Here is a 227,176-nt window from a genome sequence, read left to right as displayed (position 1 = left end):
CGTGGAGAAGCAGAGCAGGGAGCGCGGGGCCTCGTACCAGAAGGCGAAGCTCCCGTTCGCGCCCTTCACCGTCGCGGACGGGACGCTGATCACCGGCCAGAACCCTGCGTCCGCGAAGGAAACGGCGGAGCGGGTGGCGGAACTGCTGGCCACCCTCGAACCCGGGCGCTGACACCGAGCCAGCATGCATCTGAGCGGGTCTGAGCTACGAGTCGGAGACGGTGAAGCGGGTGTTGTGGTGTGCCGGGCGCTGCAGTTCATCAAGAACGGCGACAGCCATCGTGCCTGCAGTGGTGTGAGACTTTCCGTCCGCCGCAGTGAGCAGAGAATCGGTGCCGAGCTGCGGGGTGGTGGCGGGGCCCTGCGCCGGGAAGTCGGCCTGCGGGGAGATACCTACCCAGTTGACGTTGTCCACGGTGCGCAGGTACTCGAGCTGCTTGAACTGCTGCTCGGGGATGTTGATGAAGGCCTCCGCCTCCGGGATCTTACGGAGGTCCTCCACGAAGGGCCTCCCGGTCGCCGGGTTGGTCAGTGAACCGGCGCCCAGGATGAAGAGGAGCCGCGGGGAGTCCTCGTTGGCGGCCTCCACAAGCTGGCGCGTCAGATCGATGTGCCGGTGAGCCTGGTCAGGGGCCGTGGCGAAGGCGTTGACGATGACGTCGAAGCCTGCAATGTCCTCAGCGCTCAGGTCGAAGGCGTCCTTTTCCACCACTTCGACATCAGCGCCGAGAATTTCCCTTGCTTTCGCAGCGCTGCGCACGAGCGCGACTGCGTCCTCGCCGCGGCGAACTGCTTCGAGGTAGATTTCCCGGCCGGCCTTGCCGGTTGCTCCGATGATTCCGATTTTCATGTAGAACTCCCAAAATGTTGAAGTATCAGCAAAAAATACAACCGGGTGGGTCGCCGGGTTATTCCCCTACCCTGCCGTGCCGTGCCGGAGCCGGAGATCGGCCGGGCGGGCGGGGAATCGCGGGTCAGGGCTCGATGACCTCCGGGGGCACCCCGGCGGGCCACTCGCCGTGCCTGGCTCGGTAGCGCTTCGCGTACGCCCGCACGGCTGTCGGGAGGGTGGCGAAGAAGTACTCAGCGCCGACGTGCTCGGTGAAGCCGGTGGGTTCGAGTCGCCGGTACAGGTCCTGTTTGACGCGCGCCAGGGCGAAGCGGATGCCGCGCTGCTCCAGGCGGGTGCGCAGCTCATCCAGCGCGTCGACCGCCGTCAGGTCGATCTCCGTGTTCGCCTCGGCGTTGAGGAGGAACCACCGCACCGGCTGCTCGGCGTTGTCGACCGCCTCCATCGCCTGTTCCAGGAAGTTGTCCGCGTTGGCGAAGAAGAGGGGCGAGTCGTAGCGGAAGACGACGAGCCCGCGGACCGAGGCCGCCTCCGGGTAGTCGTCCAGGCTGTGCATGCCCGGCACGCCTGGCGCGTAGCCCAGGACGTCCGCCTGGGGCCTCGTAATGCGCCGGAGCAGGTCCAGGATCGACAGCGCTATGGCGAAGCCGATGCCCGCCAGAACACCGGAGAAGACGACGGCGGCGGCGGTGGCGGCCGTGATCACGAGCTCGCTGCGCCGGAATCGGCCGATGCGGCGGATCTCCCCGACGTCGATCAGCCGGGTCGCGGCGTAGATGACCAGCGCGCCCAGGGCGGCGTCCGGGAAGGACTCCAGCACGGGTCCGGCGAAGACGAGCACCATCACCACCGCGATGAGCGCCACCAGGGAGTGCACCTGCGTCCTGGCCCCTGCGGCGTCCCCGAGCACGGTCCGGGATCCGCTGGATGAGACGGGGAAACCCTGGAGGAAGCCGTTGGCCAGGTTGGCCGTGCCCAATGCGAGCAGCTCCTGGTTGGAGTCGATGACCTCGTCCCGCCCCGACGCGAACGCCCGGCCGGTGAGGATGTTGTCCGAGAAACCCACCACAGCGATGCCCACGGCATAAGGGAGCAGTGACCAGACCTCAAGATCCCCCAGTTCAGGGGCCCGGGGCTCGGGCAGCCCCCGTGGCACTTCCCCGATGACCTCCAGACCTTGACGCTCCAGCCCGAAGACGGCAACGACCGCGGCCCCGAGCAGCAGCACCAGCAACGGACCCGGCAGAGTGGGTGCCAGCCAGTTCGCCAGGTAGAGCAGCACCAGAACCGTCAACCCGAGTGCCACCGTCGGCAGGTGCGCCTGGGCCAGCTGGCCGAGAAACGAGGCCACCTCCTCTCCGGTGTTCTCCCCGTCGACTTCGAGCTTGGTGATCTTTCCCAGCTGGCTGACGATCATGAGCAGCGCAATACCGATGAGATAGCCGATCAGGACGGGGCGGGACAGGAGCGATGTGAGGAAGCCCAGCCGCGCAACGAATCCGACCACGCAGACGAGTCCCACCGCGATCGCCATGACGGCGGCAACCTCTGCGTATCGTTCGGGTCCACCCGCGGCCCCCACCAGTGCCCCGACGCCGGCCGCCGTCATCAGCGCCGTCGTCGACTCCGGGCCGATCGACAGCTTGCGCGAGGTGCCCAGGATGAAATAGATGAGCATCGGCGCGAGGATCGCCCAGAGCCCGACCACGGCGGGCAGGCCGGCGATCACCGCGTAGGCCATCACCTGGGGAACCAGGTAGGCGGCGACAGTCACACCCGCGACGACGTCACCGCGCAGCCAGGAGCGCTCATATCGCCGTAGCACGCCAATTCCGGGGAGATAGCGCTCCCACAGCGGGCTGTCGCTGGTCATAACCATCACGGTACTCGGGCATCACCCGCGCCGGAACTGATTGAGTGGGTGGCCGTGATCTGCCGGTACAGAAGAGCGGTTCTCCTGCATGTTGGCAACCGTTCGGGAGACCAGCGCGGTGGTTTCGGTTCCGGTGCGTTCATCGGCTCAACCTCGCTAGAACGCCGCCGACGCGATCGCTTATCGACGCTCCACAGACGCCGGTCGTGTCCGTGCCAGGAACCGCCCCAACTAAGCTTCCCTCCATGGACACTCCGCCGAACAGCCCTGTGGATGCCCGGCTTATCGCTTCCCACGAGACCTTCTTGTCCGAGCGGCCGCCCGGCGCGGAGGAGGACGTCCACATGATCCCCGCGATCGTGGACCACGTCATCGAGCGCTGGACCAACCCCGGTGACCTGGTGTTGGATCCTTTCGCGGGTTTCGGCACCACCCTTGACCGCGCGGTGCGTCTGGGGAGACGGGGTGTCGGTGTGGAACTGCTCCCCGAACGTGTCGAGCACATCCGCCGACACACGCCCGGCGCCGTGGTCATCGAAGGGGACGCCCGTGACCTGCTGCCACGGCTGACCGACCTCGGCGGCGGTGTCGACCTGGTGCTCAGTTCGCCGCCCTACATGACGGTCACGCACCACGACGCCGATCCCCTCGCCGCCTACGAGGAGGACGGCGGCAACTACCCCCGTTACCTGCGGGAACTCGGCGCAGTGGCGGAGCAGTGCGCGCGACTTCTCGACCTGAGCGGGTACCTGGTGTGGAACGTGGCGGACATCTTCCACGAGGGCGACCATACGCATCTCATCGACGACTGTGCCAGGGTTCTCGATGCACATCTCCACCGCGCGGCCCTCGTGGAGATCGAATGGGACAGACTGCCACAGGACCTGACCCGGGACGCGCTGCTCGTGTTCCGGCGGTCCCCGTAGAGGGCAAGTGCTACGGGATCATGCGTCCCGTTACTTTGATGGAGTCCCCATCACGGGGATGGTCGCTGGGCCGGGTATGGCTTATTTCCCCTGTAGGTCCAATGATCCAGGGGTCGGGCCCAAACTCCAGGTGCGGATCAACACCCGTCATGTGGCGGATATGCCGCATCTCATCACCCGGTGTCGTTGTGGATACCCTGCCCACGAACGACAATGGAAGCAGGATCCCCGGTCCGGGGTTCTTCCGCACACGGAGGTGAGGAATGTCGACCACATCCATCCGTCACCGGGGTGAAAGCGCGGGCCGGGACGTACGCTACGCCTGGCTGAGCGTTCTTCTGCTCCCGTTTGCCTTCGGTCTGGCTTTCCTCGTGGGGGAAGGTCTCATCGGGCTCCTGGGGTATCCCGTCGGCGGCGCGGACAGTAACGCCCCGTTGTGGGCGATTCTCGTCGCCACGATCCCGGCGCTGCTGGTGTTCTATGTCCCAGCCGTTGTCTCTGCGTGGTTCGCACGGCGCGCCGCCTCCCGGGGTGACCGCCGCGGGTGGCTGCCGGCGGTCCTGTTGGGCATCGTTTCGCTGGCTTTCATCGGGCTGAACGTGCTGGCAGGACTCGGGTACGAGGCCTACCTTGGCTGAGTGCCTGGCCGGGGTGGCCCGGGGACGGGCGGCTGATCACCCGGTTCACGCGGTACGCAGCGTCCGACTGGGCGCGCTAATGCTGTGTCTGTTGCTCCTCCTGCAGGGGTACGGGATCATTTCCGGCCGGTGCAAGGAGGCCCTCGACGGGAAATGGCAGTTCCAGGATTTCGGAGCATCCGCCGGCCCCTCTTCGGGCGACCCCGGTCTGATAGTCACGATGACCCTCGACGCCGGCGATGTGTCCGGCAGCACGGGAGTCAACAGCTATCAGGGCACCTACACGTGGAAGGCGAACGGGTTCTTCGAGTTCGATGAGCTCGCGGTGACCGAGAGAGGAGGCCCGCCCGCCGCGATGATCTTCGAGCGGAGATTCCTCGACGCGATCGAGGACGTCCGCAGCTACGAGTTGGTGGACATGAAGCTTCGCCTGGGTGACGGAGACGGCGGGGAACTGCTCATCTTCGCCCCGGTCACCTGAGCGGCCGCGCACGACGGCGGGGTCACCGTGGTTCTCGGAGCGACGTCTCCTCAACGGTGCTGAGGTCCTTGATGTTCAGGGCCGACCGCCGGGGCCACTCTCCACCTTCAAGTCTGTCCCCTCGGCGAAGCCCACCCCGGCGAGAACCGTGAGTTCCCGGCGGCCCGGCCGCCAGAGCGCCGCCCGAACCGCCGTGAGCTCCTTGAGATGAGAAGAAGCCACCTCGTTCAGCGCACGTATGTAGTCGGGGACGATCTCCCGCGGCAGCCGCAGCCCCATCGTCAGATGCGGAATCCAACGGGGGCCACGCCCATGAGGGTTGAGTTCACTGATCTCACGGGCGGCGATCTCGAGTTCATCGGAGGTTTCGAGTAACCATGCGACGGTCTGTTTGCGTTGCGTCCCGAAGACGACGGTGCCCACCCGCTCAAATCGGGCAGGAATCAGCGGCGGGAGAAGATCAGCGGCGCGCCGAACGACATCGCCCGGCATGGCCGAGGAAAACGTGATGGTGATGTGCGGCGTCTGCCTCTGCGCAGGGAAACCCTGCTGCTCAAGGCGTGCAAAAACCTCGCGCACCTGCTGTTCCTCATCCTCGGTGAGGTACAACAGAATGTTGTCGGGTGACGTCATTCGCGAATCCTCGCTCTGAGTCTGATGCGGAGACCGGTGCACATGTACATCGGACGCCGCGTCTTCCGACCACTAGGGCAACTTCGTCCGGAGAAAGCTGTCACCGTCCAGCTCGGGCGCCTGCGATGACCGGGGCCCACAGGCTACGCTTTGAGCACGTACCGCAGGATCTCCACCACCTGATCGGTTGTCGTGCACCAGGCCTGAGCCGCGGCGTCAACTTCCTTGAGCGGATGGACTATTTCTGCCTCGTGAAGGGTCACATAGGGCTTGCCCAGCGCGGCGCAGTAGCCGGCATCGAAGGCGGCGTTCCACTGCTTGTACTTGTCTCCGAACCGCACCACCACCAGGTCGCTCTGCTCGATCAGGGTGCGCGTGCGAATGGCATTGACCTTCGCGGACTGGTGATCACGCCAAAACTGGCTGCCGGTCTCGCCCAGATGGTCGCCGGCGGCGTCGCTGGCAGGGTGGTCTGTCACCGGCGCGGTGAACACCACGTCCAGACCGGCAGCCTCAGCGCCGCGCTGGATCTCGTCCCGCCAATCGGTGTGGATTTCGCCGGAAAGATAGACATTGAAACTCATAATTGGAAGCTCCTGTTCGGGATCTGGACAGAGCTGCTCTGCTCTCACGTGTGCCCCACCCTAGTGAATCTGCGATTCCGGAGACGGGGATGTCCAGAAGCCGCTGCAGCTGGCCTCGGGGAGAAAAACCGGCGAGTCACCCGGGAGAGTGACGCGCCGGACTGCCCTGGAGCTAAACGTTGAACTTGAAGTCCACCACGTCGCCGTCAGCCATGATGTATTCCTTACCCTCCTGGCGGACCTTGCCCTGGGCCTTGGCCTCGGCCATGGAACCGGCGGCGTCGAGATCCGCGAAGGAGACGATCTCGGCCTTGATGAAGCCGCGCTCGAAGTCGGTGTGGATGACGCCGGCGGCCTGCGGGGCGGTGTCGCCCTTACGGATCGTCCAGGCGCGGGACTCCTTGGGACCGGCGGTGAGGTAGGTCTGCAGGCCCAGGGTCTCAAAACCGGCGCGGGCCAGGGAGTGCAGGCCGGGCTCGGTCTGGCCGACGGACTCGAGCAGCTCGGCTGCCTCGTCATCGTCGAGCTCGAGCAGTTCGGTCTCGGTCTGGGCGTCGAGGAAGACGCAGTCAGCCGGGGCGACCAGGGCGCGGAGCTCCTCCTTCTTCGCCTCGTCGGTGAGCACCTCCTCGTCGGAGTTGAACACGTAGAGGAAGGGCTTGGCGGTCATCAGGTGCAGGTCACGGATGAGCGCGAGGTCGATCTCGCCGTTCTTGGCGGCGGAGAAGAGGGTGCGGTCGTCCTCGAGGATGGCCTGGGCCTTCTTGACCTCGGCGACGGTGTCGGCAAGCGACTTGTCCTTGCGCGCGTCCTTCTCCAGACGAGGCAGGGCCTTCTCGATGGTCTGCAGATCAGCGAGGATCAGCTCCGTGTTGATCACGGAGATGTCATCGGCGGGGTCGACGACGCCGTCGACGTGGATGACGTTCTCATCCTTGAAGGCGCGCACGACCTGACAGATGGCGTCGGCCTCCCGGATGTTGGCGAGGAACGCGTTGCCCATGCCTTCCCCCTCGGAAGCGCCCTTGACAATGCCGGCGATGTCCACGAAGGAGACCGTGGCAGGCAGGATCCGCTCGGAACCGAAGATCTCGGCGAGGCGGGACAGGCGGGCGTCGGGAAGCTCGACGAGGCCGACGTTGGGCTCGATGGTGGCGAACGGGTAGTTCGCGGCGAGCACATCGTTGCGGGTCAGGGCATTGAACAGAGTGGACTTGCCCACGTTGGGCAGACCGACGATTCCAAGAGTAAGGCTCACGGGCGTTGATCCTAGCAGCCTGCGGATTCCCGCTGGCAGTGACCATCGGCGCTACGGTTGGTACTACATCGGATCGCCGTTATAGAATCAGCCGGTCTTGAGTTACGCGCGTCACACCCTGGACGCTCCCATGCCTGCACCCGGGCGGACACCCGTTCACCTCAACCACTGACAGGTTCACATATGTCTGCAACCCCCAAGCAGCGCCAGCAACGGGAGATGTTCTCCTCACGCTGGGCATTCCTGTTCGCTGCCATCGGCTCCGCCGTCGGCCTGGGCAACATCTGGCGTTTCCCCTATGTCGCATACGACAACGGCGGTGGCGCGTTCCTCATCCCTTATCTGGTCGCACTGCTGTCCGCAGGCATTCCACTGCTCTTCCTCGACTACGCCCTGGGGCACCGCTACCGCGGTTCCTCTCCGCTGGTGTTCCGCCGCATCAGGAGCTGGGCCGAGCCCGTCGGCTGGATCCAGGTCGGCATCGCCTTCTTCATCGCCCTCTACTACGCGGCGATCATCGGCTGGGCAGGGCTCTACACCGTGAAATCCTTCACCAAGGCGTGGGGCGAGGATCCGGACACCTACTTCTTCAGCGAATTCCTCCGGTTCGATGATTCCGCAACCTTCTCCACGACCTTCGTGCCGCAGATCGCCCTGGCCCTGGCCGTGGTGTGGATCGCCGCGATCGTGGTCCTGGCGATCGGCGTGGACAAGGGCATCGGCAAGATTTCCAAGCTGTTCATCCCGCTGCTCATGGTGTTGTTCCTCATCGTGGTCATTCAGGCGCTGCTGCTGCCGGGTGCCGCCACCGGCCTGGACGCCCTGTTCACCCCGGACTGGAGCGCCCTGGCGGACGGAACGGTGTGGATCGCCGCCTACGGTCAGATCTTCTTCTCCCTGTCCGTGAGCTTCGGCATCATGCTCACCTACTCCTCGTACCTGCGCCCGCGCACCAACCTCACCAGCACCGGCCTGACCACGGCCTTCGCCAACTCATCATTTGAGGTTCTGGCCGGCGTCGGTGTCTTCGCCGCCCTGGGTTTCATGGCGGTGCAGCAGTCGGTGCCGGTTGACGAGGTCGCAACCTCGGGCATCGGTCTGGCGTTCGTCGCATTCCCGGCGATCATCAACGAGATGGCCTTCGGCCCGGTGTTCGGCTTCCTCTTCTTCGCTTCGCTGACCATCGCCGGCTTCACCTCCCTGTTCTCCATCCTGGAGGTCGTTGTCTCCGCGGTGAAGGACAAGCTGGATCTGCCCCGAAAGGCCACCGCCCTGGGCATCGGCACGGTCATGGCACTGATCTCCCTGGCACTGTTCTCCACTACGTCGGGCCTGATGTCGCTGGACATCATGGACAAGTTCACCAACAACATCGGCATCGTCGCCATCGCGTTGATCGCGGTGATCGTCCTCGACTGGGTGCTGCGCCGCATCGACGAGTTCTCCTCGCACCTCAACGCCGTGTCCTCCTTCAAGGTCGGGTCCATCTGGCGCATCAGCGTCGTCAACGTCACCACCCTGGTGCTCGGCTTCACCCTCGTCCAGGAACTGATCAACCTGATCAAGGAGCCCTACGGCGGGTACACGACCGGACAGGTGGCGCTCTACGGTTGGCTCGTCCTGGCAGCCATTGTGGTGGGTGCCTTCGTCTTCTCGCTGGTCCCCTGGCGGGGCGATCAGCCGCTCAACGGTCCGCCGGGGTCAGATTTCGGCGTTGACTCCGACATCCGCCGCGTCCTGCGCGAACCGCGGAAATACCAGGATGCCCCTGACAAGCAGAACAACGAGAAGGGAGCGGCGCTGTGAGTGGTATCGCAATCATGATGATGGTCCTGTTCATCATCGTCATCTGGGGAGGGCTCATCATCAGCGCACTCCACCTGATCAAGAACCCTGATGACCATTCGGGCGACCTCGGCCATTCCGAGCACTCCACCAACGCACGCCTGGCCGGGCTGGAACACCACTGACTCCGAGGTCGGAGATGTGAGGCAAGATGGAGTCTGTGACAGACCAGCCCACCCCCCAGGCAGACGCGGACGACACGACCACCGGATCCGCCGGCTCCACCCGGTTCACCTCGCTGGACCCTGCGGCGCAGGACGAGGTCGGCCGCTACGCCGACCAGATGGACCGTTCCGTGGTCATCGGGGAATGGCTGAAGTCCTTCAGCATGTGGGCGCTGCGGATGATCATCATCGTGGCGTTCGCCTACGGCGCATGGCTCCTGCTCAAGGTGGTCGGGCGCGGCGTGCTGCCGGTGGTCTTCGCCATCATCGTGTGCACGGTCCTCGCCCCACCCACCACCTGGCTGCGACGCCGCGGGGTACCGTCCGCACTCGCGGCAATCATCTCCATGCTGGGATTCTTCGGATTCTTCGGCACACTCCTGTGGTTCATCGCGCCGGACATCATCCGGCAGTCACAGATTCTCTACCTGCAGTCACTGGAAGGGGTCCAGAGACTCCAGTTGTGGGCCCAGGGCCCGCCGCTGAACGTGGACGGCGAGGACCTCTCCCAGCTCATCAATGACGCCGCCTCCTGGATCCAGGGCCAGGCCGGCACGATCGCCGGCGGCATCATGACCGGCGTGGGAACCGCCACCTCGGTGGTGATCACCCTGTTCATCGTGCTGGTGCTCACCTTGTTCTTCCTCAAGGACGGCCACCGCTTCCTGCCGTGGGCCCGTGCCGTGGCCGGTCGGCGTGCAGGCTGGCACCTCACCGAGTCCCTGACCCGCGGCTGGACCACCCTCGGCGGATTCATCCGTGCGCAGGCGATCGTCTCGTTCATCGACGCGGTCTTCATCGGCGTCGGCCTCGTACTGGTCGGGGTTCCCATGGCGCTGGCCCTGGCCGTGATCACCTTCATCGCGGGCTTCATCCCCTTCGTCGGCGCGATTGCCGCCGGCACGCTCTCGGTGCTGGTCGCCCTGGTTTCCCTGGGCTTCACCGAGGCCCTCATCGTCCTGGGTATCGTCCTGGCCGTCCAGCAGCTGGAGGGCAACATCCTGTCCCCCTGGCTGCAGTCCAAGGCGATGGATCTGCACCCCGTCATCGTGCTGGTCTCCGTCACTGTCGGTGGCGGCCTCTTCGGTCTCATCGGCTCATTCCTGGCTGTCCCCTTCGTCGCGATGTTCGCCGTCGGGTTCCGCTACCTGCAGGACATGATCGCCCTGCAGGCGGGCGAGAAACTCGCGGCCGACATCAGCTGGGCAACCCCGGAGGGAGCGCTCAACGGACGTCTGTCGGAGGAGGAGGGCCGCGCTCTGCGCAAGAAGTGGCGCGAGTCGATCATCTACGTCGAGGAACCACGTCGTTCCGAGGCCCATCCGACGAAGCAGGAGGCACCCACCGAGGACCACTCCCCCGCCGCCTCCGGTATCCGACGGATTCGCCTCCGACCGCCGCGCGCCGCGACTCTGTTCGAACTTTTCCGGCGTCGCTGATCTTCCGTGCCGGGGGCGCCATCCTCGGCAAGACCCGCGACATCCGGCGCCCAGCCGACCTGGATGTACCCGGCCTAGAGACAGGTCGTCGCCTATTGGAGAAGACTCCGGGCTAGACTAATCATCCGTGTCCACCCCCACCCACCGAAGCAGAACCAGGCAGGACGTCCGGAACGCCGGACTGCCGACCTGGTCCGGCGTCGCCATCGTCATCGCAGCCCTCATCACGGGGCTGCTGCTGAGCGTCAACGCCCAGACAATCGGCACGCCGTACCTGGTCTGTTTCGGTGTGGCAGCCATCGTGGTTGCACTGTTCACCGAGGCCCGGGGGCTGTTCATCGTCGTCGCCTCGTTGCCTCTGCTGTTCGGCATCATGACGGTGGTCTCCTCCTGGACGGTGACCCGATCGCTGGCGGCCGAAGGCTCCGCCGCCTTCTCCACCACCACGATTCTCACGGCGCTGTTCCCCCTGGCGCAGTTCTTCCCGGTGATGTTCGGCGTCTCGGCCGCTGCGGCGATCATCGCCGTCCTCCGCATCTGGCTGCTCCGACGCTCTGGCCGCGCCCGTGACGCTGCCGCCATCGAGCACCGCCGCCGTGCCTCCGAGGCCGATCGCGTCAACCGCGACACCGCCTCCCGCGCCCGCCGGCGCACCAACCAGGTCACCGTCGAAGAGCTGCTCGCGCGCAACCGCTCACGGAGCGGGAACCGAGGGGGCGACGCCCCACCCGGCGGCCCTGCCCCGCTCCGCACCCCACCGCGGCCCGAGCCACCGCATGAGCCGCCACGTCAGCAGCGGGACCCGCGGGAACCACTCCCGCGGGAACCGAAGCCACCGCGTCGACGTCGTCTCGACGACGACCTCTACAGCTGACGAAGATATGCCGAGGGGCCGGGGGTTCACTCCCCGGCCCCTCCGACGTTTCTCAGCCCTGAATCCGAGCCGAACGCAACACGCGCGGCAGCGAGAAGACGATCTTCTCGGAAGCCGTGGTCACTTCCTCCACATCCCCGAAGCCACGCTCGGCGAGGAACGCCAGCACGTCCTGCACCAGGATCTCCGGCACGGAGGCCCCGGAGGAGACGCCGACGCTCTCGACCCCCTCGAGCCAGGCCTCATCGATCTGATGCGCATAGTCGACGAGGTAGCTGGTGTCCGCCCCGGCGTCGAGGGCGACCTCGACCATGCGCTTGGAGTTGGATGAGTTCTGCGAGCCGACGATGATCATCAGTTCGACTCTCGGTGCGATCGCCTTGACCGCGACCTGGCGGTTCTGGGTGGCGTAGCAGATGTCGTCGCTCGGCGGATCCTGCAGACCCGGGTAGCGCTCCTTGAGGGCGTCGACGATCTGCATGGTCTCATCCACCGAGAGGGTGGTCTGTGAGAGCCAGACCAGCGGCTGGTCGGCGGGGAAATCCGGGAGCTTGTCGACGCCCTCCAGACCATCCACCAGATGGGTGTGATCGGGGGCTTCTCCCATGGTGCCCTCGACCTCCTCGTGGCCCTCATGACCGACGAAGAGAATCTGGTAACCGTCGCGCACGAAACGCTTGACCTCGTTGTGGACCTTGGTCACCAGCGGGCAGGTGGCGTCGAGGGTGTTGAGGTTGAGGCGCTCGGCCTCGGCGTGGACTGCCGGAGAGACGCCGTGCGCGGAGAAGACGAGATGCGCCCCTGCGGGGACCTCGTCGGTCTCCTCGACGAAGACGGCGCCGCGCTCGGCCAGGGAATCCACCACATAGCGGTTGTGGACGATCTCCTTGCGCACGTACACCGGGGCACCGTACTTCTCCAGCGCCTTCTCGACGGTTTCCACTGCGCGGTCGACACCGGCGCAGTAGCCGCGGGGGGCCGCGAGGAGGACCTTCTTCACTGCTTCACTCATGCCCCCCACCCTAACCAACCTGGCCCGTTAAGCCTAGACTTGGGACGCGTCACTGATCCCACACCGATTGTCAGGAGCATCACATGACCGGTCCACATTCCACGCCGGAGACTCCGTGGCCGGTGCGGCGTCTCAACGCGGAGGTCAAGGGCTGGATCCAGCGCCTGGGTTCCGCGTGGGTGGAAGGCCAGCTCACCCAGGTGAATGTGAAGCCGACGTGGAAGCTCTCCTACCTGACGCTGCGGGACACCGAGTCCGAGACGTCGGTGCAGCTGACCGCACCGACGAACCTGATCCAGTCCATGTCCTCCCCGCTTCGCGACGGCGACCGCGTGGTCGTCCACGGCCGTCCCGCCTTCTACGAGGGACGGGGCAGCTTCTCCCTGTGGGTGACGGAGATCCGGCCCGTGGGCATCGGCGAACTGCTGGCCCGTATCGAACGCCTACGTGCCCAACTGGCGCAGGAGGGACTGTTCGATCCGGCACGCAAGAAGCGCCTGCCCTACCTGCCGGTGCGCGTCGGCCTGATCACGGGCCGGGGCTCCGCGGCTGAGCGCGACGTCCTCTCGGTCGCCCGCGACCGCTGGCCCGAGGTGGACATCCGGGTGATCAACACCGCCGTACAAGGTGCCACCGCCGTACCGGAGATCATCCGCGCACTGGAGGAGCTCGACCGCGATCCCCTGGTCGACGTCATCATCATCGCCCGCGGTGGCGGCAGCGTGGAGGACCTGCTGCCCTTCTCTGAGGAGGCCCTCCAGCGGGCGGTTGCGGCGGCAGCTACGCCCGTGGTCTCAGCCATCGGCCATGAGCCGGACAACCCGGTGCTGGACAATGTGGCTGACCTGCGCGCAGCCACCCCGACCGATGCGGCGAAACGGGTCGTGCCGGACGTCACCGAAGAGCGCGCGTTCCTCGCGGAGGCCCGCTCCAGGATGGCGGCCGCCCTGCGCGGGTGGGTGCAGCGGGAGCGGCACGGACTGGCGGGGATGCGCTCGCGCCCGGTGCTCGCGGACCCGATGACGCCGATCCGACGGCGTCGAGAAGAAATCGACGGCGCCGTCACACTCATCCGACGGGACGTGCAGTATCTTCTGCAGAGCGAGATCGCTCATGTCAGGGCGTTGCGCGCGCAGGTCTCGGCACTCGGTCCGGGCGCCACGCTCGCTCGCGGCTACTCAGTGGTGCAGGTCGTCCCCCGGGACGGCACGCCACCTGAGGTGGTCATGAGCATCCGTCAGGCTCCTCCGGGCAGCCAGCTGCGCATTCGCGTGGCGGACGGATCCATCACGGCCGCAGGCATGTCCGCGGTCCCGGCAGACTAGAACTTCCAAGGAGACAAGCAGTGAACGACAACGTGGTGGGAAGCGGCCAGGCCGGTCAGAACGCATTTCCCGATGTGTCTGAACTGAGCTACGAGCAGGCGCGCGACGAGCTCATCGAAACCGTCAAGATCCTCGAACTCGGCCAGATGGGGCTCGATGAATCGCTCCGGTACTGGGAGCGTGGCGAGGCGCTTGCCCGGCGCTGTGAGGAGCACCTCGACGGCGCGGCTCGTCGGGTGGAGGAGGCGCTGGTCAGCACCCGTCCCCCGGAGACGGAAGACTGATCTAGACGCCCGGCAGCGGCTCGGAAGTGACAGTCGCCTCGATGATGGTCAGGAAGTCCTCTTCCCGGCCGGCGCCGCTGAACAGCAGGCGGGTGTCACCCATGTCCACGGCCCACAGGTCACGGACATCCGACTCCTCGGAGTGGTAGACCTCCACCGGCTGGCCGGCGACGTCGATGGTCCGGTCCAGATCGCGGGGGTGGGCGTCGATGGCGCGGACGGCGTCGGCAAGCGGGAGCGAGGTCTGGGTGAGCTGGATGTAACCACGCTCCGCGGTCACCCAACCGACGATCGGTGCCGGGGTCTGCTCGATCATTCCGCGGCGCGCGGAGTTGGTGATCCAGCCCTCCGGGCTCTCCGGCATCCGGACCGGGAAGGCGGAGGCCCTGGCCTCCATCCCCATGAAGGTACGCGCATCGACCTCACGGACAGGACCGTTCTCGGGGGTGCCTGGTTCGTAGCTGCACAGACCGGTGGCACCGACGCTCACCACCATGAGAACGACGATGATGAGCAGCGACAGGACCATATCCCCGCCGCTCTGAAAAATCCTGGGCTTTTCCGCTGCAGACACGGCCCCAAGTATGTCAGAACAGCGCCCGTTCAGGAATTCACCCACCAGATGTGACACACCCCCCTCTTTCGGGTGGGGAAACCCTCACCGACCGGCCCAAGAGGTGGAACAATGTCCGGGAGGCGGGTGGATCACCCTCCACCGCTGCCAGTCACATGCACATACCTTGCCCGCAGGAGGCCGTTAAACATGAATGCACCCCACCCGGAAGCACCCGATCGTAACCTTGCCATGGAGCTCGTCCGCGTCACTGAGGCGGCCGCACTGGCATCGGGTCGCTGGGTCGGCCGTGGCATGAAGGAGGAGGGTGACGGCGCGGCAGTGGACGCCATGCGCCAGCTCATCAACTCCGTGAACATGAACGGCGTCGTGGTCATCGGCGAGGGCGAGAAGGATGAAGCCCCGATGCTCTACAACGGCGAGCGCGTGGGCAACGGTCAGGGTGCTGAGGTCGACATCGCGGTCGACCCCGTCGACGGCACCACCCTGATGGCCGAGGGACGCCCCAACGCCATCTCCATCATCGCCGCCGCCGAGCGCGGCTCAATGTACGACCCGTCCGCCGTGTTCTACATGGACAAGATTGCGGTGGGCCCGGAGGCCGCCGGCACCATCGACATCGAGGCGCCCGTCGCCCACAACATCAACGCCGTAGCCAAGGCCAAGGGCATCAAGCCCGCCGACGTCACCATCGTCGTCCTGGACCGTCCCCGCCACCTCGACCTGATCACCGACATCCGCCGCGCCGGCGCGAAGGTCCGCCTGATCTCCGACGGTGACGTCGCCGGTGCCATCGCCGCCGCCCAGGACTCCAACTCCATCGACATGGCCATGGGCATCGGCGGCACCCCGGAGGGCATCATCACCGCCTGCGCGCTCAAGTGCATGGGCGGCGAAATCCAGGGCAAGCTGTGGCCGATCGACGACGCCGAGGCCGGCCGCGCCCGCGATGCGGGCCTCGACCTCGGTTCCGTCCTGGGCATCAACGACCTGGTCTCCTCCGACAACTGCTACTTCGCCGCCACCGGCGTGACCAACGGCGACATGCTCCGCGGCGTGTCCTACCGCGCCAACGGCGCCACCACCCGTTCGCTGGTCATGCGCTCCAAGTCCGGCACCGTCCGGTTCGTGGAGTCCCGCCATCAGCTGGCCAAGCTGCAGGAGTACTCCGTCATCGACTACTCCAAGGATCCTTCCGCCTAGGAAACCTCCGGAGCCCACTTGGGCCATCCGCAGCCGCCCCGCCTCCATCTGGAGACCGGGCGGTTTTTTCGTGTCTTCACCAGGGACACCCGATACTGGCAGGCGTAGGCCACCTGCTTTCACCGCATGACGAGTGTGGACAGTTGCCCTCCCCCGCCCCACCCCCGAACTCGGGGCGCAGCCCAACCGCGCCCACTCCGGCGGCGCTTCAGTCGCCGTTCAACGGAGATTGAAGTTGCCTCCGCAAATCCCACCCGCCCTCGTCCCCGTGGACTTTCCGGCCACGCCAACTATGCAGAAAAGCCGGACAAGCTGCACCTTCACACATAGCCCTCTTCGTCGGCCATCAACCACGCCCCGGGCACACCCATCCAAGGGAGAGGTGCATTGCCCCACAGGGAGAAGAGCGCAAGAGATGTTGCTAACAAAAGTCCTCGACAAGTGACCTTAAGCACTTGCGTGAACGGGGTCACAATCGTAAACTGTCGACACAACCAAGCTTCACCCCATCAACCCCAAGAGGAAGAACTCATGCGCGTCGATTCCAAAAGTCGCCCTTCCAGCAGTTTCGCCCGTAAACTGCTCTCCACTACCGCCATCCTGACCGTTTCCGCGTTGACGCTCACAGCTTGCGGTGGGGGAATGTCGACAGGAGAATCGGCGAGTGCCGACACTGCCAACTCCGGGGATAACGTGATCGTCAAAGCGAATCCGCCCTACGGCCCCGATCACATGATGAGTACGGCGATGACCCAGTTCGGTGATGTGGTCACCGAATCCTCTGATGGTGAGCTGACCTTCGAGCACTACTTCGCAGATGCACTGGTCAAGCAGCCGGAAGTGGCCACGAGCCTCACCGGCGGGGTCATCGATCTGGGTTACCTGGGCATGGCGTACACCCCGGCCTCGTTCCCGATTGATGCCTGGGCCTCGCAGCTCGGTTATGGCGGTGATGAGCGTCCCGTCGTCGGCCTGCTCGCCAACGCTGCCGCGGCCATCGAGTGGTCCTACAGCCACCCGGAAGTGTCGGAGGAACTGGAGGGCCAGGGCATCTACCCACTGATCCCCCGTTTCCAGAACCATGACAACTATCAGCTCCTGTGCAAGGATCCCGTCACTTCCCTCGCCGACGCCCGGGGCAAGCGTGTCCGTGTGGGCGGCGAGCTCTACTCCGAAGCCGTGACCGCACTGGGCATGACCCCGGTAACCCTGTCCGGCGCTGAGATCTACGAAGGCTTCGAGCGCGGCGTGGTCGACTGCTTCGTCGGAGCAGAACCGGACATGACCGGCCTCGGACTCTGGGAGATCGGAAAGAACTTCACCAAGGTCGACTTTCCCGGTTGGAGCTCCATCTCCCTGGCATCCTCCAACGACTTCATGGATTCCCTCACGCCGGAGCAGAAGGCGGCGTTCGATGACAACCGTGCGGAGTTCCTCAAGATCTACTACACCGGCTATTTCGATGAGCAGAAGCGTTTCCACCAGGAGCAGGATGCCATGTCCCTCAACTACCACGCACCGGGGGAGGATCTCCAGCAGGCGCTGGATACCCATTTCGACGGTGTCCGCCAGGACATGATTGACAACCCTCCGGCGGTCGTCTCCGACTCCGAGGCTGCAGTTACCGAGTACGAGCAGCTCCGTGAGAAGTGGGTGGGCATTGTGGAGGACCTGGGATACGACGGTGGACATGCCAACCACCAGGAGTGGGCCACCGAACTGGGGGATGGCTCCGTGGATCTCCAGCCGTGGGCCGACAAGCTCGATGAAGAGATCTTCACCAACCTCTCCTAACCCGGCCACCACTGAGAAGGATTGACATGAGTACCACTCACAACATTCAGGCGGAGAAGTCCAGCGCACTCATCCGCGGCCTCGATCTTGCGGTCAAGATCCTGATCCGGCTCTCCATCTTCCTGGGCGCGGCCGCCGCACTGGGCATGGTGGTGAATGTGTTCCTGGACGTGGCCATGCGTTTCGGTATGAACACGCCGATCCAGGGCACTAATCAGTTCGTATCCTTCTGGTGGATGCTTCCCCTCGTGTTCTTCGGCCTGGCCGCGGCCCAGCATTACGGCGAGCACACGGATCTCCCCATCGTCTATGAGCGGCTGAACCCCTGGGGCAGGCAGATCATGGCCATTGTGGCCCTGTGCTTCACCGGGATCTTCGTGTCGCTGATCGGCTGGTCGGGTTTCACCAATGCCCTGGAGCAGATGGCGGTCGGTGAATATGACTCCTCGACCGGCATCACCGTTTGGCCTCCCCGTTTCGCCGTTCCTCTCGCCTGCCTCGCCTTCCTCCTGGTGATCGTCGCCCACATCCTCCAGCTCCTCATCAACAGGGATGCAGTCCTTTCCGCCGAGCAGGAAGCCGTCGGCGAGGAAGCGGATGTTCTCGCCGATCTGGAGAACCAGAACATCATGGTGTCAGAGGGCACCGACAACTTACGTGCACCTGAAAGGACCGTGGCCAAATGACATCAGCAGTGAAAGCCGTGGAAAAAAACTCCCCGGAAATACGCCAGGAAAACAGGACTGTCACGTCCCCGGCGCTGCCCGGCATGACCCGGAAGTCCGGCAAGCCCACCGCCATCGCCCTCACCGTCATGGCGGCGATCCTGATCGGTGAGATCGGTCTGATCTTCTCCGGTGCACTGACCACCAAACTCCAGGTGGCACTTGTGTGTCTGGTACTGCTCCTCACCCTGATGGCCTGGCGGGTTCCCATTGCCGTCGCCATGGGTATCGCGGGGCTCATGGGTATCTGGCGCATCAGCGGAACCTCCGTGGTGGAGCGGAGCCTGGTGGATCTGCCGGCTGCCAATGCCGCCAGCTGGTCCCTGTCCGTGATCCCGATGTTCATCTTCATGGGCCTTCTGCTGTGGAAGAGCGGAGCCACCACCCGCATCTTCGACGCCGCCCGTGCATGGTTGAACTGGCTGCCGGGTGGCCTGGCGGTCACCACGAACATGGCCGGTGCCGGCCTCGCCGCTGCCAGTGGTTCGACCATCGGCATCGCCTACGCGATCAGTCGCATCGGAATCCCGGAGATGCTCAAGTCGGGCTATGACAGGCGACTCGCGCTGGGTTCTGTGATCATGGCCGGTCTCCCGGGCCAGTTGATTCCGCCGAGCCTGCTGCTGGTGGTCTACGCCGGTATCGCCAACCTCCCGGTCGGGCCGCAGCTGCTCGCCGGTGTCGTCCCGGGAATCCTGCTTGCGCTGGTGGTCAACATAGCTATCATCACCCTCGCGATGATCTTCCCGTCCATCGCCGGCGAGAAGCTGCCGGCGGTGGGATGGAAGGCACGTTGGGCATCACTCGGTCAGGTCTGGCCGCTGCCCGTTCTGGTCACTGTCATCCTCGGCGGCATGTACGGCGGCTTCTTCACCGCCACCGAGGCCGCTGCCATCGGCTGCATCGGCGCCATGCTCATCACCCTCCTCTACAAGGGCCGCGAATTCTTCTCCACCATCGGAAGCGCACTCGCCGGAACCGTGTACGCCACCGGCGGCGTGTTCTTCCTCCTGATCGGCGCGGCATTTGTCACCCGTATGCTCGCACTGAGCGGTGTCCCGTTCCTGTTCACCGGGTGGATCGATTCGATGGGCCTGTCTGCAACGCAGTTTGTTCTCGCTGCACTCGTCCTCATGATCATCCTGGGCATGTTCATGGATCCGATCTCCCTGATGTTGCTCAGTGTTCCGGTCATGTTGCCCACCCTGAATGCGTTGGACGTGGATCTGGTCTGGTTCGGTGTCCTGACCGTGTTGGCGGCAGAGATCGGAATGCTGACCCCGCCGGTGGGTGTGCTTGTCTTCCTCGTCCACAAGATTTCCCAGAATCCGGATGTCAATCTGGGCCAGCGGATCACGCTGGGCAATGTGTTTAGCGCCGCGTTGCTGGGCGTCCCGCTCGCACTGCTGGTCATCGGCCTGCTGATGCTCTTCCCCGAGTTGGCCACCTGGCTTGTCACCAGCGGCAACGCCGCTGCTTAACGGAGCTCGTCTACGAATGCCCGAAGAGTCCGACCCCCATGGTCGGATTCTTCGCTTTCGTATGTGTGGTTCACATCGAGCCAGCAGCAGAGGTAATTCGTTCAGGTGTGACTGATAATCGAGGAGGCCGTAGATGACATCCGGAAACCGGTTGGATCTGCGTTGGATGATCGTGATTCCCCTTTCCCTGGTCATGGGGTGGGGGTTCACCGAACTGAATGTTCCGGCGTCCTGGATCCTCGCGGGCATCCTGTCTGCGGGTGCTTCCGCACTGATCAGCAGTTCCGAATTTCGGGTGAACAAGATGCTCTACTCATTCGGCGCGGGTATCGTCGCGGTTCTCGCTGCGGTCCCGTTGTTCGATGAGACACTGGAGAACCTCCTCGGGTATATCCTGCCCAGCCTTGCGGTGGCTCTGTTCACCATCATCATCGGCCTGGTCACAGGTTATCTGCTCTCGCGGTTCCAGAAGAGGGTGTCAAAAGAGACCGGGATGATCTCGATGCTGGCCGGCGGCGCTGCCTTCATGCCCGCCATCGCGAAGGAGATCGGTGCTGATATCCGATTCGTGTCCCTGACCCAGTACCTGCGACTGCTGGCCGTCGCAGTTTCCCTCCCCGTGGTCACAGGCCTGCTGCCCCGAGAGCAGCAGCAGGCCACCCGGGTAACGGATTCCACTGTGGATCAGACCTGGTGGATGATTGCTCTTATCGTGCTGGTGGCACTGGTCGGGGGCCTGCTGGCCAAACGGGGCCGCCTGCCCGTCCCCTCGGTCCTCGGCCCCCTGCTCATCACCATCCTGTTGTTGGCGGTGCTGCCGGTGGAGATCAACATGAATCCGCCCGAACCCCTCCGGGTGATCGCGTTCCTGTCCATTGGCTGGCTCTGTGGCGGAACCATGTCCAGAGACTCCCTGAAGCACTTCGCCGTTCAGCTTCCGGCAATCCTCATCTTCATCTTCATGCTGATCGTGAGCTGCGCGTTACTGGCCTTTCCCATCTCCCGGTGGGTCGGTATCACCTATTTTGACGCCTACCTCGCCACCAGCCCCGGCGCGATGGACACCGTGCTCGCCATCTCCAGTGAAACCGGAACCAGTCCGGCAGTCGTGACCATCCAGCTCATTCGGATGATTCTCATCCTTTTTGCCGCATCCTCGATCCCCCGCATCATCGGGTTGTTCAGGAAACCCTGACATCAGTTCTTTCGTTCCGCCGGAAGTCAGTTGGACTGACCCGCAGCAACATTCAGACACGTCGGAAAACCGTTGGTCACTGGCGCATGAGCAAAAATTGCAGGCAGCGCCGGCCGAACCCGCCCGAGTTCGGCCTACCTCGGCGCGGCAGACTGGACCGTGCAGCGCACTACCCGGTGCGGCGTCACGGATCACCAGCCCGGCGATATCCCACCCTTCCACCCCGGCGGAACCGTGCCCGCCGGTCACGGCCGTCGTGCAGGGGCGCACACCCGGGCCGCCAGAAGGAAGATCACCCGGTCCGACGCCTTCAGCTTGATCACACTGCGGGGATCCACTGCCCTGCACCCCACCCCGTACTGAACACACTTGGACACCTGTCCAGGCGTCTCGCCAGCTACAGAGCCCCGAGAACTCCGCGCCGCCAGGCCGAAATTGAGGCGGCCACACCCCTTAAGACCACCTGCAATAGGAACATGCAGCAACCTGGATCACAACACTTGACAAACTGTGTGCGATGACACACTATTATCACATTCGCATAGTGTCGACAGAATGCCATCTGAGTGAACTGGCGCCAACAATGAAAGGGACCGACAGTGAGCACCGTAATCATCGGCGCCGGACACGGCGGGGTACAGGTTGCAGAAAGCCTCCGTGCCGGCGGCCTTCAGCAGCCAATCACCATCCTCGACTCCTCCCCGGAGCTCCCCTACCAACGACCGCCTCTGTCCAAGGACTACATGAAGGTCGACTTCGAGGCCGCTCCCCTCCCCATCAGGGAGGAGGGCTTCTACACAGACAACGACATCACCCTGCTGCGGGGAACCACCGTCACCTCCATCGACCGTGAGTCGTGCACAGTCCACGCCGGCGACAACTCCTTCTCTTATGAGAATCTCGTCATCGCCACTGGCGCCCGTCCCAGAACCTTGAACTGCGAAGGCGCCGACGCCACCAACGTCCACACTTTGAAGACCCTCCAGGATGCGGTCACCCTCAAGTCCCGGATCAGCGAAGGCTCACGTGTCGTTGTGGTGGGTGCAGGCTTCATCGGCATGGAGTTCGCCGTCGCAGCACTCAAGCACGGCTGCGAAGTCACGGTGCTGGAGTTCGCGGACCGTCCCATGAGCCGCGCAGTCACCCCCTACACCAGCCAGAGGTTCAAGAACTGGTACGCCGAGCACGGCATCACCATGCGCTTTGGTGAAGGACTGGAATCCCTGGAGAAGGACGCCTCCGGACAGGCAACCACCGTCATCTCAACCACCGGGCGACGGTATGAGGCAGATCTTTTCGTCGTGGGCATCGGTGTGCAGCCCAACGTGGAGATCGCCGATGAGGCTGAACTCCGTATCGGCAACGGCATCATCGTCGACCAGCACCTGCGTACCTCCGACCCCAGGATCTTCGCCATCGGTGACTGCGCGTCCTTCCCGCTCCTCGCGGCACACACCCGCACGCGCCTGGAGTCCGTGCAGAATGCCACAGACCAGGGCAAACATGTCGCCCAGGAGATCCTGGGCGTCCAGGAACCGTACTCCGTCACCCCCTGGTTCTGGTCCACGCAGGGGCGTTACCGCCTGCAGATGACCGGAGTCATCCACCCGGACGATGACATCACCGTGATCGGCGATCCGGACAAGAAGAAGTTCTCCGTCCTGGCCTTCCGTGAGGGTGAACTGGTGGGGGCTGAATCAGTCAACCAACCCGCGGACCAGAACATCGTCCGCCGGATGTTCACCGAGAACATCCCCCTGTCTCTGCACCATGCGCAGGCAGAAGACTTCGATCTCCGTGACCATCTCAAAAAAGCGATCTCCGCCGCGGCCTGAGCCGCTCAATCCCCTACCCCACAGAAGGAGCACCCCATGACTTCCGCAATCCCCCGGACCTCCACCGGCGTCGCAAAGAAGACGGCCAATGTCCTCTACGGCTTGGACTCCCCCAACATGACCATGCAGGCCGAACACATGGTTGTCGGCGCGGAAGGACCTGTGGAGATTCCGCTGCCCGCCTTCCTCATCGAGCATGACAAGGGTCTGATCATGGTGGACACCGGTTTCCACCCGTGTGTCTGCGAGGATCCCGCGCTGCTTTTCGGCGACCGCCCGGAGACCGACATGATTGTCTCCAAGCCGGAGCAGGCGATCGAGCCTCAGCTGCGCAAGCTCGGTTACACCCCGGAGGATGTCACCCACGTGATCGTCTCCCACCTCCACACCGACCACGCCGGTGGCCTCTTTCAGTTCCCGAACGCCAGGTTCATCATCGGTCCCGGTGAGTTGGATTACGGCAAGAACCCGACCCCCGAGTCCGCCCACCTCGTCATGGAACGCGATTTCCTCGGTGCTGACGTCCAGAACTACGACTGGACCGAGGTCACCGAAGAACGCCACGACCTCTTCGGCGACGGTGCCGTCGAACTGCTCCACCTTCCGGGCCACACCCCCGGTCAGATGGCGGTCCTGGTCCGTCTCCCCGGGCAGAACGTCGTGCTTTCCGCTGATGTGGTCCACCTCCGGGAGGCCGTCGACATGCTCGCTCCCGCCCCCACCGACACCGATCCGGAACAGGCCGTGAAGAGCATCCGGAAGCTCCTGCAGATCGTCGAGGAGGAGGATGCCCGGCTCTGGATCATCCACGACTACCGTGACTGGGCCGAGTTCGGCGATCCCCTGACCCCGATCCGCTAAGTTCCCCGGCACCCGTGCGCGGGGAAGGCAGCCGCTTTCCCCGCGCACACCCATTTCACAAAGGAGCATCATGAACAACAAACTGACGGAACTCTTCGATCTCACCGGCACCCACGCTCTGGTCACCGGAGGCGGCAGCGGCATCGGATTCCACATCGCGCGCACGTTGGGCGCCGTAGGCGCCGAGGTGACGCTCATCGACCGCACCCCTGAGCCGCTGGAGGCAGCCAGAAAGACCCTTATCGACGACGGGATCATCACGCACGCCCTCGCCCTCGACATCACCGACTACGAGGATTTTGACTCGAAAATCGCCACCCACGCAGCACAGCACCCTTTCCAGGTGGTATTCGCCAACGCCGGCATCTCCGCGGGCCCCGGACCGATCGACGAGACCGGGACGCTGGACAACTACGACCGCGACCGCTGGCGCGATGTCATTGACGTCAACCTCACCGGCGCCATGAACACCATGTCCATCACCAGCCGCCACATGACCGCAGAAGGTCGGGGACGTATCGTCGTCACGGCGTCGTTGGCGGGCGTGCGTGCCGATCCCCTGGTCGGTTACGCCTACGCCGCCTCAAAAACGGGCGTGATCGGCATTGTCCGCAATGCGGCCCTGGAACTGGCCACCCGTGGCGTCACCGTCAACGCCATCGCACCGGGACTCTTCGAGACCAACATCCGCAAGAATAATCCCGCAGCCAAGGCACTCGACGGGTCATTCGCCAAGATGTCTGCTGTCAAGCGCCCCGGCCGGATGCAGGAGCTGGAAGGCCTGGCGATTTTCCTCGCATCGAAGTCCTCCAGCTATGTGACGGGGGCGGTTCTCAACATCGACGGCGGTGGCCAGCACGTCGGTCCCACCTCCCTGGACTGATCCCCCCCCTGCACAATCTCCCCGGTAGCTGGATCCCTCCGGCAACCGGGGATATTTTCATGGTCGGGGCCGTTTCAGGTGACGCGACGTCCGGCCCGCGTGGACTCCCTGATGGTTCCAGGTCAAAATACACACCTGCCACTTCCCCGGCGACGCAGACCCGGCCCTTCCCGCGAGTGCAACTCCCGGCTCAACCCTGCCGATGGTGTCTTCCGTCTGTGCGCCACCCGCGCAAACCTCAGCGCCTTGTGGATGGACCCCGTACCGGGATCACCCGGGTCATGGCTGAAAGTGGGTAACCCCAGTCCCGGAAGCAGTGAACGGAATTGCACAGCGCAAACGACAAGGGCCCGGGTATCACTACCCGGACCCTGCCGACCATGCACCTCTATTCAGTGCTGCCGGAGACCACTCTCTCCATGCCGTCTACCTGCGTGGGCTCAGCCGCACGGGAACATACTCGTGTCCGAATGCCTGGTAGGCCACTGCACGACGCGGCTCGCCGGCCAGCTCGATGCTGTCCACACGCTCCAGCACCGCACGGAGCAGGCACTTGGCCTCAAGGCGGGCGATCAGGTTGCCGGCGCAGGTGTGGATACCGAAACCGAAGGAGAGATGGCCCTTCTTCATGTCACGGTCGATGCGGAACTCGTCCGGGTTGTCGTATTGGCGCGGGTCGCGGCCTGCGCCCAGCCACATGGTGAGGATCTTCGCGCCCTTCGGGATGCGGGTTCCTCCGACCACCACCTCCTCATAGGCGGCGCGGCCACCGTAGCGGGACGCCGGGTAGTAACGGATGGACTCCTCCCAGGCGTCCTTCAGGAGCTCCGGGCGCTCCTTGAGCAGCTGCCACTGTTCAGGGTTGTCACCGAAGGCACGGAACATGGAGGCGATCGAGGCGGTGGTGGTGTCAAAACCGGCGGCGAAGATGGACTTCAGCAGCTGACGGGCGTGCTCCTCCTCGAGCTTGCCTTCGTCGACCATCGCGTAGATCTGGGCACCGATACCATTCGGATCCTGCCTGTCACGGTAGGTGTTCTCCTCCACCCACTGTTGTGCCTCGGCTGCCAGCGCCAGCTTCTCGCGCTGAAAATCGGACGCGGGGCCGAAGACGTTGAACACGCCTTCGCCGAACTTCAGCAGCAGCTCACGGCCGTCCTCCGGCAGACCCAGCATGTCCGGGAACACCTTGAGCACGTACCTCACGGCGAGGTCGTGGTACGCGTCGATCTCAACGGGGCCGTCGGCCAGGAGCTCGTCGACCAGGCGCTCGGCCTCCGCGGTGAAGTACTTCTCGAATTTCACCAGGTTCTCACCCGAGAGCACCGACATCACCACGCTCTTGGACAGGGTGTGTGATGGTGGGTCCTCCAGAACGAGAACCTTCGGGCGGAAGGGATTGTCCTCGTAGAAGGGACGATCACCCGATCCGAGGCGGCGGAAATCGCGCAGGGCCTTCTGCATCGGTGCGAACTGGGTGATGGCGTAGTAGTCGTACTTCTCGATGTAGACGACAGGGCCCATCTCACGGACCTCTCCGTCCGCCTTGTGAGGATCCAGCAGGGATTCCATGGCGAAGGGATCGCCCTCGTAGACGGGGGCCTCGATGACGTCAGGGGTGGTTGCAGCAGTCATAGTTTCTTTCCTCGGCTAGTGGTGTTCTATTTCCCGGCGACCCGGCGTGGTGGGGCCTCACCGGTTTCCATCCAGTTCAGGCGGTCACGAATGCCCTTGAGGGCGATCTCCGGGTGGGTGAGGATGAAGAAGCGCTTGTCCTCTATCGACTGCAGCACCTGTTCCGCCACCTGGGATGGTTCCATGCCCACTTCCTGGGTGACCTTCGCCAGTTGGGCGATGGCCACTTTCCGGGCCTCTTCATGCACTTCGGGGACGTCTGCGGGACGGTTGCGTTCTGCGTTGGTCATATTGGTTCTCACCGGTCCCGGGGCCAGCACCGACAGGTGGACGTTGCTGTCGTTGGTGCGCAGTTCCGCCTCGAGGGACTCGGTCAACCCGAGGATCGCCATCTTGGAGGCACAGTACGGGATCATCATCGGCGCGCCGGAGGCGAATGCGGCCACGGATGCGGTGTTCACGATGTGGGTTTCCGGGTGCTGTTCCAGGAGCGGGAGGAATACCCGGCAACCGTTGAGGGCGCCGAAGTAGTTCACGTCCATCACCCAGCGCCAGGCACTCTCGGGGATCTTGCCGAAGCTGCCCCCGGTCTCCACGCCGGCGTTGTTGCACAGGTAGTGGACGGCGCCGAAGGCCTCGACGGTCCGGTCGGCGAGTGCCTGCACGTCCTCGACATGGCGGACGTCGGTACGCACACCGATCACGCGGTTCGGGCCGAAGCCCCTGCCCTCCAGGTCCATCAGGGCACGGTCCAGGGCTGCGTCCTCTATGTCGGCGATGGCCACGTTGGCCCCTGCCTCGAGGAAGGCGATGGTCAACCCGAAGCCGATGCCACTGGCGCCGCCGGTGACCACGGCGGTGCGGTTGGTGAAGGTGCCCATGGTTACATGTCCAGTTCGAGTCGGTTGCCGCAGGCGCGAGACACGCAGATCATCATGGTGTCATTGGCCTCGCGCTCTTCATCGTCAAGAACGCGGCAGCGGTGGTCGACCGTGCCGGACAGCACCGGAGTTTCGCAGGTACCGCAGGTGCCTTCCTGGCAGGAGGAGATGACGGATTCACCGGCCTCCTCAAGAACCTTCAGGATGGACTTGTCGGCGGGCACCTCGTACTCCTTCTCGCTCAGTGCGAGGTAGACGGAGAACGGCTTGTTCCCGGTGCCGTTGCCGGTGGTTTCTGGCTTGGTGGAAGACATAACGCTCACTGCTTGCTCTCTCTCAGATGTTGGAGTGGCTGTTTTCTGGTGTCATGGAGTTATTTCAGACCGAAGAGCCTGATGGCGTTCTCACGGAGGATCAGCGGACGGACCTCGTCCTTGAACTCCCGCTTGGCGAAGTCCTCGAGCCAGCGGTCCGGGGTCAGGAGAGGGAAGTCCGATCCGAAGAGCACCTTGTCCTTGATGAGGGAGTTGGAGTGCTGGACCAGCTTGTCGTCGAAGTACTTCGGTGACCATCCGGAGAGGTCGATGTAGACGTTCTGCTTGTGTCGCGCCACGGCGAGTGCCTCATCCTGCCAGGGGAAGGACGGGTGGGCGATGATGATCTTCATGCCGGGGAAGTCAACGGCGATGTCGTCGTAGTACATCGGGTTGGAGTAGCGCAGGCGCACTCCGCCACCGCCCGGTGAGGTGCGGCCGATACCGGTCTGACCGGAGTGGAAGAGGCCGACCAGCTCGTGCTCCTCGATGAGCTCATAGAACTTGTAGGCCATCGGATCATTCGGTTCGAAGCCCTGCACGCTGGGGTGGAACTTGAAGCCCTTGATGCCGTAGTCGCGGATCAGTCCGCGGGCCTCGTCCAGGCCCGGCTTGCCGCGGTAAGGATCGATGGAGGCGAACGGGATCAGTACGTCATCGTGACGCTGGGCGGCCTCGGCCACCTCGTCGTTGGGGACACGGACATCGCCCATGTGGCGTTCGGAATCCACGCCGAACACCACAGCCATCATCTTGCGGGAACGGTAGTACTCGGCGGTGCCGTCCAGGTCGATGTTGACCAGATCCGTCTTCCAGCGCTCAGCCTGATCCGCCCTGGTGGCGTCGCCGACCTTGTCCTCATGCCCACAACCGCGGCTGGAGTTGAGGGCGTGCGCGTGGACGTCGATGGCGTGGACGTCCTCGAGTGCGAGTCTTTCCATGGGGTTTCGTGCTCCTAGATCGTGGTTTCGGGAATCAGTGGTTGGGTGGTGGCCGCGGTCAGTTCCGGGATGGTGGTGCGGCTGGAATGAAGTATGAGGTCGCTGGCCAGGCGGGTCCGGGTGGCGCCCAGGTGAGGCTCGACGAGCCGGGTGAATTTCTGCACCAGCTGTTTTTCCCTCGCCGCGAGGTCGGTGGCAGGTTGGCCGCGGTCCACTGTGGTGTCCCAGGATTCCCCGCGCGCCCGCCGGATGTGGACGCCGATTCTCGGTTCCTGTCCCGCCAGTTCGGGGTCGAACCGGAGGGTGATTCTTTCCCGCAGGTCCTGGTACGCCGGGTCCTGCAGGTTGTCCGGGTGAAACGCCTCCTCCGTGCTGAGGTCGAACCCCAGCGCGGAGAGGGCGAAGGTGGCATGGAGGCTGAACTTCGCGTCGTTCGATGTCCGCGGATCCTCGATCGCGCACACATCGGCCAATTTCGGGCTCACGCTGAGGGTGATCAGCGCCCTGTCCAGCCCGGGCAGGGTTGCCGCCTGCGCACCTGCATCCACCGCCGCCTGTGTCATGAAACAGGAGGCGTAGGTCTTGTAGAGCATCCCCTCGATGGCGAAACCTTCCCGCCGTGCAGGCGGGACAGTACCGGCACCGCGGTAGTTGGAGATGAATCCGGTCTCGCCGTTAAGAGCCCTGCCCGATGAAGAGGTGATCGTCGACAAGCTTGCTGCGACCACGCCGGCCTGGCTGGCGTTACCCGCGTGCATCGGTTTGGCGAGTGTGCCGAACATGGCTTTCAGGCCGGCTGCCTGGGTAGCTGCGGCATCGAGCGCGCTGATCCATTCATCGTGGCTCAGTCCGCGCAGGTGACAGACAGCGGCGGCGGCGGCGAAGGTGCCGAGGGTGCCTGTCGCATGCCACCCGGCGTCATAGTGGCCGGGCAGGACGTGGGATGCCACCCAATCCCCCACTTCCGTCCCTACGACCAGGGCGGTGAGGAGCTTGTCGACGCCCGCCCCGGTCTGCTCACCGACGGTGAGCAGCGCGGGCACAACCACCGCGCTGGGGTGCCCGGAGAACGACGGCAGCATGTCATCGAAATCCAGGAGGTGGCCGTTGAAGGCGTTGATCACCAGGGCATCCCGCCAGTGGAGACTGTCGGGGGTTCCGATCAGCGGGGTATCGCCCGGCGCCGGATCCATGATGCCGCGGAAGCGCCGGGCAGCAGGCTCGTTGGCTCCGGCCACCGCGCATCCGAACCAGTCCAGAAGACTGTGCCTGGCGGTTATGATCGCACGGCTGTTCAGATCGTCAATGGTCAGGGACCTGCACCGCTCAATGAGGAGTCTGAGGGATGCGTCGAGGTGCTGCTGCTCAGCGCTTGTGATCATCAGAGCTTCATGCTCACGGTCTTGGTCTGCAGGTACTCGGAGACCGCGTGGACGCCCTTCTCCCGGCCGTAACCGGACTGCTTGAAACCACCGAACGGTGCCTGGACACCACCGGCGAAGTAGTCGTTGACGTTGACCTGTCCCGCCTGGATCCGGGCTGCCATGCGGTGTGCGCGGCCCAGGTTCTGGGTCCACACGCCTGCGGTGAGTCCGTATCTGGTGTCGTTGGCGATCTGCACCGCCTCCTCCTCCGTGTCGAACCTGATCACGGACAGCACCGGTCCGAAGATCTCCTCCTGTGCGATACGCATGGAGTTCTGCACGTTGACGAAGATGGTCGGCTGGATGAACCGTCCTGCGTCGAGGTTCTCCCCTGTGGCGCGGGAGCCACCGACGGCGACCTCTGCGCCCTCGTTGCGGCCGATCTCCAGGTACTCCTGGATCTTCTCGAACTGGGCTGCGGTGGTGATCGCACCCATCTGGGAGGCTGCGTCAGTGCCTGGTCCGAGCTTGATCTGACTGTTCATCTCCACCAGCTTGTCCACCACCTGATCGTGGACGGAGCTGTGCACCAGGAGACGAGAGCCTGCAGCGCAGACCTGACCGGCGTTGATGTTGATGGCGAAGAAGGCGCCACGGATGGCATCCTCCAGTTTGGCATCCTCGAAGATGATGTTCGGGGACTTGCCTCCGAGCTCCAGGGTCAGTGGGTTGAGGTTCTCGGCGGAGGCACGCATGATCTCCTGGCCGGTGGGGACGGAACCGGTGAAGGTGACACGTCCGACATCCGGGTGGGACACCAGTGCGGCACCGGCATCCCTGCCCAGACCGGTGACCACGTTGAATACACCTGCCGGAAGACCTGCCTCAACCGCGATGCGGGCGAGTTCGATGGTGGTGATGGAGGTGTCCTCGGCGGGCTTGACCACAGCGGTGTTACCCGCGAGCAGGGCCGGGGCGACACCACGGGCGGCCTGCTGGAAGGCGGCGTTCCACGGCACGATGTGCGCGGTGACACCGAAAGGCTCCGAGCGGGTGTAGGAGATGTGGGTATCCCCCAGCGGAATGGTCTCACCGGCCAGTTTGTCAGCCAGACCCGCGTAGTACTCGAAGTACCGCGCAGATGTCATGACGTCGAATTGGGCGTCCATGCGGGTCTTGCCGTTGTCGAGCGACTCCAGGTACACCAGTCGCTCGGTGTTCTCCTTGATCTTCTCGGCGATCTTCAGGAAGATACGGCCCTTCTCCACGCCGGGGAGATCACGCCAGGCGGGGAAAGCCGCCTTGGCACTGGCCACCGCATCATCGACCTCGGACTTGCCGCCGGCCTGGATGGAGGTGATGACCTCACCGTTGGCGGGGTTGATGCTGTCGAAGGTGCGGTTGGTGCCTTCATCGACCATGTGGCCGTCAATGAAGGAGCCGTAGAAAGATTCAGCAATTCGGGTCTTGGTGCTTAGCACAGGGAGCCTCCGTCGACGGGAAGGTTGTGACCGGAGATCATTCCGGCTTCGCGTGATGCGAGGAAAAGCGCGGCGTCAGCCATGTCGGTGGTGTTGGCCAGGCGGCCCATCGGGATGCCGGCGATGATCTTCGGCTGGATGACCTTGGCCATGTCGCCCGGGGTGAAGACATCCTGCATCGGGGTCTCGGTGGCGACCGGACAGATCGAGTTGACGCGGACATGAGGAGCAAACTCGATGGCCAGCGCACGGGTCATCTGGACTGCCGCACCCTTGGTCGCGGAGTAGGCGGAGTTGCCTGGCCGGGCGGTGAGACCCGAGAGGGAGGCGGTGATGACCATGGAACCCTTGGTTTCCTTCAGGTGCGGCATCGCGGCGCGGGCGAGGTTCCAGGGGCCCTTGACGTTGACCGCATGCATGAGATCAAAGTGCTTCTCATCGGCCTCGGTGGCCTCGAGAAGCGGCTTGACTGCAGTGGCTACGCCGGCGTTGGCCCAGGCAATGGAGAGACTTCCGTAATTCTCCAGTGCAGCATCGACAGCTTTCTGGTTGCCCTCGAGGGTGGAGACATCAGCCTGGACAGCGACCGCACGGCCGCCATTCTCCTCAACGAGCCTCACCGTCTCCTCTGCGGCTTCGAGGTTGAGATCCGCAACCACTACTGCGGCCCCCTCTTCAGCAAAGCGGATGGCTCCGGTACGGCCCATTCCGGATCCACCACCGGTGATGATTGCTACTTCATTCTCCAGACGCATAACTGTTCCTTTCAACGTTGGCCAACACCTCTTAGTGTCGACTTGTTCCCGCACTCACTGCGTAATGAACATGACAATGACCATACAAACGTGACCCACATCTCGTCAAGTGTCGACACAAAAGAATATTTGCCCTAAGCTGTCGTTACCGAAAGGAAAGTCACTAGACACCTGTCTTGTGACCTGCATCATTATCCGCCACCGTCGGAAAAGAAAGCGATATTCATGGAATCTTCAACCAATACCCCCGCCACCCCCACGAAGGGGCCCCTCAACGGAATCAAGATTCTGGACTTCACGCAGTTTCTCGCCGGCCCCCACGGAACCCAGATACTCGGTGACATGGGAGCCCAGATCATCAAGATCGAAACTCCCGCCGGCGACCTCAGCCGGACCGTTCCCCCGCACTTCATCCGCGACGACAGCGCTTACTTCCACACCATCAACCGCAACAAGAAGTCCGTCGTGATCAACATGAAGAAGCCCGGAGGCACTGAACTGGTGCGCGAGCTCATCAAGACGGCCGACGTCGTGGTGGAGAACTTCCGCCCAGGAGTCCTCTCCCGCCTCGGCATCGACCGGGAGGATGAGATGGAGAACAATCCGGCGCTGATCTGGGCCTCCATTTCCGGTTTCGGACAGAGCGGCCCCGACCGGGACCTTCCCGCCTACGACATGATTGTCCAGGCATTGTCCGGGACGATGAGCCTCACCGGAGAACGCGGCGGGCGCCCCGTCCGCACCGGAATCCCCGTCGGCGACATCGCAGCGGGCCTGCACGCAGCCATCGGCATCCTTTCCGCCCTGCATAACGTCAAGGAAACCGGCCAGGGCGAGTACATCGACATCTCCATGCTCGACTGTCTGGTGGCCATGCTCTCCTACCAGGGCACCTACCACCTGGAATCCGGGCATGTCCCCGGCCCCCAGGGAAGTGGTCACGACGCCATTCCCACCTATCGCCAGTTCACCGCCGGCGACGGCCGTGACATCGTCACCACCGCCAACACCGAGCGCATGTGGCAGGCGATGGCCCAGGCCCTCGGCCACCCGGAGCTTCTCGACGACCCCCGTTTCACCCTCAACGGCGATCGCCTGAGAAACAAGGAGGAGCTGTGGGACATCCTCGAGCCGGCATTCCTCGAGCGCGACGCCGCCGAATGGGTCGCCCTCTTCAATGAAGCCGGCATCCCGGTGGGCATGGTCAATACGCTCGACCTCGCCCTGACCAGCCCCCAGATCCTGCACCGCGAGATGGTGGTGGAGCTTGACGACGGGAACGGGGCCTCCGTGAAGACCCTGGGCAACCCCATCAAGCTGAGCCGCAACCCCCGCAGCCGGGACTCCTTCCCGCCGGCGCTCGGAGAGCACACCAGCGACATCCTCCGCGATGTCCTGGGCAAGTCCTCCAGCGAAATTGACCAGCTGCTCGAGGCAGGCGCCATTCAGACTCCCCTGGCCGAGGAACTCGTGAACTAGGTCTCCGCCGGAGGCGGCCCCACCTCTCGCCGGGTCCGGCCTCCTGCACCGACGGGGATGTCGACAAGCTCTCTAGGTGAAGTGCCAGTTGGCGGGGTTGTCGTTGGTCAGGGCAAGATAGGCGTCCCGGATGATACCCATGGACAGGGCCTTGGCCAGCTGGGAATCGCGACGCTCGAAGGCAAGCATCAGGCGCTGATGATCACGCGTCGACTCCTCCATGCGCCCCGGGAGTGTCATGGACTTACGGCGGAGACGCAGACTGGACAGGCCGATGGAGTCAATGAAGCCTGCCACGAGACTGTTACCGGCGATGGACGTCGCGCATTCACCGAAGCTGATGTTGGCCCAGAAGAAGGCGTTGACATCTCCGGCGTCGCAGGCGGCGGCCATCTGAGCCACTTTCGCCCGCATGGGTTCCAGGTCCGTACCCTGCCAGTTCCTGCACACCGCCTCAGCCATGAAGCCGGTGACCAGGGCACGGGCGTGATACAGGTCCTTGACCGGAACCTCGAGGAAATCCGACACCCGGGGGCGCCGCCGTGCGGGAACCTCCACCATGCGGTGCTTCTCCAGCATGAGCAGGGCTTCCCGGACCGGTGTACGACTCGTTCCGAACTGCTTGGCCAGATCCACCGAATTCACCTCGTCCCCCGGCAGGAGTTCGCCCTCGATGATGCGCAGCCCCACATCACCGGCGATCTGGGCCACAAGAGATTCCTCACGGTCGCTGAAACCGAGGTTGCGCAGAAGCAGCTTCCGCAGGCTCTCACGGAACTGCCCCTCCTGGCGGGCGCCCGCTGAGCGCCCTTCAGCGTCCTGCTGATAGCCGACGTCGAAAGAAGTACGGTCACCCGTCATCGTTGATCCTCCATCCTGCTTCCACGTTCTCACTGACCATGCTATCCGTCGACGGCTCTCAGCCTGTGTACCCCTGCAGAGAATCAGATCTCGGACGCCCCCTCAGCTCCGGACGCGGCCGGACTCCGTCAACTCTGCAAATTTGTGAAGTCACCCCAATTTGTCAGGGAGCTCGGTGTGGATCACCTCCCGTGAGGGTAAGATCAGCCCGAGCCGTATTTAACTCGACGTTAGAAATGAGTGATTTCATGACCGAGCAGGAATTCCGCATCGAACACGACACCATGGGTGAGGTCAAGGTCCCGGTGAACGCACTGTGGCAGGCCCAGACCCAGCGTGCGGTGGAGAACTTCCCGATCTCCGGCCGCGGCCTCGAGTCCGCTCAGATCCGCGCGATGGGCCTGCTCAAGGCCGCCTGCGCGATCGTGAACAAGGAGCGTGGCCTCCTGGCGGCAGAGCAGGCTGACGCCATCGTCGCCGCAGCCCGGGAGATCGCCGACGGCAGGCACGACGCCGAGTTCCCGATCGATGTCTTCCAGACCGGTTCCGGCACCTCCTCCAACATGAACGCCAACGAGGTCATCGCCTCCATCGCGAAGGCCAACGGCACGGAGGTCCACCCCAACGACCATGTCAACATGGGTCAGTCCTCCAACGACACCTTCCCCACCGCCACCCACGTCGCCGCCACCGAGGCAGCCGTCAACGATCTCATCCCGGGCCTGAAGGTTCTGCATGAGTCCCTGGCGAAGAAGGCCGCGGAGTGGAAGAACACGGTCAAGTCCGGCCGCACCCACCTCATGGACGCTGTTCCGGTCACCCTGGGTCAGGAGTTCGGCGGCTACGCCCGTCAGATCGAGCTGGGCATCGAGCGCATCGAGTCCACCCTTGAGCGCCTGGGTGAGCTGCCGATCGGCGGCACCGCCGTGGGCACCGGCCTGAACACCCCGGCCGACTTCGGCGCGAAGGTCACCGAGGAGCTCAAGAAGCTCACCGGTCTCCAGGAGCTTTCCGAGGCCGAGAACCACTTCGAGGCGCAGGCCAACCGCGACGCGCTCGTCGAGTTCTCCGGCGCCATGCGTACCGTGGCCGTCTCCCTGTACAAGATCGCCAACGACATCCGCCTCATGGGTTCCGGCCCGCTGACCGGTTTCGCTGAGATCCACCTGCCGGACCTGCAGCCGGGCTCCTCCATCATGCCGGGCAAGGTCAACCCGGTCCTGTGCGAGACCGCCACCCAGGTCTCCGCCCAGGTCATCGGCAACGACGCCGCCGTCGCCTTCGCCGGCACCCAGGGCCAGTTCGAGCTCAACGTGTTCATTCCGGTCATGGCACGCAACGTCCTGGAGTCCTCCCGCCTGCTGGCCAACACCGCCCGCGTCTTCGCGGAGCGCCTGGTCGACGGCATCGAGCCGAACGTGGAGCGCATGCGCACCCTGGCCGAGTCCTCCCCGTCCATCGTCACCCCGCTGAACTCCGCGATCGGTTACGAGAACGCCGCCAAGGTCGCCAAGACCGCTCTGGCCGAGGGCAAGACCATCCGCCAGACCGTCATCGACATGGGCTTCGTCGACGGTGAGACGCTCACCGAGGAGGAGCTGGACAAGCGCCTCGACGTCCTCGCGATGGCCAACACGGACCGCGACTAGCCTCCGCTTCTCGACGCCCCGCCGCCCGCCACAGCCACTGTGGTCCGGGCGCTGCGGGGCGTTCGTGATTCTCAGCCCCGCGCGATGAGATCCAGGAGGTAGGGCGTCGGGGTGATCTTCAGCTCTTTGGCCTGCGGGTCGAAGGAGGACAGGGTGGTCACCTCGCCTTCGTGCCACATGTGCAGCAGCGGGGAGACGGTGTGGGTGCCGTCGACGGCGAGCTGAGCGGCAACGGGTGCAAGCCGGCCGATTCCCTCGAGCAGGTCCTCGCCGGTGCTGATCTCACGGACGAGCAGGACATGGCGGGCGGGGATGGCGAAGAGGACGCCGCGGGACTGATCGAGGTCAGGGGCCCAGGCGTAGAGAACCTCCTCGAGCAGGAGCGGCGCGGAGGCGACGTAGTAGCTGCCGGATTCGAAGGAACGGAAATAGGCCCCGGGGCGTTCCTCGGAACCGGGGTGGGTCTGCGCGTGGACCCTGGCCCCCAGGAGTTCCTCGCGCAGGTTGTTACGGGCGGCACGGACGAGAGTGTCCAGGCTGTCGACCTCCCGGAGTCGTTCCAGGGGCATGGTCTGGATGGAGCGTTCGGTGTCGAGTACGAGGGTCACCGCGGTGTCGACGGTGAACTCGTGGAGCGTGGCGGCGGCGACGATGTCCGCCTCCTCCGGCACGAGGTTCTTCGTGGAGACGATGCGCAGGCGCAGGCCCGCGTAGAGGTCGGCTGTGCCCAGGTCCTCGGCGTGCTCACCGTCGAGAATCGAGGTGACGAAGGCCCGTGCCATAGTGTGCGCCGCCTTGGGGTGCTGGGAGGCGGCGACGTCCCCGATGAGGTTCTCCAGGTTGACGGTGACCCGGCCACGCCGGGGGTGTTCGATGATGGCGTGGCGACCGTCGAAACGCACTGTCGCCCCCTTCTCGGCGAGGGTATGCCTGAGTTCGGAGCGGAGCTCACCTGCCCTGCCCCGTGTCAGACCGGGAAAGAGATGGTCGGGTCGTTTCCGGTTACGGAACGCGTGGAGTCGGCGGAGAATCATTGACACTGAGAATACCCCCGATCCGGCCTGCACCGCCGAAAAAAGTTTGCACTTGAGTGCAAAGGTGCACCGAGTGTAAGGTGTCATCTCATGATTGATGACACCCCCCTCAGGGAGAGGAAACGCCGGGCCACCCGCAGGCGGATTGAGGAGGCTGCCACGGCGCTCGTCGAGAAGCACGGGTTCGAGAACGTCACCGTCGAGGACATCTGCCGGGGCGCGGACATTTCGCGGCGCACCTTCTTCAACTACATGGAGTCCAAGGACGAGGCCGTCCTCGGCCTGCCTCCCATGTCGATCGCCGAGGACCGCCGCCGCCTGCTGGTGGACACGCCCTCCGACAACCTCGTGAGATCCGCGCTGGAACAGATCGTGGCCACCATGGACGACGCCGAGAGCGAGGTCATTGAGGCCGGCGCCGACCAGGAGTTCCTGAACGTGCTGCGGGAACGACGCCACCGCATCGTCGCGGCCGAGCCTTCCGTGGCGATGATGTCCGTCAACCGTTTCCGGGAGCAGGCGAAGCTGATCCACCAGCTCATCGTCGACCACCTGGAGGCGCACCCCGCCGACCGCAGGCTCGCCGAACAGCCGCCTGAGATCGAGGCCTCCATCATCGCCGCCCTCATCCGCGAAAGCGTCTGGCTCCACATGTCACGCATGACCCACCACTCCGAATCCCCCGCCGACTCCGCCACCCGGGCACGCATGCTGCCCGAGACCGGTCGGATCATCTCCGATTTCTCGAAGGAACTGTCTTGGTAACCACCACACGCCCCGAGGCGCCGGCCCAGCGCGTCGGCCTCATTTTCGGCGCCCTCCTGACCACGATGCTCATGAGCTCGCTCGGCCAGATGATCTTCTCAACCGCCCTGCCGACCATCGTCGGCGAGCTCGGCGGCGTCAACCACATGAGCTGGGTCATCTCCGGCTTCATGGTCACCATGACCATCGCCATGCCGATCTTCGGAAAACTGGGCGACATGGTGGGGCGCAAGTGGCTCTACCTGTTCGGCATCAGCACCTTCGTCGTCGGCTCCACCATGGGCGGCTTCGCGCAGTCGATGGAGCTGCTGGTCCTCGCCCGTGCCATCCAGGGCTTCGGCGCCGGCGGCATGATGGTCACCTCCCAGGCCATCGTCGCCGAGGTGGTCCCTGCCCGCCAGCGAGGCAAGTTCATGGGCATCATGGGCGCGATGTTCGGTGTGAGTTCCGTGCTCGGCCCGGTCCTCGGCGGCTGGTTCACCGACGGCCCCGGCTGGCGCTGGGGACTGTGGATCAATGTCCCCCTCGGCCTCCTCGCCTTCACCGTGTCCCTGCTGGCCCTCCGCCTGCGTACGGGCAGCCGGGAGAACCTCCGCTACGACTGGCTGGGCACCGCACTGATGACCGTCACCACCGCCTCGCTGATCCTGCTGGCCACGTGGGGCGGCACGGAGTACGAGTGGGGTGACCCGGTCATCCTGGGCCTGATTGCCACCACCGTCATCGGCGCGACCCTGTTCATCCTCGTGGAGCTGAAGGCGACGAACCCGCTGATCCCGATGGACCTGTTCCGCAACCGCAACATGACCTTGACCACCATCTCCGGCACCGTCATGGGCCTGGCCATGATGGGCGCTCTGGGCTACCTGCCGACGTACCTGCAGATGGTCCATTCACTGACCCCGACCGACGCGGGCCTGATGATGATCCCGATGATGGTCGGCATGATCGGCACCTCAACGAGCGTGGGCTTCCTCATCGCCCGGTCCGGGAACTACAAGATCTACCCCGTCGTCGGCCTGGGCGTCATGTCCGTCGCCCTGTGGCTGATGTCGCAGCTGACGGTGGGGACCACGTTGATCCAGCTGGGCATCATCTTCTTCCTCTTCGGCTTCGGTCTCGGTCTGGTCATGCAGGTGCTGGTGCTCATCGTGCAGAACTCCTTCCCGATCCAGATCGTCGGCACCGCCACCGCCGCGAACAACTTCTTCCGGCAGATCGGCTCCGCCCTCGGCGCCTCCCTGGTCGGCGCGATGTTCATCCACAACCTGCAGGGCAACCTGGCCGACCGCCTGCCCGGCGCCTTCGCGCAGATGGGTGAGGAGGGGCAGTCCTACGCGGAGCAGTTCGCCGCCGGCGGCGGCGCCTCGAACTCGCTCACCCCGGAGGCCGTGGTTCAACTGCCCGCCCCCATCCGGGAGGTCATTCTGAGCAGCTACAACGACGGTCTCGCGCCGGTCTTCCTGCTCATGGTGCCGCTGACCCTGTTCGCCATGTTCATTCTCCTCCCGGTCAAGCAGGAGAAGCTCAAGGAGACCGTGGAGTAAGGACGGTCAGCGTCGGGGCAACGCCCCGACGCTGTCGCCCGCGGCATTGTGGACGGTCATGATGTTCCCGTGAACCGTGGCGGACCTGGCTTGCGTGAACCAGGTGGGGTGCCCACAGGCCCGCTTCGTGGAGACGCGGTCGTCATTGAACACGATCCTTGCGCCCTCCTCGCGCCAGGTGCCCGAGAACCAGTTGCAGCCGTCGTAGCCGTTCATGGTCCGGTCCGCCTTGAGCGCCACCTTCGGCAGCGCCTCCGAATCACAGCCCCACACGCCGACCGGACCGGAACCCGTCACACCGCTCACCGGGCTGCAGGCGGGCGGAGGCGGCAGCTGTGACGAACCCTGCCCCGCCAGGTCAACTGATCCGGACGTCAGACCGGCACCCGGCAGGATGGTCGCCAGCACACTGTTGAGGGACATCGTGGCCTCGCTTTCGGGATCCGGGAAGAACTCTGCCCGGGCTGATCCTATCAGCCCCTGAGCTGCCGAGATGGGGGAAAACGAGGTGCATGGGCTCGCGCCCCGGAGCGGGGACGGGCCCGTCGCTCACTCGCCCGGCTTGGGCAGCAGCTTCTCGTAGACGTCAGTGTCCCGCCACTGGCCCGCCATGTCGCCGTAGCTCATCTTCGCCAGGTGACGGAAGGTGCCGACCTTCTCGAAGCCCCGCGACCTGTGCAGCGCCGCAGAACCCTCGTTCTCGGGGAAGACCCAGGCGTGGATGCCCCACTTGTGCAGGCCCCCGCAGACGTCGATGAGCTTGTCCAGGAGCGCACCGGCAACACCTCGGCCGCGGGCGTCGGGGTGGATGTAGATGGAGTTCTCCACCACGCCGTGGAAGACGGAACGGCTGGAGATGGGCGCGGCGGCGACCCAGCCCAGCAGCTTCCCGGGGTCTTCGTTGTCCGCTGCAACGAACACGGACTCCATGATCTTCGCCCGGAAGAACTGCTGCCAGGTCGGTGCCTGTGTCTCGTAGGTGGCGTGGCCGGATTCCAGGCCGCTCTCGTAGATTGCCCGGACCTGGGGGTAATCCTCAGGACGGATGGGTCGGAGCGTGAAAGTCGCATCTGCCATGCCGACATTGTTGCCCACCCCGCGCGGGGCCCGCAAACGCTGGGCGTCTGCGGGCATCTCCCGGCGGAGCCCCTAAGAGCCGTCCTCCAGCAGGTCAGTGACCAGTTCGGCGATGGCCGAGCGCTCGGAACGCTGCAGGGTGATGTGGGCGAACAGCTCGTGGTCCTTGAGCTTCTCGATCACCGCCTGGACGCCGTCGTGGCGGCCCACCCGGAGATTGTCCCGCTGGGCGACGTCGTGCGTGAGCACCACCCGGGATCCCCGGCCGAGCCGCGACAGGACGGTGAGCAGCACGTTGCGCTCCAGCGACTGGGCCTCATCGACGATGACGAAGGAGTCGTGGAGGGAGCGGCCACGGATGTGGGTCAGCGGGAGAACCTCGATGAGTTCACGCGCCTGGATCTCCTCCATGACATTGTCGGAGACCAGCCCGTCCAGGGTGTCGAACACCGCCTGCGCCCAGGGGTTCATCTTCTCGGTCTCCGAACCCGGCAGGTAGCCGAGGTTCTGGCCACCGACGGCGTAGAGGGGACGGAAGACGACGATGCGGCGGTGCTCACCACGCTCCAGCACCGCCTCCAACCCGGCACACAGGGCCAGCGCCGACTTGCCGGTACCGGCGCGACCACCGATGGAGACGATGCCCACGTTGTTGTCGAGCAGCAGGTCCAGCGCGATGCGCTGCTCCGCCGAACGGCCCTGGAGGCCGAAGGACTGCTGATCACCGCGTACCAGGCGCACACCGCCATCGCGGGTGACACGCCCCAGTGCGGACTGAGTGGAGGTGGTCAACCGGACGCCACAGTGGACCGGCAGCTCGGCGACGTACTCGCCGTTGTCTGTCACGGCGGCGTCGGCGAGCTCCACCACACCATCCCGGTACAGGGCGTCGATGGTCTCTGCGTTGGTGTGCACGTCGGCGATACCGGTGTAGCCGGTGAGCACGACGTCCTGCGCATGGTACTCATCGGCCTGCAGGCCCACCGAGCCGGCCTTGACACGCAACGGCACGTCCTTGGTCACCAGCGTGGTGTCCCGTCCCTCCCGCTGCAGGTTGAGCGCGCAGGCGAGGATGCGGTGATCACCCTCCGTACCGCGGAAGGCGGCCGGAAGCTGGGACTGGTCCTGGTGGTTGAGTTCGACCCGCAGGGTGCCGCCCTCCACGTTCACCGGGACGGGTTGATCGAGACGTTCGTAGGTGGCACGCAGGTCCTCCAGCATCCTCAGCGCCTGACGCGCGAACCAGCCGAGCTCCGGGTGGTGCCGCTTGCCCTCCAACTCCGTGATCACCACTACCGGCAGTACCACCTCGTGCTCCGAGAACTTGCGCAGCGCCCACGGGTCACTGAGCAGTACGGAGGTGTCGATGACGTAGGTACGGGTGGCGACGGCCGAGCGGTCGTCCAGGTCGCGGTCAGTGAGGTAGTCGGTGGTCGAGTCAAACATGGCGCAGGCTCCCCAGGTGTGGCGGGCCGGGTACCCGTCACCGCCACGGGCCAGAATCCTCACGGGACACGGCCGTCGAGCCGGTACCGGCTCTGAGACGGACGCGGGCCGGATGCTTCATCCGGTTGCCCACAGGCTATCTCCGTGAGGTGTAACGGGAGGTGTAAATCACATTGTTGGAACATGAACTTCGGATAACCAATGAACTTCGTTTCCTTCAGAGAGCCGGCGGTTGCTCCCCCGGTGCGGGGAGCAACCGCCGGCCGACCTGCCGTGCACTGCTGGAGGCTAGTTCTCCTGGACGTCAGCGGAGAATTCGCCGTCCTCGTCCGCGAGCCAGGAGATGGTGCCGTTCTCGAACTCCTGGATCCAGCCGTTGCCCTCCGGGGCAGCCTGCTCCGGGCCGGTCGGCAGTCCGATGGTGTTCTCCAGGCCGCCGTCCTCGAGCCAGGTGTTGCCGATCTCTCCTCCGATCGGAATGGCGCCGCCCGCCTCCGAGAAGGAAACCAGGTTACCGCCCTGGAAAATCGCGAGAGCGTGGCCGATGTTGTTGGTTTCGACGGTCTCCGGCGCGCCCCAGTCGGCGGCGTACTCGTCGAAGGCTGCTGCGGCTGCGGCCGGGATGACCACGTTGCCTTCGGTTGTCTCGTACTCGACCTCGTCACCGGTGGGCTCCGCACCCTCGCCGTCCTCGGCCTCCTCGGCGTCCTCGGCGACAGAGGGGGTGGATGCCTCGACCTCGTCCCGCTCAACCTCGGTCTCTTCCCCGGCGGCGTCAGTGGTGGTGACGGTGGACTCTCCGGCGGTGTCGCCGTCATCGGCACAGGCGACCACGCCGAAGGCGAGGGTGGCGGCGGCGGCACCGGCGAGAATACGACGGGTCAGGATGGTGGATTTCATGGTGACATTCCTTTCTGGGACGGGGTAGTGAATCCAGCCTATATGTGTCCGACAACACAGAAAGGGATGTTTATCTTTATTTTATCTTCTCCGTGTCTTTCTGGCCCGCTTCTCGACGCCGGCGGCTCCCGCCCGTCGCTCCTGCTTCGCCAGCGCCTTCTCCCGGGCAGACCGCTTCGGCGCCACCTGTCGCGAGGAGTTCGGGGTGCGCCCCTTGGCGATGCCCACAAAGTCCTGGATCCCCCCCGAGTCATCCGTCTTCCGCCACACCAACGCGATGTGGGTGGCCGGGACATCGCCGACGAAGTCCCGGTGCTCGATCTGCTTCCGTGACAGCACCCTGATCAGCGGCCGGGGCGCGATGACCACGCCCACGTTCGCGGCCACCACCTGCAGCCCCTCACGTACGGCCGGGATGTCAATGAGCCCGTCGGCGGGCGTGCGCCAGTTGACGATCTCCCCCTCGATGTCCGCCGACGACACCCGGTCCAACAGCGTCAGTTCACTGTCCTTGGGCAGGGCGATCCCGGGGGATTCCCGGTAGAGCTCCACCACGTGATAGTCCCCGGTGACCCGCGGGTCCGGCAGGCGGGCGAGGGCGAGGTCCGCGCGGGCGTCGAGAAGCTCGGCGAGCGGATCCTCCGAATCTGTCGTGAGCAGCCGCCCATGGGCGGTGCGGTCGCGGAAGCGGGTGAACCATTTGCCGGGTTCAGTGCCGGTGGCGAAACTCAGGCGCAGCATGGGGGTAATGCTACCGTTGAGGGCGTGAATGAAGAGTCCGCACGTCAGCCGTCCGGCACAGCAATGAAGCCGCAGACCGCGGCAAGGAAGCTGGGCATCTACCTACCCGCCACGCCGGAGGAGTTCCAGAACAACGCCGTCACCCATGTAGAGCTCAAGGCTCTGCTGGAGACCCCGCCAGAGTGGCTCGTCGAGCTGCGCCGCACCGGCCCCCACCCGCGCCCCGTCGTCGCACAGAAGCTCGGCATCACCATCACCGCGCTCAAGCGCAACGACATGGACAAGCCACTGACCACCGCCGAGATCAAGGCCCTGCTGGAGAATCAGCCGGAGTGGCTGCGCACCGCCCGCACGGCACTGGCCGAGGGCCGCGAGGAGCACGCCGAAGAAACTTCGGACAACGAGGAGTAGAAGGCTCCTCACCCCGAAAGGGCGCTGGGCGAACAGTAATGTTCACCCAGCGCCCTTTCGTTCACCCCTACGGGGGTGGCATGATTTCGCCTGCTGACCGGCCCAAAAGGTGAGGACGGGACCGGCGTCAGGGTGCCGATACCGCAGCCAACCTGCATCAGTCCACTAAAAAGCACGACCATCGGCATGGAACGTACGGAACTGTGGACATGAACCCCCGAGAAGTTACTAGGGACGTCCCCGGTATGATGTGGCCCGCACCACTTCTACAGTTCGATCATCCTCTCCGTCACAGAGGGACTCCATCGGACCACAGAAGGAACCACAGTGAAATCCACCGAAACCTGGGCATCGCCGGCACACCGCCGCACGGTGTATCTCGTTCTCGCCGTCGTCGGCATCTCGATCCTCTTCGACGGTTATGACCTCGTCATCTACGGCGCCGTCCTCTCCACCCTCATGGAGGACCCCAGCCACATCGGCCAGCTCTCCCCCGCCATCGCCGGCACACTCGGCTCCTACGCCATGATCGGCGTCCTGGTGGGCGCGCTGTCCGCCGGCGCCGTCGGCGACCGCCTCGGCCGCCGCAAGGTCATGCTCACCGCCATCGCCTGGTTCTCTGTCGGCATGGCGCTGACCGCGCTGTCCACCTCCATCGTGATGTTCGGCTTCATGCGCTTCCTCACCGGGCTGGGTGTCGGCATGATCGTCGCCACCGGTGGTGCCATCATCGCCGAATTCGCCCCCGCCAACCGCCGCAACCTCTTCAACGCCATCGTCTACTCCGGCGTCCCCATGGGCGGTGTCATGGCCTCGATGTTCGCCCTCACGCTTGAAGACGCCATCGGCTGGCGTGGACTGTTCCTCATCGGCGCCACCCCGATCCTCTTCCTCCTGCCGCTTGCCTGGTTCGCCCTGCCGGAGTCCCCGCGTTGGCTGGTCTCCCGCGGCCGCAAGGCCGACGCCCTCGCCATCTGCGCCCGTCACGGTCTGCCGGAGAACAAATTCATCCTGGAGCCGGCTCCCCGCGCCGCAACCCCCGGCAGCGCCACCATCCCCTCCACCCGCAGGAGCGACCTGGAGAAGACCGGCTTCGCGGGGATCTTCTCCCGCGCCTACCTTCCCGGCACCCTGCTGATCGGCATCATGTCCTTCATCGGACTGCTGTCCACCTACGGACTGAACACCTGGCTCCCGAAGATCATGCAGGCCAACGGCGCCTCCGCCCATGACTCGCTGTACTCCCTCCTGGCACTCAACGGCGGTGCTGTCGCCGGCGGCCTGATCGCCGCCTCCTTCGCCGACCGGTTCGGTGCAAAGACGGTCATCACCTCGACCTTCATCCTGGGTGGCATCTCCCTGGCGATCCTGCCGACGTTCGAGTCCGTCGCCCCGATGTATCCGCTCATTGCCCTGGCCGGCATCGGCGTCATCGGCACCCAGGTGCTCACCTACGGCCTGGCCTCGAACTACTTCGGCACAGCCTCCCGCGCCGCCGGCGTGTCCTGGGTCGCGGGCTTCGGTCGCCTCGGCGGTATCGTCGGCCCCCTGATCGGCGGCCTGATCATCGGTGCAGGCTTCGGCCCGACCATCTCCTTCTGGATCTTCGCCGGCGCAGCCATCGTCGGCGGCGTGGCCACCGCCCTCATCCCGCGCTCCCCTGCCGACGCCGAGATCATCGAGATCTCCGAGCCCGTCACCCGCCCCTCACAGGAGCCCGCCCTCCCGACGCGGTAGGCGTTTCCACCCTCTCTGACGGATCAAGCCCCGACCACCCGCAAGGTGGCCGGGGTTTTTCCGTGCCCACGCTGGCAGCACACCCGTCCCGCCCCCACCCAGCCCCGCATGGGGGTGGCCGACCATCCCCGGGCCCTCAAGATTGTGAGCAAAGACACCTTTCCCGGCCGGACCTCTCCGGGCAGGTCGTCCGGCATATTCGCAGCACATCCGACCGTTGACGCCCCTCCCGCCTCAGGCTACCCCTGGCCATTCCTAGGGATTTCCCTAGTTCCAAATGATTGAGAACCCTATTCAATGAGTCGCACGCCCTTCATATGAACGGCCATTCAATTCGGATCGAGCAGAAGGATCAGCACCGTGACCTCCACCGCCTCAAAGACCTCTCCGCCAGCCGACTCCACGTGGGCTTCCGACGCCCACCGCCGGACCGTGTACCTGGTTCTCACGGTCGTCGGCGTCGCCATGATCTTCGACGGTTACGACCTCGTCATCTACGGCGCCGTCCTCTCATCCCTGCTCGAGGATCCCGCCCACATCGGCCAGCTCTCCCCCGCCATCGCGGGCACCCTCGGCTCCTACGCCCTGATCGGCGTCATGATCGGCGCACTGACCGCCGGAGCGCTCGGTGACCGTCTCGGCCGCCGGAAGGTCATGCTCATCGCCATCGCGTGGTTCTCGGTCGGCATGGCACTGACCGCACTGGCCACCTCCATCACGATGTTCGGCTTCCTGCGCTTCCTCACCGGCCTGGGCGTCGGCATGATCATCGCCACCGGCGGAGCCATCATCGCCGAGTTCGCGCCGAAGAACCGTCGCAATCTCTTCAACGCCATCGTCTACTCCGGAGTCCCCGCCGGCGGGGTCCTCGCCTCCCTCTTCTCCCTCGCCCTGGAGGATGCCATCGGCTGGCGCGGACTGTTCCTCATCGGTGCCAGCCCGATCCTCTTCCTGCTGCCGCTGGCCTGGTTCGCCCTGCCGGAGTCCCCCCGATGGCTCGTCTCCCGCGGCCGCAGGGCCGACGCCCTCGCGGTCTGCGCGCGCCACGGACTCCCCGAGGAGCAGTTCATCGTCAGCGCAGACGCCACCCCGGCTGAAGCGGGCACCCTCTCCGGAGCCCCGAAGCTCAGCACCACCCAGCGCGACCTGCAGAAGACCGGCTTCGCGGGCATCTTCTCCCGCACCTACCTCCGGGGCACACTGCTGATCAGCCTCATGAGCTTCATCGGACTGCTGTCCACCTACGGACTGAACACCTGGCTCCCGAAGATCATGCAGGCCAACGGCGCCTCCTCACACGACTCCCTGTACTCCCTCCTCGCGCTCAACGGTGGCGCCGTCATCGGCGGGCTGATCGCCGCCCGCTACGCGGACAAGATCGGCGCGAAGACCGTCATCACCTCGACCTTCTTCCTGGCCGCACTCTCCCTCGCACTCCTGCCGACGCTTGACTCCCTCACCCCGATGTACCCGCTCATCGCACTGGCCGGCATCGGCGTCCTGGGCACGCAGGTTCTCACCTACGGTCTGACCGCCAACTTCTTCGGCACCGCCACCCGCGCCGCGGGCATGGCCTGGGCCTCCGGCTTCGGCCGCCTGGGCGGCATCCTCGGCCCCATGATCGGCGGCCTGATCATCGGCGCCGGCTTCGGCCCCACCGTCTCCTTCTGGATGTTTGCCGGTGCAGCCCTCGTCGGTGCCGGTGCAGCTTCCCTGATCCCACGCTCCCCCGCCGAGATCGAGTTCATCGAATCATCCGAGCCGGTCAGTCGCCGCCCCCAGGAACCCGCCCTCAACGCCCCCTAGCCACCGTCCCCCCATCGGCTCACGTCCCGGCCACGCGGGACCACGTCAGCGGCGGAGGGAGAAGGTTTCTCCGTCGTCGAAGACGAGTTCCGCACCGACGGCGGGTTCGAGGGTCAGGTGCACGTCGAGCCGGTGCCCCTCCGCGGTGACGATGTAATGGATCGCCTCATTTTCCGTGGCCACAACTTCGACGTGACCGCCACCCAGCCAGGAGTGACGGCGTCGCAGGGAGATGAGGTCCCGGTGAAGCCTGAACATCTCCTGACCGAGCGGCGAGAGCTCCGCGGGATCATCCGGCAGGGCCGGGCGTACTGCATCATCGGCGGAGAACCCGGTCCCCTTCACCCCACGGAAGGCCTGTTCATCGCCGTAATAGACGCTGGGAATTCCGGGGAGGGTGAAAAGAAGGACGGTCGCGAGCGCGGACCCGGCGTCGCCTACGGTACTGCCGATACGGTCGACGTCATGGTTGCCCACGAAGGTCTGCATCGGCCCGGCCGCCATGAACTCGTCGTGGCGTTTCAGGGCGTGCGCCAGCTCCCAGAAGTTGACGTCCCTGATGGAGCTCCAGATCGCCTTCCACAGCTCATACTGGGTGACGGTGTCCAGGTGGCCGTCCCGGATCAGGCCGACATAGTCGCCGTGGATGATCTCGCCGAGGAAGACGGCCTCGGGATGCTTCTCCCGCACCCGCCCCACCACCTTCGCCCAGAACCAGGTGGGCACGGAGTAGGCGACGTCGAGGCGCCACCCGGAGATGCCACGGTCGAGCCAGTGGTTCATCACGTCGACGACCAGATCCTCGGTGCGCGGATCGGAGTGGTCGAGCTCAACGAGGTCGCCGTGCCCCTCCCAGCTCACGGGCCGTCCGTCATCCCCACGCATGACGGGGCCGCCGCCGTCGACCATCGGATGCCGGGCGCCGACGTGGTTGAACACGCCGTCCAGGAGCACCCTGATGCCGCGCTGCCTGCACGCCGCCATGAGCTGGTCGAAGTCTTCGTCGTCGCCGAGGCGCGGGTCGATGCGGTAGTGGTCGAGGGTGTCGTAGCCGTGCGTGCTGGACGCGAAGACGGGTGCCAGCAGCAGACCGTTGCAGCCGAGTTCGACGAGGTAGTCGAGCCAGCCGATGAGTCGGGGAAGGCGGTGGCCTTCATCGGCCTCGGACCAGTCCCGGACGGGCGCTCCTGTGGCGCCGAGGGGGTAGACGTGCCAGAAAATAGCGTGGTCGAGCACAATCTCTCCTATTGAGCTGAGGTCAGTAACTGCTATTGACCTTAACTCAACAACGGGTAGGCTTGTCAACCGTGACCACCCGTCGACGACTGAGCACTGCCGAACGCCGCGCCACCATCCTCGATGCCGCCCGCGACCACTTCGCCACCACCACCTACCCGGACGCCTCCGTTCCGGACATCGCAGCCGCTTCCGGAAGCTCCCAGTCCCTCGTCTTCCATTACTTCTCCTCCAAAGCGGGCCTCTACGCGTCCGTGGTGGAGAACTCCCTGCGCAGTCTCATCGACGCCCGCCTCACCGCAGCCTCCTCCCTCAACCCCGGACATCCGGTCCGGGACCGCGTGGCCACCCTGCTCGGAGCCCACCTGGACGCTCTCGCCGCAGATCACACCCTCATCGCGGGCGCGGGGGAACCTGAGGCCGCCCTTCTGCACCGCCGGGCCGCCAATGAGAAGCTGGTCGAGCAGCTGCGCCAGATCATCGGAATCGGTGATCTCCCCCGCCATACCTGGGCGCTGCGGGGCTGGGTCGGTTTCCTCGACCACGCCGGCCTGCACTGGGTCGAGTCGGGGTGCCCGGAGGATCAGCGGTGGCCGCTCATCGAGGCCGCGCTCGGCGCCCTCGAAGGTGCACTCGGCGACTGGGCGGTCTGAGTGTCCGAGGGCCCGGGGGGTCAGTCCCAGCGCAGCAGGGTGTTCATCTCCGAGGTTGTCGTCGGGGTCTCCCCCGTCACCGCGGCCAGGTGTTCGCCGTCGGCCATCACCCACCCGGTCACGATGGTCCAGCCGTGCAGGGCGCTACCCGCCCACACCGGATGGCGCATGAGTTCTTCCGCGGTGACGGGCCGACGACCGAGCCCACCGCAGATCGCCGCGGTGGCGGCGACCGTGACGGAAGGGAGCTGATCGGGATGTGCGGGAACCATCAGTCGGCCCTCCTCCCACCAGGCCAGCGCGCAGTTCGCCCCTTCGGAGACCAGCCCGTCGGCGGAGTACAGCACTGCGTCATCCGCCCCCAGGGCCTGCGCCTGCGACCTCAGGTCGGCGAGCAGGGCGAGGTCAGGTCCCTTCACACGCGGGGAACGGCGGGCGTCGGGACGCGACGGGACATGCAGCACCGTCGACGTACGCAGCGAGGGTGCCGGACGGACCCGCAGGTACAGGTCATCGCCGTGGGCCTCGATACGGGGAAACCACTGGCCCTGATGCGGGACGACCGGCCGGACCGCGGCGAGGAAATCCGTGACGTCCAGTCCCGGCAGGCTGGCGGAGAAACGTTCCCGGTGCAGATGCCAGCTGCCCACGTAACCGTCGTGCTCCAGCCAGGAATCGACGACGTCCGGGCTGCTCTCCGGTTCCTCGGCCGCCACCAGGCCGCTGCCGTCCCACCGCCAGAGCGTCCCGGTCACTGCGGGAACTCCTGCTCCAACAGACGCAGCAGGGGCGCGGACTTGGTGATCGTCTCCTCATGCTCGGCCACCGGATCCGAGAGTGCGATGATCGCCCCGCCGACGCCGTAGGACAGTCCCGCCGCGTCGGTGACTATCGTGCGGATCACCATCGACAGGTCCATCGCACCGTTCAGCGAGAAGTACCCGATCGCGCCGGAGTACACCCCGCGCGGGCCTTCCTCGAGCCTGTCGATGATCTCCATCGTGCGGATCTTCGGGGCCCCCGTCATCGAACCACCCGGAAACGCCGCGCGCACCGCATCCACCGCGGTCTTCCCCTCGGCCAGGTCGCAGCTGACGGTGCTCACCAGCTGATGGACGGTGGCGTAGGACTCGACCTGGAAGAGGGGCTCCGCCCGTACGCTGCCCGGGGCTGCGACACGGGTGAGGTCATTGCGCACCAGGTCGACGATCATGAGGTTCTCCGCCCGGTCCTTCGGATTGGCCGCCAGGTCCTCGCGCATGCGGGCGTCCTCGACCGGGTCCGCCGAGCGGGGACGCGTGCCCTTGATCGGCCGCGACTCCACCCGACCACCACGGTCGATGGTGAGGAAACGCTCCGGAGTACTGGAGAGGATCGAGAGCTCCGCGAATCGCAGCAGCGCACCGAAAGGGGTGGGGTTGACGGCACGGAACTGCCGGTAGGCCTGCGGGTCAAGCGCCCCGGACGCGCGCAGTTCATTGGTCAGGCAGACCTCGTAGGTCTCCCCTGCGCGGATCTCGGCGAGGCAGTCGTCGATGCGACGAAGGTAGGCCTCGCGGTCATGCCGCGCGGAGAGGGGGCCCACCTCAGCGATGCCTGCCGACGCCCCCTCATCCTCCATCGCCCCCACCTCCGCGAGCAGTCCCGCGGTCCGCGCGCACCAGGCACGCTGGGCGTCATCGTGCCCGGAACCGATGAGTGCCACGAGGTGGGTCCGCCTGGCGTGGTGGTCGATGACCACCATCCGGTCCGCGAAGATGAGCGAGAGATCCGGGTGATCAGACGTGTACGCCGCGTGTCCGCCGCACTCGGCCTTGAGCTCATAACCCAGGTAGCCGACCCAGCCGAGGGTGAAGTCGAAGTCCACCTCGCCGGGGTCGATGGCGTGGGTCGCCAGGTCTTCGGCGAGCTGATCCAGCAGGTTCTCCCCCACGCGGCCCTGCCACACGCGGGACAACGGCCCGGAAGAGTCCCCGAGGTAGCTGAAGCGGCCGGTGGGGCGTGCGGGGTCGGAGGAATCGAGCCAGAAGGAGTGGTCGGCGGCGTCGAAAAGCAGCTGGTGGACGGCCGCCGCATCGACCTCCCGGTCGAGGGTGACCGTGTGCAGGGACCAGCGTCGGCGCCAGGCACGTGCCAGGTCGAGGAAGTTCGCCACGATCTCGTGGCCGTACTCGCCACCGATGGATTCCGGATGGAACTGCACACCCCACTGGGGCAGCTCCCGGTGGCGCAGCGCCATGACCAGGCCGTCATCGGTGCGGGCGGTGACCTCGAGGACGTCGGGCAGCGAATCGACCATCAGCGAGTGGTAACGGACGACGTCGAAACGCGCGGGGACCCGGGCGAAGAGACCGTCCCCGTCGTGCCCGATCCGGGAGATCCGCCCATGGACCGGCTCCGGGGCCGGGCGCACCACACCGCCGTGGACGTGTGCGATGGCCTGATGGCCCAGGCAGACCCCCAGAATCGGGACGGGCGCCCGCCGGATGACATCGAGACAGATCCCGATGTCACGGGGGCGCTCCGGACGGCCGGGCCCCGGTGAGATGATCACCGCATCAAAGTGTGAGACGCGTTCGACATCCCAGCCGGGCTCGGCATTGGTGATCACCTCAGGGGTGATCCCCGTGACGTCCTCCACGTAGGCGACGAGATTCCAGGTGAAGGAATCCAGGTTGTCGATGATGAGGACGCGCACGACGACAGTGGAAAGATCTAGTTGATCTTCCACTCCTCCAGACCCTCGTACAGCGGGTACTGGTCGGTCAGCTTGGTCACGCGGGCGCGCAGCTTCTCAATGTCGGCGTTCTTGCCGTCCACCAGTGCGGTGCCGATGATGTCGGCGACCTCGGTGAAGGCGGCGGCGTCCAGGCCGCGGGTGGCCAGGGCCGGGGTGCCGATACGCAGGCCGGAGGTGACCATCGGCGGACGCGGGTCGTTCGGGACGGCGTTGCGGTTGACGGTGATGCCGACCTCGTGCAGGAGATCCTCGGCCTGCTGGCCGTCCATCTCCGAGTTACGCAGATCAGCCAGAACCAGGTGGACGTCGGTGCCGCCGGTGAGCACGTCGATGCCTGCGGCCTTGGCGTCGGCCGCGGTGAGACGCTCGGCCAGGATCTTCGCCCCCTCGATGGTGCGGGCCTGACGGTCACGGAACTCCTCGGTGCCGGCGACCTTGAGGGCCACGGCCTTCGCTGCGATCGCATGCATGAGGGGACCGCCCTGCTGACCCGGGAAGACGGCGGAGTTGAGCTTCTTGGCCCACTCCTGCTTCGCCAGGATCATGCCGGAACGCGGGCCACCCAGGGTCTTGTGCACGGTGGTGGAGACAACGTCGGAGTACGGCACCGGCGACGGGTGCAGATCAGCGGCGACCAGACCGGCGAAGTGCGCCATATCGGTCCACAGCAGGGCACCGACCTCATCGGCGATGGAGCGGAACGCCTCGAAGTCCAGGGTGCGCGGGTAGGCGGACCAGCCGGCGATGAGCACCTTCGGGCGCTCTGCCAGGGCCTGCTCGCGGACGCGGTCCATGTCGATGCGGTGGGTCTCCGGATCAACCTCGTAGGCGGCGACCTGGTAGAGCTTGCCGGAGAAGTTCAGCTTCATGCCGTGGGTCAGGTGACCACCGTGTGCCAGGGACAGACCCATGATCTTGTCGCCGGCCTCAGCCAGGGCGTGCAGCACGGAGGCGTTGGCCTGGGCGCCGGAGTGCGGCTGGACGTTGGCGAACTCGGCGTTGAACAGGGACTTGGCGCGGTCGCGTGCCAGATCCTCGACGATGTCGGCGTTCTCGCAACCACCGTAGTACCGGCGACCGGGGTAGCCCTCTGCGTATTTGTTGGTGAAGACCGAACCCTGCGCCTGCAGGACGGCACGGGGGACGAAGTTCTCGGAGGCGATCATCTCGAGGAAGTCGCGCTGACGGGCGATCTCGCCACCGATGGCAGCATGGACCTCGGGGTCAAGAACTGACAGTTCCTGGTTGAGGGAAGACTCAGCGGTCATGGCGTTGCAGCCAGCCTTTCTACGTGTTCACGGCAGTTCGTTGCCATAGTTTAGCGCCCCACAGTTGCCCCATACCCCCGAACCCCGGGTAGAGGTGAGGCAGGTGACACAATGGGGACCATGTCTCGGCCCAAGGACCGTACCCCGTACGTGGATTTCGACCGCGCCTCCTGGCGCGCCCTGCGTAAATCCATGCCCCAGGTCCTCACCGAGGAGGACGTCGCCCAGCTGCGCGGCCTCGGCGAATCCATCGACCTGGCGGAGGTCACGGAAGTCTATCTGCCGCTCTCCAGACTCATCCATCTGCAGGTTTCCGCCCGCCAGAAGCTCATCGCCGCGACCGAAACCTTCCTGGGTACCGGTTCCGGGCACGTCCCCTTCATCATCGGCGTCGCCGGGTCCGTGGCCGTGGGCAAGTCGACGACCGCCCGGCTCCTGCAGGTCCTGCTGCAGCGCTGGGACTCCCACCCCCGCGTCGACCTGGTCACCACCGATGGTTTCCTCCTGCCGGCCGCGGAACTGCACGAGCGCCGGCTCATGTCCCGAAAGGGTTTCCCCGAGTCCTACGATCAACGCGCCCTGCTGCGCTTCATCACCGACGTGAAATCCGGCCGTTCCTCGGTCGAATCACCGGTGTACTCGCACAAACTCTACGATCGGGTCCCCGGAAAAATACAGACCATCACCCAGCCCGACATCCTCATCCTCGAAGGTCTCAACGTCCTGCAGACCGGCCCCACCCTCATGGTCTCCGACCTCTTCGACTTCTCCGTGTACGTGGACGCCCGCACGGAGGACATCGAGAAGTGGTACATCGACCGTTTCCTCCAGCTGCGCTCCACCGCCTTCCGCGAACCGGGCGCGCACTTCGGGCATTACGCCGAGTACGGCGACGCCAGTGCCCGGGCCGCGGCGCGGGAGATCTGGCAGTCAATCAACCTGCCGAACCTGGTGGAGAACATCCTGCCCACCCGGGTGCGCGCCTCACTGGTGCTGCGCAAGGGCGCCGACCACCTGGTCGAGCGGGTGCGGATGCGCAAGATCTGAGCCCGGCGCTAGCCCTGCGCCGCCGCCCATGCGACGACCTGATCCAGCTCAGCCAGGTCCACGCGGTCGGTGTCACGGTCGTAGGAGTCGAGCATGGCCCGGTCGTTGGCGCTGCGGTCGGCTTCCCGCTTGACCTTCAGTGCCTTGATCACACCCCACATGATCATCTTGTGCTTGCGCCCCAACGTGGAATAGCTCATGCGTCCCGGCAGGTAGAAGCGGGTGACGTGCTCCTTCTTTCCCAGGGCGTCAGCCATCTGGTCCTTTGCGCGGGCAACCTCCAGCAGCGTCATGCCGACGGCGCACACGGCGACGGGGCGGGAGCCGAGATCATTGTCCGCCACGAAGCTAGCCGCCGGGATCGACGGGCCGTGGACGTAGGAGAGCACCACCAGCGGCCCGGATGAACTGCGGAGGGCGGTCGGGTCGGCGTCGGAAAGCGGCTGCGCGCTGGTCCCGAGCCGTGCGGCGAGGGCCTCGGCGTACTCGCGGGTGGAACCGTAGGCGGACTCATAGAGGATGTTGGTCATGTGCAGGAATCACTTTCCGAATCGACGGCTGCGCCGGGAATAATCACGGAGGGCACGGAGGAGATCGATGCGCCGGAATGCCGGCCAGTAGGTCTCAGTGAACCAGATCTCCGAATAGGCCGCCTGCCACAACAGGAAACCGGAGAGTCGTTGTTCACCGGAGGTGCGGATGACCAGATCGGGGTCGGGCTGCCCGGAAGTGTAGAGGTGACGGGACAGGGACTCCACGGTCACCTTCTCCGCCAGTCCGCCGGCGGAGGTCCCCGCGGCGACCTCCTCTTCAATGAGGTTGCGGACGGCGTCGACGATCTCCTGGCGGCCCCCGTAACCGACGGCGATGTTGACGGTCAGGCCGGGCTTGTCGCAGGTTGTGTCCGCGGCGGTGCGCCAGCGGTCGGCGACGTCCTTCGGCAGGAGATCCAGGTGACCGACGAGCCGGACACGGCAGTTGTGCTCGCTGCCGGACAGCTCGTCCACCACGTCCCCGATGATGCCGAAGAGCAGCTCCAGCTCATGTTCCTCCCTGCCGAGATTCTCGGTGGACAGAAGGTACACGGTGATGACCTCGACCTCTGTCCCCTCACACCAGCTCACCACCTCCCCGATCTTCTTCGCCCCGGCGCGGTGTCCGTGGCTGATGTCGGAGTGCCCCTCTGCGCGGGCCCAACGGCGGTTGCCGTCGGCCATGATCGCGATGTGCTTCGGCTGCCGGGCACCCCTGAGTTCGCGGGAGAGACGGGCCTCATACAACGGGTAGAGCAGGCGGGACAGTTTCACAGCTCACAGTGTAGTGCGTCCGTCCCGCCCCCCGGACCACCTACCGGGCGCGACGGGCCCGGACCGCCGCCGCGAGATCACCGAGCAGATCGACGGTGGTGTCGATGTTCATGCATGCGTCGGTGACGGACTGTCCGTAGACGAGTCCATCGCCGCCGTTGATGCGCAGCTTCGCGGTGTCGAGGGACTGTGCGCCCTCGACGAGGAAGGATTCCATCATGATGCCGGCGATGGCCTCGTTGCCCTCGGCGATCTGCTTCGCGACGTCGGCCGTCACCTCCGCTTGCCGGACATGATCCTTGCCGGAGTTGGCGTGTGAGACGTCGACCATCAGGCGCGGAGTCTGCTTCCGCTCGCGGAGCTTCTCGACGATGCCCGCCACCGACTCCGCGTCCGCGTTCGGACCGGCCGTGCCACCACGGAGAATGACGTGGCAGTTTTCATTGCCGGCGGTCTCCACAACGGCGGGGCGGCCGCCGTCCGAGGTGCCGAAGAAGAAGTGCGGCTTCGAGGCGGCGGACACCGCGTCCATCGCCACCTGGATGTTGCCGTCGGTGCCGTTCTTGAAGCCGATGGGCATGCTCATCCCCGAGGCCAGCTGACGGTGCACCTGCGACTCGGTGGTCCGCGCGCCGATGGCGCCCCACGAAACGAGGTCGGCGTAGTACTGCGGGGAGTTCGGTTCGAGGAACTCGCTGGCGGTGGGGAGGTTGAGGTTGACCACCTCGAGCAGGACCCGGCGCGCCAGCTCCAGGCCGTGGTTGACGTCGTAGGAGCCGTCCAGGTGCGGGTCGTTGATCAGGCCCTTCCAGCCGATGGTGGTGCGCGGCTTCTCGAAGTACACCCGCATGACCAACTTGAGGTCTTCCGCCAGCAGGGAGGCCAGCGGTGCGAGACGGTTGGCGTAATCGAGGGCGGCCTCCGGGTCGTGGATCGAACACGGGCCGACCACCACGACGAGACGGTCGTCCTCGCCGTTGAAGATGGCGGCGATCTCTTCCCTGTCCCTCTCAACCCGACGTTCCTGCGCCGGCGTCATGGGCAGACGCGCACGGACGTCCTCGGGGCTGGGCAGGTCGTGGAAGGCCACGACGCGGCGGTTGGAGGTGGAGGCGTAGGTGGCGGCGGTCATGGGAGGAAACCTTTCACTGGGGGGATGTGTCCGGAGCAGACAAAAAAGCAGCCCCTCGACCCGATTTCTCGGGGAGGTGCTGCTCGGCTCCGGGGGTGTTCGTCGGTTCGCGGGCGGCTAGCGCACAGGCGACTCGGCGAGACGGCGGTGGCTGTCATTCAGCCCCGGAGCCTCACCAAAATAAAATCGCTTCACGAACATGACCGAGACCCTAGCATGCATTCCGCGCGAAGGATAGGCCGCGAAGGTCAGAACCAGCTCTTCCTTCGCCGGTCGAGCAGGCCGGCGTCCTCCATCGCACGGTCGACGGCCTCCTGATCGAAGACGTCCAGGCCGTGGGCCTCAGCGAATGCGCGACGGCGGTTGTAGCGGCTGTAGCGACGGTGGAAGGCCCAGCCGATGGAGATGACCGCGACGCCGAGGACGGCGAGAATGAGCAGTCCGATGGGTGAGGCCTTGCCGAACTCGGGTCCGAGCGGTCCGCCCTGCTGCTGCTGGGCGAGGATCATGAGGTTCGTGGCGCTCAGGGAGAGTGCTTGCATGACGTTGACTCCTACTACTTCTTGTCCGGGGTGATGCCCGCGAACAGGTCATCCTCCGGCAACGATGTGGCCACGCGTGTCTTCGCGAGCTCGAACTCCTCGGTCGGCCACAACTCCTGCTGCACATGTGCCGGGGTGGCCAGGAACGCCCCGGCCGGGTCGATCTGGGTGGCGTGCGCCCGCAGCGCAGCCTCCCGGTGGGGGAAGTACTCGGCGCACTCGACCTGGGTGGTCACCCTGGCCATGATGTCCGCCGGGTTGCGCTCCCACCGTTCCAGCATCGGCCCATAAGGGCTGGTGCGTCCGTCGGCGATCAGCAGATCGTGGAACATCTTCATCCGCTGATGGACGAAACCGTGGGAGTAGTACAGCTTCAGCGGGGCCCAGGGCTCCCCGAGCTCCGGGGCGAAGTCGGGGTCGCCCGCCTTCGCCCAGGCGATCATGGAGGCCTCGTGCACTTTCAGGTGGTCCGGGTGCGGGTAGCCACCGTTCTCGTCGTAGGTGACGATGACGTGCGGCCGGAAGTCACGGATGATCTCCACGAACTCCTTCGCCACATCGACGCCCGGCGCCAGGGCGAAACAGCCCTCCGGCAGCGGCGGCAGCGGATCACCCTGCGGCAGACCGGAGTCGACGTGGCCCAGCCACACGTGCTCTACGCCGAGTGCCTCGGCGGCGGTGGCCATCTCCTGCCGACGGATGTCGATGATGTTCTCCAGCACGCCCGGCCTGTCCATCGCAGGGTTGAGGATGTCGCCGCGTTCGCCGCCGGTACAGGTGAGCACCATGACCCGGTTACCTTCGGCGGCGTAGCGTGCAGTCGTCGCTGCCCCCTTCGATGCCTCATCGTCGGGGTGGGCATGAATGGCCAGGAGCCGGAATCCGCTCACGTGTCGCTTCCTTTTCTTGGTTGCTCGTTGTGGTGTCAACCTGTCCCATCCTAACGGCCCGTCCCGATCATGGGAAAGCAGGTCCTTCCGGGAGCATCCATTAGGATGATGCGGATACGCCTTGCCTGACACCTCCAGAGGATGATCAATGAGCACTCCCGCCGACAACCGCTCCACCACTCGCTACGGTGCGGACCGCACTCCGAAGACGGAGAGGAACCTCGGCGGCAAGATGATCGCCATCGTCGCTGTCGTACTCATCGCCGGTCTCGCGATCGCCATCGCCCGGTATCTGGCCGCCGACAACCAGCGCGGTGACGTCACAATCTCCATGGTCTCCCACGAACGGATCGACGACCGGACGATGCGACTGTGGGTCGACGTGACACGTGAGGATCCGAACGTGGCCTCCTACTGCATCGTCACCTCCATCGACTACGCGATGGCCGAGGTCGGTCGTCGTGAGCTTCTCATCGAGCCGGGCGGCGACCCGATCCAGCGCTTCCAGGTGGACATTCCCTCCCGCGACCTGCCGGTCTCCGGCAGCGTGTACGGCTGCTCCACACTCATCCCCGACCACCTGACCATCGGGCCCGGCGCACCCGTCGAGTGATCCGGCCCGACGCACCTGTGTTAAAATCCCTGTCAATTGTTAACACCGGTGGGTGACGCGCCTGTTGGGGGCATGAGGCTCCCCGTCGGATGTGCCCCACCGGACCCAGGGATTAGGGAAGGCAGGGACGTTACGTAGCCATGGCTGAAAACCAGAAGCAGTACATCACCCCGGAAATGAAGACGAAGCTCGAGCATGAGCTGCAGATACTGGTTGATCACCGCCCGGCCGTCGCCGCCGAGATCAACGAGCGTCGTGAGGAGGGCGACCTCAAGGAGAACGCAGGCTACGACGCCGCCCGCGAGATGCAGGACCAGGAGGAGGCCCGCATCAAGCAGATCTCCGAGATCCTGGCCAACTCCACCACGGAGCGCGAGGGCGTCGTCGATGGTGTCGCACTCGTCGGTTCGGTCGTTCACGTCTACTACAACGGTGACAAGGACGACAAGGAGACCTTCCTCATCGGCACCCGTGCCACGGCAATGGACAACGAGCACCTGGAGACCTACTCAGAGCACTCCCCGCTGGGGGCCGCACTGCTGGGCGCCCAGGAGGGCGAGACCCGTGAGTACTCAGCTCCGAGTGGTGCCACCCTCAGCGTGACTCTCGAGTCCGCGGCACCGTACGATTCCCAACTTGCAGCGACCCCGCGTCCGGGCAAGTAATCTCGTATCCGAATCAGTGACTACAGGGAGGATCCCCACCATGACCCGCATCTTCGCTCTCAAGGCTGCCGCAGTCGCAGGCGCCGCTTCGCTCGCTCTCGCGCTGGCCGCCTGCTCTCCGCCCAACGAGCAGCCCTCAGATCTGAAGGTCGACACCGCCACGGAGTTCAACGCTCCGCCGGCTGCCGCGAAGACCTCTGAGGAGACTTCCGAGGCCACGACCAGCACCGCGCTGGACGGCACCCTCGAGAATGACGCAGTCATGGTCGGGGAAGAGCCCGTCCAGAACTAGCTCACCGTGGCTCTTCCTGGTCACGCCCGGGTCACCAGCTCCGCTTCGTCGGCGTTGGTGGCCCGGGTGTTGTTCTTTCCACGTGTTCCCCGCCCGACCCCACCACCACCATCATCCTCTGAGGGAGTAGAACATGAACCTGGTTGATCAGATCCCGCTCGTCGAACGTCGCGTGGTCCGCGAGGGCGCCGGCGTGGGCGTCGAGCTCTCGCGCACCTACCTCGCCTCCGAGGCCGACCTGTGGGACTCCCTCACCGACCCGTCCCGCCTGGAGCACTGGTTCGAGCCTGTCAGCGGAACACTCGCCGAGGGCGGCCGTTTCGAACTCGCCGGCAGCGGGGTCTCCGGGGGCATCTCGACGTGCAAGCCGGAGCAGCTCCTGCGTCTGACCTGGGATGACGCCGATAACCTGAGCACCGTCGAGATCACCCTCTCCCCCGCCGCGCCAGGCACCCGACTGACGGTCACGCACCTCGGGGCCGCGGACGAGCACTGGGACACCCACGGCCCAGCGGTCGGCGGCATCGGCTGGGACAGTTCCCTGGTCGCCCTCGCCTTCCACCTGGCGATGGACACCGAGTCTCAGGAGGGCGAGGAGGAGACCTTCATCCGCGAGGTCGCCCACGCCTGGTCGCGTGCGCTTGTCGACGCCGGCGGCGACCCCGCCGAAGCCCGGGCCCAGGCCGAACGCACCATCGCATTCTACCTCGGATAGCAGAAATGGACCCGCCGAGGCGGGTCCATTCTTGCGGGTGTGACTGACTAGTTGCCGCGGAAGTAGGACAGCAGGCGCAGGATCTCGGTGTAGAGCCAGACCAGGGTCACGGCCAGTCCGAGGGCGACGCCCCAGGCCATCTTCGAGGGAGCACCGGCGCGGATCATCTTGTCGGCCGCGTCGAAGTCGGACAGGAAGCTCATGGCCGCCAGACCGATGCAGACCAGCGAGAAGACGATGGCCAGCATGCCGCCGTCACGGAGCGGATTGCTGCCGGTGAACATGGCCAGCAGCATGTTGCCCAGGGCCAGGACCAGGACGCCGACGAGCGCACCGGTCATGATGCGGTTGAACTTCGGGGTGACCTTGACGGCACCGGTCTTGTACACGAAGAGCATGCCGAGGAAGACGCCCACGGTACCGATGATGGCCTGGCCGATGAGGACGAAACCGTCGGAACCGCCGACCGTCATACCCGAGAACAGCAGCGAGATACCGCCGACGAACAGGCCCTCGAATGCGGCGTAGATGAGGGTGACGGCCGCCGAGCCGTACTTCTTGCCGAAGGTGGCCACCAGCACGGTGATGAGACCGCCGATGGCGCCCACCGCGGTGAGAAGAAGCGCGAGGCCCATGCTCACGAACACGGCGATGCCGAAGTTGAGCACGGCGAAGGCGACGATGACGCCGAGGGTCATGCCCGTCTTGGCGACGACGTCGTCGACGGTCATCGGACGGTCGCCGGTGACGGTGGCGGTGGCGGGTGCCTGACCGTAGCCGGAATAAGGGTCGCCATAGCCCTGCGGTGCACCCGACGGGTACGCACCGCGCTGAGCGCCGCCCTTGACGGAGGTGAGTGAATTCATGACAGGGTTGCTGCTACGCACAATGAAGCCCCGAGCCTTTCTCTTTTTATAGTGCTTTCTACCCCGTACAACGTAACAAAGGTCTGCTTAGTTCCCCCGGTGAGTGATTGTCACGTAGAATTCCCCCACACCTTGAAGACAAGCAGCAGAAAGCGATGGTGGCCTCTCCGAAATGGAGCCCCCCGAATGTTCGTACCGTCCCAGTAGCGCCAGACACGCGAGGGGGACGGCATGATCACCGCAGCTGTCACTCTTCTGTTCGGAACCCTCTTCATCGGCGTGTTGATCTCGCTGAACGGCTATTTCGTCGCCCAGGAATTCGCCTTCATGTCCGTCGACCGTGCCGTTCTCCGTGCCCGGGCGGACGACGGCGACAAGCGCGCCCGCACGGCCCTCGGCGTCACCGACCGAACCTCGTTCATGCTGTCGGGAGCCCAGTTGGGTATCACCGTCACCGGGCTTCTCGTGGGTTTCGCCGCAGAACCTCTGGTGGGCCGCCAGCTCGGCGTGCTGCTGGGCGGGGTCGGCGTGTCCACGGCGGTCTCCGTCGGCGTGGGCACCGTCCTGGCGATGGCCGTCGCCACCGTCGTGCAGATGATCTTCGGTGAGCTCTTCCCGAAGAACTACACCCTCGCCGCCCCGCTGAAATCCTCGCTGGCTCTGGCCAGGTCGACCTCGTTGTACATGCTCCTGTTCGGCTGGCTGATCAGGCTTTTCGACGTCTCGGCCAACGCCCTGCTCCGCCTGTTCCGCATCGAGCCGCTGGAGGACCTCGACTCCACAGCGACGAGGAGGGACCTCGAGCACATCGTCTCCGCCTCCCGCGAGAGCGGCGACCTGGGTACCGGAACATCGCTCATCCTGAATCGTCTGCTCGATTTCCACGAGTACAACGTCGAGCATGCGATGGTGCCACGCTCCCGGACCGACGTGGTGGACCCCTCCACCACCATCGGCCAGGTCCGCGCGCTCATGACCACGGCCCATACCCGCTATCCCGTGGTCGATGCCGACCATGATCCGGTCGGGGTGGTCCACCTCGTGGACGTGCTGGGAACCGCGCTTCCCGCTGCCACCCCCGTCTCCCGCCTCATGCGCGATGCTCTGGTCGTCCCCGAACTGATGCCGCTCCCCTCGGCCGTGGACGCCCTCGAGGCGGCCCACGAGAAGCTGGCGTGCGTCATCGACGAGTACGGCGGCTTCGTCGGCATCATCACCATCGAGGATCTGGCCGAGGAGATTCTCGGCGACGTCACCGATGAACACGACGCCGAGGAGACGGAGGAGATCACCCCCACCGGTGAGGGCGAATGGCTCGTCGACGGCGACACGCCACTGGATGAGATCGAGCGCGTCATCGGTCACGACCTGCCCCGGGGTGAGTTCGTGACCATCTCCGGACTGCTCATCGCCCACACCGGCGGACTGGTGGAGGAAGGCGAGATCCACCGGATCGACCTCGCAGCCGAGCCCGACGACTACGTCGAGGGCGAAGGCGCCCCGGTGCGCCGACTCAGCGTGAAGGTGGAGAAGGTGGACCATCACGTCCCCTCAGAAGTCCGCATCGAACTGATCGAAGAGGATCGCTGATCATGAACTGGTATGTCGCTCTCCCCCTGACCGTGCTCATCATCATCGCCTCGGCGTTCTTCGTGATCATCGAGTTCTCCCTGCTGGCCGCCCGCCGCAACCGCCTCGAGGAGACGGCGGACACCTCGGCGTCGGCACGCGCCGGGCTGCGCAGCCTCAACGAGCTGACCATCATGCTGGCCGGCGCGCAGCTGGGCATCACCGTGGCCACGTTCGCCCTGGGTGCCATCACCGAGCCGTGGATCCACCACCTGCTCGCCGACCTCCTGAAGTCGACTGCCCTGCCGGAGGCCGCCTCCTACGTGATCGCCTTCGCGCTGGCCCTGTTCATCGCGACGTTCCTGCACCTGGTCGTCGGCGAGATGGCACCGAAGTCCTGGGCCATCGCACACCCGGAGAAGGCACTGACCCTCATCGCCCGGCCCGCCCGCGGTTTCATCACCGTCTTCCGCCCCCTGCTGGTCTGGATCAACGCCATCGCCAACAGGCTGGTCGCCAGGGCCGGGCAGCAGCCCGTCGAACGTGCCGCAGCGAAGGGTTATGACGCCGAGACGCTGCAGGACCTTGTCGAGCATTCCCGTGCCAAGGGCGCGCTCGACAGCACCGACGCCACCCAGATCTCCGGCGTCATCGACCTCGACGTGCTCACCCTCGGTGTCGCCACCGCCCCACGACCGGTCCTGCCCGCCGACTCCACGGTGGCCGACGTCCAGGACTGGGCCCACTCCACCGGCACGCTGCGTGCGCTCATCGACGCGGGTTCTGACGTCCCGCACCTCGTGCACGTCCGCGACACACTCCTGGCCGACCCCACGCACCCCGCCGACCGCTACTCCCGCCCGAGCCTGGCCCTGCCCAAGTCGACGACCCTGTCAGAGGCCCTCAACCGCATGCGCGCCAGCAACGAGCAGGTCGCCGTCGTCGTCGACAACGGTGACGGCGTCAGTGTGATCACCTGGGATGACATCCTCAGCCGCCTGTGGCCGAAGATCGGCGCGGAGCTGGGGCGCGCCCGCTGACGGTGACGATCACCTCGAAGTCATTGGTGCCCTCCCGGGTGTCGGAGCGGGGACGTCAACATGCTGGAGAACCTCCGGGCCGCCACGGGAAGTGAAACCCAAAATACGCATGCGCCCATGCCAGGCGTGTCACCCACCTATGCTGACGGGCATGACCATCTCCGATCTCGATCAACAGTGGCTGGCCCGAGCCGTTGACCTGGCAGAACAGGCCCTGGCAACCGGAAATGACCCCTACGGATCCGTCCTCGTCGCCGGCGACGGAACGGAGCTGTTCGCAGACCACAACCGCACCGCTTCAGGCGACGACACCCGCCACCCGGAATTCGCCATCGCCCGCTGGGCCGCCGAGAACCTCACCCCGGACGGCCGCGCACGGGCCGTCGTCTACACCTCCGGCGAGCACTGCCCCATGTGCGCTGCCGCCCACGGCTGGGTTGGCCTGGGCAGGATCGTCTACGCGGCGTCGTCCGCCCAGATCACCGGCTGGCGTTCAGCATTCGGTCACCCGCCGTCACCAGTCGCGCCGATCCCTGTCGGGGACGTCGTCCCGGGTATCCAGGTGGACGGACCGGATGAGGAACTGTCTGCGCGGGTGAAGTCGCTGTTCCAGCAGGGCAGATAGTAATCACACTGTCTGCGGCAGGCTCTGTGTGTCGTCCGCTGAGGCCTGCCCGTGCGCCGTTGCGCACTGTCCCTCCCGTGACCGCGAGGGTGGCGTCGACGACGTGCGGTTCCGTGTTTCCACTTCGCACCCCCGCAAGCCTCCCGGACCACAGGTCGCCATGTCTTGAGGGGGCGCGAAGTGGAAATGCCGTGGCCCTTCACGTGGTCCCCCGGCCGTGTCTGATCCGAGAACATCGTTTCACCCGCAATCAGTCGAGGGGACCACAGTCCCTGTTCCTCCCCAGCACCGGGAACAAGAAATCTCGCGACACCGTAGGAACGATGTCGCGAGACTTCACATGGTGCCCCCAGTCGGACTCGAACCGACACTCTGCTGATTTTAAGTCAGCTGCCTCTGCCAATTGGGCTATGGGGGCCTGCTGCAGGACAGCGCCTCAAGTTTAGGACATGCTCCGGTAGCTACGGGCAACCAGTGCCCACATCACCGGTAGTTGGCCGATGCTGAAGCCGGCGGGAACGAAGACGAGTTCAAGACCGGTGGCGTCGGGAAGCGTCGTCAGGATGAACAGGAACAGGATGGCCGCAACGCTGAGGATATGCCCGAGGACAGCGGGTTGGAGGCGCTCGGCCACAATCTCCTCACAGCTGAGAACCCCCGAGCCCGCGGCCACCACTCCGACGACGATTCCGAGGTAGCCCGCGAGGAAATAGAGCAGACCGAGATCCTCAATGCTGCGGGGCTGGGTGCCCAGGAGGTGGCCCAGCACCAGGACCCCGCAGATCGCGCTCATCCAGGATGTGCGCACAAACACCGTCAGCGGCACGGTGCTCAGACCCCGAGCAGGTCCCCGAGGCCGGCGACGATGCCGTCGAGAATGTCTTTCTCACTGACGACGAAGCTGTCGGCGGTGGTCTCCTTCTCCAGCATGTCCATGATGCCGTCGACGACGACGCTGCCGCCGCCGAGGACGTCGGCACGCCCGGGGTGTACGACCGGGTTGAGCGCGCGGGTTTCCGCGGACAGGTTCCTGACCTCACGGGTGAGCACGCGCAGGGCGGAGAAGCGCAGGACGGAGCCGTGGATTTCCCGGGGATCATAGGTCTCCAGCCCCTGGGCCAGTGCGGAGAGAGTGGTGAAGGTGCCGGCCACGCCGACGATCGTCTTCGCCTTGGCGATGGGGACGATCTTGACCACATCCGCGAGCCGCTCGGCGATGTACTCCGCGGCGATCTCGATCTCGGTCTCTGTGGGCGGGTCGGAACGCATGATGCGCTCGGTGATGCGGACGCACCCCATCTGTGAGGAGTGGGCGCCTAGCACTTCTCCGTCCGCGGTACCGACGATGAACTCGGTGGAGCCGCCGCCCAGATCGATGACGCAGAAGGGCCCGGACTCCGGGTCGAGGTCGGTGATGGCACCGCGGAAGGAGAGGGCGGCTTCCTCGTCACCGGAGATGACCTCGGCCTGCGCGCCCGGGGTGATACGGCCGAGGAGTTCAGCGGTCATCCGGAAGAACTCGTCCCGGTTACTGGCGTCACGGGTGGCGGAGGTGGCGACCATACGGACGGCCTTGACCTCCTCGAACTCCATGATCCCGACGAAGCGCTGCAGCGCTGCCCGGGTGCGTTCGATCGCTTCGGGAGCGAGTTCGCCTGTGGCGTCCACACCCTGGCCCAGGCGAACGATCTCCATGGTACGGGTGATCTCGTGTGTGGTATCGCCCACGATGTCACAGATGAGCAGACGGATGGAGTTGGTGCCGCAGTCCACGGCCGCCACACGGGTCATTGAGCGGCCTCCTGGTAGAGGTCGTCGAACTGGTGGGCGTCGAAGCCCAGCGATTCGCAGGTCGGCCAGTCGGCGGGGATCGCGGTGCCACGCAGGCCTCCGCGATCTGCGGCGAGGGCCACAGCCTCGGTGCCGAAGCGGACCCGGTCCGGCCCCTCGGCCAGCGCGTAGGCGGTGAGGACATGGAGGCACTTGACCCGGTCGGGCATGCCTCCGCCGGAGAAGTCGGTGCCCAGGTCCTCGATGGCGTTGCGTTCGGCCAGGTAGTGCTCGTGTGCGGCGCGGTAGTCGGCCTGGAGGGACTCGTCGGTGGCCAGTCGCCCCTCCATCCACTTCATCACGTGGGCGACCTCAAGCCGGGAGGCCTCGGCGGTCAGCCGCGGGTCGGTGAGATAGAAGAAGGTGGGGAATGGAGTTCCGTCGGGAAGTCGGGGTGAGGTCTTCACCACACCGGGAGCGCCATCGGGGGTGCGGTAGGAGATCTCCAGCACCCCTCGAGGTTCGCGTCCAAGCTGCTTCTCGACGGCCGCCAGATCTGCATTGTTGACAGTCATGGCGATCATTCTTCCATGAGCACGCCGCCGGGGTCGTCTGCGGGCGGGGTTGCGATGGAATCCCACAGGATCTCGTACCAGCTCAACTCCGCCACCAGGTCCTCGGCGGAGGTGGTCACCCGGGAGTCCGTCTCCATGCCGGGGTCTATGACACGGAAGGGGGTTTCACCGGGTTCGATGAGCCCCAGCCGACGTCGCGCCTGCTCACGGATGTAGGCCTCGTCCTCGTACTTCTCGATTTCTCCGAGCAGCCGATCCTTCTCGATCTGCTTCGCCGCGACGGAATCGTTGAGACGGGCGATCTCGGAACGGCCCTGGAAGTAATTGCGCAGGGGCACGGCGATGGTGACGAGGACGAGGATCGTCACCAGCACCAGGACGCCGATCTCGGCGGTGCTCAGGCGTACCTTCAGTCGCTTAGGTCGCCGCGGCTGATTGTCGGCGGCACGAGAGACGACCGGTACGGTGTGCCGGGAGCGGGATCGGGATTCAGGCGCCATAGTTCTTCCGATGATAGGCCATCAACGCCGACGCCCCGGCTGCGCGGGGCAGCCGGGGCGTCGAGAAGCGGAATGCTACTTGAAGCGCGGGAAAGCGGAGCGGCCGGCGTAGACGGCAGCCTCCCCGAGCTCCTGCTCGATGCGCAGGAGCTGGTTGTACTTGGCCACACGGTCGGAACGGGCCGGTGCACCGGTCTTGATCTGGCCGCAGTTCAGTGCGACTGCCAGGTCAGCGATGGTGGTGTCCTCGGTCTCACCGGAACGGTGGGACATCATGGAGGTGTAACCGGCGCGGTGGGCCATGTCGACGGCGTCCAGGGTCTCGGTGAGGGTACCGATCTGGTTGACCTTGACGAGGATGGAGTTGGCGGCCTTCTTCTCGATGCCCTCCTGGAGACGGGCCGGGTTGGTGACGAAGAGGTCATCGCCGACGATCTGAACCTTGTCGCCGATCGCGGCGGTGAGGGCGACGTAGCCCTCCCAGTCGTCCTCCTGCAGCGGGTCCTCGATGGAGACGATCGGGTACTCGTTGACCAGGTCCCCGTAGATCGCGGCCATCTCCTCGGCCGTGAGCTCGCCACCCTCGAAGTGGTACTTGCCGTCCCGGAAGAACTCGGAGGAGGCGACGTCCAGCGCGAGGGCGACGTCCTTGCCCGGCTCGAAGCCGGCCTTCTTGATGGCCTCAATAATGAGGTCGAGAGCTGCCCGGGTGGAGTCGACGGAAGGGGCAAAACCGCCCTCATCGCCCAGACCGGTGGACAGGCCCTTCTCCTTGATGACGCCCTTGAGGGTGTGGTAGACCTCGGCGCCTGCGCGCAGGGCCTCAGAGAAGGAGTCGAAGCCGATCGGGGCGATCATGAATTCCTGGACGTCGACGCCTGAGTCGGCGTGTGCGCCACCGTTGATGATGTTCATCATCGGGACCGGCAGCACGTGGGCGTTCGGGCCGCCGATGTAGCGGTACAGCGGCAGACCGGCGGACTCGGATGCAGCGCGGGCGACGGCCATGGACACACCCAGGATGGCGTTGGCGCCCAGACGGGACTTGTTGTCGGTGCCGTCCAGCTCCAGCATGACCATGTCGATGAGACGCTGGTCGTCGGCCTCGAGGCCCGCCAGCTCGTCAGCGATCTCCTCGTTGACGTTCTCGACAGCCTTCAGCACACCCTTGCCCATGTAGCGGTCGCCGCCGTCACGCAGCTCGTGTGCCTCGTGGACGCCGGTGGAGGCGCCGGAGGGGACGCCGGCGGTGGCGAGGGTGCCGTCATCGAGCACGACGCCCGCCTCGACGGTGGGGTTGCCACGGGAATCCATGATCTCTCGGGCGAAAACGTGAATGATGTCAGCCACTTGGGGCCTCCTATAGCCATTTTGAGGTGTGCATACGTCAGCGTTGCGCGCGGAACCCACGCGCCCGCAGCCAATTGTTCCAGAAAACCCACGGCGAGGGGCCACCAACACCTGTGTTCCGGGGAACCCCGTCCCACCCCCTATCGCGCGGGCTGGTTCAGCGCGTAGGACGCGGCGGCGTCACGGACGTCGATCAGATACTGCTCGGAGCGGTTGTAGGAGTAGACGGCCGCACTCCAGCCCTCCGGCGTCGACAGGTCCCGTCCGCCGTTGCACAGGAGATTCGCGGCGCCGAGTGCGGCGTCGTCGATCTGGTGGGGATCCGCCACACCGTCGCCGTTGGCGTCGCGGCCGAAACGCTTCCACGATTCCGGGATGAACTGCATGGGGCCGACGGCGCGGTCGAACTCTGCGTCACCGTCGAGGAGTCCGCCCTCGGTGTCCCGGATCTCCGCCACGCCGGGGCCGCCGTCCAGGGGGATGCCAATGATCTTGGGCTCCGCGAAGCCGAGCTCGTTGATGCTGCTGCGGTCGAAATAGTTGCCCGAGTAGGTGCCGTGCCGCGACTCCACCCAGCCGAGGCCGGCGAGGGTGTTCCACCTCAGGTTGCAGTCGGGCCACGCGTCCTGCGCGATGAGCTCGGCATTGCCGTAGGCACGCAGCGCCGGGCCGGGGATGCCGGTGCCCTCAGCCAGTGACTCCGACCAGAAGCTCAGTTTGTCGCTGGTGCGGCCGGGGGTCTGGACGTCGATGCCGGGCACCTCCGCGCCGGCGGCGGGCGGCACGTTGTCCGGGACCGGCTGGAGCTGGCGGGTGGGTCCGGAGATGTCCAGGAAGGACAGCAACCATCCGATCAGGGAGATGACCATGATGATCGCCAGCACCACACCCAGGCCACAACCGGTCACTCGTCTGACACCGCCACTCATGAGGGACGATCCTACGGCATCGGATTATCAGCCGCCCCGTCGGCATGGCCACCCCCGCCATTCACCCCAAGTTGCCACTTACGTCACATCTGCCCCACAGGGAACATATGATTTCAGTGTTATATTTCCCCTCCGAAAGGTCTCCCCCATGATTCGCCGTACCCTCGCCACCGTCGCCGTCACCGCCATCGCCGTCGTGGGCCTCGCCCCGGCCGCTTCCGCCCAGCTCGGCGCCATCGACAAGGCCATCGCCGACGCCCCCTGCAGCCTCGTGGACCCCGCGCTCAAGGCCGCTTTCCGCATCGACGGCAACACCACCCGTTCCGACCTGGCCAAGCAGATCCGCGATGAGGCCAGGCCGCTGACCATCACCGACCCCGCCACCTATCTGATAAGCGCCCAGTACGCCGGCCAGATCGCCGACAAGGCCGTCGAATGCGGCACCGTCAAGAAGGACCCGGAGCTTTTCCCCGGCAGCTCCATCCCGGGCCTGGGGAACATCTCGAACATCAACGAAGTCCAGGATATTCTGACGGACCTGTCCAGCACCCTCGCGTCCCGGCAGTAACCACCGCTACCGGCCCGGGGGAAGCTTCTTCTCCCGGGCCTTGCCCATCGCCCACAACCGCTCCTGCTCCTCCGCCGGCACCACTGCCCTGGTCCCGTCGAAGAGATAGGGCGAGCGCGACCGGAGCTTGTCGACGAAGCTGCGTGCCACCTCACCGAAATCAAAAGCACCACGACGCGCCGCGATCTCAGCGTGGAACAGCACCTGCAGCAGGACGTCACCGAGCTCGCCGAGCAGGGCCCGCTCATCCCCGTCACGCTCCCACGCGACCACCTGGTCCGCGAACTCCTGCGACTCCTCCGCCAGATACGGCAGCAATGACCGGTGGGTCTGCGTCGCCTCCCACTCCCCGACCGTGCAGGCCCTGGCCATCACCTGCACCGCCTGGCGCACCGGATCCTGCCGGGACTCCGCGACGATGAGGGGCTCGCCGGCGTGGATACGCGAGACCACCCGGGGGTCGGACCCGTTGGTGCTCACCAGCACCCCGGGCCCTTCGGCGGCCACCAGGTCGCTGAAGTTCCAGCGGACCCGGACGGGCACCTCCTCCGTGAACTCCACCGGGCCACCGAGCCGCCCGTGCGCCTCGAGGGGGATGAGGGAGGGCCAGCGGTCGTCGAGAAGCAGCACAGTCATGGTGCCCATCCTAAATCCCCCGCTTCCTTCCGCGGCCGGCGGCGCATTACGGTGGACACGTGACGACCAACCGCACGCACACCGTGACCATGTGGAGCCTGGTGGCCCTGATCATCGGCTCGACCGTCGGCTCCGGAATATTCTCCCTCCCCCAGAACGTCGCATCGGCGGCCGGACCGGGCGCGATGCTCATCGGTTGGGTCCTCTCCGGCGTCGGCATGCTCGCCATCGCCTTTGTGTTCCAGATCCTCGCCGTGCGCAGGCCGCATCTCGACGCCGGCGTGTACTCCTACGTCCGGGCCGGACTCGGGGACTACATCGGTTTCTCCTCCGGCTGGGGTTACTGGCTCGGCTCCGTGATCGCCCAGGTCGGCTACGCCACCCTCTTCTTCAACACGATCGGTCATTACGTGCCGATCTTCGGACCCGACCACCCTGTCGCCACGGCGGTGGCCGTCTCCGCCATGACGTGGACCATCTTCGCCGTGCTCTCCCGGGGAGTGAAACAGGCCGCCTTCATGAACGCCGTGACCACCGTGGCCAAGCTGCTGCCCATCGGCGCGTTCATCATCCTGGTGGCCTTCCTCGGTTTCAGCTGGGACCGCTTCACCCTGGACCTCTGGTCGGCCGACGGTTCGACCGGGTCCGTCTTCGATCAGGTCCAGGGCATCATGCTGTTCACCGTATGGGTGTTCATCGGCATCGAGGGGGCCTCCGTGTACTCCAAGCAGGCCCGCTCGCGTCGCGACGTCGGCCGGGCCACGATCATCGGCTTCCTCACCGTCCTGGCGCTCCTGGTCAGCGTGTCCACCCTCTCCTACGGAGTGCTCACCCAGGAGGAGCTGGCCGCATTACCCGACAACTCCATGGCATCCGTCCTCGAGGTGGTCGTCGGACCCTGGGGCGCGGCACTCATCTCGCTGGGGCTGTGCCTGTCCGTCCTGGGCGCCTACGTCTCCTGGCAGATGCTGTGCGCTGAGCCCGTGGCGATGATGGCTTTCGACGGCCTGCTGCCCCGCCGCTTCGGCGCCGTCAACATCGCCGGCGCCCCCTGGGCCGCCCAGCTCGCCTCCAGCGTGGTCATCCAGATCACCGTGGTGGTCTTCTTCCTCAACGAGACGGCCTACATCTCCATGGTGCAGTTGGCGACGGTGCTCTATCTCGTGCCCTACCTCTTCTCGGCCCTGTATCTGACGCTTCTCGCCGCACGTGGACGGGGCATCGCGCATCCCCACGCCGGAAAACTCTTCGACGACAGCGGCCCCACCGTCTCCACCCGCGACAACCGGAGGCACCTGGCCGTCGGCGTCCTCGCCCTGGTCTACGCCGGCTGGCTCTTCTACGCCGCCGACCTCACCTATCTGCTCTTCGGCGCACTCGCCGTCCTTCCGGGGCTGATCCCCTACGTGTGGACCCGACTGCAGGCCAACGAACGCGTCTTCAACACCTTCGAGTGGGCGTTCGTGGCGCTGCTGTTCACTGCATCAGCTGCCGCTGTCTGGGGACTGACGCAGGGTACCCTCAGCCTCTGATCCCCGGATCCCGCACGCGCGGGTGAGAGCGTATTTCGTCTGCACCACGTTTGTCTGGGATACTTGTCCCGTCAAACCAGGGTCAAAAGGAGAAATCGTGGCTCATAAACTGTCCCCGCTCGCATCGCCGCTGCTCCACAAGGTCGTCGACGGCCCCGAAGGCTGGTCCGGTATCGAGGCCGACGATGAGTGGGCGGCCGAGATCAGGCGACTCGCCGCCGAGCGCAACGCCGTGATTCTCGCCCACAACTACCAGATCCCGGAGATCCAGGACATCGCCGACTACACCGGCGACTCTCTCGGACTCTCCCGCATCGCGGCGGAGACCGACGCCGAGGTCATCGTCTTCTGCGGCGTCCACTTCATGGCCGAATCCGCCAAGATCCTCTCCCCCGAAAAGACGGTCCTCATCCCCGATGAGCGGGCAGGTTGCTCGCTGGCGGACTCCATTACCGCCGAGCAGCTCACCGAGTGGAAGGCCGAGCACCCCGGCGCCCTCGTCGTCTCCTACGTCAACACCACCGCCGACGTGAAGGCGCTCACCGACGTCTGCTGCACCTCCTCCAACGCCGTCGACGTCGTCAACTCGCTGCCGGCCGACAAGGAGATCCTGTTCAACCCCGACCAGTTCCTCGGCGCCCACGTCAAGCGTGAGACCGGCCGCGACAACATCCACATCTGGGCCGGCGAATGCCACGTCCACGCAGGCATCAGCGGCCCCGAGCTCGCGCGTCGCGCCGAGGAGAACCCGGAGGCAGACCTCTACATCCACCCCGAGTGCGGCTGCGCCAACTCCGCGATCTACCTCGCCGGTGAGGGCATCGTTGACCCGGAGCGCGTGCACATGCTGTCCACCGGGCAGATGCTCGACGCCGCCGGCCGCCAGGGTTCCGGCACCGTCCTCGTCGCCACCGAGATCGGCATGCTCCACCAGTTGCGCAAGGCCGCCCCGGAGATCGACTTCCGGGCCGTCAACGACCGCGCGTCCTGCTCCTACATGAAGATGATCACCCCCGCCGCCCTCCTCCGCGCGCTCGCCCTCGGCACGGACGAGGTCGACGTCCCCGCCGACACCGCCGACGCGGCCCGCGCCTCGCTGGAGCGCATGATCGCCATCGGCCAGCCGGGGCTCGGGGAGTAGGCCCTACTCGCTGACGCTGAACACCTGCTTCTTCGGGGCGTCGGGTTCCTTTGTGGCGCCCCCGGAGACGTCCACCTCGGGGATGTCGAACATGGCGGAGATGAAGCCTGCCATCCACTGGATGAGTTCGACGTCGCGGAGGTTCGGCTGCCCGGCGCCGCGGCCGGCCTTGGGGAAGGACAGCTGGATCGCCTGGGCGGCGGCGCGGTAGCTCGAACCCGGGTAGAGGCGCTTGAGGCGGACCTGCTTCGAGTCCGGCAGCTCGACGGAGCCGACCTTGATGCGGGTGCCCTGGACGATGATCTCGGAGACCCCGGCGCGCCGGGCCTGGTGACGCAGACGGGCGACGGCGAGCAGGCGGGACACGACTTCGGGGACGGGGCCGAAGCGGTCCTCCATCTCCTCGACGGCAAGCTGGAGGTCGGTGTCGTTCTGCGAGGCCGCGAGCTTGCGGTAGACCTCGAGGCGTAGGCGTTCGGAGTTGATGTAGGACTCGGGGATGTGGGCGTCGACGGGCAGGTCGATGCGGATTTCCTTCGGCCCCTGGTCCGTGGCGTCGAGAGCCTCCCCCTTCGCCAGCGCCTTGAAGGCCTCGACGGCCTCGCCGACGAGGCGGACGTAGAGGTCGAAGCCCACGCCGGCGATGTGACCGGACTGCTGGGCGCCGAGGACGTTGCCGGCGCCGCGCATCTCCAGGTCCTTCATCGCGACAGCCATGCCCGCACCGAGATCATTGTGCTGGGCGATGGTGGCCAGACGGTCGTAGGAGGCCTCGGTGAGGGTGGCGCCCTTGGGGTAGAGGAAGTAGGCGTAGCCGCGCTCGCGGGAACGTCCGACGCGGCCGCGCAGCTGGTGCAGCTGCGACAGGCCCATGTGGTGGGCGTTCTCGACGATCAGGGTGTTGGCGTTGGCGATGTCCAGGCCGGTCTCGACGATCGTGGTGCACACGAGGACGTCGTATTCACGGTCCCAGAAGCCCTGGACGGTCTGTTCCAGCAGCTCTTCGGACATCTGGCCGTGGGCGACGACGATGCGTGCCTCGGGCACCAGGTCGCGCAGTTCACTGGCCTTCTTCTCGATGTCGGCGACCTTGTTGTGGATGAAGAAGACCTGGCCGTCGCGAAGCAGCTCACGGCGGATGGAGGCGGCGATCTGCTTGTCCTCCTGGGCGCCCACATAGGTGAGGACCGGGTGGCGGTCCTCGGGCGGGGTGAGGATGGTGGTCATCTCGCGGATGCCGGCCATCGACATCTCCAGGGTGCGCGGGATGGGCGTGGCGGACATGGTGAGGACGTCGACGTTCGTGCGCAGGGCCTTGATGTGCTCCTTGTGCTCGACGCCGAAGCGCTGTTCCTCATCCACGACGATCAGTCCGAGGTTCTTCCAGTGGACGCCGGTCTGCAGGATGCGGTGGGTGCCGATGACGATGTCCACCGACCCGTCGGCGAGCCCCGCGAGGACCTCCTTCGACTCCGCGGTGGAGGTGAAACGGGAGAGCCCGCGGATGGTAACGGGGAAGCCCGCCATGCGCTCCTCGAAGGTGGACTGGTGCTGCTGTGCCAGCAGGGTAGTGGGAACGAGCACGGCGACCTGCCGGCCGTCCTGGACGGCCTTGAAGGCGGCGCGCACGGCGACCTCGGTCTTGCCGTAGCCGACGTCGCCGACGATGACCCGGTCCATGGGGACATGGGCCTCCATGTCCTCCTTGACCGCATCGATGGCGAGCATCTGGTCCTCGGTCTCGACGAAGGGGAAGTTGTCCTCCATCTCCTTCTGCCACGGGGTGTCCGGGGCGAAGGGGTGTCCGGGAGCGGCCTGTCGCTTGGCATAGAGCTCGACGAGTTCGCCGGCGATCTCCCGGACCGCGGCGCGTGCCTTCTTCTTGGTGTTCTTCCAGTCGGAGCCGCCCATCTTCGACAGGGTCGGCGATTCGCCGCCGGAGTACTTGCTCAGCAGCTCGAGGGAATCCATGGGCACCCACAGCTGGTCCGCGGGCTGGCCGCGCTTGCCGGGGGCGTACTCGAGGACGATGTACTCGCGTCTCGACGTCTCGTCGCCCGCGCGGATCGTCCGCTCCGCCATCTTGAGGAAGCGGCCGATGCCGTGGGTCTCGTGGACGACGAAATCACCGGTCTTCAGCGCCAGCGGGTCGACGCGGTTGCGGCGGCGCGCGGGGCGCCGCTTGGCGCCGGCGATGTCCCCCACCCGGTTTCCCGTCAGGTCGGTCTCGGTGATCACCACCAACGGCAGTGCCTCGGCGTCGCGGTGCTTGCGGACCTTCGGGAAGACCACGCCTGCGTGGCTGAATGCCTGGTAGAGGGTGACCTCGCCGGGCGAGGGCTCCCAGCCGGGGTCGGCCACCTTCGCCGGGATGCCGGCCTCGGCGAAACGCTCCACCATGCGTTTGATCGCACCCTGGGCAGGCGCGATGAAGGCGGCGCGGCCACCGGCGGAGGTGTGCGCGAGCAGGAGGGACATCATCTCGGCGATCTGGGTGGCGTCGCCACGCGGGGTGGGGCCGGGCTCGAAGTCCAGGGGCAGGATGTCGGACTCGTCGGCCTCGAACATCCCGGTCGGTGAGAAGGTCCACCACGGCAGACCGGACTTCTCGGCCGTGATCCGGAGGGAGTCGTAGGAGCGGTAGGAGGAGGCCTCCAGGTCCAGACCCTCCGCGGCGACGGGACCGGACGCGCCCATCGCGGCGGCCTCCCAGCCGGCGGCGAGGAACTCCGCGTCGGTGGCCTCCAGGTCGGCGATGCGGGTCCGGATCTTCTCCGGCCCCACCAGCACAATGTGGGTGCCCTCGGGCATCAGCTCCGGAAGCGTGACCATCCGCGTATCGACGAGCGCCGGGATCAGCGCCTCCATCCCGTCCGCGGGGATGCGGTCGGAGATCTTCGTCAGCAGTTCCACCAGGGTCGCGTTACCGGGGTGCTTGACCACCAGTTCGCCGGCGCGCGCAGCGATGGCCCCGGTGATGGGCAGTTCACGGGCCGGGTAGATGTCCACCGGGCCGACCTCCACGTCCGGGTTCGTGCGCTGGTCGGCGACGGAGAACTGCCGGATGTCGGTGATCTCGTCGCCCCAGAACTCCACCCGCACGGGGTGATCCGCGGTGGTGGGGAAGACATCCAGGATGCCGCCGCGGGTGGCGAACTCACCCCGCCGGGCGACCATGTCCACGTTGCTGTAGGCCCGGAAGACCAGCTGCTCTATCAGCCCGGAGAAGTCGTACTCCGCCCCCTCCCGCAGACGGACGGGCTCCCGGCCCTCGACGGATTCGAGGACAGGCTGGCAGAAACCTCGCGCGGCGGTGACCACGACCGAGACCGAGTTCCCGGAAAGCAGGTCCAGCACGCGCGCCCGCTGACCGATGGTGTCCACGCCGGGGCTCAGTCTTTCGTGCGGCAGGGTCTCCCAGGAGGGGAACCACACGACCTTCTCCCCCAGCATGGCGCGCAGCTCAGCAGTGAGATCCTCGGCCTCACGGCCGGTCGCGGTGACCAGCAGCACCGGCGCATGGTGCGCCAGCGTCCCCACCGCCCAGGGGCGCACCTGGTCGATGCCCGTCAGGTGGAGCCGACGCACACCGACGTTGGCCGTCATGCCCTTGAGTTTGGGATCCGTCGCAGCGACCTTGAGCAGGCCGGCGAGCATCGCGGGAGTCTTGTCCGCCATCTACTTCTCCCCAGCCTGTTCGATCTTTGCGAGGACCTCATCCGAGAGCGAGGGCGTGGAACTCAGGCCCGCCAGACCGTTCCAGCACAGGTTGACGATGTGCGCCGCCACGACCTCCTTCGCCGGTTCGCGCTCATCCAGCCACCACTGGGCGGTCATCGAGACCATGCCCACCAGCGCCTGGCCGTAGAGGATCGCCACCTTCGGGTCCAGGCCCTGCCGCTCGAAGGAGGTGCCCAGGATGTGTGACACCTGCCCGACGGCGGTGTTCAGCAACGTGGCGTAGGACTGGTCCTTGCCCGGCACCAGGTCGCGCACGAGGATGAGGAAGCCGTCGGTCTCCTCCTCCACGTACGTCAGCAGCGCGAGGACGGCCAGCTCGATCCGCACCCGCGAACGTCCCTTCGACAGGGCCTCGGTGATGATCTGCTCGAGTCGGATCATCTCCCGGTCGACCACCACGGCGTAGAGCCCTTCCTTTCCGCCGAAATGCTCGTAGACCACCGGCTTGGACACCCCGGCGCGCGCGGCGATCTCTTCCACGCTCGAGCCCTCGAAGCCCCGCTCGGCGAACACTGAGCGACCAATTGAAATGAGTTGTTCCCGGCGTTCCTTGCCCGTCATGCGCTGTCGAACCATGTCCACAGCCTATCCCGTGGCGCGGTTTAGTCCCCAGCCGAGTCTCAGGTACTCTGATCCTGCGTAATTCCTACGCATTTCCCCGTGGTGTAATTGGCAACACTCTGGTTTTTGGTACCAGCTTTCCAGGTTCGAGTCCTGGCGGGGAAGCTAGCGCGGCCCATGGCCCGACATGGGTGTTGTCGGGGCACCGTCAGGCCAGGGAGGCTGCGAGCTGCGCATGGTAGCGCGCGGTGGTCTCCGGGTGGGCACGGAAACGTGACTTGATGGTGTTGCGTCCGCACAGGTCGAAGATCTCCTGATCGGACATGTCCGCACCGGTGCCGGGGGCGTCGGCGGCCAGTTCCGGGGGCAGGGTGACGCGGGGGAAGCGGGCGTCCAGGCCCGGGGCGAGAAAGTAGGGCACCGAGAAGCGGGAGGTACCCGGCGCCGGCGGCAGCACGCGGTGCGGGGTCGCCTTGAGGTAGCCGTCGGTGGCGGCCTCCAGAAGCTCGCCGATGTTGACCACGAAATGGTCCGTGACGGGGTCCGCGTCGATCCAGCCCCCGGCGGTCTGGACCTGCAGGCCGGAGGAGCCGTCCTCGAGCAGCAGCAGGGTGAGCACGCCGGAGTCGTGGTGCGCGCCGACTCCCTGGCCGGATTGTGAGCCGTCATGGCCCGGGTAGTGCGCCAGCTTCATCGTCGGATAGGAATCGACGAAGGCCTCGTCGAAGAACTCCGGCTCCTGACCCAGCGACTCCGCCCAGGCGCGCAGCAGTGTCATACCCACCTCGCCCAGCTCCTCCTGCCAGCGGGTGACCAGATCCTTCATCCGCGGGATGGCGCTCGGCCACGGATTCGGGCCCTGCAGGATGCGCCACGGGTGGGTGTCCAGGTCCTCGGTGGCGGCGGGAAGGTCGGCGCCGTAGTCGATCTGTTCGCGCCAGTCCACCAGCCCCTGGGTCCGTTCGTCGCCGAGCTCCGCATAACCCCGGTAGTGCGGGTTGTCCAGGTTGCAGATCTCATACTTCTGCTCCTTGGGCAGAGCGAAGAATTCCTTGGCCACGTCGAGCATCTCGTGCTGGAAAGACAGCGGAATGCCGTGGTCGGCGAGGTAGAAGAAGCCGATCTCGTGGGTCACCTGGCGCAGGCGGGCGATCTCATCCTCGCGGCCGGGGCCGTGCACGAGCTTGCGGAGGGAGATGATCGGCAGGGACGGGTTCGTGGGGGTCATGGTTCCTCACCTGAAAATTAACAGACAGCTTTGTCTGGAAATGATAGGACAAGGAGCGGAATGCCGCAGGTTTTTCATTCATCCCCGACCGGTCGGCGACGCACTAAGGTGTCTCCGGTGAGCACTCCCCCGAAACCCGACCGCGCGAACGAGGAACACGCCGCCCGCCGCTTCATCTGGGCGAACGGCCTGCAGGGAATGGGTGACCAGATCGTCGCCGCCAAGACCGTCCTGCCGTGGCTCCTGCAGGCCGCGGGCACCCCGGGGTTCTTCATCGCGCTGCTCGTCCCGATCCGTGAATCCGGCTCCATGCTCCCCCAGGCCGCCTTCACCCCGTGGGTGACCACTCAACGCTCCCGTAAGCGGATCTGGGCCATCGGCTCCGTCGGGCAGGCGCTCGCCGCCGCGCTCATCGGCGTCTCGGTTCTGCTTCTCGACGCCGTCCCCCTCGGCATCGCCGTCACCCTCCTGCTGGCGGTCCTCGCGGTCTTCCGTTCCCTCTGCTCCATCGCGTCGAAGGACGTGCAGGGCCGGACGATCTCGAAGGGGCGCCGCGGGGTGATCACCGGCCGGGCCGCCGCCGTCGGTGGTGCCATCGCCCTGGCCGTGGGCCTGCTCCTCGAGTTCATGGGTACCGACGCCCCCACCTGGCTCCTCTCCGCCCTCATCTTCGCCTCCGCCGCCGCCTGGGCGTTGGCGGCCGTGGTGTTCCGGTCGATCCGGGAGCCGGTCTCCGACAGGGAACCGCAGGGCCTGCAGCAGGGCTGGTGGGCGGACACCTGGGGGTTGTTCACCGGCGACCGCGAGTTCCGGCAGTTCGTCATCGTGCGTTCCCTCCTCCTTGTCACGGCGCTGTCCACGGCGTTCATCGTCACGCTGAGCCAGGAGGTCGGCTACGGACTCACCGGTCTGGGTGCCTTCCTCATCGCCTCGGGGCTGGCCTCCGTCCTCGGCGGGCGCATCTCCGGCATCTGGTCCGACATCTCCTCCCGCAACGTCATGAGCTACGGATCGCTGGCCGGCTCAGTCGTCATCGTGGCGATCGTCGCCTCCGCCCACTGGGCCCCCGGCACGGTCAACGCCTGGGTCTTCCCCATCGGATTCTTCCTGGTCAACCTGGCACACACCGCCATCCGTGTGGCACGCAAGACCTACATCGTCGACATGGCGGAGGGTGACGAGCGCACCCGCTACGTCGGCGCCGCCAACACCCTCATGGGGGCCATCCTCCTGTTGGTGGGTGCCGTCTCCGGCGCGGTGGCCCTGCTGGGTCCTTCCGCAGCACTGCTCTTCCTCGCGGCGATCGGCTTCGTGGGCGTGATAGCGGCGCACAGGCTCCGCGACGTCTCCGCCTGACCCGGATCCGGCTCCCTTTCCGCCGTCATGCCATGTCAGATAAGACGAAGGATCGGAAAGACGAGCACGCATCTGCACGTCAAATCCGCGCGAACTGGGGTTATAAGAATCTGCGAACTCGTATTATGTGACATTTTCCGAGGCCCGTCCCAGCCGGCACCCTTCCGAACACGACAGCGGCACAATCCTTCGGCGTCGGCAAGGAACGGACGGCGCAGGTGCGGTGGACGATCCGCCTGCCCGGGGGGCTCCCGCCCATCATGAGCTCCAGCTACCCGCCCGGGTCGTGCACGGGCTATATGCTGAACCGGTACACGCATCGCGATTGCCCCGAGGAGACCGAAAATAGTGCCTACTTACACCAACTGCGCCGTGGTCGTACTGGCCGCCGGCGCCGGCACCCGCATGAAGTCCGCCAAGCAGAAGACGCTCCACGAGATCGGGGGTCGCACCCTGCTCTCTCACGCCCTGCACGCAGCGGCCGGGATCAACCCTCAGCACATCGTGGCGGTCGTCGGCCACCAGCGTGAACAGGTTTCCCCAGCTGTCGAATCGGTCGCCGCCGAGCTCGACCGGGAGGTGCTGCAGGCCATCCAGGATGAGCAGAACGGCACCGGCCACGCCGTCCAGTGCGGGCTGGAACCGATCCCGGATTTCGCGGGCACGGTGATCGTCACCAACGGCGACGTTCCCCTGCTCACCCCCGCGACGTTGAGCTCGCTTCTCGACGCCCACACGGCCTCCCCCACCGCCGTCACCGTCCTGACCATGCGTCTGGCTGACCCGAGCGGTTACGGCCGTATCGTCCGCAACGCCGACGGGGAGGTGACCGCCATCGTCGAGCAGAAGGACGCCTCCGAGCAGGAGCGCGCCATCGACGAGGTCAACTCCGGGGTCTTCGCCTTCGACGGCCCAATCCTCCGCGATGCCCTGACCAGAATCGACTCCGACAACGCCCAGGGTGAGCTCTACCTCACCGACGTCCTCGGCATCGCCCGTGCCGCCGGCCATCCGGTCCGCGCGCACGTGGCGGCCGATCCGCTGGAGCTCGCGGGCGTCAATGACCGGGTGCAGCTGGCCGAGGCCGGCCGCGAACTCAACCGCCGTACCGTCGAGGCCGCCATGCGTGCGGGTGCGACGGTCATCGATCCGGCGTCCACGTTCATCGGCGTGAACGTCGTCGTCGGCCGGGACGTGACCATCCACCCGGGCACCCAGCTGTGGGGTGCGACGTCGATCGGCGACGACGCGGTCATCGGCCCGGACACCACTCTCACCGACATGACCGTCGGTCGCGGCGCCTCGGTCATCCGCACCCACGGTGAGCGTTCCGTCATCGGCGAGGACGCCACCGTGGGCCCCTTCACCTACATCCGCCCGGGCACCGTGCTGGGCGAGCGCGGCAAGCTCGGAGGCTTCGTCGAGGCGAAGAACGCCGTCATCGGGCGTGGCTCCAAGGTCCCCCACCTCTCCTACATCGGCGACGCCACCGTGGGGGAGGAATCCAACATCGGCGCCTCCAGCGTCTTCGTCAACTACGACGGCGTGGCCAAGCACCACACCACCATCGGTTCCCATGTCCGGACCGGCTCCGACACCATGTTCATCGCTCCGGTGACCGTGGGTGATGGCGCGTATTCCGGGGCGGGTACTGTTATCCGCGAGGATGTTCCCCCGGGGGCCCTCGCCGTGTCCGGCGGCCAGCAGCGCAACATCGAGGGCTGGGTCGAGCGGAAGCGTCCGGACAGCCCGGCCGCGGAAGCGGCGCGGAAAGCCCGGGAGATCGATAACGCAAACGACCAGGAAGGTTAAGTGGCACATCATGACTGCCCACTGGACTGAAAGCCACAAGAACATGATGCTGTTCTCCGGGCGCGCACACCCGGAGCTCGGCGCGGCCGTGGCAAGTGAACTCGGCTATGAGCTCACCCCCACCACTGCACAGGACTTCGCCAACGGCGAGATCTTCATCCGTTTCGAAGAGTCGGTGCGAGGTGCGGACTGCTTCGTCATCCAGTCGCACACGCAGCCGCTGAACAAGTGGCTGATGGAGCAGCTGATCATGATCGACGCGCTCAAGCGTGGTTCCGCGAAGCGCATCACCGCCATCCTGCCGTTCTACCCCTACGCCCGTCAGGACAAGAAGCACCGCGGCCGCGAGCCGATCTCCGCGCGCCTGGTCGCCGATCTGCTGGCCACCGCCGGTGCGGACCGCATCGTGTCAGTGGACCTGCACACCGATCAGATCCAGGGCTTCTTCGACGGCCCGGTCGACCACATGCACGCGATGCCGATCCTCACGGACTACATCAAGAACAAGTACTCGTTGAATAACCTGGTCGTCGTCTCCCCGGATGCCGGACGAGTCAAGGTCGCGGAGAAGTGGGCCAATACGCTCGGCGACGCCCCGTTGGCCTTCGTCCACAAGACCCGTTCCACCGAGGTGGCCAACGAGGTCGTCTCCAACCGTGTCGTCGGTGAGGTCGAGGGCAGGAACTGCATTCTGCTCGATGACATGATCGACACCGGGGGCACCATCGCCGGAGCGGTGCGCGTGCTCAAGGAGGCGGGCGCCAAGGACGTCGTCATCGCCTGCACTCACGGCGTGTTCTCCGATCCCGCCCGCCAGCGTCTCAACGACTGCGGCGCCGAGGAGATCATCACCACCGACACCCTGCCGCAGAGCACCGAGGGGTGGAAGAACCTCACCGTCCTGTCCATCGCTCCGCTGCTGGCGAAGACGATCAGTGAGATCTTCGAGAACGGCTCCGTGACCACTCTCTTCGAGGGCCAGGCTTAGAAGCTGCACGATGCACTCCCCGGGAGTCGGACCCACGTCCGACTCCCGGGGAGTTTCTTCATGTCCCGGCCGACCACCCCGACCACTTTGTTGTCACATCACCAAAATTCCGCGTACACTGGCGTCAGACGCTCACCGCGTCATCCACCGTTCCGCGGGACTTCAGCCGCGGAGAAGAGAGGACATCATGACCACCAAGAATGATTTCGCAGGAAAAGTCGCCCTGGTGACCGGAGCTGCCTCCGGCCTCGGTGAAGGCGTCGCCAAGGATCTCGCCGCCCGTGGCGCCAAGGTCGTCGTCGCCGACATCAACCTCGAGGGTGCCGGGAAGGTCGTCTCCGAGATCGAGCAGGCCGGCGGTGAGGCCGCAGCCCTGAAGATGGATTCCGCCTCCCGGGAGGACAACCGGAAGGCCGTGGAGTTCGCCGTCGAGAAGTTCGGTGCCCTGCACCTGGCCGTCAACAACGCGGGCATCGGCGGCAAGGCCAACAAGGTCGGCGAGATGGATCTCGACGACTGGGACCGCGTCATTGCCATCAACCTCTCCGGCGTGGCCTACGGCAACCGCTTCCAGATCGAGCAGTTCCTCAAGCAGGACGACACCGCCACGTGTGCCATCGTGAACATGGCCTCCATTCACGGCACCGTCGCAGCGCCGGGCAACTCCGCGTACACCGCCGCCAAGCACGGCGTGGTCGGCCTGACCAAGAACGCCGCGGCCGAGTACGGCGACAAAGGCATCCGCCTCAACGCCGTCGGCCCGGGCTACATCAACACCCCGCTGCTGCAGAACCTGCCCGCAGAGCATTATGACGCGCTGGCAGCCAAGCACTCCCTCGGTCGTCTCGGTGAAACCTCCGAGGTCGTCGCCATGGTGAACTTCCTGCTCTCCGAGGACGCTTCCTTCATCACCGGTTCCTACCACCTGGTCGACGGCGGCTACACCGCCGTCTAGCTCCCGCCGACAGATGCCCTAGCCGTTGGCCAGGAACTCCCAGCCGTGCCCGTCGAGGTCCTCGAAGGAGCCGTAGTACATTTCCTGGCTCTCCTTCGGCTCGTTGTAGACGTTGGCGCCGGCCTCTCGCCCCCGACGGATGATCTCGTCGACGTCGGCGCGGGTGTCCACGGCCAGGGCATTGAGCACCTCCCGCGGTGAGTCCGCAGCCGCGGTCTCCTTCGGGTGGAAGCTGGAGAAGTAGTCCCGCTTCAGCAGCATCACCACTATCGCCTCGCTGGCCTGGACGGCGCTGGCGTTATCATCGGTGTACTCGGGGATGATGTCCCAACCGAGGGCGGTGTAGAAGGTCTTTGCGGCCTCCAGGTCGGAGACCGGCAGGTTGACGTAGATCTGTGGATGGTTGAGTCGCTCAGTCATGAGGTCAGCGTATGGCCGCCCACTGGCGCCTGTCCACGGTCCGGCGCATCTGTGTGTCATTCGAGATCTTCCGGATCAGCTGACCCGGGGCGACTCCGCCCGACCAAGCCCCCACTGCGCGGCAGCCGCTGCCGCGAGGGCGAGGGCGGCGACCCAGAACGCCGCCCCGCCTATGCCCACGTAGATCGGCAGGAAGAGCACCGGCGCCGCCGCCGAGCCGAAGAAGCGGAAAGCCTGGACCGTGGAGATCAGCGAGGAACCCGCGGGCCCCTGGATGATGGCGAGGTTGATGGTGGCCTGCATACCCTGCGCGGCCATGACCGCAACCGCCCACACGAGGGCCACCAGTACTACCCATGGGGCGACGGGCAGGATGAACAACGCCAGCGCGGCCATCAGGCCGCTGACCACCAGGACGGTGGTCACCCCGTAACGGTCGGCCATCGCGCCGATCTTCCGCGACGCGAGAAACGCCGCCGCGCCGCCAGCCATGATGACCAGGCCACGACCGACCGGGCCGAGGTCGAAGACCTCGCCGACGTGCAACGACGTCATGAAGCCCAGTCCGATGACCCCGCAGCCGACGACGAAGCTGGTGACCATGTGCGTGAGCGTGGGAACCACCCGCACGCGCCCGGCAGTGGTGTCGTCGGCCTGCGCCGGCGGCGGCACCACCGGCAGGCGGACGATGAGGATGTACGCGGCCGCGGCCGCGGTGACCAGGAACGTGAGCCGCCAGGTGATCAGACTCGACAGACCGGAGACGAGGGGCGCGGAGAGCATGCCCAGTGACTGCATCGCCGCATATGTGCCCAGGGCCTGCCCGAGCTTCTCCGGCGGGGTGATCGCCCGGAGCAGATTCTGCAGCACCGGCGTGGTGAACGCATTCGCCACGCCAATCGTCGCGTACGCCGCCGCGAACAACCCCCACGAGGGCGTGACCAGGAGCAGCAGCGCCATCGGCAGCGTCACCGCATAAGCCGCGGACACGACGCGGTGCGGCTGGAATCTGCGCACCAGCCGACCAGAGATGAGCATCATCGCCGCGAACGGGAAGAGGTACACCGTCATAGTGGCGGCCGCGCGGGCCACGCTCACGTCGAAGGTCGCCGCGAATTCGGGCACCACCACGGCGAGGGCCTGACCGGTGAAGGGGCCGACGAATCCCCCGACGAGAATCGCGCCCAGCTGCAGTTTCTGCTTCATGATGCTGCTACCTTACCTGTGTGTCCGCCGAGTTCCTGCTTATCGACGCCGCCCTGCGTCCCCTCGCCGACCCGGCCCGCGCAGCGGGCATGTCGGCATATCAGCGGGGCCGGTTCCCCTTCCTCGGTGTGCCGGCTCCGGCCCGGCGGGCGGCGGTGAAGGAGGTGCTGGGGCGATGTCAAGAAGCGGTGGACCGTGAACTCGTCGAGGCCTGCTGGACGGCCGCGGAACGCGAATTCCAGTACGTGGCGTGTGACCATCTCCGCGACGCACCGCTGCGTGCGGAGGACGTGCCGTGGCTGCGCACGCTCGTCGTGCGAAAATCCTGGTGGGACACGGTGGATGCGCTGGCCAAACCCATCGGGCGTGCCGCCACCGCGCAGCAGATGCGGGAATGGGCGGCCGATGGGAACCTGTGGGTGCGCCGCGTGGCGATCCTCCACCAGCTGGGGCGTCGGGAAGCGACAGATACCGGGATGCTGGCCGAGATCATCCTGAACAACCTGGGCTCGGGCGAGTTCTTCATCGACAAGGCCATCGGCTGGGCCCTGCGCGACTTCTCGAAGACCGACCGGGAGTGGGTGCGTGAATTCCTCCGGGCCCATGGGGCGCAGCTGTCCGCGCTTTCACGCCGGGAAGGCTCGAAATACGTCTGATCTGCTCCGTGTTGCACCTGTCATGCCCCGCATCTACTCGCCGTTGGACATCTACCTGGACACCGAGACCGGCCAGCCGGATGTGTTCACCATGGTCTTCACCTTCAGTTTCTCCGGGAATACCCCGCCGCGGTCGCTGCTGCTCTCGCGGGGGCCGGAGGACCCGCCGGGCACGGTGTGGATCCAGCCGGACGATCCCCGCCACGGTTTCAGCGCGAGCGACGTCCGGTGGGAATCCGACGGGCTGCTGCTGTCCATCACCCTGTCGGGCGAGGACCATTTCTACTGGGACAATTCTCAGGTGATGACGATCGAGCTCTTCGAGACACGTATCGAGGGCGTGAAATCCTGCCTGAGCTCCATTTTCCCTGCACCTGTTTTGGAGCCCACGGAAAAGGAGTGGTAGGGTTGGCCCCGTCTCGGCGAGGGCTCATACTTGGGCCGTTATCGACGCGATCATCAGGTTTATTTTGGCCTGCGATGACTCGACGAGGACATTTTCCCTCAGACCAGAGTCGGTCGCGGGCCTGTTGTCATTTCAGGCGGCGGCCGGAAACACAACAGGAGATACAGCCACATGGCTCAGTACCCCACCCTTAGCGCCACCCCCCGCGATGAGTTCGGCAAGGGCTTCGCCCGCCGTCTGCGCGTCGCCGGCCGCATCCCGGGCGTCATCTACTCCGGCGGCACCGAGAACGTCCACTTCTCCGTGGACCGCATCAAGTTCACCGCTGTGGTGCGTAACCAGGGCGTCAACGCCGTCATCGAGCTGGACGTCGACGGCGAGAAGCACCTCACCATGGTCAAGCACATCGACCAGAACATCCTGAGCCTCGACATCGACCACGTCGACATGCTCGCCATCACCCGTGGCGAGCGCGTTGAGGTCGAGGTCCCCGTCCTCCACGAGGGTGACGTCTACCCCGGCGCCATGCTCAACCAGGAGCTTGACGCCCTGCGCGTCGAGGCCGACGTCCTCGAGATTCCGGAAGAGATCACCGTGTCCGTCGAGGGCCTCGAGGCCGGTACCGTCATCCATGCCGGCGACATCGCCCTGCCTGCCGGCGTCACCCTGGTGGACGACGCCGAGCTGCTCGTCTTCAACGTCACCTTCGAAGAGGACTCCGACGTCCCGGAGGAGACCGAAGGCGCAGAGGCACCGGCCGAGGGCGAGTAGCAGACCACTCCCCCTTCTGGTGCGCAACGCCCCTGACCTCGTGGTCGGGGGCGTTTCCCCTTTTCTGTGGGAGACTTGGGGCGTGACCGAATCCCCTCTTCTCATCGTCGGACTGGGCAACCCGGGCTCGAAGTACGCAGACACCCGCCACAACATCGGCGTCATGCTTATCGACGAGCTCGCCTCCCGCATCACCCCCGTGCCCGCCACCTTCGCGGTCCATAAACGAACCAACACCGAGATCGCGGAGGTCCGCCACCGCGGGCGTCGACTGGTGCTGGCGAAGCCCCGCAGCTACATGAACGTCTCCGGTGGCCCGGTCAAGGCCCTGGCGACGTTCTTCAAGGTGGCCCCCGCGGACATCATCGTGGCCCACGACGAACTCGAGCTCGACTTCGGTCAGGTCCGACTCCGCACCGGCGGCGGCGACCACGGGCACAACGGCCTGAAGTCCGTGACCAGGTCCCTCGGGACCAGGGACTACCAGCGTCTCTCGCTCGGCATCGGTCGCCCACCCGGCCGGATGGACCCCGCCAGTTTCGTCCTAAAGCCTTTCTCCCGTCAGGAGTCCGAGGAGCTTCCCTTCATCTGCTCCGAGGCCGCCGACGAACTCGAGAAGATCTTCTAGATAGGCCGACCGACGGGAAACGCCCCGTTCACGGTGGTGAACGGGGCGTCGATAAGCGGACTAGATGGTCAGCTCTTCAGCGGAGCGGCCTTCCTCTCGCTGTGTGATGACCTTGTGGATGTTGTACTCCCACTCCTTGAGAGCCTCCGGGAGCTCGCCCTTGGATGGGTCCTTGAGGTACTCGCGGCGGTCGGCGTCGTAGTCCCACAGCCAGTCGACGTAGGGGTACCAGCCGGAACGCTCAGCCTGGCGGAAGGTTTCGTTGCGGATGAGACGGGAGAGGCCGTCGACGTGCCACAGTTCGCCCCAGAAACGACCGGTGGTCTGGATGCGGGAGCAACGGGGTGCGCGCTCAGCGGAGACGTCTGCGAGGACCTCTCCCCAGTTGAGCTCGCCCTTTGCGGCGGCCTGGGAGGCGTAGAGCGCGAGGCACTCGGCGTCCTCCATGGCCATGACGGCACCGGAGGCCAGGTACTGCAGCGGCGGGTGCGCGGCGTCGCCCATGACGATGATGCGGTCGGAGACGACCCAGTTGTCCAGCGGCTCGCGGTCGGCCATCTGCCACCAGGTGTTCAGCCACATGGAGCCCAGGCGGCCCTGGACGAACTCGTTGGTGTGGTCGAAGGCGTTCTTGAACTCCTCGTTGTTGCCCCAGTCCTCGGGAACCTCGGTGCCCTCGGTCAGCGCCTTGAGGTAGCGCGGGGACTGGAAGACTGCAACCTGGTTGAGCAGCTCGCCACCGCGGAGCGGGTACTGGATGAAGTGGCAGCGCGGGCCGATGTAGCCGACGACGTCCTTCAGATCCTTCATGTCCGGGTCATCCGGCAGGGTGGAGGTGCCGCGGTAGGCGACGTAGGCGGACGGGACCGGCTCGTCCTGGACGATCTCCTTGCGGAACACCGAGTGGGTGCCGTCGAAAGCGACCAGGATGTCCCCCTCGACGTCCTCCGTGGTGCCCTCGGCGAGGTGCTCGATATGGACGGTGACGCCGTCCTCGTGGGTGTCGGCACCCGTGACCTGGACCCCGTTGTGCAGGGTGGCGCCGGCTTCCTGGGCTGCTTCGACGAGGATCGCCAGCAGGTCGGAACGGTGGATGACCAGGTACTGGCCGCCGTAGTGCGCCTGGAAGTCCTCGCCGAAGTCCATGGTGAGGATCGGTTCGGCGGTGACGGCGTCACGGAACTGCATGCGCTCGGGCAGGTAGCCTGCCTCGATGACGCGCTCCTTCAGGCCCCACTTCTCAAGCATCTTGACGCCGTGCGGACCAATCTGCAGGCCGGCACCGACCTCCTTGAACTCAGGGGCACGCTCGTAGAGAGTGACGTCGGCACCCCGCAGGGCGAGTGCGAGCGCCCCGGAGGCACCGCCGATGCCTCCTCCGGTGATGATGAACTTCTGGCCCTTGAGCTCGTCAGAGGGAGTCAGGATAGTTGAGGACATTGTGCGGAACTTCCTTTCAGTGGAGATGTGGGGAAGGAACTAGCGGGGGGCGGAGGATGAGGTGATGACCGTGGTGTTCGGGTTCGGCATCCGACGGTGGATGAAGAACAGGACGACCAGGGACAGCGAGGACAGCAGTGCGGAGATACCGAACAGGAGGTAGTTCGAACCGACGCCCAGGTTCCAGTTGAGCAGCAGGCCTGCCAGCTGCGGCGAGACGACCGCACCGATACGACCGACGCCCAGCGCCCAGCCGAGGGCGGTGCCGCGCAGGTTGTGCGGGTAGAAGTTCGCCACGGCGGCGATGATGAGGATCTGCGTGCCGTGGGTACCCACACCGGCGAGCACCAGGATGATGTAGACCGCGGCGATCGACGGTTCAGTGAGCAGGGTGAGCAGGGCGACGCCCGCGACGCCTGCGGCAACCGCACCGGACTTCAGCGGACCGAAACGGTCGCCTGCCCAGGCCGTGACCACGGAGCCGAGGATGGCTCCGAGGTTGAGCGCCAGGGTGAAGTTCAGCGCAGCACCGAAATCGTAGCCGGCGGTCTGCATGAGACGCGGCAACCAGGTCCCCAGGCCGTACCACGCCAGCAGCGTGACGAAGGTGGCGATGGCGAACCAGATGGAGATGACCATGTACTTGCCGGTGAGCAGCTCCTTGAAACCCGCCGGCTCATCGGCCCCCTCGCGGGCGGCGTGGTCATCACGGATGGCCTGGTCGGAGGGGATGACCTTCATGGCGATCGGGAGGCCGACCACCAGCGGGATCAGCGCGAAGAGGAACATGAACCGCCAGCCCCACTCATCGTGGGACGGGACGACGAACTGCGCCAGGACGGCGGCGATGGAGCCGCCGAGCGGAACGCCCGACATCATGACGGTGGCCCATGCGGACATGGTGCGGCGCGGGACGAGGTCGGAGGTCATGGCGTTGACGGACGGAACGAGGCCGCCCAGGCCGATGCCGGCCAGGAGACGGAACGCGCCGAACATCCAGGGATTGATGGCGAAAGCACAGAGCAGCGTGAAGATGGACAGGATGATCACCGAGCCGATGACCGCGAACTTGCGGCCTCGACTGTCGGAGAGCCGACCGACCCATACGGCGCCAATGACCATTCCGAGGAAGGCGGTGGAGCCGATGGTGCCGGCCTGGGCCGAGTTGAGATTCCATTCCTCCATCAGGGAGGTCTGGACCGTGCCGTAGACGATGAGGTCGTAGCCGTCGAAAATGACGAAGAACCAGCCGATCAGGACAGCCGCGAGACGTCGGCCGCTGATGCCGAGGATCGTCAGACCGCGGTTGTCACCCATTCCGGATTGTTTGTTGTCACCTACCGTTCCAACGGTGGCGCCCCCGCCCTGCGGGGAACTGGAGATTGGAGCCATATGCCCATAATCAGGGTGATGGGGGTTACAATCAAAGTTATTCCACATAGCGGAAGGTATTACCATGGCCACCCGTACGCCCACCCACGGCTCACCCCCGCGGGAGTTCCTCCAGTCCGTCGACCTCTCCCTCACCCTGATCCTCATGCTCAGGGACCAGGGCAATCTGAACATCTCCGGCGCCGCCACAGAACTCGGCGTCAGCCCCTCGACGGTTCACCGTGCCATGGCGATGCTGGTGTACCGGGGTTTCGCCACCCGCAGCGAATCCCGCGCTTACCTGCCCGGTCCGGCACTGTCCTCGTCGAGCCTCCAGCCCGGCGTCGGAAGCGAGCTCATCGGCGCCTGCGCCTCGCACATGACGGCAATCGCCACGGAGACCGGAGAGACCACCCACCTGCTCGTCCTGGTGGGCAACAAGGTGCATTTCCTCCACTCCGTGGAAGGTGCCCATCCCGTGCGCGTCGGCTTCCGCCGAGGCCAGGTCATGCCCGCCGAACAGAACGCAGGTGGCCTGGCGATGCTGGCCGAACGCTCCGCCGCGGAACTCCGGGCGCTCTACCCCTCGCTTCCCGACGCCGAATTCGAGAGCCTCCGCAGGCAACTGCACCGCACCCGCAGTCGCGGCTTCTCCATGAACAACGGCCTCTACGAGCACGACGTGTCGGCCGTCGGAGTGTGCCTGCGCAACGATCTCGGCGACACACTGGGTGCCATCACGGTGGCCACACCGACGGCAAGATTCCGGGCGGTCCACCGCCGCTGCGCTGAGGTTCTGCTCAGGCATTCGAGGGACCTGAACACCCGTCTGGAAAGCGCCCGGATCGCGCCGCCGAGTGTCAAGGGGTAGGAAAAACTACCCCCGTACAGCTTTTCCGCTGGACGGAAAGTCTTTGAGTCACACTTTCCTGGAGCATATGTTTGAGGTCACAACCACCACTGCGCCCTGCCGGATGGCTGCGCGCACCTCACAATGCAGGAGGTTTAAGCATGAGCGAGAGCACCGACTACTCGAACAAGCACGTTGAATTTGTGGCTCCCGAGCCGACGCCCGAAGAGCAGGCCGAGCTCAACGACATGTACGGCAAGATGGACGATCTCCACATGAAGCCGCTCTGGAACCAGATCGGCGGCCTCATGCCGAACGAGCCGGACCCGCGGGCCGTCGCCCATCGCTGGGACTGGTCTGAGCTGATCAAGCTCGCACGTCGTTCTGGTGAGCTTGTCCCCGTCGGTCGTGGCGGCGAGCGTCGCGCCATCGGCCTGGCGAACCCGGGACTGGGTGGCCCCACCTACATCGCCCCCACCCTGTGGGCGGCGATCCAGTACCTGGCACCGGGCGAGAACGCGCCCGAGCACCGCCACTCCCAGAATGCCTTCCGCTTCGTCATCGAGGGCGAGGGTGTCTGGACCGTCGTCAACGGCGACGCCGTCCCCATGAAGCGCGGCGACTTCCTGCTCACCCCGGGCTGGAACTTCCACGGCCACCACAACATCGCCACCGAGCCGATGGCCTGGCTGGACGGCCTGGACATCCCGTTCGCCTACCAGATGGACACCGGCTTCTTCGAGTACGGTTCCGAGACGCTCACCGACGAGTCCACCCCGGACTACTCCCGCTCTGAGCGCCTGTGGGCCCATCCGGGCCTGCGGCCGGTCGCCTTCCCGGGCGCCACCAGCTCCTCCACCATCGGCCGTTACGCCTGGGAGCACACCGACGCTGCGCTGAACGACCAGCTCGCACTCGAGGACGCCGGTTTCCCGGGCGTCGTCGGCCCGGGCCACGCCGCCATCCGCTACACCAACCCGACCACCGGTGGCGACGTCATGTCGACCATCCGCGCTGAGTTCCACCGTCTGCGTCCGGGTGCCTCCACCACCCCGGTCAAGGAGGTCGGCAACCGCGTGTTCCAGGTCTTCGAGGGCTCCGCCACCATCAAGGTGGGCGACGAGACCTTCGAGATGAACCACGGCGATGTCGTGAACGTCCCGTCCTGGAAACTGTGGTCCATCGAGGCCGGCACCGACGGTGTCGATCTCTTCGGTTTCTCTGATCACCCGATCTTTGAGAAGCTGAACCTCGCCCGTACATACACTCCGGAAGGAATCTAGAAAAACATGCGTCTCGCAACCATCCGCTCCACCCAGGGAACCTTCGCTGCCCGCGTCGAGTCCGACACCACCGCCGTGAAGATCAACGGCTTCGCCAACGTCGGCGATCTGCTGCAGGAGGACAACTGGCGCGAGGTGGCTGAGAAGGCCACCGGCGACGAGGTCACCTTCGAGCAGACCGACCTCGAGGCCGTAGTGCCGGCTCCGAGGAAGATCGTGTGTGTCGGCCTGAACTACGCCAACCACATCAAGGAGATGGGCCGCGACCTGCCGACCCACCCGACCCTGTTCGTGAAGTACCCGGATGCCCTGACCGGCCCGTTCGATGACGTTCTCGTTCCCGAGTACGCCAACGGCGAGCTGGACTGGGAGGGTGAGCTGGCTGTCGTCATCGGCAAGCGTGCACGCCGCGTCAAGGAGGCCGACGCCGCTGACTACATCGCCGGCTACGCCGTCATGAACGACTACACCATGCGCGACTACCAGTACCGCACCCTGCAGTGGCACCAGGGCAAGTCCTTCGAGAAGACCTCCGGTTTCGGCCCGTGGCTGACCACCCCGGACTCCTTCGAGTTCGGCGGCGAGCTGGCCACCTACCTGGGTGACGAGAAGATGCAGACCACCCCGACCGATGACCTGGTGTTCAACCCGGCTCAGCTGGTCGAGTACATCTCCCACATCTACCCGCTGGACGCCGGCGACGTCATCGTCACCGGTACCCCGGGCGGCGTCGGCCACGCCCGCAACCCGAAGCGCTACATCGGCGACGGCGACGTCGTCAAGGTCGAGATCGACGGCCTGGGTTACGTCGCGAACAAGACGGTGTTCGAGTAATGAGCTCCTTCCACGATCTGTCCATCGATGAGCGTCTCAGCCTGACCCGCCGTGGCACCGCCCACTACTCGGGCCAGCTGGCGCTCATCGACAACGCCGATTTCGGCCGCGACACTCTGCTGTCGGACTGGACCGTGGCGCACCTGGCCGCGCACGTTGCCTACAACGCCGCCGCCCTGTGCAATCTCATGCACTGGGCGGAAACCGGCGAGGAGACCCCAATGTACTCCTCCCCGCAGGCCCGCAACGAGGAGATCGCCTACGGCGCCACCCTCATCCCGGACGCCATCCGCAACTTGCACGACCACACCGTCGTGCGTCTCGACGTCGCCTGGCGCGACGCCAGCGACGCCGCGTGGCAGGCGGAGGTCAAGACCGCCCAGGGCCGTACGGTCCCCGCGTCCGAGTCCCTGTGGATGCGTACCCGCGAGGTCTGGCTGCACGCCGTCGACCTGGGTGTCAACGCCAGTTTCAGCGACATCCCCGAGGTCATCCTGGCCACCCTTCTGCCGGAGATCGCCGGCAAGTGGCGTGGCGCGGGTCTCGGCGAGGGCCTGGTCCTGGTCAACACCGACTCCGATGAGCGCATCGAGGTCTCCCCCGGTGAGAACACCGTGGAGATCCACGGTTCCCTGCCGGGGCTGACCCGCTGGGCCGCAGGCCGTGGCGACCGCGGTGTCACCAGCCCGCAGGGCGAGGTCCCGACCCCGCCGCGCTGGCTGTAGTTCCCACCGCACGACAAGAAGAAGTCCGGCCCACCTCCTCCGAGGTGGGCCGGACTTTTCGCTTCAAGCGGGCGCGGCCGCTACCAGCGGCGCGCGAGCTTGAGCTGCTTCTTCAATTCCGCCGCGTCCCCCTCGAAGGCCCCCGCCTTGACCAGCCGGGAGTACACCACGGGGCACTTCTTGCATCGGGGGTTGGATCGGCAGCACTTCTTCTTGGTCTTCCACCCCTCGGCGCTGACGACCTTCTGCTTCTTCGCCGCCTTCTTCTTGCCCATGTTCCAAGCCTAATCCCCGCAGGTGAAAAGGGGATTTACGTCCGGGATTCTTCACCGGCCTGTGACCTTTGACCATCACCTCACCGAGTGCGCAACGGCGCACACCATCACCTCACCGAGTGCGCAACGGCGCACACCATCACCTCACCGAGTGCGCAACGGCGCACACCATCACCTCACCGAGTGCGCAACGGCGCACACCATCATTAATGTACGGCCTCCTACCGTCCGCTCGCGGCGGGTCGCGGGCTGGAGAATGCCGAAGGCCGGCCCCCCGGGGGCGGGAGCCGGCCATGGTGCGACCTCGGCGAAATGTTCCTCCAGCCGGAACCTACTTCAGCTCGGTGGCCTCCAGGCGACGCGGGTAGATCTCCGGGCGTGCGCCCGCGACCTCCTCGACGATGCGGACCACCTGGTTGGAGTAACCGAACTCGTTGTCGTACCAGACGTACAGCACCAGGTGCTTACCCTGGGCGATGGTGGCCAGCCCGTCGACGATGCCGGCGTGGGTGGTGCCGACGAAGTCGGTGGACACGACCTCCGGGGACTGGATGTAGCTGATCTGCTGACGCAGGTTGGAGTGCAGTGACACCTTGCGCAGGAAGTTGTTGACCTCGTCGCGGTCGACCTCGGTCTCCAGGGTGAGGTTGAGCACCGCCATGGAGACGTCCGGGGTGGGGACGCGGATGGCGTTACCCGTGAGCTTGCCCTCGAATTCCGGCAGGGCCTTGGCGACGGCCTTGGCGGCACCGGTCTCGGTGAGGACCATGTTCAGACCGGCGGCGCGGCCGCGACGGGAACCCTTGTGGAAGTTGTCGATGAGGTTCTGGTCATTGGTGAAGGAGTGAACGGTCTCGACGTGGCCGTGCTCGACGCCGTAGCGGTCGTTGATCACCTTGAGCACCGGGGTGATGCCGTTGGTGGTGCAGGAGGCGGCGGTGATGATCTTCTCGTCGTCGATCTTGTCGTGGTTGATGCCGTAGACCACGTTGATGAGGTCGCCCTTGCCCGGCGCGGTGAGCACGACGCGGGAGACGCCCTTGGACTCCAGGTGCTGGGACAGGCCCTCACGGTCGCGCCAGCGGCCGGTGTTGTCCACGACGATGGCGTTGTCGATGCCGTAGGTGGTGTAGTCGACCTCGGAGGGGGAGTTGGAGTAGATCACCTGGATCTTGGTGCCGTTGGCCCAGATGATGTTGTTCTCTTCGTCGATGGTGATGGTGCCGTCGAAGGCGCCGTGGACGGAGTCACGGCGGAGGAGCGAGGCGCGCTTGACCAGGTCATTGTCGCTGTTCTTGCGTACCACCACGGCGCGCAGACGTACGCCGCCGTAGGTGGCCTCGCGGGCGATGAGGATGCGGGCCAGGAGGCGGCCGATGCGGCCGAAGCCGTAGAGGACGACGTCGGTGGGCTCATTCTGGGAGCTGGTGCCCACGACCTCGGCGAGCTCGCGGTCGAGGTAGGCGCGGAGGTCGGTTTCGCCGGACTTCTCGAAGCCGGTGGCCAGGCGGGCGATGTCGAGGGAAGCGGTGCCCAGTTCCATGTCGACCAGTTCACGCAGGATGGGCAGGGTCTGGGAGAGCGGGAGTTCACGATCAGTGACGCGGCGGGCGTAACGGTGCGACTTGATGATGTCAGTGTCCTTCACGCCGACGAGCAGTCGTCCGAAAATGGAGACGACCACGTCGTTGTTACGGTGCAGCTGGCTGATCAGCGGCAGCATCTCCTGAGCCAGACCGACCTTTTCGTTCCAGTCGCTCTGATTGTTCTGCTCGTGCTGCGCGTTGGCGGTCACTGCTGTTCTACCTCCGAAAGTCAAGGGAATACTTCCCCACGACTCTAGCCTGAGAAGGCCTTATCAGGTGCCAGGCTCCGCAGAATCTCAGCTGTGCTGCCACTCCTCAGCTTATCGACGTCCACCCCCACCAGACAGTAGGCGTGCGCACGCGGCGCCCGCTCCCGCAGCGGGGCCAGCAGCGGCGCAAGGTAGGGGTATATCGGCCGCATGTCCGCATGCTTCCGGGTGAACTCCGTTTCCCATCCTCGGGCGACACGACCGCTGAAGGCACGGCTGGCGACGGAGCGTCCGCCCTCGGCCAGGAGCTCACGGTTGAAGGTAGAGGTGCCGGCTTCGTCGGCAAGCAGGAACGCGGAACCGCAGGAGACGGCGAGCACCCCGGGCAGGGCCAGGGTCTTCGCCACGTCGGTGTGATCGCGGATTCCCCCGGCGGCCACCAGGGGCAGCGTGGACACCGCCGCCACCGACCGGAGGAGTTCGGGCAGGGGCCGTTCATCCGGCTGCTCCGCCACCGTCCAGGTCGAGCGGTGGCCGCCGGCCTCGGGCCCCTGGACGACGAGGGCGTCTGCACCCAGTTCCGCGGCCACCACCGCATCGGCCGGGTTGGACACTGTGATCCACGCGGCGATCCCCCGTTCGTGCAGCGCGTCGATCTCTGCGCGTGCGAAGGGGCCGAAGGTGGCGGAGACGACCACCGGCGGGTTCTCGGCGCGCAGGATCGCGTCGAGTTTCGCGTCGAAGGCGTTGCTCAGATCCACCTCGGGGATCTCGCTCCGGCCGAAGAGCCGGGCGGAGAGGGATGCGACGTCGGCAAGCGAATCGACGGGAGGCTGGCGGGTGAAGAGATTCACGCCGTACTCCCCGTCCATCCGGGCCATCTGTGCGATGAGCGTGGAGGCGGGGGCCGCGCCCGTAGCGAGGAAGCCGAGCGAACCTGCTGCGGCCGCGGCGTTGACCAGCTCGGGTGATGAAGGACCGCCGGCCATCGGGGCGACGATGATCTGTGGAATGTCCATGTGTGAGACACTAGCGGGCGTGTTCAAGCTCCTCGACCTGTTCCGCCGCAGCCGGACCTCATCTTCCCCGCGGCGGGAATTGACCGCCGACTGGATCGTCCTCGGCCTGGGAAATCCGGGGCCCAGGTACGCCTCGACGCGCCACAACGTCGGTTACATGGCCGTCGACGATCTGCTCGCGGAAACCGGTGACCTGCTGGAGCCGGTGCCCGGTACGAAGGCCCTCGCCGCGCAGCTGCGCATCGGCGATCAGGATGTCCTGGTGTTGCGCTCCACCACCTACATGAATCTCTCCGGCGAGGCCGTGGCTCCGCTCGCGGCGGGACTCGGGGTGCCGGCGGAGCGGATCATCGTCATCCACGACGAGCTCGACCTGCCTGTCGGCAGGGTGCGCGTGAAGCTCGGCGGCAACGAGAACGGCCATAACGGACTCAAGTCCTGCACCTCGCTCCTGGGGACCCGTGACTATCTGCGGGTACGCATCGGCATCTCCCGTCCTCCGAAGGACATCCCCGTCCCTGACTACGTGCTCGGCCCCCTCGATCCCGGGGCGGAGATGGACGCGGCGATCGCCACGGCCGCCGACGCCGCCCGGCAGATCATTGAACACGGACTGGCCAAGGCCCAGAACGACATCCACGCGCGCTGAGGTGTGCGCCGTTGCGCACTCCGCCCCTCGCCGGATTCCCTGGTCTCCCCAAAACACCACACGCCCTGCACGGCAGTGGACCCGGTCGGGCTGCTGGGCGATGGTCCCCTCGGTGTGACCTGGGGGTAGGCCAGCGACTACGCTCTGATGATTATGAGCACCACCGTCGAAGCAGCCCGTCGCCGCACTTTCGCCGTCATCGCCCACCCCGATGCCGGTAAATCCACCCTGACTGAGGCACTGGCCCTGCACGCCCACATCATCTCCGAGGCGGGCGCCACCCACGGCAAGGCCGGCCGCAAGGCCACCGTCTCCGACTGGATGGAGATGGAGAAGGACCGCGGCATCTCCATCGCGTCCTCGGCCCTGCAGTTCGAGTACGCCCCCGAGGGCCATGAGGGCCTGCCCTACATGATCAACCTGGTGGACACCCCCGGTCACTCGGACTTCTCCGAGGACACCTACCGCGTGCTCACGGCCGTCGACGCCGCCGTCATGCTCATCGACGCCGCGAAGGGCCTCGAGCCGCAGACCCTCAAGCTCTTCCGCGTGTGCAAGGCCCGCGGCCTGCCCATCATCACGGTGATCAACAAGTGGGACCGCGTCGGCCGGGAGCCGTTGGAGCTGGTGGACGAGATCGTCAAGGAGATCGACCTGCAGCCCACCCCGATGTACTGGCCCGTCGGCGACGCCGGCGACTTCCGTGGCCTGGCACGTGTCGGCGAGGAGGGCGAGGTCGAGGAATACATCCACTTCACCCGCACCGCCGGTGGTTCCACCATCGCCCCGGAGGAGTACTACTCCCCCGACGAGGCCGCCACCCGCGAGGAGGACGTCTGGGAGACCGCCGTCGAGGAGGCCGAGCTGTTGGCCGCCGACGGCGCCGTGCACAACCAGGAGCTCTTCGAGCAGTGCGTGACCTCCCCGCTGATCTTCGCCTCCGCGATGCTCAACTTCGGTGTGCACCAGATCCTGGACACCCTGTGCGCGATCGCGCCGGCCCCGCGGGAGCGTGCCAGCGACCCGGCGGCGGTGGCGGCGTCGACAAGCGCCATCGACGAGGTCCGTCAGCTCGACGCCGACTTCTCAGGCGTCGTTTTCAAGGTGCAGGCCGGCATGGACCGCAACCACCGCGACACCCTGGCGTTCATGCGCATCGTGTCCGGCGAGTTCGACCGCGGCATGCAGGTCACGCACGCGCAGTCGGGCCGCAGCTTCTCCACCAAGTACGCGCTGACCGTCTTCGGCCGCACCCGTGAAACCGTCGAGGTGGCCTTCCCCGGTGACATCGTCGGCCTGGTCAACGCCGGTTCCCTGGCGCCGGGTGACACGATCTACGCGGGCCGCAAGGTGCAGTTCCCGCCGATGCCGCAGTTCGCCCCCGAGCACTTCCGCACGTTGCGCGCGAAGTCCCTGGGCAAGTACAAGCAGTTCCGCAAGGCGCTCGAACAGCTGGAGTCCGAGGGCGTGGTGCAGATCCTGCGCAACGACCTCCGCGGCGAAGCCAACCCGGTCATGGCCGCGGTCGGCCCCATGCAGTTCGAGGTCATGCAGGCCCGCATGGAGATGGAGTACAACGTCGAGACCATCACCGAGCCGGTGCCCTACTCCGTGGCACGTCGCACCGACGCTGACTCGGCTGCGGAGCTGGGTCGCCAGCGCGGCGTGGAGATCTTCACCCGTACCGACGGCCAGCTCATCGCCCTGTTCGGCGACAAGTGGAAGCTCGCGTTCATCGAGCGGGAGCACCCCGAGCTGACGATGGATCCGATGGTGGCGGACGGATAATGGCGCTCTTCGGCCGCAGACAGCTCGTGAACGTCCCCGCCGACCTCACCCCGGTCGAGCTCGGCCGCCTGCAGGTGCACACGGCCGAGTCGCTTGTCATCGTCACCGTGGGGACCGCCGATGTGGCTCCGCTTCTCGACGCCCTCGCCTCCCCCACCGCCCTCATCTCCGGAGACACACGCGTGATCCTCGTGCCGGTGAAGGACTCCCGGCTGGTGCCTGCCCACGACCCGAAGCGGGGCTGGATCATTCCGGTGAGCGCGGCCGTGGCGGAGTCGGTGGTGTCCACGGTTCGCCCGGAGCCCGGCGGCTACGAGATCGACGGGATGAACGTGGCGTTCATCGTCGAGTAGCTCAGAGCAGAGCCCCGATGCCGAAGAGCGTGAGCGCCACGGCGACGACGTAGCCCGCGAGCTTGACCATCAGCTCCTGGCGGGTCCGCATGAATTCGAAGGCCCGGCCGAAGGGGCTGAAGGGGTGCGCCCGGACCATGCCGACGAAGACCGCCGAGAGCGCGGGGAGGCTGAGCGCCAGACTGGCGTAGAAGAAGAGTCCGATGTAGCGGACCGCCGGCCCCAGACCACTGGTGGACAGATACGCCAGCCCGGCGAAGAACGGAACCGAGGTCGCCGACTGGATCACGCCGAGCAGGAAGCCGACCCCGACGGTCCTGATCGAAGGCTCCTGCAGCGGCTTCATCAACCTTTTCACCAGGGCGGACTCCCCGTCCCCGGAACCGCGGACCGTCAGCACCAACGTGAGGACACCGACTGCGATGAGCAGGATGCCGAACACCGGCGATTCCAGGGCCTGCTGCACCAGATCGCTGATCCCGTCGAAGATGAGCAGGGTGATCAGAGCGAGGAGGAACACCCCCAGCCAGTCACCTGCGATCAGCAGAGTGACAATGCGCCGGTAGCGACCGGTGCGCGGCAACATCACGCCGAGGGCGACGACGACACCAATTAGCAGCGCGTTGAGTGAATCCAACAACGCATAGGACACGGCGTGAAACAAGGGTGTCGCCCTTTCCGGGGAACAAGGTGGGTGGGACAGTTCTGGCCGATTCTACGCAGGCCTGTCCCCCACCCTCCAAGCAGCGGCCAGCGGGCTACTGTTCCGGCGCCTCCACCGGCTGCTCAGTGACGACGATGCCGTCGGAGTCCGCGTAGAGGATGTGCCCCGGTACGAAGTCGACCCCGCCGAAGGACACTGTGATGTCCTTCTCGCCCTCTGCGTCCTTCGCGGACTTGCGGGGGTTGGTGCCCAGTGCTTTGGTGCCGAACTCCATGCCGCGGATGACTGAGGAGTCACGGATCGCACCGAGTATCACCACACCTGCCCAGCCGTTCTTCACGCCCGCGCCCGCGATGAGGTCACCCATGAGTGCTGTATGGACGGAGGCCTCACCGTCGACGACCAGCACACCACCCGGGTTCGGGGTGTTGAGGGTCTGCTTGACCAGGCCATTGTCCTGGAAACACTTGATCGTGGTGATGGGGCCGCAGAACTCGGTGACGCCACCGAAATCCCGGAACTGTGTGTCACAGGAGCGGACCTCCTCCCCGATGATGTCGACCAGGTCAGCAGTGGCGATGAAAGTGGTGGTCATACGGGGGTTCTACCTTTCAGAGGTGGGGGATGCGTGGAGAAGCAGCGGAAACACGAAACGGCGTGCGCCGTGAGGAACTCACGATGCACGCCGCTGTCGGGTTGAGCTGCAGGCTGGTTCCTAGTGGAACTGGCCTTCCTCGGTGGAGCCCTTCAGGGCGGTGGTGGAGGACAGCGGGTCAACGGTGGTGGCGATGGTGTCGAAGTAGCCGGCGCCGACCTCACGCTGGTGCTTGACGGCGGTGAAGCCGCGCTCCTCGGCTGCCTTGAACTCACGGTTCTGCAGGTCGACGAAGGCGGGCATGCCCTCGCGGGCGTAGCCGTAGGCCAGGTCGAACATGCCGTAGTTCAGGGAGTGGAAGCCTGCCAGGGTGATGAACTGGAAGGTGAAGCCCATCGCGCCCAGTTCCTTCTGGAACTTGGCGATCTGATCGGCATCGAGGTGTGCGGACCAGTTGAAGGACGGGGAGCAGTTGTAGGACAGCAGCTGGTCCGGGAACTCCGCGTGGACGCCGTCGGCGAACTTCTTGGCGAGCTCGAGGTCCGGGGTACCGGTCTCCATCCAGATCATGTCCGCGTAGGGAGCGTAGGACTTCGCACGGGCGATGCAGGGCTCGAGGCCGTTCTGCACGTGGTAGTAGCCCTCAGCGGTGCGCTCACCGGTGATGAACGGCTTGTCGCGCTCGTCAACGTCGGAGGTGATCAGGGTGGCGGCCTCGGCGTCGGTGCGGGCGATGACGACGGTCGGTGCGTCGGCGACGTCGGAAGCCAGGCGAGCGGAGGTCAGGGTGCGGATGTGCTGCTGGGTCGGGATGAGGACCTTGCCGCCGAGGTGGCCGCACTTCTTCTCGGAAGCGAGCTGATCCTCCCAGTGGGTGCCGGCAGCGCCAGCGCCGATCATGGCCTTCTGGAGCTCGTAGACGTTGAGGGCGCCACCGAAGCCGGCCTCGCCGTCAGCGACGATCGGGACGAGCCAGTTGTCGATGGAGTCGTCGCCCTCGACGCGGGAGATCTCGTCAGCGCGCAGCAGGGCGTTGTTGATGCGGCGGACGACGTTGGGCACGGAGTTTGCCGGGTACAGGGACTGGTCCGGGTAGGTGTGGCCGGAGAGGTTGGCGTCACCTGCGACCTGCCAGCCGGAGAGGTAAACAGCCTGCAGACCAGCGCGGACCTGCTGAACGGCCATGTTACCGGTGAGAGCACCGAGCGAGTTGATGTAGGAGCCGTCGCGCTTGGAAACCTTCTCCCACAGGATCTCAGCGCCGCGGCGTGCGAGGGTCTGCTCCTCGATCACGTTGCCCTGGAGCTGCTCGACCTGCTCAGCGGTGTAATCGCGGGTGATGCCTTCCCACCGCGGGTTCTCGTCCCAATCCTTCTGGATCTCTGCTGCGGTACGTGCCTGGCCGGTAGTGGTCATTGAGAGGACTCACTTTCCTGTTTTCGTTGCCGTGCCAGCCCATGAGGCTTTCCGGCGTGGGGATAAAGGAGGATCCACCTGCTGGATGTAACATCCATCCTTGGTGGTGTGACTCACAGAGTGCCTTCAAAAGTGCCCGCCGTCAATGGCTTGAGCGGTCTAAATTGTGTGCGGGGGTAGCGGGGGTTTTTGCTAACTTTGCTAACCCCACAACCCGGTCGGCCGTACTGTCCGGTTGACTCCGGACCCCATGGCCAGCACAAACGAATCAAAAACAAAAGCGCAGGTACGGGACATGAACACCGCGAGCACGCCCGAATGACGCCCTGAGACCAATGCCATAACAGGGGTAGCGCGCGGCTAAATCCGCAAAACCATTTACCCCGTGACTGAAATCACTTAGGCTGGAGCCGTCGCCCATAGGCGACTTATTCCGCTTTTCTTCACCCCCAAACCTCTCCAAGACAATTCAAGGAGCATCAGATGACTCAGACTGAACCGAAGGACACCACCGAACGCATCGAGGTCGCCGGCCTTCAGGTTGCCAAGGTCCTGCACGACTTCCTCGCCGACGATGTCCTCCCAGCCGTGGGCGTTGACGCCGACGAGTTCTGGAACGGTTTCTCCGAGATCGTCAAGGAGTTCACCCCGCGGAACAAGGAGCTGCTCGCACGTCGCGATGAGCTGCAGGCCCAGCTCGACGATTACTTCAAGGCCAACCCGGGCCAGCCTGACCCGGCTGAGCTCGAGACATTCCTCCGCGAGATCGGTTACCTCGTCGACACCCCGGAAGAGGGCGAGATCCGCACACGCGGCATCGACGACGAGATCGCCACCATGGCGGGTCCCCAGCTGGTCGTTCCTATCCTCAACGCCCGTTTCGCACTGAACGCCGCGAACGCCCGTTGGGGCTCCCTCTACGACGCCCTCTACGGCACCAACGCCATCTCCGAGGAGGACGGCGCCGAGAAGGGCCGGGGCTACAACCCTGTCCGCGGCAAGAAGGTCATTGCCTGGGGCCGTGATTTCCTCGACAAGGCCGTCCCGCTCGACGGCGCGTCCCACACAGACGTCGACCGTTATTCCATCACCGACGGCTACCTGGCCGCCCACGTCGGTGGCCAGGAGTACCGCCTGCAGGACAAGGCCGCCTACCGTGGCTTCTCCGGCAACTTCGAGGACCCGGAGTCCATCCTGCTGCGCAACAACGGGCTCCACATCGAGCTGCAGATCGATCCGACCACTCCGGTCGGCAAGGACGACAAGGCTGGTCTCAAGGACATCGTCCTCGAGGCCGCCATCTCCACCATCATGGACTTCGAGGACTCCATCGCAGCCGTCGACGGCGAAGACAAGACCCTCGGTTACCGCAACTGGTACGGCCTCAACACCGGCGAGCTGAAGGAGGAGGTGGCCAAGGGCGACCGGACCATCACCCGTACCCTCAACCCCGACCGCAAGTTCATCGGCCGCAACGGCACCGACATCCGCCTCCACGGACGTTCCCTGCTCTTCGTCCGCAACGTCGGCCACCTGATGCAGAACCCGGCCATCCTGGTCGATGGCGAAGAGGTCTTCGAGGGTCTCATGGACGCCGTGATCACCACCGTCTGCGCCATCCCGGGCCTGGACGTCCGCAACCCGCTGCGTAACTCCCGTACCGGCTCCATCTACATCGTCAAGCCCAAGCAGCACGGCCCGGACGAGGTCGCCTTCACCAACGACCTGTTCGCCAGCGTCGAGGACATGCTGGGCCTGCCGCGCTACACCCTCAAGGTCGGTGTCATGGACGAGGAGCGTCGCACCTCCGTCAACCTGGACGCCTGCATCATGAACGTCGCTGACCGTCTCGCGTTCATCAACACCGGCTTCCTCGACCGCACCGGCGATGAGATCCACACCTCCATGCAGGCCGGTGCCATGGTCCGCAAGGCCGACATGCAGAAGGCGCCGTGGAAGCAGTCCTACGAGGACGCCAACGTCGACGCCGGCCTGGCCCGTGGCCTGTCCGGCAAGTCCCAGATCGGTAAGGGCATGTGGGCCATGACCGAGCTGATGGGCGAGATGCTCGAGGCCAAGATCGCTCAGCCGCGCGAGGGCGCCAACACCGCCTGGGTCCCGTCCCCGACCGGTGCCACCCTGCACGCCACCCACTACCACCAGGTCGATGTCTTCGCCGTCCAGGAGGAGCTGAAGAAGAAGGGTCGCCGCGACACCTTCCACGGCCTGCTGACCGTCCCGGTCTCCCCGTCCACCGACTGGACCGAGGATGAGAAGAAGGAGGAGCTGGACAACAACTGCCAGTCCATCCTGGGTTACGTGGTCCGCTGGGTTGAGCAGGGCGTCGGTTGCTCCAAGGTCCCGGACATCCACGACATCGACCTCATGGAGGACCGCGCCACCCTGCGCATCTCCTCCCAGCTGCTGTGCAACTGGCTGGTCCACGGCGTCGTCACCGAGGACCAGGTCCTCGAGGCCCTCGAGCGCATGGCAGTCGTCGTCGACCGCCAGAACGAGGGTGACCCGTCGTACCTGCCGATGGCCGTCGACTTCGACTACTCCATCGCCTTCCAGGCCGCCAAGGACCTGATCCTCAAGGGCACGGAGTCCCCCTCCGGTTACACCGAGCCGATCCTGCACGCCAAGCGTCGCGAGTTCAAGGATCGCCAGGGCATCAAGTAAACCCCTCCCCATCCCTGTCTGAGTCCCGGCCACCTGCCCAGGTGGCCGGGACTTCGTGTTTCCCACCGGATATCCTCGTCCTCATGGATCTCCCTTCCCCCACGTCCCTCGATGACCTGCGTGCCGACGGCGCCCTCATCCAGGCCGACATCGACGCCACCTGGGCCAGCGCCATGGGCGTGGTGACCGGCGTCGAGTTCACGGGCGACACTGCACGCGTCCACCGGCGCGTCGGCACGCGGGACCTTCCGGCGACCGAGGTGGCGCGGATCGTGGACGGTCGGTGGGAATGGATTCAGCAGTATGAACTGGACATCCCCGAGCTGCACGCCCCCCAGGTCGCCTCGGACGGGCTCATCAGCGCGGCCCGGACACTCAACGGCAATGTGCCCGTCCTGCTGGCGCCTTTCGCGGACGGCACCCGCGTGCTGGCCGTCGGTTTCCGCCCCGAACCCGGTCCGATCCGCAGCACCCTGACGCTGGGGCTGGGCGGCCTCGACCCGCGTCTCGACGCCCGTCGTGCACTGCTCTCCTTCGCCGCCGCCCGCGGCCTGGGGGTCCGGTCCGATGAGCGCGGTTTCGGGTTCTCCGACGGCACGACCGTCACGTTCGACGGGGACCTGCCGGTCGATGTGTCCGGAGGAATGAGCCTGAATGACGTGCGCGCCGACGCCCACTTCTTCGCCGCCGAACACCAGCTCCTGCTCGCAGGTGCCTTCCCCGACCTCTCGATCCGCCTGGACATCGGCCGGAGCCGCGCCCTGCTCGGAGACCGGGTGGAGGTCACGGGGCTGGTCATCGCCACGGTCACCGGGGACACGTGGACGTGGGCCTGGGCAGACCCGAATCTTCCGCCCACGCCGGCGGCGAATCTGCGGCGCTTCGGGGTGGACAACGGCATCATCGATCTCGTCCGCCCCCGCCTCGCGCTCGACCGGGCAAGACGTCTGGGGCTCGTCGACGCCGCCAAACCGGTCCTGGGCATGTGGACCCATGCCTTCGCCCCCTTGAACGCGGAGACCACCGGTGTGGTGCTTCTCGACGCCCCCGTCCTCCACCTCCCCGGCCCCGATGCCCCCACCACCCGCGCCGCGGTGGAGGCGACCCTGCAGGCCCCCCTCGACCCGGCCCTGGATCCTGACCGCGCCCGGGCCTCTTACGCGCAGCGCCGGGGAGTCACCGTAGAACGTCCCGATACTCAGCCGGATCATGGGCCGGAGTGAACTGCGCGTCCTGGGTCTTGTCCACCAGCACGGCGCGCACCCCCTCAAGGAAGTCCGGCTGACGGCGGATCAGTTCACCGAGCCTTTCCTCATTGTCCAGCCCCGCGCGGAGATCAGCGGCCCTGCGGTTTGCCGCGTAGAGCTCGGCGGTGGCGACGGTCGCCGACGGCGAGCCGTTCGCCATGAGGGTGCGGACCTCCTGGACGAATTCCTGGTTGTCGTGGGATTCCAGGGCCGCGTCGATCTCCGCCCATGACGCATGATGGAAGGTGGCCTCGATGTCGTCCCGCCACGCGAGGAGCCGGGATTCCTCCTGCACCTCCGTGCTGTGCTCGCCCAGGGCGCCGTCGACCCCGAGCCCGATGAGGTCCCCGATGAACGCTTCTGCGTCGTCGATGATATCGGTGGCCAGACCCGTGTACATCATGTCGGCCTCGTTGAGCCGGTAGCCGGTGAGTCCGATGAAGGCGCCCACGGCAGGCGAAGAACCCGGCCAGCGCTGGGAGGCGTAGGAGATGCCGACGTCGGTGATGTAGCCGATGGCCATCTCGGGCATCGAGGCCCACGCCCGTTCCGTGATCACCCGGTGTGAACCGTGGGCGGACACGCCCAGTCCGCCACCCATGATGATCCCGTCCATCACCGCGATGTACGGCTTGGGGTAGCCGGCGATCATGTGGTTCATCGCGTACTCGTCCGAGAAGAACCTGTCCACCGCCGCCTCCTCGCCGGCGAGGATCTCCTCGCGGACATGACGTACGTCGCCGCCGGCGCAGAAGGCCCTGTCCGATGTGGAGGTGATCAACACCTGGGTGACGGAGTCATCGTCACGCCACTGCTCCAGGGATCGCGTGATGATCTCCACCATCTCGGGGTTGAGGCTGTTGAGGGCTTTGGGGCGGTTGAGTTCCAGAACGCCGGTATGGTGGCGGACTGAGACAAGCACAGGCGGTTCAGTCGGTGTGGTCATGCTCACAGCCTACTGACCGGAAGGACCACCGCAATGGAGTTCCGCCTCATCGCCCTGGACATGGACGGGACGCTTCTCGACGCCGAGGGTCGTGTCCCCGACGCCTTCTGGGAGGTCCTCGCCGAGGCCCGCTCCCGCGGCATCGCCGTCGCACCGGCCTCCGGCCGCCAGCTGGCGACCCTGCGCTCGATGTTCACCGGCGATCACGATCCGGGGACGTTCATCGCGGAGAACGGCACCTGTGTCTTCCATGACGGACGGGTGGTGTCCACCACGCTCATGGACACCGCGATCGTCGACTCCGTCATCACCGCCACGAACGACACTGGCCTCGACCTTGTGGTGTGCACACCTGACGTGGCCTACCACTCCCCCACGGTCGCCGACGCCACCATGGCTGAGCTGGAGAAATACTACGTGTCCCGGGAGCAGGTGCCGGACCTCCGGGAGGTCGCCGCGACAGACGTGATCAAACTGGCCGTCTACACGAGTGATAATGCGGAGGACGTCGCCTACCCGCCGCTGCGCAAGGCCGCCCCGAACGCAAACGTGGTGGTTTCCGGGGCGCACTGGGTAGACATCATGGCGGCCACGGCCGGCAAGGGCCGGGCGATGGCTGCGCTCGCGGAGGTGATGGGCGTCGAGAAGCACGAGATCCTGGCCTTCGGTGACTACCTCAACGATTATGAGCTGCTGCAGGCCGCGGGCACCGCCTACGCGATGGAGAACGCGCACCCGGACATCAAGGCCATCGCGCATCACATCGCACCGCCGAACACGGAGGCCGGTGTGGTCACCGTCCTCCGTGAGCTGCTGGGTATGTGAACTACTTCTTCCGGCTCTTCCTGGTGGCCTTCTCCGCGGACGAGGGCCGACCGCCGACGAGTTTCGCGGCGACGTCGGGGACGTAGCGGAACTCCGCGCGCGGCGGACGCTCATAACCGTTGTCCGAGCTGGGGGGCTGGGGGATCTCGGGCAACGGCCGTTCGATCTTCTCGAAGGGGATCGTCGACAGGAGATGGCTGATGACGTTGATGCGCGAGCGCTTCTTGTCCTCGCTCTCCACCGTGTACCAGGGCGCCGAGGGAATGTCCGTGTGGATGAACATCTCGTCCTTCGCCCGCGAGTAGTCCTCCCAGCGGGTGATCGACTGCAGGTCCATCGGGGAGAGCTTCCAGCGGCGCAGCGGGTCATCCAGACGCGACCGGAAACGCGCGACCTGCTCCTCATCGGAGACCGAGAACCAGTACTTGCGCAGCAGGATCCCGTCCTCCACCAGCAGCCGCTCGAAGATGGGGGCCTGGTGCAGGAAGCGGCGGTACTCCTGCGAGGTGCAGAATCCCATCACCCGCTCCACGCCGGCACGGTTGTACCAGGAACGGTCGAAGATGACGATCTCACCCGCGGTGGGGAGTTTCTCCACGTAACGCTGGAAATACCACTGTCCCTGCTCGCGCGAGCTCGGGGCAGGAAGGGCCTCGATACGGGCACTCCGCGGGTTGAGGTACTGGGTGATCCGCTTGATCGCGGAGCCCTTGCCTGCGGCGTCGCGGCCCTCCATGACGATGACCACACGTGCACCGGTCTCCACCACCCACTGCTGCATGTCGACCAGCTCGGCCTGAAGTCTTTTGAGTTCCTTCTCGTAGGCCTTGTTGTTCAGTTTCGCCGGATTGACGTGCGGCTCAGTGGTGCCGTTGTCCTTTTTACCCATGTTTCTCAGCGTACCGTCAGCCGACCTGGAACTCGGCCATGCGGTCCCACTCCGACTTCCCCTCGATGAGGGTGTTGATGATCTGCGGCGTCTCCGACAGGATCTTCGGGAACAGTGCGGATGCGGCCTGGAAGTGCGGGGAATTCACATGTTCCTCTGCGGCACCGTCCCGGAAGGCCTCGATGAGGATGTACTCGGACGGATCATCGGTGTTGCGCGACCAGTCGAAGAAGATGCACCCCTCTTCAGCGCGGGTGGCGGCGGTGAACTCCTCCACCTCCCGGCGGAAGGTCTCGACGTACTCGGGCAGGGGACGGAAACGGACGTTGATCAAAATCATGCTCACCAGGGTACTTCCCTTCGACTGGCGGCGTACAATGTGATCCAACCCACAACCACGGGAGGATTCCCATGCCGGCGCCCACCAGTGCGGAAATGTTCGAGTTCGACGTCACCGAGTGGTTCAACTCCGATGCGCTCACGATGGCGGATCTGCACGGACGTGTGGTGCTCGTGGAGTTCTTCCAGATGCTCTGCCCGGGCTGCGTCAACCACGGGATCCCTCAGGCGCAGCGGGTCCACCGTATGGTCAGCGCCGATCAGGTGGCGGTCATCGGCATCCACAGCGTCTTCGAGCACCATGACGTCATGGGCCCGGCGGCACTGGAGGTGTTCCTCGCCGAGTTCGGCGTGACGTTCCCCGTCGCAGTCGACCGGCCCGGCGAGGTACTGCCGGTGACCATGAAGCGCTGGCGACTCGAGGGCACCCCCACCACCCTGCTCGTCGACCGGCAGGGCAAGGTGCGGCAGGTCTGGTTAGGCCAGCTCGATGACCTGGCGCTCGGCGTATGGCTGGGAACCCTGCTGGCGGAGGACTAACCCTCCATCTGCTCCCCCAGCTGGAGCCACTCCATCTCCAGCTCCTCCCGCTCGGACTCCATCGCCTGGAGCTGTCCGTCCAGCCCGGCCAGTTTCCCGGTGTCGCCGGCTTCCGCCGCCACGGCCATGGCTGCGTGGGTCTTCTCGATCTTCGGGTCGAGACGGCTTATCTTGCGTTCCAGAGCGTTGAGCTGCTTCTTCAGCTCACGTTCCTCCTGGGAGCTCATGCCCGTCCGCTTCTCGACGGCCACCCGGTCCCGGTCCCCGAAATCCAGCGGCCCTGAACCGGCGGCCGCAGCCATGTCCCGGCGGATCTCCAGGTACTGCTCGATACCGCGGGGCAGATTGGTGAGCCCGCCGTCACCGAACAGCGCCCAGGTGGTGTCCGCGACACGCTCGATGAGGTAACGGTCGTGAGAGATGACGACGAGGGTGCCCGGCCAGGAATCGAGGAGGGATTCCAGCTCCTGGAGGGTGTCGATGTCGAGGTCGTTGGTCGGCTCGTCGAGAAGCAGCACGTTCGGCTCGGCCATGAGCACGCGGGTGAGCTGCAGGCGGCGGCGCTCGCCGCCGGAGAGATCACCGACCGGAGTGCGCTGACGTTTGGAGGAGAAGCCGAGGCGCTCGGCGAGCTGGGAGGCGGAGAGCTGCTTCTTACCCAGCTGGACGTAGGAGGCGACGTCTTCGACGGCCTCGAGAAGCCGCATCTTCGGGTCGAGATCCTCGAGTTCCTGGCGCAGCCAGCCCAGACGCACCGTCTGCCCCTGAATGCGCTTACCCGCAGCAAGCGGATGTTCGCCGGCGAGGGTGCGCAGAAGGGTGGTCTTTCCGGAGCCGTTGACGCCGACGAGGCCGATGCGTTCACCCGGGGCGAGGCGCCAGGTCAGGTGATCGACGAGCATACGCCCGTCGGGGGCCTCCACGCGGACGTCCTCGAGCTCGATGACGACCTTGCCCTGCCGCTGACGGGAGAACGCCGTGAGCTCCACCGAATCACGCGGGGAGGGAACATTGGCGATCAACGCCTCGGCCGCCTCGATGCGGTAGCGGGGCTTGGAGGTTCGTGCGGGTGCACCGCGGCGCAGCCAGGCCAGCTCCTTGCGGGCGAGGTTCTGACGGCGCTGCTCGATGGCGTCGGCCTGCCGCGTACGTTCCGCGCGGGCGAAGATCCAGTCGTTGTAGCCGCCCTCGTAGATGTCGACGACGCCGTCGTGCACCTCCCAGGTCGTGGTGGCGATCGTGTCCAGGAACCACCGGTCGTGGGTGACCACGACGATGGCGATTCTACGGCTGATCAGATGCTCCGCCAGCCACTGCACTCCCTCGACGTCGAGGTGGTTGGTCGGCTCATCGAGGACGACGAGGTTCAGGTCGCGCACCAGGGCCGCGGCGAGGTTCACCCGGCGGCGCTCACCGCCGGAGAGGCCGCCCACCTTCGTGTCGAGGCCGAGGCCCGCCACGCCCAGACCGCCGAGAACCTCGCGGACGAGGGCGTTGGACGCCCATTCGAAGGTCTGCAGGCCCAGCGGCGCGAGGACCACGTCAGCGATGGTGTCCTCATCTTCGAGGTCTGCCCGCTGCGTGACCACCGCCATCCGCAGTTCGGAGGTGTGGGACACGCGACCGGAGTCAGGTTCCTCGATGCCGGTGAGGACCTCCAGGAGGGTGGTCTTGCCTCCGCCGTTGAGCCCGACGACGCCGATGCGATCGCCGGTCTGGACGCCGATGCTCACGCCGTCGAGCAGGGTCTTGAGACCCCAGGACTTGGTGACATTCTCGAGATTGATCAGATTCGCCATATTAAGTCCACATTCTATGCCCCCGGCGGCGCAGGACGTTAACTTCCGGACCAGGTCCGGAAACGACCGGGCCCCGACTTCCGGCAGGAGGCCTGCGAGAGGGGCGCGAAAAGTGCGCAATGGCGCACTGCACACCGCCCTGACCTGCCCATTCCCGGGAGAAGGGGTCATGTCGGAGGCTCGTGTTACGGTGCGCTTGATCGAACGCCAATTCGACACATCGGGGAACCATGACGCTCGCCGCCCTCAACACTCTGACCGACCAGTCCGACACCGACCTCACCGCCACGATCACCGACGCCCACCGCCAGCTCACCCACCACAAGGCCCGCTTCATCCTCGCGCTCACCGAGTTCCACGACCGTGAACTCGCCCGCGCACACGGCGCACCCACCACGGCCGCGTGGCTGCAACTCACGCATGGCGTTGCCCGGCGGACCGCCTACGAATACCTCGGTGTCGGTGCCCGACTGAAGAATTTTCCACTGCTTGCGCAGACGTTTCTCGCCGCCGCCTTCTCCTACTCCATCGTCCGCCTCCTGCTCCGTTACATGACCCCGGAGAACCAGGAGGAGCTCATCGAGTTGGCGCGCACCCACCCTTTCGCCGAACTGGTCCTCCTGTTGGCCGGCCGGGATCAGCCGGACTCCCGCCCGACCGCCAACAGGATCTCCGTGGTCACTGATCCCGAAACCGGTGAGGTCCGGATCTGGGGACGACTCGACCCCGAGCGCGGCGCCGAGTTCATGGCGGCGCTGAAGATATCGGAGCTGGCCAACCTCATCGACATCGACGGCGTGGACGAAGAGGTCCTGGAAGACCCGGCGGCCGTCGAGAAGCTCATCGAACGGGCCCGCACACCAGAGGATGAGAAGTCGGAGGAAACGGACAGGGAGCCCCGCACATCGCGTTTCGGGGGGCCGCTGGCACCCACCCTTTTCACCGCCTTCATGGGGCTGATCCACATGGTGCGCAGCCACCCGCTGAGCCGCGTGCGTGCCCCGGGGGCGGAGGTCAACGTCCTGTTCACCCAGGACAACCGCGCCTTCATTCCGGGCCATCATGGCGGTCAGACCGGCCAGCTGATGCGCACCATCCTCAACGGTTCCGTGCGCTACCACCTGCTGTCTCGATCCGGGCTCACGCTCAAGGTCACCAGAGCGACCCGCCTCGCCTCGGAAGCACAGGTCAAGGCCCTGCTCAACGTCTGGCGGTTCCAGTGCGCCGGCCCCGGTTGCGACCACACACGATTTCTGGAGTTTCACCACATCGTCCCATGGGCGGAGGGTGGCGCCACGGAACTGGCCAACCTGATACCTCTGTGTTCCGGCTGCCACGCACTGGTCAGCGCAGGGATCATGACGGTGCACATTGACTCCGACCCCAGATTCCTCCGGTTCCGGTTGCCGGGCGGGGCGTCCTACACTTCGGAGAACCGAGGGCCGGCGGTGACCGATCAGGCGATGGGCCAGTGGGGCGACCGGTACTTCGACGGGCCCGTCCCCCGGGGCGATGAACATCGGCTTCAGGTGTGGGAGCACCCGGACAGCTTCGATGAGCCGCTGGAAGGAGAGGCCTAGGAGTGCGCAACGGCGCACTCAGTCGACGAGGTGCGCGCCTCTGGTCGGGCCGTACGCGGTGGTGCCGGAATAGGCGCGACCGTCGGCGAGCAGGTCGTCGAGGACGTCGCGGGCGTGGAGCTCTGAGCTGCACAGAAAGGCCGCCGTGGGGCCCGAACCGGACACGATCGCGGCGAGCGCCCCCGCCTGCCTGCCCGCTTCCAGGGTGCGGCCGATATCGCGGCGCAACGTGATCGCGGGGACCTGCAGATCGTTGGCCAGTGTGCCCGCAAGTTGCTGCGGATCGCCGGTCATCAGGGCCCGGGCCAACTCCCCGGTGTGCAGGGACGGGCCGATGACCGCTCCACCTCCGCGGAGCTCATCAATTTCGTGGAAAACCGTCGGCGTGGACAGCCCCTCCCTGAAGAATACGAGCGCCCAGTGATAGGTGCCGCGGGACAGCATCGGGGTCAGCTGTTCGCCACGGCCGGTGCCGAGCATGGTGCCGCCACGCAACGTGAAGGGCACGTCCGATCCCAGCTCGGCGGCCAACTCCGACAGGGTGGTCATGGGCAGCGCAGGGTGGGACTCGCTGAGCAGGGCGTGAGCCGCCACGAGGGCCGCGGCAGCATCGGCGGAGCCGCCCGCCATTCCGCCGGCGGTGGGGATCCCCTTGTGGATGCGGATGTTCACCCTCGGGGCATCCACCGGGCCATGATGGGCCCGGTAGTGGTCGACGAGCTTGTCTACGGCGCGCCACGCCAGATTCGAGGCGTCCGTGGGCACCGAGGCCGCGTCCAGCCCTGAGACGCCGAGGGCGCCGACGATGCTTCCCGACGCCACGCGTTCCTCGTCGTCGATGTCCAACGTCACCGTGTCCGCGAGGCTGAGGGACTGGAAGACGGTGACGAGGTCGTGGAAACCGTCCTCCCGCAGGTCCCCCACACCCAGGTGCAGGTTGACCTTGGCGTGGGCGCGGGAGGTCAGATGCCTCACGAGGTGATCCCGGCGAGCCGGACGAAGTCGTGGACGGTGAGCCTTTCGCCACGCAGCTGCGGGTCGATGTCTGCGCGGCGCAGAGCCTCTTCGGCGGCGGCGGCGGAACCGTAGTGGCCCGCCATCGCAGCGCGGAGGGTCTTGCGTCGCTGGGCGAAGGCTGCGTCGATGAGCGGGAAAACGGCACGACGGGACTCGTCGTTGATGGGCCACGGCTCGGTGCCGGGAGCAAATCGGTCGATGCGGACCAGACCGGACTCGATGTTCGGGGCGGGCCAGAACACATGCCGGCCAATGGCACCCGCGCGGCGGACGTCGCCGTAGAAGGCGGCCTTGACGCTGGGGACACCGTAGATCTTCGAGCCCGATTCCGCCGCCAGACGGTCGCCCACCTCTGCCTGCACCATGACGAGCACCCGGCGGAGGCTGGGGAACGTGGCCAGCAGGTGGAGGAGCACCGGAACGGACACGTTGTAGGGCAGGTTCGCCACCAGTGCGGTGGGTTCGGGCAGGTCTTCCGGGGTGATTCGCAGGGCGTCCTTATGCACAACGGTCAGCCGGTCAGCATACTGCGGGGCACGCCAGGCGACTGTGGCGGGCAGCTCGGCGGCCAGGCGTCGGTCGATCTCGACTGCCGTGACCTTCTCCACGGTATCCAGCAGACCGAGCGTCAACGAACCGAGACCCGGCCCCACCTCCACGACGTGGTCGGAGGGGTCAAGGTCTGCGGCTGCGATGATCCGCCGCACCGTGTTGGGGTCGTGCAGGAAATTCTGGCCGAGTTTCTTCGTCGGGGTGACGTCGAGCTTCTCCGCCAGAGCGCGGATCTCCACGGGGCCGAGCAGCTCGGCGGGCTGAACACTGGAGGTCATGCAACCAATCTAGACCACCGGTGGGTAATGGCCCTAGTGCGTGCCCTCGGCGAACTCCTCCACGATCTTGGCGTTGAAGGCTGGCAGGTCACCCGGCGTGCGGGAGGAGACCAGTCCGTTGTCCACGTGAACCTCCTCGTCCACCCAGGTGGCACCGGCATTGCGCAGGTCCGTCTTGAGCGAGGGGTAGGAGGTGAGGGTGCGGCCGCGGAGCACGTCGGCGTCGGCGAGGATCCAGCCGCCGTGGCAGATGACGCCGACCGGCTTACCGGCCTCAACGTGCTTCTTCACGAAGGCCACTGCGTCGGCGTCCATGCGGATCTTGTCAGCGTTTCCGGTACCACCCGGCAGGATGAGGGCGTCGAACTCAGCCGGATCAGCCTCAGCTGTGGTGGCGTCGACGGCGACCGACGTGCCGTTCTTACCTTCAATGGTGCCTGCCTCGGTGGACAGGATGGTCACGGTCGCGCCGTGTTCCTTGACGGCCTCGACCGGCTTCGTCAGCTCGGAGTCCTCGAAGTTGTTGGTGGCGATGACCGCCACCCTGACGTTGGTCAGGTGAGACATGATGGTTACCTCTCGCATGCGTTCGGCTGAATGTCCGTACGCCACCCGAGGGTAACCAGATTCTGCGACTAGCGCAGACCCATCTTCGAGGTGCAGGCGGGCCATGCGCCCCAGCCCTGGCTCGCCCGGGTCTTCTCCGCGATAGAGATCTGCTGCTCACGGGTGGCCAGGTTCGCGGTCGGCGCGAACTGGGTGCCGCCGTAGGCTGCCCAGGTGGACGGCGAGAACTGCAGACCGCCCTGGTAACCGTTGCCGGTGTTGATGGACCAGTTTCCGCCGGACTCACACTGCGCGAGGGTGTCCCAGACGGAGCCACCGGCCACGGCCGGGGCGGAGGAAGCGGCCGGGGCGGCAGGTGCTGCGGGGGCTGCGGGGGCTGCCTTTGTTCCACGGGCGATCTTTTTGGCGGAGGCCGGGGAGAGTTCGACCTCGTTGAGCTTCTCGCGGGCGGTCTCGACGCCATTGACCGTGGTGATGCGGGTGGTCACCTCGCGGGAGCCCGGAGCGCCTTCCACGAGGACCTTCTCCGTGCCCTCGAGCGCCGTGGGATCGTCGACGTACTCAGGCTCGGTGGTGAAGGACTCGGTCGTGGTCTCCTCATCGATGGAGACGCGCTCAATCTCGATCTTCGCGTTCCTGTTCAGCGGAGCGTCGAGTTCCGGGGTGACCTTGTCGTGTTCGCCGAGCTCGATGCCGCGGGCGTCGAGAAGCTCGCGGACGGTGGCCGCGGCGATCTCGGTGTAGACGACCCTGCCACCGTCGTTGACGCCGACGATCTTCGGGGTGGTGATGTCCAGGCGCATGCCGTCGGTGAGGCGGGTGTCGCCGTCCTCGGCGATGCGGGCCGCCGCGGTGACGCCGTCGAGCTCGCCGAGGAGGTCCTCGACTGTCAACGCGGTGGAGGTGATGTCGGTGGTGCGGCCGTCGATGACCACGGCGACAGGCTTGGCGGTGCGGACGGTGATGCTCGCGCCCTTGGTCAGGGACTCGCTCGGGGCGGGGTAGACCAGATCCTGATCCCCGACCTCGACGCCGGCGGCCTCGAGGGCGCCGGCGACGTCGCGGGACATGGTGGTCAGCTCGGTGGTTTCACCGTTGATGTCGAGGGTGACGTCCTTCTGTGCACCAGCGACGGCGACTCCGCCGACCAGCAGTGCACCCAGCACGCCGCCGGTGGCCAGACGCTTGGTGGTGGAGGTGCCGGAGTTGATCCGCGTGATTCGTGAAGTGTTGTTATGGCCCATGGGGATATACATTCTCGATCTCATTCGGGGAAGGCGTGGGCTCCGTGTGACGTGCCTGTCATCAGAAGCTGCTCGTTAATCACAGTACGGTAACAGTTCGATGTCGCCCAGGGAACCTGCAACACGCCGACAATGCACGGCCCCCCGTACCCGGCCCCGACTACCTCAGCAAATGCACTGGCGAAACGCGAATGTGATACTGGTCACCCCATGCGCAGGTACACGCGATCGAAAGTCTCGGACACCTCCCTCGCGAACTCCTCCGGCTCCATCCCCCTGGCCTCCGCGACGCACAGCGCCGTGTGCCCGATCAGCGCCGGCTCATTGCGCGCACCCCGGAAGGGCTCCGGAGTCATGTAGGGCGCGTCCGTCTCGATGAGCACCTGGCCCTGCGGCGCGATCCGGGCCGCCTCACGCAGCTCCGCATTGCGGGTGAAGGTGACGTTGCCTGCGAAGCTGAGCACGTACCCACGCGCCAACGCCTCCTCCGCCATCACGAGCGGGGACGAGAAGCAGTGCAGGATCGTCTCCACCGGCTTGGGAGCATCCGCGAGCACCCTCATCAGGTCCCCGTCAGCCTCCCTGTTGTGCAGCATCAGCGCCTTGCCCGAGGCGACCGCCAGGTCGATGTGCCAGCGCAGCGCCTCCTCCTGAACCTCCAGCGGCGCAGTGCGCTCAGGCTCATGCCGGATCCAGTAGGTGTCCAGCCCGGTCTCCCCCACCGCCACGCACCGCGGGTCGGCCGCCATCTCGGTGAGTCGGACCCGCGCAACCTCATCCAGCTCATGCGCCCGGGTCGGATGGATCGCACACGCCGCGTACACCAGCCGGTTGTGCTGCGCGGCCTCCAACGCCAGCTCCGCCTCGGCAAGCCCGTCACCGACGGTGCAGATCTTCACGACGCCAGCGTCCACCGCCCGACCCACAATCGCATCGATGTCCTCCGGCGTCCTCGCCCCCGCAGACGCAAGGTGGGTGTGAGCGTCGACGAGACCCCGGATCGGGGCGGCGGGAACGGGCGTGGGGCGGGGCTTCTTCTTGGACATGCCTGCATTGTATGGGCATGATCTTTTCCCGCCTGGTCGACCTCACCCGGCCGATGTACCCGGGCCAGCCGAAATTCCCCACCGATCCCGATATGTCGGTCTCCGTTCTGCACCCCGCCGGCCCGGACGGCTTCGAGGTGCTCTCCTACCGCCTGGTCGGCCCCTGGGGCACGCATGTCGACGCCCCGGGCCACGCCGTCCCCGGCGCGCGTACCCTCGCCGAAATCACGCCGTCCGAGCTCATCCTCCCTCTCGCCGTCATCCCGCTTGTCGACGCCCCCTCCCTCACCGCCGCCCACGTCCTCGCGTGGGAGCGCGAACATGGACCGGTTCCCGCCGGTGGCTTCGTCGCTCTGCACACCGGGTGGGCCGACCACACCTCCCCCGACACTCCGGGCTGGGCACTCGATGCCGTGGAACTACTCCACGCCCGCGGCGTACGTGCCATCGGGCATGACACGCTCAACACCGATCCCGGCCCCCTGACAGCCAGCGACCAGTACCCGGCGCAGCGCTTCTGGCTCTCACATGACCACTGGCAGGTTGAGTTCCTCACCCACCTGGACCAGGTGCCTGCGACAGGAGCCACGATGTGGGTGTCCTGGCCTGTGCCCGCGGGCGGTTCATCCTTTCCCGCCCGGGCCCTGGCGGTCCTTCCCTAACCTCGGCTGGCCACGGCCAACGGCAGAACCGGCTGCCCGGTGCGCTCTGCCAGCGCGGATCCGGCGACGGTCACCGACCAGCCGGTGTCAATGAGGTCGGTGACCAGCAGCACCGGGCCCTCAGACGAACCGATGCCCGTGACATCCCAGTGGTTGAGCAGGGCTGTCACCCGGTACGCGGAGTTCTGGGCCGTGACCTCGCCCGCACCGGGACGCACGGGCAGGACACCGGCGTATGCCATCCTGCCGACCCCCGCGATGGCCTCCGCCAGGGCCGCAACGAAGTCCGTCGTCGCCGGGTCATGGGAGCCCAGGGCCACGACAGTGGTGGGCCTGGCGTCCCAGTCCCAGTCGGAGAGCACCGCGACGATCCGCGGCAGCCAGACATCCTGCTGCCACGGGTGGGTGGGTCGCCAGGACCTGTCCGCCAGCAGCGCCGTCAACGCAGGCCCGCGGGCGATGTCGTTGAGCCGTCCGAGTGCGCGGCCAGGTTCGACGCCGTGGATACGGCCACGCACGCTGATACCCGTGGGCCACTGGCGGCGCTGGGTGACCCGCACCCCGGGAGCGGCGAGTCGATCTGCCACTCGCTGGGCGACAGTGGCGTCGATCCCCGTGGTCCACCTGCGGCCCGTGCAGTTGTCGCAGCGCCCGCACGGTTCGGTGGCGGTGGCGTCATCGAGCTGTCGGCGCAGGAAGAGCATGCGGCAGGAGTCGGTGTCCTCGTAGGCGAGCATGGCCTCCTGCTCCGCCGTACGCGCCTGGGCGAGGCCGGAGTACCGGTCGGCGTCGTAGTGCCAGTCCTCCCCGGTCCCCACCCAGCCGCCCTTGACGCGGCGTACCGCACCGTCGACGTCGAGAACCTTGAGGACCTGGTCGAGCCGGGAACGTGAGAGATCCACCTGTGCCTCCAGCTTCATCGTCGACTGCGGCTCATCCGTGAGCGCACCGAGCAGGTGGCGGACGGTGGCCTCGTCCGGGAAGGAGACGGAGGCGAAATACTCCCAGATCTCAGAGTCCTCGGAACCCGGCAGGAGGATGACGTCGGCGCGTTCAGTGGCACGCCCGGCGCGGCCGATCTGCTGGTAGTAGGACACCGGGGATCCCGGAGCGCCGACGTGGACGACGAAACCGAGATCGGGTTTGTCAAAGCCCATGCCCAACGCCGAGGTGGCCACCAAAGCCTTGAGCTCATTGTTGATCAACGCATGCTCGAGGCGTTCGCGCTCCCCGGCCTCTGTCCGTCCGGTGTAGGCGGCGACGTTCCAGCCGACGGCCTCCAACGCCTCCGCGAGGTCCTCTGCCGCTGAGACGGTGAGGCAGTAGATGATGCCCGCCCCCTCAAGCTCCGCCAGGTGGGTGGCCAGCCAGGCCGGGCGGGTGGTGGTGTCCGCCAGACGCACCACCGCCAGGTGCAGGGACTCCCGGTCCAGACCACCGCGCAGCACACCGGTGTACTCACCGAGCTGCGCCTGCACGTCGGCGACGACGCGGTCATTCGCGGTCGCAGTGGTCGCCAGCACCGGCACGCCCTCCCGCAGGCCGGCGAGCAGGTCCCGGATGCGACGGTAGTCAGGGCGGAAATCATGGCCCCAGTCGGAGATGCAGTGTGCCTCATCCACCACCACCATGCCGACGGTCGCTGCGAGCGCAGGCAGGACCTCGTCCCGGAAGCCGGGGTTGTTCAGCCGCTCCGGGGAGATCAGCAGCACGTCAACCTCCCCGGCGGCAACCTGCGCCTGGATATCCTCCCACTCCGTCATGTTCGCACTGTTGAGCGTGGCCGCACGGATGCCGGCCCGCTCTGCGGCCACCACCTGGTTGCGCATGAGCGCCAGCAGCGGCGAAATGATCAGCGAGGCACCTGCCCCGGCATCCCGCAGGAGCTTCGCGGCGATGAAGTACACCGCCGACTTGCCCCAGCCCGTTCGTTGGACCACCAGCATCCGACGCCGGTGGTTGACCAGCGCGTCAATCGCGGTCCACTGATCATCGCGCAGCTGCGCGCCCGGCCCCGCGATGCCGGTGAGAAGTTCATTGGCCATTCCCCTGGTTGCCTGCATGTCCACCACGGTATCCCAGGCCCCCGACATCAGGCGTGAGCTGCGAGTTCATCATCAATGAAGACGTTGCGTGCGGCCCGGAAACCGACCGCCCCCATGAGTCCGCACAGCACCAGCAGCACGGGCAGGATCACCGACCACCCGCCGGTGGCCTCTCGGACGACGCCGACGAGCAGCGGCCCGACCGCCGCGATGACGTAACCGATCGGCTGGACGAAACCAGACAGCCGGGCGGTGACGAGCGGGACACGGCTGCGAGCGGGGATCAGTGCGATGGCGGTGGGGAAACAAAAGCCGCCGACGCCGAGCAGGGCCGCCCAGAGCATCGGCGTAGTTGCGGGTGCCAGCCACAGCCCGAAATAACCGGCGCCCATGAGCGCGGAGAAGAGCACAGGCAGCCACACCACGCTGCGCATGCGGTGGATGACCGCCGGCATGATGAGCCCGCCGATGATGTTGAAGCTGCCGGTCAGCGCAAGTGCCAGGCCTGCGGTGCCGGCCGGGACGCCGTGGTCGACGTAGATCTTCGGCAGCCAGCCCATCTGGATATAGGCGTGCATGGACTGGAGCCCGAAGAACAGCATGAGGAACACCGCCGTCGGGGAGCGCCACAACGACACCGGGTCGGTGGCTGCCCCGGTGGCGTCGACACGCGGGGACGTGGAGGTCGGCACATCCCGGCCGATGCGCAGGACCACCACGAACCAGACGATCACCTGGACGGCCGCCGGTGCGGCCCAGAAGAACAGCGCGCGACGCCAGGCGTCGGGGGCGTCGGAAAGCACGGCGGTGAGCGGACCGATGGCACCGGAAAGGCCGAGAACGGAGCCGTAGACCGTCATGAGCGCCACGATGTGCCGGCCGCCGTGATTCTTGATCCAGGCGGGCAGCAGCACGTTGGCCAGGGCGATACCGGTGGTGACCAGCGCCGTGAGCAGGATGAACACCCAGATGTCCCCCACCCAGGGACGCACCGCCAGGCCGAGGAAGGAGAGCGCCGCACCCAGGAGCAGGGTGCGGCTCAGTCCCAGGCGGGTGGCCAGCGGCACTGCCAGCAGGCCGAAGAGTGCGAAGAAGAGGCCGGGGATGGCGGTGATGATCCCGGCGAGGGAGCCGCCGGCCTGGAAGGCCTCGAGGGTGTCTGCCAGCACCGCGCCGAGCGAGGAGATTCCGGCGCGCAGGTTGAATGCGGCGATGAACACCGCAAGGAACAACAGCAGCGTCGGAATGACGGCTCGCGTACTCACTGGGGGTCTCCTACCGTAGCGGAGATCCCAGCGTAGTACGTATTACCAATTACTGGACGGGCGACCACTCCGGGCCGGTCTCCGCGAGTTCCGGATCGAGTTTCTGGATCAGCGGCGCGGGCTTGGCCAGCGGGGTACCCGGCACAACGTCGACGCGCTTCCACACGGCCTGCTGGGCGGTGTAGTCACCGGTGATGATCGGATAGCCCTGCCCCTCCTCCGGCAGACCCACGCCCACGAGGTCGACGGGCATGTCGTCGGTGACCTCATGAATCTCCGGCTTCGCGGCCCAGACGCCCTCACGGCCGAGGGTCTCGTGCACCTGCTGGGCGATGTGCGGCAGGTACGGGGTGAGCAGGACGTTGCAGTCGGAGACGACCTGCAGCGCGGTCCACAGGACGGTGGCCAGACGCTCACGCTGGGACTCGTCCTTCGCCAGCCGCCACGGCTCCTGCTCGGCGATGTAGGCGTTGGCCTCGCCGACGACGTGCATGGCGGCGGTGATGCCGTTCTTGAACTTCGACAGCGCGAGGTTGTCGCCGACGATGTCGAAGGTGTTCGCCGCGAGGTCGAGGATCCGCAGATCGGAGTCGGTGAGCTCACCCGGGGTGGGCACCTCGCCGAAGTTCTTGTGCGCCATGGACACGGTGCGGTTGACCAGATTGCCCCAGCCGTTGGCCAGCTCATTGTTCACGCGGCGGACGAACTCGTCCCAGGTGAAGTCGGTGTCGGTGTTCTCCGGGCCGGCGACGGCGATGAAGTAACGCAGCGGGTCAGGGCCGAACTCCGCCAGGAAGTCCTTGACGTAGATGACCACGCCCTTGGACGAGGAGAACTTCGAACCCGACATGGTGAGGAACTCGGAGGACACGACCTCGGTCGGCAGGTTGATTTCCCCGTACCTGTGGACTTCGCCGCCCTTGGCGCCCTTGCCCGCATATCCCAGGAGCTCGGCAGGCCAGATCTGGGAGTGGAAGGTGATGTTGTCCTTGCCCATGAAGTAGTAGCCGGCGGCATCCGGGTTCTGCCACCACTGCTTCCACGCGTCCGGGTTGCCCGAACGCCACGCCCACTCGATGGAGGCGGACAGGTAGCCGATCACGGCGTCGAACCAGACGTAGAGCTTCTTGGCGTTGTTGTCTGCCCAACCCTCGACCGGGATCGGGACACCCCAGTCGATGTCGCGGGTCATGGCGCGCGGACGCAGATCCTCGAGCAGGTTGAGGGAGAACTTCAGGACGTTCGGGCGCCAGTCCTCGCGGCCCCTCAGCCACTCCCCCAGCGCCTCCGCCAGGGAGGGCAGATCAAGGAGGAAGTGCTCGGTCTCGACGAACTTCGGGGTCTCGCCGTTGACCTTGGACACCGGGTTGATCAGGTCGGCGGGGTCCAGCTGGTTGCCGCAGTTGTCACACTGGTCACCGCGGGCGCCGTCGGCACCGCAGATCGGACAGGTGCCCTCGATGTAGCGGTCCGGCAGCGTACGACCGGTCGAGGGCGAGACGGCACCCATGGTGGTCTCCTTGATCATGTAACCGTTCTCGTACAGCCCGGTGAACAGCTCCTGCACCACCGCGTAGTGGTTGCGGGTGGTGGTCCGGGTGAAAAGGTCATAGGACAGGCCGAGTCCGGCGAGGTCCTGCACGATCTGGCGGTTGTAACGGTCGGCGAGTTCCTTGACCGTCACGCCTTCCTTGTCCGCCTGCACGAGCAGCGGTGTGCCGTGCTCGTCCGTGCCCGAGATCATGAGGACCTCGCTGCCGATCATTCGCTGGTAGCGGGCGAAGACGTCGGAGGGTACGCCGAAACCGGCGACGTGTCCGATGTGGCGGGGGCCGTTCGCATACGGCCAGGCGACGGAGACAAGCACAGACTGGGTCATGGGACCCACCTTATTTCATGGGGGTCTGCCTGTTGCGGTTGGCCAATCGCTTCTGCCGTCGCGCCTTCAGTTCCTCCGCCCGGACATGCTCGGCGTGGATGCGTCGTTCACGTGCCAGGCGGGCGGCGAAGGCCTGTTGGGAACGGTGGTCGAGGTAGAGGACGTCGTTGCTCAGGTCCTTCACCAGCGCGACCATCAGTCCGACGACGATCAGCAGGAAGGGGCTGGCGGCGACAATGGTGATGGACTGCAGGTTCGCCAGGGAATCCTCGCTCGCGGTGAGCATGACCATGCCCACGGCCGCGGTCATCAGGCCCCACAGCGCGGACACCCACGGGGTGGCGTCGGGGCGCCCGTGCTGGGACAGCGTGCCCATCACGGTGGACGCGGAATCCGCCGAGGTGATGAAGAACGTACCCAGCAGGATCACCGCCACCACGCCCATGATGGTGCCGCCGGGCAGCTGATGGAGCAGGTTGAACAACTGGGACTCGGCGGTGCCGTCGCCCCAGATGGAGTTGCCGCTCTGCTCCAGGGTGATGGCGGTACCTCCGAAGATGGAGAACCACACCACCGACACCAGCGACGGTACGACCAGCACACCGATGGTGAACTCGCGGATCGTACGGCCACGGGAGATGCGCGCCAGGAACATGCCGACGAAGGGCGACCAGGAGATCCACCACGCCCAGTAGAAGATGGTCCAGCCGCCGAGCCACTCACCGGCGGTGCCGTCAGCCGACACGGCGGTGCGTCCCGCCATCTCGAAGAACTGGGCGAAGTAGGAGGACAGGGCGGTGGGAATGAGGTTGAGCAACGACACGGTCGGACCGACGACGAACACGAAGATCGCCAGAATCGCGGCCATGATCATGTTCGCGTTGGACAGGTACTGGATTCCCTTGCCCACGCCGGAGACCGCGGAGACGATGAAAGCGAGGGTGAGCACGCTGACGATGCCCACGATGGTCCCCGTGCCCGGCGAATCGACCAGTCCGGAGGCGGAGAGCCCGGCCCTGATCTGCAGCGCTCCCACGCCGAGGGAAGTGGCGGTGCCAAAGATGGTGGCGATGATGGCCAGGGTGTCAATGAGCCGGCCGAGGCCGCCCCGGGCACCCTTTTCGCCGATGAGGGGAATGAAGGCCGAGGAGATCAGCTGACGACGTCCCAGGCGGAATGTGGAGTAGGCGATGGCCAGCCCGACGATCGCGTAGATGGACCAGGGGTGAAGCGTCCAGTGGAACAGCGTGCCTGCCAAGGCGGTGCCCACCTCCTGCGGCTGGTGGGCGGGCACACCCTCGCGGTAGAAGGTGAGGGGCTCCGTCGCCCCGTAGAACATCAGGCCGATGCCCATGCCGGCGGCGAACATCATCGCGATCCAGGAGACGGTACGGAATTCCGGCGCCTCGTCATCGCCGCCCAGCCGGATGGATCCGAACTTGGTCACGGCGACGACGATCATGAAGACGACGAAGACGGTACCGAAAATGACGAAGGCCCAACCGAGGTTCTCCACCACGAAGGAGAGGGCGGCGGAGGCGAAACCGGCGAAACTTTCGGGGCCGAAAAGACCCCAGCCGACCGTGGCCAGCACGACGGCCGCGGCCGGAAGGATGATCCACCAGTCGAAGGTGGGATCCTCCGAATCCGCTTCGCCGAGCCTGTCCTCGACCGCATCGGCCTGGTCCACCTGGTCGCCGATCGCGTCGGCGTCCGACATCATGGAGGCCAGCTCCTGGGTGGCAGTTGAATCAGGTTGCCCCTGTTGAGGGTCAGAAGTGGTCATATTTAATAGTGTTCTCAGCCCGGGCACGAGTTTCAACCTGGGCGAGCCGGTCATCGGGGGCAGATAAGGCTCACCTACCCCGAAACTGCACGACCTGGAACAGGGGTTCCGGCAGTTCACTCCCCATAAACAGCCGCCATGCTCACAACCTCATAACAACTGCCGCAACGGCCTCAACGGGCGGCCAGAACCGCCTCATAGAGTTCACGGTTGGACACCCCGCGTCCGCCCGCGACCCGCCGGCACGCGTCCTTCAGGCGCATCCCCTCGCCCACGAGGGACTCCACCACGGGGACGAGCTGGTCGACGTCCACCTCGTCCACCGTCCCACCTTCGATCACGACGGTGATCTCCCCCTTCACTCCCCCGGCCGCCCACTCGGCGAGTTCCGGCAGCGTCCCCCGACGAACTTCCTCGTAGGTCTTGGTCAGCTCCCGGCACACGGCGGCGCGGCGGGTGGAGCCGAGGATATCGGCGGCGTCGGCAAGCGTCTCGGCGAGGCGGTGCGGGGACTCGAAGAAGCAGGCCGCGCGTTCCTCGGTGCGCAGCGACTCCAGCCACTCCCGACGGGGACCCGACTTGCGGGGCGCGAAACCGTCGAAGAGGAACCTTCCCACCGGCAGACCGGACAGGGCGAGAGCGGTGGGCACGGCGGAGGGACCGGGCAGGCAGGTGACGGGGACACCGTTGGTGTGCGCGGCATCCACCAATGAGAAACCCGGGTCGGAGACCAGGGGCATGCCGGCGTCGCTGACCACGAGGACGATGCCGGTGCGGGCGGCGTCGAGAAGCTGGCCTGCGCGCCCCGCCTCGTTGTGGTCGAAGTTGGACACCACCTTCCCGCGGATCTCCACGCCCAGCGCGGTCGCGAGGTTGCGCACCCGGCGGGTGTCCTCGGCGGCGATCACGTCCGCACCGGCGAGGGCGGCGCGCAGGCGTGGGGAGGCGTCGTGGATGTTGCCCAGCGGGGTGGCGGCGAGCACCACTCCGGTGGGGGGCAGCAGGGAGATGTCGGGAACCATGACTGCCATGCTAGGCGCTCGTGTGTGGACCGTGACCTAGACTCTTCCGGGTGAGCACCGTCGTCGACAGCCAGCCTCGTTTCGCCGCCCGCGTTCGGCCGGTGACGCCCCGACCCTGGGCGTGGACCGGGGCGGACACCGTCAGCACCCTGGTCATCGCCGTTCTGGCGCTGTTCACCCGGTTCGTCGGGCTGACCACCGCAACGTCAGCGGGCACCCCCGTCTTCGATGAGAAGCATTATGTGCCACAGGCGTGGGACATGGTGAGGTCCTGGGAGAATCCGCTGATCGGCGGTATCGAATCCAACCCGGGCTATGGTCTGGTCGTTCACCCGCCCCTGGCCAAACAGCTCATCGCACTCGGCGAGTGGATGTTCGGCTACACGCCGCTCGGCTGGCGCTTCATGGCGGCACTCTTCGGCGCCGCCACGGTCGTGATGACGATGCTGCTGGTGAGGCACCTCGCCGGCACCTGGCAGGTGGCCACTTTCGCAGGGCTTCTGGCCACGCTCGACGGCGTGCTGCTGGTCAGTTCGCGCTTCGGCATGCTCGACATCTTCCAGGTGTTCTTCATCGTCGCGGCAGCCTTCGCCCTGGCCTGTGACCATTCACAGATGCGTGCCCGGCTCCACCGCGCCTGGACCGAGGGGCTGATCGCCGACTCTTCGCTGGGACCCCGGCTGGGTTTCCGCTGGTGGCGTTTCGCCGCCGGGGTGTTCCTCGGGCTCTCACTGGCGGTGAAGTGGTCGGGCCTGTACTACATGGCGTTCTTCGGCCTGCTGGCCGTCTTCCTCGATCTTGCTCTTCGACGTCGCTACGGTGTCCGCCGCCCCGTCTCCGGCACGCTGCTGCGGGACGCGTTCCCGGCGTTCGCGTCGCTCGTCATCCTGCCGGTGCTGCTGTACCTCTGGTCGTGGCGGGCCTGGTTCGCGTCCGAGACTTCCGTCTACCGGCACGCGAAGGTCGACGGCACCGTGGAATCCGCCGGGATCCTCGGACTCCTGCCGGACTCGGCCGTCGGATTCATCCACTACCACCAGTCGGTGCTGGGGTTCCACGCATCGTTGACCACCTCCGGTGGCCACTCGCACCCCTGGGACTCCAAACCCTGGTCCTGGCTGGTCGCCGGGCGACCGATCCTGTACTCCTCCTCCACCGACGTGGAATGCATGGCGGGCACGTGCCGCAGCATGATCTACCTTTTCGGTACCCCTGCGATCTGGTGGCTGACGGTACCGGTACTGGGCTGGGCGATCTGGTGCCTGGTCATCCGACGTGACCGTCGTTTCCTCATCCCGGTGGTGGCCTTCGCCGCCGGGTTCCTGCCCTGGCTCGCCGGCTACGACCGCCAGATGTACTTCTTCTACGCCACTGCGCTGAGCCCCTTCCTCATCACGATGCTGGCGCTCACCCTCGGGCAGCTGCACGGTCGTGGACCCGAGGTCACCTGGCCCTGGCTGCGCAGACTCGCCGAGGGTGGCATCCGCTGGGGCACCGTCGCGGTGATCGCCTATCTCGCCCTGGCGGCGGCGATGTTCCTCTACTGGTCCCCCATCCTCTACGGCTACCTCGTCCCGGAGGGCTGGTACCAGTCGCTCATGTGGCTGCCCAGCTGGCGGTAGTCACAGGACGGCTTCCGGCAGCTACACCGGTTTCGCGCCCAGTTCACGCCAGATGGTGCCCAGCGTGACGTAGCCGTGGTGGTTCAGCCATGTCCACACCATGCCCACCGCCGTGAACAGCAGCAGCCCCAGCCCCAGGAACTGGGAACCCGAGACGGTGTCAAGCACCAGGTCGCGCACCACAAAACCGAACATGAAGGTCCACAGTGCCGCGACGACCGTGACCAGGCCGGACACCAGGCGCGGTTTCCAGGCGATGGTGAACAGGCCGAGGGCGAGGGAGAAGCGGAAGGCCGCAGCGTCGACGAGCAGGGACGCGGTACGCGGATCGGAGTCCGGGGCCACCACGCCGTCGTTGCTGACCGGGGTCAGCCCACCGGCGTCACCGAGAAGCTGCATCCCCCAGATCACCCAGAGCACACCAGCGATGACCAGCAGGATCCGGGAGAGCGCAAGTCCGACCATGCGGGCGTTCGCGGTGCGGCGCCACTCCGGTTCCACGCCAGCGAGGATCATCTCAGCCAGATCCGGTGGGGTCATGCCGCCGCCGGCAGGTTCCACGAAACGTAGACGACGGCTCAGCGCCACCGCCTCCTCCTGGAACTGCCGGCACTGCGCGCAGCCGGCGAGATGCGCATCGACGACGTCATCGTCGAGGGGGATCGGTTCGCCGTCGAGGCGGGCGGAGAGTGCCGCCTGCACCTGGTCATGGTCAACCACGGGTCAGCATCCTGTCCAGGCTTGCACGGCCAGCACCGAACACCACGATCATCACCAGTGCCGTCGCCATCACGATCGGGAACTCCACCCCGCCGGTCGAGGTGAAGAATCCCTCCCCGACGTGCACGAACCACATCGCAGCCACCATGAGAAGCGCCAGCACACCCGCCACCAGCGTGGTGAGCAGCCCCACCACCAGCAACGCCCCGCCGACCAGTTCCGTCGCCATGACCAGCCACGCAGACAACTTCGGCTGCGGCACCCCCCAGGCGCTGAACTGACCGGTGGTCTCCGTCAACCCGGTGATGATGAGCTTGTCCCAGCCGTGGGCGACGAACACGGTGCCCAGGACGATACGCAGGAGCAGCAGCGCAGCATCCCTCACAGCCGGTTTGTCCATGCGATTAGACTACCCCGAAAGACCTCGCCCCCTGGAGAAGGGAGTCCACGTGCTCATCGATTCGCCCATCGGACCGCTCAGCCTGGAGGCCAGCGCCACCGGCCTCACCCGGATCGAATTCGGTGGCTCCGACGGCCCTTCGTCGCCACTGCTTCTCGACGCCGCCGAGCAACTCGCCGAGTACTTCGCCGGGCAACGTCAGTTTTTCGACCTCCCCCTCGACGTCCCCGCCGGAAGTTTCCGCACCGCCGTGCAGGCCATGCTGACGGAGATCCCCTACGGGCGGACCGTCACCTACACCGAGCTCGCCACCACCTGCGGACATCCCCGGGCCGTCCGCGCCGCGGGCACCGCCTGCGCCACCAACCCGCTGCCCATCATCCGGCCCTGCCACCGGGTGCTACGCAGCGACGGTTCCCTCGGCGGTTACCGCGGTGGCCTGGAGGCGAAGAAGTGGCTTCTCGATCACGAACAACGCGTGCTCGGGAACCTCCGCGACGGCCAGGGAGTCCAATAGGACATGACTGACGCTGACTTCGCTGACCTCATCATCGGCTCCGACGGACTCGCCCGGCCTGCCTGGGCCGCCACCACCGATCTGCTGCGCGACTACTACGACACCGAATGGGGCATGCCGGTGCGCACCGAGCAGGGGCTCTTCGAACGCCTCTGCCTCGAGAGCTTCCAGGCCGGTCTCTCCTGGGAACTGGTGCTGCGCAAACGGGAGGGCTTCCGCCGGGCATTCGCCGGTTTCGACCCGGAGAAGGTGGCCGAGTTCGATGAGGGGGACGTCGAGAAGCTCATGGCCAACCCCGAGATCATCCGCAATCAGCGCAAGATCCGGGCCGTGCTCAACAACGCCCGGGCCACCCTCACGCTGCGGGGGCGGGGCGGGCTGTCGGAGCTCATCTGGTCGCATCAGCCCGCGGAGAACCTGTACCCGCGGACCAGCGCTGAGGTGCCCTCGCAGTCACCCGAGTCTCTGGCGCTGTCGAAGGCACTGAAGGAGGCCGGTTTCACGTTCGTCGGCCCGACCATGATCTTCGCGCTCATGGAGGCCGTCGGGATGGTGGACACGCATCTGCTGGAATCTCACCGGCGCGGCTCCTCGGGAGTCTGGGCCTGACCGGGCCGCCGGCCAGCCGGGAGGGCGTGAGCTGTGGAGCTAAGGGGAATCGAACCCCTGACCTTCGCATTGCGAACGCGACGCTCTACCAACTGAGCTATAGCCCCGGAAAAAGGGTGTGGACCCAAGATTACTCCTGGGCCCACACCTGAGAAAAACCACTGTTCAGACGGCGATTCAGCCGACGCGACGGCCGTAGGGGTCGTTGTAGTCGTGTCCGGGGCGGCGCCCCTCGGCAACCGGCACGTCGGTGACGGGGAGATCCTCGAAATCCGGGGATTCATCATCCCGCTCGAGGATGACGGCACCCGGGCGACGGAGGTGACGCGGGACGGCCAGCTCCTCGTCCGTGGAGCTGCGCACACCGAGACGGGCGCGGCGCAGCTGACGGATGCGGCGGGCACGCAGGGCCTGCTCCGCACGCACCTGGGTGCGCAGAGCACTGAGGTAGACGACGGTGGCCACCACCGCCAGACCGCTGAGCAGCCAGGCCCAGCCGCCGACCACGAAGGCGAGGATCGCGGTGACGGCGACAGCCGCCGCCAGACCGAGGAGGGTTCGCTGTCGACGCTGGTAACGGGTGAGTGAATGCTCGGCGTCGGCCACCGGGTCCCAGCCGCCACGGCCGGCACGGTGCTCCGCGAACTCCATCTCCTCGTCGGAGAGTTCCTCGTCGCTCATCTTCTCGTCCTCTTCCCTGTTTTCGTTGTCCTGCTCAGCGTCAACGTCTTCTGACATCGACTCCTGGTTACCCACAGTATCCGGGTACAGGAAATCTGCCGGGGAGGTATAAGAGTCGTCGTAGGCGTAGGTGGTCTCCTCGTCCCACTCCTCCCACTCATCGGTGACGGTGGCGCCGGTCGCCTCGTCTGCGTCGACGGTCGGCTCCCCCACGACCTTGAGCTCCTCGACGGCCGCTTCAAGTTCGTGGACCAGGCCACCGTCGACGATCTCGGCCGGTTCATCCTGGCGGGTGAACAGTCCGTGGAAGGGGCGGGAGGGGCGGTCGTCGTCAAGCAGGACCTCGTGGGCGTCGACGATCTCATAGTCCTCGGCCTCATCCCCGGAGTCGACCGGACGGACGTCGGCTGCGGACAGGTGCGGTCGACGGCGGGTCGGCAGGTGGCCGGACCCACCCTCGTGGATGACGCGGGTGTCATCGAAAGCCTCTCCCGCCTTGCGGATCGGCTTCTGGCCGCGCAGGAGGAGAGGTGCCAGGACGAACAGCCACACCACGATGATCAGAACGATGATCAGACTTCCGGACACGCTGTGTTCACCTTCCTCGGTGAGGGAACGGGGACTGTCAACAAGATTACGGGTGTCGTTTCACCAGTCACTCCTGCCACGCCGGTGAAAGTCACGTGAGTCACTTCAGTCGCCCGTTACGACGCAGTCTTTCAACGCAGGTACCAGGGTGATCGTCGATGTTCTGGGCGACGAAGTGGTGGTCCTGCCAGCGGCCGTCGATGTGCAGATTGGCACGCAGATAGCCCTCCTCACGGAAACCGTTGAGGGCGAGCACCCGTCCGGAAGCGGGATTACCGGGCAGGTAGGTGGCGGTGACGCGGTGCAGGCCGATGCGCCGGAAGGCATGGTCGGTGCCCAGCGCGCAGGCCGCCGTCGCCAGGCCACGCCCCATGAAGGCGGAGTGGACCCAGTAGCCGATCCAGCAGTCGGAGAGTCCTCCGTGCTGGATCGTGCCCAGCGTGACCTGACCGGCGAAGTGCCCGTCGACCTCGATGACGAAGGGGATGACCTGACCGTGGCGGGCGGCGGTGCGAATGCCGGTGAAGAAATTCCACCACGCGGTCGACGTATGGGAGGCCGCCCAACCACCGGGGGCGGTGGGTTCGACCGGTCGGAGGAAAGGCTCGTCGAGAAGTCGCTGCTCGCGCCATTCCACGCCGTCCCGGCTGGTCAGCGGGCGCAGGCGGACCCGCGCACCGTCGGGAAGCCGCACAACAGGCGTGGATTCGGGCCAGCCGGGGTGGACCGGGTCGCGGGGGCCCCGGCCGGGTTCGCGGAAGGACCGGGCCGCGCGGCCGAAGGGGTCAAACACCTGGCGTCAGCTGCCCTGTGTCAGGAACATGACGTGGACGATGTCACCGGGACGGATCTCGGTGACCTCCTCCGGGACCCGGATCAGCGCATTCGCCTCGGCGAGTCCGGCGAGCAGATGGGCGGGCGCACCGGTGGCGGCACCGATGCCCTCGACGAGGTAGTCACTGGTCTCGGCGTCGCGCATCAGTCGGGCGCGGATGTAGCCCCGTCGTCCCTCCCGGGAAGCGATGTGGTTGAGCGCCCTCGCCCGCACGACCCGGCGGGAGGTGTTGCGCTTGCCCAGCGAGATGCGGATGAGCGGACGGATGAACACCTCGAAGGTGACCAGGGCGGAGACCGGGTTGCTGGGCAGGAGGAAGACGGGGATACGCTCCTCACCGAGCAGACCGAAACCCTGGACGGAGCCGGGGTGCACGGCCACACGTGTTGTGTCGATCTCCCCGAGTTCCTCGATGACCTTCCGGAACATCTCCGAGCCCGATCCTCCGACGGCACCGGAGATGACGATGAGTTCGCTGCGCTGGATCTGCGCCTCGAGGATCTCCTTCAGGCGGCGCGGTTCCCCGCCGGCGATGCCCACGCGGTGGACGTCGGCGCCCGCTTCCCTGCCGGCCGCTGCCAGGGCATAGGAGTTGACGTCGTAGATCTGTCCCAGGCCCGGTTCACGGTCGATGTCGACGAGTTCCCGGCCGACGGAGATCACCGCCATCCGCGGACGCGGATAGACCAGGACCTTCGCCCGACCGACGGCCGCGAGAAGCCCGATCTGCGCCGGGCCGAGCACCGCGCCGGCGGTGACGGCGACGTCACCGGGTTGAATGTCGTCGCCGGTACGGCGGACGAACTCGCCTGACCGCACGACCCGGTGGGCGGTGACACGGCGACGGCCACGGTCGGTCCACTCCAGGGGAAGGACGGCGTCGGCGAGCGTGGGCAGAGGCGCTCCGGTGTGCACGCGGACAGCCTGCTTCGGCTGGAGGCGCAGCGGCTGCTGGGAACCTGCGGCCACCTCACCGACCACCGGAAGGGAACGTTCGATCGGCTCAATTGGCGTATCCGGGTCCTGCCTCGATGAGACCAGCCGCTTCTCACCGCCGACGTCGACGGCACGAACGGCATAGCCGTCGATGGCAGCCTGCGGGAATCCCGGCAGGGCGCGGGTGGCCTGCACCTCTTCGGCGCACATCAGGCCGAGGGCGTCGGCGATGGCGATGCGCACCGGTTCGGGTGTGACCGCAGCATCGGTGACGAGCGCAAGCTGTTGCTCAACGGAACGCACTGCACACTCCTTCTGGTGAGGAAAGTCAGTTCTGGGGGGGCTGCTCTGCGGCGTCTGCGGCCTCATGTTCCGCGAGGATCGCGATGATCGCGCGACGCAACCCCGGTCCGTAGGTCGGATGCGACAGACCGAAATCGACACACGCCGGGATGTAACCGGCCGGGTTACCCAGGTCATGGCGCTTACCGTCATGCACGACGATATGAACCGGGTGACCCTCCTGAATCATCAGCTCGATGGCGTCGGTGAGCTGAAGCTCCCCACCCTTACCCGGCTTGATACGACGCAACGCATCAAAGATGCCACGGTCCAACAGGTAACGACCGGTGGCCACCAACGTGGACGGGGCATCCTCCGGCTCGGGCTTCTCCACCATCCCCACGACCCGCTTGACCTTGTCCACGGGCAGACCCGAGTCGGCGGAGATCTCCTCGATGTCGAAGACACCGTAGTTGTACACCTCCGCACGCGGCACGTTCACCGCACACAGCACCGACCCACCGAGCTCGGCACGGACCGCCGCCATCTTCTCCACCACACCGATCGGCAGGACGAGATCATCCGGCAGCATGACCGCCACGACGTCCTCATCATCATCGAGGACACTCTCCGCCAGACCGACGGCATGACCCAGACCCAGCGGTTGGGCCTGCTCGACGGCGACCGGGGTCATCAGCTTCCCCGCCCGCTGGACCTTCTCGACCTGCTCGAACTTGCCCCGCTCCGACAAGTTCTCCACCAGGTTGGGGAACTGCTCGAAGTGCCGGAGCACCTCCCGCTTGTTCGGGGCGACGATGAGCGCCAGGCGTGTGGCGCCCAGCGCGTTGGCCTCCTCGGCGATCAGCTCGATGCCCGGGGTGTCCACCACCGGCAGCAGCTCTTTGGGGACCGTCTTGGTCGCGGGCAGGAAGCGGGTGCCCATGCCGGCTGCGGGGACGATGACCGTTTTCACGCCGTGCGGATGGGCGGACGATGGCAAGCTCATAAGGCAACACCCTACCCGGCGCGGTTACGCTTAGGGCATGGACATCCGGGATAGGAAGACGATACTGCGGGCCAGGATGATGCAGGCCCGCAAGGACATGTCGCCTGAGACAATCAGGAGCGAGGACTCGGCGATCATCTCCCACGCGGCCGCGCTCCTGCGTTCACTGCCCCCATCAGAAACCTCCGTCGCCGCCTACTCGCCGTTGCCGGGAGAGCCCGGTGGCAGCCTGCTTCTCGACGCCCTCCATGGCGAAGCCTCCTCACTCCTCCTACCGGTCTCACTCTCCGGCGGGCAGCTGGACTGGGCCCGCTACGAAGGCCGCCTGGCCTTGACGCCGGGAATGCTGGGCATCGCGGAGCCGACGGGTGAGCGACTCGGGCCAGACGCCATCAACTCCTGCCGACTCATCATCATCCCGGCACTGGGAGTGACCCCGGAGGGTGTGCGCCTGGGCAAGGGCGGCGGCTTCTACGACCGCGCGCTCGCCCAGTTCGCCGACTCCGGGAACCCGCCGCTCACCGCGGTGCTGCTCTACAACGGGGAGATCCGGGACGACATCCCCGTCGAGGACCATGACATGCCGGTTGATTTGGCCATCACCCCCACGGGGCTGCGCCGCTTCAGCTGATTTCCTCCCACCCGGGGAACCTTCATGCCCGTGGTGCAGTCCAAGTGAGGTATGACCCAGTTCCACCGCAGGTTCATCCATGTCCTCGCCACCCCCGGCTGGCGCCGCACCGTCCTCATCCGCCGGGTTCTGGCGATCATGCTCCTGCTGACCGCGGTTCTGCTGGCGTTCCGGCAGGCCGGGGCCACCGACCCGCAGGCCGTCGTCTTCGCCCGCCGGGTCGCGGCCGGCGAGACGCTCTCGGGGGACGACGTCATCGTGGTTCCCGTCCCCGGCCACCTTCTGCCGGTTTCCGCGTTGACCGACCCTTCAGAGGTCGAGGGGCTGGTCATCGTGGCCGCAGCGGAGGAGGGGGAGGTGGCCACGTCCCACCGGTTCATCGGCCAGGATCTCGCCGCCGCTTTCCTGGGCGACATCACCACATTCATCCCGCTGAGGCCGGCGGAACCCGAGATCATTCCGCTGCTCCACCACGGCGACACGATCAGCATCGTCACCCACCACGGCGACGCAGCCCAGCCCCAGGTCATCGCTTCCGGCGGACGGGTGGTCCTCGTAGACACCCGGGAGGCCCCCGGAACCCTGTTGATCGGACTCCCCGAGGAGGCTGCCCGTGCGGTGGCCGCCGCCTCCCTGACCGCGCCGCTGGCAGTTGTTCTCACGCCGGGTCAGGAAGATCCACCTTGAATGGCCTAAAATTTATGGAGGCTACGAAAATTGTCACCCATCAACAGGAGGAACAGACATGTTTCAGGGCTTCAAAGAATTCATCATGCGCGGCAACGTCATCGACCTGGCTGTGGCCGTGGTCATCGGCGGCGCATTCACCGCCATCGTCACCGCGTTCTCCGACAACCTGATCAACCCCCTGATCGCCGCCCTCGGCGGCAGCGACGTCAGCGGCCTGGGCTTCCACGTCATCTCGGACAACCCGGCGACCTTCCTCGATTTCGGCGCAGTGATCACCGCGGCCATCAACTTCCTGCTCATCGCCGCCGTCGTCTACTTCGTCATCGTCGCCCCGATGAACAAGCTCAACGAGATCGCCGCCCGCAAGCGCGGCATCCCGCAGGACGAGGAGGAGCCCGTGCCGGCCGACGTCGAGCTGCTCACCGAGATCCGCGACCTGCTCGGCAGCCGTCAGGCGTAATGCGGAGGGCGCTGCTCGCGCCAGAACTCGTCAGTGGAGACCGGCTCCTCGGCCTCCGGGTCGAGGAGCACCTCCCTGTCACCGTCGGCCGCCTCCGCAACCCCGAATCGGGGATCGGGACGGTCGACCTCTCTGTCTATACCGGGGGCATCGGACTGCCGCACGACGCGACGCCGTGGCCGCCGTGCCCCGCTACTCAACGCTCGCCTTCTGCAGCTGGTCGATCACATGGTGGACCATCGGCGCGAGCGTGGCCATACCGTCGCGCACCGCAGTGCGGGAGGCGGCGAAATTTACCACCACGGTCGACGCCGACACCCCAGAAATTCCACGTGAGGTGCAGGCGTCCATCGCGCCGCAGGCCTGTCCCGAGGAACGCAGTGCCTGGGCAATGCCGGGGACCAGCTGATCCAGCACGGCCCGGGTCGCCTCCGGGGCACGGTCACGGGGGCCGACCCCGGTGCCTCCGACGGTGAGGACCAGGTCCACACCACCGACGACGGCCGTTTCGATCGCCTGGCGGATCTGCGACTTCTTCGAACGCACCGACACCACGGCGTCCACCGCGAAGCCCGCCTCGATGAGAAGCTCGGTGACCAGCCGATCGGTGTCCTCGCCTGCGTCGAGAGCGTGGTCGGCGATGAGCACCACCAGTGCCCGGCGGCGTGCCTGGGGCGGATCCTCCTGCTCGGAGGCGATGAGAAACGCCTCGTCAGGTTCCACGTCATCCAGTAGCGCGGATGCACGCGGCTCATGGGCGGTGTTCACAGTGGTCTCCATCCTCATGGTGCTGAACTACTTCGTTTCTTTGTCGGTGGGTGAATTTACTCTGAGGTCAGCGTAACCTCTACCTGCCTGCTCTGTCCCGTATCCTGCTGCTGCACCTCCAGGGCGACGGTCTGTCCGAAGTCCTGGGAGCGTATCGCGGCGACGAGGGCATCGGAATTGTCGATGACGCGGTCGTCGACACGCGTGACCAGATCACCCGCGTTCAGCCCTGCCTGCGCCGCGGGACTGTCCGGTTCGACGGAAGCGATCAACGCCCCCTGGACGTCCTGCCGCGCGGCGACCTGCACACCCAGCATCGGATGGGTGGCCCTTCCGGTGGAGATGAGCTGGTCGGCGACACGCTTGGCGAAGTTCGCGGGGATGGCGAAGCCCAGACCGATCGATCCTGCCTCACCCCCCGAACTCATCGACGCGATGACGGAGTTCATGCCCACGATGTTCCCGTTCATGTCCACGAGCGGGCCACCTGAGTTGCCGGGGTTGATGGCGGCGTCGGTCTGGACGGCGTCGATGAGCGAAGACTCCCCTCCCCCGTCGGATGCCCGCACGGGGCGGTTGAGCGCGGAGATGATGCCGGAGGTGACGGTGGAACTCAGGCCCAGAGGCGAGCCGATGGCCACGACCTCCTGTCCCACACGCAGCTCATCGGAGTCACCGAACTGGGCGACCGGCAGACCGGAGACGTCCCGGATCTTCACCACGGCGATGTCCGTCGCCGAATCAGAGGCGACATAATCCGCCGGCAGGGAACGGCCGTCGTTGAGCGTGACCTGGATGAAGGCGTTGTCTCCTCCTCCGGACACCACATGGTGGTTGGTGAGAACATAGCCGTCGGAGGAGATGATCGAACCTGATCCCTCGCCCGCGCTGGTGCGATCGGCGACCTGAATTGACACGACCGCCGGCAGAATGTTCGCGGCGACCCGCTCCACCCCGCCCACCGGGGACTCGGGGGCGGGGGCACTGGGTTCACGGAGGGAGTTGACCACGTCGGTGGAACCCGTGGAGGCCGTGTTGGCTGCCACCAGTCCCACGACCGATCCGGAAGCCACCGAACCGGCGAGCATCAGCGCCAGCGCCGTGCCCAGCCCCACGCGTCGCTTCTCCGCGGCAGGTTCCGGTGCCTGCCACTGGTAGGGCGATGCCACCGGCTGATAGTCCCCGGGCTGCGGGTGTGTGTCGTCGTTCATCTGACTCATTGTCCTCTTCCCCTCTGAGTCATCCCTGACGCAATTCTGTCGATTGCCTGAATGGTTTGACCTTCCATTTCACGCTACCCCGGACGGGCGTTCACGCGGAGTCGGCCGGGCAGCTCCACGAGGAACCTGGTTCCGCCATCCTCCGAATCCTCCACACGAACCGCACCGCCGTGGCGCTCCACGGTCTGTTTGACGATCGCCAGCCCCAGGCCGGAACCGGGTTGGGAACGTGCCTCCGGAGCCCGGTAGAAGCGCTCGAAAACGCGCGCACGGTCCTCGGGGCGGATACCTGGCCCGGAATCGGAGACGGAGAGTTCCACGCGGTCGTCGGAAAGCTGTCTCATGTGGACCCGGACCACACCATCGGTCGGCGACCATTTGGCGGCGTTGTCGAGGAGATTGACCACCGCCCGGGCGAGGGCGAGCTCCTCGCCCATCACATCCCAGTCAACGAGCTCGACATCGAAGGTGATACCCGAACGGCGACGACGCACCCGTTGGAGGGCGGAAGCGATCACCTCATCCAGTTGGACCGCCTCCAGCACCGTGTCCGCACTGTCCTCGCGGGCCAGGTCCACCAGGTCACCGATGAGGGTCGACAGCTCCGTCATCTGCGCCATCACGTCACGTTCCAGGTCGTGCCTGTCCTGCTCGGAGATCCGGTGTGCGGCGCCGGGGCGATTGAGCATCATGAGCAGCTCAATATTCGTGCGCATCGAGGTCAGGGGAGTCTTGAGCTCGTGTCCCGCGTCCGCCACCAGTTCCGCCTGCCGCCTGCGGGATTCCTGCAGCGCGCCGAGCATGGCGTTGATGGAGCGGGTGAGCTGCGCGAGAGCATCGTCGCCGTAAATGGCGATGGGACGCAGGTCGTCGGTGTCCGCGACGTGGTCGACCGCCTTCTGCAGTCGCTGCAGGGGCCGCAGACCCGCCGTCGCCACGATCAGTCCCGCGGCGATGGCCAGAAGGACACCCAGGGCGGCGATACCCAGCAGTTCCATGCCCAACGCAGCCATCTGCCGGTGGGTCTCGTCCATGTCCCGGGCGATGACGACCATCGCCCCGAGGGAATCAGTCTTGGTCAGGATGCGTTCGCCACCGGTGGTGTAGACCGCGGTGGAGAAACCGTCGCCGACGTCGTGGTACTCACCCCCGACGGGGATGGCGTCGCCGCGGGTGAAGGCCCAGCCCGGCGGCGACAGTGCCACACGGGTATCCGGGCTGTACGACTTGAAGTTCCTTATCTCCGAGTCGAGGTGCGTCAGGTACATCGGATCCTTCGCCCTCTCCAGGAGGGTGGTCGCCTTGCGGTCCAGGTCACTGTCCACCCCGGAGGTCAGACCCGTGGACACCGTCCAGTACGAGAGGAAGGTGATCACTCCGACGGCGAAGGTGACCACGGCGAAGGTCAGGCCCGCCAGTCGCCAGCGCAGCGGAGCGCCGCCCGGCCAGGCTTCAGGTGCGCCGGCGGCCCCGGACCCGGTGGCCGGACGGCGCAGCATCACGGGGCGGTTTCCCGCAGGACGTATCCGACGCTACGCACCGTGTGGATCAGTCGGATCTCACCCTCGGCCTCCGTCTTGCGCCGCAGGTAGCCGATGTAGACCTCGAGGGCGTTGCCTGAGGTGGGGAAGTCGTAGCCCCAAACCTCCTCCAGGATCGTCGCCCTCGACAGCACCCGTCGCGGGTTCTTCATCAGGAGGTGGAGAAGGGAGAACTCCGTGCGGGTGAGGCTGATGGCGCGATCACCCCGGTACACGTCCCGGGTGTCCGGGTTGAGTCGGAGGTCCTCGAAGACGAGCTCCGTCAGGTCCTCATCCGTGGAGGGGTTCTCCACGGCCGCGCGGCGCAGCAGTGAACGGACCCGGGCCAGCAGCTCCTCAAGGGCGAAGGGCTTCGGCAGATAATCATCGGCACCGGCATCAAGCCCGGCGACCCGGTCACTCACCCCGTCACGGGCGGTCAACATCAGGATCGGGCGATCATATCCGGAGCTGCGGAGGGTGCGACAGACCTCCAGCCCGTCCATCCGCGGCATCATCACGTCGAGGATGATCAGTTCAGGTCGGGTGCGTCCTATCATCTCGACCGCCTCGATCCCGTCCTCGGCGAGTACGACGTCGTACCCGTTGAAGATCAGGGAACGCCGGAGAGATTCACGGACCGCCTGCTCATCATCCACCACGAGAATTTTCATGGTCCCATTATGTCCCAGGTACAGGACAAAAACACCGGTTCCCGCCACAACAGTGGCGGAAACCGGTGCGGTCACTCCTCATAAGGGTGTGACTAGAACTGCTCGACCTCAACGAGACCCAGCTGAGCGGCCTTGACGAGACGACGCGGGATACGGACGGACTGACCGTCGATCTTGACCTCCTGGAGGGCGACGTTGTCGGCCTTCCACTGGGAGCGACGCATGCGGGTGTTTGCGCGGGACATCTTGCGCTTGGGGACTGCCATGATTGATTAGCTCCTAAGCCTTCTTCTTGCGGCGGGCCATGCCACCGAAACGCTTCTCGAACTTCTCGACGCGGCCTGCAGTGTCCATGACACGCTGAGCGCCGGTCCAGAAGGGGTGGGACTCGCTGGTGACGTCGACGACGATCAGCGGGTACTCGCTGCCATCTTCCCAAGTGACGGTACGGTCACTCTGGACGGTGGAACGGGTCAGGAACTGGAAGCCGGTGCCGGCGTCCCGGAAGACCACCGGATGGTAGTCAGGGTGGATTTCGCTCTTCATTAAGTCTCGATTCCCTCAGGATTGAACATCAGGTCGGTTCTGGGCGTGACAATGCAGAGGTCCGGATCGTGCCTGAGTTGGGTTGGAGATTGACAACTCGAACTACCATACTCCCCGGTGCCCGGATTCCGAAATTCCGTGGTATGGTGCCGCCTCCCGCCAGCAGGCGCCCCACCACGAACCCCGCTCCCACATGCCTGACACATCCGGCCACGGGGACGGCACCGGCACCGCGACCGGCGAAGTCTTCAGGCCCGCAAGCACGGGATTAGGAAATCGGCAACCTGCATTGTAGAGTTGTCCCTTGCTGTTGTCGAAGTAAACGTCTACGCCCCGTCAGCTGGCTGAAGACTGCGCCCCGACCTGTGCTCATTCACGAGGGCACGAGGATCTATCGGTGCGGCGCGGTCCTATGAGCTTTTCCGACGTGGGCGGCTAGGAGAAAGAAAACCCATGTCGGCTATTTGCCAGGTCACGGGACGCAAGCCGCAGTTCGGCAAGACCGTCTCGCACTCGCACCGACGTCACTCGCGCCGTTGGAACCCCAACGTGCAGCGTCGTCGGTTTTTCCTGCCCTCTGAGGGCCGTACCATCACCCTGATCGTTTCCACCAAGGGTCTCAAGGTTATCGACCGCGACGGCATTGAATCCGTCGTGGCCAAGATCCGTGCACGTGGGGAGAAGATCTAAGTCATGGCACGTAATGACATTCGTCCGATCATCAAGCTGAAGTCTACGGCTGGCACCGGTTACACCTACGTCACCCGTAAGAACAAGCGCAACAACCCCGATCGCATCTCGCTGATGAAGTTCGATCCGATCGCCCGCAAGCACGTCGAGTTCCGCGAGGAGCGATAATTCATGGCTAAGAAATCCAAGATCGCCAAGAATGAGCAGCGCAAGGAGATCGTCGCCCGCTATGCGGAGCGTCGCGCAGAGCTCAAGGCCATCATCAAGAACCCCACCACCAACGACGAGGATCGCCTGGAGGCTCAGTTCGAGCTGAACCGCCAGCCGCGTGACGCCGCCAAGGTGCGTGTCCGTAACCGTGACGCCCACGACGGTCGTCCCCGCGGTTTCCTCCGCAAGTTCGGCGTGTCCCGTGTCCGTATGCGCGAGATGGCTCACCGCGGTGAGCTGCCGGGCATCCGTAAGTCGAGCTGGTAAGGAGTGGCAACTATGAAGCGCACCAACCCCAAGAAGGCGCGGCTGGAGCAGTCCCGCCGCCCCAAGAAGAACCCCCTCAAGGCTGAGGGGATCGAAAAGGTGGACTACAAGGACATCAAGACCCTTCGTCTGTTCATCTCCGATCGCCACAAGATCCGTTCCCGCCGCGTCACCGGCCTGACTCCGCAGCAGCAGCGTCAGGTCGCCACCGCAGTGAAGAACGCACGCGAAATGGCTCTCCTGCCGTTCACCAGCCGCTAAACCGGTTGACAGGACGCAACAGCGCACTTTTGCCGCTGACCGTGTGACAACGGTAAAAGTACCCCGACCCGCCCCGTCCGATATTTTCGGACGGGGCGGGTTTTGTTATGTTCGGAACCATGCTGCACCCTTCGCTGCGCGACCTGGCCGAGCAGGCGCCCCTGTCCACCACCACCGCCACCGCCCGAGGTGTTCTCGTCGAGGCTCAGCAACTGCTGCGCAACGCCCTCGAGCACCGCACCCCGGAGACCCTCCTGACGGGGTGGTTCTCCGACCTTGTGCTCGCGACCCTGGACTGCCCCGCGGTCGTCGGGAAGCTCTCCTCCCCCGTCACACCCACGGGCCCCTTCGCCCGGGGGGACGCCCTGCCCACCTCGGCGGTCACCTGGTTCGCGGAGGCGGATGCAGACACCACCGACCTGAAGGATCTTCTCACCTCGGCCGGACTCAGCGTCGGGGGGCCGCCCACGGATGAGGTCGAGCTGTTGGCCGCGCGTGTCGACGCCCACCTGATAACCCCGGCAACTCCCCCGGCGGAGCTCCTCCGGCTGGCGGTGTCCCATCGGCCGCCCGCACTGCGCGCCCTGGTGGGGCTCCCCGCCCCGGACGTTGCCGTCGATGTCACGGCCTCCCTGCTTCGTCCCATCGCCGACGTCGCCCGGTGGGCTGCGCCCGGGGAACGATCCACCCTGGAACGGCTCGCCGCCGGTCATAACAGCGGTCTGCTCACCGAGGATGAGGCCGAGGCGCTGTCGCAGGCCTGGGAGACGGGCGTGGCGCTGCAGTTTCGACGCTGGGTGGACCGCGTGGACTCCCAGCCGACGACACTCGGTGACCTCCCCGCCCTGCACCGCAGCGCATACGGGGCGGCCGCGCGTCAGGTCTCCGGCGTCCTGCGCTCCCTGGCCGGACGCCACGGCATCACGCTCAGCTGACGCTGGTATCTTTAGTCGAACAGATACCACCCGGAAGGAGCGGCCCACGATGGCAGGTGCAGTCGGACGTCCGCGCAAGCACAGCCCACGTCGACGCGGCTCCACGGCGAGGGAGGAGATTCTCGACGCCTCCGCCGAGCTTTTCACCACCCAGGGATTCGCCTCGACGTCAACCCATCAGATCGCCGACGCCGTGGGCATCCGTCAGGCCTCGCTGTACTATCACTTCGCCTCGAAGACCGAGATCTTCCTGACGTTGCTCAAGTCCACCGTCGAGCCGTCCACCGAACTCGCTGCCGCGCTCCACGACGTCGACGTCTCCCCCTCCCTGCGCCTGTGGGCACTCGTCGCGGCGGAGGCACGTCTGCTGTTGTCCACCCGCTGGAACGTCGGCCGCCTCTACCAGCTGCCTGTGGCCTCCTCCGAGGAGTTCGCCGAGTACCACGCCCAGCGCACCGAACTCCGCACGCTGTTCCGGACTCTGGCCGAGGCGATCGTCGGCGACGCTGATCCGCGCTCGGACCTCCCCTTCCACATCGCCCTCTCCGTCATCGAGATGCGCGAGAACGACGGGACTCCCCCGGCCCCGTTGTCGGAGACCGAGCTTCCCGACATCGCCGTCATGCTCGCCGACGCCGCCCTCGACGTCCTCCACGCGGAGCCGCCGGCGGGACGGGTCGAGCGCACTCTGGAGCTCATCAACGCAGCCGCTGAATGAGCAGTTGTCTGACCCGGAGACTGATCGCCTTTCTCATTGACGTCGCCCTCGCCTACGTCCTCTTCTTCGCCGCCGCGTGGCTGTGGCCCGCGTGGGCCGAGCCGGTCGGCGTGGACCCCGCTCCCCTGCTGCTGCTCATCACGTTTGCGGTGCGCGCCCTGCCGGAGCTGGTCTGGCGCCGCAGCCCGGGCAAGATGATCCTCCGTCTGGACGCTGTCGGCCCGCGCTGGGCGCCCCTCGTGCGTCACTCGTGGCTGTGGCTGCCCGTCCCGCTCGCGCTGGCACTCCCGGCAGTGCCCTGGTACTCCATCCTGGCCATCGTTCTCGGCCTGAGCGCCGTGCTCGCCCCCGACGGCCGCTCCGGAGCCGACAGGTTGGCGCGCACCACCGTCATTGCGCGCGGGCGAGGATGCGCTCTGCCTGGCTGAGCAGCGGGGCGTCGATCATCAGAGCCTCCGGAGAGTCAGGCTCTGCTCCGCCCGACCGACCGGGCCCCGGACATCATGCAGCGTCGAGCCGGTGATCCCGATACCTGACTCTCCCCACGTCACGGTGGTGTCCAGACCGGTCCAGCGGCCCACCGGACGGCGGAACAGATGCACAGTCAGGTCCACGTTCGGAAACACCCAGCCCCCGGGCTGTTGACGAGGGGCGATGCCGTTGGCGACGTCGATAAGCGAAAAGTACTCCGCGACGTCGACGGGTTCCTCGCCCTCGACGAGTCTGTTGGGCGAGGTCAACCAGGTGGCTCCACGCCCCGGTCGCCACTCAACGGCCTGGCGGGCCTCGATCTGGGCGACGAAGCCTCCGCCCCACAGTTCGCTCAGGTCACGGACCGGGCATTCCTGCGGTTCCGGCAGCGGGGTCGCCCCGCAGGCAGCTGCATCCGCGGTGTCGGACTCAAGGAGGTACCACGCCCGGGCCGTGATCACCTGGCGTCCGCCAATCGAGGCGGTGACCTGTACAAGCTCGATCGTGCGTCCCGGCCGGAGCGTCTCGACCTCGAGGTCCACCTCCGCGAAAGGCAACCGGCCGAGAATGTCGAAACAGACCCTGCTGAGCAGCAGTCCGTCCTCTGCACGGGACCGCTCAAGCTCATGGACCATGAGCCCCGCCAGCGAACTGAAATGGTAATCCTCTTCCGACCAGGCGCCCACCGCATGCTCGGTTGGCGTGAATGTGGCGTCACCCCTGCGGCGGAAGTAGAAGTCATTGCTCATGGGGAGGTCCTGCTTTTCACTGAGCCGGAATAAATGGCCCCGGCGCGGGCGAGGATGCGCTCTGCCTGGCTGAGCAGCGGGGCGTCGATCATCATGCCGTCCACCTGGAAGGCCCCCGGGTGCTCCTGCGCGCCGTCGATGACCCGGCGCGCCCACTCCACCTGTTCCGGCTCCGGCCGGAAAGCCTGACGCACCGCCGCCACCTGTGACGGATGGATGCAGGCAGTGCCGGCGAACCCGGAGCGCGCGGCGTCCATCGCCTCGGCGAGCTGTCCCCCGGTGTCCCGGAAATCTGCGTGGATGGCATCGACGGCGAACTTCCCGGCAGCCGCAGCATGGATGAGTACCTGCGAACGCGCGTGCCGGATGACATCGCGGTAGACCCCTGGGCCGTCCTCGTCGGACTGTCGGCGGGAGTGGGTCCCGCCGAGCAGGGCGATGAGGTCCTCCGCGCCCCAGAACAGCCCCACCACGTTCTCCAGGGTCACGATCTCGCGGATGTTCACCAGCGCCTGGGGAGTCTCAATCATCGCGATGACGTCGAGCCCGTCCAGCTCCACAGGGAGGCTCGCGCGCACTTTCGGCACCATCACGGTCCGGATACCCAGTTCCCGGGCCAGCGCGACGTCTGCGGCGAACCCCTCGGAATCGGGGCCGATTGTGCGCAGGATCGTGCGTGTGAGATCGGGGTCGGCGTTGCGCACGTTGTCGTGCATCGCGGTGCGGTCGCCGGTGCCGGCGCCGTCCTCCAGGTCGATGATGACCGTGTCCGCCCGTCCGTAGGCCTTCGGGATGAGTTCTACGCGGTGGGCCGGAGCGAAGAGGAGCGCCGGTCCGATGAGATGGGATGTCATGGCCGTCCATTATGCCGTCCCCAGCTGCCGCAGGGCCGGGCGGGTTCAGGGGGTGCGGCAGTCGACCGTCGGCAGTGCGGTGAGCTGCCCGGCCAGTTCAGTGAGCATGGCCTGGCCGTCCGCGTACAGGCCGGAAGCCGGGCGCACGACGAGGGCCACCGCGCTCACCGTCTGTCCGCCGTCGGCGGGCAGCAGCCCGAACTGGCGGACCACGTATTTGCCGTCGGTACCCGGCCCCCAGCCGCCCTTGTAGCGTGCGCCGGGAAGAGTACCCAGGCCATAGTCCTGGCCCTGGGAAATCTGCCCCATGGCCGCGAGCACGGGTTCCGCCCCCGCCAGACAGGGCAGGGCCGCCGCGAAACGCGCCTGGTCTGCGGGGGTCCAGCGGGTCTGTCCGTAGCTGCTGAACTCGGGGCGCACGACCGAGAACTGGACCGCCGTATGCACCCCGGTTTCGGCGAGGACCGCCCGGGTGGCTGCCCCGGCCTCCGCCGGGGTACCGAGGGAGGCCCAGAGCTGATCCGCAGCCTGGTTGTCCGAAACCGTGACGGCCGCCCGGACAGTGTCCGCCAGTCCGGGGTTGCGGCGCAGCGCGGCGACCGCGACGGGGATCTTGATGGTCGACCAGGCGGGGGCGTCATCAACACCGCCCGCTGACTGCGCCTGCGTGCCGTCGAAAACCGCGATTTCCGCCTCCCCACCGTACCGCGCCAGAACCCGGTCCACCGCGGCCTGCACCGGTGGGATTCCGGGCGGGGCAAGTTCCGGCGGATGCGGCTGAGGGGCGGGCGTAACCCACACCGTCTCGGTCGACCGGGGAGGGTCGGTCTCCGGCGGGACGGTGCAGCCGACGAGGGTGAGGGCAGACACCAGGGCCGCAGCCGGGAGCTTTCTCACGAGAGGTAGACCACGGCGTTGTTGCCACCTGTGCAGGTGACGAAGATTCCTGTTTCCCGGCAGTCCATCGCGTACCACTCCCCGGTGGCCGGGCTGTAGGCGTACACCGTGGCGTTGTACGCTCCGCCCATCGCCAGATTGTCCAGGTAGGCACGCCAGACGTTCAGTGCGAACGCCTCCGAAGTGTTGGCGGAACCGACCCGGACGTTCTCCAGGTATCCGCCCGACCGGATCAATGTGCCGGGCACTCCGGCGGCCGGTGCCGGTGCGGGTGCGGGTGCCGGTGCGGGTGCCGGTGCCGGTGCGGGTGCGGGGGCCGGTGCGGGGGCCGGTGCCGTGAGCATCGGCTGTGCCGGTGCGGTTGCGGTTGCGGTGACTGTCACCGGAGTCCCCTCCTGGGACGTTTGCTGCCGGGACGAGATCAACCACCAGATTCCCCCGGCCGCGCCGGCGAGCACGATCACCGACAGAAGCGCCACGAGAACCCAGACCGCCGTGTTCGAGGGGGATCGCGGGGGCTGGCCCTGCTGCTGCGGCGTCTGCGACCATCCGCCCTGGTACATGTCTGCGGCCATCAGGACCTTCTTCCGGTTATAACCAGTGGTCCCCTGATTCTAACGTGCGTGCGGGACCTCGGGAGGCGCCGAAGCCCCGCCATCCTGTTCGGAGGGGTGAATCGCGTCTCACCGGAAGTCCGTAGGCGTGTCACCGACCCTGCGCGACCCTCACCCCGAACAGCACATCGCCCCGCGGTTCCTCAGAACCGCGGGGCGATGAACAGGAACTACGGGCAGATACTAGTGCGCGAAGTGGCGTGCTCCGGTGAAGTACATGGAGACACCGGCCTTCTCCGCAGCGGCGATGACCTCTTCGTCACGGACGGAGCCACCCGGCTGAACGACAGCCTTCACACCAGCCCCGGAGAGGACCTCAAAGCCGTCCGCGAAGGGGAAGAAGGCGTCGGAGGCGGCGACGGCACCGGTGGTGCGGTTGGCGTCCCCGGCCAGGGTGTTGGCACGCTCGACGGCCAGTTTGGCCGAGTCGACGCGGTTGACCTGCCCCATGCCGACGCCCACGGTCGCGCCGTCCCTGGCGATGAGGATGGCGTTGGACTTGACGGAACGCACTGCGGACCAGGCGAACTGCAGATCGGCGAGGACCTGGTCGCTGACGGCCTGCCCGGCGGCCAGCGTCCAGTTGGTGGCTTGGTCGCCTTCCGCCTGGAGGGTGTCGCGCTCCTGCACGAGGAGGCCGCCGGAGATCTCCTTGGTCTCGTAGCCGGAGCGGGTCAGCGGCTCGGCGCGGAGAACACGGAGGTTCTTCTTGCGGGCGAGGACCTCTACGGCGCCGTCTGCGTAGGACGGGGCGATGATGACCTCGGTGAAGATGTCGGCGACCTGCTCTGCCATGGCGACAGAGACCTCACGGTTGGAGGCGATGACGCCACCGAACGCGGACATGGGGTCGCAGGCGTGCGCCTTGCGGTGTGCATCCGCGATGGAGGTGTCGGACACCGCGATGCCGCAGGGGTTGGCGTGCTTGATGATGGCCACACACGCGCGGTCGTGGTCCCACGCCGCACGCCAGGCAGCGTCGGCGTCCTGGTAGTTGTTGTAGCTCATCTCCTTGCCGTGCAGCTGCTCGGCGTTCGCCAGACCGCCGGCACCGGCGTCGGCGTAGAGGGCGGCAGCCTGGTGCGGGTTCTCTCCGTAGCGCAGGGTGTTGCTCAGCTCGTGGGAGGAACCCATCCAGGACGGGAAGCCACCCTCGGCCCCGGCCTCAGCCTGCTCGCCGAGCCAGGTGGCCACCGCGACGTCGTAGGCGGCGGTGTGGCGGAAAGCGTCGAGGGCGAGACCGGTGCGCTGGGCACGGGTGAAGCCGCCGTCCTTCAGAGCGGCAGCGACGTCCTCGTAACGTGCCGGGTCGACGACCACGGCGACGGACGGGTGGTTCTTCGCGGCGGCGCGGACCATGGAGGGGCCACCGATGTCGATCTGCTCGACGCAGTCGTCGAAGCCGGCGCCGGAGGCCACGGTCTGGCTGAAGGGGTACAGGTTGACCACGACGAGCTGGAAGGGCTCAACGCCGAGGTCGGCGAGCTGAGCCAGATGGTCTTCCTTGCGGGTGTCGGCGAGGATGCCGGCATGGACCTTCGGGTGCAGCGTCTTCACGCGCCCCTCGAGACATTCCGGGAAGCCCGTGAGCTTCTCGACGGGGGTGACCGGGATGCCCTGGTCAGCGATCTTCGCGGCCGTGGAGCCGGTGGACACGATCTCCACACCGGCCTCGTGCAGCGACGCCGCCAGGCCCTCGAGCCCCGTCTTGTCGTACACGCTGATCAGCGCGCGCTTGATTACCTTGCGATCATCACTCATGGATGAACTCAACCTTCCTGGTGGTCTCGTCGATGGTTGCCGAGCGCAGCACCGACACGATGAGCTGCCGTTCGATCTTCTTGATCCGCTCGTGGAGGGAACTTTCCGTGTCCCCGGGTTCCACCTCGACCGCTGCCTGGGCGATGATCGGGCCGGTGTCCACGCCCGCGTCGATGAAATGGACGGTGGTGCCGGTGACCTTCACCCCGTGGGCAAGCGCGTCGCGGACGGCGTGAGCCCCGGGGAACGACGGCAGCAGCGCCGGGTGGGTGTTGATGATGCTTCCGCCGAAGCGGTCGAGGACGCCTGCGCCGAGGATCTTCATGAACCCGGCCGAGACAACGACGTCCGGGTTGACCTCCGCGATGACGTCGGCGAGCGTGACATTCCAGGCAGCGCGGTCAGAACCGAGCTCCACTACCCGCGTTTCGACGCCCGCCTGTTCCGCACGCTCCAGCGCCGCACAGGGCACATCAGCGATGACACGGGAAACCCGGTAGTGGCCGTCCTGGTTGTCCAGGATGGCCTGCAGTAGTGTGCCGCTGCCGGAAACAAGTACGACGACCTCCAAGGGGTCGTCGTGGGGGATGTTCGGATCGAGGGTGGAAGTCACTCGCCTGATCTTAGTCCCTGTGTTCCGTATCTTCGGCTTTAACGTTATCTTCCGCCTTTTCCGTGCTGGTTACGGCCTCCACCTCACCCGCGTCTTCAGGCGCGTCCTCGGACTCGTCCTCGGGCGCGTCCTCGACGTCGACGATCTCACCGTCGACGAACTCCGCGGGCTCAGAGTCCGTCGGCTCCGTGGGGTGTTCTTCCGGCTCTCCGGTCACTGCGGGGGCACGGCGGTCGGCGAGCCGGCCGAGAAGTGCGGCAGCCACGCCGATACCGGCGGTCCAGGCGAAGGCCAGCCCTGCGGTCAACCAGACCATCGGGCCGCCCGTGCCCAGATGACCGATTTCCCCCCAGGTGAGGTAACCCCCCACGAGCAGCAGAACGGCGATGATCACACTCGTCGCCAGGGTCTGTGCCACCGTGAAACGGGCACTGCCCAGGACGTAGGCCACGGTGATCGAGGTGACCAGCAGGAGCAGAATCGACCACGGATGCGCCCAGGCCGGTATGAGTGCCATCAGCGGCAGCAGCGGCAGCTCCGTGAGATCGATCGCGTAGAGGGAGACGGAGGCGGCGCCCAGGTGGAACTCCGAACCCAGGATGACGGTGATCACCGCAATGACGGCATTCGGCAGATACAACAGGCTGAGCAGTGCAGTACCCAGGACACCACCGGAGGTTCCGTACAGACCCGCGAGTTCAACCTGACGCGGCCAACCGACAGCCAGCAGGACCAGCAGGATCACCAGGGAGGCTGCGGAGAGGAGAAGGAGGATGCGGACGGCGGCGGTCGCGGCGTCGACAAGCCAATCGGGGGCCCGGTAACGGCGCAGCAGGGCGCGCCACAGCTTTCCGCCCATGCCGATGGCCAACGCGATGAGGTGGACGAGCAGCGTCCGGGCGACCGCGTGCCCCAACGGAGGCGCGCCGACGTCGAAGACCCGGCCTGCGTCCCACATCATTGCGCCGGCGATGAGGGTGAGCACCAGTGGGACGGCCAGGGTGCTGATCGACAGCACCAGCAGGTCCGCCATGCTCACCCGCTCGCGCACCGCCACACGAACCCGCCGGGCGATGAGCGCGATCAGTCCCATCGCGGGGAGCAACGGCAGCACCCCGAGAACAATCCCGTCGGCCGAAACCGGGACGAGATTGAGAATGAGCCACAGCTGCGCGATCGTCGCCGGCAGGGCAGCCAGGGAGGTGCCGCTGAACAGCAGACCGACGAGCGCCATCACGATGATGCCGAGCACTACGACCGCATTGGGGACCGCAGCCACCGGGAGATAACGGCGCAGTCTTCCCTTGAGTCCGCCAGGTGCCGGCTTCTCCTGCGTTGGCCTCGGAATGTCCTTGAGACCTGCGGTTGTGCCGCCGGCGCGAATCCTGCGAGGGCGCCGACCGGGCCTGGTCTGGGGGCTGGTCTTCTTGCTCATCACCCCACAACTCTGCCACGACCGTTCGTCGGCAACCCGATGGCGCGACCGGGAAAGGCCGGGATGTAACACTCGTGGCGCCAGGAGCGATCAATAGTTCTTTTTGAGAACTTCGGTTGCCACGGCGGAACCGAGACGCTATTGTTACCGATCGTAGATAACAAAGCGGTCACAATCACGTAACCCAATGGCTGTGACAACCAACGGAAGAAGGCTTCATGCGACAGCAGGCTCAGCGATCGGCAGCAGGCAGGCACCGCAGGATCACCTCCTCGCAGACGACGAAGGGCCGTATCGCCCTCGTCGCCGTAGCAACCGGTGCAGTATCCACCGCCGGCATCGGCGGCGCAGCAGCCGCGCAGATCCAGGCGCAGGCTCCGGAGCAGTCCGCCACCGCTGCCACCCCGCAGATCGAGCTCGCTGCCAACGCCGCGGACATCGCCGCCACCTCCTCCGAGGTTGCACCGCAGATCCTCAGCATCGCCGAGTACAAGCCGGTCGCCGGTCTGGCCGACCAGCTGACCAAGGCCGTCGAGTACAGCAACGTGCGCGCCGAGGTCGACCAGGCCCTCCGCGCCCCCTCCGTGGCCAAGCCGGCCGAGGGTGCATTCACCTCCGGTTACGGCCCGCGCTGGGGCACCCTCCACGCAGGCATCGACATCGCCAACGCCGTTGGCACCCCGATCCTCGCGATCATGGACGGCACCGTCATCGACTCCGGTCCGGCCTCCGGCTACGGCCAGTGGATCCGCGTCCAGCACGACGACGGTGCGGTCTCCGTTTACGGCCACATGGAAACCCTCGCCGTCGGCGTCGGTGAGCGCGTCCACGCCGGCCAGAACATCGCCGGCATGGGTAGCCGCGGTTTTTCCACCGGTTCCCACCTCCACTTCGAGATCCACCCCTCCGGCAACGGCGCGGTCGACCCGGTTCCGTGGTTCGCGGAGCGCGGCGTCACCATCCAGTAGCTTCACCCTTTCCTTTAATTTCGGGACCCGACCATCAGGTCGGGTCCCTTTTGTTATGCCCCACCCCTACTGGGGTACCGGAACCCCGGCTAATCTCATTTTCAGAAGCCGGGTTCCACCCGGGGCACGTCAATCGGCAGGAGTCCGCCATGAGCACCAGGCCCGCACTGACGAAGGCATGAGCCATGTCCCCCGGTTCCCGGTACCCCCTTGAATTACAGAGTGTCTCCTGTCTGCTCGGTAGCGGCGAACGTACTGTCATCGCCCTGGACGAGGTCTCTCTCGCCGTCAGCCCGGGCGAGCTCGTTGCCGTGGTGGGCCCCTCAGGTTCGGGTAAGTCGACCCTGCTCCACGTCGCTGGTCTCCTCCGGCCACCCACGTCCGGGCGCGTGCTCCTCGAAGGCGTCGACGTCTCGCACCTCACCCGCGCCCGGGCGGCCGAGGCCCGCCGACGGAGGATCGGCCTGGTGTTCCAGAGCCACAACCTGATCCCCACCCTGACGCTCGCCGAGAACATCGCCCTGCCCCTGGAGCTCGACAACACACGGGCCACAGGTATAGAGGAAGCGCTTGCCGGCGTGGGACTTGAGGGCATGGGAAAGCGGTTCCCCGATGAGATCTCCGACGGCCAGTCCCAGCTCGCCGCCATCGCCCGTGCCCTCATCGGCCCGCGCACAGTGCTGCTCGCCGATGAACCCACCGGCGATCTGGATCTGACGACCGGCAACCTGGTTCTCAGTACTCTTCGTCGTTGCATCGACTCCGGCGGCTCCGGCCTGCTGCTCACCCACGATCCCGAGGTCGCAGGCTGGGCACACCGGATCGTCCGGATCAGGGACGGCAGGCTGGTATGAGGGCGTTCAGGGCGTCGATACGCGTGACCCGGCGCGATGCCCTGCGCCACCCCCTGATGTCCCTCCTCGCCGTCCTGATCGTCGCCATCCCGACGGCAATGCTCAGTTACTTCCTCGTCCGGGAGGAGTCCCGTGCCACCGCCTACGAGCTGAGCTTCGCACCCACCACCGCGACGTACATCGGCGGACAGTGCAGGCAGTCGCCCGACGGTTACTCCCACGAATGCTCGAAGGCAGCCGACGAGCGCCCGCAGCAGGAGATCCTCCTCGACGTTCTTCCTCACGGCTTCACCGCGGAGCTGGTGGTCTCCGGACCGGCCACGCTGGAGAGTCCCGGCGCGGTGAGTCAGACGTCCCTGACCCAGGTGGATCCCGGCGTCCCCCAGGCCCCATCCCCCGGGGATATCCGCCTGACGACACCCCAGCGGGAGCAACTGGGGGTGGCGCAGGGCGACACCGTCACCGTGACTGCCGAAGGCACGACCGTCGAGGTGACGGTGTCCAGCGACACCCCGGGGACCGACGCCCTGCTGTCACACCCCACGGTCATTGATCCGGCCACCTTCCGCACGTCCCCCGCCCTGTGGGCCGTCTGGCACCTCGAGGGGACCCGCGCGTTGACGTGGGACGACGTCGAGAAGCTGAATGGGGTCGGATTCACCGTCCAGAGTCCTGAGATCCTCGGCGCTCCCCCACCGTCCGCAGCGGGACTGGACGGCCGTTCTCCGGGCCTCGTCGATCCGCCGTTGGAGTTCCTGTGGACGCTGATGACACTTGTCTCCGGGGTGGTTGTGGCGTTGCTTGTGGTGCAGCTCTTCTCCCCGGTCTTCGCCATCTCGGTGAACCGGCAGTCACGGACGTTCGCGCTCATGTCCGCCCAGGGCGCGGCTCCCCGCCACATCATCTGGGCTGCGCTGACCTACGGAGCTCTCGCGGGACTGATCGGCGCCACCGTCGGTGTCCTCTTCGGCGCCGCCGCCGCCTACGTGCTGTGGCTCAGGCAGTATCCGGACTGGCCCGTCGAGATTCCGTGGATCGGCCTGCCTGCCGTGTGGGCAACGGCGGTCGCGGCCTCGACCGCCGCCACCCTGCTCCCCGCCTGGCTCGCGGCACGGGCAGACGCCTTCAGCGGTGTCCCGGAGGCCGCCTCCGGGAGGATGCTGCGACGACAGCGGTGGGTGTGGACGGGGCCCGGTCTGCTTGTCGCTTCCCTCATCCTCCTCGGCGTCAGCCTGCTGTCCCCTCCGCCACCGAACTTCGAGGACCTCAACTGGGCGTCGTTGGCCTCCACGCTCGGCGGTCTCACCGGTTTCATCGGCGTCGCCTTCACCGCACCCGCCGTCGTCCGGCTCATCGGGCTTCAGGTCAGTCGGCCGCTGCCCGCCCGCCTTGCGGCGCGGGACATGGTTCGTCAGCCTCTGCGGTCGATGCCTGCGGTCGCGGCCATCGCCGCGCTGGTGACGCTGTCGACGTTCTTCATGGTCCAGTCGGAGTCCTTCGACGACCGTGCCACAGCGTGGGAGAGACAGACCTACCGGCCCGGGGTCATCGCGGTGCCGGACTCACCTCGGCTCGAGGAGACGATCAGCGCCATCTCCGACGTCGTCGGCCCCCTCACCCGTGTAGAAGTCCACGGCATCAGCTACGACTGGTCGTCCCCGCGCTACGCCTTCCTCGTCGCCGAACCTGAGCTGGTGGAGCCCTGCAACGCCGGCGAGCCCTGCGGTCCCCCGGTGTGGGTCCCCGGCCCCCAGTCCCTGTTCGACGCCCCTGTCGTCATCGCTTCTCCGCTGCTTCTCGACGCCCTCTCCGTCCCCGCCACCATGCCCTCCGGCGCCGCGATGCTCGTGTCCGGCGATGTGGAGGTCGAGGAGGCGACCTTCCGGCTGCAGAGCGAAGTCAAGGAACCCTTCGGGGACACGGAGAACGTGGGAAACAAGGTGACCCTGCGGATCAGTCCGATTCTCCCCGAGACAGTCACGGACTGGATGCCCACGCCCGAGGCCTTCGAGCAGTTCGGGGTCGGGTCGGAGTTCCTGGGGGAGATGGTCATCGCCGAGCGTCCCATCACCACGCAGATGCGGACCGAGCTCTCCGGGATCGACGCGAACATCCGCATCCCCGGCGTGCCGCCGGAGCGTGAGTCGGCCCCACAGTTCTACGTCACCGGCATCGTCATCTTCATCGTGACCCTGGTGCTGCTGGTGTCCGTGGGGCAGATGCGTCAGCGGAACGCACTGCTGGAGTCCATCGGTGCGCCGCCACACCTGTCCCGGGCCGTCACCGCCTCCGCAGGTGCGCTGATCACGCTGTCGGGTTCCGTCCTGGGACTCATCGCGGGCCATGCAGGGGCGCTGTTCACATCCCAGTCGCTCATCCGCTACGTCAGCGTCGACTGGTGGCTGATTCTGGGGCTGGTGGTGATCGCCCCCCTTTCCGCCGCGTTGATCGGCTGGGCGATCACCCCGGGGACCGTGTTGCCGGACCATCTCCCGGAGTAGGGCGAGTCCTTCTTTCCACCACCCCCGATACTTCTCCCCCAGTAGTAAAATTCTGCCACTTCTCCACCATGCGTAACGCACCCGTGACCTGCACCGACCGCAGTGCACGTCGACAGAATCGTGGTTTCACCTGGGTTTTCGCGTTGCCGGACCTCCTCAGCCTCGGTAGTTTTGACTGGTCCCCAAAACGAAAAGGTAACGCACGATGACTCGAACCTGCACCAAGGCTCTTATCGCAGCCGCATTTCTCTCCACCGGCCTGGGATCGGCGGTGGTGGCCCCTGCGGCAGGTGCACAGGAAGCCTCTTTCCAGGTGACCGGGGAGGGCGTGACGGATGCCGACCTCAACGATCTGATCACCGCCCTCAACGCCGTGGGCAAACTGGCGGAGACCCTCGAGGCCACCAGTGAAAGCAGTGGCGACGGGACCACCGACGGCACCGACCTGCAGGTGATACTCGACCCGCTCGAGGCCCTCTCCTCGGCCATCTCCGTCGTCTCCCCGGACAGCCTCATCGATGTGGAGCTGGACGACGTCGTCAGCGCCGTCCGGATGTCCCCGGTCCGGGGTGAAACCGCCGACGGCCGCACCGTCGTGTTCCCCACCTCCGGTCGCTACACCTCCGGCTACGGCGCTCGTTGGGGTGCCACACACGAGGGCATCGACATAGCGGATCCCGTCGGCACCCCGGTCCTCGCCGTCATGGACGGTGAGGTCATCTCCGCCGGACCCGCCGACGGCTTCGGCCAGTGGGTCCGGCTGAAGCACGACGACGGCTCGATCTCCGTGTACGGCCACGTCAACACCGTCGACGTCCCCGTGGGCCAGCGGGTGACCGCCGGCGACCAGATCGCGACCCTCGGCAATGAGGGCCGTTCCACCGGGCCGCACCTTCACTTTGAGATCCGCCCCACCGGAAACGGCCCCGTCGATCCCGTCAGCTGGTTCGCCCAGCAGGGCATCGACGTCGCCTAGAGCTTCTCCATCGGCACTCCGCCGATCAGCATGAGCCGCACCTTGCCCGAGGAACCGAAGTCAATGGTCACCGTGGCCCTGGCCCCCGATCCGTCGGATGCGATGACCTTGCCCAGCCCATACTTGTCGTGGTTGACCCGGTCCCCCACCGCCAACTGCAGATTGCTGTTGGCGCTGCGGGCCTTCGGCAGGGTCGGCTTCTTCGGCATCGCACTGCGCTGCGCGGGCTGGCCCCAGGAACCCGACCGGGACCCGCCACCACCGCCCCAGGAACCGGACCAGGAGTTCTCGGGCTCCTCACGACGCCACTCGAGCAGCTCCTCCGGCACCTCACCGAGGAAGCGGCTCGGCGGGTTGGTCACCGCGTTACCCCACGAGGAACGCAGCATCGCCCGGGTGATGTACAGCTGCTCCCGGGCCCGCGTGATACCCACGTAGGCCAGGCGCCGCTCCTCCGCCAGCTCCTTCGGATCTCCCAGCGCACGCAGGTGCGGGAACTGTCCGTCCTCCCAACCGGTGAGGAACACCACCGGGAATTCCAGCCCCTTCGCGGTGTGCAGGGTCATCAGGGTGACCACGCCCTGCTCGTTGTCGGGGAGCTGGTCCGCGTCCGCCACCAGCGAGACCTTCTCCAGGAACGCCTGCAGCGACCCCGGCTCCGGATCACCCTCCTCCGGCTCGAACTCGCCGCCGTCCATCTCCGCGTAGGCGACCTGGTTCGCCGCCTCGGAGGAAAATTCGCGGGCCACCGACACCAGCTCGTTGAGGTTGTCCAGGCGTGCCCCGTCCTGCGGGTCATTGCTCGCCTCCAGTTCTGCCCGGTAACCGGTGATGTCAAGCACCCGGGAAATCAGTTCGCCCAGATCCGGCATACCCGTGACCTCGTTGACCATCGACGGTATCTCCGCACGCAGGGTGTCCATCATCGCGACGAACTTCACCACCGCGTTCCGGCCTCTGGCACCGAGGAGGGGAATCTTGTCGTCGACGGCGTCCATCAGCGCCGCGCCGAAGGAGACCGCGTTGTTCTGCGCCTGCAGCGCAATGAAGGCCTGTGCCCTGTCACCGATGCCCCGGCGCGGGGTGTTGATGATCCGCCGCAGACTCACCGTGTCATCCGGGTTCTCCAGGATGCGGAGATAGGCGACGATGTCACGGATCTCGCGGCGCTCGTAGAAGCGGGTACCGCCGACCACCTTGTACGGGATGCCCGCACGGATGAACACGTCCTCCAGCGCGCGCGACGCGTTGTTCGTCCGGTACATCACCGCGACATCGGAGTAGGTCGCCCCCTTGTCGACGAGCGCGTCGATCTCGCCGGCGATGAAGCGTGCCTCATCATGCTCATTGTCCGCCACGTAACCGATGATCTGCTGGCCGTCACCGAGCGCGGTCCACAGCTTCTTCTCCCGGCGCCCGTCATTGCGCGCGATCACGGAGTTGGCGGCGTTGAGGATCGTCTGGGTCGAGCGGTAGTTCTGCTCCAGCAGGATCGTCCGGGCCTGCGGATAGTCCCGCTCGAACTCCTCGATGTTGCGGATCGTCGCGCCACGGAATGCGTAGATCGACTGGTCAGAATCGCCCACCACGCACAGCTCCGGGGCGTCCGGGCCCTTCCCCACGAGTGTGGAGATGAGCATGTACTGCGCGTGGTTGGTGTCCTGATACTCGTCGATGAGGACGTGACGGAAGCGGCGGCGGTAATGATCCGTCACCTGCGGGTGCTCCTGGAAGATGCGCACCACCTCACCGATGAGGTCGTCGAAGTCCACGGCATTCGACGACCGCAGGCGCCGCTGGTAGTCGCCGAACACCTCCGCGACGGTGAGTTCGAAGGGGGCACGGGTGACCTCTGCCTCCGCCCGCGCCTCCGCCGGGGTGATGAGCTCGTTCTTCAGGTTCGAGATCGCGTTGGCCAGCACTCGGGCGGTGAACTTCTTCAGGTCGAGGTTGTGGTCTTTCGCGATCATGCTGAGCAGCCGACGCGAATCATCCGAGTCATAGATGGTGAAATTGGTGTTCAACCCCGGAACCAGCTGTGCCTGCTGCCGCAGGATCCGCACACACACCGAGTGGAACGTGGCCACCCACATCCGCTCCGCCACCGGACCCACCAGTCCGGAGACGCGCTCGCGCATCTCGGCGGCCGCCTTGTTTGTGAACGTGATGGCGAGGATCTCCCAGGGGGCGACTCCCCGGTTGCGCATGAGGTGGGCGATCCTCCGGGTGAGCACTGCGGTCTTTCCGGAGCCCGCACCAGCCACGATGAGCAGGGGGGAACCCTCGTGTTCAACGGCGGCCTTCTGCTGCTCATTGAGACCGAGGGTGAGATCAGTGGACGGCTGTGTAAACGGCGAATTCATGATGCTTAACAACCTACTAGTCCGAGCCGACATGACCCCCGTGGCACAATAGGCCCATGACTGATGCTGCTGAACCCCAGTTCGAGATCCGCATGCCCTCCGGCACCGACGACCCCCTGTCCGACGCGGAGATCCAGCAGTACCGCCAGGAAATCGACCGCCTCGACCAGGTCATCCTCGACGCCGTGCAGCGTCGTATCAAGGTGTCCAAGGCGATCGGGAAGACCCGCATGGGTTCCGGTGGGACGCGCCTGGTGCACAACCGCGAGCTCGCCATCATCAACCAGTTCCGCGAGGAGCTCGGCCCCGAGGGCACCGTCATCGCCAACGCTCTGCTGCAGCTGGGACGCGGCCGACTGGGCTGAGCCCCTCACATCGGCAGCGAGATGAACTTCGGCTCGAGGAATTCGTGGATGCCCTCGAATCCGCCCTCGCGACCGAGGCCGGATTCCTTGACCCCGCCGAAGGGTGCGGCCGGGTCAGAGAGCGCGCCCTTGTTCACCGCGACCATGCCGGCCTCGACGCGCTCGGCCAGGGAGAGCGCATGCGTGAGGTTCCCCGAGAAGACGTAGGCGGCCAGACCGAAGGGGGTGTCGTTGGCCATGGCGATGGCCTCGTCGTCGGTCTCGAAGGTGGTCACCGCCAGCACGGGGCCGAAGATCTCGGTGCTGAGGATGTCCGCGCCGACAGGGATGTCGGTGAGCACCGTCGCCGGGAAATAGAAGCCCTCGGGGTCGAGCCCCGCCGGAAGTTCTTTGCCGAGGGGGCGGGAGGCGCCGCGGTTGACGGCGTCGTCGACAAGCGCGGTGACCTTCTCCAGCTGGTCCGCTCCGGAGAGCGGACCGTAGGACACACCTTCATCGGTGCCCCGGCCGAGGCGGAAGGACTCCATGACCCTGATGGCGCGGGCCACGAACTCCTCCTCGACCGATGCGTGGACGAGGAAGCGGTTCGCCGCGATGCACACCTGACCCGCACCCCGCATCTTCGCGGTGGCCACGGCCTCGGCGGCAAGGTCGAGGTCGGCGTCCTCGCACACGATGAAGGGGGCGTTGCCGCCGAGTTCCAGCGACACCTTCATGGAGTGCGCCGCAGCCTTCGCGGCGAGCATCTGACCGACCTCGGTCGATCCGGTGAAGGTGAGCTTGCGCAGTCGGGGGTCGTCGAGAAGCGCGGAGATATTCGAGCTGGAACCGGTGGGGACGACGGCGAGGACACCGTCGGGAAGACCCGCCTCGGCGAGGAGCTTCGCCAGATACAGCATGGTCAACGGCGTCTTCGACGCCGGTTTGATGATCATCGTGCAGCCGGCGGCCAGGGCTGGTGCGATCTTGCGCGCGCCCATGGCCAGCGGGAAGTTCCACGGGGTGATGGCCAGACAGGGGCCGACGGGCTGCTCGTGGACGATGATGCGGGAATGCCCGGCGGGGCTGTGGCGGTAGTCGCCGCGCACGCGCACGCCCTCCTCCGCGAACCAGCGGAAGAACTCCGCACCGTAGGTGACCTCGGCCTTTGAGTCCGGGAGCGCGCGACCGAGCTCGGCGGACTGGAGGTACGTCAGCTGCTCGACATGGTCGTGGATGAGTTCGAAGGTGCGGCGCAGGATTTCGGAGCGCTCGCGGGCGGATGTGGCGGCCCACCCGGCTTGAGCCGCGCAGATGGAGTCAAGCGCGCGGCGGGCGTCCGCCTCGGAGGCCGACGCGACCGACGCGAGCACACTGGCGTCCGAAGGGTCGATCACCTCGAAGGTCGCCTGCCCGGCGGCGTCCCCGAACTGGCCGTTGATGAACAGACCCTTCGGGGCATCGGTGATGAGGGTTTCCAGATCGGTGGGGTTCATGCCACCACCTTTACCCGCTACCTGTCGTTGGAGTCGAGCACCACTTCGAATTCGAGCAGCTCAGCACCGCTGGCCACGGGCTTCTGATTCCCCCCGTGGGCGGCGCGTGCGTTGCCGTCACGCCATGCGGCGTAGGACTCCTCGTCCGCCCAGCGGGTGACCACGAAGTAACGGTCCTCGCCCTTCACGGGACGCAGCAGCTGGAAGCCCTCGAATCCGGGAGAACCGTCCACGGCCTGTTTCCGGGCGGCGAAACGGTTCTCGAGCTCGGGGCCTGCACCCTCGGGAACGGAAATGGCGTTGATCTTGATGATGCTCATGACCCCCATTGTGCACACAATCCGGCATTCCGGCTCACATCCCGGGCGCAGGGTGCTCTTATTCACTACATTCGGAAGTGACATAAATGTTTTTCCCCCGATAGGAGCCCCGCCATGGTCGACATCACCACCTCCGCAGAATGGAAGAACCTCGAGGCCGTGTACGAGCGGACCCAGGCAGCTACCCTGCGCGAGCTGTTCGCCGCAGATCCGCAGCGTGCGGAAAAGTTCACTTTCGACGCCGCGGGCCTGCACGTGGACCTGTCGAAGAACCTGGTGGATGATGAGACCGTTGACGCCCTGATCACCCTGGCCAAGGAGGCCCAGCTCTCCGAGGCGATCGAGAAGATGTTCACCGGAGCGCACCTCAACAACACCGAGGATCGCGCTGTGCTGCACACCGCGCTGCGCCTGCCCGTGGAGGCAGACCTGGAGGTCGACGGCCAGGACGTCGCCGCAGACGTCCACGAGGTCCTCGGTCGGATGCGGGACTTCGCCTCCGCGCTGCGCTCGGGCAAATGGTTGGGCCACACCGGCCACACCATCAAGAAGATCGTCAACATCGGCATCGGTGGCTCCGATCTCGGCCCCGCGATGGCGACGAAGGCACTGCGTTCCTACGCCATCGCCGGCATCACCGCGGAGTTCGTCTCCAACGTGGATCCGTCCGACATGGCCGCCACCCTGGACACCCTCGACCCGGGGTCGACGCTGTTCATCATCGCCTCCAAGACGTTCACCACCCAGGAAACCCTGTCCAACGCCCATGCCGCGAAGCGCTGGCTGCTCGAGGCCTTCGACGGGGACGAACGTGCCGTGGCAAAGCATTTCGTCGCGGTGTCCACCAACGCGGAAAAGGTCGCCGAGTTCGGCATCGACACAGCGAACATGTTCGGCTTCTGGGACTGGGTGGGCGGCCGCTACTCCGTGGACTCCGCCATCGGGCTGTCGCTGATGGCCGTCATCGGCCCGAAGGACTACATGCGTTTCCTCGAGGGCTTCCATGCGATGGACGAGCACTTCCGTGCCATGCCCTTCGAGAGGAACGTGCCTGTCCTGATGGCGCTGCTGGGCATCTGGTACGTCAACTTCCACGGCTTCGAGACCCACGCGGTGCTCCCCTACTCCCAGGACCTGGCCCGCTTCCCCGCCTACCTGCAGCAGCTGACGATGGAGTCCAACGGCAAATCCGTCCGACGCGACGGTTCAGCGGTCAGCCACTCCACCGGTGAGATCTACTGGGGTGAGCCCGGCACCAACGGCCAGCACGCCTTCTACCAGCTCATGCACCAGGGCACCCGCGTCGTGCCGGCGGATTTCATCGGCTTCGCCCGCCCCAAGGATGAGCTGCCGACCGCCACCGGCGAGGGTTCCATGCACGACCTGCTCATGGGCAACCTCTTCGCCCAGACCAAGGTGCTGGCCTTCGGCAAGAACGCGGAGGAGATCGCCGCAGAAGGTGTGACCGGGGACCTGGTGCCCCACAAGGTGATGCCGGGCAACCGCCCGACCACCGCCATCCTGGCGCAGGAGCTGACCCCGGCCGTGCTGGGTGCGTTGATCGCGCTCTACGAGCACATCACCTTCGTGCAGGGGGTCATCTGGGACATCAACTCCTTCGATCAGTGGGGCGTTGAGCTGGGTAAGCAGCAGGCGAGTCAGCTGGCGGCAGCAGTGTCCGGCAAGGAGGAGGCCGATTCCGGCGACGCCTCCACCGACGCCCTGATCGGGTGGTACCGCAGCAACCGTGACGATTAGGCCCACATGAAACGGTGTTGACCGCTACTGTCTGTAGGTCATGGGCGACGCAGTTTCACGAGACACCTACACCCCGCAGCAGCGTACGAAGTACCGCCAGCATCTGATGAACGATCTGGAGGTCTTCGACCGGCATCTGCAGAAGGCGGAGTTCGACAGCCACGGGTCCATCGGCCTGGAGCTCGAACTCAACCTCATCGGTGACGACATGCAGCCGGTGTGCAAGGGGCCGGAGGTCCTCGCACGGCTGGGGGATGAATACCAGTCCGAGATCGGCATGTACAACGTCGAGCTCAATCACCCGCCGCTCAGCGTCTCCGGTGACGGGTTACGCCAGCTGCATAAGGGCATCACCGAACGTCTCTCGGAGGTACGGCGGGCGGCGGCCGAGGTGGGGGCCCGGGTCGCGATGATCGGCACCCTCCCTACCGTGACCACCGACTTCCTCGCCGACCCCGGCTGGATGACCCCGGAGAACCGTTACCGGGCGCTCAACAACGCCGTCATGCAGAGCCGCGGCGAGCTGGTGCACATCGACCTCTCCAACCAGGAGGAGTTCCGTCACGAGTTCGAGGACATCGCCCCCGAATCGACGTGCACCTCCATACAGCTGCACCTTCAGGTTCCGCCGAACCGCTTCGCCAGCGCATGGAACGCCTCCCAGGCGATGGCTGCCGTCCAGGTCGCCCTCAGCGCCAACTCCCCGCTGTTCCTGGGCCGGAAGCTGTGGCACGAGTCGCGGATCCCGGTGTTCCAGCAGGCCATTGACACCCGCACCCCGGAGCTGGTGGCCCAGGGTGTGCGTCCGCGAGTCTGGTTCGGTGAACGCTGGATCACCAGTGTCTTCGACCTCTTCGAGGAGAACGTCCGCTACTTCTCCCCGCTCCTGCCCGAATCCCGCGAGGACTCCGGCAAGCCCGTCGTCGACGGACAGTCCCCCACCCTGCACCACCTCAACCTGCACAACGGCACCGTGTGGCGCTGGAACCGCCCGATCTACGCCCCCGGCAGACAACTCGCCCACATACGGGTGGAGAACCGGATCCTGCCCGCCGGCCCCACCGTCACCGACATCGTCGCCGACGCCGCCTTCTATTACGGCCTGGTGAAATACCTCGCCGAGGAGACCCGCCCCGTGTGGTCGCGTCTGCCCTTCGAGACAGCCGAGCAGAACTTCTTCTACGGCGCCCGCGCCGGTCTGTTCGCCCGCCTCGACTGGCCGACGCTGGGGCGTATCGACGTCGCCGCCCTCATCGAGGATCACCTCATCGACCAGGCCGCGGAAGGGCTGCGGGCCCTGGACGTCGACGAGGACCTGATCACGCACTACCTCGGCATCATCCGCGAGCGTGTCCGCACACGGCAGAACGGTGCCATGTGGCAGCTGCGCACGGTGAAGTCGCTCACACCCGCCGGCAGCAAGCCGGATTCCCCCGAGCGACGCGCCGCGATCGCCGAGATGCTGCGCCGCTATCTGGCGAACCAGGCCACCGACGAGCCCGTGCACACCTGGAAAATCCGCTCCTGACCGGCAGGGTCGCAGTGCCGTCGATCATGCGGTGAGCGCCTGTCTGGCCGTCTCTTTCGCGGGCGACCCCGCGACCGGGACGTTCTCTCTGAGGGTGGGTCGCAGCAGGAGCATCGCGATACCGATGACCAGCAGGACCGAGGCCTCGTGGACGAGCATGCCGATCGACATGGTGACGCCGCCGAACAGGACGCCGGCCAGCAGAACCGCCACGGTGAGCAGGGCGATGCCGATGTTCACGTGCATCGTTCTGACGGTCCGCCTGGCCAGTCCCAGTGCGTAGGGCAGACGGGGCAGCTTGTCCGCCATCAGGGCGATGTCCGCGGTCTCGATGGCGGCCGGGGAGCCGGCGGCACCCATGGCCACACCGATGTCGGCCTGTGCCAGTGCCGGGGTGTCGTTGACACCGTCACCGACCATGGCCACGACGTGCCCCTTGGCCTGCAGTTCCTTCACGATGTCCAGCTTTTCCTCCGGCATCAGTTCGGCACGGACCTCGTCCACGCCCAGTTCGGCGGCGACGTTGCGGGCGACACGCTCGGCGTCACCGGTGGCCATGATGACCCTGATGCCGCGGGCGTGCAGGTCACTGACGGCCTTTCGGGCGTCGGCCCGGACGGTGTCGGCGACTGCGATGATACCGACGGCCGCACCGTTGACGCCGACGTACATGGCGGTCCTGCCCTGGTCGTTCAGCTCCAGGATGCGCGCGTTGTCCGGGGTCTTCTCCAGCAGGTCAGCGGAGCCGACGGTGACCTCGAGGCCATCGACCTGCGCGAGGATTCCCTTCCCTGCGACCGGGCGGGCCTTCTCGACCATATCGACGGGCAGACCCCTGTTCTCTGCGCCGCGGATGATGGCCTCCGCCAGCGGGTGCTCGGATGCGGTCTCTGCGCGTGCCGCCAGGGTGAGAACCTCGTTCGCGGTATAGGCGGGATCGAGGACATCGACGTCGGTCAGCTCAGGGCGACCGTTGGTCAGCGTGCCGGTCTTGTCCACGACAACCGCGTCAACCTTCGCGGCGGTCTCGAGGTACTCTCCGCCCTTGATCAGGACACCATCCTTCGCCGAGCGGCCGATGCCGGCGACGATGGAGACGGGGATGGAGATGACCAGCGCTCCGGGGCAGGCGATGACCAGCAGCGTCAGGGCAAGTTCAACGTTCTGCGCGAGCAGCCCGACCAGCAGGGCCGCGACCATCACGCCAGGGGTGTAGTACCTGGAGAACTTCTCCAGGAAGGTCTGCGTCCGGGCCTTGTCGTCCTGGGCGTCCTCGACCCGGTGGATGATCTTGGCCAGGGTGGAGTCGGAGCCGATGCCGACGGCCTCGACCCGCAGCAGTCCGCTGCGCAGCCAGGTGCCGGCGAAGACCTCCGAGCCTTCCGCCTTCTCTGCGGGGACGGATTCACCGGTGATGGTGGCTTCGTCGACGCCGCCGTGACCGGTGATCACGCGGCCGTCAACGGGAATCTGCTCCCCGTTCTTGATCAGCACGACGTCGCCGGGGACCAGTTCCCAGATCTCGACGGTCTCGGGTTCGCCGTCGCGCAGGAGGGTGGCGGTCTCGGGGGCGGCCTCGACCAGATCGCTCAGCGCCTTGCGGGTCCGGTTGAGCGTCGCCCTCTCCAGGGCCTTGCCCAGTGCGAAGAGGAAGGTGACGGCTGCGGATTCCCAGTAGTTGTTGATGAACAGCGCGCCGACGGCGGCCACGACGACCAGCAGGTCGATCGAGATCATCTTTATTCTCAGGGCCTGGACCGCAGAGACGGCGATCTGCCACCCGGCCACGACGGCCGCGACAATCATCAGCCAGTCCCAGCCGGTGATCCAGGAGAGGATGATCAGTGCGCCGGACAGGGCTACGACACCCCAGGTCTTCCAGGTTTTCATGATGGTCTTCCTTTGAACGCTCAGTAGATTTCTCTTGACACCTCTCAACCTATGAACTTCCGGCGACAAGTTCCTTGACGCGGATCAATCAGCCCCGAACCCTCAAGAACAAAGTGCCCGCCGGCACCGGGGAGGGTGTCGGCGGGTCCGGTCAGAGCTTGACCATCGGTTCGTAACCGAAGGGGATGCGGTCGGAGGAGACGATCTCTTTGCCGAAGGGGAAGCAGGTCACCGGAATCATCTTGATGTTCGCCCACGCGAGCGGGATGCCGATGATCGTGGCGGCCTGCGCGGCGGCGGTGGCTACGTGACCGATCGCCAGCCACAGGCCCGCGACGAGGAACCAGATGATGTTGCTGAGGGTGGACATCCCACCGGCCCCACCGACCGGTTGGACGACGGAACGACCGAACGGTGCCACGGCGTAATTGGCCATGCGGAAGGATGCGACGCCGGCCGGAATCGTCACCACCAGCAGGCAGGCGAGGACCCCGAAGAGGACGTAGCCGGCGGCGAGGAGAAAACCACCGGTGATGAACCAGACGATGTTGAGCAGGAGTTTCACACCTCCGAATCTAGTGGAAACTGCGGATAGCATGGTCCACATGGATGACCACCTCCGGATCTCCGACAATGAGCGGCTCACCGCCATGTCCTCCCTGGCCTCGCATTTCACCGAGGGACGTCTGGACACCGTCGAGTTCGACGAGCGCACTCTGGCGGCGTCGCAGGCGAAGACGAGGGGCGATCTCCGCCCGCTTTTCGCCGATCTGCCCGGCCAGTTGGAGGGCGCACTGACGGGGACGGGGAGCACCGGGCCGGCTCCCCGGGAGCCGGAGCTGGACGCCGAGCTGGAGCAGGTCCGCGCCCGGGGCGCGCGGGTGGAGACGTGGGACGGGATCATCGGCAGCGTCACGTTGGCGGCATTCCTCATCCTCATGTTCGCTGTCAATGTGTCCTGGGCGTGGGTCGTGTGGCCGCTGATGGGTGTCGTCGTCATGATCCCGAGGCTGATCAACCACTTCTCCGACTCGGATGAGAAGACCTACAAGGAGCTGAAAAAAGCCGAGGAAGAAGCCAGGAAAGTCCGCCTGCAGCGCGCCACGAAGCGACTGAAGGAACTCGAAGAGGGGTAATGTCCACCGCATGTTCAATTCCATCGTCGACTGGGTCGTCTCGCTCATGGAGACTCTGGGGGCGCCCGGCGTAGGCCTCGCGATCCTGCTCGAGAATCTCTTCCCGCCCATCCCCTCCGAGGTCGTACTTCCGTTGGCCGGCTTCACCGCCTCCCGCGGCGAGCTCAACGTCTACGCCGCTTTCGTCTGGGCCACCATCGGCTCCGTCCTCGGCGCGTACCTGCTCTACTGGCTGGGAGCTGCCTTCGGTGCGCAGCGGCTCCGGCAGATCGCGGACTGGATGTGGCTGGTCGAGCCCGAGGACGTGGACAAGGCCCTGCAGTGGTTCAGCAAATACGGCCGGTGGTCGGTGTTCTTCGGTCGCCTGGTGCCCGGCATCCGGTCGTTGATCTCCATCCCGGCCGGCGTCGACCGCATGAATCCGGTGGTGTTCGGCCTGATGACGCTCACAGGTTCCGCCTTGTGGAACGCACTGCTCATCGCCGCCGGTGTGTGGCTGGGGGACCGCTACCACCTCGTGGAGACCTACGTCAGCGAGTACTCCACGGTGGTCTATGTCATCGTCGGTATCGCCGTGCTCCTGGTGTTCGTCCTGTTGGCTCGACGGGCACGGGTACGAAACCAGGCACGGAAGGCTGACATGAGGGGCACCACCAGATGATCCTCTCCCCCAGCATCGAACGCGCAATCCCCGTGCCGCAGCGGCGGCACGGTCGGCGGTGGCGACCGAAGACGTAGGTCGTTTCCCCGGCGCGCCGGACACCGGTGGTCACGCGCACCGGGGCGTCGCGGTTGGCCCACATGACCCGTCGCGTCACGTCGAGGACCTGATCCACGTCGACCTCCCCCACCGGCTTCGCCGGATGGATGCCGCACAGGAAGCAGATCTCCGCCCGGTATTCGTTGCCCACCCCGGCGAGGTTGTGCTGGTCGAGCAACGCCTCACCGATGCTTCTCGACGCCCCCGCCATCACCCTCCGCCGGGCCTCTTCCCGGCCGTGGGGTTCCCAGTCCTCGGCGAGCACATCGGGTCCGAAACGGGCGATGTGTTCGTGATAGTGGCCCGTGGGGAAGACCTCGACCAGGCCGAGCGAATGTCCGACCACCTCGATGGGGCGCGGATGGGGGGTGCCGGTGAGCTGCAGGACGACGCGGGCGGTGTGGCCGGGTTTGCGCCACCGGTCGCCCTTCAGGTGCATCGCCCAGGTGCCCTCCATCTTCAGGTGGGTGTGCAGGATCCGCCCCCCGAACTGCATGTAGAGGTGTTTTCCGTAGGGCCACACGCGGTCGACGTTCTGGCCGCTGAAGTCGACGGTGGCCACGCTGGGCACGCGCAGCGAGGTGTGGAGGACCTCTCGGCCGGTCATGAACTGCAGGCGCCGGGAGAGCTGGAGGACGGAATCACCTTCGGGCACGTTGCCCACGTTACCGTCCCCGCCACGAGGCACGAACCTGGAGCCGCCGTCCCCCCGAGTTTCCCTTCGGTGACGACTCCGGGGTTCGGACCCCGTGGCGCCTGCCTCCCCCCGCCGTCATTATCGGCCGGAACCACAACTGACACCGGTGGAGTTTCATCCACCCCAGTGGGAGAGGGTGCGTGAGCTGCATTTATTCGTCACGGAAACTGAGCCCTTCGATGGCGTCACTGACGCTTCGCCCCCTTCCGGGGGCACGGGGTGGCGCAGATCTCCCACCTATCCGGGCTCCTCGCGGGCTTATCGACGCCCCGGCCTCCCGCAACGCACCCAGCAACGGGGAGTCGAAGACGGGCTCACCGTTGAGTCTCTCCACCGTGAGGGCCTGGTCGACGGTGGCGGCGAGCGCCGCGACGACCAGGTCGGTGTTGACGTCGTCGAAGAGCGTGAGGGTGCGGCCACCGCGTGTGACGTGGGCGAGCAGGAGCCCGTCGGCGAGCACGACCATGGCGCCCGCCGCCCGGCTCGGGCCATTCTCCGGCCAGGGCAGGGCCGCGCCGTAGGGGTTGGCCGGATCGGCGGCGGCGAGCACGTGGACGTCCGGGTCCTGTGTGCCGGAGGGCCAGCCGCCGAGGTCCGGGCTGTCCGCCATGCCACGCAGCCGGTCGATGACCGCCGGGGTGGAGAACTGCGAAGCCCCGAGACCCTCCACGAGGTATCCACGCATCGCTTTACCGGACTCCTCGAAACCACTCAGGACCTTGTAGGCCAGCACGAAACCGCCGAGCACGTCCTCGGCGACGATGCTGCCCCGGGTGACCACGCCGTAGCGGTCCAGCCATGTCTCGCCCTGGATCACTGATCGGGCGGTGGCATCGGTGCTGGCGGGAACGGTCAGGGACCAGCGTCCGCCCATGTCATGGGGAACGCTCGGCAGGCTCCGCGGGCGGCCCATACGGACGCGGGAACGGTTGGGGCGGCGCCGGGCGCGATGGGCGGTGGTGCCACCGGAGGTGGCCAGACGGGCGCGGACCGGGGCGAAGCCGTCGGGGCTGACCAGGCCGGCGTCGACAAGCCCCCACAACGCCTCCCGCAGCTGTTCCGTGGTGACCAGCTCAGTCAGTTCGGTCTGCAGGTCGGTGAAGAGGAAGCCGCCGCCGCGCTGGAGGATCTCCACCACACGCTCCTGGATGAACGTCAGTCCCTCGGACGGGAGCTGGGGCGCCAGTTCAGCGGCATAGTCGGCGGGCAGCAGCATGATCCACGGGTCGCGGGCCGCGGCGGTGCCGGCCCCGAGGATGAGGATCTCGCCGGAGGACGTGAGCTCGTCGAGGTGGAGCGGAGAATAGTCCCCCACCCGCGTGGGCAGGACGAGCGATTCCCACGCGCTGGCGGGCAGACGCGCGCCGGCGAGCTGTTCGAGGACGGTGAACACGCCGTCGGCGCCGCGCAGCGCCGGCCGTTTCCCCACCGGCGCGACCTGCTGCCAGTCGACGAGGAAGCGGGCGTAGGCGGACTGGGACACCGGCTGGGTGGCGGCGCGGGCGGCGGCCAGTGACCTGCGGCGGATGACTCCCAGCACATCCGAGGAGCAGTACTCCTGCTCCTCGATGCCCTGCCGGAAGCGGCCCTCGATGACACGGGCGTCGGAAAGCAGCGGCTGGAGGGCGGAGTGGGCGGCGCTGACGGCGAGCCCGAGGGCGTCGGCGAGTTCGCGGAGGACGAAGGGGCCGCGGGTGCGCGCCCAGCGGGACACCAGCTGGTCGAGCGCATCGACGATGGTGTCCACCTGGGCCGGGATGCCGGGCGGGACGGGGATGCCCAGGGCGTCGCGGAGCAGCGGTGCGTCCAGCGACTGGGCGAGGTGCGGGCGGCCGTTGAGGCGGACCTCCATGATGCGGTCGCCCAGGCTGTCCAGCCCGCCGGTGAAGGTGGCGTAGTGCTCCAGCTCGTCGAGGGGGACCGGGCCGAGGATGCGCAGGGTGTCGGCGAATTCCTCCGGTGACCTGGCCCGACGTTCGCCGCGGCGGCGCAGTTGTTCATGGACCTCCGTGATGATCTCGGGGTCGAGGAGCTCACGCAGTTCGACCGTGCCCAGCAGCTTCGCCAGCAGCGTCGGGTCGAGCGCGAGTGCGGCGGCGCGTTTCTCGGCGAGGGGGCTGTCTCCCTCGTACATGAACGCGCCGGTGTAGTTGAACAGCAGCGAGGACGCGAAGGGGCTGGGTTGATCGGTGGTGACTTCCGCGATGCGGATCCGGCGGGTCCCCAGGTCGCGGCACACCTGGGTGAGCGCCGGCAGGTCGTAGACGTCCTGGAGACATTCGCGGACGGTCTCCAGGATGATGGGGAAACTCGGGTACTTCCGGGCCACGTCCAGAAGCTGCTCGGCGCGCTGTCGCTGCTGCCACAACGGGGCGCGCTTGCCGGGGTTGCGGCGCGGCAGGAGGAGCGCACGGGAGGCGCACTCGCGGAAGCGGGAGGCGAACAGCGCGGAGTTGCCCACCTGCTCGGTGACCAGCTCCCCGATGTCGTCGGCGTCGAAGAGGAAGATCGAGGCGTCCGGGTCGGTGTCCCCCTCGGGCAGGCGCAGGACTATTCCGTCATCACCGGCGACGGCCTGGGCGTCCATGCCGGTGCGTTCCGCGATGCGCGCGCCGACCGCCAGTGCCCAGGCGGCGTTGACTCCCCGCCCGAAGGGGGTGTGCAGCACCACACGCCAGTCGCCCAGCTCATCCCGGAATCGCTCCAGCACGAGGGTCCTGTCGTCCGGGATCACGCCGGTCGCCTCGTGCTGCTCCGCCAGGAAGGCCAGCAGGTTGTTACGGGCATTGTCGTCGAGGTCGGTGATCCGCTCCGGTTGCGCATGGACCTCCCGGCGGTAGGCGCCCAGCGCCAGGCCGAGTTCGAAGGGGCGGCCGACGGCGTCACCGGTCCAGAAGGGCAGGCGGCCGGTGTGCCCCGGCGCGGGACTGACCAGCACCTGATCGCGGGTGATGTCCTGGATGCGCCAGCTGGAGGCGCCGAGGGTGAAGACGTCACCGACGCGGGACTCGTAGACCATCTCCTCATCCAGTTCGCCGACCCGACGTGGTGTCCCCTCCCCGCCCAGGAGAAACACGCCGAACATGCCGCGGTCCGGGATCGTGCCGCCGGAGGTCACCGCCACCCGTTGTGCGCCCGGCCGGGCGGAGAGTATCCCCGTGACCCGGTCGAAGACCACGCGCGGACGCAGCTCGGCGAAGTCCGTCGACGGGTACACGCCGCTGACCAGGTCGATCACCGCGTCGAACACGTCGCGTGCCAGCTCCCGGTAGGGCCAGGCGCGCCGCACGAGGGAGTACCACTCCTCCACGTCGACGTCCTCCACCGCCACCGCGGCCACCGTCTGCTGGGCGAGCACGTCGAGCGGATTGGCGGGCACGTGGAGCTCCTCGATGAGCCCCTGCCGCATCCGCGCCACCGTCACCGCCGACTGCACCAGGTCAGCGCGGTGTTTGGGGTAGAAGGAACCCTCGGACACCGCGCCCACCGAGTGCCCGGCGCGGCCCACGCGTTGCAGGCCGGAGGCCACGCTCGGGGGCGACTCCACCTGCACCACCAGGTCGACCGCACCCATGTCGATGCCCAGCTCCAGCGAACTGGTCGCCACCACCGCCCGCAGGGCACCCTCCTTGAGCATCTGCTCCGTCAGTGCGCGCTCGTCCTTGGACACGGAGCCGTGGTGGGCGCGGGCGATGACCGGCGGGGCGGCGCCGGCGGTGTCGGAGGGGACCATGATCTGGGCCGGCGGGCGTCGGAGGGCGGGGGACAGTGAATCCGGATCGTGGATCTCGGCGTGAATCTCATTGAGCCGGCTGGTCAGCCGCTCCGCGGAACGCCGCGAGTTGACGAACACCAACGTCGAGCGGTGCGCCATCACCTCGTCGTAGACGTCCCGCTCGATGTAGGGCCAGATCGACTTCTGGGCGGGCAGGGCGGACTCCGCCGGGGCATCCCCGGGGGTGCCGGACAGGCCGAGCGGATCATCGACCGTCACCTCGCCGATGGTGGAGCCCATCTCCGGCACCGGCAGATCGGACATGTCCTCGACCCCGACGCGCACGTCGAGTTCCCAGGCCTTCTCCGAGGGTGGGGCGATGATCTCCACCGGCCGGTCGCCGCCGAGGAAGTTGGCCACCGTGGTCAGCGGCCGCACCGTCGCCGACAGCCCGATGCGCTGGAAACCCCCCGTCAGCCGGGCGAGACGCTCCAGGGAAAGTGCCAGGTGGACCCCGCGTTTCGTGCCGGCCAGCGCGTGGATCTCGTCGATGATGACGGTGTCCACGCTCTGGAGGATGCCCGCCGCCTTCGACGTGAGCATGAGGTACGCCGACTCCGGCGTGGTGATCAGGATGTCCGGGGGCCTGCGCACCTGGCGGTTACGTTCCGCCTGGGGGGTGTCCCCCGAGCGCACCCCCACCGAGATGTCCGGCACGTCCAGCCCGAGCCGCTGGGCCACCCTGCCGATGCCCGTGAGCGGGGCGCGGAGGTTGTTCTCCACGTCCACGCCGAGGGCCTTCAGCGGGGAGATGTAGAGCACCTTCACGCCGCCCCCGCTTGCCGACGCCCGCTCCTCCCCCACCGGGAGAGTCAGCTGCCCCGCCTGTTCGACGAGACTGTTGAGGGCCCACAGGAACGCCGCGAGGGTCTTACCGGAACCCGTGGGCGCCACCACGAGGGCGTTGTCCCCGGCGGAGATCGAGGACCACGCCTTTTCCTGTACCGGAGTGGGCGCCGCGAAGACCTCCTCGAACCAGGTGGCCACCTGCGGGCGGAAGCGCGAGAGGATGCTTTCGGCCATGCCCAACTCTAACCCGCGCGGTAAGGTCGACGGCATGACAGCTCACCTTGATGACGCCCGGCTCACCCACCTGCTCGCGCAGGGCACGGGAGAGATCCTCAAGGGTGTCCGCAACGTCGGTGCACTGCGTGGCCGCAACCTCGGCGACGCCGGCGACGAACTCGCCCAGAACTGGATCGCGCGCGTCCTGGCGCAACACCGCCCGGACGACGGTTTCCTCTCCGAGGAGATGGCGGACACCCTGGAGCGACTGGACAAGGACCGTGTGTGGATCATCGATCCCCTGGACGGCACCAAGGAGTTCGCCACCGGGCGTCAGGACTGGGCGGTGCACATCGCGCTCGTCGAGAAGGGTGTCCCCATCCACGCCGCTGTAGCCCTGCCCGATCTGGGAGTGGTCTTCAGCTCCGCCGAAGCACGTGCGGTGAAGGGGCCCTACGCGAAGAAACTGGCCATCTCCCACAACCGTCCGCCGCAGGTGGCTCTCCACATCGCCGAGAAGCTCGGTTTCGAGACCGCCGCGATCGGTTCCGCCGGAGCCAAGGCAATGCACGTCCTCCTCGGCGACTACGACGCCTACATCCACGCCGGCGGCCAGTACGAGTGGGACTCCGCCGCGCCGGTCGGCGTGGCGAAGGCCGCGGGCCTGCACTGCTCGCGTCTCGACGGCACGGAACTCACCTACAACAACAAGGACACCTACATGCCCGACATCCTCATCTGCCGCCCCGAGCTGGCCGAGGATATCCTGGACATGGCGGCGGCATTCTTCAAGGAGAACGGTCGCTACTAAGGTGGTTCGCATGACTGCCTCCATCCCCACCCCCTACGAGGACCTCCTCCGTGAGATTCTCGACCAGGGCGCAGCCAAGGGCGATCGCACCGGTACCGGCACCCTCAGCGTGTTCGGTCGACAGCTTCGCTACAACCTGGCCGATTCATTCCCGCTGCTCACGACGAAGAAGGTTCACCTTCACGCTGTCGTGGGTGAACTGCTGTGGTTCCTGCGCGGCGACTCCAACGTCAGCTGGCTGCAGGACAACAACATCCGCATCTGGAACGAATGGGCCGACGCCGACGGCGAGCTCGGCCCCGTCTACGGCGTGCAGTGGCGTTCCTGGCCCACCCCGGACGGCGCCCACATCGACCAGATCACGGGAGCCCTCGACACCCTGAAGACCAACCCGGATTCCCGCCGGAACATCGTCTCCGCGTGGAACGTCTCGGAGCTGGACAAGATGGCGCTTCTGCCCTGCCACCTGCTGTTCCAGCTCTACGTGGTGGACGGAAGGCTCTCGCTGCAGGTCTACCAGCGCTCCGCGGACATGTTCCTCGGCGTGCCCTTCAACATCGCCTCCTACGCCCTGCTGGCCCACATGTTCGCCCAGCAGGCGGGTCTGGAGGTCGGCGAACTGATCTGGACCGGCGGAGACTGCCACATCTACAACGACCACCGGGAGCAGGTGCGGGAGCAGCTCTCGCGCCAGCCCCGCCCCTACCCGCAGCTGAACCTGCGGGAGGCGGAGAGCATCTTCGACTACACCTTCGAGGACATCGACGTGGTCGGCTACGACCCCCACCCGATCATCAGGGGCAGGGTCTCGGTCTGATGCCCATGCTCGGCGCCATCTGGGCGCAGTCCCTCGACGGCATCATCGGCGACGGGGCGGGAATGCCCTGGCATATCCCGGAGGACCTCGCCCACTTCCGGGAAGTCACCGAGGGCCACCCCGTCATCATGGGCAGGCGCACGTGGCTGAGCCTGCCGGAGAAGTTCCGTCCCCTCCCGGGCCGGGAGAACTTCATCCTGTGCACCCGTGAGGCCGGCGGGTGGTCCACCGGCGGCAGAGTGGTCAATGACCTCCCGGAGCTTCTCGACGTCCCCGAGGTCTGGATCATGGGCGGCGGCCAGGTCTACGCGGCCACCATCGACGAGGTCGACTTCCTGGAGGTCACCCTCATCGGGGCCCACCTCGGCGATGCACTCGGCGACCGTGCCGTCCATGCACCGGAGATCCCCACCGAGTTCGGGTTGATCTCCGACACCGGCTGGCTCGTCTCCGAGAAGGGCCGACTGATCATCGGCGATGAGCCGAGTGACCTTCCCCTGAGGTACCGTTTCCTGCGTTACGAGCGAAAGGAGGCCGCATGACGGCCGAAAACAATCACGTCACGATCTACGCCACCACCTGGTGCCCCTACTGCACGAGCCTGCGTAAGCGACTCGACCGCACCGACACCCCCTATGACCTGGTCGACGTCGAGCTGGATTCCCAGGCCGCGGCCTGGGTCGAGTCCGTCAACGACGGCAACCGGGTCGTACCCACAGTGAAGTACTCCGACGGGACGCACGCCACCAACCCCGAGGCCTCCGCCGTGCGCCGCAAGCTCGAGGAGCTCACGGCCGAGGTGACCGACTAGTCTTCGTCCTCTTCACCGAAGAGGGCGAGCATGTCCTGGGGCGACAGCGAGGCGTTCAGCCCGGCGAGCTCCAGGGAGTACACCTGTTTGAGGTAGTGCTCGAGGACGGCGGCGAGCTGCTTGGCGTCGATCTTGTTCAGCAGCAGCAGTCGCTTGGAGGATCCACCCGGTACCTGCTTGTCGATGGACAGCACCGGGACTCCGTCCTTGGTCACGATCTCGGCGACAATGTCCCGTCGCTGGACGTCGATGAAGGTCGGCTCGTTCTGGGCCACGGTGTGGTCCTTTCTGGCGTGATCAATATCTACATCTCCAGGATAGTTTGCCGTGGTCCGGTTACCGACACCTGCCCCTCGTGCGGTACCCTATCCGATGTTGCCCCAGTAGCTCAGTGGATAGAGCACGGCTCTCCTAAAGCCGGTGTCGGAGGTTCGATTCCTCTCTGGGGCACGATGTGAAGTCTCGCGACATCGTTCCTACGGTGTCGCGAGATTTTTCGTTTCCGGTGCGGGTTCACCCGATTATGCGGACGGATTCCCCCGCGCGCGGCAGAATTGTTCCCTAGCGCCACCCCTCCCCAGTTGATAACGTGACGGTTGTTGTTCATGTGGCTGCTGTTGCAGTCATGACGCCTCACCACCGGGAGCATGCCGTGTCCATCACCCCTTCCCTCAACCGCCGCAGCTTCCTGCGTGCCGCCGCCATCGCCATGGCCGCGGGCACCGTCGGAGCCGCCCTTCCGCAGGCACACGCCCAGGGCGCGATCCTGGGCACCGTCATCGACTACGCGGCGGGAGTCCCCTCGGCCGCGGCCATCAAGGCTGCCGGCCACCTGGGGGCCGTCCGCTATGTTTCAGGCCGCCGTCCGGGCGCGGAATGGATGCTGGGCAAGCCTGTCACCGCTTCCGAGACGCAGGACTTCGCCAACCACGGTCTTGCCGTCGCGTCGGTGTACCAGTACGGCAAGGACGCGACCGCCGACTGGAAGCAGGGCGCCGCGGGAGCCGCCACGCACGCACCGCAGGCGATCGCCTACCACCGGGCGGCCGGCGGGCCGACGGGTCGTCCGATCTACGTCGCCATCGACGACAACCCGACCCGCGCGCAGTACGACAACCAGATCCGCCCCTACCTGCAGGCCTTCCAGGCCGCTCTGCAGCTGGCCGGCTACCAGACCGGTGTGTACGGCAACTACAACGTCGTCGACTGGGCGGTCAACGACGGCATCGGCCAGTACTTCTGGATGCACAACTGGGGCTCAGGTGGCCGGATCCACCCGCGTACCACGCTGCACCAGGTCCGTATCGACCAGGACACGATCAACGGGATCGGGATCGACGTCAACAACGTCTACGCCCACGACTGGGGTCAGTGGACCCCGGGACAGGCGGCTCCCCAGGTGCCGGGTACGACTTCCGCCCCGGTGACCATCCCCACAATCCCCACCGGATCGAACCTCAGCCAGGCGCAGATTCAGCAGGGCATTGACCTGGTCAGGAATCTGGCGAACCTGTAGCCGCGGACGCCTCGTCCATGAGCTGGGATGTGACGTAGTCCGTCAGGTCGTCCGCGCTGCCGGTCACGGCGGCGGAGACGACGAAATTCGCTCCGAAGGACACCGAGGAGTGCAGATCCCGGTCGTCCGACCAGCCCCACTTCGTGCCGATCACCCCGGGAAGCACCGAAGTCCCGAAATCCTGGCCGTAGCCGTCGGCGGCGATGGGGGTCGCCTCCGCCATGGCCACCAGGATCGGGTGAGTGGGATCCTCCTCAATGAGCTTGGCCACGAAGGTCACCACGTCGTAGGTGGAGGTCACCGAGTAACCCCAACGGTCGTGCGCACGGGTGGACAACAGACCGTACTTCTTCGCCACCTCGTCAATGGATTCCGGATACTTCCGGTACAGCTCCCCCGCCGTCCGGTCATCCGAGGCACTGATCATGTCGACCGCCGCGTACTGCTCGGTGAAAGTACCGTGCTCGATGACGTACTCGGCGATGTACAGCTTGATCAGGCTGAGGGCGGGGCGCGCGAAACGCTCGGTGGCCGTGCCGGTGCGGCGACCGTCGGACAGACGGTAGAAGCTCACCTGCGAGCCGGTGGGGTTCTCCACGAACGACGCCAGATCCTGCCCGTCGGCCGTCACCGGCCGGACATCGACCGCCGGCTTTGCCACGTCTGTGACGTCCGACGTCCCATCATCATGCGCCACCCCGAGGACGGCGACGAGCGGGATGGCCACCAGCACCGCGGCCACGACGGCGACCAACATCGCCGGAATCGAACGCCGACGGGAAGAAGTACCTGACACCCAGAAAATGATAGTGCCACCATGACGTTTTCACGTCATGGTGGCACGGGCGGAGCTGGTGGAGCAGGTGTTGCTTAGTGATCGACCGGAGCCTCAACACCGACACCGGTGAGGGAGCGGACCTCCATCTCAGCGGTGAGGTGGTCCAGGTTGTCCGGCTTGGTGATGAACGGAATGATGATGCCCACCAGGAAGGACAGCGGGATAGCCACCAGACCCGGGCTGGTCAGCGGGAAGATCGACCAGTCGACGTCCGGGAACATCGCGGAGGGTGCACCGGAGACGGCCGGAGAGAAGAAGATCAGCACCAGCGAGACAATGGTACCGGTGTACATCGAGGCCACGGCACCGACGGTGTTGAAGCGCCTCCAGTACAGGGACAGCAGGATGGTCGGCAGGTTCGCGGATGCGGCGATGGCGAAGGCCAGGGACACCAGGAAGGCGACGTTCTGCTCCATGGCCAGGATGCCCAGGACGATGGAGATCGCGCCGAGGACGACGACCGTGATGCGGGAGACGCGGACCTGCTCAGCCTCGGAGGACTGGCCGTGGCGGAACACGCCGTCGTAGACGTCGTGGGCGACAGAGGCCGAAGCGGTGATGGTCAGGCCAGCGACCACTGCGAGGACCGTGGCGAAGGCGACGGCGGAGATCAGCGCCATGAAGATGGGGCCGGCGAGTTCAAGCGCGAGCAGCGGTGCCGCGGCGTTGGCGCCACCCGGCGCATCCAGGATGCGGTCAGGGCCGACCAGAGCAGCGGCGCCGTAGCCGAGGACCAGGGTCATGAGGTAGAACGCGCCGATGAGGACGATGGCCCAGGTAACGGACTTGCGTGCTTCCTTGGCGGTGGGGACGGTGTAGAAGCGCATGAGGACGTGCGGCAGGCCGGCCGTACCGAGGACCAGGGACAGGCCGAGCGAGATGAAGTCCAGCTGCTGGGTGAAGGTGCCGCCGTAGCGCAGGCCCGGAGCCATGATGTCGGAGGCCTGGTAGCCCTTCTCCACCATGTTGGCGGAGGCTGCGTGCATGGTCATGGCCTCATCGAAGAGGGTGGAGAAGCCGCCGCGGACGGAGACGAAGACCAGGACGGTCATGATGCCGACGCCGCCGACGAGGAGCACGGCCTTGATCATCTGGACGTAGGTGGTGCCCTTCATGCCGCCGATGAGGACATAGGCGATCATGACGATACCGACGATGGTGACGACGATGGACTGCTCGAGCTTGCCCTCGAGGTTCATCAGGACGGAGACCAGGGAGCCTGCGCCGGCCATCTGCGCGATGAGGTAGAACAGGGACACTGCCAGGGTGGCGATGGCCGCGGCGACGCGGACCGGCTTCTGACGCATACGGAAGGAAAGGACGTCCGCCATGGTGAAACGGCCGACGTTACGCAGCGGCTCGGCGACGAGCAGCAGGGCGACCAGCCATGCCACGAAGAAGCCGATGGAGTAGAGGAAGCCGTCGTAGCCGTAGAGGGCGATGGAACCGACGATGCCGAGGAAGGAGGCTGCAGAGAGGTAGTCACCTGCGATGGCCAGGCCATTCTGGGTACCGGTGAAGGATGCGCCGCCGGTGTAGAAGTCGGAGGCCTCGGAGGTGGACTTGCCCACCCGCGTGACCACCGTCATGGTGACGACGATGAAGACGACGAAGACCGAGATGTTGAGGATCGGGTTTCCGGTGCTGACTTCTTGAGCGAGGTATGCGGTAGTCATGTTTCTAGCCCTCCATTGCTTCGCGGATGGCGGCCGACTGCGGCTCGATGTTCTTGTTGGCGTAGACCACGTAGATCCAGGTGATGGCGAAGGTGGTCAGGAACTGGAGGAGTCCGAACACGATTCCGATGTTGAAGCCGCCGCCGACCTCAGTGGCCATCCAGTCCGAGGCGAACACTGCCGCGAGGACGTAAACGGCGAACCAGAGGAAGAAGGCCACGGACATCGGGAAGGTGAAGGAACGGTAGGTCTTCCGCAGTTTCTGGAACTGCGGACTGGCCTGCATCGCGATGAATTCCTCGGAGGTCGGCTCTCGCCGGCCGTCCGCTCGGACTGCTTGAGTCGCGCTCACTTTGATCTCTCTTTCGTGTCGGCCCCCGGAAAACCCGGAGGTTCGAACTTACTGGCATTCTCTCCCGCAGGGCCACAACCCTGTAAGGGCGATCACACCCTGTGCTGCAAATGTAAGTTACCTGGCTCACATAGCAACGTTGAAGTGAACGAAGGACATTGCCCCCTATTGTAATAATTGCCACCCCCGCAAACCGTCCCGAACAGGTCTTTTATTGATACTACGACCACCCCCGTCCGGGAACTCGCCCCCTGAGGCCAAGTTTGCAAACCATAACTTCACAAACTAGCGGACCTTCACAAACATTGCCGATAGCCTCAGCAGAGGTTCACAGAACTAACTTCTTCCACGTTTTCGCAGGTCAGGCGGTCAATTGTTCCCGAAGGTCCGGGGATCGTCAAATATTCTCCCGAATCCTGCCTTCTCATCCAGCCCCGTGATCGCCGCAATCTGTTCCCCGTTCAGGGTGAAATCCGCAGCCGCCAGGTTCTGTGCCAGCCGCTTCGGGTTGGCCGACTTCGGGATGACCACGCACCCCAGTTGCATCGCCCACCGCAGTGCAACCTGAGCGGGCGAACGTCCGGCGGCGCGCGCGACAGCATCCAGAACCGGATTCGCCAGCACGATCCCACGAGCGAGCGGCGACCAGGCGACGGTGGTCACCCCGAGCTCCGCGTGGAGAGCACGCAGCGGGGCCTGCGAGAAACCGGGGTGGAGTTCCACCTGGTTGGTGGCCGGCACAATGCCGACCTTGTCCACGATCTCGCGCAGCAGTTCCTCATAGAAATTGGCGACGCCGACTGACTGGACCAGACCCAGCCCCTGCAGCCGGGCGATCGCCTCGAAACTCTCCACATACTTCCCACGCGCCGGAGCAGGCCAGTGCACCAGATAGAGGTCCACGTAGTCCAGGCCGAGGCGGTCCAGTGAGGCACGGAAAGCGGAAGGGATGGCGTCCGCCCCCTGCTCGTCCTGCCACGCCTTGGTGGTGATGAACAGCTCGTCGCGGGTGACGTCCCCCGCAGCGATCGCGTCCGCGAGGGCGCGACCGACGATTTCCTCGTTGCCGTAGGCAGAGGCGGTGTCGAAGTGGCGGTAGCCGAGGTCGATGGCCTCCCGGACAACCCGCAGCCCCTCCTCCCCCAGGAGTTTCCAGGTGCCCAGTCCGATCTGGGGGATGTCGCTGCCGTCGTTGAGCGTCACAGTAGTCATGACCCCATTGTGCCCCGATTCACCTGTGTCCGGGACAGGATCACCATGTCACAACAATAGACTTGGGATCATGACCGATGACCGGAACGCTCACGCCCATCATGTCGCTGTCCTGAGTGACGAGGAGATCTTCGCCGCCCATGAGGGTGGAAAACTGTCGATCAGCACCTCCCGCCCCCTGGAGACGCAGCGGGACCTCTCCATCTCCTACACCCCGGGCGTGGCGCGTGTGTGCGCCGCCATCGCACAGGATCCTTCGCTCGCCCACCGCTATACCGGTATCGGCCGCACCGTGGCGATCATCTCCGACGGCACCGCCGTCCTGGGGCTCGGCAACATAGGTCCCCGCGCGGCCCTGCCCGTCATGGAGGGGAAGGCGCAGTTGTTCAACCGCTTCGCGGGCCTCAACGCTGTTCCGATCGTGCTGGACGAGACCGACCCCGACAAGCTCGTCGAGACCATCACCGCCCTGGCGCCCTCCTTCGGCGCCATCAACCTCGAGGACATCTCGGCTCCCCGCTGCTTTGAGGTCGAGCGTCGACTGGTCGAGGCCCTCGACATGCCGGTCATGCACGACGACCAGCACGGGACGGCCGTGGTCATCCTCGCCGCCCTGCGGAACGCCTGCCGTCTCCTGGAACGCGACCTGCCGGAACTCAGGGTGGTCATCTCTGGCGCAGGCGCCGCCGGCGTGGCGTGCGGGAAGATGCTCGCCGACGCGGGCGTCACCGACATCGTCATGCTCGACTCCCGCGGCATCATCCACGAAGGTCGTGACAACCTCAACGACGTCAAGGTTGAGCTGGCCCGGACCACCAATCCCCGGGGCATCACCGGAGGCATTCTGGAGGCCTTCGAAGGCGCCGACACCTTCATCGGGGTGTCCGCCGGCTCCATCCCCGAGGAAGCCCTCGATCGCATGGCCGACCGGCCGATACTGTTCTCACTGGCTAACCCGAATCCGGAGATCGACCCCGATCTGGCGTACCGCTACGGCGCGGTCGTCGCCACCGGACGTTCCGACCTGCCCAACCAGATCAACAACGTCCTCGCCTTCCCCGGTATTTTCCACGGGGCGCTGGCCGCCGGTGCGACCGCCATCACCCCGGAGATGAAGCAGGCGGCGTCGAGGGCCATCGCGAACGTCGCTGCGGAGGAACTCGACGTCGAGCACATCGTCCCCTCGCCTCTCGACGCCCGAGTCGCCCCTGCAGTGAGCAGAGCCGTGGCCGCCGCATGGGCGGCGACCACGGCCTAGTTCAACGTGTGGGTCCTGATTAGCCCACGCTGATCAGGTCGATCACGAAAACCAGGGTCCGACCGGACAGGGGATGTCCGCCACCGGCGGGTCCGTAGGCCTTCTCCGGCGGGATGGTCAGCTGGCGACGGCCCCCGACCTTCATGCCCGGGATACCCTCCTGCCATCCGGCGATGAGGCCGTTGAGGGGAAACTCGATGGACTGGCCGCGGTCCCAGGATGAGTCGAACTCCTGGCCCGACTCGAAATCGACGCCGACGTAGTGGACCTCAACGAGGCCGCCGGTCTTCGCCTCCTCGCCCTCACCGACGATGAGGTCGACGGACACGAGGTCCTCCGGAGCGGGGCCGGCCTGGGCTTCGATCTGGGGTTTGGTCATTGGTGTGTCTCCTTATGAAAATTCATGGAAAAACCGGGCACAACGGCACCAGTATAGAGGTGGCGGTGTGCCCGGCTACTTAAAGCTCCGGCTAACCGGTGGTCCTAGCGGTCCTCACGCGGGGTGACGGTGCGCAGGGTCTGGCCGGTGTAGATCTGACGCGGGCGGTTGATCTTGGTGGTGGTGGACAGCTGCTCACGGTAGTGGGCGATCCAGCCCGGCAGGCGGCCGATGGCGAACAGGACGGTGAAGAAGTCCGTCGGGAAGCCCATGGCGCGGTAGATCAGGCCGGTGTAGAAGTCGACGTTCGGGTACAGCTTGCGGGAGATGAAGTAATCGTCGCTGAGCGCGATCTGCTCGAGCTTCATGGCCAGGTCGAGCAGGTGGTCGCCGCCGAGGTGCTCAAGGAGCTCGTAAGCGGTCTCCTTGACGATGGCCGCACGCGGATCGTAGTTGCGGTAGACGCGGTGCCCGAAGCCCATGAGGCGGACACCCTGCTCCTTGTTCTTCACACGGTTCATGAAGTCGGTTGCGTCGCCACCGTTGGCGTCGATCTCCTCGAGCATCTCGAGGACGGCCTGGTTGGCGCCACCGTGCAGCGGGCCGGAGAGGGCGTTGATGCCACCGGCGATGGAGACGAACATGTTGGCCTGGGCGGAGCCGATCATGCGGACGGTGGAGGTGGAACAGTTCTGCTCGTGATCGGCATGCAGGATGAGAAGCTTGTCCAGGGCCTTGACCATGATCGGATCGACCTCGTAGGGCTCGGTCGGGTAACCGAACATCATGCGCAGGAAGTTCTCACGCGCGTTGAGGGAATTGTCCGGGTACATGTACGGAGCACCCTTGGACGCGCGGTAGGCGTAAGCCGCCAGCATCGGCACCTTGGCCATGAGGCGGACGGTCGCCTTGTGGAGGTGCTCCTCGTTCAGCGGGTCCAGCTGATCCTGGTAGTAGGTGGACAGTATGTTCACCGAGGAGGCCAGGACCGACATCGGGTGGGCGTCACGCGGAAAGACGTTGAACTGGGACTTGAAGTCCTCGTCCAGCAGGGTGTGATGGCGAATCTCGTCGGAGAACTTGTGCAGCTCCTCGACGGTCGGCAGCTCACCGTTGATCAGGAGGTAGGAGACCTCGTTGAAGGTGGCGTTCTCAGCCAGGTCGGCGATGTCGTAGCCGCGGTGGCGCAGGATGCCGTTCTCGCCGTCGATGTAGGTGATCTCGGACTCGCAGGAGCCGGTGGAGACATAACCCGGGTCAAAGGTGACCAGACCCGTGTCTGCCAGCATCTTGCCGAGGACCACACCATCGTTACCCTCGGTGGCCTTGATGATGTCGAGCTCGTACTCGCCTCCCGGGTAGTGGAGTACGGCCTTGTCCTTGTTGTCAGTAGCCACTGTGTACCTTTCAGACTTCGTTGTCGACCTTGCCCCGCGTCGGGGTCAGCCGCCCATGGAAACTTCAATGAGTGTGACATTCACCGTAGTCCCGACATGACGGTGAGTCATTTATCAGCTTAGGTGACGCTATCACGATGGTGCAGACGGTTTTCCCGCCTCGTCCCCCCTCACACAGGTGCGGGAATATTCGGCGGCGCCGTCACTATGCAGTTGAACTCCCACCCGCAAGGCATTTCCGCTGCTCCCGCAAAACCAGAACCGCAACCGGCCGGGTGGACCAGAGCACAGTTTAGCAAATGATGTGATGGAGGCAACATATTTCACAAAAGCAGGTCACCCCCATGGAATTTGCGAGGTTGCGGCTGTTTCACTACCCCATCCCCTACCCCCGCAATCGTATTCCCACCCATAGTCGGGTTCCGGTTAACGGACAGATGGGGAGATACTAAGGTTGTTCTCGTTTGGACAGCAATCTCAAAGACCACGAAAGGGACGTCATTTCCATGACCGAGTTCCCCACCCTCCCCGCCGACCTCATCCCCGCTGACGGTCGCTTCGGCTGCGGCCCGTCCAAGGTTCGCCCGGAGCAGATCCAGGCCATCGTCGACGGCGGCCGCGACATCATCGGCACCTCTCACCGCCAGCCGGCCGTCAAGAACGTCGTCGGCTCCGTCCGCGAGGGGCTCGCCGACCTGTTCTCCCTGCCGGAGGGCTATGAGATCATCCTGTCCCTCGGTGGCGCCACCGCATTCTGGGACGCAGCAACTTTCGGCCTGATCGAGAAGAAGTCCGGCCACCTGTCCTACGGCGAGTTCTCCTCCAAGTTCGCGAAGGCCGCCAAGCAGGCACCGTGGCTCGACGAGCCGACCGTCATCGAGGCCCCGGCCGGCGACGCCCCGGCCCCGCAGGCCATCGAGGGTGCCGACGTCATCGGTTGGGCCCACAACGAAACCTCCACCGGCGCCATGGTGCCGATCGTCCGCCCGGAGGGTTCCGAGGGCTCCCTCATCACCATCGACGCCACCTCCGGTGCCGGTGGACTGCCGGTCGACATCTCCCAGACCGACGTCTACTACTTCTCCCCGCAGAAGTGCTTCGCCTCCGACGGTGGCATCTGGCTGGCGGCCATGTCCCCGGCCGCCATCGAGCGCATCGCCAGGATCAAGGAGTCCGGCCGTTTCATCCCGGCCTTCCTGGACCTGCAGACCGCGGTGGAGAACTCCCTCAAGAACCAGACCTACAACACGCCGGCCGTGGGCACCCTGCTCATGCTGGAGAACCAGGTCAAGTGGATGAACGAGAACGGTGGCCTGGACGGCATGGTCGCCCGCACCACCGCCTCCTCCGACGCCCTCTACTCCTGGGCCGAGGCCCGCGAGGAGACCACGCCGTACGTCACTGACCCGGCGAAGCGTTCACTGGTCGTCGGCACCATCGACTTCGACGACTCCATCGACGCCGCCGTTCTGGCCAAGGTTCTGCGCGCCAACGGCATCCTGGACGTCGAGCCCTACCGCAAGCTCGGCCGCAACCAGCTGCGTATCGGCATGTTCCCGGCGATCGATTCCACCGACGTCGTGACCCTGACCAAGGCGATCGACCATGTCCTCGAGTCGGGCGTGGCCAACAGGTAGTCACCCTGCACGTGACCTCAACATGCGTCGGACCTCACACGGTCCGGCGCATGTCTGCGTTAGGGTGGAATACATCACGTGAGCTGTCCCAAAGGAGAACGCATGCGCGAGTTGTTCCTCGTCCCAGACGAATCGACGTCCACCTCCCTGGTGCTGCGCACCGAGGGCGGCGACCGATTCGTCCTCGACGTCACGCAGCTTGATGACGCCGCCCGCACCCTCCTCGCCGGTCAGACCCCCGAGATCAGTGCAGCACCCGAGGTCCGGCCGGAACCGGTGGCCAGGCCCGAGCCCGCAAACGTGGGGCGTGCACTGCCGGCACGTGACCCGCTGCTCACCACCCCGCTGACCATGCGTCCCCGCGAGATCCAGACCCGGATCCGCGCCGGCGCGTCCGTGGCCGAACTGGCTGCGGAGATGGGTGTCGCCGAGTCCCGGGTGGAGGCCTTCGCCCACCCGGTGCTCCTGGAGCGCTCGCGTATGTCGGAGCTGGCGAAACAGGCGCATCCGATCCGCGAGGACGGCCCTGCGAAACTGACGTTGTGGGAGGTCCTGGCCGCAGCTTTCGCCGCGCGTGGGCACTCCGTCACCGACACCACCTGGGACGCCTACCGGGAGGCCGACGGAACCTGGGTCGCCCGGGTGTCCTGGACGGCCGGGTTGTCGGAGAACGATGCTGAGTGGGCCATCGAGGTGCACCCCACGTCGCGGTCGACCGCGGAGGCCCGCAATCCGGTGGCCGCCGACCTCACTGACCCGGATTTCGTCCAGCCGGTACGCACCCTCACCTCCGTCGGACGGGGCAACCGCTACGAGGAGGACCACGAGGACCGGGCGACGGAAGACGAGCCCGAGATCGAGGCCACCCGGGACGAGGAAGCCGAGGAGCTCGCGGGGGATGAAGCCGTGGAGAGCCCGGAGACGGCGGAGAAGGCTCCGGCGAGGCGGCGTCGGAAAGCGGTGACCCCCCACTGGGAGGACGTGCTGCTGGGCGTGCGCGCGAACACGAAGCGTCCGCGGACCTAGGGGCGGCGGGTCGTGGAGACTGTCGTCACCCTGTGGTTTGTCACGGCCGCCGACCCGGCGCGCGTCATCGCTGCGGAACCGAGGGCGGACCGTGGCTACGGCCGTAAATACCTCGCCCAGCTCAACCCCGCGTGGCCGATCACGCCGATCGGCGAATTCCCCCTCAACCGCTCCGCCCAGGCGTCGGCGGGAGAGTACTACGTCGCGGGTTTCCCCGGCGTGACCATCGTGCAGACGGTGGTGGCGGACACGCCGGCACTGTCCGAGCTCAACCCCCGTCTGCTGGATTCGGTGCCGGCAGCCGACGTCTACGCCTTCGGCGTGAACCCCGAGACCGGCTACGGGGCGCTGGCGCACTGGCGGGGCGGGGTGCTCAAGCGTTCGCTCTGTGCCGAGCGCACCCGCACCTACGAGGACGTCGGGTTGCCCGAGCCCTTCGAGGCGCCCTACTGGGCCGGAGAGAGGGCCGAGAGCGCAGGTGGCATCTCCCTGCCGTTCGAGCCGGTGGACCTGGTCGCGGAGGCCCGACGTTCGTGGCTCGGCGTGGATGTCACGCCGGACGGCCCGGACATCCATGTCGTGGCGTACGCGGTTGACGGTCGGCCGGCGCCGCGGGCGGTCGACGGTCCCCGTCGCGATCGTGAGCGTGCCTCCCGTCCGCAGGATGAGCCACACGTCGGCGGGGGCTACGACGACTACGAATCCCCCGTCGACGAGGACCACACCCGCCTGCCGCGCTGGGCGGATGAATCGGTGGCAACGGTCAAACGGACCGGGGCCGTCCTGGGTCGCCGTGTCCGGCAGGCCCGGTCCTGGGTGACGGAGAAGATCCGCCACTCCGACCGGGGCTAACGCAGGGAGCGGTCCCGCTCGTAGAAGGCGACCGCGGCCGACGTGGCCAGGTTGAGCGAGTCAGTTCCCGGCGCCATGGGGATCCTGGCCCGGACATCCGTCGCACGCATGGCGTGTTCCGTCAGGCCCGGCCCCTCCGCCCCGACGAGCAGCGCCACCTTCGGCCACGGCTCCCCCTGCTCGTCGACGAGCGCGTCCGCCAGATGCTCCGCCCCCGGATCCGGGGTCAGGGAGACGAGATGGAAGCCGGCGTCGGCAAGCTCCTGCAGGGAACGCTGCCACGTGGTGTAGCTGCCCGTGAGGTGGGCGTAGGGGGTGCGCAGCACGTGTCCCATGGACACCCGCACCACACGCCGGTAGAGCGGATCGGCGCAGCCGTTGCCGAACAGCACCGCATCCACCCCCATACCGGCGGCGTTGCGGAACATGGAGCCGATGTTCTCGTGGTCCCCCACTCCCTCGAGCACCACGACTGTGCGGGCGGAGGAGAGGATCTCGGCGAGTTCCGGCTCGGGAGCCCGGTCGGCGGCGGCGAGCAGACCACGATGCATGTCATAGCCGGCCACCTCAGCGAGCACCTCCCGGCTGACCTCATAGATCGGCAGGTTGCCGGGCACGTCGGTCTCCGCGAGGAAGGCGTCCAGTTTGCCGGGGAAACCCACCAGGCAGCGGACGGGGAAACGTGACTCGAGCAGCCTGCCCACCACGAGCGGTCCCTCGGCAATCACCAGACCCTTTCCGCCCGGCAGGTCCGGGCGGTTGTCGGATCTCTTGAGGTCACGGACGTCGTCGAGACGCGGGTCGGCGGGATCATCGATACGGATGCGCATGTGTCTAGCCCAGGGCCGCGAGGAGCGGGTCCATGCCGAAGTAGGCGATGAACAGGGCGGAGACCAGCCACATGATCCAATGGACCTCCTTCGCCTTTCCGGCGGCGACGGCCATGAGGGCGAAGGCGATGAAGCCCACACCGATACCGTTGGCGATGGAGTAGGTGAAGGGCATGACCACGATGGTCAGGAAGGCCGGCAGGGCGATGTGGAACTGGCCCCATTCGATGTCGGTGACCTGGGCCATCATCATCGCACCCACGATGACCAGCACCGGTGCCGCAGCCTCGATCGGCACGACCTCGTAGAGCGGGGTGAGGAACATGGCCAGCAGGAACAGCAGGCCGGTCACGATGTTGGCCAGACCGGTCCGGGCACCGTCACCGACGCCGGCGGCGGAGTCTGCGTAGACGGTGGCAGAGGACGCGGAGGCCGCGCCACCGACGATGGCGCCGAAGCCCTCGACGACCAGGGCCTTCTTCATGTCGGGCAGCTCACCCTTATCGTCGACCAGGTTGCCCTGCTTGCCCAGGGCCGTCATGGTGCCCATTGCGTCGAAGAAGTTCGCCAGGACGAGGGTGAACACCAGCAGCGAGGCGGCGATCGCACCGATGCGGGTGAACGCACCGAAGACGTCGACCGCGCCGACGATGGACAGGTCCGGCATGCCGCCGAAGGTGTCGGGGATGACGGGCACAGCCAGCGACCAACCGGAAGGGTTGGGCTGTCCGTCGACGAAGGAGGGGCCGGAGTCGCTGACGGCCTCGACGATCATGGCGATGATGGTGGTGGCCAGGATGCCCAGGAACAGGCCGCCCCGGATCTTGCGGACGACCAGGAAACCACAGATGATCAGGCCGAGCACGAACGTGACGGTCGGCCAGGAGGAGACGGATCCGTCGATGCCCAGGCCGACGGGCACCGTGGTGCCTGCGGCGTCGGGGATGCGGCGGACGAAGCCGGCGTCGACGAGTCCGATGATCGAGATGAACATGCCGATGCCCACACCCATCGCGGCCTTCATCGACTGCGGGATGGCCCGGAACACGGCGGTGCGGAAGCCGGAGACCGCCAGCAGGACGATGACGATACCGTCGAGGACGACCAGGCCCATCGCCTCCGGCCAGGTGAGCCCCTCACCGGCGACCAGCGTCACGGCCACCAGGGTGTTCAGCCCGAGGCCCGCGGCGATGCCGAAGGGGTAGCGGGCGATGAGTCCGAAGGCGATGGTCATCACGCCGGCTGCCAGTGCCGTGGCGGCGGCAACCTGGGGGATGCCGAGCGTGGTGCCGTTGACATCCTCGGTCGTGCCGATGATCAACGGGTTGAGGATGACGATGTAGGCCATCGCGAAGAATGTGACCACGCCGGCACGTATCTCGGTGCTGATGGTCGAGCCGCGCTCGGTGATGTGGAAGTACCGGTCAATGGCACTCTGCTTTTCCGTCTGTACTCCGGCGGTCATACGGGGTTCCCCTGTTCAGCATCCAGATGAAGGTGTTCTTACGTCGTAAATCTCCCACCTGGAAGTGAATTACACAAGATTTGGGTAGATTGATGTACAAGCACAAGGAGCTGCCCCCGTGATTTACGCCTCAACCTTCCTCATGCGCGATGGACGTGTCGCCAACCTGGACGCACACCTCACCCGCCTCCGAGAGGAAACCGCCTTCAACCCACACATCGTCGAGCATGTCCGTGAAGAACTCCGCGACGCCGGCCCCGGCATCTTCCGTCCCCTGATCCGCGTGGGGAAGACGACGGTGACGGTCGACCTCCAACCCTCGATGATGCCCGCCGAGGAGATCACCGTCGACGCCGAAGGCATCATCGACCTGCGCCGTCATCCCACCCGCAAGGGTCCGGACTTCGGGTGGCAGATCCGCCAGCTCAACATGCTGCGCCACTCCGGTTCGGATGCCGGCCTGCTCATCGACGAACGCGGGAACGTCATATCCGGAGTCTTCTCCGCCGTCCTCTTCCTCCAGGAGGGAACCGTCAACATTTCCGCGCACCCCCGCGCCTCGGACTCCGTCACGTTGGACGCCGCCCTGGAGATGTTGACCGAGGAGGGTCTCAGGGTCATCGAACACCCCGAGGGGCTGACCATGACGCAGCTGCGGGGCAACGAAACCTGGCTTCTCAGCTCCGTGGAAGGCGTTCGCAAGGTCACCGGCTGGCTCGAGTACGGTTCCGTCCTCCCGCCGCGGATATCCAATCCCCCGCGCATGGGTGCGCCCACCCACCGGGAGATCAACCAGCGGATGTGGGAGCTGGCCGGCGAGGTCTAGAAGATCGGGAACTCATCGTCGAAGGCGTCGGGGGCATCCTCCAGGAGGTTGTCCGGCGGGGTGTCCGAGTGCGCTCCGCAACCGTACGTGGCGTGAACGACATGCCCGTCCGCAGAGAACTCGTTGGCGCACACCCCGAAGTTCCTGCCCAGGGGCTCCCCCGAGGGAAGGTAGAAGGCGCAGGTGCGACAGTTCAGTGCGGCCTTCTCCGCGAACTCACTGTTCGGCCCGTAGTCACCGGTGCGCCAGCGCTGTTTCGCGTCCTCCAGACCCTTCTTCGACAGAACCAGATGGCCGTCCTCCGCCTCAGCGAGACGTTCGTCACCCGGTTCCGGCGGCATGATGTCACCGGGGCCGAGGTCCCCCGGTCGGATCCGGTCTGCCCACGGCACCCACTCCGGCGCACGGAGCGCCTCACCGGTGGGGGCGGGCACGAGCGCGAGTTCATTGACCGTGACGTGGCGCGACCCCGAGGCGCACGCCAGGACGGCGTTCCACTCCCAGCCGCTGTAACCGGGCACGTCCGCGGCAAATCGGTGGGTGGCGACGTTCCTGGTCAGTCCCTGGACTCCGATGTGCTCCCCGACGGGCCCGTCCCCGAGTTCCTCCAGGGCAGTGCGGGCGAGGTCGACAGCGCGGGCGTCGAGAAGCGGACTGCGCTGCTGCGCAGATTTCCTACGGCGATGAGAGGTGGACACGACCCCCATTATGGGCCATGTGCGGCATTATGAGGGCATGGGTCTTCGAGAAACCGTCGGCGTGCTCCTCGCACTGTCCTCTTTCAGCACCGTGTCCTGCGCTCCCGGGCCTGCCGAGGTGGAGCACCTCGTACCGCGGATCGTGGAGACCCACCCCTTCGATGAGACGAGTTTCACCCAGGGACTGGAGGTCGAGGAGGACGGCACGCTGCTCGTGGGCACCGGCTGGTACCGGGAGTCCCGCATCTACCGCAGCACCCTCGACGGGCAGGAGCTCGCCTCCGCCGAACTGGACCCGACGTTCTTCGGCGAGGGCATCACCCGTCACGGCGACACTATCTGGCAGCTGACCTGGCAGGATGGCGTGGCCGTGAAACGGGACGCCGACACACTCGAGGAGATCGGACGAGTCACCTACCCCGGCGAGGGCTGGGGCCTGTGCTCCGCCGGCGAGGAACTGATCATGTCCGACGGCAGCGACACCCTCCGCCGCCTGAACCCCGACAACTTCGAGGAACTCGGCCGCTTCCGGGTCACCCTCGACGGCGCACCGACAAGCGGACTCAACGAGCTGGAGTGCGTCGGCGAGGACGTATACGCCAACGTGTTCCTCACCACTGACATCCTGCGTATCGATGCGGACGGCGCAGTCACCGCCCTCATCGACGCCTCCGGCGTGCCGAACAACGCGGAGCCCGACCCAGATCACGTCCTCAACGGGATCGCCCATCTGCCCGGCACCGACCGCTACCTGCTGGCCGGGAAACGCTGGCCCGACCTCTACGAGGTGGAGCTCGTCCCCACCCCGTAGGATGATGTGCCATGGCCACACCCAAGAAGGCGCGGCAGAGGTCGCTCCTGCAGTTTCTCGCTCTCCTGATCGCCGTGGTGATCATCATCGTCGCCGCGGTCCTCGCGCAGGGCTGGTGGAACAATCGGCCCGCCCCTGAGCCGCAGGACGTCACCGTGACAGCCCGCGTAGGCGACGCCTCCCTCGAGGTCTCCCCTTATCTGGTGTGCGAGCCCGGCCTGGAGTGCCCCGAGGGTGAGGTCCCCAATCTCCCCGTCGGACCGGACGACACCCTCGTCCTCGAGATCCCCCAGGCCATCCATGACCATGACTGGCAGCTGCTCATGATCTACGACGATCCGGCGGCCAATGACCAGCAGTTGCACGGCGCCTATGACGCTGAGCAGGTGGAGATCCCCGGTTCCGTCGACTCGCCCACCGAAGGCGCCGAGCGCCCCCGCCTCATGGTGGTGGAAATCTCCTCGGCGATGATCGGCCTCGACGCCGACGGCGAGGAAACCCCCTACGCCACCGTGTGGTCGCTGAGCACCATGGCGGACTAGCTGTCCAGCTCCTTGGCCACGGCACGGAGGATCTCCGCGACCTGGCGGCCCATCTGGCGGTCCGGGTAACGTCCGGCCGCCAGCCCGGGCTGAATCTGGGACTCCAGGACGGTCATCAGGTCCTGGACCATGCTGCCCAGCTCCTCCGGCTTGTGGCGGTGGACGGGACGACGGCGTGGGGTGTCGAGCACCTTCACACGCAGCGCCTGCGGCCCACGACGGCCGGCGGCGAAGTCGAACTCGATGCGTTGGCCGGCGATCAGCTCCTCAACACCTTCGGGAAGCACCTGCTTGCCCACAAACACGTCCTCGTCGCCCGGGTTGGAGACAAACCCGAAGCCTTTTTCGGTGTCGTACCACTTCACCTTGCCGATCGGCACTGTACCCACCTGTCCCTTCTTGTTGTTCGTGAAGGAATCACTCTACCCTTCCGGGGTCCCGGGGAAACAGCTCCACGGGGTGGTCCTCGGCGGATTCCGGGTCGGAGGAGGGCGATTCCCGGACGCTCCCACACGCCCCGGGGAGATGCCCGAAGCTTCATCCCACTGTGCCCTGAATCACATTAGTGATGGCCGACACTTTGACCTGCAGTTTTAGTGCCCGATCTTCGCTCCGGCAAAGAAATGCTGATCAATTTGTGAGTTTAACGTGACTCAAACGTTACAAACCGTTATCGTGGTCGGCAGGCACAGCGCAGGACCGTTCATCCGCCACCAACGCCGAGCCCTGTCCAGGAGGCGGGCGGCCGCGCAAGAATGTGCATCCGATACCTAAGAGCAACCATGTGGACAGGGGCGGGGAAACCACCGCGGGCCAATCAGGTCCGCACCGGTCAGCGGCTTCGAGCACGAGCCGTTTTCCTTGGGGTGAAGCCTCACGACAGTGAGGCCGGGCACAGTGATCCTCAGCCCGAATCCGACAGCTCACCTCGCAGGCGACCATGAGAGGAACACACCACCATGGCACGTCACACCCGCAAGACCCTTTCCGCGGCAGCCAAGATCGCCGCAGCCACCGCAGCCTTCGGCACCGCCGCAGCTCTTCTTGCCCCGGCCGCCTCCGCCGCCCCGGATTCCGACTGGGACCGTCTCGCACAGTGTGAGGCCGGCGGCAACTGGAACATCAACACCGGCAACGGCTACCACGGTGGACTGCAGTTCTCCCCCTCCACCTGGAGCGCCTACGGCGGCCAGCAGTTCGCCCCTTACGCCTACCAGGCCACCCGCGAGCAGCAGATCGCCGTCGCCGAGAAGACCCTGGCCGGACAGGGCTGGGGCGCATGGCCCGCCTGCTCCGCCAAGCTGGGCCTGAACTCCGCCCCGACCCCGCGTGACGCTTCGGCCGCCACCTCGGCACCTTCCCAGATCCAGCAGGTTGTCGCGCAGTCCGAGGCCACCGCCTCCGCTGCCGGCACCTCCTCCGATGATCTCGCCGTCGACGCCCTCTTCGGCCTCGTCCGCGACTCCCTGGCACAGTACGGCGTGGGCGTTCCCGCAGGCCTCGAGGCCAGCTACAACGCCAACCGCCACGACTTCAACTCCTTCTACGGCGCGAACCGCGGCACGATCGACTCCGCACTCGGCCTGTAGTACAGCGCCCCAGCCCAACAAGGCTCCCGGTCTCCGCGTCGAGGCCGGGAGCCTTGTTGCGTCGCACACCTCGACGACAGATCCCCCGCACGTCGACCCGTGACAGGGTCGACGTGCGGGGGATCTGCGGCGTCTCTGGAAAGAGTCCCGGACTACCTACTTGACGAAGCGGGTGTACGGGTGGACGTAGCCGAGTTCTTCCGCGGGACGCGGAAGAACGAGGTCGTCACCGTAGGGGCTGGACGCACCAGCCAGGGTGGAGGTAATTTCGGTCACCACGTGGCCGTCAGTACGCGGGGTGTGCTTCGGCCAGCCCGGATCGACGTAGCCCTTCTTCTCAACGTTAGCCATGCCCACATTCTTGCAAACCTGTGCCGGAAAAGTAACTTGAACTGCCACTAAAATCGACAGGACCATGTCTGCCACCCCCGAAAGCCCCGATTTCCGTGCCTGGTTGGCGCAACGCGATGACCGCGAGCTGGCAAATCTGCTCCGCGCCCGTCAGGACGTCGTCCTACCCTTACCCCCGGGCATAACCCCCCTGGCTGCCCGACTGCAACTGCGGTCCTCGGTGGGACGCGCCCTCCGCACGCTGACCGCGCTCGAGCTGGCCACGTTGGAGGCGACCGCCAACCTCGGCGGGGAACTGGCGCCGGTGACGGAGACGGACATCGTCAATGAGGTGCGCCCGGCGACAGGCGCGGATCCCGAGCAGGTCGAGGCCGCCCTCGCCCGACTTCGGGAGCTGGCGCTGTGTTACGGACCCGCGGACGGAATGCGGGTCGCGGGCGAAGCCATGGCCTCCCTGCCGCAGGACTGGCAGCTGCTGGATGATGCACCGACCCCAATCGATCCGGCCATGATCGAGGACCTGCCCTCCCCGCAGCGCGCGATCCTGGACACGCTGCTCAACTCGGGCGGGGTGGGACGGACGAAACATGCGGCGGTGGACGCTGACCCTGCGCTCCCTGTTCCGCAGCTGATCAACGCTGGACTGCTCCTGCGGGTGGACGCCGGCACCGTGCGGCTGCCCCGCCGGGTGCGGGCGGTGCTGCGTGGCCGGGACGTCACGCGACGTCCGCTCATTCCTTCGGCACGGGTGCTCGGACAGACCCGCACAGACGACCGCGCACGCGACCGCGCCGACCACGCCGGCGCAGGATCGGGCCTGGAGGTCGCGCGGCATCTGCGCCAGCTCATCGAACTGCTCGGGGAGCATCCGACGCCGCTGCTCAAAGAGGGTGGGGTCGGAGTCCGTGCCGTAGCGTCGCTGGCGCGGGCTCTCACCGTGGAGGAAGCGGAGATCCACCGGCTGGTCAGTCTCGGCGTGGCGGCCGGCCTGCTGGGTCGCGGCGAGCCTGTCCCCCTGCCCGCGGATGATGAGGGCTCCGACTACCTCTCCCCCACCCTGGCGGCCGACGAGTGGCTGGACCTCGACCTGGCCACCAGGTGGCTGACCATGCTGTCCGGATGGCTGGATTCGCCGTGGGCGCCGTGGCTGGTCGGCACCCGGGACGAGAAGCGGCAGCCGGTCCGACTGCTCGGCGATGCGATGAAACGCCCGCACCTGGCGGAGCAGCGGCGGCTGGTGCTCAACCGGTTCACCCTGGTGGCTGACGGCGTGGACGTCACGGATGAGCAGATGCGGGACGATCTCTTCTTCACCCACCCCATCGCCGCGACCCTGCTGCCGGAGGACACCCTCACCGCCGTCGTCGATGAGGCCCGTTGGATCGGCGCCCTGTCCCGTGGCACGGCGACCTCGGTCCTGCGCGCGCTGCTCGACCCGACGGCGGATGCCCTCGCGGTGGCGGAGGAGGTCACGCCCGGCACCGTGGAACGCGTGATCCCGCAGGGCGATATGACGATCATGGCCCCCGGCCCCCTGCCCCGCGCGCTGCAGACCGAGCTGGATCTCATCGGCGAGCTGGAGTCCGCGGGCCTCGCCAGCGTGTACCGGGTGACGGAGGCCTCCGTACGCCGGGCACTCGACACGGGGCGCACGGCGGAGGAGATCCGTACCTGGCTGGCGGACCATACGCTCGGTGAGGTCCCGCAGTCGATCACCTACCTCATCGCTGACGTCGCGCGTCGGCACGGCACCCTGCGGGGAGGCCCCGCCCTGAGCTACCTGCGTTGCGACGAACCCTCGTTGCTCGCCGAGGCAGCCCGCACCCCGGCGGCTGAGCGGGTGGCCCTGAGGGTGATCGCCCCGACGGTGGCGGTGGCGCAGGCCCCGTTGGTACAGGTCATCGCGGCCCTGCGGGAGGCTGGTTTCCAGCCGGTCGCCGAGGATGCGACGGGGGCGGCGCTGGACATCCGTCCGAAGCCTGCCCGCCTGCCCGCCCCGGACATCCCGTCGCGGAGCCCGCAGAAGCTGGACGAGTCGCGGATCAGTGCCGCCGTCGCCGCGATCCGGCGTGCCGACGGGGCGAAGGAAGCGGGCGCTGCCGTCACCGGACCTGACACCCAGACGACACTGGCCCTGCTGCAGGCGGCGGCGAGGGGCGGGCGGACGGTGACCGTCGGGTTCGTCGACAAGCACGGGCGTGCGGTGCACCGCACCGTGACGCCGCTGACCGTGACAGGCGGGCAGGTGGATGCGTTGGATGAGGTGACTGGCCAGGTGCAACGCTTCATGCTGCACCGCATCACCGAGGTTCTGCTGGGTTGACCGGCCCGAAGTTGTGGCGGCTCCTCCGGTGGACACGACGCGGCACCTGAACCAGACTCTGGTTCATGCCTTCGATCCCCACCTTGACTGACCTGTCCACCGCCCGGGAGGCCCGGCGGGTGAAACGTTTCGGGAAGTTCAGCGCTTTCACTCCCCGCTGGCTCGATTTCTGGCGCACACCGACACGTACGAGGACGCTGGTGGCCGTGTACCTCACCACGGTCGCCATCGGGTTCTTCTCCCTGGTTGCGGGAGTGTGGCTGCCGGCCGCCTTCATCGTCTACGTGGGCTCGATCTTTGCCCTGGCAGTCTCCTGGACCATCCTGCGCGCCACAATCGGAACGAGGGATTCCGCCCCGCGTTCGCTGCTGGACGTGCAGGAGACGGAGGTCCTGGATCTGGGGCACAGGATCGGATTCCGGGTCCTCTGCAACCTCAACCTGCTGATGGCGTTCATCGTTCTGGTCTCCGCTGTCTTAACCGACGGGTCGCTCCCCCTGTCCGGTGGCCTCGCTCTCGGGGCCGCGCTGCTCCACACCGTGTTCCTGGCCAGTTCGCTGCCCGCGGTGGGTTACGCCCTGGCCTTCACCGGCGGCGGCCGCGGGGCTTGACTCCGGTGCGATAATGGTCCTTTGACCATTCGCACCCCCTTCTGGAGGCACCCCCTTGGCATTCGGTGACGGACCGCTGATCGTCCAGTCCGACAAGACGGTTCTGCTGGAGATCGGCCACCCGGCGGCCGGTGACGCCCGCGCCGCGCTCGCACCCTTCGCGGAGCTCGAGCGCGCCCCGGAGCACGTCCACACCTACCGCATCACCCCGCTCGCGCTGTGGAACGCACGCGCCGCAGGGCACGATGCGGAACAGGTGGTGGAGACGCTGGAGCGCTACTCACGGTTCCCGGTCCCACAGCCGTTGCTTGTGGACGTCGCCGAGACCATGTCCCGCTACGGCCGCGTCCGCCTGCACAAGCACCCCGCCCACGGGCTGATCCTGGAGTCGGCGGAACCCGCGATCCTGGCGGAACTGCGGCGCCACAAGAAGATCAGCCCCATGCTGGGCGAGCCGGTGGACGCGGAGAACATCCCGGTCCACCCCTCGGAACGCGGCCGGCTGAAGCAGGAGCTGCTCAAGGTCGGTTGGCCGGCCGAGGACCTCGCCGGCTACGTCGACGGCGAATCCCACCCCATCGCCCTGTCCACCGAGAACGAGAACTGGGAGCTGCGCGACTACCAGCGCTACGCCGTGGACTCCTTCTGGGAGGGCGGTTCGGGCGTGGTCGTCCTGCCCTGTGGCGCGGGTAAGACGATGGTGGGCGCGGCGTCCATGGCCAGGGCCCAGGCGACCACCCTGATCCTGGTGACCAACACTGTCGCCGGACGCCAGTGGCGGGATGAGCTGCTGCGTCGCACCACGCTCACCGAGGACGAGATCGGCGAGTACTCCGGCGAGAGGAAGGAGATCCGTCCGGTGACCATCGCGACCTACCAGGTGGTCACCCGCCGGACGAAGGGCGAGTACCGGGCGCTGGAACTCTTCGACTCCCGCGACTGGGGCCTGATCATCTATGACGAGGTCCACCTGCTGCCCGCCCCCGTCTTCCGCATGACCTCCGACCTGCAGTCCCGCCGTCGTCTGGGACTGACCGCCACGCTGGTGCGTGAGGACGGCCGCGAGGGGGACGTCTTCTCGCTGATCGGGCCGAAGCGTTATGACGCCCCCTGGCGGGACATCGAGGCCATGGGCTTCATCGCCACCGCCGAATGCATCGAGGTGCGCACCACCATGACCGAGGCGGAACGAATGACCTACGCCACCGCCGAAACCGCGGACCGCTACCGCCTGGCCGCGAGCGCGCAGGGGAAGATGCGGGTCACGGAGAAGCTCCTGGAGAAGCATCGCGGACAGCCCACCCTGATCATCGGCGCCTACCTCGATCAGCTGGAGGAACTCTCCGCGCGTTTCGGTGCCCCCCTCATCGAGGGCCGCACCTCCAACAAGCGGCGCGTGGAACTCTTCGACCAGTTCCGCTCGGGCGAGGTCTCCGTCCTGGTGGTGAGCAAGGTCGCGAACTTCTCCATCGATCTGCCGGAGGCGGCCGTCGCCATCCAGGTGTCGGGCACCTTCGGCTCCCGCCAGGAGGAGGCCCAGCGCCTCGGCAGGTTGCTGCGCCCCAAGGCCGACGGCGGGGAGGCCCACTTCTACTCCGTCGTCTCGCGGGACACCCTGGACTCGGAGTATGCCGCCCACCGTCAGCGATTCCTCGCCGAGCAGGGTTACGCCTACCGCATCGTCGATGCCGACGACCTGGACCAGCTTGATTAGGCTGGGCGGCATGAAGGTATTCAAGTTCGAGGTGGACGAGACGTTCGCGAAGAAGAACAACGAGATGCTCAAGGACACCCGTCGGTTGCAGACCTCAGCCGTCATCTTCGGCGTCCTCCTCCTGGCCCTGTCGGTGGCCCTGTACGCCTGGTGGCGGCAGGGAGAGGTGTGGGGCCTGGTCGGCAGCATCATCGCGGTGACGTTCGCCCTGGTCAGCTTCTTCCTCGCCGTGGCCGTGCCCCGCAAGGTCGGCGGCGCGCAGCAGCTCTACGACACCTACCCGCTGGCCCCGGCCATGATCGTCGAGGTCAACGAGCGTGACTTCGTCATCATGGCGCTGGTGAACACCAATGTCGACCCGCAGATCCCGCCCCGCTGGGGTGTCGCGCTGCGAACCGTCTCCCGCGTCAACGGCATCAAGCAGGCGAAGCTGGGCACCCGCATCCCCGTCGCCGCGGTCCAGGGTCGGCGCAGCGTGCGTGAAGATGAGCACTGGGACGAGATCTCGCCCATGCCCATCGCCTGGGGCACCCCCGACGAAGATGTGGTCAACACCGCCCGCCGGGCCATCCCGGAGGATCAGTGGACACGTCTGGACAAGGCCCGCAAGCGTCTCGACGACGCCAAGGCCACCCGCTACAACCTCCTCGTCCTGTGACGGTCGCCCGGTTGCGCGAGTTCCGCGAGACGGTCTTCGCCACCATGAGCGCGAAGGCCGTGGAGTTCGACGCGGTGAACCTCGGCCAGGGGTTCCCTGATTCCGACGGGCCCGCCCGCATGCTGGAGATCGCCTGCGAGCAGATCCGCGGAGGCAACAACCAGTACGGCCCCGGCCGGGGTATGGCGGTGCTGCGGGAGGCGGTGGCCGCCCAACGTGCCCGCGATCATCAGGTCACCTATGACCCCGACGCCGAGGTACTGGTGACGGTGGGTGCCACGGAGGCGATCTCCGCGGCGGTCCTCGGCCTGGTCGAGCCAGGTTCAGAGGTCATCGTCCTCGAGCCCTACTACGACGCCTACGCCGCCGCCATCGCCCTGGCCGGTGCACGGCGCGTGGCGGTGCCGCTGGTGGCTGACGGCGCAACGTGGACGGTGGACGTCGACGCCGTTCGCGCGGCCGTCACCAAGCGCACGGCGATGATCATCATCAACTCCCCGCACAACCCGACAGGCTCCGTCTTCTCCCGGGAGATCCTGGCCGAACTGGCCCAGGTCTGCGTCGAGCGCGACCTGCTCGTCCTCTCCGACGAGGTCTACGAGAACCTGCTTTTCGACGCCGCCGCCCACACCGCCCTCGCCTCCCTGCCCGGCATGTTCGAGCGCACCGTCACCGTCTCATCCGCCGCAAAATCCTGGAATGTCACCGGCTGGAAGACCGGCTGGGCACTCGCCCCCGCGCCGCTTCTCGACGCCGTCCTCAAGGCCAAGCAGTTCATGTCCTACGTCGGCGCCACGCCCTTCCAACCCGCGGTGGCCCACGCCCTCAATGAGGAGTCCGCGTGGTTGGCGGGCATGGTGTCCGAACTGGCCGAGGGCAGGGACCTGCTCATTGCCGGCCTCCGGAATGCGGGACTCAAGGTCCATGCCACGCAGGGCACCTATTTCGTGGTGGCGGACATCGCCGACCTCGGGGAGGCCGACGGCGTCACATTCTGCCTGGCCCTGCCCGAACGTATCGGCGTGGCCGCGATCCCCGTGCAGGTGTTCTGCGACGATCCTGCCCCGTGGCGGACGAAGGTCCGCTTCGCCTTCGGGAAGCGCCCCGACACCCTTTGTCTGGCCGTCGAGCGGCTCCAGCTTCTCTAGCGCTACTCCACGGCACGCAGCGGTGAGGTCTGCGCCGCCTTGCGTGCCGGCCAGATCGCGGCGACCACGCCCACCACGACCGCCGCGACCGGGATCAGTGCCATCTGGTCCCAGGGAATAGCCCAACGGTTGATGCCCTGGTCGCTGAGCGTCCGGACGAAGCACCACCCCAGCCACGTCCCACTGACAATGCCCATGACAGCGCCGAGCACCGCGATGTGGACGGACTCGATGGTGACCATCCGACCGATCTGGCTGCGCTGCATGCCCACGGCCCGCAGCATGCCGAACTCGTGTCGGCGTTCCATGATGGACAGTGCCAGGGTGTTGATGATGCCGAGCACCGCGATGACCACGCTGAGCGCCAGCAGCGCGTAGACCAGTGCCAGCAGCTGGTTGATCTGCTCCGCGCTGGTGACCCGGTACTGCTCCTTCGTCATCACCTGAAGCACGCCGTAGGGGTTGATCGCGTCCACGACGCTTTCGTGCACGACCTCCGGGTCCACGCCCTCCTGGAAGGTGACGAAAAGGTTCTGGGTGGACCACGCCCGACGGTCCGGCAGGAGGTCCTGCGCGGTGGCCTCCGTCACCGCCACCGGGGTGAAGGCTGCGGCATCCTCCCAGATCACCACGACGGGCACCATGGCGGTGTTCTCGGTGGCCGGGGAGGTGACCTCCACCACCTCGCCGACCACCAGATCCAGCTCCCTGGCTACGGACTCGCTCACCCCCACGCCCTGACGGGTGGCGATGTCCTCGAAGCCTCCGTCCACGACGTCCAGGACATAGGCCGCCGTCGGGTCACCTGTCAGAGCGAGGGTCAGCCCGCTCAGCCCATCGGGGCTGCCTGCCTTGCCTCCCACGCTCATGGGAACCATCGTGCCCGGCACCACCGCCGCCACGCCGTCGAGCGCGGCCACATCCTCGATGGCCTGCCCCGGAATTCCCTGGCTTGAGATCAGTCCGGAGGTCACCACCGTATCTGCCCGCAGCTCCTCGTCGATGGCGCCGAAGACGGAGAGCGTGATCGACGCACCCAGGATGCCCACCACAGCCACCAGTGACACACCCAGGGTCAGTGCAAAGGCGGTGGCCGCGGAGCGCCGCGGGCTGCGTGCCAGGTTGGTGCCGGCCAACAGCGGGACGATCGCGCGACCCGGGGTTCGCAGGGTGTAGATGACCCTGATCAGTCCCGCGAGCACCAGCACCACACCGGTGATGAGCGCGAGCGCGCCCACCCCGGTGAGAACCGCCCGATCGGTGGTGGACCAGTCAGTCATGAACGCCGCAAACGAGGTCGCGGCCACCCCGATGACGAGCAGCCCCGTCCCGATGATGCTGCGGACCTTCACCGGTTGAGTACTCGCCTGATCGCCCGAACGCATCACCTGCACGGGATGAACCGCACCTGCCCGGCGGGCAGGCACCCAGGCGCTGAAGACCGTGACCAGGATGCCGACCGTCATCGGCACGAGGATGCTGGCGGTGTCCAGGCCCAGACCCGAATCCGGGAAACCGAGCCCGAAGGCCTCCATCACGGTGACAATCAGCCGCACCAGGCCGATACCCACTCCGATCCCCAGCGCGGAGCCCAGGGTGCCGATGACCACCGCCTCGGCCAGCACGGAGCCCGTCAACTGCGGCCGGGACATCCCCACTGCCCGCAGCAACGCGAACTCCTTCGTCCGCTGCGCCACGATCATGGAGAAGGTGTTGGAGATGATGAACGTTCCCACCAGCAGCGCGATGAGACCGAAAGCCCCGAAGATATAGGTGAAGAAGGCCAGCGCCGAAGAAGCCTCTTCGGTCTCCCTCGCAGCAGCCTCTGCAGAGGTGGCGAGGTCGAAACCCGGGTACATCGCGCTCAGCGTCTCCTTGCCCACGTCCCCACGGATGAGGATGCGTCCGGCCTGTGTCCCGTCCGAGAACTCGGCGCCGTACACGTCCCGGGCGACCTGCACGCCTGCCCAGCCGCCGGTCGAGGTGGACAATTCCGTCAGACCGACGATCTCCAGCTCCGTGCGTTGCTCTGCGTTGATGACGGTGATCACGTCCCCCAGACCGATCTCCGAGCGATCCACGGCACCCGTGTTGATCACTGCCTCTCCGGACCTTTCCGGTGCCCGACCCTCCGTGATCACGGTGCTGCTGTCAGTCACCACCTCTTCCGGCACGGAGAAAGGAAGCAACCAGGAACCGGCTCCACCGGACTGGTACGGCTCTCCATCCGGCCCGATGATCACAATCGGCTGAATGTCAGTGACCTCCACCTTCTCCACACCGGGGAGTGAGGAAATCTCATCGCCCATGGCCTGCGTCAGCGGGTGGTCGGGAGTCGACTGCATGACCAGATCCGAGCCTTCGTAACTCACCGTGATGATGTCATCGAAGGCTTTGGACAGCGACGCCGTGAGGATGAATCCACCGGACACGAAGCTGGTTCCGAGTACCACCGCCAACACCGTCATGATCAGGCGGAGTTTGTGTGCCCCGATGTTGCGCAGCGAGAGCTTGCGCTGGATCGGAAGAGAGTTCATCTGTGGGCTGTCCTATTCCAAGTTCGTCGTGACCGCTGGCATGCTCTCCGCGGAAAGATCAGTGTTCTCTCTGACCTGCCGGCCGGCACCCTCCATCTTTATCCTCGTCCAAGGATAAGCGGCTCCGGATCACCGGGTCCCACCCCCTCCTGCTACGTCCCCGTCCCCGCCCCTGGGGATGCCGAAGCACCCGCCCCCGGTGACCGTCACACCCCACCACACACACAGGCGGAAGGGTGCGACCATCACGGGGACGGGTGCTGGGGCTATGTAGTTGTGTTCAATTATTAGTGTCGGCGGTAACCTACTCTCCCACACCCTCCCGGGTGCAGTACCATCGGCGCGGGCAGGCTTAGCTTCCGGGTTCGGAATGGGACCGGGCGTTTCCCTGCCGCTATCAACCACCGACACATCCCACGGAACAACCCCCCCACAAGAGGGGGTGGTGTCCCGGTGATACGGGTGTGCTGTGTCAGACACTGCATAGTGGACGCGGGCAACACTTTGTCTTTCGTGCTGCTGATGTGTTACGTGCGTTGCACACACCCCACGAGGTGGGATGGTATGTGTTTTTGTCGGTGTATTAGTACCGGTCACCTCCACACCTTACGGTGCGTCCAGATCCGGCCTATCAACCCCATCATCTATGGGGAACCTCAAAAGAAACCTCATCTCGAAACAGGCTTCCCGCTTAGATGCTTTCAGCGGTTATCCCTTCCGTACGTAGCCAACCAGCCCTGCTCCTGGCGGAACAACTGGCACACCAGAGGTACGTCCGTCCCGGTCCTCTCGTACTAGGGACAGCCTTCCTTAAGTTTCAACGCGCGCGGCGGATAGAGACCGAACTGTCTCACGACGTTCTAAACCCAGCTCGCGTACCGCTTTAATGGGCGAACAGCCCAACCCTTGGGACCTACTCCAGCCCCAGGATGCGACGAGCCGACATCGAGGTGCCAAACCATCCCGTCGATATGGACTCTTGGGGAAGATCAGCCTGTTATCCCCGGGGTACCTTTTATCCGTTGAGCGACACCACATCCACAAGTTGGTGCCGGATCACTAGTCCCGACTTTCGTCCCTGCTCGAGTTGTCACTCTCACAGTCAAGCTCCCTTGTGCACTTACACTCACCACCTGATTGCCAACCAGGCTGAGGGAACCTTTGGGCGCCTCCGTTACTATTTAGGAGGCAACCGCCCCAGTTAAACTACCCACCAGGCACTGTCCCCGACCCAGATCATGGGCCAAGGTTGAGGTATCCAATCCGATCAGAGTGGTATTTCAACAACGACTCCCACACAACTGGCGTCATGTGATCAACGTCTCCCACCTATCCTACACAAACCGAACCGAACACCAATACCAAGCTATAGTGAAGGTCCCGGGGTCTTTTCGTCCTGCCGCGCGTAACGAGCATCTTTACTCGTACTGCAATTTCACCGGGCCTGTGGTTGAGACAGCAGGGAAGTCGTTACGCCATTCGTGCAGGTCGGAACTTACCCGACAAGGAATTTCGCTACCTTAGGATGGTTATAGTTACCACCGCCGTTTACTGGGGCTTAAATTCTCAGCTTCGCAACCGCAAGGGTCACTAACCGGTCCTCTTAACCTTCCAGCACCGGGCAGGCGTCAGTCCGTATACCTCAACTTAAACGTTTTCGCACGGACCTGTGTTTTTAATAAACAGTCGCTTCCCTCTATTCTCTGCGACCACCACCAGCTCACGTTGCAAGAACGGTCACCGGTGCTGGCCCCCCTTCTCCCGAAGTTACGGGGGCATTTTGCCGAGTTCCTTAACCACAGTTCACCCGAACGCCTTAGTATTCTCTACCTGACTACCTGTGTCGGTTTGGGGTACGGGCCATGTATGTCCATCGCTAGAGGCTTTTCTCGACAGCACGGGATCACCGACATCACCCCGAAGGGCTACGCATCACGTCTCACACCTTGATGAGGGGCGGATTTGCCTGTCCCCTCGTGCTACACGCTTACACCACAATCCAATAAGTGGCACGGCTACCCCACTGCGTCACCCCATCGCTTGGCTACTACCAGATCAGGCTCCACGCACGCCCCGCCCCCGTCAGGCAAAGCCTGACAGGTGACGGATTATGGGTGGTTAGTATCACTGATTCACCATGGGCGCACATACACGGGTACGGGAATATCAACCCGTTGTCCATCGACTACGCCTGTCGGCCTCGCCTTAGGTCCCGACTCACCCTGGGAAGACGAACTTGACCCAGGAACCCTTAGTCATCCGGCGGGCAAGATTCTCACTTGCCAATTCGTTACTCATGCCTGCATTCTCACTCGCACACACTCCACAGCCCCTCACGGTACTGCTTCACCGCGTGCACGACGCTCCCCTACCCAACATCCACCAATGTGGATTGTTGCCGCGGCTTCGGCGGTGTACTTGAGCCCCATTACATTGTCGGCGCAGGACCACTCGACCAGTGAGCTATTACGCACTCTTTCAAGGATGGCTGCTTCTAAGCCAACCTCCTGGCTGTCTTCGCGATCCCACATCCTTTTCCACTTAGTACACCCTTAGGGGCCTTAGCCGGCGATCTGGGCTGTTTCCCTCTCGACTATGAAGCTTATCCCCCACAGTCTCACTGCTGCGCTAACTTAACCGGCATTCGGAGTTTGGCTGACATTGCTAAGATTGTAGTCCCGCTCAACCAACCAGTAGCTCTACCTCCGGCAAGCACCACGCAACGCTGCACCTAAATGCATTTCGGGGAGAACCAGCTATCACGGAGTTTGATTGGCCTTTCACCCCTACCCACAGCTCATCCCCTCAGTTTTCAACCTAAGTGGGTTCGCGCCTCCACGACGTCTTACCGTCGCTTCACACTGGCCATGGGTAGATCACCCCGCTTCGGGTCCAGGACATGCCACTAGATCACACTAGTTAGTATTCGCTTTCGCTACGGCTACCCCACAACGGGTTAACCTCGCGACATGCCGCTGACTCGCAGGCTCATTCTTCCAAAGGCACGCCATCACACACAAGAGGTGCTCTGACGGATTGTAGGCACATGGTTTCAGGTACTATTTCACTCCCCTCCCGGGGTACTTTTCACCATTCCCTCACGGTACTAATCCGCTATCGGTCATACTGGGTATTTAGGCTTACCGGGTGGTCCCGGCAGATTCACAGCAGATTTCACGTGCCCGCTGCTACTCGGGAATACGACAACACGGCACACACAGTCTTCACGTACGGGACTCTCACCCGCTCCGGTGGGCCTTCCCAGACCACTTCCGCTGACCACATGCACATCGTGCGGGCAGCCGGCAGGCCACCCCCATCGCATCCCACAACACCGCATGTGCAACCCCTGCCGGGTATCACACACACACGGTTTAGCCTCATCCGCGTTCGCTCGCCGCTACTGACGGAATCATTACCTTATTTTCTCTTCCTACGGGTACTGAGATGTTTCACTTCCCCGCGTCAACCTCCACCACAGCTATGAATTCACTGTGAGGTGACCACCCATAACGGTGGCCGGGTTTCCCCATTCGGACATCCTCGGATCAACGCTCAGTTGGCAGCTCCCCGAGGCATAACGCAGCCTCTCACGTCCTTCATCGGCCCAGTATGCCAAGGCATCCACCATGCGCCCTTACTACAAACACATTCCACCGACCCACCCACCCCCACAACAGGGACAGGCCGACCGGCGGGTGAACTAACACTCACACAAACATTCACCGCACACCCTCCCCCACCCGAAAGCAGGGACAAAGGCACACGGCACACACAAAATAAAGATGCTCGCGTCCACTATACAGTTCTCACACAACACACCACCCACCCCCACCGGCACCCGCACCGGGACACCACCGACCCCCCACAAGGAGGACCCGGCAGCACCCCGGTACCCACGGCACCGACGAAAACATGGATGATCACCGAAACAACAATGTTGTCCCAGACACCCAACAGCGTGCCAACATACCCTCTTCAACGTCTGTGACCCCGGCTGAAATTCGCCCACCCTCACGGTGTGCGTCCACCCGATTATCTGTTCGCCGGCGGGTTGACATTCGCAACCCCAACCAGCGGATGCGACGCCGCTACCGCGACGCCGACTGTCAAGCTCCTTAGAAAGGAGGTGATCCAGCCGCACCTTCCGGTACGGCTACCTTGTTACGACTTCGTCCCAATCGCCGATCCCACCTTCGACAGCTCCCTCCCACAAAGGGGTTGGGCCACTGGCTTCGGGTGTTACCAACTTTCATGACGTGACGGGCGGTGTGTACAAGGCCCGGGAACGTATTCACCGCAGCGTTGCTGATCTGCGATTACTAGCGACTCCGACTTCATGGGGTCGAGTTGCAGACCCCAATCCGAACTGAGGCCGGCTTTGAAGGATTAGCGCACTCTCGCGAGTTGGCGACCTGCTGTACCGACCATTGTAGCATGTGTGAAGCCCTGGACATAAGGGGCATGATGATTTGACGTCGTCCCCACCTTCCTCCGAGTTGACCCCGGCAGTCTCTCATGAGTCCCCACCATGACGTGCTGGCAACATAAGACAAGGGTTGCGCTCGTTGCGGGACTTAACCCAACATCTCACGACACGAGCTGACGACAACCATGCACCACCTGTACACCGACCACAAGGGAAGACGTATCTCTACGCCGGTCCGGTGTATGTCAAGCCCAGGTAAGGTTCTTCGCGTTGCATCGAATTAATCCACATGCTCCGCCGCTTGTGCGGGCCCCCGTCAATTCCTTTGAGTTTTAGCCTTGCGGCCGTACTCCCCAGGCGGGGCGCTTAATGCGTTAGCTACGGCACAGAAGACGTGGAAGTCCCCTACACCTAGCGCCCACCGTTTACGGCATGGACTACCAGGGTATCTAATCCTGTTCGCTACCCATGCTTTCGCTCCTCAGCGTCAGTAACTGCCCAGAGACCTGCCTTCGCCATTGGTGTTCCTCCTGATATCTGCGCATTTCACCGCTACACCAGGAATTCCAGTCTCCCCTACAGCACTCAAGTATTGCCCGTATCGCCTGCACGCCCGAGGTTGAGCCCCGGAATTTCACAGACGACGTGACAAACCACCTACGAGCTCTTTACGCCCAGTAATTCCGGACAACGCTCGCACCCTACGTATTACCGCGGCTGCTGGCACGTAGTTAGCCGGTGCTTCTTATACAGGTACCGTCATTTTCACTTCGTCCCTGTCGAAAGAGGTTTACAACCCGAAGGCCGTCATCCCCCACGCGGCGTCGCTGCATCAGGCTTCCGCCCATTGTGCAATATTCCCCACTGCTGCCTCCCGTAGGAGTCTGGGCCGTATCTCAGTCCCAATGTGGCCGTCCACCCTCTCAGGCCGGCTACCCGTCGACGCCTTGGTAGGCCATTACCCCACCAACAAGCTGATAGGCCGCGGGCTCATCCTGCACCGGAAAAACCTTTCCACCCCCCACACTAAAGAGAGGTCCTATCCGGTATTAGACCCAGTTTCCCAGGCTTATCCCGAAGTGCAGGGCAGATCACCCACGTGTTACTCACCCGTTCGCCACTCGAGTACTCCCGAAGGAGCCTTTCCGTTCGACTTGCATGTGTTAAGCACGCCGCCAGCGTTCGTCCTGAGCCAGGATCAAACTCTCCACAAAAACTTCAGAAAAAGTCTCAGGCGTAGAAAGCCCAAACCCAACCAAAAACAAACAACCAGCACACCACCACCCACAGGCGATGATGTTTCAGTTGATTGCCAAAAAACAACCACAGCCACCCCGAACCACTCAAGGGTCCGGGACGCCATGATCACATAAAAAAATCTGTGACCCCTCACCCACCCTGACGGGGAAGGAAACGGGGGCCACCTACTTCCTATCAGCGACCATGACCATGCCTGCGCCACAACAACTCACACGATGACAACCACCGCGCGCATTATTTACAGTGGCACCCTGTTATGAACAGGTACCACCCGGCACACACCCACCCCACCCCCACAACACGGGGAGCAAGGGCCGATGAACGACACAACCAAAGTCACAAACAAAAGTACATTGGCACACTATTGAGTTCTCACACAACATCCGCACACCGATTACCGTGTCCCTCACGGGCCCCGGCTGTTCAGCAGCTTGATTGAACTTACCGATCCGGTCTGACCGTGTCAACTCCGGACTGCAACATTCGTTTCCTGTTGCCCACCCGGCCACCTTGCGGTAACCGTTCCTGGCAACGAGAATGACTATACGGAAGTTCCGCCCGAACACTAAATCACCAGGTCACACACCCCTTCCACACACAAACAACGGCATCAGGGCAACCATCACCACCATCACCGCCAGTTCGACCAGCGTCTGGGTCACCACAACGACCGGCGCCAGCGTCCCCGGCATCGCCAGCGCGAACGGCATGACCACCAGGGAGTTGCGGGTGACGCCGCTGAACGTCGCCGCCACCCGCAACGGGACAGGCAGACGCAGCACAGCTCCCAGAGTCAGGCCCACCGCGATCATCAGGAGCGCAAAGGCCAGATAGACGGCCGCCGGCAGGGCGAGTCGCTGCCAGTGGCCGACCACTCCCCCGGCGAAAGCAGCGAGCACCACGAACAGGGTGGCCATCATGAGCGGGACCATGGCGGCGGTGCCGGCGGCGTCGATACGCCTCGCCCACCGGTGACGCACCAAAAGTCGCTGCACGAGGAAGGCGGCACCGAGAGGCAGGACGATCAGCAGGAGGAATGCCTCGAGGAAGGGCCCCGCGGAGAACACGTCAGTGGGGCCGAGGAAGAAGCGCAGGAGCAGCGGAAGCAGGAGAAGTTGTCCGAGAAGGAGGAGCGGAGTTGCCGCGAGCAGCTCTGCGCGGGCGCCGCCTGCCAGGCCCGCGAAGGTGATGACGTAGTCGATGCAGGGGGCCAGCAGGACCAGGAGGACGGCGGAGTAGACGACGGCGTCGTCACGCAGCGGTGATGCGAGAAGGCCCGCCACCGCCGGGACGACGAGACCGTTGAGCAGTGCCAGAGCCGTGAGGAAGCGGGGATTGATGCGGATCTTCGTCAGCGGAACCGACAGGAAGGTGACAAAGAGCAGCGCCCCCAGCACCGGCGTGACCAGCACGCGGAGTGAGGGGGCGCTGACAAGAAGACCGAGCAGGATCGCCCCGACATACAGGGCGATCTGGTGACGCTCAAGCCAGGCGGGCATCTAGTGGTAAACGGCCAGCAGTCCGTTGGGGCCCTCGATGACCTGCACGGGGGTGTTGAAGATGTCGGTGAGGATCTCATCGCGCATGACCTCGCGCGGGGAGCCGAACTCAACGATCTGGCCGGCCTTGACCGCGCAGATGTAGTCGGCGTAGCGGGCGGCGAAGTTGATGTCGTGCAGCACCACGATGATGGTGCGGCCGAACTCCTTTGCGGCGGACTGCAGGTGCTGCATCATCTGCACGGAGTGGGCGATGTCGAGGTTGTTGAGGGGTTCGTCGAGAAGCACGTAGTCGGTCTCCTGGCAGAGCACCATCGCCACATACGCGCGCTGGCGCTGGCCGCCGGAGAGCTGGTCGAGGTAGCGCTCCTCCAGGTCGGTGAGGTGGAGGAAGTCGATGTAGCGGGAGATGATCTGCTCGTCCTCCTCGGTCAGACGACCGTGGGAGTACGGGAAGCGGCCGAAACCGACGAGCTGGCGGACCGTCAGCTTGGTGATGAAGTGGTTCTCCTGGCGCAGGATGGACAGGATCTTGGCCAGGTCCTTCGACTTGGTGGTGGTGATGTCGTACTGGGCGACCTTGATGTCGCCGGAATCCATCCCCAGAAGTCGGCCGATCATGGTGAGCAGCGTCGACTTGCCGGCGCCGTTGGGTCCGACGAGCGCGGTGATGCCGCCGGCGGGAATCTCCAGATTCACCGGGCCGATGGCGACGTCGCTGTTGTACTCCTTGCGGACATTGGTCAGAGTGATCACAGTCGACCCTTTCGGAGGATGACGAAGAGGAACACGGAACCACCGACGAGTTCGATGATGATGGAGACCACTCCCTGCGCGTAGAACACGTGGTTCATGATGAAGTACGCGCCGGAGAGCACCACGAAGGCGATGGCCACAGCCATGGGGAACAGGTAGCGGTGATCGTAGGTGTCGGCAAACTGGTAGGCAAGGGTGGCCACCAGGAAACCGAGGAAGGTCATCGGCCCGACCAGTGCGGTCGACACGGCCATGAGGACGGAGATCAGTACGAGGGTGGCGATCGCCAGGCCCTTGTAGCTCAGGCCCAGGTTCGTGGCGGTGTCCCGGCCCAGGGACAGGATGTTCATGCGGCGGGAATTGAGGTAGAGCAGCCCCGCGGCGATCAGGCACAGCGGGATGGCCACCGGGTAGTACTCCGGGTCGGCGTTGTTCACCGAACCGAAGAGCCGGGCGGTGAGCACGTCGAACTCGCTCGGCGTGAGCATGCGCTGCATGAACGTGGACACCGAGCCCAGGCCGCCGCCGATGACGATGCCGACCAGCAGCATTGCGTGCATGTTGGCGTGTCGGCCGGTGAGCAGCCAGGAGTACAGGATGAGCGACAGCCCGATCATGAGGATCAGCTGCACCACGAACGTCTCCAGGGTGCGCGCGCCGATCAGGCCGGCGGCACCGAAGAAGAAGACCGTGGAGGTGTGGATCACGGTGTACAGGGATTCGAAGCCCATTATCGACGGCGTGATGATGCGGTTGTTGGTCACCGTCTGGAAGGCGACGGTCGCCACCGCCTGACAGACGGCGACGATGGCCATGGCGATCACTGCGTCCGCGCGCCTCTCGGCGATGAGCCAGAACCCCTCCGTGCCGAAGGGCAGCGGATTGTTCCAGGCCAGCAGGCCGAAGGCGAAGAGCAGGCCGAGCGTGACCACGGTGCCGAGGATGATCCAGTACTTCCGGGCCGCCCTGACCGTCTGGAAAGCCCCGGCGCTGCGGGCGGACTGCGGCTTGACCGCGTACCCGGGCCAGTGGTCCTCGGCTCGTTCATAACGCCTGGCCTCCGGGGTCGTCGCCTCACGGAGGTAGTTGTCGACGCCGTCGGCGGTGGATTCTTCGACCATCCGGTCCACGTAGCGGTTCTTATCCACGGCGCTGCCTCACAATCAGACTGACGAAGACGATGGCGCCGATGATGCCGAGGATCACGGAGACGGGGATCTCGAAGGGTGCGATGATCGTGCGGCCGATGAGGTCGCAGACGGTGACTATGCCGATGCCGAGAAGCCCGACCCAGGGCAGGTTGGAGCGCAGGTCATCGCCCCGGAACATCGAGACGATGTTCGGGACGATGAGCCCCAGGAAGGGCAGGTTGCCCACGACGACGGTGACCACGCCGGTGGCCACCGCGATCAGGCCGGTGCCGATGAACACCATCCGGTTGTAGTTGAGGCCGACGTTGGTGGCGATCTCCTCGCCCATGCCGGCGACGGTGAGCCGGTCGGCGAAGAGGAAGATCGCCAGCACGACCAGTGCGACCAGCCAGAGAACCTCGTACTGACCGCGGAGGATGTCGGTGAAGGAACCCGCGAACCACACACCCAGGTTCTGCAGCATGTCCGTCTGCAGGGCGAAGAACGTCGAGACCGAGCTGACCACCGCTCCCAGCATTATGCCGATGATCGGGACGATGAGGCTCGAGCGCAGCGAAACACGACGGAGGAAGAGGAAGAAGACCATCGTGCCGATGAACGCGAACACCACCGCTCCGAACATCCGCTCCATGACCGTGGCAGCCGGGATGAAGTACATGACGGTGAGCAGACCGAGGCCCGCCCACTCGGTGGTACCGGTGGTCGTCGGTTCGACGAAACGGTTCTGGGTGAGCAGCTGCATGACCAGGCCCGCCATGGCCATCGCCGCGCCCGCGAATACCAGGGCGATGGTGCGGGGCACGCGGGTGGTGAAGAACATCTGCCACCCGTCGTCAGTGTCCAGGATGTTGTACTGACCGACCGAGAGCGACAGTCCGAGCAGTCCGACCACGACCAGAACACCGATGAGCAGCTTCCAGTCGAAGAGCTTCTTCCTCGTGCGCGTGGCACGGGGCGCAGGTGGGGCCGCCGCGGTCGGGGTGATCGGTGTCGTCATGGTGTGGCTACTCTACTGCTCTGCCTGTCCGGCGCTAGTTCTGGGCTTTCTCGAATGCATCGGCCAGATCGTTGAGGATCTCGGTGTAGGTGATGATGGATTCGTTGGTGTACGTGTCCTCCGGTGCGTAGGAGATCTGCCCCTCCTTGACGGCGGTGACGTTCTGCAGTGCGTCGGATTCCTCGACGATGGCGGCGGCCGGGCGGTAGTCGGCGGAGTCGCGGTCAGTGGTGCCGGCGTCACGGTCGAGCACGAGCAGCCAGTCCGGGTTGGCCGCGGCGATGGCCTCCACGGAAATGTCATCTCCCATGTGGTTGTTTGAGCCCTCCGGAACCTCGAGCGCCGGGGTGAGACCGATCATGTCGAAGACGGGGCCGTAGGTGCGGCCGACGGAAGGCGCGATGTAGCCGATGGTGCCGCCGGTGACGTTGACGGCCATGACGTTCTCGTCCTTGTTGTAGGCGGCCTTTGCGCGCTCGAGGGCTGCGTCGAAGTCGGCGATGATCTTGTCGGCCTCATTCTCCTTCTCGAAGACCTTGCCCAGCTCGGTGACCTGGCGCTTGAGCTCCGCCTCGACGGGCTCGCCGTCACGCGGCTCCAGCTCGATGAGGGCGGTGTCCGGGTTGAGCTTGACGATGGCGTCCCGATGCTGCGTGAAACGCTGACCGTTGATGATCAGGTCCGGCTCCGCGGCGGTGAGCATCTCGAGGTTCGGTTCCCGGTGGGTGCCCAGGTCCTGGATGTCCGTGTTGTCCTTGTACTCCGGGACGGTGAACGGGACGAGTTGCTTCGGCGCGGCGACCAGCTCGATGCCCCATGCGTTGAGCACCTCGAAGGTGCGGTTGTCGGTGGAGGCGATCTTCTCCACCGGCAGGGCGATCTCCTGGGTGCCGAAGTTGTCCTCGACCGTGATCGTGCTTTCCGACGCCGGGGTCGCGTTCGACTGGTCTGCCGTCGAGGTGCCACCGTCAGAGCAGGCGGTGAGCAGCAGGCCGGCAGCGGCGACTGCGGCGATCAGGGAGTGGCGGATACGTGCCATGGTGTCTTTGGTGTCCTTCGCGTCAAACGTGAACCAGCGTCCTGGCGGGGCTAGGTTAGGTAACCCTAAGCGGCAACCGTACAAGACCCACCTCTAGTTAGGCAAGCCTATCTTGAGATAAATTCTCCCCTTTCGGCCCCGCCCCACCAAACTCCGAGGTGACAGGACACTTAAGAGAACATCAGCCGGAACATTGCTTTGGCTCACCTTAGCTCCAGAACAGTGTCGATTGACACACCCCCCGGGAAATCTCCGGGACATCCCCTAGGCCCGCCCGAGCCAATGGGAAAGCCGGCGTCCCGGGCATGATGCCCGGGACGCCGGCTCAAAGATCCCTGTCGCGTCAGGTTCTCCGACCAGACCTACTTGCTGTTCCCGCCCTGAGCCATCAGCGCCAGGCCGATGGCCAGCATAAAGACGTCCTTGGCCAGGCTGGTGCCCTCCTGGGACGGACGGATGCCGTCCGCTTCGGTGTTCTCCGGATTAGCGAAGTACATGGTCATCAGCCCACCCGAGAAGGCGGTCAGTGCCGCGCCAGCCAGCTTGTTCGGCACGAACGGCGCGAGCAGGGCCGCGCCAATGCCGGTTTCGGCATAACCGAGCAAGGTGCCGAACTTGTCGGAGGGCAGCTTGGCCATGGCCGGAATACCGGAAGCCGCCATCTGCTGGATGCCGGCGGAGTACTCGGCCGGCATGCCGATCTTGCCCACGCCCGAGTTGGCGATGAAGGCGCCGGAGACGCCGCGGAGGATGGCAGTGGAAATCTTGGACATGTGGGCTCCTCTAGATATTGTTGACGTGTACCCATACATGCTATACCCCGAACCCCCGCCGCGCCAGTACCTGCGCCAGATCCGAACCCTGCAGCCTTCTTCCTTGCGTGCGGGACGGTCAATGATCAGCTGCCGATCTCCTCCATGACGTGGTCGCTCTGATCGGGGAAGATCAGCCGGTAGGTGAGGCCGGCGATGGCAGCACCGAGCAACGGGGCGAGAATGAACGCCCAGACCTGGACCAGCGGCTCACTTCCCGCAAACCAGGCCACGCCCAGCGAACGCGCCGGGTTTACGGAGGTGTTGGAGATCGGGATGGAGATCAGGTGGATGAGGGTCAGCGCCAGACCGATGGCGATCGGCGCGAAACCCTGCGGCGCCCGACGGTCGGTGGCGCCGAGGATGACGTAGAGGAAGATCGCGGTGAGCACGACCTCGGCGAGGAGGACCGCCACCAGCGAGTAGCCGTCCGGGGACAGATCCCCGTAGCCGTTCGTGGCGAAACCGGACTCGACGGCAGAGAAACCCTCCTTACCTGATGCGATCAGGTACAGGACACCGCCGGCAACCGAGGCTCCCACCACCTGGGCAGCCATGTACGGGAGCACCGCCGCCCCCTCCACCCGGCGGGAGAGGAACGCGCCGAGAGTCACCGCCGGGTTGAAGTGCCCGCCGGAGATGTGGCCGACGGCATAGGCCATCGTGAGAACAGTCAGACCGAAGGCCAGGGAGACACCGACGAAACCGATGCCCATGTTGACGTTGGGGTTGTCGGCGGACAGGACGCTGGCGGCGAAGATCGCACTGCCGCATCCGCCGAAGACCAGGACAAAGGTACCCAGCAGCTCTGCGGCCAGGCGGGTCGTCATTGAATGATGCACGTGAACTCCAGACAGTGGGGGGAGATGTACAAATCTGACCTTAAGGCGCTTCGGTCGTCAGCACAGGGGAACCACCCCACCCGCCTGCCGATAATGCACGCACCGCATCCCCGCCACAGCCATCAGTGCAGCTCTCTGCGGGTGTCAGGCGAAATCCGACAGGGCCCCCAAATGAAGGAAACCCCAGACCAGTGATGGTCTGGGGTTGTCCCACTTGGTGGAGCTGCCGGGAATTGAACCCGGGTCCTCCGTTACCTCGCCAGGGCTTCTCCGTGCGCAGTTCGCGCCAGATCTCTGCTCGGCCCTCCGGCTCGGACGAACACGTTCCGGATGATGGGCCCAGTCAGCGGTAAGTGTCCCTTTCGACCCCGCTGACGCGGCCGAAAGGCAAGCCCCTTAGTCGATGCCAGGGTCCGGATCAGAGGCAAATCCGGTCTGACAGACACGCGATCGCTACTTAGGCAGCGAGGGCGTAGTCGCGCTGAGAGTTCTCGGCGCTTATGGTTTTGCTGCGACGCTCACGGTGGTCCTCAGCCTGCACCGGCACGCTTCCCCTGGCTCAATATACGAAGTCGAAACCAAAATCAGCCCCGTACTCTGCGGCGGGATTGTGCAATCTATCCGCAGGATGGTTCATCTTAACGCCTTGAGACCCGTTCCGTCAACCATTCTGCGAGCACGATTGCCTGATTGTGCTCGCGGTCGGCGGCACCGAAGAGGAGCGTCACATCGGCGTCAGCCAGTGCAGTCAATGTCGCCAGGTCCGCATTCCCAGCCTTCAGTCCCGCGTTCAATTCCGCCCGGTAGCGGGCCCGGAACTCCTCCCACCTCTCCGGGTCATGGTTGAACCACATGCGCAGCTCCGGGGAAGGAGCGACGTCCTTGAGCCACTCACAGTCCAGGTCGGCCTTGGCCACCCCGCGGGGCCAGAGCCGGTCGACCAGCACTCCCCGACCCTGCACGGCGACGTCGCCACGCAGGACGTCGTGGATCTTGACCGCGCGGATCAACCCTTGATGCCCTTGATGCGGCGACCGAGCTCGCGGGTGACCTCACGTTCCTCGGTGCGGCGCTTGATGTCCTGCCGCTTGTCGTAGTCCTGCTTGCCCTGCGCCAGCCCGAGTTCCAGCTTGACCTTCCCGTCCTTGAGGTAGAGCTGCATCGGGATCAACGTGCGGTTACCGTCGCGGACCTTGCCCATGAGGGAGTCAATCTCACGGCGGTGCAGCAGGAGCTTACGGGTGCGCTTCGGCGAGTGATTGGTCCACGACCCCATGGAGTACTCGGGGATGTGGAGGTTCCGCAACCACACCTCGCCGTCATCGACGGTGGCGAAGGCATCCGCGATGGAAACCTTGCCCTCCCTCAGCGACTTGATTTCCGTGCCCACCAGCACGACGCCGCATTCGTAAGTCTCCAGGATGTGGTAGTCGTGCCGGGCGCGGCGGTTGGTGGCCAGGACACTGCGGTCCTGTGTCTTCTTTTTCTTGCCCATAGTCCGGTCCATGCTACCCGGCGCGTCACAGCAGCAGAAGCAGCAGGATGATCGCCAGCACCGGGATGGCGATCAGGACAGGTGGAATGGGCGTTCGCGTGCGGAGCGCTCCGGCGGTACGCGGCATGGTCACCAGCACAGAGGTGGCCGGTATCTGCAGCGCCAGCCCCGCCAGAGCGGGGCGTTCGACCAGCATGGGCGCGTAGTCGCGGGCCTCCACGTGGTATCTGTCCCTGGTTTCCGGATGCCCGGTCAAGGCCACCGTCACCTCGCCCGGCTCCCTTGCCACCAGCGCCGCCAATCTGGCCGGGTCAAACGGCTCGGTCCTGCCGGGGTGCGCGGCGAGGAGGTCACGGTCGGCGTCGATAAGCAGGACATGGTTGCCGGTCAGGGCGCTGAGCACCTCGACATCCGCGCGCAACTGCGCGTTGTCGTCGGGGACACCGGCCAGTGCGAGGTCCCCGATCTCGCTGCGCAGCTCCCGCATGGTGACCCCGGAGGGGTGGACCAGCGTGACGCGGGCGGGCGGGCCGTCGTTCTCCCGCAGAGCCGCCCGGACGGCATCCCCGGTCGTGGGGAACGTCCCCGTGAGCCGCACCCCGCCTTCATCGGACGCCACCGCCGATCCCACCCCGCCGGGGCCCACGGAGAGGCCGAGGGACCAGCTCATCGTCAGAAGAGGAAGGAGAGGGCGAGGACGACCGCGAGCGCGACCACGAGGATGGTCATGTAGCCGGTGACGCTCCTGTTCGTGGCTCGACTCGCCACCGCGACCGGATCCTTCGCAGGGTCCAGGGAGAGCAGCGACCCGGTGGTGGGGTTCTCCAGGGCCAGCCTGGCCACGTCCGAACGGTCCAGGACGACGGGATCCAGGTCCCGGAAGGCGGTGAGGGTCCTGCCGCGGACGTCCTCGTGCCCGACGAGCAGCACCTTCGTGCCGGTGTCCTCGACGATCTCCCCGGCGCGGCCGGCGTGCAGCGGTTCCCCACCCGTGCCGGACGGGGGGACCATGGTCTCCCGGTCGGCGTCGACAAGCAGGACCGGGCCGCCGAAGGCGGTGGTGAGGACCTCGACGTCGCTGCGCACCTGAATCGTCCCGGTGGGGATGCCGGCGATGATCAGCTCGCCGAGGAACCACTTGAGCTGCTGTGAGGGAATACCCACCTCGACGACCAGCACCGTCTTCTCCGGGGTGGGGGTGGACTCGCCTCCGGCGGAAAATCCCACCGCGCGGTCCAACTCCGGGAAATAGCCGGTGGTTTCGGGGACACTGCTCGTGCCGGTTTTTGCCGCACCGATTCCGGAGGGGGTGACGGCGAGTGCCAGGGTCCAGGTCATCCGTCTACTTTCTCACATAACTGCGCAGCGCGACCTGCGCCGTGATGGCGGAGAATATGACGCCGATCACTGTGACGACCGGGGCAACCAGCCAGATGTCGTTCGTGGTCACCGGCGCGATCAGCTGGGACTCGTAGAGGCCGTGCAGGGCTTTGTCGATGACGAACTCCTTGCCCAGGAACAGCCCCACGGTGGCCAGGACAGCGCCGATGAGCGTGGCGATGACCGCCTCCAGCACAAACGGCGCCTGCGTGAACCAGCGGGAGGCGCCCACCATGCGCATGATGGAGATTTCGTCCCGCCGCGAGAACGCCGCGATCTGCACCATGTTCGCGATGAGGAAGATCGCGGCAACGGCCTGCACCGCCGCTACCAGGAAGGTGGCGTTGCGCACCGCGTCGAGGTTCTCGGTGGCCCCGCGCAGGTCATCGACCTGGTCGACGATGGTGTCCACCTGCGGCAGATCCCGCACCGGCTCCAGCGGGGTCTGGTCCAGCGGGTCACTCAGGCGTACGTGCAGGGCGGCGGGCAGCGCATCGGGCGAGGTTTCTGCGACGAGCTGCGGGTCGGTGTCCTGGAACACCTCGACGAAACGCTCATAGGACTGCTCCCGCGAGCGGTAGGTGACGGACTCGACGCCTTCGGCGCCGTCCAGAAGCTCGCGGACCTCGACGCAGCCCTCTGAGGAACAGTCGGCGTCGGTGGCGGAGATCTCCTCGTCGAACTGGATCATCACCTCCACACGGTCGAGGTAGATGTCCTTGGTGTCCTCGGTCATCTGTGTCACCAGGAATCCCGTGGCCAGCAGTGCCAGGGAGATCGCGGTGGTGATGACGAGGGCGACGGTCATGGTGAAGTTGCGGCCCAGACCGCGGAAGGCCTCGCGCAGGACGAATCCGGTGTTCATCAGTATGTGCTCCTTTTTCGTCTTGCGCTAGCGGGATTCGCCGTAGACACCGTGGGCGTCATCGCGCACGAGTTTGCCCAGGCTGAGCTCAACGACACGTTTACGCATGTCATCGACCGCCCGGGCGTTGTGCGTGGACATCACCACCGTCGTGCCACCCCGGTTGATCTGGGTCAGCAGGGACATGATGTCGTCGGAGGTCTCCGGGTCCAGGTTGCCGGTGGGCTCGTCCGCGAGCAGGAGCAGCGGGCGGTTGATCACGGCCCGTGCCACCGCGACGCGCTGCTGCTCGCCGCCGGAGAGTTCATTGGGCATGCGGTCCGCCTTGGCGGCCAGACCGACCATCTCCAGGGCCTCCGGCACGGCCTTGTCGATCTGGGCCCGCTTCTTCCCGATGACCTCCAGCGCGAAGGCCACGTTGTCGTGGACGTTGAGCTTGGGCAGCAGACGGAAATCCTGGAAGACGTAGCCGATCCGCTGGCGCAGCTGGCTGACCTGCCCGCCGCGCAGCTGGTTCACGTGAAGGTCGGAGAAGTGGATGTCCCCGGAGGTGACGTTCTCCTCCCGGATGAGCAGTTGGAGGAATGTGGACTTGCCCGACCCGGACGGACCGATGAGGAACACGAACTCGCCCTTGTCGATGTGCAGCGAGATGTTGTCCAGGGCCGGGCGCGTCGAGGTCTGATAGACCTTGGTCACGGAATCGAAGGTGATCACGTGTCACACTGTAGCCAACCGGGCGCACCCGACGGCACCCGCGATCTGCCCCCCGGGCAGGTGCCAAGGAGTTGCCAGGAAGCGCTACGGCTCCTGCTACGCCTCCTGCTGCGACATCCGCCAGCGGATGCCGGCCTCCAGGAAACCGTCGATGTCACCGTCGAGCACCTTCGAGGGGTCGCCGACCTCGTAGTTGGTGCGCAGATCCTTGACCATCTGGTACGGGTGCAGCACGTAGGAACGCATCTGGTTGCCCCACGAGGCCTGGCCGCCGGCGCCGAGCGCATCCATCTCGGCGCGCTCCTCCTGGCGCTGCTTCTCCAGCAGCTTCGCCTGCAGGACGCGCATGGCGGAGGCCTTGTTCTGGATCTGGGACTTCTCGTTCTGGCACGTCACCACGATGCCGGTGGGGATGTGCGTCAACCGCACAGCAGAGTCGGTGGTGTTCACCGACTGGCCACCGGGGCCGGAGGAACGGTACACGTCCACACGGACGTCATTGTCCGGGATATCGATGGAGTCGACCTTCTCCACCACAGGCAGAACCTCCACCTCGGCGAAGGAGGTCTGGCGGCGGCCCTGGTTGTCGAAGGGGCTGATGCGCACCAGCCGGTGGGCACCCTGCTCCACGGAGAGCTGGCCGTACATGTACTCGCCGTGCACCACGAAGGTCGCCGACTTGATGCCGGCCTCCTCCGCGTAGGAGATGTCGTACACGTCGACCTTGTGGCCGTTCTTCTCCGCCCACCGGGTGTACATGCGCATGAGCATCTCCGCCCAGTCTGCGGCATCCACACCGCCGGCACCCGAACGGATGCTGATCACGGCCTCACGCTGGTCATACTCCCCCGAGAGCATCGTGGTCACCTCGAGAGCCTCGATCTGTTCGCGGACCTCCGCGAGTTCCTCGTCGGCCAGCTCCTCGCCGTCGCCTTCCTCCTCGGAAAGCTCGTACACGATCGGCAGATCGCTCAGGCGCTGACGCAGGTCACCCAGCTTGCGCAGCTTGCCCTGCACGGCGGACAGCTCGGAGGTGACCTTCTGGGCATGATCCGGGTCATCCCACAGGCTCGGGTCGGAGGCCTGCTGCTCGAGCTCGCGAACACGCGCGGACATTTCCTCCGGGTCCATCACCTTCTCAATCGTGGTGAGGGTGGAGTCCAGATCTTCGAGTGCAGCAGAGATTTCCGGTCGCATAACCCGACAGTCTACTTGTCCCCGTGTGCTCCCCGGTTTCCCGCCCGTCCCGGCGTCGGGACCAGCCGCCCGGAGGGCCCCGCCAAACCCCGGCATCAGAACACACCATGTCGGCCGGCCCACCGGACCGAAAAGGATTGCCCGGAGGATGATCTCCATGAGGCTGCGGGTGGTCCGCCCCCGCCCCTCGTCCGGAAGCCCGGACCCGCCCGGTGCACAATAGGGGCCATGACCAACCAGCATCCCGCCGCCAGCCTCGAAGAGATGCTCGCCGCGATCACGAAGACCTTCGCCATCGCCCATGACCAGGATTCGGACGAGCACCTCGCCCAGGCACTCGTCTACAACGCAGGCCGCCTGGCCTGGCGGATGCGCGAGCAGGGGGTGTCCACCAACCACAAGAGTTCGGTCTCTGACGTGGTGACAGAGGCTGACCATGCGGCCGAGGAGTTCATCGCCGGCGCTCTCGCACTACTGCGTCCCGAGGACGGGATCATCGGCGAGGAGGGCACGAACCGGCGGTCGACGTCCGGCCGCACCTGGGTCGTCGACCCGGTCGACGGCACCTACAACTTCACCGCGGGTTCGGACTACTGGTGCTCGGCACTGGCGCTGGTCGAAGGCGACCCCGCGGACCCGTCCCGGCTGATCTTCGGTGCGGTACACCGCCCGGCCATGGGCTACACCTGGTTCGGCGGCCCGGAGATCCCGACGACGCGGGACGGTCAGGGCGTCGAGAAGCTCCCTCAGGTGGATGCGAACCAGCTGTGCCTGGCCACCTATCTGCACCCGACCTCGCTGGCCCGGCCGGAGCGCCGGGACGCGTGGGTCCGGGCGGTCGATGAGTTCGCCACCCTGCGGATGCTCGGTGCCGGTTCCGTCGACCTGGGGTCGGTGGCCGACGGCACGATGGGCGTGTGGCTGCAGCATTCCGTCGCCGACTGGGACTGGCTGCCCGGCAAAGCCCTGGTCGAAGGTGCTGGCGGTGTGGGCGTGAAGATCGAGGCCGGTGGGGTCACCTGGTGTGTGGCAGGCAACGCCCGCGCAGTGGAACAGGTCACGTCCGCGCTGGCTAGTATGTGAGCATGAGCACGTACGCCGATGACCTTGCCCTCGCCCTCGAACTCGCGGATATCGCTGACGCACTGACCTTCGAGCGCTTCGAGGCCACCGACCTCAACGTCACATCGAAGCCCGACATGACCCCCGTCTCGGACGCAGACCTCGCCTGCGAGAAGGCCCTGCGCGCGAAACTCGCGGACGCACGTCCCTCCGACGCTATTCTCGGCGAGGAATTCGGTGGCGAGGCCACCCACGAGGGCCGCCAGTGGGTGATCGACCCCATCGACGGCACCAAGAACTTCGTCCGCGGTGTGCCCGTGTGGGCGACGTTGATCTCCCTGCTTGTCGACGGCCGCCCCGTCGTCGGCGTCGTCTCCGCCCCCGCGTTGGCCCGCCGCTGGTACGCCGCCGAGGAATCCGGTGCGTGGCGCACCTTCCAGGGCGGTTCCCCGAAGAAACTCGGCGTCTCCGGCGTCTCCTCGCTTTCCGACGCCTCCCTCGCCTTCTCCTCCCTCGAAGGCTGGGCCGCACGTGACCTGCGGGAGAACTTCATCGGCCTGTCTGACGCCACCTGGCGCCTGCGCGGCTACGGGGACTTCTTCTCCTACTGCCTGGTGGCGGAAGGCGCCGTCGACATCGCCGCCGAGCCGGAGGTCTCCCTCTGGGACCTGGCTGCCCTGTCGATCCTGGTCACCGAGGCCGGTGGCCGCTTCAGCTCTCTCGCCGGTGAGGACGGCCCCCACGGCGGCGACGCAGTCGCCACCAACGGCCTGCTGCACGACGACACCCTCGCCGCACTTCGCGGCGAGGGTTGAGGGCTGCTCCGGCCGGCTCCGGGTTGAGCTAGTCGGCGAGGCGGAAGCCGGCGCCGACTCCCCCACGGGCGTTGACATCCGCGAGGACCGCGTCCATCGCGATGGACGCGGTCGGCATGAACAGCTGACCCTGCAGCGGGGACTGGCAGGAGAGACGCTGATCGCCCCACACGCCACCGGACACCATGCCCACCATGCGGTCACCTGCCAGCACCGGTGCACCGGAGTCACCCACCATGGCGCAGACCTGGGAGACCTGCAGTTCCTCATCAACCGACCACACGTTGCCGCAGGTGTTGCCGGTGGCCACGCCCTGCTTGCACAGAATGTCGCCCGGGGCGACCGGGCCGCCCACGCTGTTGACGGTCACTCCGTTGTAGGAACGGGTGACCTCCGCGTTGGAACCCAGCTCGATGACCGAGTAGTCGTACAGCTGGTTGCTGGCGACCACCGTGCCGGTGGGACCGACCTGCCAGGAGTCCGCGGACCAGACCTGATCACCCGGCTGACCACAGTGGCCTGCGGTGATCGCCACTTTACGGCCCTGCGCATCCGTACCCGCCGCACCCAGGGTGCACATCATGCTGTCGCCCAGGTAGATCGGCGTGCCCGGGCCGTACAATGACGCGTCCTGGTTCTGCACCACCATTGACTCCTCCGGAATCCGCGGCGCATCAAACCACGAGCCCGGCACACGGTGCAGGATCCAGTCCGCGAAGGGCTTGCCCGCCATGACCTTGGACACCGGGTCGTCCGTCCAGACGTAGTTCTGGTCCAGCGGGACCGAGTCCTCCTCAACGAAACGCTCACGCATCTCGTCCGTGATCTCCACCTGGAGATCCGTCTGCTCGACATACTCCGCACGGC

General features: G+C 66.0%; 219 protein-coding genes, 4 tRNA genes, 3 rRNA genes, 1 other RNA gene, 1 pseudogene and 1 riboswitch (2 of these 229 cut by a window edge). Of the genes and pseudogenes, 102 read left to right on the top strand and 126 right to left on the bottom strand.

Going from position 1 to position 227,176, the window contains the following annotated elements:
• Positions 1–172, top strand: the 3' end of a protein-coding gene (locus CETAM_RS04485) for a type 1 glutamine amidotransferase domain-containing protein (protein ID WP_156227367.1). The gene continues 533 nt to the left of window position 1, outside the view; only the last 172 of its 705 coding nucleotides appear in the window; its start codon lies beyond the left edge, outside the window; the stop codon is at positions 170–172.
• A gap of 33 nt (positions 173–205) precedes the next feature.
• Here the strand turns inward: CETAM_RS04485 and CETAM_RS04480 are convergent, their stop codons facing one another.
• On the bottom strand, positions 206–850 hold the full coding sequence (locus tag CETAM_RS04480; RefSeq protein WP_156227365.1) for an NAD(P)-dependent oxidoreductase: 645 nt from the start codon (positions 848–850) through the stop codon (positions 206–208).
• 124 nt (positions 851–974) lie between these two features.
• Positions 975–2,723 carry a SulP family inorganic anion transporter gene (locus CETAM_RS04475; RefSeq protein ID WP_156227363.1) on the bottom strand — a complete coding sequence of 583 codons (1,749 nt, stop codon included), beginning with the start codon at positions 2,721–2,723 and terminating at the stop codon, positions 975–977.
• A 245-nt stretch (positions 2,724–2,968) separates the two neighbouring features.
• Here CETAM_RS04475 and CETAM_RS04470 point away from each other — a divergent pair, with 245 nt between their 5' ends.
• The 3 genes from CETAM_RS04470 to CETAM_RS04460 all read left to right on the top strand — a co-directional run bounded on the left by CETAM_RS04470 (position 2,969) and on the right by CETAM_RS04460 (position 4,768).
• Positions 2,969–3,649, top strand: a complete 681-nt coding sequence (locus tag CETAM_RS04470) for a DNA methyltransferase (RefSeq protein ID WP_156227361.1) — start codon at positions 2,969–2,971, stop codon at positions 3,647–3,649.
• Positions 3,650–3,912: 263 nt separating this feature from the next.
• Positions 3,913–4,287 (top strand): hypothetical protein, encoded by a 375-nt coding sequence (locus CETAM_RS04465; RefSeq protein ID WP_156227359.1) that lies wholly within the window; start codon positions 3,913–3,915, stop codon positions 4,285–4,287.
• 91 nt (positions 4,288–4,378) lie between these two features.
• Positions 4,379–4,768: an META domain-containing protein gene (locus tag CETAM_RS04460; RefSeq protein WP_197085794.1), complete on the top strand. Its 390-nt coding sequence runs from the start codon at positions 4,379–4,381 to the stop codon at positions 4,766–4,768.
• A gap of 75 nt (positions 4,769–4,843) precedes the next feature.
• On the opposite strand, the gene CETAM_RS04455 is transcribed toward CETAM_RS04460, so the two are convergent.
• From CETAM_RS04455 to ychF, 3 genes are all read right to left on the bottom strand, one after another.
• On the bottom strand, positions 4,844–5,401 hold the full coding sequence (locus tag CETAM_RS04455) for a 2'-5' RNA ligase family protein (RefSeq protein ID WP_156227355.1): 558 nt from the start codon (positions 5,399–5,401) through the stop codon (positions 4,844–4,846).
• 143 nt (positions 5,402–5,544) lie between these two features.
• Positions 5,545–5,985, bottom strand: a complete 441-nt coding sequence (locus CETAM_RS04450) for a YtoQ family protein (protein WP_156227353.1) — start codon at positions 5,983–5,985, stop codon at positions 5,545–5,547.
• A 172-nt stretch (positions 5,986–6,157) separates the two neighbouring features.
• A complete protein-coding gene (gene ychF, locus CETAM_RS04445; RefSeq protein WP_156227351.1) occupies positions 6,158–7,243 on the bottom strand; it encodes a redox-regulated ATPase YchF in 1,086 nt (361 codons plus the stop codon).
• A 183-nt stretch (positions 7,244–7,426) separates the two neighbouring features.
• Between ychF and CETAM_RS04440 the strand changes: the two genes are divergently transcribed.
• The 4 genes from CETAM_RS04440 to CETAM_RS04425 all read left to right on the top strand — a co-directional run bounded on the left by CETAM_RS04440 (position 7,427) and on the right by CETAM_RS04425 (position 11,565).
• Positions 7,427–9,049 (top strand): sodium-dependent transporter, encoded by a 1,623-nt coding sequence (locus CETAM_RS04440; RefSeq protein ID WP_156227349.1) that lies wholly within the window; start codon positions 7,427–7,429, stop codon positions 9,047–9,049.
• Positions 9,046–9,213 carry a methionine/alanine import NSS transporter subunit MetS gene (gene metS, locus CETAM_RS04435; protein WP_156227347.1) on the top strand — a complete coding sequence of 56 codons (168 nt, stop codon included), beginning with the start codon at positions 9,046–9,048 and terminating at the stop codon, positions 9,211–9,213. Before CETAM_RS04440 ends, metS begins: the two co-directional genes overlap by 4 nt.
• A 158-nt stretch (positions 9,214–9,371) precedes the next feature.
• Positions 9,372–10,691, top strand: a complete 1,320-nt coding sequence (locus CETAM_RS04430) for an AI-2E family transporter (RefSeq protein ID WP_231587630.1) — start codon at positions 9,372–9,374, stop codon at positions 10,689–10,691.
• Between the two features lie 127 nt (positions 10,692–10,818).
• Positions 10,819–11,565, top strand: a complete 747-nt coding sequence (locus CETAM_RS04425) for a DUF6542 domain-containing protein (RefSeq protein ID WP_156227343.1) — start codon at positions 10,819–10,821, stop codon at positions 11,563–11,565.
• 52 nt (positions 11,566–11,617) lie between these two features.
• Here CETAM_RS04425 and CETAM_RS04420 read toward each other — a convergent pair whose 3' ends face one another.
• Entirely contained in the window at positions 11,618–12,577 is a 960-nt protein-coding gene (locus CETAM_RS04420) for a 4-hydroxy-3-methylbut-2-enyl diphosphate reductase (RefSeq protein WP_156227341.1), read from the bottom strand.
• A gap of 83 nt (positions 12,578–12,660) precedes the next feature.
• Here CETAM_RS04420 and xseA point away from each other — a divergent pair, with 83 nt between their 5' ends.
• Positions 12,661–13,902: an exodeoxyribonuclease VII large subunit gene (gene xseA / locus CETAM_RS04415; protein WP_156227339.1), complete on the top strand. Its 1,242-nt coding sequence runs from the start codon at positions 12,661–12,663 to the stop codon at positions 13,900–13,902.
• 20 nt (positions 13,903–13,922) lie between these two features.
• Positions 13,923–14,186, top strand: coding sequence for an exodeoxyribonuclease VII small subunit (locus tag CETAM_RS04410; protein ID WP_156227337.1), 264 nt, complete (start codon positions 13,923–13,925; stop codon positions 14,184–14,186).
• 1 nt (position 14,187) lies between these two features.
• Here the strand turns inward: CETAM_RS04410 and CETAM_RS04405 are convergent, their stop codons facing one another.
• Positions 14,188–14,760: a DUF4245 domain-containing protein gene (locus CETAM_RS04405; protein ID WP_156227335.1), complete on the bottom strand. Its 573-nt coding sequence runs from the start codon at positions 14,758–14,760 to the stop codon at positions 14,188–14,190.
• A gap of 189 nt (positions 14,761–14,949) precedes the next feature.
• Between CETAM_RS04405 and glpX the strand changes: the two genes are divergently transcribed.
• The 8 genes from glpX (at position 14,950) to CETAM_RS04365 (ending at position 24,737) form a co-directional block, all read left to right on the top strand.
• Positions 14,950–15,963, top strand: coding sequence for a class II fructose-bisphosphatase (gene glpX / locus CETAM_RS04400; RefSeq protein ID WP_156227333.1), 1,014 nt, complete (start codon positions 14,950–14,952; stop codon positions 15,961–15,963).
• A 747-nt stretch (positions 15,964–16,710) separates the two neighbouring features.
• Complete coding sequence (locus tag CETAM_RS04395) at positions 16,711–17,757, top strand: C4-dicarboxylate TRAP transporter substrate-binding protein (protein WP_231587581.1); 1,047 nt, start codon at positions 16,711–16,713, stop codon at positions 17,755–17,757.
• Between the two features lie 26 nt (positions 17,758–17,783).
• The gene (locus CETAM_RS04390; RefSeq protein ID WP_156227331.1) at positions 17,784–18,443 is read left to right on the top strand and encodes a TRAP transporter small permease; all 660 of its coding nucleotides are present in this window, start codon (positions 17,784–17,786) and stop codon (positions 18,441–18,443) included.
• An 83-nt stretch (positions 18,444–18,526) separates the two neighbouring features.
• Entirely contained in the window at positions 18,527–19,963 is a 1,437-nt protein-coding gene (locus tag CETAM_RS04385; RefSeq protein WP_197085793.1) for a TRAP transporter large permease, read from the top strand.
• A gap of 133 nt (positions 19,964–20,096) precedes the next feature.
• Positions 20,097–21,158, top strand: a complete 1,062-nt coding sequence (locus tag CETAM_RS04380) for an AbrB family transcriptional regulator (protein WP_156227327.1) — start codon at positions 20,097–20,099, stop codon at positions 21,156–21,158.
• 599 nt (positions 21,159–21,757) lie between these two features.
• Entirely contained in the window at positions 21,758–22,993 is a 1,236-nt protein-coding gene (locus CETAM_RS04375; protein ID WP_156227325.1) for an NAD(P)/FAD-dependent oxidoreductase, read from the top strand.
• A 36-nt stretch (positions 22,994–23,029) separates the two neighbouring features.
• Entirely contained in the window at positions 23,030–23,854 is an 825-nt protein-coding gene (locus CETAM_RS04370; protein ID WP_231587580.1) for an N-acyl homoserine lactonase family protein, read from the top strand.
• Positions 23,855–23,924: 70 nt separating this feature from the next.
• Positions 23,925–24,737: an SDR family NAD(P)-dependent oxidoreductase gene (locus tag CETAM_RS04365; RefSeq protein WP_156227323.1), complete on the top strand. Its 813-nt coding sequence runs from the start codon at positions 23,925–23,927 to the stop codon at positions 24,735–24,737.
• Between the two features lie 426 nt (positions 24,738–25,163).
• On the opposite strand, the gene CETAM_RS04360 is transcribed toward CETAM_RS04365, so the two are convergent.
• Genes CETAM_RS04360 through CETAM_RS04330 form a run of 7 tightly spaced genes read right to left on the bottom strand, consistent with a single transcriptional unit; the run spans position 25,164 to position 32,108 of the window.
• Positions 25,164–26,372 (bottom strand): cytochrome P450, encoded by a 1,209-nt coding sequence (locus CETAM_RS04360; protein ID WP_156227321.1) that lies wholly within the window; start codon positions 26,370–26,372, stop codon positions 25,164–25,166.
• A gap of 26 nt (positions 26,373–26,398) precedes the next feature.
• Complete coding sequence (locus CETAM_RS04355) at positions 26,399–27,253, bottom strand: SDR family NAD(P)-dependent oxidoreductase (protein ID WP_156227319.1); 855 nt, start codon at positions 27,251–27,253, stop codon at positions 26,399–26,401.
• Between the two features lie 2 nt (positions 27,254–27,255).
• Positions 27,256–27,567: a 2Fe-2S iron-sulfur cluster-binding protein gene (locus tag CETAM_RS04350; RefSeq protein WP_156227317.1), complete on the bottom strand. Its 312-nt coding sequence runs from the start codon at positions 27,565–27,567 to the stop codon at positions 27,256–27,258.
• A gap of 59 nt (positions 27,568–27,626) precedes the next feature.
• A complete protein-coding gene (locus CETAM_RS04345) occupies positions 27,627–28,508 on the bottom strand; it encodes an amidohydrolase family protein (RefSeq protein ID WP_156227315.1) in 882 nt (293 codons plus the stop codon).
• Between the two features lie 14 nt (positions 28,509–28,522).
• The gene (locus CETAM_RS04340; protein WP_156227313.1) at positions 28,523–29,890 is read right to left on the bottom strand and encodes an MmgE/PrpD family protein; all 1,368 of its coding nucleotides are present in this window, start codon (positions 29,888–29,890) and stop codon (positions 28,523–28,525) included.
• Positions 29,890–31,353: an aldehyde dehydrogenase family protein gene (locus tag CETAM_RS04335; protein WP_231587579.1), complete on the bottom strand. Its 1,464-nt coding sequence runs from the start codon at positions 31,351–31,353 to the stop codon at positions 29,890–29,892. Before CETAM_RS04335 ends, CETAM_RS04340 begins: the two co-directional genes overlap by 1 nt.
• Positions 31,347–32,108, bottom strand: a complete 762-nt coding sequence (locus CETAM_RS04330) for an SDR family NAD(P)-dependent oxidoreductase (protein WP_156227311.1) — start codon at positions 32,106–32,108, stop codon at positions 31,347–31,349. The genes CETAM_RS04335 and CETAM_RS04330 overlap by 7 nt, the downstream gene beginning before the upstream one ends.
• A 225-nt stretch (positions 32,109–32,333) precedes the next feature.
• On the opposite strand from CETAM_RS04330, the gene CETAM_RS04325 reads away from it, so the two are divergent.
• A complete protein-coding gene (locus tag CETAM_RS04325; RefSeq protein WP_156227309.1) occupies positions 32,334–33,587 on the top strand; it encodes a CaiB/BaiF CoA transferase family protein in 1,254 nt (417 codons plus the stop codon).
• A gap of 72 nt (positions 33,588–33,659) precedes the next feature.
• Here the strand turns inward: CETAM_RS04325 and CETAM_RS04320 are convergent, their stop codons facing one another.
• Positions 33,660–34,448 (bottom strand): GntR family transcriptional regulator, encoded by a 789-nt coding sequence (locus CETAM_RS04320; protein WP_156227307.1) that lies wholly within the window; start codon positions 34,446–34,448, stop codon positions 33,660–33,662.
• Between the two features lie 248 nt (positions 34,449–34,696).
• Between CETAM_RS04320 and CETAM_RS04315 the strand changes: the two genes are divergently transcribed.
• Entirely contained in the window at positions 34,697–36,097 is a 1,401-nt protein-coding gene (locus CETAM_RS04315; protein WP_156227305.1) for a class II fumarate hydratase, read from the top strand.
• Between the two features lie 71 nt (positions 36,098–36,168).
• On the opposite strand, the gene CETAM_RS04310 is transcribed toward CETAM_RS04315, so the two are convergent.
• Positions 36,169–37,131 (bottom strand): hypothetical protein, encoded by a 963-nt coding sequence (locus CETAM_RS04310; protein WP_156227303.1) that lies wholly within the window; start codon positions 37,129–37,131, stop codon positions 36,169–36,171.
• A 90-nt stretch (positions 37,132–37,221) separates the two neighbouring features.
• On the opposite strand from CETAM_RS04310, the gene CETAM_RS04305 reads away from it, so the two are divergent.
• On the top strand, positions 37,222–37,896 hold the full coding sequence (locus tag CETAM_RS04305) for a TetR/AcrR family transcriptional regulator (protein WP_156227301.1): 675 nt from the start codon (positions 37,222–37,224) through the stop codon (positions 37,894–37,896).
• On the top strand, positions 37,890–39,443 hold the full coding sequence (locus CETAM_RS04300; protein ID WP_231587578.1) for an MDR family MFS transporter: 1,554 nt from the start codon (positions 37,890–37,892) through the stop codon (positions 39,441–39,443). The genes CETAM_RS04305 and CETAM_RS04300 overlap by 7 nt, the downstream gene beginning before the upstream one ends.
• Before the next feature lie 6 nt (positions 39,444–39,449).
• Here the strand turns inward: CETAM_RS04300 and CETAM_RS04295 are convergent, their stop codons facing one another.
• The 5 genes from CETAM_RS04295 to CETAM_RS04275 all read right to left on the bottom strand — a co-directional run bounded on the left by CETAM_RS04295 (position 39,450) and on the right by CETAM_RS04275 (position 43,607).
• Positions 39,450–39,866, bottom strand: coding sequence for an META domain-containing protein (locus CETAM_RS04295; RefSeq protein WP_156227299.1), 417 nt, complete (start codon positions 39,864–39,866; stop codon positions 39,450–39,452).
• 126 nt (positions 39,867–39,992) lie between these two features.
• Positions 39,993–40,520, bottom strand: a complete 528-nt coding sequence (locus tag CETAM_RS04290) for a GNAT family N-acetyltransferase (protein WP_156227297.1) — start codon at positions 40,518–40,520, stop codon at positions 39,993–39,995.
• A 72-nt stretch (positions 40,521–40,592) separates the two neighbouring features.
• Positions 40,593–41,966 (bottom strand): PhoH family protein, encoded by a 1,374-nt coding sequence (locus CETAM_RS04285; protein ID WP_156227294.1) that lies wholly within the window; start codon positions 41,964–41,966, stop codon positions 40,593–40,595.
• 288 nt (positions 41,967–42,254) lie between these two features.
• The gene (locus CETAM_RS04280) at positions 42,255–42,866 is read right to left on the bottom strand and encodes an LGFP repeat-containing protein (protein ID WP_156227292.1); all 612 of its coding nucleotides are present in this window, start codon (positions 42,864–42,866) and stop codon (positions 42,255–42,257) included.
• A gap of 81 nt (positions 42,867–42,947) precedes the next feature.
• Complete coding sequence (locus CETAM_RS04275) at positions 42,948–43,607, bottom strand: type 2 periplasmic-binding domain-containing protein (RefSeq protein WP_156227290.1); 660 nt, start codon at positions 43,605–43,607, stop codon at positions 42,948–42,950.
• Positions 43,608–43,670: 63 nt separating this feature from the next.
• On the opposite strand from CETAM_RS04275, the gene CETAM_RS04270 reads away from it, so the two are divergent.
• The 3 genes from CETAM_RS04270 (at position 43,671) to CETAM_RS04260 (ending at position 47,561) form a co-directional block, all read left to right on the top strand.
• The gene (locus CETAM_RS04270; protein ID WP_156229364.1) at positions 43,671–44,018 is read left to right on the top strand and encodes a DUF5997 family protein; all 348 of its coding nucleotides are present in this window, start codon (positions 43,671–43,673) and stop codon (positions 44,016–44,018) included.
• 327 nt (positions 44,019–44,345) lie between these two features.
• Complete coding sequence (locus CETAM_RS04265) at positions 44,346–45,755, top strand: MFS transporter (protein WP_156227288.1); 1,410 nt, start codon at positions 44,346–44,348, stop codon at positions 45,753–45,755.
• A 465-nt stretch (positions 45,756–46,220) separates the two neighbouring features.
• Positions 46,221–47,561, top strand: a complete 1,341-nt coding sequence (locus tag CETAM_RS04260; RefSeq protein ID WP_156229363.1) for an MFS transporter — start codon at positions 46,221–46,223, stop codon at positions 47,559–47,561.
• A 45-nt stretch (positions 47,562–47,606) separates the two neighbouring features.
• Here CETAM_RS04260 and CETAM_RS04255 read toward each other — a convergent pair whose 3' ends face one another.
• Positions 47,607–48,797, bottom strand: coding sequence for an alpha-amylase family protein (locus CETAM_RS04255; RefSeq protein ID WP_156227286.1), 1,191 nt, complete (start codon positions 48,795–48,797; stop codon positions 47,607–47,609).
• A gap of 71 nt (positions 48,798–48,868) precedes the next feature.
• Here CETAM_RS04255 and CETAM_RS04250 point away from each other — a divergent pair, with 71 nt between their 5' ends.
• Complete coding sequence (locus CETAM_RS04250; protein WP_231587576.1) at positions 48,869–49,450, top strand: TetR/AcrR family transcriptional regulator; 582 nt, start codon at positions 48,869–48,871, stop codon at positions 49,448–49,450.
• Between the two features lie 20 nt (positions 49,451–49,470).
• Here the strand turns inward: CETAM_RS04250 and CETAM_RS04245 are convergent, their stop codons facing one another.
• From CETAM_RS04245 to glyA, 3 genes are read right to left on the bottom strand one after another with little or no spacing between them, the layout of a single operon-like run.
• Positions 49,471–50,205, bottom strand: coding sequence for an aminotransferase class IV (locus CETAM_RS04245; RefSeq protein ID WP_156227282.1), 735 nt, complete (start codon positions 50,203–50,205; stop codon positions 49,471–49,473).
• Complete coding sequence (gene pabB, locus CETAM_RS04240; protein WP_156227280.1) at positions 50,202–52,148, bottom strand: aminodeoxychorismate synthase component I; 1,947 nt, start codon at positions 52,146–52,148, stop codon at positions 50,202–50,204. Before pabB ends, CETAM_RS04245 begins: the two co-directional genes overlap by 4 nt.
• Positions 52,149–52,165: 17 nt before the next feature.
• Positions 52,166–53,458: a serine hydroxymethyltransferase gene (gene glyA / locus CETAM_RS04235; protein ID WP_156227278.1), complete on the bottom strand. Its 1,293-nt coding sequence runs from the start codon at positions 53,456–53,458 to the stop codon at positions 52,166–52,168.
• Between the two features lie 120 nt (positions 53,459–53,578).
• On the opposite strand from glyA, the gene coaA reads away from it, so the two are divergent.
• Positions 53,579–54,505: a type I pantothenate kinase gene (gene coaA / locus CETAM_RS04230; RefSeq protein WP_156227276.1), complete on the top strand. Its 927-nt coding sequence runs from the start codon at positions 53,579–53,581 to the stop codon at positions 54,503–54,505.
• 8 nt (positions 54,506–54,513) lie between these two features.
• Here the strand turns inward: coaA and CETAM_RS04225 are convergent, their stop codons facing one another.
• The 5 genes from CETAM_RS04225 to mca all read right to left on the bottom strand — a co-directional run bounded on the left by CETAM_RS04225 (position 54,514) and on the right by mca (position 58,376).
• Positions 54,514–55,035: a flavodoxin domain-containing protein gene (locus tag CETAM_RS04225; protein WP_156227274.1), complete on the bottom strand. Its 522-nt coding sequence runs from the start codon at positions 55,033–55,035 to the stop codon at positions 54,514–54,516.
• Positions 55,036–55,044: 9 nt separating this feature from the next.
• Positions 55,045–55,812 (bottom strand): isoprenyl transferase, encoded by a 768-nt coding sequence (locus CETAM_RS04220; RefSeq protein WP_156227272.1) that lies wholly within the window; start codon positions 55,810–55,812, stop codon positions 55,045–55,047.
• A 40-nt stretch (positions 55,813–55,852) separates the two neighbouring features.
• The gene (locus tag CETAM_RS04215; RefSeq protein ID WP_156227270.1) at positions 55,853–56,944 is read right to left on the bottom strand and encodes a 3-deoxy-7-phosphoheptulonate synthase; all 1,092 of its coding nucleotides are present in this window, start codon (positions 56,942–56,944) and stop codon (positions 55,853–55,855) included.
• 248 nt (positions 56,945–57,192) lie between these two features.
• Positions 57,193–57,486, bottom strand: a complete 294-nt coding sequence (locus tag CETAM_RS04210; RefSeq protein WP_156227268.1) for a hypothetical protein — start codon at positions 57,484–57,486, stop codon at positions 57,193–57,195.
• 14 nt (positions 57,487–57,500) lie between these two features.
• Positions 57,501–58,376: a mycothiol conjugate amidase Mca gene (gene mca / locus CETAM_RS04205; RefSeq protein ID WP_156227266.1), complete on the bottom strand. Its 876-nt coding sequence runs from the start codon at positions 58,374–58,376 to the stop codon at positions 57,501–57,503.
• 148 nt (positions 58,377–58,524) lie between these two features.
• On the opposite strand from mca, the gene CETAM_RS04200 reads away from it, so the two are divergent.
• The 4 genes from CETAM_RS04200 (at position 58,525) to CETAM_RS04185 (ending at position 60,661) form a co-directional block, all read left to right on the top strand.
• Positions 58,525–58,989, top strand: a complete 465-nt coding sequence (locus tag CETAM_RS04200) for a DUF4307 domain-containing protein (RefSeq protein WP_156227264.1) — start codon at positions 58,525–58,527, stop codon at positions 58,987–58,989.
• 140 nt (positions 58,990–59,129) lie between these two features.
• Positions 59,130–59,654: a transcription elongation factor GreA gene (gene greA, locus CETAM_RS04195; RefSeq protein WP_156227262.1), complete on the top strand. Its 525-nt coding sequence runs from the start codon at positions 59,130–59,132 to the stop codon at positions 59,652–59,654.
• Between the two features lie 40 nt (positions 59,655–59,694).
• Positions 59,695–59,946, top strand: a complete 252-nt coding sequence (locus CETAM_RS04190; RefSeq protein ID WP_156227260.1) for a hypothetical protein — start codon at positions 59,695–59,697, stop codon at positions 59,944–59,946.
• 133 nt (positions 59,947–60,079) lie between these two features.
• Positions 60,080–60,661, top strand: a complete 582-nt coding sequence (locus CETAM_RS04185; RefSeq protein ID WP_156227258.1) for an SRPBCC domain-containing protein — start codon at positions 60,080–60,082, stop codon at positions 60,659–60,661.
• A gap of 47 nt (positions 60,662–60,708) precedes the next feature.
• On the opposite strand, the gene CETAM_RS04180 is transcribed toward CETAM_RS04185, so the two are convergent.
• Positions 60,709–61,548, bottom strand: a complete 840-nt coding sequence (locus tag CETAM_RS04180; protein WP_231587575.1) for a Bax inhibitor-1/YccA family protein — start codon at positions 61,546–61,548, stop codon at positions 60,709–60,711.
• A gap of 210 nt (positions 61,549–61,758) precedes the next feature.
• Here CETAM_RS04180 and CETAM_RS04175 point away from each other — a divergent pair, with 210 nt between their 5' ends.
• The 3 genes from CETAM_RS04175 (at position 61,759) to CETAM_RS04165 (ending at position 64,761) form a co-directional block, all read left to right on the top strand.
• Positions 61,759–63,117 (top strand): hemolysin family protein, encoded by a 1,359-nt coding sequence (locus CETAM_RS04175; protein ID WP_156227254.1) that lies wholly within the window; start codon positions 61,759–61,761, stop codon positions 63,115–63,117.
• The gene (locus CETAM_RS04170) at positions 63,117–64,136 is read left to right on the top strand and encodes a CNNM domain-containing protein (RefSeq protein ID WP_156227252.1); all 1,020 of its coding nucleotides are present in this window, start codon (positions 63,117–63,119) and stop codon (positions 64,134–64,136) included. Before CETAM_RS04175 ends, CETAM_RS04170 begins: the two co-directional genes overlap by 1 nt.
• Positions 64,137–64,287: 151 nt before the next feature.
• On the top strand, positions 64,288–64,761 hold the full coding sequence (locus CETAM_RS04165; RefSeq protein WP_156227250.1) for a nucleoside deaminase: 474 nt from the start codon (positions 64,288–64,290) through the stop codon (positions 64,759–64,761).
• 341 nt (positions 64,762–65,102) lie between these two features.
• On the opposite strand, the gene CETAM_RS04160 is transcribed toward CETAM_RS04165, so the two are convergent.
• From CETAM_RS04160 to CETAM_RS04130, 7 genes are all read right to left on the bottom strand, one after another.
• Positions 65,103–65,179, bottom strand: a tRNA-Leu gene (locus CETAM_RS04160).
• Between the two features lie 24 nt (positions 65,180–65,203).
• Positions 65,204–65,569, bottom strand: coding sequence for a hypothetical protein (locus CETAM_RS04155; protein ID WP_231587574.1), 366 nt, complete (start codon positions 65,567–65,569; stop codon positions 65,204–65,206).
• 23 nt (positions 65,570–65,592) lie between these two features.
• Positions 65,593–66,552 carry a Ppx/GppA phosphatase family protein gene (locus tag CETAM_RS04150; protein WP_156227246.1) on the bottom strand — a complete coding sequence of 320 codons (960 nt, stop codon included), beginning with the start codon at positions 66,550–66,552 and terminating at the stop codon, positions 65,593–65,595.
• Positions 66,549–67,106: a DUF501 domain-containing protein gene (locus CETAM_RS04145; protein WP_156227244.1), complete on the bottom strand. Its 558-nt coding sequence runs from the start codon at positions 67,104–67,106 to the stop codon at positions 66,549–66,551. The genes CETAM_RS04150 and CETAM_RS04145 overlap by 4 nt, the downstream gene beginning before the upstream one ends.
• Before the next feature lie 5 nt (positions 67,107–67,111).
• A complete protein-coding gene (locus CETAM_RS04140) occupies positions 67,112–67,606 on the bottom strand; it encodes a septum formation initiator family protein (protein WP_156227242.1) in 495 nt (164 codons plus the stop codon).
• Positions 67,607–67,681: 75 nt separating this feature from the next.
• Positions 67,682–68,956: a phosphopyruvate hydratase gene (gene eno / locus CETAM_RS04135; protein ID WP_156227240.1), complete on the bottom strand. Its 1,275-nt coding sequence runs from the start codon at positions 68,954–68,956 to the stop codon at positions 67,682–67,684.
• 140 nt (positions 68,957–69,096) lie between these two features.
• Positions 69,097–69,885 carry a lytic transglycosylase domain-containing protein gene (locus CETAM_RS04130; protein ID WP_156227238.1) on the bottom strand — a complete coding sequence of 263 codons (789 nt, stop codon included), beginning with the start codon at positions 69,883–69,885 and terminating at the stop codon, positions 69,097–69,099.
• Between the two features lie 148 nt (positions 69,886–70,033).
• Between CETAM_RS04130 and CETAM_RS04125 the strand changes: the two genes are divergently transcribed.
• Positions 70,034–70,453 (top strand): hypothetical protein, encoded by a 420-nt coding sequence (locus CETAM_RS04125; RefSeq protein WP_197085791.1) that lies wholly within the window; start codon positions 70,034–70,036, stop codon positions 70,451–70,453.
• Between the two features lie 6 nt (positions 70,454–70,459).
• Here CETAM_RS04125 and CETAM_RS04120 read toward each other — a convergent pair whose 3' ends face one another.
• A complete protein-coding gene (locus tag CETAM_RS04120) occupies positions 70,460–71,089 on the bottom strand; it encodes a MazG nucleotide pyrophosphohydrolase domain-containing protein (protein WP_156227234.1) in 630 nt (209 codons plus the stop codon).
• Positions 71,090–71,148: 59 nt separating this feature from the next.
• Between CETAM_RS04120 and CETAM_RS04115 the strand changes: the two genes are divergently transcribed.
• Positions 71,149–72,621, top strand: a complete 1,473-nt coding sequence (locus CETAM_RS04115; protein ID WP_156227232.1) for an amino acid permease — start codon at positions 71,149–71,151, stop codon at positions 72,619–72,621.
• Between the two features lie 109 nt (positions 72,622–72,730).
• On the top strand, positions 72,731–73,762 hold the full coding sequence (gene nadA / locus CETAM_RS04110; RefSeq protein ID WP_407923964.1) for a quinolinate synthase NadA: 1,032 nt from the start codon (positions 72,731–72,733) through the stop codon (positions 73,760–73,762).
• Positions 73,763–73,765: 3 nt separating this feature from the next.
• On the opposite strand, the gene mfd is transcribed toward nadA, so the two are convergent.
• Both mfd and CETAM_RS04100 read right to left on the bottom strand, forming a co-directional pair.
• The gene (mfd, locus tag CETAM_RS04105; RefSeq protein WP_156229362.1) at positions 73,766–77,419 is read right to left on the bottom strand and encodes a transcription-repair coupling factor; all 3,654 of its coding nucleotides are present in this window, start codon (positions 77,417–77,419) and stop codon (positions 73,766–73,768) included.
• Positions 77,420–77,440: 21 nt separating this feature from the next.
• Positions 77,441–78,079, bottom strand: a complete 639-nt coding sequence (locus CETAM_RS04100; protein ID WP_156227228.1) for a TetR/AcrR family transcriptional regulator — start codon at positions 78,077–78,079, stop codon at positions 77,441–77,443.
• A gap of 78 nt (positions 78,080–78,157) precedes the next feature.
• Here CETAM_RS04100 and CETAM_RS04095 point away from each other — a divergent pair.
• Positions 78,158–78,229: transfer RNA gene (locus CETAM_RS04095), tRNA-Gln, on the top strand.
• Positions 78,230–78,272: 43 nt separating this feature from the next.
• On the opposite strand, the gene CETAM_RS04090 is transcribed toward CETAM_RS04095, so the two are convergent.
• Positions 78,273–79,292 (bottom strand): isopenicillin N synthase family dioxygenase, encoded by a 1,020-nt coding sequence (locus tag CETAM_RS04090; protein WP_156227226.1) that lies wholly within the window; start codon positions 79,290–79,292, stop codon positions 78,273–78,275.
• Between the two features lie 198 nt (positions 79,293–79,490).
• Here CETAM_RS04090 and CETAM_RS04085 point away from each other — a divergent pair, with 198 nt between their 5' ends.
• From CETAM_RS04085 to CETAM_RS04070, 4 genes are all read left to right on the top strand, one after another.
• Positions 79,491–80,648, top strand: a complete 1,158-nt coding sequence (locus CETAM_RS04085) for an MFS transporter (protein ID WP_197085827.1) — start codon at positions 79,491–79,493, stop codon at positions 80,646–80,648.
• A gap of 348 nt (positions 80,649–80,996) precedes the next feature.
• Entirely contained in the window at positions 80,997–82,460 is a 1,464-nt protein-coding gene (glmU, locus tag CETAM_RS04080; protein ID WP_330221207.1) for a bifunctional UDP-N-acetylglucosamine diphosphorylase/glucosamine-1-phosphate N-acetyltransferase GlmU, read from the top strand.
• Between the two features lie 10 nt (positions 82,461–82,470).
• Positions 82,471–83,448, top strand: coding sequence for a ribose-phosphate diphosphokinase (locus tag CETAM_RS04075; protein WP_156227222.1), 978 nt, complete (start codon positions 82,471–82,473; stop codon positions 83,446–83,448).
• A 187-nt stretch (positions 83,449–83,635) separates the two neighbouring features.
• A complete protein-coding gene (locus tag CETAM_RS04070) occupies positions 83,636–84,403 on the top strand; it encodes an SDR family NAD(P)-dependent oxidoreductase (protein ID WP_156227220.1) in 768 nt (255 codons plus the stop codon).
• Between the two features lie 18 nt (positions 84,404–84,421).
• Here CETAM_RS04070 and CETAM_RS04065 read toward each other — a convergent pair whose 3' ends face one another.
• Together CETAM_RS04065 and CETAM_RS04060 are read right to left on the bottom strand one after the other, a co-directional pair.
• On the bottom strand, positions 84,422–84,823 hold the full coding sequence (locus CETAM_RS04065; protein ID WP_197085790.1) for a VOC family protein: 402 nt from the start codon (positions 84,821–84,823) through the stop codon (positions 84,422–84,424).
• Between the two features lie 75 nt (positions 84,824–84,898).
• Entirely contained in the window at positions 84,899–86,029 is a 1,131-nt protein-coding gene (locus CETAM_RS04060) for an MFS transporter (RefSeq protein ID WP_156227216.1), read from the bottom strand.
• Between the two features lie 20 nt (positions 86,030–86,049).
• On the opposite strand from CETAM_RS04060, the gene CETAM_RS04055 reads away from it, so the two are divergent.
• The 4 genes from CETAM_RS04055 to pth (CETAM_RS04040) all read left to right on the top strand — a co-directional run bounded on the left by CETAM_RS04055 (position 86,050) and on the right by pth (CETAM_RS04040) (position 88,490).
• Positions 86,050–86,685 carry a DNA alkylation repair protein gene (locus CETAM_RS04055; protein WP_269076385.1) on the top strand — a complete coding sequence of 212 codons (636 nt, stop codon included), beginning with the start codon at positions 86,050–86,052 and terminating at the stop codon, positions 86,683–86,685.
• Between the two features lie 22 nt (positions 86,686–86,707).
• Complete coding sequence (locus CETAM_RS04050; RefSeq protein WP_156227214.1) at positions 86,708–87,091, top strand: hypothetical protein; 384 nt, start codon at positions 86,708–86,710, stop codon at positions 87,089–87,091.
• A gap of 171 nt (positions 87,092–87,262) precedes the next feature.
• Complete coding sequence (locus CETAM_RS04045; RefSeq protein ID WP_156227212.1) at positions 87,263–87,862, top strand: 50S ribosomal protein L25/general stress protein Ctc; 600 nt, start codon at positions 87,263–87,265, stop codon at positions 87,860–87,862.
• An 82-nt stretch (positions 87,863–87,944) separates the two neighbouring features.
• The gene (gene pth / locus CETAM_RS04040) at positions 87,945–88,490 is read left to right on the top strand and encodes an aminoacyl-tRNA hydrolase (RefSeq protein ID WP_156227210.1); all 546 of its coding nucleotides are present in this window, start codon (positions 87,945–87,947) and stop codon (positions 88,488–88,490) included.
• A 60-nt stretch (positions 88,491–88,550) separates the two neighbouring features.
• Here the strand turns inward: pth (CETAM_RS04040) and CETAM_RS04035 are convergent, their stop codons facing one another.
• A complete protein-coding gene (locus CETAM_RS04035; protein WP_156227208.1) occupies positions 88,551–89,930 on the bottom strand; it encodes an FAD-dependent monooxygenase in 1,380 nt (459 codons plus the stop codon).
• Positions 89,931–89,969: 39 nt separating this feature from the next.
• The gene (locus tag CETAM_RS04030; protein ID WP_231587573.1) at positions 89,970–91,247 is read right to left on the bottom strand and encodes an MFS transporter; all 1,278 of its coding nucleotides are present in this window, start codon (positions 91,245–91,247) and stop codon (positions 89,970–89,972) included.
• Between the two features lie 139 nt (positions 91,248–91,386).
• Between CETAM_RS04030 and CETAM_RS04025 the strand changes: the two genes are divergently transcribed.
• The 4 genes from CETAM_RS04025 (at position 91,387) to CETAM_RS04010 (ending at position 94,993) form a co-directional block, all read left to right on the top strand.
• Positions 91,387–92,172 (top strand): IclR family transcriptional regulator, encoded by a 786-nt coding sequence (locus CETAM_RS04025; protein ID WP_156227204.1) that lies wholly within the window; start codon positions 91,387–91,389, stop codon positions 92,170–92,172.
• 140 nt (positions 92,173–92,312) lie between these two features.
• The gene (locus CETAM_RS04020; protein ID WP_156227202.1) at positions 92,313–93,434 is read left to right on the top strand and encodes a cupin domain-containing protein; all 1,122 of its coding nucleotides are present in this window, start codon (positions 92,313–92,315) and stop codon (positions 93,432–93,434) included.
• A 6-nt stretch (positions 93,435–93,440) separates the two neighbouring features.
• Positions 93,441–94,268 carry a fumarylacetoacetate hydrolase family protein gene (locus CETAM_RS04015; RefSeq protein WP_156227200.1) on the top strand — a complete coding sequence of 276 codons (828 nt, stop codon included), beginning with the start codon at positions 93,441–93,443 and terminating at the stop codon, positions 94,266–94,268.
• A complete protein-coding gene (locus CETAM_RS04010) occupies positions 94,268–94,993 on the top strand; it encodes a maleylpyruvate isomerase family mycothiol-dependent enzyme (protein ID WP_156227198.1) in 726 nt (241 codons plus the stop codon). The genes CETAM_RS04015 and CETAM_RS04010 overlap by 1 nt, the downstream gene beginning before the upstream one ends.
• 80 nt (positions 94,994–95,073) lie before the next feature.
• On the opposite strand, the gene CETAM_RS04005 is transcribed toward CETAM_RS04010, so the two are convergent.
• The 3 genes from CETAM_RS04005 to CETAM_RS03995 form a co-directional block, all read right to left on the bottom strand.
• Positions 95,074–95,268, bottom strand: coding sequence for a hypothetical protein (locus CETAM_RS04005; RefSeq protein ID WP_156227196.1), 195 nt, complete (start codon positions 95,266–95,268; stop codon positions 95,074–95,076).
• A 331-nt stretch (positions 95,269–95,599) separates the two neighbouring features.
• Entirely contained in the window at positions 95,600–97,063 is a 1,464-nt protein-coding gene (locus CETAM_RS04000) for a glyceraldehyde-3-phosphate dehydrogenase (RefSeq protein ID WP_156227194.1), read from the bottom strand.
• A gap of 44 nt (positions 97,064–97,107) precedes the next feature.
• Positions 97,108–98,082 carry a nitronate monooxygenase gene (locus tag CETAM_RS03995; RefSeq protein WP_156227192.1) on the bottom strand — a complete coding sequence of 325 codons (975 nt, stop codon included), beginning with the start codon at positions 98,080–98,082 and terminating at the stop codon, positions 97,108–97,110.
• Here CETAM_RS03995 and pth (CETAM_RS03990) point away from each other — a divergent pair.
• From pth (CETAM_RS03990) to CETAM_RS03980, 3 genes are all read left to right on the top strand, one after another.
• Positions 98,075–98,731, top strand: coding sequence for an aminoacyl-tRNA hydrolase (gene pth, locus CETAM_RS03990; RefSeq protein ID WP_156227191.1), 657 nt, complete (start codon positions 98,075–98,077; stop codon positions 98,729–98,731). The genes CETAM_RS03995 and pth (CETAM_RS03990) overlap by 8 nt on opposite strands.
• 153 nt (positions 98,732–98,884) lie before the next feature.
• On the top strand, positions 98,885–100,519 hold the full coding sequence (locus CETAM_RS03985) for a peptide chain release factor 3 (RefSeq protein WP_156227190.1): 1,635 nt from the start codon (positions 98,885–98,887) through the stop codon (positions 100,517–100,519).
• Positions 100,519–100,872: a hypothetical protein gene (locus tag CETAM_RS03980; protein ID WP_156227189.1), complete on the top strand. Its 354-nt coding sequence runs from the start codon at positions 100,519–100,521 to the stop codon at positions 100,870–100,872. Before CETAM_RS03985 ends, CETAM_RS03980 begins: the two co-directional genes overlap by 1 nt.
• A 1-nt stretch (position 100,873) precedes the next feature.
• Here CETAM_RS03980 and CETAM_RS03975 read toward each other — a convergent pair whose 3' ends face one another.
• From CETAM_RS03975 to aceA, 3 genes are all read right to left on the bottom strand, one after another.
• Positions 100,874–101,536, bottom strand: coding sequence for a sulfite exporter TauE/SafE family protein (locus tag CETAM_RS03975; protein WP_156227188.1), 663 nt, complete (start codon positions 101,534–101,536; stop codon positions 100,874–100,876).
• A 94-nt stretch (positions 101,537–101,630) separates the two neighbouring features.
• A complete protein-coding gene (gene rraA, locus CETAM_RS03970; protein ID WP_156227187.1) occupies positions 101,631–102,131 on the bottom strand; it encodes a ribonuclease E activity regulator RraA in 501 nt (166 codons plus the stop codon).
• A gap of 120 nt (positions 102,132–102,251) precedes the next feature.
• Entirely contained in the window at positions 102,252–103,547 is a 1,296-nt protein-coding gene (gene aceA / locus CETAM_RS03965) for an isocitrate lyase (protein WP_156227186.1), read from the bottom strand.
• A gap of 483 nt (positions 103,548–104,030) precedes the next feature.
• Between aceA and glcB the strand changes: the two genes are divergently transcribed.
• Positions 104,031–106,229 carry a malate synthase G gene (gene glcB / locus CETAM_RS03960; protein WP_156227185.1) on the top strand — a complete coding sequence of 733 codons (2,199 nt, stop codon included), beginning with the start codon at positions 104,031–104,033 and terminating at the stop codon, positions 106,227–106,229.
• An 83-nt stretch (positions 106,230–106,312) separates the two neighbouring features.
• A complete protein-coding gene (locus CETAM_RS03955) occupies positions 106,313–107,452 on the top strand; it encodes a DUF6882 domain-containing protein (RefSeq protein WP_156227184.1) in 1,140 nt (379 codons plus the stop codon).
• Here CETAM_RS03955 and CETAM_RS03950 read toward each other — a convergent pair.
• The gene (locus CETAM_RS03950) at positions 107,406–108,422 is read right to left on the bottom strand and encodes an enoyl-CoA hydratase/isomerase family protein (protein WP_156227183.1); all 1,017 of its coding nucleotides are present in this window, start codon (positions 108,420–108,422) and stop codon (positions 107,406–107,408) included. The genes CETAM_RS03955 and CETAM_RS03950 overlap by 47 nt on opposite strands.
• 33 nt (positions 108,423–108,455) lie before the next feature.
• Between CETAM_RS03950 and CETAM_RS03945 the strand changes: the two genes are divergently transcribed.
• Positions 108,456–109,247 carry an HAD family hydrolase gene (locus CETAM_RS03945; RefSeq protein ID WP_156227182.1) on the top strand — a complete coding sequence of 264 codons (792 nt, stop codon included), beginning with the start codon at positions 108,456–108,458 and terminating at the stop codon, positions 109,245–109,247.
• A 1-nt stretch (position 109,248) separates the two neighbouring features.
• Here CETAM_RS03945 and ppk2 read toward each other — a convergent pair whose 3' ends face one another.
• Positions 109,249–110,145: a polyphosphate kinase 2 gene (gene ppk2, locus CETAM_RS03940; RefSeq protein WP_407923963.1), complete on the bottom strand. Its 897-nt coding sequence runs from the start codon at positions 110,143–110,145 to the stop codon at positions 109,249–109,251.
• A gap of 7 nt (positions 110,146–110,152) precedes the next feature.
• A complete protein-coding gene (locus CETAM_RS03935; RefSeq protein WP_197085789.1) occupies positions 110,153–110,476 on the bottom strand; it encodes a putative quinol monooxygenase in 324 nt (107 codons plus the stop codon).
• A gap of 71 nt (positions 110,477–110,547) precedes the next feature.
• Here CETAM_RS03935 and CETAM_RS03930 point away from each other — a divergent pair, with 71 nt between their 5' ends.
• Positions 110,548–111,015: a TlpA disulfide reductase family protein gene (locus CETAM_RS03930; RefSeq protein WP_156227180.1), complete on the top strand. Its 468-nt coding sequence runs from the start codon at positions 110,548–110,550 to the stop codon at positions 111,013–111,015.
• Here CETAM_RS03930 and CETAM_RS03925 read toward each other — a convergent pair.
• Complete coding sequence (locus tag CETAM_RS03925) at positions 111,012–112,814, bottom strand: ABC-F family ATP-binding cassette domain-containing protein (RefSeq protein WP_156227179.1); 1,803 nt, start codon at positions 112,812–112,814, stop codon at positions 111,012–111,014. The two genes, CETAM_RS03930 and CETAM_RS03925, sit on opposite strands and share 4 nt — an antisense overlap.
• Positions 112,815–113,044: 230 nt before the next feature.
• On the opposite strand from CETAM_RS03925, the gene CETAM_RS03920 reads away from it, so the two are divergent.
• Entirely contained in the window at positions 113,045–114,394 is a 1,350-nt protein-coding gene (locus CETAM_RS03920; protein WP_156227178.1) for an HNH endonuclease signature motif containing protein, read from the top strand.
• 18 nt (positions 114,395–114,412) lie between these two features.
• On the opposite strand, the gene CETAM_RS03915 is transcribed toward CETAM_RS03920, so the two are convergent.
• The 5 genes from CETAM_RS03915 to CETAM_RS03895 form a co-directional block, all read right to left on the bottom strand.
• Entirely contained in the window at positions 114,413–115,369 is a 957-nt protein-coding gene (locus tag CETAM_RS03915) for a 4-(cytidine 5'-diphospho)-2-C-methyl-D-erythritol kinase (protein WP_156227177.1), read from the bottom strand.
• Positions 115,366–116,241 carry a 16S rRNA (adenine(1518)-N(6)/adenine(1519)-N(6))-dimethyltransferase RsmA gene (rsmA, locus tag CETAM_RS03910; protein WP_156227176.1) on the bottom strand — a complete coding sequence of 292 codons (876 nt, stop codon included), beginning with the start codon at positions 116,239–116,241 and terminating at the stop codon, positions 115,366–115,368. Before rsmA ends, CETAM_RS03915 begins: the two co-directional genes overlap by 4 nt.
• A 33-nt stretch (positions 116,242–116,274) precedes the next feature.
• Positions 116,275–116,808, bottom strand: a complete 534-nt coding sequence (locus tag CETAM_RS03905) for a type 1 glutamine amidotransferase domain-containing protein (protein WP_156227175.1) — start codon at positions 116,806–116,808, stop codon at positions 116,275–116,277.
• A 68-nt stretch (positions 116,809–116,876) separates the two neighbouring features.
• Positions 116,877–118,052: a resuscitation-promoting factor gene (locus tag CETAM_RS03900; RefSeq protein ID WP_156227174.1), complete on the bottom strand. Its 1,176-nt coding sequence runs from the start codon at positions 118,050–118,052 to the stop codon at positions 116,877–116,879.
• 203 nt (positions 118,053–118,255) lie between these two features.
• Positions 118,256–119,098, bottom strand: a complete 843-nt coding sequence (locus CETAM_RS03895) for a TatD family hydrolase (protein ID WP_156227173.1) — start codon at positions 119,096–119,098, stop codon at positions 118,256–118,258.
• A 17-nt stretch (positions 119,099–119,115) separates the two neighbouring features.
• Between CETAM_RS03895 and CETAM_RS03890 the strand changes: the two genes are divergently transcribed.
• Entirely contained in the window at positions 119,116–119,760 is a 645-nt protein-coding gene (locus tag CETAM_RS03890; RefSeq protein ID WP_156227172.1) for a cyclase family protein, read from the top strand.
• Here CETAM_RS03890 and CETAM_RS03885 read toward each other — a convergent pair.
• The 5 genes from CETAM_RS03885 to rsmI form a co-directional block, all read right to left on the bottom strand.
• Positions 119,757–121,823, bottom strand: coding sequence for a RecQ family ATP-dependent DNA helicase (locus CETAM_RS03885; protein WP_156227171.1), 2,067 nt, complete (start codon positions 121,821–121,823; stop codon positions 119,757–119,759). The two genes, CETAM_RS03890 and CETAM_RS03885, sit on opposite strands and share 4 nt — an antisense overlap.
• 29 nt (positions 121,824–121,852) lie before the next feature.
• Complete coding sequence (locus CETAM_RS03880) at positions 121,853–123,070, bottom strand: MFS transporter (protein ID WP_231587571.1); 1,218 nt, start codon at positions 123,068–123,070, stop codon at positions 121,853–121,855.
• Between the two features lie 49 nt (positions 123,071–123,119).
• Positions 123,120–124,949 (bottom strand): methionine--tRNA ligase, encoded by a 1,830-nt coding sequence (gene metG, locus CETAM_RS03875; RefSeq protein WP_156227170.1) that lies wholly within the window; start codon positions 124,947–124,949, stop codon positions 123,120–123,122.
• A gap of 10 nt (positions 124,950–124,959) precedes the next feature.
• Positions 124,960–126,735, bottom strand: coding sequence for a BCCT family transporter (locus tag CETAM_RS03870; RefSeq protein WP_156227169.1), 1,776 nt, complete (start codon positions 126,733–126,735; stop codon positions 124,960–124,962).
• Positions 126,736–126,908: 173 nt separating this feature from the next.
• Positions 126,909–127,757: a 16S rRNA (cytidine(1402)-2'-O)-methyltransferase gene (rsmI, locus tag CETAM_RS03865; RefSeq protein WP_156227168.1), complete on the bottom strand. Its 849-nt coding sequence runs from the start codon at positions 127,755–127,757 to the stop codon at positions 126,909–126,911.
• Between the two features lie 50 nt (positions 127,758–127,807).
• Between rsmI and CETAM_RS03860 the strand changes: the two genes are divergently transcribed.
• The gene (locus tag CETAM_RS03860; RefSeq protein ID WP_156227167.1) at positions 127,808–129,379 is read left to right on the top strand and encodes a dolichyl-phosphate-mannose--protein mannosyltransferase; all 1,572 of its coding nucleotides are present in this window, start codon (positions 127,808–127,810) and stop codon (positions 129,377–129,379) included.
• 21 nt (positions 129,380–129,400) lie between these two features.
• Here the strand turns inward: CETAM_RS03860 and CETAM_RS03855 are convergent, their stop codons facing one another.
• Entirely contained in the window at positions 129,401–130,099 is a 699-nt protein-coding gene (locus CETAM_RS03855; protein ID WP_156227166.1) for a zf-HC2 domain-containing protein, read from the bottom strand.
• The gene (locus CETAM_RS03850; RefSeq protein ID WP_156227165.1) at positions 130,092–130,499 is read right to left on the bottom strand and encodes a DoxX family protein; all 408 of its coding nucleotides are present in this window, start codon (positions 130,497–130,499) and stop codon (positions 130,092–130,094) included. The genes CETAM_RS03855 and CETAM_RS03850 overlap by 8 nt, the downstream gene beginning before the upstream one ends.
• A gap of 49 nt (positions 130,500–130,548) precedes the next feature.
• On the opposite strand from CETAM_RS03850, the gene CETAM_RS03845 reads away from it, so the two are divergent.
• Both CETAM_RS03845 and CETAM_RS03840 read left to right on the top strand, forming a co-directional pair.
• Positions 130,549–131,016 carry a methylated-DNA--[protein]-cysteine S-methyltransferase gene (locus CETAM_RS03845; protein ID WP_330221206.1) on the top strand — a complete coding sequence of 156 codons (468 nt, stop codon included), beginning with the start codon at positions 130,549–130,551 and terminating at the stop codon, positions 131,014–131,016.
• 3 nt (positions 131,017–131,019) lie between these two features.
• The gene (locus CETAM_RS03840; protein WP_156227163.1) at positions 131,020–131,625 is read left to right on the top strand and encodes a DNA-3-methyladenine glycosylase I; all 606 of its coding nucleotides are present in this window, start codon (positions 131,020–131,022) and stop codon (positions 131,623–131,625) included.
• 34 nt (positions 131,626–131,659) lie between these two features.
• Here the strand turns inward: CETAM_RS03840 and CETAM_RS03835 are convergent.
• The 5 genes from CETAM_RS03835 to CETAM_RS03815 all read right to left on the bottom strand — a co-directional run bounded on the left by CETAM_RS03835 (position 131,660) and on the right by CETAM_RS03815 (position 135,953).
• Positions 131,660–131,732, bottom strand: a tRNA-Ala gene (locus CETAM_RS03835).
• A 70-nt stretch (positions 131,733–131,802) separates the two neighbouring features.
• Positions 131,803–132,894, bottom strand: a complete 1,092-nt coding sequence (sepX, locus tag CETAM_RS03830; protein WP_156227162.1) for a divisome protein SepX/GlpR — start codon at positions 132,892–132,894, stop codon at positions 131,803–131,805.
• A 100-nt stretch (positions 132,895–132,994) separates the two neighbouring features.
• Positions 132,995–133,687, bottom strand: coding sequence for a GNAT family N-acetyltransferase (locus CETAM_RS03825; RefSeq protein WP_156227161.1), 693 nt, complete (start codon positions 133,685–133,687; stop codon positions 132,995–132,997).
• 6 nt (positions 133,688–133,693) lie between these two features.
• Positions 133,694–134,968: a molybdotransferase-like divisome protein Glp gene (gene glp / locus CETAM_RS03820; protein ID WP_156227160.1), complete on the bottom strand. Its 1,275-nt coding sequence runs from the start codon at positions 134,966–134,968 to the stop codon at positions 133,694–133,696.
• A 25-nt stretch (positions 134,969–134,993) separates the two neighbouring features.
• Positions 134,994–135,953: a UTP--glucose-1-phosphate uridylyltransferase gene (locus CETAM_RS03815; RefSeq protein ID WP_156227159.1), complete on the bottom strand. Its 960-nt coding sequence runs from the start codon at positions 135,951–135,953 to the stop codon at positions 134,994–134,996.
• A 37-nt stretch (positions 135,954–135,990) separates the two neighbouring features.
• On the opposite strand from CETAM_RS03815, the gene CETAM_RS03810 reads away from it, so the two are divergent.
• Genes CETAM_RS03810 through mscL form a run of 3 tightly spaced genes read left to right on the top strand, consistent with a single transcriptional unit; the run spans position 135,991 to position 137,734 of the window.
• Positions 135,991–136,584, top strand: a complete 594-nt coding sequence (locus CETAM_RS03810) for a 5-formyltetrahydrofolate cyclo-ligase (protein WP_156227158.1) — start codon at positions 135,991–135,993, stop codon at positions 136,582–136,584.
• A gap of 51 nt (positions 136,585–136,635) precedes the next feature.
• Positions 136,636–137,271, top strand: a complete 636-nt coding sequence (locus CETAM_RS03805) for an SAF domain-containing protein (RefSeq protein ID WP_156227157.1) — start codon at positions 136,636–136,638, stop codon at positions 137,269–137,271.
• 58 nt (positions 137,272–137,329) lie between these two features.
• A complete protein-coding gene (gene mscL / locus CETAM_RS03800; RefSeq protein ID WP_156227156.1) occupies positions 137,330–137,734 on the top strand; it encodes a large conductance mechanosensitive channel protein MscL in 405 nt (134 codons plus the stop codon).
• Here mscL and CETAM_RS03795 read toward each other — a convergent pair.
• The 7 genes from CETAM_RS03795 to CETAM_RS03765 form a co-directional block, all read right to left on the bottom strand.
• The gene (locus CETAM_RS03795; protein WP_231587570.1) at positions 137,725–137,898 is read right to left on the bottom strand and encodes a hypothetical protein; all 174 of its coding nucleotides are present in this window, start codon (positions 137,896–137,898) and stop codon (positions 137,725–137,727) included. The two genes, mscL and CETAM_RS03795, sit on opposite strands and share 10 nt — an antisense overlap.
• A 28-nt stretch (positions 137,899–137,926) precedes the next feature.
• Complete coding sequence (locus tag CETAM_RS03790) at positions 137,927–138,514, bottom strand: MogA/MoaB family molybdenum cofactor biosynthesis protein (protein WP_156229357.1); 588 nt, start codon at positions 138,512–138,514, stop codon at positions 137,927–137,929.
• 44 nt (positions 138,515–138,558) lie between these two features.
• The gene (locus CETAM_RS03785; RefSeq protein WP_156227154.1) at positions 138,559–139,722 is read right to left on the bottom strand and encodes a S1C family serine protease; all 1,164 of its coding nucleotides are present in this window, start codon (positions 139,720–139,722) and stop codon (positions 138,559–138,561) included.
• Positions 139,723–139,796: 74 nt separating this feature from the next.
• Positions 139,797–141,221 carry a HAMP domain-containing sensor histidine kinase gene (locus CETAM_RS03780; protein WP_156227153.1) on the bottom strand — a complete coding sequence of 475 codons (1,425 nt, stop codon included), beginning with the start codon at positions 141,219–141,221 and terminating at the stop codon, positions 139,797–139,799.
• Entirely contained in the window at positions 141,221–141,916 is a 696-nt protein-coding gene (locus CETAM_RS03775; protein ID WP_156227152.1) for a response regulator transcription factor, read from the bottom strand. The genes CETAM_RS03780 and CETAM_RS03775 overlap by 1 nt, the downstream gene beginning before the upstream one ends.
• 92 nt (positions 141,917–142,008) lie before the next feature.
• A complete protein-coding gene (gene rpmF / locus CETAM_RS03770) occupies positions 142,009–142,182 on the bottom strand; it encodes a 50S ribosomal protein L32 (protein WP_156227151.1) in 174 nt (57 codons plus the stop codon).
• Between the two features lie 13 nt (positions 142,183–142,195).
• A complete protein-coding gene (locus CETAM_RS03765; RefSeq protein ID WP_156227150.1) occupies positions 142,196–142,462 on the bottom strand; it encodes a type B 50S ribosomal protein L31 in 267 nt (88 codons plus the stop codon).
• A 453-nt stretch (positions 142,463–142,915) separates the two neighbouring features.
• Between CETAM_RS03765 and rpmB the strand changes: the two genes are divergently transcribed.
• From rpmB to CETAM_RS03730, 7 genes are all read left to right on the top strand, one after another.
• Complete coding sequence (gene rpmB, locus CETAM_RS03760; RefSeq protein ID WP_156227149.1) at positions 142,916–143,152, top strand: 50S ribosomal protein L28; 237 nt, start codon at positions 142,916–142,918, stop codon at positions 143,150–143,152.
• 3 nt (positions 143,153–143,155) lie between these two features.
• On the top strand, positions 143,156–143,320 hold the full coding sequence (gene rpmG, locus CETAM_RS03755) for a 50S ribosomal protein L33 (protein ID WP_040085297.1): 165 nt from the start codon (positions 143,156–143,158) through the stop codon (positions 143,318–143,320).
• A 3-nt stretch (positions 143,321–143,323) separates the two neighbouring features.
• Positions 143,324–143,629: a 30S ribosomal protein S14 gene (gene rpsN / locus CETAM_RS03750; RefSeq protein WP_156227148.1), complete on the top strand. Its 306-nt coding sequence runs from the start codon at positions 143,324–143,326 to the stop codon at positions 143,627–143,629.
• Positions 143,630–143,641: 12 nt separating this feature from the next.
• Complete coding sequence (rpsR, locus tag CETAM_RS03745; RefSeq protein ID WP_156227147.1) at positions 143,642–143,890, top strand: 30S ribosomal protein S18; 249 nt, start codon at positions 143,642–143,644, stop codon at positions 143,888–143,890.
• 119 nt (positions 143,891–144,009) lie between these two features.
• On the top strand, positions 144,010–144,825 hold the full coding sequence (locus CETAM_RS03740) for a putative nucleotidyltransferase substrate binding domain-containing protein (RefSeq protein ID WP_156227146.1): 816 nt from the start codon (positions 144,010–144,012) through the stop codon (positions 144,823–144,825).
• Between the two features lie 49 nt (positions 144,826–144,874).
• Complete coding sequence (locus CETAM_RS03735; RefSeq protein ID WP_156227145.1) at positions 144,875–145,543, top strand: TetR/AcrR family transcriptional regulator; 669 nt, start codon at positions 144,875–144,877, stop codon at positions 145,541–145,543.
• Positions 145,540–145,971, top strand: coding sequence for an RDD family protein (locus CETAM_RS03730; RefSeq protein WP_156227144.1), 432 nt, complete (start codon positions 145,540–145,542; stop codon positions 145,969–145,971). Before CETAM_RS03735 ends, CETAM_RS03730 begins: the two co-directional genes overlap by 4 nt.
• Positions 145,972–145,989: 18 nt before the next feature.
• Here CETAM_RS03730 and CETAM_RS03725 read toward each other — a convergent pair whose 3' ends face one another.
• From CETAM_RS03725 to CETAM_RS03695, 7 genes are all read right to left on the bottom strand, one after another.
• The gene (locus CETAM_RS03725) at positions 145,990–146,763 is read right to left on the bottom strand and encodes a thioesterase family protein (protein ID WP_156227143.1); all 774 of its coding nucleotides are present in this window, start codon (positions 146,761–146,763) and stop codon (positions 145,990–145,992) included.
• Positions 146,760–147,617, bottom strand: a complete 858-nt coding sequence (locus CETAM_RS03720) for an HpcH/HpaI aldolase/citrate lyase family protein (RefSeq protein WP_156227142.1) — start codon at positions 147,615–147,617, stop codon at positions 146,760–146,762. Before CETAM_RS03720 ends, CETAM_RS03725 begins: the two co-directional genes overlap by 4 nt.
• 45 nt (positions 147,618–147,662) lie before the next feature.
• Positions 147,663–148,514: a serine hydrolase gene (locus tag CETAM_RS03715; RefSeq protein WP_231587567.1), complete on the bottom strand. Its 852-nt coding sequence runs from the start codon at positions 148,512–148,514 to the stop codon at positions 147,663–147,665.
• A complete protein-coding gene (locus tag CETAM_RS03710; protein ID WP_156227141.1) occupies positions 148,511–149,089 on the bottom strand; it encodes a hypothetical protein in 579 nt (192 codons plus the stop codon). The genes CETAM_RS03715 and CETAM_RS03710 overlap by 4 nt, the downstream gene beginning before the upstream one ends.
• 222 nt (positions 149,090–149,311) lie before the next feature.
• Positions 149,312–150,889 carry a bifunctional phosphoribosylaminoimidazolecarboxamide formyltransferase/IMP cyclohydrolase gene (gene purH, locus CETAM_RS03705; protein WP_156227140.1) on the bottom strand — a complete coding sequence of 526 codons (1,578 nt, stop codon included), beginning with the start codon at positions 150,887–150,889 and terminating at the stop codon, positions 149,312–149,314.
• On the bottom strand, positions 150,882–151,502 hold the full coding sequence (gene purN, locus CETAM_RS03700; protein WP_231587566.1) for a phosphoribosylglycinamide formyltransferase: 621 nt from the start codon (positions 151,500–151,502) through the stop codon (positions 150,882–150,884). The genes purH and purN overlap by 8 nt, the downstream gene beginning before the upstream one ends.
• Positions 151,503–151,512: 10 nt before the next feature.
• Positions 151,513–152,937 carry a cell division protein PerM gene (locus CETAM_RS03695; RefSeq protein WP_156227138.1) on the bottom strand — a complete coding sequence of 475 codons (1,425 nt, stop codon included), beginning with the start codon at positions 152,935–152,937 and terminating at the stop codon, positions 151,513–151,515.
• 218 nt (positions 152,938–153,155) lie between these two features.
• Here CETAM_RS03695 and CETAM_RS03690 point away from each other — a divergent pair, with 218 nt between their 5' ends.
• From CETAM_RS03690 to CETAM_RS03675, 4 genes are all read left to right on the top strand, one after another.
• Entirely contained in the window at positions 153,156–153,905 is a 750-nt protein-coding gene (locus tag CETAM_RS03690; RefSeq protein ID WP_156227137.1) for a M23 family metallopeptidase, read from the top strand.
• A gap of 185 nt (positions 153,906–154,090) precedes the next feature.
• Positions 154,091–154,759: an ABC transporter ATP-binding protein gene (locus CETAM_RS03685; RefSeq protein ID WP_156227136.1), complete on the top strand. Its 669-nt coding sequence runs from the start codon at positions 154,091–154,093 to the stop codon at positions 154,757–154,759.
• Positions 154,756–157,260 carry an FtsX-like permease family protein gene (locus tag CETAM_RS03680; protein ID WP_156227135.1) on the top strand — a complete coding sequence of 835 codons (2,505 nt, stop codon included), beginning with the start codon at positions 154,756–154,758 and terminating at the stop codon, positions 157,258–157,260. The genes CETAM_RS03685 and CETAM_RS03680 overlap by 4 nt, the downstream gene beginning before the upstream one ends.
• Positions 157,261–157,465: 205 nt before the next feature.
• The gene (locus CETAM_RS03675; protein ID WP_156227134.1) at positions 157,466–158,236 is read left to right on the top strand and encodes a M23 family metallopeptidase; all 771 of its coding nucleotides are present in this window, start codon (positions 157,466–157,468) and stop codon (positions 158,234–158,236) included.
• Here the strand turns inward: CETAM_RS03675 and pcrA are convergent.
• Positions 158,233–160,599, bottom strand: a complete 2,367-nt coding sequence (pcrA, locus tag CETAM_RS03670) for a DNA helicase PcrA (RefSeq protein ID WP_231587565.1) — start codon at positions 160,597–160,599, stop codon at positions 158,233–158,235. The genes CETAM_RS03675 and pcrA overlap by 4 nt on opposite strands.
• A gap of 56 nt (positions 160,600–160,655) precedes the next feature.
• Between pcrA and CETAM_RS03665 the strand changes: the two genes are divergently transcribed.
• Positions 160,656–160,964: a chorismate mutase gene (locus CETAM_RS03665; protein ID WP_156227132.1), complete on the top strand. Its 309-nt coding sequence runs from the start codon at positions 160,656–160,658 to the stop codon at positions 160,962–160,964.
• Positions 160,965–160,969: 5 nt separating this feature from the next.
• Here the strand turns inward: CETAM_RS03665 and CETAM_RS03660 are convergent, their stop codons facing one another.
• Together CETAM_RS03660 and CETAM_RS03655 are read right to left on the bottom strand one after the other, a co-directional pair.
• Positions 160,970–162,439 (bottom strand): NAD-dependent succinate-semialdehyde dehydrogenase, encoded by a 1,470-nt coding sequence (locus CETAM_RS03660; RefSeq protein ID WP_156227131.1) that lies wholly within the window; start codon positions 162,437–162,439, stop codon positions 160,970–160,972.
• A 17-nt stretch (positions 162,440–162,456) separates the two neighbouring features.
• On the bottom strand, positions 162,457–162,759 hold the full coding sequence (locus CETAM_RS03655) for an antibiotic biosynthesis monooxygenase family protein (protein ID WP_156227130.1): 303 nt from the start codon (positions 162,757–162,759) through the stop codon (positions 162,457–162,459).
• A gap of 114 nt (positions 162,760–162,873) precedes the next feature.
• On the opposite strand from CETAM_RS03655, the gene pgi reads away from it, so the two are divergent.
• Positions 162,874–164,517 carry a glucose-6-phosphate isomerase gene (gene pgi / locus CETAM_RS03650; protein ID WP_156227129.1) on the top strand — a complete coding sequence of 548 codons (1,644 nt, stop codon included), beginning with the start codon at positions 162,874–162,876 and terminating at the stop codon, positions 164,515–164,517.
• A 40-nt stretch (positions 164,518–164,557) separates the two neighbouring features.
• Entirely contained in the window at positions 164,558–166,045 is a 1,488-nt protein-coding gene (locus CETAM_RS03645) for a glutamate-cysteine ligase family protein (RefSeq protein ID WP_156227128.1), read from the top strand.
• Between the two features lie 24 nt (positions 166,046–166,069).
• On the opposite strand, the gene CETAM_RS03640 is transcribed toward CETAM_RS03645, so the two are convergent.
• Together CETAM_RS03640 and CETAM_RS03635 are read right to left on the bottom strand one after the other, a co-directional pair.
• The gene (locus tag CETAM_RS03640) at positions 166,070–167,935 is read right to left on the bottom strand and encodes a heavy metal translocating P-type ATPase (protein ID WP_156227127.1); all 1,866 of its coding nucleotides are present in this window, start codon (positions 167,933–167,935) and stop codon (positions 166,070–166,072) included.
• A 151-nt stretch (positions 167,936–168,086) separates the two neighbouring features.
• Positions 168,087–168,500, bottom strand: a complete 414-nt coding sequence (locus tag CETAM_RS03635; RefSeq protein ID WP_156227126.1) for a YccF domain-containing protein — start codon at positions 168,498–168,500, stop codon at positions 168,087–168,089.
• A 40-nt stretch (positions 168,501–168,540) separates the two neighbouring features.
• On the opposite strand from CETAM_RS03635, the gene CETAM_RS03630 reads away from it, so the two are divergent.
• Positions 168,541–169,071 (top strand): DUF1707 SHOCT-like domain-containing protein, encoded by a 531-nt coding sequence (locus tag CETAM_RS03630; protein WP_197085787.1) that lies wholly within the window; start codon positions 168,541–168,543, stop codon positions 169,069–169,071.
• 10 nt (positions 169,072–169,081) lie between these two features.
• On the top strand, positions 169,082–169,732 hold the full coding sequence (locus tag CETAM_RS03625; RefSeq protein ID WP_156227124.1) for a DedA family protein: 651 nt from the start codon (positions 169,082–169,084) through the stop codon (positions 169,730–169,732).
• Here CETAM_RS03625 and CETAM_RS03620 read toward each other — a convergent pair.
• Both CETAM_RS03620 and CETAM_RS03615 read right to left on the bottom strand, forming a co-directional pair.
• Positions 169,704–170,486, bottom strand: a pseudogene (locus CETAM_RS03620) (DNA-formamidopyrimidine glycosylase family protein); the annotation flags it as partial. The gene CETAM_RS03625 and the pseudogene CETAM_RS03620 sit on opposite strands and share 29 nt — an antisense overlap.
• Before the next feature lie 193 nt (positions 170,487–170,679).
• Positions 170,680–175,326: an ATP-dependent helicase gene (locus CETAM_RS03615; RefSeq protein ID WP_156227122.1), complete on the bottom strand. Its 4,647-nt coding sequence runs from the start codon at positions 175,324–175,326 to the stop codon at positions 170,680–170,682.
• Positions 175,327–175,360: 34 nt separating this feature from the next.
• Here CETAM_RS03615 and CETAM_RS03610 point away from each other — a divergent pair, with 34 nt between their 5' ends.
• Genes CETAM_RS03610 through CETAM_RS03595 form a run of 4 tightly spaced genes read left to right on the top strand, consistent with a single transcriptional unit; the run spans position 175,361 to position 177,747 of the window.
• Entirely contained in the window at positions 175,361–176,119 is a 759-nt protein-coding gene (locus CETAM_RS03610; protein ID WP_156229355.1) for a 3'(2'),5'-bisphosphate nucleotidase CysQ, read from the top strand.
• Between the two features lie 10 nt (positions 176,120–176,129).
• Positions 176,130–176,936, top strand: coding sequence for a thymidylate synthase (locus CETAM_RS03605; RefSeq protein WP_156227121.1), 807 nt, complete (start codon positions 176,130–176,132; stop codon positions 176,934–176,936).
• Positions 176,937–176,941: 5 nt separating this feature from the next.
• Positions 176,942–177,478: a dihydrofolate reductase gene (locus CETAM_RS03600; protein ID WP_156229354.1), complete on the top strand. Its 537-nt coding sequence runs from the start codon at positions 176,942–176,944 to the stop codon at positions 177,476–177,478.
• A complete protein-coding gene (locus tag CETAM_RS03595) occupies positions 177,475–177,747 on the top strand; it encodes a mycoredoxin (protein WP_156227120.1) in 273 nt (90 codons plus the stop codon). Before CETAM_RS03600 ends, CETAM_RS03595 begins: the two co-directional genes overlap by 4 nt.
• Here the strand turns inward: CETAM_RS03595 and CETAM_RS03590 are convergent.
• Positions 177,744–178,022, bottom strand: coding sequence for a hypothetical protein (locus CETAM_RS03590; RefSeq protein ID WP_156227119.1), 279 nt, complete (start codon positions 178,020–178,022; stop codon positions 177,744–177,746). The two genes, CETAM_RS03595 and CETAM_RS03590, sit on opposite strands and share 4 nt — an antisense overlap.
• Positions 178,023–178,124: 102 nt before the next feature.
• Between CETAM_RS03590 and CETAM_RS03585 the strand changes: the two genes are divergently transcribed.
• Positions 178,125–178,197: transfer RNA gene (locus CETAM_RS03585), tRNA-Arg, on the top strand.
• 259 nt (positions 178,198–178,456) lie between these two features.
• Positions 178,457–179,263, top strand: coding sequence for a DUF1906 domain-containing protein (locus CETAM_RS03580; protein ID WP_231587624.1), 807 nt, complete (start codon positions 178,457–178,459; stop codon positions 179,261–179,263).
• Here CETAM_RS03580 and CETAM_RS03575 read toward each other — a convergent pair.
• The 4 genes from CETAM_RS03575 to CETAM_RS03560 all read right to left on the bottom strand — a co-directional run bounded on the left by CETAM_RS03575 (position 179,241) and on the right by CETAM_RS03560 (position 183,341).
• A complete protein-coding gene (locus CETAM_RS03575) occupies positions 179,241–180,059 on the bottom strand; it encodes a hypothetical protein (protein ID WP_231587564.1) in 819 nt (272 codons plus the stop codon). The genes CETAM_RS03580 and CETAM_RS03575 overlap by 23 nt on opposite strands.
• 74 nt (positions 180,060–180,133) lie before the next feature.
• Positions 180,134–181,777, bottom strand: coding sequence for a solute symporter family protein (locus tag CETAM_RS03570; protein WP_156227117.1), 1,644 nt, complete (start codon positions 181,775–181,777; stop codon positions 180,134–180,136).
• 4 nt (positions 181,778–181,781) lie between these two features.
• Positions 181,782–182,063: a DUF485 domain-containing protein gene (locus CETAM_RS03565; protein WP_156229352.1), complete on the bottom strand. Its 282-nt coding sequence runs from the start codon at positions 182,061–182,063 to the stop codon at positions 181,782–181,784.
• Between the two features lie 435 nt (positions 182,064–182,498).
• Complete coding sequence (locus tag CETAM_RS03560; protein ID WP_156227116.1) at positions 182,499–183,341, bottom strand: aldo/keto reductase; 843 nt, start codon at positions 183,339–183,341, stop codon at positions 182,499–182,501.
• Between the two features lie 70 nt (positions 183,342–183,411).
• Here CETAM_RS03560 and CETAM_RS03555 point away from each other — a divergent pair, with 70 nt between their 5' ends.
• The gene (locus tag CETAM_RS03555; protein WP_156227115.1) at positions 183,412–184,599 is read left to right on the top strand and encodes an NAD(P)-dependent malic enzyme; all 1,188 of its coding nucleotides are present in this window, start codon (positions 183,412–183,414) and stop codon (positions 184,597–184,599) included.
• 19 nt (positions 184,600–184,618) lie between these two features.
• On the opposite strand, the gene fkpA is transcribed toward CETAM_RS03555, so the two are convergent.
• A complete protein-coding gene (fkpA, locus tag CETAM_RS03550) occupies positions 184,619–184,978 on the bottom strand; it encodes an FKBP-type peptidyl-prolyl cis-trans isomerase FkpA (protein ID WP_156227114.1) in 360 nt (119 codons plus the stop codon).
• 104 nt (positions 184,979–185,082) lie between these two features.
• Positions 185,083–186,375: a citrate synthase gene (locus CETAM_RS03545; RefSeq protein ID WP_156227113.1), complete on the bottom strand. Its 1,293-nt coding sequence runs from the start codon at positions 186,373–186,375 to the stop codon at positions 185,083–185,085.
• A 506-nt stretch (positions 186,376–186,881) separates the two neighbouring features.
• Between CETAM_RS03545 and serC the strand changes: the two genes are divergently transcribed.
• From serC to CETAM_RS03530, 3 genes are all read left to right on the top strand, one after another.
• Positions 186,882–188,012, top strand: coding sequence for a phosphoserine transaminase (serC, locus tag CETAM_RS03540; protein WP_156227112.1), 1,131 nt, complete (start codon positions 186,882–186,884; stop codon positions 188,010–188,012).
• A 102-nt stretch (positions 188,013–188,114) separates the two neighbouring features.
• Complete coding sequence (sepH, locus tag CETAM_RS03535) at positions 188,115–189,038, top strand: septation protein SepH (protein ID WP_156227111.1); 924 nt, start codon at positions 188,115–188,117, stop codon at positions 189,036–189,038.
• Positions 189,039–189,050: 12 nt separating this feature from the next.
• Positions 189,051–189,890: a DUF6928 family protein gene (locus CETAM_RS03530; RefSeq protein WP_156227110.1), complete on the top strand. Its 840-nt coding sequence runs from the start codon at positions 189,051–189,053 to the stop codon at positions 189,888–189,890.
• Here CETAM_RS03530 and CETAM_RS03525 read toward each other — a convergent pair.
• Both CETAM_RS03525 and CETAM_RS03520 read right to left on the bottom strand, forming a co-directional pair.
• Positions 189,887–190,720: a TrmH family RNA methyltransferase gene (locus CETAM_RS03525; RefSeq protein WP_156227109.1), complete on the bottom strand. Its 834-nt coding sequence runs from the start codon at positions 190,718–190,720 to the stop codon at positions 189,887–189,889. The two genes, CETAM_RS03530 and CETAM_RS03525, sit on opposite strands and share 4 nt — an antisense overlap.
• A gap of 4 nt (positions 190,721–190,724) precedes the next feature.
• Positions 190,725–192,185: an NCS2 family permease gene (locus CETAM_RS03520; RefSeq protein ID WP_156227108.1), complete on the bottom strand. Its 1,461-nt coding sequence runs from the start codon at positions 192,183–192,185 to the stop codon at positions 190,725–190,727.
• A gap of 118 nt (positions 192,186–192,303) precedes the next feature.
• Between CETAM_RS03520 and CETAM_RS03515 the strand changes: the two genes are divergently transcribed.
• Positions 192,304–193,011 carry an aminotransferase class IV gene (locus CETAM_RS03515; RefSeq protein ID WP_156227107.1) on the top strand — a complete coding sequence of 236 codons (708 nt, stop codon included), beginning with the start codon at positions 192,304–192,306 and terminating at the stop codon, positions 193,009–193,011.
• On the opposite strand, the gene CETAM_RS03510 is transcribed toward CETAM_RS03515, so the two are convergent.
• Complete coding sequence (locus CETAM_RS03510) at positions 193,008–193,718, bottom strand: DUF3027 domain-containing protein (protein ID WP_156227106.1); 711 nt, start codon at positions 193,716–193,718, stop codon at positions 193,008–193,010. The genes CETAM_RS03515 and CETAM_RS03510 overlap by 4 nt on opposite strands.
• Before the next feature lie 28 nt (positions 193,719–193,746).
• On the opposite strand from CETAM_RS03510, the gene CETAM_RS03505 reads away from it, so the two are divergent.
• The gene (locus CETAM_RS03505) at positions 193,747–194,520 is read left to right on the top strand and encodes a glutaminyl-peptide cyclotransferase (protein ID WP_156227105.1); all 774 of its coding nucleotides are present in this window, start codon (positions 193,747–193,749) and stop codon (positions 194,518–194,520) included.
• An 11-nt stretch (positions 194,521–194,531) separates the two neighbouring features.
• A complete protein-coding gene (locus tag CETAM_RS03500) occupies positions 194,532–195,062 on the top strand; it encodes a DUF2771 domain-containing protein (protein ID WP_156227104.1) in 531 nt (176 codons plus the stop codon).
• On the opposite strand, the gene CETAM_RS03495 is transcribed toward CETAM_RS03500, so the two are convergent.
• Positions 195,059–195,442: a cold-shock protein gene (locus CETAM_RS03495; RefSeq protein WP_156229351.1), complete on the bottom strand. Its 384-nt coding sequence runs from the start codon at positions 195,440–195,442 to the stop codon at positions 195,059–195,061. The genes CETAM_RS03500 and CETAM_RS03495 overlap by 4 nt on opposite strands.
• A gap of 385 nt (positions 195,443–195,827) precedes the next feature.
• A riboswitch (cyclic di-AMP (ydaO/yuaA leader) is annotated at positions 195,828–196,014 on the top strand.
• Between the two features lie 7 nt (positions 196,015–196,021).
• Between CETAM_RS03495 and CETAM_RS03490 the strand changes: the two genes are divergently transcribed.
• Complete coding sequence (locus tag CETAM_RS03490; RefSeq protein ID WP_156227103.1) at positions 196,022–196,651, top strand: resuscitation-promoting factor Rpf1 domain-containing protein; 630 nt, start codon at positions 196,022–196,024, stop codon at positions 196,649–196,651.
• A 156-nt stretch (positions 196,652–196,807) separates the two neighbouring features.
• On the opposite strand, the gene CETAM_RS03485 is transcribed toward CETAM_RS03490, so the two are convergent.
• A complete protein-coding gene (locus tag CETAM_RS03485) occupies positions 196,808–197,002 on the bottom strand; it encodes a hypothetical protein (protein WP_156227102.1) in 195 nt (64 codons plus the stop codon).
• 64 nt (positions 197,003–197,066) lie between these two features.
• Here CETAM_RS03485 and CETAM_RS13925 point away from each other — a divergent pair, with 64 nt between their 5' ends.
• The 5 genes from CETAM_RS13925 (at position 197,067) to CETAM_RS03460 (ending at position 203,456) form a co-directional block, all read left to right on the top strand.
• Positions 197,067–199,325, top strand: a complete 2,259-nt coding sequence (locus CETAM_RS13925) for a helicase-associated domain-containing protein (RefSeq protein WP_156227101.1) — start codon at positions 197,067–197,069, stop codon at positions 199,323–199,325.
• 65 nt (positions 199,326–199,390) lie between these two features.
• Entirely contained in the window at positions 199,391–199,936 is a 546-nt protein-coding gene (locus CETAM_RS03475; protein WP_156227100.1) for a hypothetical protein, read from the top strand.
• A 55-nt stretch (positions 199,937–199,991) separates the two neighbouring features.
• On the top strand, positions 199,992–201,650 hold the full coding sequence (locus CETAM_RS03470; protein ID WP_156227099.1) for a DNA repair helicase XPB: 1,659 nt from the start codon (positions 199,992–199,994) through the stop codon (positions 201,648–201,650).
• A gap of 10 nt (positions 201,651–201,660) precedes the next feature.
• Positions 201,661–202,308 (top strand): DUF3239 domain-containing protein, encoded by a 648-nt coding sequence (locus CETAM_RS03465; RefSeq protein WP_156227098.1) that lies wholly within the window; start codon positions 201,661–201,663, stop codon positions 202,306–202,308.
• Positions 202,309–202,352: 44 nt separating this feature from the next.
• The gene (locus CETAM_RS03460; RefSeq protein ID WP_231587623.1) at positions 202,353–203,456 is read left to right on the top strand and encodes a pyridoxal phosphate-dependent aminotransferase; all 1,104 of its coding nucleotides are present in this window, start codon (positions 202,353–202,355) and stop codon (positions 203,454–203,456) included.
• A 2-nt stretch (positions 203,457–203,458) separates the two neighbouring features.
• Here CETAM_RS03460 and CETAM_RS03455 read toward each other — a convergent pair whose 3' ends face one another.
• The 19 genes from CETAM_RS03455 to prfB form a co-directional block, all read right to left on the bottom strand.
• Positions 203,459–205,993, bottom strand: a complete 2,535-nt coding sequence (locus CETAM_RS03455; protein WP_156227096.1) for an ABC transporter permease — start codon at positions 205,991–205,993, stop codon at positions 203,459–203,461.
• Between the two features lie 291 nt (positions 205,994–206,284).
• Positions 206,285–206,402, bottom strand: a 5S ribosomal RNA gene (gene rrf / locus CETAM_RS03450).
• Between the two features lie 154 nt (positions 206,403–206,556).
• A 23S ribosomal RNA gene (locus CETAM_RS03445) occupies positions 206,557–209,644 on the bottom strand.
• A 471-nt stretch (positions 209,645–210,115) separates the two neighbouring features.
• Positions 210,116–211,636: ribosomal RNA gene (locus tag CETAM_RS03440) — 16S ribosomal RNA — on the bottom strand.
• The 16S, 23S and 5S rRNA genes sit together here, the layout of an rRNA operon.
• A 624-nt stretch (positions 211,637–212,260) precedes the next feature.
• Positions 212,261–213,181 carry an arsenic resistance protein gene (locus CETAM_RS03435; RefSeq protein ID WP_156227095.1) on the bottom strand — a complete coding sequence of 307 codons (921 nt, stop codon included), beginning with the start codon at positions 213,179–213,181 and terminating at the stop codon, positions 212,261–212,263.
• Entirely contained in the window at positions 213,182–213,937 is a 756-nt protein-coding gene (locus CETAM_RS03430; protein WP_156227094.1) for an iron ABC transporter ATP-binding protein, read from the bottom strand.
• On the bottom strand, positions 213,934–215,067 hold the full coding sequence (locus tag CETAM_RS03425; protein ID WP_407923962.1) for an iron chelate uptake ABC transporter family permease subunit: 1,134 nt from the start codon (positions 215,065–215,067) through the stop codon (positions 213,934–213,936). The genes CETAM_RS03430 and CETAM_RS03425 overlap by 4 nt, the downstream gene beginning before the upstream one ends.
• 10 nt (positions 215,068–215,077) lie before the next feature.
• Positions 215,078–216,085 carry an ABC transporter permease gene (locus CETAM_RS03420; protein WP_156227093.1) on the bottom strand — a complete coding sequence of 336 codons (1,008 nt, stop codon included), beginning with the start codon at positions 216,083–216,085 and terminating at the stop codon, positions 215,078–215,080.
• A gap of 34 nt (positions 216,086–216,119) precedes the next feature.
• Entirely contained in the window at positions 216,120–217,124 is a 1,005-nt protein-coding gene (locus CETAM_RS03415) for a siderophore ABC transporter substrate-binding protein (RefSeq protein ID WP_156227092.1), read from the bottom strand.
• Positions 217,125–217,486: 362 nt separating this feature from the next.
• A complete protein-coding gene (locus tag CETAM_RS03410) occupies positions 217,487–217,897 on the bottom strand; it encodes a hypothetical protein (protein WP_156227091.1) in 411 nt (136 codons plus the stop codon).
• Between the two features lie 125 nt (positions 217,898–218,022).
• Positions 218,023–218,766 carry an aquaporin Z gene (gene aqpZ, locus CETAM_RS03405; protein ID WP_156227090.1) on the bottom strand — a complete coding sequence of 248 codons (744 nt, stop codon included), beginning with the start codon at positions 218,764–218,766 and terminating at the stop codon, positions 218,023–218,025.
• 227 nt (positions 218,767–218,993) lie between these two features.
• Positions 218,994–219,370: a transfer-messenger RNA gene (ssrA, locus tag CETAM_RS03400) on the bottom strand.
• Between the two features lie 46 nt (positions 219,371–219,416).
• The gene (locus CETAM_RS03395) at positions 219,417–219,788 is read right to left on the bottom strand and encodes a DUF488 domain-containing protein (RefSeq protein WP_156227089.1); all 372 of its coding nucleotides are present in this window, start codon (positions 219,786–219,788) and stop codon (positions 219,417–219,419) included.
• Entirely contained in the window at positions 219,785–220,273 is a 489-nt protein-coding gene (gene smpB, locus CETAM_RS03390; protein ID WP_156227088.1) for an SsrA-binding protein SmpB, read from the bottom strand. The genes CETAM_RS03395 and smpB overlap by 4 nt, the downstream gene beginning before the upstream one ends.
• Before the next feature lie 25 nt (positions 220,274–220,298).
• Positions 220,299–220,943, bottom strand: coding sequence for a hypothetical protein (locus CETAM_RS03385; protein ID WP_156227087.1), 645 nt, complete (start codon positions 220,941–220,943; stop codon positions 220,299–220,301).
• A 2-nt stretch (positions 220,944–220,945) separates the two neighbouring features.
• Positions 220,946–221,611, bottom strand: coding sequence for a hypothetical protein (locus CETAM_RS03380; RefSeq protein ID WP_156227086.1), 666 nt, complete (start codon positions 221,609–221,611; stop codon positions 220,946–220,948).
• A 4-nt stretch (positions 221,612–221,615) separates the two neighbouring features.
• Positions 221,616–222,518 (bottom strand): permease-like cell division protein FtsX, encoded by a 903-nt coding sequence (gene ftsX, locus CETAM_RS03375; protein WP_156227085.1) that lies wholly within the window; start codon positions 222,516–222,518, stop codon positions 221,616–221,618.
• A gap of 27 nt (positions 222,519–222,545) precedes the next feature.
• Positions 222,546–223,235 (bottom strand): cell division ATP-binding protein FtsE, encoded by a 690-nt coding sequence (ftsE, locus tag CETAM_RS03370; RefSeq protein WP_156227084.1) that lies wholly within the window; start codon positions 223,233–223,235, stop codon positions 222,546–222,548.
• A gap of 96 nt (positions 223,236–223,331) precedes the next feature.
• On the bottom strand, positions 223,332–224,432 hold the full coding sequence (gene prfB / locus CETAM_RS03365; protein ID WP_156227083.1) for a peptide chain release factor 2: 1,101 nt from the start codon (positions 224,430–224,432) through the stop codon (positions 223,332–223,334).
• A gap of 228 nt (positions 224,433–224,660) precedes the next feature.
• On the opposite strand from prfB, the gene CETAM_RS03360 reads away from it, so the two are divergent.
• Both CETAM_RS03360 and hisN read left to right on the top strand, forming a co-directional pair.
• Entirely contained in the window at positions 224,661–225,515 is an 855-nt protein-coding gene (locus CETAM_RS03360; protein ID WP_156227082.1) for an inositol monophosphatase family protein, read from the top strand.
• A 2-nt stretch (positions 225,516–225,517) separates the two neighbouring features.
• Positions 225,518–226,309, top strand: a complete 792-nt coding sequence (gene hisN / locus CETAM_RS03355; RefSeq protein ID WP_156227081.1) for a histidinol-phosphatase — start codon at positions 225,518–225,520, stop codon at positions 226,307–226,309.
• Positions 226,310–226,337: 28 nt separating this feature from the next.
• Here hisN and CETAM_RS03350 read toward each other — a convergent pair whose 3' ends face one another.
• Positions 226,338–227,176, bottom strand: partial view of a S1 family peptidase gene (locus CETAM_RS03350; RefSeq protein ID WP_231587561.1) — the 3' portion only. The gene runs 331 nt beyond the window's last position; 839 of the gene's 1,170 nt are visible here — the last part of the coding sequence; its start codon lies beyond the right edge, outside the window — the gene reads right to left on this strand; its stop codon occupies positions 226,338–226,340.

The sequence above is a fragment of the Corynebacterium comes genome, assembly GCF_009734405.1.
Lineage (GTDB): Bacteria > Actinomycetota > Actinomycetes > Mycobacteriales > Mycobacteriaceae > Corynebacterium > Corynebacterium comes.
Note: the sequence above shows the minus strand (reverse complement) of the source record. Positions and strands in the feature narration are given on the sequence as shown.

Bases quoted from the DNA above. Each gene is read 5' to 3' on its own strand.
- CETAM_RS04480 (WP_156227365.1), bottom strand. From the start codon at position 850: ATGAAAATCGGAATCATCGGAGCAACCGGCAAGGCCGGCCGGGAAATC.
- CETAM_RS04475 (WP_156227363.1), bottom strand. From the start codon at position 2,723: ATGACCAGCGACAGCCCGCTGTGGGAGCGCTATCTCCCCGGAATTGGC.
- CETAM_RS04470 (WP_156227361.1), top strand. From the start codon at position 2,969: ATGGACACTCCGCCGAACAGCCCTGTGGATGCCCGGCTTATCGCTTCC.
- CETAM_RS04465 (WP_156227359.1), top strand. From the start codon at position 3,913: ATGTCGACCACATCCATCCGTCACCGGGGTGAAAGCGCGGGCCGGGAC.
- CETAM_RS04455 (WP_156227355.1), bottom strand. From the start codon at position 5,401: ATGACGTCACCCGACAACATTCTGTTGTACCTCACCGAGGATGAGGAA.
- CETAM_RS04450 (WP_156227353.1), bottom strand. From the start codon at position 5,985: ATGAGTTTCAATGTCTATCTTTCCGGCGAAATCCACACCGATTGGCGG.
- CETAM_RS04440 (WP_156227349.1), top strand. From the start codon at position 7,427: ATGTCTGCAACCCCCAAGCAGCGCCAGCAACGGGAGATGTTCTCCTCA.
- CETAM_RS04430 (WP_231587630.1), top strand. From the start codon at position 9,372: ATGGACCGTTCCGTGGTCATCGGGGAATGGCTGAAGTCCTTCAGCATG.
- CETAM_RS04420 (WP_156227341.1), bottom strand. From the start codon at position 12,577: ATGAGTGAAGCAGTGAAGAAGGTCCTCCTCGCGGCCCCCCGCGGCTAC.
- xseA (WP_156227339.1), top strand. From the start codon at position 12,661: ATGACCGGTCCACATTCCACGCCGGAGACTCCGTGGCCGGTGCGGCGT.
- glpX (WP_156227333.1), top strand. From the start codon at position 14,950: ATGAATGCACCCCACCCGGAAGCACCCGATCGTAACCTTGCCATGGAG.
- CETAM_RS04395 (WP_231587581.1), top strand. From the start codon at position 16,711: ATGACCCAGTTCGGTGATGTGGTCACCGAATCCTCTGATGGTGAGCTG.
- CETAM_RS04390 (WP_156227331.1), top strand. From the start codon at position 17,784: ATGAGTACCACTCACAACATTCAGGCGGAGAAGTCCAGCGCACTCATC.
- CETAM_RS04385 (WP_197085793.1), top strand. From the start codon at position 18,527: ATGACCCGGAAGTCCGGCAAGCCCACCGCCATCGCCCTCACCGTCATG.
- CETAM_RS04380 (WP_156227327.1), top strand. From the start codon at position 20,097: ATGACATCCGGAAACCGGTTGGATCTGCGTTGGATGATCGTGATTCCC.
- CETAM_RS04370 (WP_231587580.1), top strand. From the start codon at position 23,030: ATGACTTCCGCAATCCCCCGGACCTCCACCGGCGTCGCAAAGAAGACG.
- CETAM_RS04365 (WP_156227323.1), top strand. From the start codon at position 23,925: ATGAACAACAAACTGACGGAACTCTTCGATCTCACCGGCACCCACGCT.
- CETAM_RS04360 (WP_156227321.1), bottom strand. From the start codon at position 26,372: ATGACTGCTGCAACCACCCCTGACGTCATCGAGGCCCCCGTCTACGAG.
- CETAM_RS04355 (WP_156227319.1), bottom strand. From the start codon at position 27,253: ATGGGCACCTTCACCAACCGCACCGCCGTGGTCACCGGCGGCGCCAGT.
- CETAM_RS04350 (WP_156227317.1), bottom strand. From the start codon at position 27,567: ATGTCTTCCACCAAGCCAGAAACCACCGGCAACGGCACCGGGAACAAG.
- CETAM_RS04345 (WP_156227315.1), bottom strand. From the start codon at position 28,508: ATGGAAAGACTCGCACTCGAGGACGTCCACGCCATCGACGTCCACGCG.
- CETAM_RS04340 (WP_156227313.1), bottom strand. From the start codon at position 29,890: ATGATCACAAGCGCTGAGCAGCAGCACCTCGACGCATCCCTCAGACTC.
- CETAM_RS04330 (WP_156227311.1), bottom strand. From the start codon at position 32,108: ATGCGTCTGGAGAATGAAGTAGCAATCATCACCGGTGGTGGATCCGGA.
- CETAM_RS04325 (WP_156227309.1), top strand. From the start codon at position 32,334: ATGGAATCTTCAACCAATACCCCCGCCACCCCCACGAAGGGGCCCCTC.
- CETAM_RS04320 (WP_156227307.1), bottom strand. From the start codon at position 34,448: ATGACGGGTGACCGTACTTCTTTCGACGTCGGCTATCAGCAGGACGCT.
- CETAM_RS04315 (WP_156227305.1), top strand. From the start codon at position 34,697: ATGACCGAGCAGGAATTCCGCATCGAACACGACACCATGGGTGAGGTC.
- CETAM_RS04310 (WP_156227303.1), bottom strand. From the start codon at position 37,131: ATGATTCTCCGCCGACTCCACGCGTTCCGTAACCGGAAACGACCCGAC.
- CETAM_RS04305 (WP_156227301.1), top strand. From the start codon at position 37,222: ATGATTGATGACACCCCCCTCAGGGAGAGGAAACGCCGGGCCACCCGC.
- CETAM_RS04295 (WP_156227299.1), bottom strand. From the start codon at position 39,866: ATGTCCCTCAACAGTGTGCTGGCGACCATCCTGCCGGGTGCCGGTCTG.
- CETAM_RS04290 (WP_156227297.1), bottom strand. From the start codon at position 40,520: ATGGCAGATGCGACTTTCACGCTCCGACCCATCCGTCCTGAGGATTAC.
- CETAM_RS04285 (WP_156227294.1), bottom strand. From the start codon at position 41,966: ATGTTTGACTCGACCACCGACTACCTCACTGACCGCGACCTGGACGAC.
- CETAM_RS04280 (WP_156227292.1), bottom strand. From the start codon at position 42,866: ATGAAATCCACCATCCTGACCCGTCGTATTCTCGCCGGTGCCGCCGCC.
- CETAM_RS04275 (WP_156227290.1), bottom strand. From the start codon at position 43,607: ATGCTGCGCCTGAGTTTCGCCACCGGCACTGAACCCGGCAAATGGTTC.
- CETAM_RS04270 (WP_156229364.1), top strand. From the start codon at position 43,671: ATGAAGCCGCAGACCGCGGCAAGGAAGCTGGGCATCTACCTACCCGCC.
- CETAM_RS04260 (WP_156229363.1), top strand. From the start codon at position 46,221: ATGATCTTCGACGGTTACGACCTCGTCATCTACGGCGCCGTCCTCTCA.
- glyA (WP_156227278.1), bottom strand. From the start codon at position 53,458: ATGACCGCTGAGTCTTCCCTCAACCAGGAACTGTCAGTTCTTGACCCC.
- coaA (WP_156227276.1), top strand. From the start codon at position 53,579: ATGTCTCGGCCCAAGGACCGTACCCCGTACGTGGATTTCGACCGCGCC.
- CETAM_RS04225 (WP_156227274.1), bottom strand. From the start codon at position 55,035: ATGACCAACATCCTCTATGAGTCCGCCTACGGTTCCACCCGCGAGTAC.
- CETAM_RS04215 (WP_156227270.1), bottom strand. From the start codon at position 56,944: ATGACCGCCGCCACCTACGCCTCCACCTCCAACCGCCGCGTCGTGGCC.
- CETAM_RS04210 (WP_156227268.1), bottom strand. From the start codon at position 57,486: ATGCAAGCACTCTCCCTGAGCGCCACGAACCTCATGATCCTCGCCCAG.
- CETAM_RS04200 (WP_156227264.1), top strand. From the start codon at position 58,525: ATGAGCACTCCCGCCGACAACCGCTCCACCACTCGCTACGGTGCGGAC.
- greA (WP_156227262.1), top strand. From the start codon at position 59,130: ATGGCTGAAAACCAGAAGCAGTACATCACCCCGGAAATGAAGACGAAG.
- CETAM_RS04190 (WP_156227260.1), top strand. From the start codon at position 59,695: ATGACCCGCATCTTCGCTCTCAAGGCTGCCGCAGTCGCAGGCGCCGCT.
- CETAM_RS04185 (WP_156227258.1), top strand. From the start codon at position 60,080: ATGAACCTGGTTGATCAGATCCCGCTCGTCGAACGTCGCGTGGTCCGC.
- CETAM_RS04175 (WP_156227254.1), top strand. From the start codon at position 61,759: ATGATCACCGCAGCTGTCACTCTTCTGTTCGGAACCCTCTTCATCGGC.
- CETAM_RS04165 (WP_156227250.1), top strand. From the start codon at position 64,288: ATGACCATCTCCGATCTCGATCAACAGTGGCTGGCCCGAGCCGTTGAC.
- CETAM_RS04150 (WP_156227246.1), bottom strand. From the start codon at position 66,552: ATGACCCGTGTGGCGGCCGTGGACTGCGGCACCAACTCCATCCGTCTG.
- CETAM_RS04145 (WP_156227244.1), bottom strand. From the start codon at position 67,106: ATGACTGTCAACAATGCAGATCTGGCGGCCGTCGAGAAGCAGCTTGGA.
- CETAM_RS04140 (WP_156227242.1), bottom strand. From the start codon at position 67,606: ATGGCGCCTGAATCCCGATCCCGCTCCCGGCACACCGTACCGGTCGTC.
- CETAM_RS04130 (WP_156227238.1), bottom strand. From the start codon at position 69,885: ATGAGTGGCGGTGTCAGACGAGTGACCGGTTGTGGCCTGGGTGTGGTG.
- CETAM_RS04125 (WP_197085791.1), top strand. From the start codon at position 70,034: ATGATTCGCCGTACCCTCGCCACCGTCGCCGTCACCGCCATCGCCGTC.
- CETAM_RS04120 (WP_156227234.1), bottom strand. From the start codon at position 71,089: ATGACTGTGCTGCTTCTCGACGACCGCTGGCCCTCCCTCATCCCCCTC.
- mfd (WP_156229362.1), bottom strand. From the start codon at position 77,419: ATGCTCGCCGGCCTGCTCAAGGTCGCTGCGACGGATCCCAAACTCAAG.
- CETAM_RS04100 (WP_156227228.1), bottom strand. From the start codon at position 78,079: ATGGTTCGACAGCGCATGACGGGCAAGGAACGCCGGGAACAACTCATT.
- CETAM_RS04090 (WP_156227226.1), bottom strand. From the start codon at position 79,292: ATGACCCCCACGAACCCGTCCCTGCCGATCATCTCCCTCCGCAAGCTC.
- CETAM_RS04085 (WP_197085827.1), top strand. From the start codon at position 79,491: ATGGGTGACCAGATCGTCGCCGCCAAGACCGTCCTGCCGTGGCTCCTG.
- CETAM_RS04075 (WP_156227222.1), top strand. From the start codon at position 82,471: ATGACTGCCCACTGGACTGAAAGCCACAAGAACATGATGCTGTTCTCC.
- CETAM_RS04070 (WP_156227220.1), top strand. From the start codon at position 83,636: ATGACCACCAAGAATGATTTCGCAGGAAAAGTCGCCCTGGTGACCGGA.
- CETAM_RS04065 (WP_197085790.1), bottom strand. From the start codon at position 84,823: ATGACTGAGCGACTCAACCATCCACAGATCTACGTCAACCTGCCGGTC.
- CETAM_RS04060 (WP_156227216.1), bottom strand. From the start codon at position 86,029: ATGAAGCAGAAACTGCAGCTGGGCGCGATTCTCGTCGGGGGATTCGTC.
- CETAM_RS04050 (WP_156227214.1), top strand. From the start codon at position 86,708: ATGCCCCGCATCTACTCGCCGTTGGACATCTACCTGGACACCGAGACC.
- CETAM_RS04045 (WP_156227212.1), top strand. From the start codon at position 87,263: ATGGCTCAGTACCCCACCCTTAGCGCCACCCCCCGCGATGAGTTCGGC.
- CETAM_RS04035 (WP_156227208.1), bottom strand. From the start codon at position 89,930: ATGTCCTCAACTATCCTGACTCCCTCTGACGAGCTCAAGGGCCAGAAG.
- CETAM_RS04030 (WP_231587573.1), bottom strand. From the start codon at position 91,247: ATGGGTGACAACCGCGGTCTGACGATCCTCGGCATCAGCGGCCGACGT.
- CETAM_RS04025 (WP_156227204.1), top strand. From the start codon at position 91,387: ATGGCCACCCGTACGCCCACCCACGGCTCACCCCCGCGGGAGTTCCTC.
- CETAM_RS04020 (WP_156227202.1), top strand. From the start codon at position 92,313: ATGAGCGAGAGCACCGACTACTCGAACAAGCACGTTGAATTTGTGGCT.
- CETAM_RS04015 (WP_156227200.1), top strand. From the start codon at position 93,441: ATGCGTCTCGCAACCATCCGCTCCACCCAGGGAACCTTCGCTGCCCGC.
- CETAM_RS04010 (WP_156227198.1), top strand. From the start codon at position 94,268: ATGAGCTCCTTCCACGATCTGTCCATCGATGAGCGTCTCAGCCTGACC.
- CETAM_RS04005 (WP_156227196.1), bottom strand. From the start codon at position 95,268: ATGGGCAAGAAGAAGGCGGCGAAGAAGCAGAAGGTCGTCAGCGCCGAG.
- pth (WP_156227191.1), top strand. From the start codon at position 98,075: ATGTCCATGTGTGAGACACTAGCGGGCGTGTTCAAGCTCCTCGACCTG.
- CETAM_RS03995 (WP_156227192.1), bottom strand. From the start codon at position 98,082: ATGGACATTCCACAGATCATCGTCGCCCCGATGGCCGGCGGTCCTTCA.
- CETAM_RS03985 (WP_156227190.1), top strand. From the start codon at position 98,885: ATGAGCACCACCGTCGAAGCAGCCCGTCGCCGCACTTTCGCCGTCATC.
- CETAM_RS03980 (WP_156227189.1), top strand. From the start codon at position 100,519: ATGGCGCTCTTCGGCCGCAGACAGCTCGTGAACGTCCCCGCCGACCTC.
- rraA (WP_156227187.1), bottom strand. From the start codon at position 102,131: ATGACCACCACTTTCATCGCCACTGCTGACCTGGTCGACATCATCGGG.
- aceA (WP_156227186.1), bottom strand. From the start codon at position 103,547: ATGACCACTACCGGCCAGGCACGTACCGCAGCAGAGATCCAGAAGGAT.
- glcB (WP_156227185.1), top strand. From the start codon at position 104,031: ATGACTCAGACTGAACCGAAGGACACCACCGAACGCATCGAGGTCGCC.
- CETAM_RS03955 (WP_156227184.1), top strand. From the start codon at position 106,313: ATGGATCTCCCTTCCCCCACGTCCCTCGATGACCTGCGTGCCGACGGC.
- CETAM_RS03950 (WP_156227183.1), bottom strand. From the start codon at position 108,422: ATGACCACACCGACTGAACCGCCTGTGCTTGTCTCAGTCCGCCACCAT.
- CETAM_RS03945 (WP_156227182.1), top strand. From the start codon at position 108,456: ATGGAGTTCCGCCTCATCGCCCTGGACATGGACGGGACGCTTCTCGAC.
- CETAM_RS03935 (WP_197085789.1), bottom strand. From the start codon at position 110,476: ATGATTTTGATCAACGTCCGTTTCCGTCCCCTGCCCGAGTACGTCGAG.
- CETAM_RS03930 (WP_156227180.1), top strand. From the start codon at position 110,548: ATGCCGGCGCCCACCAGTGCGGAAATGTTCGAGTTCGACGTCACCGAG.
- CETAM_RS03925 (WP_156227179.1), bottom strand. From the start codon at position 112,814: ATGGCGAATCTGATCAATCTCGAGAATGTCACCAAGTCCTGGGGTCTC.
- CETAM_RS03920 (WP_156227178.1), top strand. From the start codon at position 113,045: ATGACGCTCGCCGCCCTCAACACTCTGACCGACCAGTCCGACACCGAC.
- rsmA (WP_156227176.1), bottom strand. From the start codon at position 116,241: ATGACCTCCAGTGTTCAGCCCGCCGAGCTGCTCGGCCCCGTGGAGATC.
- CETAM_RS03905 (WP_156227175.1), bottom strand. From the start codon at position 116,808: ATGTCTCACCTGACCAACGTCAGGGTGGCGGTCATCGCCACCAACAAC.
- CETAM_RS03900 (WP_156227174.1), bottom strand. From the start codon at position 118,052: ATGGGCCATAACAACACTTCACGAATCACGCGGATCAACTCCGGCACC.
- CETAM_RS03895 (WP_156227173.1), bottom strand. From the start codon at position 119,098: ATGTCCAAGAAGAAGCCCCGCCCCACGCCCGTTCCCGCCGCCCCGATC.
- CETAM_RS03890 (WP_156227172.1), top strand. From the start codon at position 119,116: ATGATCTTTTCCCGCCTGGTCGACCTCACCCGGCCGATGTACCCGGGC.
- CETAM_RS03885 (WP_156227171.1), bottom strand. From the start codon at position 121,823: ATGCAGGCAACCAGGGGAATGGCCAATGAACTTCTCACCGGCATCGCG.
- metG (WP_156227170.1), bottom strand. From the start codon at position 124,949: ATGACCCAGTCTGTGCTTGTCTCCGTCGCCTGGCCGTATGCGAACGGC.
- CETAM_RS03870 (WP_156227169.1), bottom strand. From the start codon at position 126,735: ATGACCACTTCTGACCCTCAACAGGGGCAACCTGATTCAACTGCCACC.
- rsmI (WP_156227168.1), bottom strand. From the start codon at position 127,757: ATGGTTCCCGACATCTCCCTGCTGCCCCCCACCGGAGTGGTGCTCGCC.
- CETAM_RS03850 (WP_156227165.1), bottom strand. From the start codon at position 130,499: ATGGACAAACCGGCTGTGAGGGATGCTGCGCTGCTGCTCCTGCGTATC.
- CETAM_RS03840 (WP_156227163.1), top strand. From the start codon at position 131,020: ATGACTGACGCTGACTTCGCTGACCTCATCATCGGCTCCGACGGACTC.
- CETAM_RS03815 (WP_156227159.1), bottom strand. From the start codon at position 135,953: ATGAGCTTGCCATCGTCCGCCCATCCGCACGGCGTGAAAACGGTCATC.
- CETAM_RS03810 (WP_156227158.1), top strand. From the start codon at position 135,991: ATGGACATCCGGGATAGGAAGACGATACTGCGGGCCAGGATGATGCAG.
- CETAM_RS03805 (WP_156227157.1), top strand. From the start codon at position 136,636: ATGACCCAGTTCCACCGCAGGTTCATCCATGTCCTCGCCACCCCCGGC.
- mscL (WP_156227156.1), top strand. From the start codon at position 137,330: ATGTTTCAGGGCTTCAAAGAATTCATCATGCGCGGCAACGTCATCGAC.
- CETAM_RS03790 (WP_156229357.1), bottom strand. From the start codon at position 138,514: ATGGAGACCACTGTGAACACCGCCCATGAGCCGCGTGCATCCGCGCTA.
- CETAM_RS03785 (WP_156227154.1), bottom strand. From the start codon at position 139,722: ATGAGTCAGATGAACGACGACACACACCCGCAGCCCGGGGACTATCAG.
- CETAM_RS03780 (WP_156227153.1), bottom strand. From the start codon at position 141,221: ATGCTGCGCCGTCCGGCCACCGGGTCCGGGGCCGCCGGCGCACCTGAA.
- CETAM_RS03775 (WP_156227152.1), bottom strand. From the start codon at position 141,916: ATGAAAATTCTCGTGGTGGATGATGAGCAGGCGGTCCGTGAATCTCTC.
- rpmF (WP_156227151.1), bottom strand. From the start codon at position 142,182: ATGGCAGTCCCCAAGCGCAAGATGTCCCGCGCAAACACCCGCATGCGT.
- CETAM_RS03765 (WP_156227150.1), bottom strand. From the start codon at position 142,462: ATGAAGAGCGAAATCCACCCTGACTACCATCCGGTGGTCTTCCGGGAC.
- rpmB (WP_156227149.1), top strand. From the start codon at position 142,916: ATGTCGGCTATTTGCCAGGTCACGGGACGCAAGCCGCAGTTCGGCAAG.
- rpmG (WP_040085297.1), top strand. From the start codon at position 143,156: ATGGCACGTAATGACATTCGTCCGATCATCAAGCTGAAGTCTACGGCT.
- rpsN (WP_156227148.1), top strand. From the start codon at position 143,324: ATGGCTAAGAAATCCAAGATCGCCAAGAATGAGCAGCGCAAGGAGATC.
- rpsR (WP_156227147.1), top strand. From the start codon at position 143,642: ATGAAGCGCACCAACCCCAAGAAGGCGCGGCTGGAGCAGTCCCGCCGC.
- CETAM_RS03740 (WP_156227146.1), top strand. From the start codon at position 144,010: ATGCTGCACCCTTCGCTGCGCGACCTGGCCGAGCAGGCGCCCCTGTCC.
- CETAM_RS03735 (WP_156227145.1), top strand. From the start codon at position 144,875: ATGGCAGGTGCAGTCGGACGTCCGCGCAAGCACAGCCCACGTCGACGC.
- CETAM_RS03730 (WP_156227144.1), top strand. From the start codon at position 145,540: ATGAGCAGTTGTCTGACCCGGAGACTGATCGCCTTTCTCATTGACGTC.
- CETAM_RS03725 (WP_156227143.1), bottom strand. From the start codon at position 146,763: ATGAGCAATGACTTCTACTTCCGCCGCAGGGGTGACGCCACATTCACG.
- CETAM_RS03720 (WP_156227142.1), bottom strand. From the start codon at position 147,617: ATGACATCCCATCTCATCGGACCGGCGCTCCTCTTCGCTCCGGCCCAC.
- CETAM_RS03710 (WP_156227141.1), bottom strand. From the start codon at position 149,089: ATGGCCGCAGACATGTACCAGGGCGGATGGTCGCAGACGCCGCAGCAG.
- purH (WP_156227140.1), bottom strand. From the start codon at position 150,889: ATGAGTGATGATCGCAAGGTAATCAAGCGCGCGCTGATCAGCGTGTAC.
- CETAM_RS03695 (WP_156227138.1), bottom strand. From the start codon at position 152,937: ATGAGCAAGAAGACCAGCCCCCAGACCAGGCCCGGTCGGCGCCCTCGC.
- CETAM_RS03690 (WP_156227137.1), top strand. From the start codon at position 153,156: ATGCGACAGCAGGCTCAGCGATCGGCAGCAGGCAGGCACCGCAGGATC.
- CETAM_RS03685 (WP_156227136.1), top strand. From the start codon at position 154,091: ATGTCCCCCGGTTCCCGGTACCCCCTTGAATTACAGAGTGTCTCCTGT.
- CETAM_RS03680 (WP_156227135.1), top strand. From the start codon at position 154,756: ATGAGGGCGTTCAGGGCGTCGATACGCGTGACCCGGCGCGATGCCCTG.
- CETAM_RS03675 (WP_156227134.1), top strand. From the start codon at position 157,466: ATGACTCGAACCTGCACCAAGGCTCTTATCGCAGCCGCATTTCTCTCC.
- pcrA (WP_231587565.1), bottom strand. From the start codon at position 160,599: ATGAATTCGCCGTTTACACAGCCGTCCACTGATCTCACCCTCGGTCTC.
- CETAM_RS03665 (WP_156227132.1), top strand. From the start codon at position 160,656: ATGACTGATGCTGCTGAACCCCAGTTCGAGATCCGCATGCCCTCCGGC.
- CETAM_RS03660 (WP_156227131.1), bottom strand. From the start codon at position 162,439: ATGAACCCCACCGATCTGGAAACCCTCATCACCGATGCCCCGAAGGGT.
- CETAM_RS03655 (WP_156227130.1), bottom strand. From the start codon at position 162,759: ATGAGCATCATCAAGATCAACGCCATTTCCGTTCCCGAGGGTGCAGGC.
- pgi (WP_156227129.1), top strand. From the start codon at position 162,874: ATGGTCGACATCACCACCTCCGCAGAATGGAAGAACCTCGAGGCCGTG.
- CETAM_RS03645 (WP_156227128.1), top strand. From the start codon at position 164,558: ATGGGCGACGCAGTTTCACGAGACACCTACACCCCGCAGCAGCGTACG.
- CETAM_RS03640 (WP_156227127.1), bottom strand. From the start codon at position 167,935: ATGAAAACCTGGAAGACCTGGGGTGTCGTAGCCCTGTCCGGCGCACTG.
- CETAM_RS03630 (WP_197085787.1), top strand. From the start codon at position 168,541: ATGGATGACCACCTCCGGATCTCCGACAATGAGCGGCTCACCGCCATG.
- CETAM_RS03625 (WP_156227124.1), top strand. From the start codon at position 169,082: ATGTTCAATTCCATCGTCGACTGGGTCGTCTCGCTCATGGAGACTCTG.
- CETAM_RS03615 (WP_156227122.1), bottom strand. From the start codon at position 175,326: ATGGCCGAAAGCATCCTCTCGCGCTTCCGCCCGCAGGTGGCCACCTGG.
- CETAM_RS03610 (WP_156229355.1), top strand. From the start codon at position 175,361: ATGACAGCTCACCTTGATGACGCCCGGCTCACCCACCTGCTCGCGCAG.
- CETAM_RS03605 (WP_156227121.1), top strand. From the start codon at position 176,130: ATGACTGCCTCCATCCCCACCCCCTACGAGGACCTCCTCCGTGAGATT.
- CETAM_RS03600 (WP_156229354.1), top strand. From the start codon at position 176,942: ATGCTCGGCGCCATCTGGGCGCAGTCCCTCGACGGCATCATCGGCGAC.
- CETAM_RS03595 (WP_156227120.1), top strand. From the start codon at position 177,475: ATGACGGCCGAAAACAATCACGTCACGATCTACGCCACCACCTGGTGC.
- CETAM_RS03580 (WP_231587624.1), top strand. From the start codon at position 178,457: ATGGCCGCGGGCACCGTCGGAGCCGCCCTTCCGCAGGCACACGCCCAG.
- CETAM_RS03570 (WP_156227117.1), bottom strand. From the start codon at position 181,777: ATGACTACCGCATACCTCGCTCAAGAAGTCAGCACCGGAAACCCGATC.
- CETAM_RS03565 (WP_156229352.1), bottom strand. From the start codon at position 182,063: ATGCAGGCCAGTCCGCAGTTCCAGAAACTGCGGAAGACCTACCGTTCC.
- CETAM_RS03560 (WP_156227116.1), bottom strand. From the start codon at position 183,341: ATGACTACTGTGACGCTCAACGACGGCAGCGACATCCCCCAGATCGGA.
- CETAM_RS03555 (WP_156227115.1), top strand. From the start codon at position 183,412: ATGACCGATGACCGGAACGCTCACGCCCATCATGTCGCTGTCCTGAGT.
- fkpA (WP_156227114.1), bottom strand. From the start codon at position 184,978: ATGACCAAACCCCAGATCGAAGCCCAGGCCGGCCCCGCTCCGGAGGAC.
- serC (WP_156227112.1), top strand. From the start codon at position 186,882: ATGACCGAGTTCCCCACCCTCCCCGCCGACCTCATCCCCGCTGACGGT.
- sepH (WP_156227111.1), top strand. From the start codon at position 188,115: ATGCGCGAGTTGTTCCTCGTCCCAGACGAATCGACGTCCACCTCCCTG.
- CETAM_RS03525 (WP_156227109.1), bottom strand. From the start codon at position 190,720: ATGCGCATCCGTATCGATGATCCCGCCGACCCGCGTCTCGACGACGTC.
- CETAM_RS03520 (WP_156227108.1), bottom strand. From the start codon at position 192,185: ATGACCGCCGGAGTACAGACGGAAAAGCAGAGTGCCATTGACCGGTAC.
- CETAM_RS03510 (WP_156227106.1), bottom strand. From the start codon at position 193,718: ATGGGGGTCGTGTCCACCTCTCATCGCCGTAGGAAATCTGCGCAGCAG.
- CETAM_RS03505 (WP_156227105.1), top strand. From the start codon at position 193,747: ATGGGTCTTCGAGAAACCGTCGGCGTGCTCCTCGCACTGTCCTCTTTC.
- CETAM_RS03500 (WP_156227104.1), top strand. From the start codon at position 194,532: ATGGCCACACCCAAGAAGGCGCGGCAGAGGTCGCTCCTGCAGTTTCTC.
- CETAM_RS03490 (WP_156227103.1), top strand. From the start codon at position 196,022: ATGGCACGTCACACCCGCAAGACCCTTTCCGCGGCAGCCAAGATCGCC.
- CETAM_RS03485 (WP_156227102.1), bottom strand. From the start codon at position 197,002: ATGGCTAACGTTGAGAAGAAGGGCTACGTCGATCCGGGCTGGCCGAAG.
- CETAM_RS13925 (WP_156227101.1), top strand. From the start codon at position 197,067: ATGTCTGCCACCCCCGAAAGCCCCGATTTCCGTGCCTGGTTGGCGCAA.
- CETAM_RS03475 (WP_156227100.1), top strand. From the start codon at position 199,391: ATGCCTTCGATCCCCACCTTGACTGACCTGTCCACCGCCCGGGAGGCC.
- CETAM_RS03465 (WP_156227098.1), top strand. From the start codon at position 201,661: ATGAAGGTATTCAAGTTCGAGGTGGACGAGACGTTCGCGAAGAAGAAC.
- CETAM_RS03460 (WP_231587623.1), top strand. From the start codon at position 202,353: ATGAGCGCGAAGGCCGTGGAGTTCGACGCGGTGAACCTCGGCCAGGGG.
- CETAM_RS03455 (WP_156227096.1), bottom strand. From the start codon at position 205,993: ATGAACTCTCTTCCGATCCAGCGCAAGCTCTCGCTGCGCAACATCGGG.
- CETAM_RS03435 (WP_156227095.1), bottom strand. From the start codon at position 213,181: ATGCCCGCCTGGCTTGAGCGTCACCAGATCGCCCTGTATGTCGGGGCG.
- CETAM_RS03420 (WP_156227093.1), bottom strand. From the start codon at position 216,085: ATGACGACACCGATCACCCCGACCGCGGCGGCCCCACCTGCGCCCCGT.
- CETAM_RS03415 (WP_156227092.1), bottom strand. From the start codon at position 217,124: ATGGCACGTATCCGCCACTCCCTGATCGCCGCAGTCGCCGCTGCCGGC.
- CETAM_RS03410 (WP_156227091.1), bottom strand. From the start codon at position 217,897: ATGTCCAAGATTTCCACTGCCATCCTCCGCGGCGTCTCCGGCGCCTTC.
- aqpZ (WP_156227090.1), bottom strand. From the start codon at position 218,766: ATGACGACCCGCCTGGCCGCAGAGCTGCTGGGTACCTTTGTCCTGGTC.
- smpB (WP_156227088.1), bottom strand. From the start codon at position 220,273: ATGGGCAAGAAAAAGAAGACACAGGACCGCAGTGTCCTGGCCACCAAC.
- CETAM_RS03385 (WP_156227087.1), bottom strand. From the start codon at position 220,943: ATGAGCTGGTCCCTCGGCCTCTCCGTGGGCCCCGGCGGGGTGGGATCG.
- CETAM_RS03380 (WP_156227086.1), bottom strand. From the start codon at position 221,611: ATGACCTGGACCCTGGCACTCGCCGTCACCCCCTCCGGAATCGGTGCG.
- ftsX (WP_156227085.1), bottom strand. From the start codon at position 222,518: ATGAACACCGGATTCGTCCTGCGCGAGGCCTTCCGCGGTCTGGGCCGC.
- prfB (WP_156227083.1), bottom strand. From the start codon at position 224,432: ATGCGACCGGAAATCTCTGCTGCACTCGAAGATCTGGACTCCACCCTC.
- CETAM_RS03360 (WP_156227082.1), top strand. From the start codon at position 224,661: ATGACCAACCAGCATCCCGCCGCCAGCCTCGAAGAGATGCTCGCCGCG.
- hisN (WP_156227081.1), top strand. From the start codon at position 225,518: ATGAGCACGTACGCCGATGACCTTGCCCTCGCCCTCGAACTCGCGGAT.